Source organism: Pseudarthrobacter scleromae (genome assembly GCF_014644515.1).
Classification (GTDB): domain Bacteria; phylum Actinomycetota; class Actinomycetes; order Actinomycetales; family Micrococcaceae; genus Arthrobacter; species Arthrobacter scleromae.
In genome coordinates this window covers 544586-775271 of the sequence record NZ_BMKV01000001.1, presented here as the reverse complement: position 1 = coordinate 775271, position 230686 = coordinate 544586, and the positions used below count along the sequence as shown (strand labels likewise).

The 230686-nt window shown below is 65.9% G+C and carries 213 protein-coding genes, 3 tRNA genes and 1 riboswitch (2 of these 217 cut by a window edge); of the genes, 83 read left to right on the top strand and 133 right to left on the bottom strand.

Annotated features, from left to right (window positions below):
* The 9 genes from IEX33_RS03665 to IEX33_RS03625 all read right to left on the bottom strand — a co-directional run.
* Positions 1-591, bottom strand: partial view of a uroporphyrinogen decarboxylase/cobalamine-independent methonine synthase family protein gene (locus tag IEX33_RS03665; protein ID WP_188728210.1) — the 5' portion only. It extends 477 nt beyond the left edge of the window; 591 of the gene's 1068 nt are visible here — the first part of the coding sequence; it begins with the start codon at positions 589-591; its stop codon lies off the left edge, out of view.
* A 2-nt stretch (positions 592-593) separates the two neighbouring features.
* Positions 594-1001 carry a chorismate mutase gene (locus tag IEX33_RS03660; protein ID WP_066277345.1) on the bottom strand — a complete coding sequence of 136 codons (408 nt, stop codon included), beginning with the start codon at positions 999-1001 and terminating at the stop codon, positions 594-596.
* Positions 1002-1106: 105 nt separating this feature from the next.
* The gene (locus IEX33_RS03655) at positions 1107-2831 is read right to left on the bottom strand and encodes an ABC transporter ATP-binding protein (protein ID WP_188727724.1); all 1725 of its coding nucleotides are present in this window, start codon (positions 2829-2831) and stop codon (positions 1107-1109) included.
* Positions 2828-3841, bottom strand: coding sequence for an ABC transporter permease (locus IEX33_RS03650; RefSeq protein ID WP_188727722.1), 1014 nt, complete (start codon positions 3839-3841; stop codon positions 2828-2830). The genes IEX33_RS03655 and IEX33_RS03650 overlap by 4 nt, the downstream gene beginning before the upstream one ends.
* A 2-nt stretch (positions 3842-3843) precedes the next feature.
* The gene (locus IEX33_RS03645; RefSeq protein ID WP_188727719.1) at positions 3844-4935 is read right to left on the bottom strand and encodes an ABC transporter permease; all 1092 of its coding nucleotides are present in this window, start codon (positions 4933-4935) and stop codon (positions 3844-3846) included.
* 142 nt (positions 4936-5077) lie between these two features.
* On the bottom strand, positions 5078-6712 hold the full coding sequence (locus IEX33_RS03640) for an ABC transporter substrate-binding protein (protein ID WP_188727717.1): 1635 nt from the start codon (positions 6710-6712) through the stop codon (positions 5078-5080).
* Positions 6713-6939: 227 nt separating this feature from the next.
* Complete coding sequence (mnmA, locus tag IEX33_RS03635) at positions 6940-8076, bottom strand: tRNA 2-thiouridine(34) synthase MnmA (protein ID WP_188727716.1); 1137 nt, start codon at positions 8074-8076, stop codon at positions 6940-6942.
* Positions 8077-8269: 193 nt separating this feature from the next.
* Entirely contained in the window at positions 8270-9499 is a 1230-nt protein-coding gene (locus tag IEX33_RS03630) for a cysteine desulfurase family protein (protein ID WP_188727714.1), read from the bottom strand.
* A gap of 46 nt (positions 9500-9545) precedes the next feature.
* Positions 9546-10238: a hypothetical protein gene (locus IEX33_RS03625; protein ID WP_188727712.1), complete on the bottom strand. Its 693-nt coding sequence runs from the start codon at positions 10236-10238 to the stop codon at positions 9546-9548.
* A gap of 208 nt (positions 10239-10446) precedes the next feature.
* Between IEX33_RS03625 and IEX33_RS03620 the strand changes: the two genes are divergently transcribed.
* The 4 genes from IEX33_RS03620 to IEX33_RS03605 all read left to right on the top strand — a co-directional run bounded on the left by IEX33_RS03620 (position 10447) and on the right by IEX33_RS03605 (position 13613).
* On the top strand, positions 10447-11397 hold the full coding sequence (locus tag IEX33_RS03620) for a J domain-containing protein (RefSeq protein ID WP_188727711.1): 951 nt from the start codon (positions 10447-10449) through the stop codon (positions 11395-11397).
* A 22-nt stretch (positions 11398-11419) separates the two neighbouring features.
* Positions 11420-11887, top strand: coding sequence for a tRNA (cytidine(34)-2'-O)-methyltransferase (locus IEX33_RS03615; RefSeq protein WP_188727708.1), 468 nt, complete (start codon positions 11420-11422; stop codon positions 11885-11887).
* A 195-nt stretch (positions 11888-12082) separates the two neighbouring features.
* Positions 12083-12691, top strand: a complete 609-nt coding sequence (locus IEX33_RS03610; protein ID WP_104185012.1) for a sigma-70 family RNA polymerase sigma factor — start codon at positions 12083-12085, stop codon at positions 12689-12691.
* 1 nt (position 12692) lies between these two features.
* The gene (locus IEX33_RS03605) at positions 12693-13613 is read left to right on the top strand and encodes an anti-sigma factor (protein WP_188727706.1); all 921 of its coding nucleotides are present in this window, start codon (positions 12693-12695) and stop codon (positions 13611-13613) included.
* 82 nt (positions 13614-13695) lie between these two features.
* Here IEX33_RS03605 and IEX33_RS03600 read toward each other — a convergent pair whose 3' ends face one another.
* The 4 genes from IEX33_RS03600 to IEX33_RS03585 form a co-directional block, all read right to left on the bottom strand.
* A complete protein-coding gene (locus IEX33_RS03600) occupies positions 13696-14475 on the bottom strand; it encodes a PIG-L deacetylase family protein (RefSeq protein WP_188727705.1) in 780 nt (259 codons plus the stop codon).
* Positions 14476-14479: 4 nt separating this feature from the next.
* A complete protein-coding gene (locus IEX33_RS03595; RefSeq protein ID WP_188727702.1) occupies positions 14480-15427 on the bottom strand; it encodes an electron transfer flavoprotein subunit alpha/FixB family protein in 948 nt (315 codons plus the stop codon).
* A gap of 14 nt (positions 15428-15441) precedes the next feature.
* Positions 15442-16242: an electron transfer flavoprotein subunit beta/FixA family protein gene (locus tag IEX33_RS03590; RefSeq protein ID WP_188728208.1), complete on the bottom strand. Its 801-nt coding sequence runs from the start codon at positions 16240-16242 to the stop codon at positions 15442-15444.
* A gap of 255 nt (positions 16243-16497) precedes the next feature.
* Positions 16498-18156 (bottom strand): S1C family serine protease, encoded by a 1659-nt coding sequence (locus IEX33_RS03585; RefSeq protein WP_188727701.1) that lies wholly within the window; start codon positions 18154-18156, stop codon positions 16498-16500.
* Positions 18157-18444: 288 nt separating this feature from the next.
* Here IEX33_RS03585 and IEX33_RS03580 point away from each other — a divergent pair, with 288 nt between their 5' ends.
* From IEX33_RS03580 to IEX33_RS03570, 3 genes are all read left to right on the top strand, one after another.
* Positions 18445-20478: a TPM domain-containing protein gene (locus IEX33_RS03580; RefSeq protein ID WP_188727699.1), complete on the top strand. Its 2034-nt coding sequence runs from the start codon at positions 18445-18447 to the stop codon at positions 20476-20478.
* Between the two features lie 110 nt (positions 20479-20588).
* Complete coding sequence (locus tag IEX33_RS03575) at positions 20589-21380, top strand: PspA/IM30 family protein (protein ID WP_188727696.1); 792 nt, start codon at positions 20589-20591, stop codon at positions 21378-21380.
* Positions 21381-21480: 100 nt separating this feature from the next.
* Complete coding sequence (locus tag IEX33_RS03570; protein WP_188727694.1) at positions 21481-22914, top strand: cryptochrome/photolyase family protein; 1434 nt, start codon at positions 21481-21483, stop codon at positions 22912-22914.
* Between the two features lie 37 nt (positions 22915-22951).
* Here the strand turns inward: IEX33_RS03570 and IEX33_RS03565 are convergent, their stop codons facing one another.
* The 5 genes from IEX33_RS03565 to IEX33_RS03545 all read right to left on the bottom strand — a co-directional run bounded on the left by IEX33_RS03565 (position 22952) and on the right by IEX33_RS03545 (position 28800).
* Positions 22952-23884: a cytochrome b/b6 domain-containing protein gene (locus IEX33_RS03565; RefSeq protein WP_188727693.1), complete on the bottom strand. Its 933-nt coding sequence runs from the start codon at positions 23882-23884 to the stop codon at positions 22952-22954.
* Between the two features lie 142 nt (positions 23885-24026).
* A tRNA-Met gene (locus IEX33_RS03560) sits at positions 24027-24100 on the bottom strand.
* Positions 24101-24234: 134 nt separating this feature from the next.
* A tRNA-Met gene (locus IEX33_RS03555) sits at positions 24235-24308 on the bottom strand.
* A gap of 122 nt (positions 24309-24430) precedes the next feature.
* Positions 24431-27415 (bottom strand): UPF0182 family membrane protein, encoded by a 2985-nt coding sequence (locus IEX33_RS03550; RefSeq protein ID WP_188728206.1) that lies wholly within the window; start codon positions 27413-27415, stop codon positions 24431-24433.
* Positions 27416-27582: 167 nt separating this feature from the next.
* On the bottom strand, positions 27583-28800 hold the full coding sequence (locus IEX33_RS03545; RefSeq protein ID WP_377089844.1) for a YlbL family protein: 1218 nt from the start codon (positions 28798-28800) through the stop codon (positions 27583-27585).
* 132 nt (positions 28801-28932) lie between these two features.
* Here IEX33_RS03545 and IEX33_RS03540 point away from each other — a divergent pair, with 132 nt between their 5' ends.
* Entirely contained in the window at positions 28933-30411 is a 1479-nt protein-coding gene (locus IEX33_RS03540; RefSeq protein WP_188727691.1) for a zinc-dependent metalloprotease, read from the top strand.
* A 35-nt stretch (positions 30412-30446) separates the two neighbouring features.
* Here IEX33_RS03540 and IEX33_RS03535 read toward each other — a convergent pair whose 3' ends face one another.
* The 3 genes from IEX33_RS03535 to nudC are packed head-to-tail and all read right to left on the bottom strand — an operon-like array spanning position 30447 to position 34261.
* Positions 30447-31019, bottom strand: coding sequence for a M48 metallopeptidase family protein (locus IEX33_RS03535; protein WP_229675210.1), 573 nt, complete (start codon positions 31017-31019; stop codon positions 30447-30449).
* A 26-nt stretch (positions 31020-31045) separates the two neighbouring features.
* Positions 31046-33181 (bottom strand): ATP-dependent DNA helicase UvrD2, encoded by a 2136-nt coding sequence (locus tag IEX33_RS03530; protein ID WP_188727687.1) that lies wholly within the window; start codon positions 33179-33181, stop codon positions 31046-31048.
* Positions 33182-33238: 57 nt separating this feature from the next.
* On the bottom strand, positions 33239-34261 hold the full coding sequence (gene nudC, locus IEX33_RS03525) for an NAD(+) diphosphatase (protein WP_188727685.1): 1023 nt from the start codon (positions 34259-34261) through the stop codon (positions 33239-33241).
* 143 nt (positions 34262-34404) lie between these two features.
* Between nudC and IEX33_RS03520 the strand changes: the two genes are divergently transcribed.
* Positions 34405-35694 (top strand): macrolide 2'-phosphotransferase, encoded by a 1290-nt coding sequence (locus IEX33_RS03520; protein ID WP_188727683.1) that lies wholly within the window; start codon positions 34405-34407, stop codon positions 35692-35694.
* Between the two features lie 43 nt (positions 35695-35737).
* Here IEX33_RS03520 and IEX33_RS03515 read toward each other — a convergent pair whose 3' ends face one another.
* Genes IEX33_RS03515 through IEX33_RS03505 form a run of 3 tightly spaced genes read right to left on the bottom strand, consistent with a single transcriptional unit; the run spans position 35738 to position 43169 of the window.
* Positions 35738-39343, bottom strand: a complete 3606-nt coding sequence (locus IEX33_RS03515) for an ATP-dependent helicase (protein ID WP_377090021.1) — start codon at positions 39341-39343, stop codon at positions 35738-35740.
* A 59-nt stretch (positions 39344-39402) separates the two neighbouring features.
* Positions 39403-42756 carry an ATP-dependent helicase gene (locus tag IEX33_RS03510; protein ID WP_188727681.1) on the bottom strand — a complete coding sequence of 1118 codons (3354 nt, stop codon included), beginning with the start codon at positions 42754-42756 and terminating at the stop codon, positions 39403-39405.
* Positions 42753-43169 (bottom strand): MGMT family protein, encoded by a 417-nt coding sequence (locus tag IEX33_RS03505; protein ID WP_188727679.1) that lies wholly within the window; start codon positions 43167-43169, stop codon positions 42753-42755. Before IEX33_RS03505 ends, IEX33_RS03510 begins: the two co-directional genes overlap by 4 nt.
* A gap of 63 nt (positions 43170-43232) precedes the next feature.
* Between IEX33_RS03505 and IEX33_RS03500 the strand changes: the two genes are divergently transcribed.
* The 4 genes from IEX33_RS03500 (at position 43233) to IEX33_RS03485 (ending at position 46720) form a co-directional block, all read left to right on the top strand.
* On the top strand, positions 43233-43943 hold the full coding sequence (locus tag IEX33_RS03500; RefSeq protein WP_104185031.1) for a 3'-5' exonuclease: 711 nt from the start codon (positions 43233-43235) through the stop codon (positions 43941-43943).
* Between the two features lie 326 nt (positions 43944-44269).
* Positions 44270-45205 (top strand): ABC transporter substrate-binding protein, encoded by a 936-nt coding sequence (locus IEX33_RS03495; protein ID WP_104185175.1) that lies wholly within the window; start codon positions 44270-44272, stop codon positions 45203-45205.
* Positions 45206-45221: 16 nt separating this feature from the next.
* Entirely contained in the window at positions 45222-45986 is a 765-nt protein-coding gene (locus IEX33_RS03490; RefSeq protein WP_066277429.1) for an amino acid ABC transporter permease, read from the top strand.
* The gene (locus IEX33_RS03485) at positions 45983-46720 is read left to right on the top strand and encodes an amino acid ABC transporter ATP-binding protein (protein ID WP_188727678.1); all 738 of its coding nucleotides are present in this window, start codon (positions 45983-45985) and stop codon (positions 46718-46720) included. The genes IEX33_RS03490 and IEX33_RS03485 overlap by 4 nt, the downstream gene beginning before the upstream one ends.
* A 120-nt stretch (positions 46721-46840) precedes the next feature.
* Here the strand turns inward: IEX33_RS03485 and hemL are convergent, their stop codons facing one another.
* The 9 genes from hemL to hemE form a co-directional block, all read right to left on the bottom strand.
* Entirely contained in the window at positions 46841-48172 is a 1332-nt protein-coding gene (hemL, locus tag IEX33_RS03480) for a glutamate-1-semialdehyde 2,1-aminomutase (protein WP_188727676.1), read from the bottom strand.
* A 46-nt stretch (positions 48173-48218) separates the two neighbouring features.
* Positions 48219-49316: an LLM class flavin-dependent oxidoreductase gene (locus tag IEX33_RS03475; RefSeq protein ID WP_188727674.1), complete on the bottom strand. Its 1098-nt coding sequence runs from the start codon at positions 49314-49316 to the stop codon at positions 48219-48221.
* Complete coding sequence (gene hemB, locus IEX33_RS03470; RefSeq protein WP_188727672.1) at positions 49316-50296, bottom strand: porphobilinogen synthase; 981 nt, start codon at positions 50294-50296, stop codon at positions 49316-49318. The genes IEX33_RS03475 and hemB overlap by 1 nt, the downstream gene beginning before the upstream one ends.
* A gap of 62 nt (positions 50297-50358) precedes the next feature.
* The gene (locus IEX33_RS03465; RefSeq protein WP_188727671.1) at positions 50359-51246 is read right to left on the bottom strand and encodes a uroporphyrinogen-III synthase; all 888 of its coding nucleotides are present in this window, start codon (positions 51244-51246) and stop codon (positions 50359-50361) included.
* A gap of 61 nt (positions 51247-51307) precedes the next feature.
* The gene (hemC, locus tag IEX33_RS03460) at positions 51308-52306 is read right to left on the bottom strand and encodes a hydroxymethylbilane synthase (RefSeq protein WP_188727669.1); all 999 of its coding nucleotides are present in this window, start codon (positions 52304-52306) and stop codon (positions 51308-51310) included.
* The gene (locus IEX33_RS03455; RefSeq protein ID WP_188727667.1) at positions 52303-53580 is read right to left on the bottom strand and encodes a ferrochelatase; all 1278 of its coding nucleotides are present in this window, start codon (positions 53578-53580) and stop codon (positions 52303-52305) included. Before IEX33_RS03455 ends, hemC begins: the two co-directional genes overlap by 4 nt.
* The gene (hemQ, locus tag IEX33_RS03450; RefSeq protein WP_188727665.1) at positions 53577-54278 is read right to left on the bottom strand and encodes a hydrogen peroxide-dependent heme synthase; all 702 of its coding nucleotides are present in this window, start codon (positions 54276-54278) and stop codon (positions 53577-53579) included. Before hemQ ends, IEX33_RS03455 begins: the two co-directional genes overlap by 4 nt.
* 141 nt (positions 54279-54419) lie before the next feature.
* Positions 54420-55880: a protoporphyrinogen oxidase gene (hemG, locus tag IEX33_RS03445; RefSeq protein ID WP_188727663.1), complete on the bottom strand. Its 1461-nt coding sequence runs from the start codon at positions 55878-55880 to the stop codon at positions 54420-54422.
* Positions 55881-55884: 4 nt separating this feature from the next.
* Complete coding sequence (gene hemE, locus IEX33_RS03440) at positions 55885-56979, bottom strand: uroporphyrinogen decarboxylase (RefSeq protein WP_188727661.1); 1095 nt, start codon at positions 56977-56979, stop codon at positions 55885-55887.
* Between the two features lie 158 nt (positions 56980-57137).
* Here hemE and IEX33_RS03435 point away from each other — a divergent pair, with 158 nt between their 5' ends.
* Positions 57138-58454 carry a glutamyl-tRNA reductase gene (locus IEX33_RS03435; RefSeq protein ID WP_188727658.1) on the top strand — a complete coding sequence of 439 codons (1317 nt, stop codon included), beginning with the start codon at positions 57138-57140 and terminating at the stop codon, positions 58452-58454.
* 184 nt (positions 58455-58638) lie between these two features.
* Here IEX33_RS03435 and moeB read toward each other — a convergent pair whose 3' ends face one another.
* Entirely contained in the window at positions 58639-59838 is a 1200-nt protein-coding gene (moeB, locus tag IEX33_RS03430) for a molybdopterin-synthase adenylyltransferase MoeB (protein WP_188727657.1), read from the bottom strand.
* An 83-nt stretch (positions 59839-59921) separates the two neighbouring features.
* Here moeB and IEX33_RS03425 point away from each other — a divergent pair, with 83 nt between their 5' ends.
* Genes IEX33_RS03425 through IEX33_RS03415 form a run of 3 tightly spaced genes read left to right on the top strand, consistent with a single transcriptional unit; the run spans position 59922 to position 61200 of the window.
* Positions 59922-60587 (top strand): TetR/AcrR family transcriptional regulator, encoded by a 666-nt coding sequence (locus IEX33_RS03425; protein WP_104185043.1) that lies wholly within the window; start codon positions 59922-59924, stop codon positions 60585-60587.
* A gap of 48 nt (positions 60588-60635) precedes the next feature.
* Entirely contained in the window at positions 60636-60860 is a 225-nt protein-coding gene (locus tag IEX33_RS03420) for a DUF3107 domain-containing protein (RefSeq protein WP_174176440.1), read from the top strand.
* Positions 60861-60897: 37 nt separating this feature from the next.
* Positions 60898-61200, top strand: coding sequence for a hypothetical protein (locus tag IEX33_RS03415; RefSeq protein ID WP_104185045.1), 303 nt, complete (start codon positions 60898-60900; stop codon positions 61198-61200).
* A 161-nt stretch (positions 61201-61361) separates the two neighbouring features.
* On the opposite strand, the gene IEX33_RS03410 is transcribed toward IEX33_RS03415, so the two are convergent.
* The 4 genes from IEX33_RS03410 to IEX33_RS03395 all read right to left on the bottom strand — a co-directional run bounded on the left by IEX33_RS03410 (position 61362) and on the right by IEX33_RS03395 (position 64149).
* On the bottom strand, positions 61362-61700 hold the full coding sequence (locus tag IEX33_RS03410) for a 4a-hydroxytetrahydrobiopterin dehydratase (RefSeq protein ID WP_188727655.1): 339 nt from the start codon (positions 61698-61700) through the stop codon (positions 61362-61364).
* A gap of 42 nt (positions 61701-61742) precedes the next feature.
* Positions 61743-62555 carry a thiazole synthase gene (locus IEX33_RS03405; protein WP_188727653.1) on the bottom strand — a complete coding sequence of 271 codons (813 nt, stop codon included), beginning with the start codon at positions 62553-62555 and terminating at the stop codon, positions 61743-61745.
* A gap of 5 nt (positions 62556-62560) precedes the next feature.
* Positions 62561-62797, bottom strand: coding sequence for a sulfur carrier protein ThiS (thiS, locus tag IEX33_RS03400; protein ID WP_188727651.1), 237 nt, complete (start codon positions 62795-62797; stop codon positions 62561-62563).
* A complete protein-coding gene (locus IEX33_RS03395) occupies positions 62794-64149 on the bottom strand; it encodes an FAD-dependent oxidoreductase (protein WP_188727649.1) in 1356 nt (451 codons plus the stop codon). The genes thiS and IEX33_RS03395 overlap by 4 nt, the downstream gene beginning before the upstream one ends.
* A riboswitch (TPP riboswitch) is annotated at positions 64145-64262 on the bottom strand. Its footprint overlaps the gene before it by 5 nt.
* A gap of 27 nt (positions 64263-64289) precedes the next feature.
* On the opposite strand from IEX33_RS03395, the gene thiE reads away from it, so the two are divergent.
* The 4 genes from thiE to IEX33_RS03375 all read left to right on the top strand — a co-directional run bounded on the left by thiE (position 64290) and on the right by IEX33_RS03375 (position 69479).
* Complete coding sequence (thiE, locus tag IEX33_RS03390; RefSeq protein WP_188727647.1) at positions 64290-65039, top strand: thiamine phosphate synthase; 750 nt, start codon at positions 64290-64292, stop codon at positions 65037-65039.
* Positions 65040-65115: 76 nt separating this feature from the next.
* Positions 65116-66606 carry an RNB domain-containing ribonuclease gene (locus IEX33_RS03385; protein WP_188727645.1) on the top strand — a complete coding sequence of 497 codons (1491 nt, stop codon included), beginning with the start codon at positions 65116-65118 and terminating at the stop codon, positions 66604-66606.
* A gap of 303 nt (positions 66607-66909) precedes the next feature.
* On the top strand, positions 66910-68598 hold the full coding sequence (locus tag IEX33_RS03380; protein WP_188727642.1) for a DEAD/DEAH box helicase: 1689 nt from the start codon (positions 66910-66912) through the stop codon (positions 68596-68598).
* Between the two features lie 8 nt (positions 68599-68606).
* Positions 68607-69479 carry a DNA-methyltransferase gene (locus tag IEX33_RS03375; protein ID WP_188727641.1) on the top strand — a complete coding sequence of 291 codons (873 nt, stop codon included), beginning with the start codon at positions 68607-68609 and terminating at the stop codon, positions 69477-69479.
* Positions 69480-69540: 61 nt separating this feature from the next.
* Here IEX33_RS03375 and IEX33_RS03370 read toward each other — a convergent pair whose 3' ends face one another.
* Complete coding sequence (locus IEX33_RS03370; RefSeq protein ID WP_188727639.1) at positions 69541-70389, bottom strand: PHP domain-containing protein; 849 nt, start codon at positions 70387-70389, stop codon at positions 69541-69543.
* A gap of 125 nt (positions 70390-70514) precedes the next feature.
* On the opposite strand from IEX33_RS03370, the gene IEX33_RS03365 reads away from it, so the two are divergent.
* Positions 70515-72101, top strand: a complete 1587-nt coding sequence (locus tag IEX33_RS03365; protein WP_188727637.1) for an aminopeptidase P family protein — start codon at positions 70515-70517, stop codon at positions 72099-72101.
* Positions 72102-72244: 143 nt separating this feature from the next.
* On the opposite strand, the gene IEX33_RS03360 is transcribed toward IEX33_RS03365, so the two are convergent.
* Entirely contained in the window at positions 72245-73153 is a 909-nt protein-coding gene (locus tag IEX33_RS03360) for a general stress protein (RefSeq protein ID WP_188727635.1), read from the bottom strand.
* Between the two features lie 77 nt (positions 73154-73230).
* Here IEX33_RS03360 and IEX33_RS03355 point away from each other — a divergent pair, with 77 nt between their 5' ends.
* From IEX33_RS03355 to IEX33_RS03345, 3 genes are read left to right on the top strand one after another with little or no spacing between them, the layout of a single operon-like run.
* Complete coding sequence (locus IEX33_RS03355; protein WP_066277496.1) at positions 73231-74514, top strand: magnesium transporter MgtE N-terminal domain-containing protein; 1284 nt, start codon at positions 73231-73233, stop codon at positions 74512-74514.
* The gene (locus tag IEX33_RS03350) at positions 74498-75199 is read left to right on the top strand and encodes a DUF1003 domain-containing protein (RefSeq protein ID WP_174176464.1); all 702 of its coding nucleotides are present in this window, start codon (positions 74498-74500) and stop codon (positions 75197-75199) included. The genes IEX33_RS03355 and IEX33_RS03350 overlap by 17 nt, the downstream gene beginning before the upstream one ends.
* On the top strand, positions 75199-76341 hold the full coding sequence (locus IEX33_RS03345) for an Mrp/NBP35 family ATP-binding protein (protein WP_188727634.1): 1143 nt from the start codon (positions 75199-75201) through the stop codon (positions 76339-76341). Before IEX33_RS03350 ends, IEX33_RS03345 begins: the two co-directional genes overlap by 1 nt.
* A gap of 61 nt (positions 76342-76402) precedes the next feature.
* On the opposite strand, the gene IEX33_RS03340 is transcribed toward IEX33_RS03345, so the two are convergent.
* From IEX33_RS03340 to sigE, 3 genes are all read right to left on the bottom strand, one after another.
* On the bottom strand, positions 76403-76810 hold the full coding sequence (locus IEX33_RS03340; RefSeq protein WP_188727632.1) for a Sec-independent protein translocase family protein: 408 nt from the start codon (positions 76808-76810) through the stop codon (positions 76403-76405).
* 69 nt (positions 76811-76879) lie between these two features.
* A complete protein-coding gene (locus tag IEX33_RS03335) occupies positions 76880-77776 on the bottom strand; it encodes an anti-sigma factor (protein ID WP_229675209.1) in 897 nt (298 codons plus the stop codon).
* Positions 77777-77783: 7 nt separating this feature from the next.
* The gene (gene sigE / locus IEX33_RS03330) at positions 77784-78398 is read right to left on the bottom strand and encodes an RNA polymerase sigma factor SigE (RefSeq protein ID WP_104185060.1); all 615 of its coding nucleotides are present in this window, start codon (positions 78396-78398) and stop codon (positions 77784-77786) included.
* A 225-nt stretch (positions 78399-78623) separates the two neighbouring features.
* On the opposite strand from sigE, the gene IEX33_RS03325 reads away from it, so the two are divergent.
* Positions 78624-79256: an O-methyltransferase gene (locus tag IEX33_RS03325; protein ID WP_188727630.1), complete on the top strand. Its 633-nt coding sequence runs from the start codon at positions 78624-78626 to the stop codon at positions 79254-79256.
* A 58-nt stretch (positions 79257-79314) separates the two neighbouring features.
* Here the strand turns inward: IEX33_RS03325 and IEX33_RS03320 are convergent, their stop codons facing one another.
* From IEX33_RS03320 to IEX33_RS03305, 4 genes are all read right to left on the bottom strand, one after another.
* Positions 79315-79482 carry a DUF3117 domain-containing protein gene (locus tag IEX33_RS03320; protein WP_009357720.1) on the bottom strand — a complete coding sequence of 56 codons (168 nt, stop codon included), beginning with the start codon at positions 79480-79482 and terminating at the stop codon, positions 79315-79317.
* A 233-nt stretch (positions 79483-79715) separates the two neighbouring features.
* A complete protein-coding gene (locus IEX33_RS03315; protein WP_188727627.1) occupies positions 79716-81011 on the bottom strand; it encodes a hypothetical protein in 1296 nt (431 codons plus the stop codon).
* Positions 81008-81391, bottom strand: coding sequence for a DivIVA domain-containing protein (locus IEX33_RS03310; protein ID WP_377089826.1), 384 nt, complete (start codon positions 81389-81391; stop codon positions 81008-81010). Before IEX33_RS03310 ends, IEX33_RS03315 begins: the two co-directional genes overlap by 4 nt.
* A 55-nt stretch (positions 81392-81446) precedes the next feature.
* A complete protein-coding gene (locus IEX33_RS03305; RefSeq protein ID WP_104185063.1) occupies positions 81447-82229 on the bottom strand; it encodes an LOG family protein in 783 nt (260 codons plus the stop codon).
* 105 nt (positions 82230-82334) lie between these two features.
* Between IEX33_RS03305 and IEX33_RS03300 the strand changes: the two genes are divergently transcribed.
* The 4 genes from IEX33_RS03300 (at position 82335) to IEX33_RS03285 (ending at position 85616) form a co-directional block, all read left to right on the top strand.
* Entirely contained in the window at positions 82335-83090 is a 756-nt protein-coding gene (locus IEX33_RS03300; protein ID WP_188727622.1) for an amino acid ABC transporter ATP-binding protein, read from the top strand.
* A 66-nt stretch (positions 83091-83156) separates the two neighbouring features.
* Entirely contained in the window at positions 83157-84044 is an 888-nt protein-coding gene (locus tag IEX33_RS03295; RefSeq protein ID WP_104185065.1) for a glutamate ABC transporter substrate-binding protein, read from the top strand.
* Between the two features lie 85 nt (positions 84045-84129).
* Complete coding sequence (locus IEX33_RS03290) at positions 84130-84780, top strand: amino acid ABC transporter permease (RefSeq protein WP_104185066.1); 651 nt, start codon at positions 84130-84132, stop codon at positions 84778-84780.
* Positions 84777-85616 carry an amino acid ABC transporter permease gene (locus IEX33_RS03285; protein ID WP_104185067.1) on the top strand — a complete coding sequence of 280 codons (840 nt, stop codon included), beginning with the start codon at positions 84777-84779 and terminating at the stop codon, positions 85614-85616. Before IEX33_RS03290 ends, IEX33_RS03285 begins: the two co-directional genes overlap by 4 nt.
* 58 nt (positions 85617-85674) lie before the next feature.
* Here IEX33_RS03285 and dapE read toward each other — a convergent pair whose 3' ends face one another.
* Positions 85675-86811, bottom strand: coding sequence for a succinyl-diaminopimelate desuccinylase (gene dapE / locus IEX33_RS03280; RefSeq protein WP_188727620.1), 1137 nt, complete (start codon positions 86809-86811; stop codon positions 85675-85677).
* Between the two features lie 50 nt (positions 86812-86861).
* Here dapE and dapD point away from each other — a divergent pair, with 50 nt between their 5' ends.
* Together dapD and IEX33_RS03270 are read left to right on the top strand one after the other, a co-directional pair.
* Entirely contained in the window at positions 86862-87884 is a 1023-nt protein-coding gene (gene dapD, locus IEX33_RS03275; protein WP_104185069.1) for a 2,3,4,5-tetrahydropyridine-2,6-dicarboxylate N-succinyltransferase, read from the top strand.
* A gap of 7 nt (positions 87885-87891) precedes the next feature.
* Positions 87892-88749, top strand: coding sequence for a hypothetical protein (locus IEX33_RS03270; protein WP_188727618.1), 858 nt, complete (start codon positions 87892-87894; stop codon positions 88747-88749).
* A gap of 61 nt (positions 88750-88810) precedes the next feature.
* Here the strand turns inward: IEX33_RS03270 and IEX33_RS03265 are convergent, their stop codons facing one another.
* Both IEX33_RS03265 and IEX33_RS03260 read right to left on the bottom strand, forming a co-directional pair.
* Positions 88811-89422: a hypothetical protein gene (locus tag IEX33_RS03265; protein ID WP_188727616.1), complete on the bottom strand. Its 612-nt coding sequence runs from the start codon at positions 89420-89422 to the stop codon at positions 88811-88813.
* Between the two features lie 99 nt (positions 89423-89521).
* The gene (locus tag IEX33_RS03260) at positions 89522-90124 is read right to left on the bottom strand and encodes a TetR/AcrR family transcriptional regulator (RefSeq protein ID WP_188727614.1); all 603 of its coding nucleotides are present in this window, start codon (positions 90122-90124) and stop codon (positions 89522-89524) included.
* Between the two features lie 153 nt (positions 90125-90277).
* On the opposite strand from IEX33_RS03260, the gene galE reads away from it, so the two are divergent.
* Positions 90278-91291, top strand: coding sequence for a UDP-glucose 4-epimerase GalE (galE, locus tag IEX33_RS03255; RefSeq protein ID WP_188727612.1), 1014 nt, complete (start codon positions 90278-90280; stop codon positions 91289-91291).
* Positions 91292-91447: 156 nt separating this feature from the next.
* Here galE and IEX33_RS03250 read toward each other — a convergent pair whose 3' ends face one another.
* The 3 genes from IEX33_RS03250 to fdxA form a co-directional block, all read right to left on the bottom strand.
* On the bottom strand, positions 91448-92734 hold the full coding sequence (locus IEX33_RS03250; RefSeq protein ID WP_066277559.1) for a citrate synthase: 1287 nt from the start codon (positions 92732-92734) through the stop codon (positions 91448-91450).
* A gap of 227 nt (positions 92735-92961) precedes the next feature.
* Positions 92962-94110, bottom strand: a complete 1149-nt coding sequence (gene dapC / locus IEX33_RS03245) for a succinyldiaminopimelate transaminase (RefSeq protein WP_188727610.1) — start codon at positions 94108-94110, stop codon at positions 92962-92964.
* A gap of 14 nt (positions 94111-94124) precedes the next feature.
* On the bottom strand, positions 94125-94451 hold the full coding sequence (fdxA, locus tag IEX33_RS03240; RefSeq protein WP_188727608.1) for a ferredoxin: 327 nt from the start codon (positions 94449-94451) through the stop codon (positions 94125-94127).
* A gap of 136 nt (positions 94452-94587) precedes the next feature.
* Between fdxA and IEX33_RS03235 the strand changes: the two genes are divergently transcribed.
* Positions 94588-94827, top strand: coding sequence for a putative acetyltransferase (locus IEX33_RS03235; RefSeq protein WP_229675208.1), 240 nt, complete (start codon positions 94588-94590; stop codon positions 94825-94827).
* Between the two features lie 124 nt (positions 94828-94951).
* Here the strand turns inward: IEX33_RS03235 and typA are convergent, their stop codons facing one another.
* Positions 94952-96880 carry a translational GTPase TypA gene (typA, locus tag IEX33_RS03230; protein ID WP_188727606.1) on the bottom strand — a complete coding sequence of 643 codons (1929 nt, stop codon included), beginning with the start codon at positions 96878-96880 and terminating at the stop codon, positions 94952-94954.
* A gap of 270 nt (positions 96881-97150) precedes the next feature.
* Here typA and IEX33_RS03225 point away from each other — a divergent pair, with 270 nt between their 5' ends.
* Positions 97151-98032: an SGNH/GDSL hydrolase family protein gene (locus IEX33_RS03225; protein WP_188727604.1), complete on the top strand. Its 882-nt coding sequence runs from the start codon at positions 97151-97153 to the stop codon at positions 98030-98032.
* A 69-nt stretch (positions 98033-98101) separates the two neighbouring features.
* Here the strand turns inward: IEX33_RS03225 and IEX33_RS03220 are convergent, their stop codons facing one another.
* From IEX33_RS03220 to ychF, 9 genes are all read right to left on the bottom strand, one after another.
* Positions 98102-99808, bottom strand: a complete 1707-nt coding sequence (locus tag IEX33_RS03220) for a dipeptide ABC transporter ATP-binding protein (protein WP_188727602.1) — start codon at positions 99806-99808, stop codon at positions 98102-98104.
* 11 nt (positions 99809-99819) lie between these two features.
* Positions 99820-100770: an ABC transporter permease gene (locus tag IEX33_RS03215; RefSeq protein ID WP_188727600.1), complete on the bottom strand. Its 951-nt coding sequence runs from the start codon at positions 100768-100770 to the stop codon at positions 99820-99822.
* Complete coding sequence (locus IEX33_RS03210; protein ID WP_188727598.1) at positions 100760-101689, bottom strand: ABC transporter permease; 930 nt, start codon at positions 101687-101689, stop codon at positions 100760-100762. Before IEX33_RS03210 ends, IEX33_RS03215 begins: the two co-directional genes overlap by 11 nt.
* Positions 101690-101818: 129 nt before the next feature.
* Positions 101819-103489 carry a peptide ABC transporter substrate-binding protein gene (locus tag IEX33_RS03205; RefSeq protein ID WP_104185080.1) on the bottom strand — a complete coding sequence of 557 codons (1671 nt, stop codon included), beginning with the start codon at positions 103487-103489 and terminating at the stop codon, positions 101819-101821.
* A gap of 262 nt (positions 103490-103751) precedes the next feature.
* Complete coding sequence (locus IEX33_RS03200) at positions 103752-105530, bottom strand: ABC transporter family substrate-binding protein (protein WP_188727597.1); 1779 nt, start codon at positions 105528-105530, stop codon at positions 103752-103754.
* 63 nt (positions 105531-105593) lie between these two features.
* A complete protein-coding gene (locus tag IEX33_RS19295) occupies positions 105594-106637 on the bottom strand; it encodes an FAD-binding domain-containing protein (protein ID WP_229675207.1) in 1044 nt (347 codons plus the stop codon).
* On the bottom strand, positions 106582-107214 hold the full coding sequence (locus IEX33_RS19290) for a cryptochrome/photolyase family protein (RefSeq protein WP_229675206.1): 633 nt from the start codon (positions 107212-107214) through the stop codon (positions 106582-106584). Before IEX33_RS19290 ends, IEX33_RS19295 begins: the two co-directional genes overlap by 56 nt.
* Positions 107215-107296: 82 nt before the next feature.
* Entirely contained in the window at positions 107297-107968 is a 672-nt protein-coding gene (locus tag IEX33_RS03190; RefSeq protein WP_188727595.1) for an SDR family NAD(P)-dependent oxidoreductase, read from the bottom strand.
* 39 nt (positions 107969-108007) lie between these two features.
* Entirely contained in the window at positions 108008-109093 is a 1086-nt protein-coding gene (gene ychF / locus IEX33_RS03185) for a redox-regulated ATPase YchF (RefSeq protein ID WP_104185084.1), read from the bottom strand.
* A 100-nt stretch (positions 109094-109193) separates the two neighbouring features.
* On the opposite strand from ychF, the gene IEX33_RS03180 reads away from it, so the two are divergent.
* A complete protein-coding gene (locus IEX33_RS03180) occupies positions 109194-110435 on the top strand; it encodes a DNA recombination protein RmuC (protein WP_188727593.1) in 1242 nt (413 codons plus the stop codon).
* Between the two features lie 122 nt (positions 110436-110557).
* Here the strand turns inward: IEX33_RS03180 and IEX33_RS03175 are convergent, their stop codons facing one another.
* Together IEX33_RS03175 and IEX33_RS03170 are read right to left on the bottom strand one after the other, a co-directional pair.
* On the bottom strand, positions 110558-111637 hold the full coding sequence (locus tag IEX33_RS03175; RefSeq protein WP_188727591.1) for a 4-hydroxy-3-methylbut-2-enyl diphosphate reductase: 1080 nt from the start codon (positions 111635-111637) through the stop codon (positions 110558-110560).
* 9 nt (positions 111638-111646) lie between these two features.
* On the bottom strand, positions 111647-112498 hold the full coding sequence (locus IEX33_RS03170) for a hypothetical protein (protein ID WP_188727589.1): 852 nt from the start codon (positions 112496-112498) through the stop codon (positions 111647-111649).
* Positions 112499-112750: 252 nt separating this feature from the next.
* On the opposite strand from IEX33_RS03170, the gene xseA reads away from it, so the two are divergent.
* Positions 112751-114091, top strand: coding sequence for an exodeoxyribonuclease VII large subunit (gene xseA, locus IEX33_RS03165; RefSeq protein ID WP_188727588.1), 1341 nt, complete (start codon positions 112751-112753; stop codon positions 114089-114091).
* Positions 114084-114302, top strand: coding sequence for an exodeoxyribonuclease VII small subunit (locus IEX33_RS03160; RefSeq protein ID WP_066277590.1), 219 nt, complete (start codon positions 114084-114086; stop codon positions 114300-114302). Before xseA ends, IEX33_RS03160 begins: the two co-directional genes overlap by 8 nt.
* A 28-nt stretch (positions 114303-114330) precedes the next feature.
* Here IEX33_RS03160 and IEX33_RS03155 read toward each other — a convergent pair whose 3' ends face one another.
* The 6 genes from IEX33_RS03155 to IEX33_RS03130 form a co-directional block, all read right to left on the bottom strand.
* Positions 114331-115185, bottom strand: a complete 855-nt coding sequence (locus IEX33_RS03155) for a polyphosphate kinase 2 family protein (protein WP_188727585.1) — start codon at positions 115183-115185, stop codon at positions 114331-114333.
* Between the two features lie 51 nt (positions 115186-115236).
* The gene (locus IEX33_RS03150) at positions 115237-116457 is read right to left on the bottom strand and encodes a pyridoxal phosphate-dependent aminotransferase (RefSeq protein WP_066277595.1); all 1221 of its coding nucleotides are present in this window, start codon (positions 116455-116457) and stop codon (positions 115237-115239) included.
* Between the two features lie 149 nt (positions 116458-116606).
* The gene (locus tag IEX33_RS03145) at positions 116607-117569 is read right to left on the bottom strand and encodes an ABC transporter substrate-binding protein (protein WP_188727583.1); all 963 of its coding nucleotides are present in this window, start codon (positions 117567-117569) and stop codon (positions 116607-116609) included.
* Entirely contained in the window at positions 117566-118312 is a 747-nt protein-coding gene (locus IEX33_RS03140; RefSeq protein ID WP_104185091.1) for an ABC transporter permease, read from the bottom strand. The genes IEX33_RS03145 and IEX33_RS03140 overlap by 4 nt, the downstream gene beginning before the upstream one ends.
* A complete protein-coding gene (locus IEX33_RS03135; RefSeq protein WP_188727581.1) occupies positions 118309-119040 on the bottom strand; it encodes an ABC transporter permease in 732 nt (243 codons plus the stop codon). Before IEX33_RS03135 ends, IEX33_RS03140 begins: the two co-directional genes overlap by 4 nt.
* Positions 119040-120140 (bottom strand): ABC transporter ATP-binding protein, encoded by a 1101-nt coding sequence (locus IEX33_RS03130; protein WP_308421948.1) that lies wholly within the window; start codon positions 120138-120140, stop codon positions 119040-119042. Before IEX33_RS03130 ends, IEX33_RS03135 begins: the two co-directional genes overlap by 1 nt.
* A 249-nt stretch (positions 120141-120389) precedes the next feature.
* Here IEX33_RS03130 and IEX33_RS03125 point away from each other — a divergent pair, with 249 nt between their 5' ends.
* Positions 120390-121403: a pirin family protein gene (locus tag IEX33_RS03125; RefSeq protein WP_188727578.1), complete on the top strand. Its 1014-nt coding sequence runs from the start codon at positions 120390-120392 to the stop codon at positions 121401-121403.
* 14 nt (positions 121404-121417) lie between these two features.
* On the opposite strand, the gene IEX33_RS03120 is transcribed toward IEX33_RS03125, so the two are convergent.
* On the bottom strand, positions 121418-122365 hold the full coding sequence (locus IEX33_RS03120; protein ID WP_229675205.1) for an N-acetylglucosamine kinase: 948 nt from the start codon (positions 122363-122365) through the stop codon (positions 121418-121420).
* Between the two features lie 59 nt (positions 122366-122424).
* A complete protein-coding gene (locus tag IEX33_RS03115; RefSeq protein WP_188727577.1) occupies positions 122425-123399 on the bottom strand; it encodes a LysR family transcriptional regulator in 975 nt (324 codons plus the stop codon).
* 194 nt (positions 123400-123593) lie between these two features.
* On the opposite strand from IEX33_RS03115, the gene IEX33_RS03110 reads away from it, so the two are divergent.
* A complete protein-coding gene (locus IEX33_RS03110; RefSeq protein ID WP_188727575.1) occupies positions 123594-124832 on the top strand; it encodes an MFS transporter in 1239 nt (412 codons plus the stop codon).
* A 163-nt stretch (positions 124833-124995) separates the two neighbouring features.
* Positions 124996-125499, top strand: coding sequence for an Lrp/AsnC family transcriptional regulator (locus IEX33_RS03105; RefSeq protein ID WP_066277621.1), 504 nt, complete (start codon positions 124996-124998; stop codon positions 125497-125499).
* 42 nt (positions 125500-125541) lie between these two features.
* On the opposite strand, the gene IEX33_RS03100 is transcribed toward IEX33_RS03105, so the two are convergent.
* Positions 125542-126789: an MFS transporter gene (locus IEX33_RS03100; protein WP_188728194.1), complete on the bottom strand. Its 1248-nt coding sequence runs from the start codon at positions 126787-126789 to the stop codon at positions 125542-125544.
* Between the two features lie 171 nt (positions 126790-126960).
* Between IEX33_RS03100 and IEX33_RS03095 the strand changes: the two genes are divergently transcribed.
* Genes IEX33_RS03095 through IEX33_RS03080 form a run of 4 tightly spaced genes read left to right on the top strand, consistent with a single transcriptional unit; the run spans position 126961 to position 129452 of the window.
* Positions 126961-127440, top strand: a complete 480-nt coding sequence (locus IEX33_RS03095; RefSeq protein WP_188727573.1) for an Lrp/AsnC family transcriptional regulator — start codon at positions 126961-126963, stop codon at positions 127438-127440.
* Positions 127441-127468: 28 nt separating this feature from the next.
* Entirely contained in the window at positions 127469-127894 is a 426-nt protein-coding gene (locus IEX33_RS03090; protein WP_188727571.1) for a DUF1761 domain-containing protein, read from the top strand.
* A 34-nt stretch (positions 127895-127928) separates the two neighbouring features.
* Complete coding sequence (gene corA, locus IEX33_RS03085; RefSeq protein WP_188727569.1) at positions 127929-128924, top strand: magnesium/cobalt transporter CorA; 996 nt, start codon at positions 127929-127931, stop codon at positions 128922-128924.
* 3 nt (positions 128925-128927) lie between these two features.
* A complete protein-coding gene (locus IEX33_RS03080) occupies positions 128928-129452 on the top strand; it encodes a hypothetical protein (RefSeq protein ID WP_188727567.1) in 525 nt (174 codons plus the stop codon).
* Here the strand turns inward: IEX33_RS03080 and IEX33_RS03075 are convergent.
* The 5 genes from IEX33_RS03075 to galU all read right to left on the bottom strand — a co-directional run bounded on the left by IEX33_RS03075 (position 129449) and on the right by galU (position 133299).
* On the bottom strand, positions 129449-130258 hold the full coding sequence (locus tag IEX33_RS03075; RefSeq protein ID WP_188727566.1) for a CPBP family intramembrane glutamic endopeptidase: 810 nt from the start codon (positions 130256-130258) through the stop codon (positions 129449-129451). The two genes, IEX33_RS03080 and IEX33_RS03075, sit on opposite strands and share 4 nt — an antisense overlap.
* Before the next feature lie 281 nt (positions 130259-130539).
* A tRNA-Ala gene (locus IEX33_RS03070) sits at positions 130540-130612 on the bottom strand.
* A 139-nt stretch (positions 130613-130751) separates the two neighbouring features.
* Positions 130752-131687, bottom strand: a complete 936-nt coding sequence (locus IEX33_RS03065; RefSeq protein ID WP_229675204.1) for a hypothetical protein — start codon at positions 131685-131687, stop codon at positions 130752-130754.
* An 81-nt stretch (positions 131688-131768) separates the two neighbouring features.
* On the bottom strand, positions 131769-132389 hold the full coding sequence (locus tag IEX33_RS03060; RefSeq protein ID WP_188727564.1) for a GNAT family N-acetyltransferase: 621 nt from the start codon (positions 132387-132389) through the stop codon (positions 131769-131771).
* Positions 132390-132393: 4 nt separating this feature from the next.
* Positions 132394-133299 (bottom strand): UTP--glucose-1-phosphate uridylyltransferase GalU, encoded by a 906-nt coding sequence (galU, locus tag IEX33_RS03055; protein ID WP_104185105.1) that lies wholly within the window; start codon positions 133297-133299, stop codon positions 132394-132396.
* Positions 133300-133423: 124 nt separating this feature from the next.
* Here galU and IEX33_RS03050 point away from each other — a divergent pair, with 124 nt between their 5' ends.
* The 3 genes from IEX33_RS03050 to cpaB (IEX33_RS03040) all read left to right on the top strand — a co-directional run bounded on the left by IEX33_RS03050 (position 133424) and on the right by cpaB (IEX33_RS03040) (position 135314).
* Positions 133424-134047, top strand: coding sequence for a 5-formyltetrahydrofolate cyclo-ligase (locus IEX33_RS03050; protein WP_188727562.1), 624 nt, complete (start codon positions 133424-133426; stop codon positions 134045-134047).
* Positions 134048-134175: 128 nt separating this feature from the next.
* Positions 134176-134445: an FmdB family zinc ribbon protein gene (locus IEX33_RS03045; protein ID WP_188727560.1), complete on the top strand. Its 270-nt coding sequence runs from the start codon at positions 134176-134178 to the stop codon at positions 134443-134445.
* Positions 134446-134549: 104 nt separating this feature from the next.
* The gene (gene cpaB / locus IEX33_RS03040; RefSeq protein ID WP_188727558.1) at positions 134550-135314 is read left to right on the top strand and encodes a Flp pilus assembly protein CpaB; all 765 of its coding nucleotides are present in this window, start codon (positions 134550-134552) and stop codon (positions 135312-135314) included.
* Positions 135315-135319: 5 nt separating this feature from the next.
* Here cpaB (IEX33_RS03040) and IEX33_RS03035 read toward each other — a convergent pair whose 3' ends face one another.
* From IEX33_RS03035 to IEX33_RS03005, 7 genes are all read right to left on the bottom strand, one after another.
* Positions 135320-139528, bottom strand: a complete 4209-nt coding sequence (locus IEX33_RS03035; RefSeq protein ID WP_188727556.1) for a DUF4011 domain-containing protein — start codon at positions 139526-139528, stop codon at positions 135320-135322.
* 130 nt (positions 139529-139658) lie between these two features.
* A complete protein-coding gene (gene guaA / locus IEX33_RS03030; RefSeq protein ID WP_188727554.1) occupies positions 139659-141248 on the bottom strand; it encodes a glutamine-hydrolyzing GMP synthase in 1590 nt (529 codons plus the stop codon).
* Between the two features lie 98 nt (positions 141249-141346).
* Positions 141347-141877, bottom strand: a complete 531-nt coding sequence (locus tag IEX33_RS03025) for a DUF3817 domain-containing protein (RefSeq protein ID WP_188727552.1) — start codon at positions 141875-141877, stop codon at positions 141347-141349.
* Entirely contained in the window at positions 141874-142710 is an 837-nt protein-coding gene (locus IEX33_RS03020; RefSeq protein WP_188727550.1) for an SURF1 family protein, read from the bottom strand. Before IEX33_RS03020 ends, IEX33_RS03025 begins: the two co-directional genes overlap by 4 nt.
* A gap of 92 nt (positions 142711-142802) precedes the next feature.
* Entirely contained in the window at positions 142803-143291 is a 489-nt protein-coding gene (locus IEX33_RS03015) for a PTS sugar transporter subunit IIA (protein ID WP_188727548.1), read from the bottom strand.
* A 41-nt stretch (positions 143292-143332) separates the two neighbouring features.
* Positions 143333-145072 (bottom strand): glycerol-3-phosphate dehydrogenase/oxidase, encoded by a 1740-nt coding sequence (locus IEX33_RS03010; RefSeq protein ID WP_188727546.1) that lies wholly within the window; start codon positions 145070-145072, stop codon positions 143333-143335.
* A 118-nt stretch (positions 145073-145190) separates the two neighbouring features.
* Positions 145191-146327, bottom strand: coding sequence for a GuaB3 family IMP dehydrogenase-related protein (locus IEX33_RS03005; RefSeq protein ID WP_188727544.1), 1137 nt, complete (start codon positions 146325-146327; stop codon positions 145191-145193).
* 155 nt (positions 146328-146482) lie between these two features.
* Here IEX33_RS03005 and IEX33_RS03000 point away from each other — a divergent pair, with 155 nt between their 5' ends.
* On the top strand, positions 146483-147088 hold the full coding sequence (locus IEX33_RS03000; protein WP_188727542.1) for a hypothetical protein: 606 nt from the start codon (positions 146483-146485) through the stop codon (positions 147086-147088).
* Here IEX33_RS03000 and IEX33_RS02995 read toward each other — a convergent pair.
* From IEX33_RS02995 to IEX33_RS02965, 7 genes are all read right to left on the bottom strand, one after another.
* A complete protein-coding gene (locus IEX33_RS02995; protein WP_229675203.1) occupies positions 147085-148929 on the bottom strand; it encodes an ABC transporter ATP-binding protein in 1845 nt (614 codons plus the stop codon). The genes IEX33_RS03000 and IEX33_RS02995 overlap by 4 nt on opposite strands.
* A gap of 17 nt (positions 148930-148946) precedes the next feature.
* Positions 148947-150458 carry an IMP dehydrogenase gene (gene guaB / locus IEX33_RS02990; RefSeq protein WP_066277678.1) on the bottom strand — a complete coding sequence of 504 codons (1512 nt, stop codon included), beginning with the start codon at positions 150456-150458 and terminating at the stop codon, positions 148947-148949.
* Between the two features lie 233 nt (positions 150459-150691).
* Positions 150692-152770: an acyltransferase family protein gene (locus IEX33_RS02985; protein WP_377090019.1), complete on the bottom strand. Its 2079-nt coding sequence runs from the start codon at positions 152768-152770 to the stop codon at positions 150692-150694.
* Positions 152771-152880: 110 nt separating this feature from the next.
* On the bottom strand, positions 152881-153987 hold the full coding sequence (locus tag IEX33_RS02980) for a flavin-containing monooxygenase (RefSeq protein WP_188727540.1): 1107 nt from the start codon (positions 153985-153987) through the stop codon (positions 152881-152883).
* A gap of 30 nt (positions 153988-154017) precedes the next feature.
* Complete coding sequence (locus tag IEX33_RS02975) at positions 154018-154365, bottom strand: hypothetical protein (RefSeq protein ID WP_188727538.1); 348 nt, start codon at positions 154363-154365, stop codon at positions 154018-154020.
* A 92-nt stretch (positions 154366-154457) separates the two neighbouring features.
* A complete protein-coding gene (locus tag IEX33_RS02970; RefSeq protein ID WP_188727536.1) occupies positions 154458-156101 on the bottom strand; it encodes a response regulator transcription factor in 1644 nt (547 codons plus the stop codon).
* Between the two features lie 107 nt (positions 156102-156208).
* Positions 156209-157729 (bottom strand): ATP-dependent DNA ligase, encoded by a 1521-nt coding sequence (locus tag IEX33_RS02965; protein ID WP_188727534.1) that lies wholly within the window; start codon positions 157727-157729, stop codon positions 156209-156211.
* Between the two features lie 80 nt (positions 157730-157809).
* On the opposite strand from IEX33_RS02965, the gene IEX33_RS02960 reads away from it, so the two are divergent.
* On the top strand, positions 157810-158412 hold the full coding sequence (locus IEX33_RS02960; protein WP_188727532.1) for a dihydrofolate reductase family protein: 603 nt from the start codon (positions 157810-157812) through the stop codon (positions 158410-158412).
* 78 nt (positions 158413-158490) lie between these two features.
* Here the strand turns inward: IEX33_RS02960 and groL are convergent, their stop codons facing one another.
* Together groL and groES are read right to left on the bottom strand one after the other, a co-directional pair.
* Positions 158491-160101: a chaperonin GroEL gene (groL, locus tag IEX33_RS02955; RefSeq protein ID WP_188727530.1), complete on the bottom strand. Its 1611-nt coding sequence runs from the start codon at positions 160099-160101 to the stop codon at positions 158491-158493.
* A 77-nt stretch (positions 160102-160178) separates the two neighbouring features.
* A complete protein-coding gene (gene groES / locus IEX33_RS02950) occupies positions 160179-160472 on the bottom strand; it encodes a co-chaperone GroES (protein WP_003805290.1) in 294 nt (97 codons plus the stop codon).
* Positions 160473-160699: 227 nt separating this feature from the next.
* Between groES and IEX33_RS02945 the strand changes: the two genes are divergently transcribed.
* A complete protein-coding gene (locus IEX33_RS02945; protein ID WP_188727528.1) occupies positions 160700-161632 on the top strand; it encodes a DMT family transporter in 933 nt (310 codons plus the stop codon).
* Here IEX33_RS02945 and IEX33_RS02940 read toward each other — a convergent pair.
* The gene (locus IEX33_RS02940) at positions 161560-161931 is read right to left on the bottom strand and encodes a hypothetical protein (RefSeq protein ID WP_188727526.1); all 372 of its coding nucleotides are present in this window, start codon (positions 161929-161931) and stop codon (positions 161560-161562) included. The two genes, IEX33_RS02945 and IEX33_RS02940, sit on opposite strands and share 73 nt — an antisense overlap.
* 54 nt (positions 161932-161985) lie before the next feature.
* On the opposite strand from IEX33_RS02940, the gene IEX33_RS02935 reads away from it, so the two are divergent.
* Positions 161986-163257, top strand: a complete 1272-nt coding sequence (locus tag IEX33_RS02935) for a class I SAM-dependent methyltransferase (protein WP_188727524.1) — start codon at positions 161986-161988, stop codon at positions 163255-163257.
* On the opposite strand, the gene IEX33_RS02930 is transcribed toward IEX33_RS02935, so the two are convergent.
* The gene (locus IEX33_RS02930; protein WP_188728186.1) at positions 163241-164050 is read right to left on the bottom strand and encodes a shikimate 5-dehydrogenase; all 810 of its coding nucleotides are present in this window, start codon (positions 164048-164050) and stop codon (positions 163241-163243) included. The two genes, IEX33_RS02935 and IEX33_RS02930, sit on opposite strands and share 17 nt — an antisense overlap.
* A gap of 107 nt (positions 164051-164157) precedes the next feature.
* Positions 164158-165585, bottom strand: a complete 1428-nt coding sequence (locus IEX33_RS02925) for a glycoside hydrolase family 3 N-terminal domain-containing protein (RefSeq protein WP_188728184.1) — start codon at positions 165583-165585, stop codon at positions 164158-164160.
* Between the two features lie 377 nt (positions 165586-165962).
* On the opposite strand from IEX33_RS02925, the gene IEX33_RS02920 reads away from it, so the two are divergent.
* Complete coding sequence (locus IEX33_RS02920) at positions 165963-167114, top strand: glutamate--cysteine ligase (RefSeq protein ID WP_188727522.1); 1152 nt, start codon at positions 165963-165965, stop codon at positions 167112-167114.
* Positions 167115-167225: 111 nt separating this feature from the next.
* Here the strand turns inward: IEX33_RS02920 and tsaD are convergent, their stop codons facing one another.
* The 6 genes from tsaD to IEX33_RS02890 are packed head-to-tail and all read right to left on the bottom strand — an operon-like array spanning position 167226 to position 172478.
* Positions 167226-168329 carry a tRNA (adenosine(37)-N6)-threonylcarbamoyltransferase complex transferase subunit TsaD gene (gene tsaD, locus IEX33_RS02915; RefSeq protein ID WP_188727520.1) on the bottom strand — a complete coding sequence of 368 codons (1104 nt, stop codon included), beginning with the start codon at positions 168327-168329 and terminating at the stop codon, positions 167226-167228.
* On the bottom strand, positions 168326-168832 hold the full coding sequence (gene rimI / locus IEX33_RS02910; RefSeq protein ID WP_229675236.1) for a ribosomal protein S18-alanine N-acetyltransferase: 507 nt from the start codon (positions 168830-168832) through the stop codon (positions 168326-168328). Before rimI ends, tsaD begins: the two co-directional genes overlap by 4 nt.
* 44 nt (positions 168833-168876) lie before the next feature.
* A complete protein-coding gene (gene tsaB / locus IEX33_RS02905) occupies positions 168877-169548 on the bottom strand; it encodes a tRNA (adenosine(37)-N6)-threonylcarbamoyltransferase complex dimerization subunit type 1 TsaB (protein ID WP_188727519.1) in 672 nt (223 codons plus the stop codon).
* Positions 169548-170090: a tRNA (adenosine(37)-N6)-threonylcarbamoyltransferase complex ATPase subunit type 1 TsaE gene (gene tsaE, locus IEX33_RS02900; RefSeq protein WP_188728182.1), complete on the bottom strand. Its 543-nt coding sequence runs from the start codon at positions 170088-170090 to the stop codon at positions 169548-169550. Before tsaE ends, tsaB begins: the two co-directional genes overlap by 1 nt.
* Before the next feature lie 35 nt (positions 170091-170125).
* Positions 170126-171346 carry an alanine racemase gene (alr, locus tag IEX33_RS02895; protein WP_188727517.1) on the bottom strand — a complete coding sequence of 407 codons (1221 nt, stop codon included), beginning with the start codon at positions 171344-171346 and terminating at the stop codon, positions 170126-170128.
* 40 nt (positions 171347-171386) lie between these two features.
* On the bottom strand, positions 171387-172478 hold the full coding sequence (locus IEX33_RS02890; RefSeq protein ID WP_188727515.1) for a carbohydrate kinase family protein: 1092 nt from the start codon (positions 172476-172478) through the stop codon (positions 171387-171389).
* A gap of 69 nt (positions 172479-172547) precedes the next feature.
* Here IEX33_RS02890 and IEX33_RS02885 point away from each other — a divergent pair, with 69 nt between their 5' ends.
* The 3 genes from IEX33_RS02885 to IEX33_RS02875 all read left to right on the top strand — a co-directional run bounded on the left by IEX33_RS02885 (position 172548) and on the right by IEX33_RS02875 (position 177040).
* Positions 172548-173960, top strand: a complete 1413-nt coding sequence (locus IEX33_RS02885; protein ID WP_188727513.1) for a family 4 glycosyl hydrolase — start codon at positions 172548-172550, stop codon at positions 173958-173960.
* A 75-nt stretch (positions 173961-174035) separates the two neighbouring features.
* A complete protein-coding gene (gene mshA, locus IEX33_RS02880; RefSeq protein ID WP_188727511.1) occupies positions 174036-175301 on the top strand; it encodes a D-inositol-3-phosphate glycosyltransferase in 1266 nt (421 codons plus the stop codon).
* 62 nt (positions 175302-175363) lie between these two features.
* Positions 175364-177040, top strand: a complete 1677-nt coding sequence (locus tag IEX33_RS02875; RefSeq protein WP_188727509.1) for a formate--tetrahydrofolate ligase — start codon at positions 175364-175366, stop codon at positions 177038-177040.
* Positions 177041-177120: 80 nt separating this feature from the next.
* On the opposite strand, the gene IEX33_RS02870 is transcribed toward IEX33_RS02875, so the two are convergent.
* Positions 177121-177678 (bottom strand): DUF2306 domain-containing protein, encoded by a 558-nt coding sequence (locus IEX33_RS02870; RefSeq protein WP_188727507.1) that lies wholly within the window; start codon positions 177676-177678, stop codon positions 177121-177123.
* 93 nt (positions 177679-177771) lie between these two features.
* On the opposite strand from IEX33_RS02870, the gene IEX33_RS02865 reads away from it, so the two are divergent.
* Entirely contained in the window at positions 177772-178389 is a 618-nt protein-coding gene (locus tag IEX33_RS02865) for a MerR family transcriptional regulator (protein WP_188727505.1), read from the top strand.
* Positions 178390-178516: 127 nt separating this feature from the next.
* Here IEX33_RS02865 and IEX33_RS02860 read toward each other — a convergent pair whose 3' ends face one another.
* From IEX33_RS02860 to glmS, 8 genes are all read right to left on the bottom strand, one after another.
* On the bottom strand, positions 178517-179602 hold the full coding sequence (locus IEX33_RS02860; RefSeq protein WP_174176614.1) for an inositol-3-phosphate synthase: 1086 nt from the start codon (positions 179600-179602) through the stop codon (positions 178517-178519).
* A 164-nt stretch (positions 179603-179766) separates the two neighbouring features.
* The gene (gene mgrA, locus IEX33_RS02855; RefSeq protein WP_188727504.1) at positions 179767-180807 is read right to left on the bottom strand and encodes an L-glyceraldehyde 3-phosphate reductase; all 1041 of its coding nucleotides are present in this window, start codon (positions 180805-180807) and stop codon (positions 179767-179769) included.
* Positions 180808-180909: 102 nt separating this feature from the next.
* Entirely contained in the window at positions 180910-182679 is a 1770-nt protein-coding gene (gene treZ / locus IEX33_RS02850) for a malto-oligosyltrehalose trehalohydrolase (protein ID WP_188727502.1), read from the bottom strand.
* A complete protein-coding gene (treY, locus tag IEX33_RS02845) occupies positions 182676-185003 on the bottom strand; it encodes a malto-oligosyltrehalose synthase (RefSeq protein ID WP_188727500.1) in 2328 nt (775 codons plus the stop codon). The genes treZ and treY overlap by 4 nt, the downstream gene beginning before the upstream one ends.
* Positions 185000-187240 carry a glycogen debranching protein GlgX gene (glgX, locus tag IEX33_RS02840; protein ID WP_188727499.1) on the bottom strand — a complete coding sequence of 747 codons (2241 nt, stop codon included), beginning with the start codon at positions 187238-187240 and terminating at the stop codon, positions 185000-185002. Before glgX ends, treY begins: the two co-directional genes overlap by 4 nt.
* A 66-nt stretch (positions 187241-187306) precedes the next feature.
* The gene (locus IEX33_RS02835; RefSeq protein WP_188727497.1) at positions 187307-188902 is read right to left on the bottom strand and encodes an NAD(P)H-hydrate dehydratase; all 1596 of its coding nucleotides are present in this window, start codon (positions 188900-188902) and stop codon (positions 187307-187309) included.
* 31 nt (positions 188903-188933) lie between these two features.
* Complete coding sequence (locus IEX33_RS02830; protein WP_066277757.1) at positions 188934-189281, bottom strand: holo-ACP synthase; 348 nt, start codon at positions 189279-189281, stop codon at positions 188934-188936.
* Between the two features lie 127 nt (positions 189282-189408).
* Positions 189409-191301, bottom strand: coding sequence for a glutamine--fructose-6-phosphate transaminase (isomerizing) (gene glmS / locus IEX33_RS02825; protein WP_188727495.1), 1893 nt, complete (start codon positions 191299-191301; stop codon positions 189409-189411).
* A gap of 106 nt (positions 191302-191407) precedes the next feature.
* Between glmS and coaA the strand changes: the two genes are divergently transcribed.
* The 4 genes from coaA to mscL all read left to right on the top strand — a co-directional run bounded on the left by coaA (position 191408) and on the right by mscL (position 194644).
* Entirely contained in the window at positions 191408-192403 is a 996-nt protein-coding gene (gene coaA / locus IEX33_RS02820) for a type I pantothenate kinase (protein WP_188728180.1), read from the top strand.
* A 5-nt stretch (positions 192404-192408) separates the two neighbouring features.
* On the top strand, positions 192409-193287 hold the full coding sequence (locus IEX33_RS02815) for a M15 family metallopeptidase (RefSeq protein ID WP_188727493.1): 879 nt from the start codon (positions 192409-192411) through the stop codon (positions 193285-193287).
* 54 nt (positions 193288-193341) lie between these two features.
* On the top strand, positions 193342-194184 hold the full coding sequence (locus IEX33_RS02810; RefSeq protein ID WP_188727491.1) for a hypothetical protein: 843 nt from the start codon (positions 193342-193344) through the stop codon (positions 194182-194184).
* Between the two features lie 70 nt (positions 194185-194254).
* Positions 194255-194644 carry a large conductance mechanosensitive channel protein MscL gene (mscL, locus tag IEX33_RS02805; protein WP_188727490.1) on the top strand — a complete coding sequence of 130 codons (390 nt, stop codon included), beginning with the start codon at positions 194255-194257 and terminating at the stop codon, positions 194642-194644.
* A 72-nt stretch (positions 194645-194716) separates the two neighbouring features.
* On the opposite strand, the gene IEX33_RS02800 is transcribed toward mscL, so the two are convergent.
* The 5 genes from IEX33_RS02800 to rplM form a co-directional block, all read right to left on the bottom strand.
* Entirely contained in the window at positions 194717-195532 is an 816-nt protein-coding gene (locus IEX33_RS02800) for an HTTM domain-containing protein (protein ID WP_229675202.1), read from the bottom strand.
* Positions 195517-195897: a hypothetical protein gene (locus IEX33_RS02795; protein ID WP_188727486.1), complete on the bottom strand. Its 381-nt coding sequence runs from the start codon at positions 195895-195897 to the stop codon at positions 195517-195519. Before IEX33_RS02795 ends, IEX33_RS02800 begins: the two co-directional genes overlap by 16 nt.
* Before the next feature lie 42 nt (positions 195898-195939).
* Positions 195940-197301 (bottom strand): phosphoglucosamine mutase, encoded by a 1362-nt coding sequence (glmM, locus tag IEX33_RS02790; protein WP_188727484.1) that lies wholly within the window; start codon positions 197299-197301, stop codon positions 195940-195942.
* A gap of 494 nt (positions 197302-197795) precedes the next feature.
* Positions 197796-198302, bottom strand: a complete 507-nt coding sequence (rpsI, locus tag IEX33_RS02785) for a 30S ribosomal protein S9 (protein ID WP_050684362.1) — start codon at positions 198300-198302, stop codon at positions 197796-197798.
* Between the two features lie 38 nt (positions 198303-198340).
* Positions 198341-198784 (bottom strand): 50S ribosomal protein L13, encoded by a 444-nt coding sequence (gene rplM / locus IEX33_RS02780; protein ID WP_015937805.1) that lies wholly within the window; start codon positions 198782-198784, stop codon positions 198341-198343.
* 294 nt (positions 198785-199078) lie between these two features.
* Between rplM and IEX33_RS02775 the strand changes: the two genes are divergently transcribed.
* From IEX33_RS02775 to IEX33_RS02690, 18 genes are all read left to right on the top strand, one after another.
* The gene (locus IEX33_RS02775; RefSeq protein WP_188727482.1) at positions 199079-199744 is read left to right on the top strand and encodes a prepilin peptidase; all 666 of its coding nucleotides are present in this window, start codon (positions 199079-199081) and stop codon (positions 199742-199744) included.
* 280 nt (positions 199745-200024) lie between these two features.
* The gene (locus IEX33_RS02770; protein ID WP_229675201.1) at positions 200025-200237 is read left to right on the top strand and encodes a Flp family type IVb pilin; all 213 of its coding nucleotides are present in this window, start codon (positions 200025-200027) and stop codon (positions 200235-200237) included.
* Between the two features lie 80 nt (positions 200238-200317).
* On the top strand, positions 200318-200725 hold the full coding sequence (locus IEX33_RS02765; RefSeq protein WP_188728174.1) for a TadE/TadG family type IV pilus assembly protein: 408 nt from the start codon (positions 200318-200320) through the stop codon (positions 200723-200725).
* Positions 200713-201762, top strand: a complete 1050-nt coding sequence (locus IEX33_RS02760) for a Tad domain-containing protein (RefSeq protein WP_188727480.1) — start codon at positions 200713-200715, stop codon at positions 201760-201762. The genes IEX33_RS02765 and IEX33_RS02760 overlap by 13 nt, the downstream gene beginning before the upstream one ends.
* 53 nt (positions 201763-201815) lie before the next feature.
* The gene (gene cpaB / locus IEX33_RS02755) at positions 201816-202580 is read left to right on the top strand and encodes a Flp pilus assembly protein CpaB (RefSeq protein WP_188727478.1); all 765 of its coding nucleotides are present in this window, start codon (positions 201816-201818) and stop codon (positions 202578-202580) included.
* Positions 202580-203779, top strand: a complete 1200-nt coding sequence (locus IEX33_RS02750) for an AAA family ATPase (protein ID WP_188727477.1) — start codon at positions 202580-202582, stop codon at positions 203777-203779. Before cpaB (IEX33_RS02755) ends, IEX33_RS02750 begins: the two co-directional genes overlap by 1 nt.
* Positions 203776-205245, top strand: a complete 1470-nt coding sequence (locus tag IEX33_RS02745; protein WP_188727475.1) for a CpaF family protein — start codon at positions 203776-203778, stop codon at positions 205243-205245. Before IEX33_RS02750 ends, IEX33_RS02745 begins: the two co-directional genes overlap by 4 nt.
* Before the next feature lie 14 nt (positions 205246-205259).
* Positions 205260-206189, top strand: a complete 930-nt coding sequence (locus IEX33_RS02740; protein WP_229675199.1) for a type II secretion system F family protein — start codon at positions 205260-205262, stop codon at positions 206187-206189.
* 9 nt (positions 206190-206198) lie between these two features.
* Positions 206199-207077, top strand: coding sequence for a type II secretion system F family protein (locus tag IEX33_RS02735; protein WP_188727471.1), 879 nt, complete (start codon positions 206199-206201; stop codon positions 207075-207077).
* Between the two features lie 265 nt (positions 207078-207342).
* Entirely contained in the window at positions 207343-207543 is a 201-nt protein-coding gene (locus tag IEX33_RS02730) for a Flp family type IVb pilin (RefSeq protein WP_188727469.1), read from the top strand.
* 88 nt (positions 207544-207631) lie between these two features.
* The gene (locus tag IEX33_RS02725; RefSeq protein ID WP_188727467.1) at positions 207632-208006 is read left to right on the top strand and encodes a TadE/TadG family type IV pilus assembly protein; all 375 of its coding nucleotides are present in this window, start codon (positions 207632-207634) and stop codon (positions 208004-208006) included.
* The gene (locus tag IEX33_RS02720; RefSeq protein WP_188727465.1) at positions 207994-209031 is read left to right on the top strand and encodes a TadE/TadG family type IV pilus assembly protein; all 1038 of its coding nucleotides are present in this window, start codon (positions 207994-207996) and stop codon (positions 209029-209031) included. The genes IEX33_RS02725 and IEX33_RS02720 overlap by 13 nt, the downstream gene beginning before the upstream one ends.
* A 29-nt stretch (positions 209032-209060) precedes the next feature.
* Positions 209061-209810, top strand: a complete 750-nt coding sequence (cpaB, locus tag IEX33_RS02715) for a Flp pilus assembly protein CpaB (RefSeq protein WP_188727462.1) — start codon at positions 209061-209063, stop codon at positions 209808-209810.
* Entirely contained in the window at positions 209807-211003 is a 1197-nt protein-coding gene (locus tag IEX33_RS02710; RefSeq protein WP_188727460.1) for an AAA family ATPase, read from the top strand. Before cpaB (IEX33_RS02715) ends, IEX33_RS02710 begins: the two co-directional genes overlap by 4 nt.
* The gene (locus tag IEX33_RS02705) at positions 211003-212538 is read left to right on the top strand and encodes a CpaF family protein (protein WP_188727458.1); all 1536 of its coding nucleotides are present in this window, start codon (positions 211003-211005) and stop codon (positions 212536-212538) included. The genes IEX33_RS02710 and IEX33_RS02705 overlap by 1 nt, the downstream gene beginning before the upstream one ends.
* Before the next feature lie 8 nt (positions 212539-212546).
* Positions 212547-213479, top strand: coding sequence for a type II secretion system F family protein (locus tag IEX33_RS02700; RefSeq protein WP_188727456.1), 933 nt, complete (start codon positions 212547-212549; stop codon positions 213477-213479).
* A gap of 7 nt (positions 213480-213486) precedes the next feature.
* Positions 213487-214371: a type II secretion system F family protein gene (locus IEX33_RS02695; RefSeq protein WP_188727454.1), complete on the top strand. Its 885-nt coding sequence runs from the start codon at positions 213487-213489 to the stop codon at positions 214369-214371.
* 94 nt (positions 214372-214465) lie between these two features.
* Positions 214466-214930: an Hpt domain-containing protein gene (locus IEX33_RS02690; protein ID WP_188727453.1), complete on the top strand. Its 465-nt coding sequence runs from the start codon at positions 214466-214468 to the stop codon at positions 214928-214930.
* A gap of 6 nt (positions 214931-214936) precedes the next feature.
* Here IEX33_RS02690 and IEX33_RS02685 read toward each other — a convergent pair whose 3' ends face one another.
* On the bottom strand, positions 214937-215725 hold the full coding sequence (locus IEX33_RS02685; RefSeq protein ID WP_188727451.1) for a response regulator transcription factor: 789 nt from the start codon (positions 215723-215725) through the stop codon (positions 214937-214939).
* Between the two features lie 254 nt (positions 215726-215979).
* Here IEX33_RS02685 and IEX33_RS02680 point away from each other — a divergent pair, with 254 nt between their 5' ends.
* On the top strand, positions 215980-217647 hold the full coding sequence (locus IEX33_RS02680; RefSeq protein WP_188727450.1) for a sensor histidine kinase: 1668 nt from the start codon (positions 215980-215982) through the stop codon (positions 217645-217647).
* On the opposite strand, the gene IEX33_RS02675 is transcribed toward IEX33_RS02680, so the two are convergent.
* The 8 genes from IEX33_RS02675 to IEX33_RS02640 form a co-directional block, all read right to left on the bottom strand.
* The gene (locus IEX33_RS02675) at positions 217644-218537 is read right to left on the bottom strand and encodes a tRNA pseudouridine synthase A (protein WP_188727449.1); all 894 of its coding nucleotides are present in this window, start codon (positions 218535-218537) and stop codon (positions 217644-217646) included. The two genes, IEX33_RS02680 and IEX33_RS02675, sit on opposite strands and share 4 nt — an antisense overlap.
* 32 nt (positions 218538-218569) lie before the next feature.
* Positions 218570-219181, bottom strand: coding sequence for a 50S ribosomal protein L17 (rplQ, locus tag IEX33_RS02670; RefSeq protein ID WP_188727447.1), 612 nt, complete (start codon positions 219179-219181; stop codon positions 218570-218572).
* 71 nt (positions 219182-219252) lie between these two features.
* Positions 219253-220263 carry a DNA-directed RNA polymerase subunit alpha gene (locus IEX33_RS02665; RefSeq protein WP_013601812.1) on the bottom strand — a complete coding sequence of 337 codons (1011 nt, stop codon included), beginning with the start codon at positions 220261-220263 and terminating at the stop codon, positions 219253-219255.
* 131 nt (positions 220264-220394) lie between these two features.
* Positions 220395-220796, bottom strand: coding sequence for a 30S ribosomal protein S11 (rpsK, locus tag IEX33_RS02660; RefSeq protein WP_018769149.1), 402 nt, complete (start codon positions 220794-220796; stop codon positions 220395-220397).
* 54 nt (positions 220797-220850) lie between these two features.
* Positions 220851-221225: a 30S ribosomal protein S13 gene (gene rpsM / locus IEX33_RS02655; RefSeq protein ID WP_003803743.1), complete on the bottom strand. Its 375-nt coding sequence runs from the start codon at positions 221223-221225 to the stop codon at positions 220851-220853.
* A 183-nt stretch (positions 221226-221408) separates the two neighbouring features.
* Entirely contained in the window at positions 221409-221522 is a 114-nt protein-coding gene (gene rpmJ, locus IEX33_RS02650; protein WP_009358722.1) for a 50S ribosomal protein L36, read from the bottom strand.
* A 70-nt stretch (positions 221523-221592) separates the two neighbouring features.
* Positions 221593-221814: a translation initiation factor IF-1 gene (gene infA, locus IEX33_RS02645; RefSeq protein ID WP_009358723.1), complete on the bottom strand. Its 222-nt coding sequence runs from the start codon at positions 221812-221814 to the stop codon at positions 221593-221595.
* Between the two features lie 171 nt (positions 221815-221985).
* Positions 221986-223035, bottom strand: coding sequence for a P1 family peptidase (locus IEX33_RS02640; protein WP_188727445.1), 1050 nt, complete (start codon positions 223033-223035; stop codon positions 221986-221988).
* 239 nt (positions 223036-223274) lie between these two features.
* On the opposite strand from IEX33_RS02640, the gene IEX33_RS02635 reads away from it, so the two are divergent.
* The 3 genes from IEX33_RS02635 (at position 223275) to IEX33_RS02625 (ending at position 226565) form a co-directional block, all read left to right on the top strand.
* A complete protein-coding gene (locus IEX33_RS02635; RefSeq protein ID WP_188727443.1) occupies positions 223275-224231 on the top strand; it encodes a carbohydrate ABC transporter permease in 957 nt (318 codons plus the stop codon).
* Positions 224228-225148, top strand: coding sequence for a carbohydrate ABC transporter permease (locus IEX33_RS02630; protein WP_188727441.1), 921 nt, complete (start codon positions 224228-224230; stop codon positions 225146-225148). Before IEX33_RS02635 ends, IEX33_RS02630 begins: the two co-directional genes overlap by 4 nt.
* 73 nt (positions 225149-225221) lie before the next feature.
* Positions 225222-226565 carry an ABC transporter substrate-binding protein gene (locus IEX33_RS02625; RefSeq protein WP_188727439.1) on the top strand — a complete coding sequence of 448 codons (1344 nt, stop codon included), beginning with the start codon at positions 225222-225224 and terminating at the stop codon, positions 226563-226565.
* Between the two features lie 115 nt (positions 226566-226680).
* Here IEX33_RS02625 and map read toward each other — a convergent pair whose 3' ends face one another.
* The 6 genes from map to rpsE all read right to left on the bottom strand — a co-directional run.
* Positions 226681-227508, bottom strand: a complete 828-nt coding sequence (gene map, locus IEX33_RS02620) for a type I methionyl aminopeptidase (RefSeq protein ID WP_188727437.1) — start codon at positions 227506-227508, stop codon at positions 226681-226683.
* A gap of 72 nt (positions 227509-227580) precedes the next feature.
* A complete protein-coding gene (locus IEX33_RS02615) occupies positions 227581-228150 on the bottom strand; it encodes an adenylate kinase (protein ID WP_174176874.1) in 570 nt (189 codons plus the stop codon).
* Between the two features lie 5 nt (positions 228151-228155).
* Positions 228156-229466: a preprotein translocase subunit SecY gene (gene secY / locus IEX33_RS02610; RefSeq protein WP_104184330.1), complete on the bottom strand. Its 1311-nt coding sequence runs from the start codon at positions 229464-229466 to the stop codon at positions 228156-228158.
* 212 nt (positions 229467-229678) lie between these two features.
* Positions 229679-230164: a 50S ribosomal protein L15 gene (gene rplO, locus IEX33_RS02605; RefSeq protein ID WP_066277850.1), complete on the bottom strand. Its 486-nt coding sequence runs from the start codon at positions 230162-230164 to the stop codon at positions 229679-229681.
* Entirely contained in the window at positions 230165-230371 is a 207-nt protein-coding gene (rpmD, locus tag IEX33_RS02600) for a 50S ribosomal protein L30 (protein ID WP_066277852.1), read from the bottom strand.
* Positions 230372-230373: 2 nt separating this feature from the next.
* Positions 230374-230686: the end of a 30S ribosomal protein S5 gene (rpsE, locus tag IEX33_RS02595; protein WP_066277854.1), read on the bottom strand. It continues 410 nt past the right edge of the window; 313 of the gene's 723 nt are visible here — the last part of the coding sequence; its start codon lies off the right edge, out of view; its stop codon occupies positions 230374-230376.

Here is a 230686-nt window from a genome sequence, read left to right as displayed (position 1 = left end):
AATGGTGCCGGCCAGCACCGCGGCGATCTCCGGCTCGTCCACCTGGACTACCAGGCGCGCACCCGGTACGGCGGCCGCCACCCGGGAGAGGTACCCGCCCACACCCGCGGCGAGCGAGGCCGCAAGGTCCCGCCGGGCGCCGTAGTCGAGGAGGGCGCGCTCGCCGTTGTGCAGATGGAGCCCGGCCGCCAGGCTCAGGGGCCCCACCAGCTGGACCTTGATCTCTGCGGCAGGTCGTTCCTCGGCCCCGGCCACGTCGGCGAGGACGTTGATGTCCGTGGCCAGGGCTGACGCGGCGCGGCGGAAGTCCTTGCCGGGACGGTCGACCAGCCGCCATCCGTAGGGCTGGACGTCGACGGCCAGCTCGGCAAGGAGGCTGGCCGTACGCCCCAGGGCATCGGAACCAACTCCGCGGTCCGGCAGTTCGGCGAGGAAGGGCAGGTGCGGGCTGCCGAGTTCGCCCCGGATGATCCGGGCGGCCTCCACGGGGTCTTCGCCCGGCCACGGTCCCAGCGCAGTGGCCGTCACTTCCCGCGGCGGAGCGGGCGCCGGTGAGGAGGCGCCACCACGGGCTTCGTGCCTTTTGACCATGCTCACGCGAGGGCTGATGCCTGCGGGTGCTGGCCCGAGGCAGCTTCGTGGTCTTCGGCGATCGCCTCGTGGTGCCTTATGACTTCCCCGATGATGAAATTGAGGAACTTCTCGGCAAAGGCGGGGTCCAGATGGGCGTCCTCGGCGAGGCGGCGAAGCCTGGCGATCTGGGCGGCCTCGCGGCCGGGGTCCCCGGCAGGCAGCCGGTGGGCGGCCTTGAGGAAGCCCACTTTCTGGGTGGCCTTGAAGCGCTCGGCCAGCAGGTAGACCAGGGTGGCATCAATGTTGTCGATGCTTGAACGGATGGAGAGCAGTTCAGCCATCACCGACTGGTCCACCTGGTCCGCCAGCGAACTGGCTGAGGGGTCGTAGTCATCGGCATCAGGAGTGTGAAGGTTGTGCTGCGTCATGGTTCAAGTCTATGGGCAGGCACCGGAATCCCCCGGCTGTTAAGCGCCGGTGCCGGTATCCGGCACCGGCGCTTCGGGCTCCGACGCGGCGCTGCGTCCTGCCGCTCAGATGCCCAGCAGGGCGCGGTGCGCTTCCCTCCGCTTCGCCTGTTCCTGCGGATCGGGCACGGGCAGGGACGCGATGAGCCGCCGCGTGTAGTCGTGCTGCGGATTTCCCATCACCTGGCTGCCGATCCCCTGCTCTACGAGCCTGCCCTTATAGAGGACGCCCACCCAGGAGGAGAGCGTGTCCACCACGGCGAGGTCGTGGCTGATGAACAGGCAGGCAAAGCCGAACTCCTGCTGGATGTCCCTGAACAGTTCCAGGACCTTGGCCTGCACCGAAACATCCAGTGCGGACGTCGGCTCATCGGCGATCAGCAACCGGGGATTCAGGCTGAGTGCCCGTGCCAGCGACGCCCGCTGGCGCTGGCCGCCGGACAGTTCGTGCGGGTACCGTCCCGCGTACGACGCCGGGAGCTGGACTGATTCAAGCAGCTCGCCTACGCGTTTGCGCGCCTGCGCCGGGCTTGGCTTCGTGTGGATGACCATGGGTTCGGCGATGCAGTCCCCGATGGTCAGTTGCGGGTTGAAGGACGCCGCCGGGTCCTGGAACACAAACCCTATGTCCTTGCGGAGCGGCTTGAAGGTCCGTTCCTTGAGGTTCAGCATCTCGTATCCCAGCACCTTCAGGCTGCCTCCGGTGGTCCTGTTGAGGCCGGCGATGGCCCGCCCGATGGTGGTCTTCCCGGAGCCGGACTCCCCCACAAGGCCGAACACTTCGCCCCTGGACAGCGTGAAGCTGACCCTGTCCACTGCCTTGAAAGCCGGTGTTCCCAGCCTCCCCGGGTATTCGATGGACAGGTTGTTGGCCTCCACCAGGACTTCCTCCTCCTGGTGGGCCCGGCTGGCCAGTCCCTCGGAGGCGGAGTTCCGTCCGAGGTGCGGCACCGCGGCGAGGAGGCTGCGGGTGTAGTCCTGCCGCGGTTCTGCGAACAGGGTGCGGGCCGGAGCCTCCTCCACCACGTCGCCCTGGTACATCACCACCACCCGGTCGGCGAGGTCCGCCACCACCCCCATGTTGTGCGTGATGAGCACGATGGACGTGCCGTACTTGTCCCGCAGGTCCCTGAGCAGTTCCAGGATTTCCGCCTGCACTGTGACGTCCAAAGCCGTGGTGGGCTCATCGGCGACAATCAGCCCGGGGTTCAGGGCCAGCGCCGCGGCGATCACCACCCGCTGCTTTTGCCCGCCCGAGAACTGGTGGGGGTAATAGTTGACCCGGTGTTCCGGATCCGGGATGCCCACCTTGCGCAGCGCTTCAATGGCCCGGGTTTTGGCCTCCTTGGCTGAAACCCGCTTCCCGTCGCTTCCGGCGTGCGCCCGGATGCCTTCGGCAATCTGCCAGCCCACGGTGAACACCGGGTTCAGTGCTGTGGACGGTTCCTGGAACACCATGGCAACGTCCCGGCCGCGGATCTGGCGCAGCCGTGCGGCGCTGACGCTGATCACGTCTGCCCCGTTGATCAGCACCGCCCCGGAGCTGCTGGCCGTTTCCGGGAGCAGGCCCAGGATGGTCTTGGCGGTGACCGTCTTGCCGGATCCGGACTCCCCCACGATCGCCAGTACCTCCCCCTTCCTGACCTCCAGGCTGACGTCCTTGACTGCCTGAACCGGACCGCCGTCCGTGGCGAACGTGACCTGGAGGTGGTCGATGTCGAGAACGGGACGGCCGGCGTCGGGCTCTCCGTTGGGGCTCCGCCCGGACAATGGATCGATATTGACGGTCATGATGCCCTCACTTCGGTTGCGATGGCGGCGTTGTCCACCGGCGCCGGGGAACTGCCGCCCGTGCTCTTGCGGCCGCGGAGGCGTGGATCGTTCAGGTCGTTGATGCTCTCGCCCACCAGGGTCAGACCCACCACGGTCAGCACGATGGCCAGGCCGGGGAACAGCCCGGTCCACCAGATGCCCGACGTGGTGTCGGCGAGCGCCTTGTTGAGGTCGAAGCCCCACTCCGCGGCTGAGCTGGGCTCGATGCCGAAGCCGAGAAACCCAAGGCCGGCCAGGGTGAGGATGGCTTCGGAGGCGTTCAGGGTAAAGATCAGCGGCAGGGTCCGGGTGGCATTGCGGTAGATATGGCGGGTCATGATGCGGATGTTGGACGCTCCCACCACTTTGGCGGACTCCACGAAGGGCTCAGCCTTCAGCCTGACGGTCTCGGCCCTGATGACCCGGAAATACTGCGGAATGAAGACCAGCGTGATGGCCGTGCCGGCAGCGAAGATGCCGCCGATGAGGCTGGACTGTCCGCCGCTGATGACGATGGCCATGACAATGGCCACCAGCAGTGACGGGAAGGCGTACACGGCGTCGGCAATGACCACCAGGATCCGGTCGAGCCACCCGCCGAGGTAGCCGCTGACCAGGCCAAGGACAACGCCGATGACGATGGACATGGACACGGCGACGACGATCACCAGAATCGCCGTCTGCGCGCCCCAGATGACCCGCGAGAGGACGTCGTAACCGCCCACGGTTGTCCCCAACAGGTGCTTGCCGCCCGGGGCCTGCTGCGTGGGGAAGTTGCCGTCGGCGTCGGAAAGCTGGGAGAAACCGTAGGGTGCCAGCAGTGGTGCGAAAAGTGCCGTCAGGACGAACAGTCCGGTGAGGACCAGCCCCGCGACCAGCATGCCGCGCTGGAGGCCGACGCTTTTGTTGAAGTGTGAGACCACCGGCAGGCGGCGGTACCAGGGAGCCCGTGGACTTTCCATCGGGACGGGAACGGCCGGGATGCTCATGCTCAGTACCTCACGCGGGGATCGATCAGCGCGGCAATAATGTCCACGATGAAGTTGGTCATGGCCACGATGATGGCGAGCAGCACCACGATGCCTTGCACGGCCACGAAGTCGCGGGCCGTGAGGTAGTTGGCGAGCTGGAATCCCAGGCCTTTCCATTCGAATGTCTTCTCGGTCAGGACCGCCCCGCCGAGCATCACTGCTATTTGCAGGCCCATCACCGTGATGATGGGTATCAGCGCGGGCTTGTAGGCATGCTTGGTGACCAGGCGGTATTCGCTGACGCCCCTGGACCGGCCGGCCTCAATGTAGTCCCTGCCCAGGGTGCCAATGACGTTGGTCCTGACAAGGCGGAGGAAGATGCCGGCTGTCAGCAGCCCCAACGCCACCGCGGGCAGGACGGCGTGGGCCAGGACATCTCCCAGGGCGGCCATGTTGCCGCTTCGAAGTGCGTCCAGCCAGTAGATACCGGTGGGTGCCTCCAGTGACGTCAAGGCCAGTTCGCTGGACGTCCTGGCCCGCCCCGCCACCGGCAGCCAGCCGAGCCACACCGAGAAGGTCAGCTTCAGCAGCATGCCGGCGAAGAACACGGGGGTGGCGTAGCAAAGAATGGCGAAGACGCGCAGGACGGCGTCCGGCGCCTTGTCCCGGCGGTGGGCCGCCACCATTCCCAGCGGAATACCGACCACGAGGGCAACGAGCAGGGCGTTGATGCTCAGCTCCAGGGTGGCCGAGCCGTAGGTTGTCAGCATTTCGGAGACGGCGCGGTTGTCCGTGAGCGTCCGGCCGAAGTTGCCGGTGGCCAGCTGGCCGAGGTACTCGAAGTACTGAACCAGGATGGGCCGGTCGTAGCCGGCCGCCTGGATCCGCTCCTGGAGCTGGTCCGCCGGCAGGCGCCCTCCCATGGCTGCGGTAATGGGGTCGCCGGTGATCCTCATCAGGAAGAAGACCATGGTTACCAGGATGAAGATGGTGGGAAAGATCAGCAGGAAACGGACCAGAATGTACTGTCCCAGTCCACCGCCGGATGATTTCTTGGCGGGCGGCAGGAGTCCGTCCGCGTCAGTTGGTGGCGCGTCGATCAATGTCGTCATGGGTACCTCAGGTTGTCTTCGCGGCGCCCGCGGCGGGCCGGCACCGCATCCCGTCCAGCACGCGGGGCGGGACACGGGCGCCTAACAACAGGCGCACCGTGTCCCGCCCCGTGTGCGGTCAGAGCCGGATGGTTCGGTGGACTTACTTGGACATCACGCCAAGACGGGTCTTGAACGAGGCATCGAGGGTCTTTTCGACTCCCTGGACATCCGTTCCGGCCACCATGACCTGGGCGCCCTGCAGCAGCGGCAGCGTGGAGAGGTCCTTGGCGATGGCTTCCTGGGCCTCTCCCAGGAGTTCGCTCCGCTCAGCCTTGTCCGTGGTGACCAGCTGCTGCTTCACGATGTCCGTCACGGCCGGGTTCTCATAGTGGTTGCCGAGGAAGTTGCCCGGGATGAAGAACGGCGTCAGGTAGTTGTCCGCGTCCGAATAGTCCGGGAACCAGCCCAGCTGGTACACGGGGTAGGCGTCGGCCCGGCGTTCCTTGGTGTAGGTGGTCCACTCGGTGGACTTGAGGTCGACGGTGAAGAGCCCTGACTTTTCGAGCTGTTCCTTCACCAGTGCGTACTCGTCGGCCGCGGACGTGCCGTAGCGGTCCGTGTACTGCAGCTTCACGTCAACCACCGAGGTGATGCCGGCATCGGCCAGGACCTGCTTTGCCTTGTCCAGGCTCGGCTTGCCGCTCCCGTCACCGTAGAGGCTCTTCAGCGGCTCGGTTGCGCCTTCGAATTCCTTGGGCACGTAGGAGTAGACCGGAGTGTAGGTGTCCTTGAAGACCTGCGAAGCAATGACGTCACGGTCAACGAGGTGGGCGATGGCCTGGCGGACGGCAAGGGCCTTGGCAGGATCGGCTTCCGGGGTCTTCGCGCCGAACGGCATGGTGTCGAAGTTGAACACCATGTAGCGCAGTTCCCCGCCCGGGCCCTTGTGGACCTTCACCTTGTCGTCGCCTTCAAGGTCTGCGACGTCGGTAGCGGTAAGGATGCGCCCGGCGACGTCGATGTTGCCCTGCTGGACATCGAGCTTCAGGTTGTTCGGGTCCGCGTAGTGCTTGAGGGTGGCTCCGTCGTTGGACGCAGCGCCCAGCAGCCCCTGGTAATCCGGGTTGGGCTTGAAGCTGACCAGTTCGTTCTTCTTGTAGCTTTCAATCGTGTACTGGCCGGCGAACGGCTTGGCCGCAATGATGGCGTCGTCGTCCATGATCTTGTCCGCCGGGAAGACTTCCTCGTCCACGATCGGACCGGGGTTGGAGGCAAGCACGCCCGGGAACACCTGGTCGTTTCCGGCTGCAAGGGTGAACACCACGGTGTTGGCGTCCGTCGCCTCGATCTTTTCCATGTTGGCGAGCAGTGACGCCGGCCCGTTGGGGTCGTCGATCGTCTTGACGCGGTTGAAGGAAAACACGACGTCTGAAGAATCCAGCGTATTGCCGTTGGCGAACTTCAGTCCGGGCTTGAGCTTCACGGTGTATTCGGTGGGGCTGGTGAAGGAGGCGGACTCCGCGATGTCCGGGGTGGCATCTGCAGTGCCGGGTTTGTAGTTGAGCAGGAACGGGTAGATCTGGTTCATGACCATGAAGGATCCGCCGTCATAGGATCCGGCCGGGTCCAGGGTAACCACTTTGTCCGTGGTGCCGTACGTGATGGCGCCACCCCCGGCATCGCCGGTCGAGGTTCCACCGCCGCCGCCTGAGGGGCCCGTGCAGGCAGTCAGGGCGAGGGCGGAAATGCCTGCCAGCGCGATTGCGCCGTGCAGTGCTTTGTTGCTCTTCGTCATCTAAGAACTTTCTGTTCGATGAGTGCGCGCCCGCCGACCGCTGATGGGTGCATTTGCTCAGGCGGGAAGCGCGCGGTGCTGATGCCTAGATTCAATCAGAGAGTCAACACTCATCCCGGACCATTTTGTGAGTTGAGACACAAAATTTACCTGATTGCCCCTGGCAACCACGCACAACCAACAACACCGCCCCGGCGGAACCGGGGCGGTGTTGGGGACACGCTGTCCTAGAGCTCGGCGCGCTGAAGCGAACGGGCGGCGTCGATGGTCGCCTGGCCCAGCACCCGGCTGCCCTGGTAAAGGACAATCGTCTGGCCCGGGGCCACTCCCCGCAGCGGGGTGGTGAGCCGGACGACCAACTGGCCGGCTGCGCCCCCGTCGTCGCCTGCCGCTTCCATGCGGGCCGTCGCGGGCACGGGGTCGCCGTGGGCACGGACCTGGGCGTGGCAGCCGAATTCCGTGCCCGTTTCCACCTCGGCGATGGGCAGTCCTGCCCAGGAGACCTTGATGCCGCGGATCTCGTCGATGGCCAGCAGGGCCTCCGGGCCCACTACCACCTTGTTTTCCTTGGGGCGGATCTCCAGGACGAACCGGGGCTTGCCGTCGGCGGCCGGAGTGCCCAGTTTCAGGCCGCGGCGCTGGCCCACGGTGAAGGCGTTGGCCCCCGGGTGCTCGCCGACCTTTGTGCCGGTTTCGTCCACGATGTCCCCGGTGGACATGTCGATCTTTTCGGCGAGCCATCCGGCGGTGTCACCGTCGGGGATGAAGCAGATGTCGTGGCTGTCCGGCTTGTTGGCTACGGAGAGTCCGCGGCGTTCAGCCTCCGCACGGACTTCAGCCTTGGACGGCGTGTCGGCCAGCGGGAACATGGAGTGCTTAAGCTGCTCGTGGGTCAGGACGCCCAGGACGTAGCTCTGGTCCTTGGCCCAGTCAGCGGCCCGGTGCAGTTCGCGGTTACCGTCGGCATCCTCGATGACCTTGGCGTAGTGTCCGGTGCACACGGCGTCGAACCCCAGGGCGATGGCTTTTTCCAGGAGCGCGGCGAACTTGATCCGCTCGTTGCACCGCATGCAGGGGTTGGGGGTGCGGCCGGCGGCGTACTCATCGATGAAGTCCTGGACAACGTCTTCCTTGAACCGCTCGGAGAAATCCCAGACGTAGTACGGGATGCCAAGGACGTCGCAGGCCCGCCACGCATCGCGGGAGTCCTCGATGGTGCAGCAGCCGCGGCTTCCGGTGCGGAGCGTGCCGGGCATGCGCGAGAGCGCCAGGTGGACGCCGACGACGTCATGCCCCGCCTCGACGGCGCGGGCGGCGGCGACGGCGGAGTCGACTCCGCCGCTCATGGCTGCTAGAACTCGCATGGTGGCTTTCCCTCGGGTTTTCCCGGCTCCGGGCCGGTGCTGGCTGACGTGCGCGGGCTGGCGGCGCTGGATAAGGACGCTGGGTCCCGGCGCTGGTTCTTGGTCTGATTCTTAGGGCAGGCAGGCTCCCGGAAACGATCCTTGCCTATCTATTCTACGGCCTCAGCACAGAGCCCCGTCAGGCCGGGCTCCGTCAGCCGCCGTTGAGGGGCCGGCGCGCAAGCGTTCCTGCGGTCTGGATGCTGGACTCGTGCCCGGCCATCCCCGCCTGCCGCGCCCGGGCATAGGCGCCAGGCAGCGCGGCCAGGAGGGCGTCGACGTCGCCCTCCACCGAGGCATGGCCCAGGGTGAACCGCTGCGCGCCCCGCGCCGTCTCCTCGTCCAGGCCCATGGCCAGCAGAACGTGGGAAGGCCTGGGCACACCCGCCGTGCAGGCCGAACCGGTGGATGACTCCACGCCGGCCAGGTCCAGGAGGAACAGCAAGGAATCTCCCTCGCAGCCGGGAAAAGTGAAATGCGCGTTGCCGGGGAGCCGGCCGTTTCCGGCGGCACCGCGCAGGACGGCTTCCGGAACCCGTTCCAGGACACCGTCAATCAGCCGGTCGCGGAGGCCCGTAATGCGTGTGGACTCGGCGCCCAGGGTGGCTGCGGCCTTCTCAGCGGCAGCGGCGAAGGCTGCGATCGACGCCGTGTCCAGGGTGCCCGAGCGGACGTCCCTTTCCTGGCCTCCGCCGTGCTGGACGGGGGTAAGTTTCACGGACCGCCCCAACAGGAGCGCACCCACCCCAACCGGGCCGCCGATCTTGTGGCCGGAAATGGACATGGCGTCAAGGCCTGAGGCCTTGAAATCCAGGGGGAGGGAACCGAACGCCTGGACCGCGTCCGAGTGCACGGGGACCCCGGCGGCGTGCGCCAGCTCCACGATCCTGCTGATGGGCTGGATGGTGCCCACCTCGTTGTTGGCCCACATCACGGTAACCAGGGCGATGGTGCCCGGGTCACGGGAAAGTTCAGCGTCAAGGACGGCGAGGTCCACCACTCCGTCGCTGTCCACCGGCAGCCAGACCACCTCGGCGCCTTCGTGGCGTTCCAGCCACTCCACCGTGTCCAGGACTGCATGGTGTTCGACGGCGGAGCAGAGGACGCGGCGCCGCGCGGGCACGTCAGCCACGCGGGACCAGTACAGCCCCTTCACGGCAAGGTTGTCAGCCTCCGTACCGCCCGAGGTGAAAATGACTTCCGACGGGTGCGCTCCCGCGGCGGCAGCAACAGCCTCCCGGGCGTCCTCCACGGCACGGCGCGCCCGCCGGCCGGAACCGTGCAGCGAAGACGGGTTTCCGGTGCGGGCCAGTTCACGGGTCAGCGCGGCCAGCGCCTCAGGTGCAAGGGGGGTGGTTGCTGCATGATCGAGGTAAACGGGCACCCTGCAATTCTACCGGCCCGCCCCGCCGGGCAGGCGCCGTCCTCAGCTAGGCGGACGGCGGGATCACCGGCAGGAAACTGGCGACGTCGGCCCTCGCCCCTGCGAGCGCGGCAGCGTCCGGGCATGCGAGGGAGATGTAGACGGATGACCCGGCCGTGCCGAACAGCCTGGCCAGCACCGCAGTTGCCCTTCCAGCCGGCTGGGCTGCCTGTTCCAGGGCCAGGACCTCGACGGTCCGGCCGGGCCCTGCCGGGTCCGCGCCCCACCGCAGTGTCTCCGTCTTCAGGTAGCCGGGCAGGATGGACGGGTCCAGGTACTCAAAAAGCGCAACGGTGGATTCCCTGTCGTCGCCCCGGACCAGGGCAGCCTGGTTGGTGCGCACCCTGGCTGCCACCAGGCAGCCGTCTTCCTTCTCGTACCGGGCTTCGGCGGCCACGTTGCCGGCAACGGCCTTCCATCCCGGGGCTTCCTTCAGTCCGTCCCCGATGCCTACGGGCGTGCCGGGGGCAAGGCTGCCGCCGGCGGCAAAGGGAAGGTCCTGCGCGGCCACGGCGGCAGCATCGTGGCCAGGCGTAATGGTGGGGGTGGCAAGCCCCGGCGTGCTGGCGACAGGTTGCGGAGCTGCAGGGTCCCGCACCTCCACGCTGCAGCCGCCAACCAGCAGAGCTCCCATTGCGGCTGCCAGCACCGGCACCACCCGCCGCCTGGCCCTGTTAGCCATTCCCGCCGTCGTCGGCATATCCATTCCTGCCCCAATGCGTTCAGCCGCAGCCGGGACGGCCGCGCATGCACGAGTCTAAATGCACTTGCCTGCGGCGCCCGCACCCGGTCCGCGGGCCCTCGGGGGAACCCTGGGGGCCCGGAGCGTCGTTGTTCAGGACAGGCCGTTAAACTGTGCGGACCGGGCTACCTGCGAAGACTGGCCATACCAAGAGAAGGATGAGGGCTTGACCGAGAGCAGCAGCTCCTATTACCAGGTACTTCGCGTGGCGGTAACGGCCACGGAGAAGGAGATCAAGGTGGCCTACCGCCGGGCTGCCCGGACGGCCCATCCGGATCACGGCGGTGATGCCGCCGCGTTCCGGCAGGTGACGCGTGCCTACGAAACCCTTATCGACCCCACCCGCAGGAAAGCATACGACCGCTCCTATGCCGCCGGCACGCTGCGCAACGAGGACGCGGACACGGAGGCGCATTTCGACGCGCCACCGGCGGGCAGCCGCGCGTCGGCCACTGTGCACCGGCAAGGCAACGTCCGCAACACCGCCGGCGACCCCCCTGTGTATGTCCCGCCGTATGAGGATGCCCCTTCCGGCGAGGTTCCGCTGATTCCCCTGGAAGTCGCCCGCCAGCAGGTGCACGGCATGCCACGCAAACGCGGTATTTTCGGGGCTGAGGCACGCATCCAGCGGGAGATGCGCACGGTCCAGCTCCTGAGCCGGCAGGTCCTGCCGGCCATCCCGGCCGCACGCCTGATCAACGGCCTCCAGTCCCCTGCCGACAACAGCCACATCGACCACGCCGTCCTGTCCGGCTACCGGCTGGCGCTGGTCGGCTCCATGCTGCTGCCCAAGGGCGCCTATGCCTGGGACGGGCGCACACTGAACCACGGGGGCCGCTCCATTGCCCCGCCGCAGCTCGCGCACGTTGTCCGGGCCATGCAGGACATTTTCCCGGAACTGAACGTCACGGGCTGGACCGTGGTGCTCAACCCTGGCGGCAACCTCCACGAGCCGGTGATAGACAACCACCGCCGTTCAACCGGTGCCCTCGAGGCCGTGCAGGTGGTTAACGCGGCGGGGATGGTGCGCGGCCTGAAGGAATTCCTTGCGTCCGGGCCCGCGCCCAATTCGGTGAATGTTCCGGTGCTGGCGAGGCTGCTGCGCGGCATGCACTGACAACGGTGGCTAGGATGGGACGGTGTTCCGCATCCTTTTCCACGCCCCCGAAATCCCCGGCAATACCGGCAACGCCATCCGGCTCGCAGCCATTACCGGCGCCGAACTGCACCTCGTGGAGCCGCTGGGTTTCGATTTCTCGGACGCGAAGCTTCGCCGTGCCGGCCTGGATTACCACGACCTCGCCGTCGTCACCGTGCACCCCAGCATCGAGGATGCGTGGAAGCACCTGCAACCGGAGCGGGTCTACGCCTTCACTTCTGACGGAACCGCCAGCTACACCGATATCTCCTACCAGCCGGGTGACGTCCTGATGTTCGGCCGTGAATCCGTAGGGCTGCCGCCGGAACTGAAGGCCGATCCCCATGTGACGGCCACAGTGCGGCTGCCCATGCTGCCGGCCCTGCGTTCCCTGAACCTGGCTAACGCCGCGTCCATCGCCGTCTACGAGGCCTGGCGCCAGCAGGGATTTGCCGGCGCCAAATCCTGACCCTGCAAAAGCCGGCAACTTCTTTGCGCCCCCGGCCAATCCATCCGGGCGGCTGTTCCGAATCACTCCTGACAATATTCCCAGGCGTTCGAGGAGCTGCAGGTGACATTGCTGGAGTCAGGTTCCAGGACCTCCCGCAGCAGCCACGGCGCTACTGCTGAGGATTCGCGGTCCGGAGACTTATGCTTGGTAGTGATGGAAACCCCCAACGCGCCACAATCCGAGGCCCAGGCCGCGGTGACAGACCCCCCGGCCGACCTCAGCCACCGGCTTTCAGTCCTGCTGGAACGCATAGGCCGGGGTGACCAGGCGGCCTTTGCCGAATTCTACCAACTGACCTCCCGCCGCGTTTTCGGGATGGCCCGAAGGGTCCTGATCGATCCCGAACTCAGCGAGGACACCACGCAGGAGGTCTTCCTCCAGGTGTGGCAGAACGCATCCAAGTTCGACCCCAAGGCAGGGAGCCCGCTCTCCTGGCTGATGACCATTTCGCACCGGCGGGCCGTGGACAGGGTCCGTTCCTCGCAGTCCTCCACGGACCGCGAGGCCAAGTACGGCGCCAGCACCCAGGACATCGACCACGACTCCGTGGCCGACCAGGTGGGAAGCAGGCTGGAGGCAGAGGCCGTGGTGCGGTGCCTGGAAACGCTGACTGAAACGCAACAGGAGTCTGTGCGCCTGGCGTACTACGGCGGCCTTACCTACCGTGAGGTTGCCGAACGCCTGAACGCCGCAGTTCCCACCATAAAATCCCGTATCCGCGACGGATTGATCCGACTGAAGACCTGTCTGGGGGTGAGTTGAGATGACTGAAACCAACAGCGGCCGCAATGGCCGTTCCGGTTCGTTTGGCGACACCGTTGCCATGGACCTGGCTTCCGGCCGGGCGGTGGACCTGGCCGAACTTTATGCTCTGGATGCGGTAACGGAAGAGGAGCGCCGGGCGATCGAACAGTACATGTCGGCCGCGCCGGCGGCGGAACGTACCGAGTTCTTCGACCGGGTGCGCCAGGCAAGGGAAACTCTCACAAGGACCTTCCGCGTCGAGGAGCAGCCTCCGGCTGACCTTTTCGACCGTATCGTTGCCCAACTGCCTGTCCAGGGCAGCGGGCCGGTTGCAAGTACCCCGGCTCCGCCTGCCCCAGGACACGTGGCAGCAGGACACGTGGCAGCAGGACACGTCGCACCGGGGCAGCCCGTAGCGTCGCAGCCAGCGAGTGCGCAGCCTGCCGGAGGAGACGAACTCGCCCAGGCCCGGCAGCGCCGCGAGGAACGGCGCCGGCCCGGAGGCACCCGGCGCTGGCTCGCCGGAGTGGCGGCTGCTGCCGCCATAGCATTGGGCGGTGTCGGAGTGGGGTCCTACCTGGCAGACCAGAATGATCCCCTGAACCAGGTGGTCCGGGCCGGAGACCTGCGGGAAGCATCGGTGGACGTGGCGGGAGGCGGTACAGCGACCCTCCTGATCTCCTCATCGGAGGATGCCGCCGTCGTCAAGATGAACGGCGTTCCCGCCCCGCCGGCGGGGAAGGTTTACCAGATGTGGCTGATCCCCAAGGACGGCTCGGCCCCGGTGTCCCAGGGCCTGATGGATGAGGAAGCCCTGTCCAGGCCCGCCGTGGTGGAGGGGATCTCCTCAGCCGCAGCGCTCGGGATCACTGTTGAGCCGGCAGGCGGCTCCCAGTCCCCCACACTGCCCACCGTTGCCGCTGCACCGCTGGGGGCATAGCGCAGAAGCCGGGCAAGACGCACAAAGCGCCCCGTTCCATTCCGTCAAGGGAAGGAGCGGGGCGCTTTCGTCGGCAGCCTGTTCAGAAGCCGGCGATGGTTCCGGGCCCGTTGACCGCCACCACGTGGAAGGCCTCAGCGCTCCTGCCGTCCGCAAGGCCCGCACGGGCAGCGTTGGCCTGCATGCCCTGCCGGACCGTTGCTTCCATGGCGTCCACGTCGGGGTGCTGGCTGACGTGGACGTGGATCGCCCTGAGCTTGGACTCCACGTGCTCCGTGACATCCACGAAGTGGTTTTCCCGCTCCTCGGGCCCGGCGTAAAGCCACAGCCACGGGAGCTTGTAGGCGTCCAGGCCGGCCTCGGCGAGTTCCGGGTAGGCGAACGGGTTTTCCACGGCAGGGTACACGGCGCGGGTAACGGCCTCACCCACCGCGAGGTGGTCCGGGTGGCTCTTCTGGATGCGCTTCCAGTTCCGTTCCGGGTGCATGGACAGCACGACGTCGGGACGGATTTCCCGGATCAGCCGCACCACGCCCTTCATCACCTCGTGCGACGGTTCAAGGTAGCCGTCCCTCTGGTGGAGGTAGTGGATGTCGGTAACCCCCACCAGTTCGGCGGCACGGCGCTGTTCGGCGTCGCGAAGAGCGATGATGTCGGCCCGGTGCACGGGATCAAAGCCGCCCGCGTCGCCGTCGGTCATGATGCAGTAGCTGACCTGGACGCCCGCGGCCGTCCAGGCAGCGATGGTGCCGGCAGCACCAAAATCGATGTCGTCGGGGTGCGCCGCAAAACAGAGCACCCGCCCAACCCGGTGTTCGTCCGGGTTGAACGGGCTCTGTGCCTGTTGGGGAAAGGCAGTCAAAGAATCAGCCTTTGCGTTTCTTGATCTCTGCCGTGGCCTGCGGGAGGACGTCGAACAGGTCACCGACGATGCCGAAGTCCGCGATCTCGAACACCGGGGATTCGGCATCCTTGTTCACGGCAACGATGACCTTGGCCGTCTGCATGCCGGCTTTCTGCTGGATGGCCCCGGAGATGCCCGCCGAGATGTAAAGCTGCGGGGACACGGTCTTTCCGGTCTGCCCCACCTGCGCGTCGTGGCTGATCCAGCCGGCGTCGGTGGCCGCACGGGAGGCGCCTACTGCTGCCCCAAGGGCATCGGCCAGTTCTTCCACCGGCCCGAAGTCCCCGTCCAGGCCGCGTCCGCCGGCTACGACGATCCGTGCGTCCGTGAGGTCCGGGCGGCCGCTGGCAACCTTCTGTTCCCGGGCGGTGATCCGGGCCGCGGCGCTGACGGCAGGAACGTCAACGGTGACCGTCTCCAGTGCAGCCGGGGCGGCAGCGGGTTCGGGAACCACATTGTTCGCCTTCACGGTCAGGACGCTCACCGGAGTCCCGGCCTTGCAGGCGGTGTTGTAGGAGCCGGCCAGGACAGACTTGTGCGCGGTGCCGTTCGCATCTACGGCCACGACGTCCGTGATGACGCCCGCGTTGAGGCGGATTCCTGCCCGTGCAGCAATTTCCTTGCCCTCGGGCGAGTTGTCGAGCAGCACGATATCGGCACCGGCCTGCCCAGCAGCAGCGGCCAGGTAGGCCGCTTTGGGTGCCACCAGGAAATCATCAAGGTCCTCGGCCGAGGGAAGCAGCACCGTGCCGACGCCGTACTCCGCAAAGGCGGCGGCGACGTCGTCGTGCAGCTTTCCGTTGAGGGCAACCACGGTTTCCCCCAGCGCGCGGCCCAGGGTGAGCAGCTCGAGGCTGCTCTTCTTGAGCGACGTGCCGGGATTGTCAATGAATACAAGTACTTTTGCCATGTCTGTGGTCCCTCTTAGAGCAGCTTCTGGGCGGCCAGGAAGTCAACGAGCTTGATACCCGCGTCGCCTTCGTCGGTGATGATGGTGCCGGCGGTCCGGGGCGGACGTTCCTCGGCGCTGAGCACGCTGGTCCAGGACCCTGCGTGTCCAACCTGCGCCGGGTCCACCCCGATGTCAGCCAGGGAGAGGGTGGTGATGCTTTTGCGCTTGGCAGCGATGATGCCCTTGAAGTTGGGGTAGCGCGGCTCGTTAATCTGGTCTGTCACCGAGACCACAGCCGGAAGCGGCGCCTCCACTGTCTCGGAGGACGTGTCGGCGTCCCGGCGTGCGGTGAGCCTGCCGCCGTCGACCTCCAGCGACGACGCGAAGGTGACCTGCGGCAGGTCCAGGCGCTCCGCAAGCTGCGCGGGGACCAGCGAGGTTTCCCCGTCGGTTGACGCCATGCCGGTGAGGACCAGGTCCACGGGGGCGTCGCTGCCCAGGTGCCGGATGGCGGCAGCGAGCGCCAGCGACGTGGCCGCGGCATCTGAACCTGCCAGGGCGCCATCGGTGAGGTGCACACCCTCGGTTGCACCGATCTGCAGCGCCTTCTTGATGGCGTTGACGGCACCCGAGGGGCCCATGCTCAGCGCGATGACCTGGTTTCCCGCCTTGGATCCGCCACGGGCTTCGGCCAGCTGCAGCGCCGCCTCCAGGGCGTATTCGTCAAGCTCGGACAGGATGCTCTCGTCCCGGTCAGTTGTGTAGCCCTCACCGGTGAGGTGGCGGTCAAACTGGGCGTCCGGTACATGCTTGACCAGGACGATGATCTTCAATGTATCTTCCACTGTATTTACAGCAGCCTTCCATGCTTGTGGACAGCCAGCCGGGTGAGGTCATGGCCGCGGAATGCCCGGCATGCGGGTAGCTCCTAGCTAACCATATAGGCGCGCCCCGGCGCCCTCTTCCGTTAACGCCTGTGTCAGCGTTCCCGCAGCCGCTGTCCGCGGCGGATGCATCACGACGGCGGCGCCCGCCAAGTGGGGACGCCGCCGTCGTGTGTTCAGCCTGTGTGTGCTGTTGGCGCCGTGCTAGCTGGCGGCGGCGCCCAGGGTGACCTCGAACGTCTGTTCCTTGCCGTTTCGCAGGACAGTGATCCTGACGCTGGACCCGGCGGGCTGTTCCCGGACCGCCGCGGTCAGCTGCTCCGGTTCCCCGATGGCGAGGTCGTTGAATTTGGTGATCACGTCGCCCACCTTGATCCCTGCCTTGCCCGCCGCAGAGTCCGCCTCCACAGTGGCAACGTCCGCGCCCACCGAGAACCCGGAAGCGGCGCTTGAGGCAGTCTTCTTCTTGACGCTGACACCCAGCTGGCCGTGCGAGGCCCTGCCGGTGTCAATGATTTCCTGCGCCACCCGCTTGGCGTGGTTGATGGGGATGCTGAAGCCGACGCCGATGTTTCCGCTGGTCGAGGATGCGCTCGATCCCGCGGACGCAATGGCCACGTTGACGCCAATCACCTCGCCGCTGCTGTTCACCAGGGCACCGCCGGAATTTCCGGGGTTAATGGCGGCGTCAGTCTGGATGACGTTGATGGAAATTTCGCCCTGGTCCGCCGTCTGCTGGCTCTGTCCGCCGCCCGGAGGCGCGAACTGGAATCCGCCCTCGTCATCGCCCTCGGCATTGTCCCCCTCCTCTGGGGCGGCCGCGGAGGCAACGCTGATGGTCCGGTTGAGCGTTGAAACGATGCCGTCGGTCACGGTGCCGGTCAGGCCCAGCGGCGAGCCGATGGCAATGGCGGTGTCGCCCACGTTCAGTTTCCCGGAATCGCCCAGGGTGGCGGGGGTCAGGCCGTTGGCGTTATCGACCTTGATCACGGCGAGGTCAGACAACGGGTCTGTGCCAACGAGTTTGGCGGTGAGGACCTTGCCGTCACTTGTCCGCACTTCAAGGGCAGCGTCGGCCGTCTGGCCATCCAGGGTAACGACGTGGGTGTTGGTGAGGATGTGCCCCTGGTCGTCCAGGATGATTCCGGAGCCCGTGCCGCCCGAGCCGCCGCTTGAGGCACTGATGGTCACCACGCTGGGTGACGCCTTCACGGCGGCTGCCGTAATGGCGTTCACATTGTCCTTGTTATTGACGATGACTGTCCCGGGCTGGCTGTTGCTGCTCACTGCGGCACCCGAACCGGCGTTGCCGAACAGTTCCGCGGAACCGACGGTGGCCACTCCCCCTCCCACCAGTCCCGCCGCGAGGATGCTGGCTACGAGGGTGCCCACGCCGAATGTCGCTTTCCGGCGCGGCGCGTCCTTGGGGTTGGGCGCAAAGGCAGTCCCGCTGTGGACGCTGTTGGCACCATGCAGGGTGTTGGCGCCCTGGTCCTGGCCCGCGTACCGGTTTTCCGGGCGGCCTGGGCCGGCGTAGCCGTAACCGGGGTGGGGCACCTGGTGCCCGGGCGCCTGCGGCGCGGACGGGTCCTGCCCGGCCGCGTGCTGACCGCCGTAGAAGGGCTGCCGCTGGGGGTAGACGGGACGCTGGGCTCCGGGGATTTCCTGGGTGGGGTTGTTGCCCTGCTGCTCAATCCGCTCTGTGGGGTACTGGCGGGGGCCGGACCCATCCGCCCCGGGATCACCTGCCGGCTGCTCCCCCTCAGCCGGCTCCCCTGCCTGTCCGGCGTGCTGCCCCCAGGGATCCTGCCGGTCCTGGCCGCTGTTCCGCGAAGCCGGACCCGGCGTCTGGTTCTCAGTCATGGGACTTCCTTTCATCCTCGTCTGCATTAACTATGGACTCCCTGGCTGGAACAAGCTCGGATGTTTGCTGAGAGCTTCCTGAGGGTCCGTCCCTGACCCGGCTGACGTGTGGGCCCGACGTTTCGCTGCTGGCATATTCGGGCCGATGGACGGGCTGTGGGGTGCACCATAGAATCAAGATGAATTGCCACAGCGACCTGCGGCTTCACACCAAGCGTGGGGGCGCTGCTGGATTCTGAGACGACTGATTCGTCCCGAATCGGTGTCAGGCGTGCTGAAGGGTTGCACATGCGGTCAAAGTTCAAACGTTTATTCGCCGTGATCGGCCTTACCGCCTTCCTGGCGTTGCCCGCCAGCGCGGCCTGGGCCGAGGATCCGGTCACCATTCCCTCCGGCCAGAACATCGTGGATAACGCGAATGTACTTGGAAGCCGTGAGGGCGAAGTCCAAGAAGCAATCCAGAAGCTGCTCAAGGACGACAAATACAACCTCTACGTCGTGACCGTGGACAGGTTCACCAACCCGACTGTGCCGGCAGACTGGGCCGCAGCCGTTGCCACGCAGAAAGGCATGGGCAGGTCAGACGCCATCCTCGCAATAGCCAAAGACGACGGCAAATTCAGCTTTGTCCTGAACTCTGCCAGCCCCATTAAGTCCAAGCAGGGGGCCATTAGCCAGAACGCGGTCACGGCCAACCTGGCCGGTGGAAATCCCGATTTCGCCCAGGCAGCAATTGACACAGCAGCGGCAATCGGAGATGCCGCCAGCGGGGGCAGCGGAAACGTCCCCTCAGATGAAGGTGCTGGCGCGGCTGTCCTCGTAGGAACGGGCGTACTAGCTGCCGGAGGCGCCGGTGCGTACCTCTACTTCCGCAACAAGCGCAAGAAGGCAGCCGGCCAGGCAGCCAACGCCAGCTACGGTCCGCAGGGCGCTGAGCTCGATCCGCTGGCGTCGCTGAGCATTGAGGAACTTCGCCGCAAGGGCGGCTCCCTCCTCATTGAGGCGGACGATGCCATCAAGTCCAGCGAGCAGGAACTCATGTTCGCGCAGGCACAGTACGGTGATTCCGCCGTCGGCAATTTCACCAAGGCGCTTCACGAAGCCAAGGCCCACCTGAGCGAATCCTTCAAGCTGCAGCAGCAGCTGGACGATCACATCCCGGACACCGAAGAGCAGCAGCGGACATGGCTCGGCGAGATCATCCGCCGGTCCGAAGCCGCGCTGGCGTCCCTCCAGGAGCAAAAAGCGGACTTCGATTCCCTGCGCGAACTTGAGAAGAACGCACCGCAGGCCCTGGCAGCTGTGAACGCAGGTGCGCGCGAAGCAGACTCGAAAATCTCCAGCGCAGAAGGGTCCCTTACCTCCCTCCGCGCCAAATATGCCGAGAGTGCCCTGACCCAGGTTTCTGACAACATCCTGCAGGCCAAGGAACGCCTGGCATTCGTCCAGAACGCCACCGCCACCGCCCAGCAGAAGCTGGCTGAGGGCGAGGCCAGCCTTGCCGCGGTAGCAGTCCGCGCAGCCGAAGAAAGCCTGCACCAGACCAACGTGCTGCTCGACGCCATCGCCAAGGTTTCCTCCAACCTGGATGAAGCCCGGGGCAGCCTCGAGAGTGCGGTAGTGGACACCTCCCAGGACCTCGCCCAGGCACGGGCCATGATCCAGTCGGGCGCCCACCCCGAGCTCGCCGGTCCGGTGGCCGGAGTCGAGAACGCCCTCGCGCAGGTGAAGGCGGAGATCCACGGCGGCAAGATCGACCCCATTGCCACCCTGCAGCGCGTTGAGACTGCCCACCAGTCGCTGGACCAGGCGCTCAGCGGCATCAGGGACCAGCAGGAACAGGCCCGCCGGGCGCAGGCCTCGCTCCAGCAGACCATCATGTCTGCCCAGGCCCAGATCAGCGCAACCGCGGACTACATCACCGCCCGCCGCGGCGGTGTGGGGACAGAGGCACGCACACGCCTGGCGGAGTCGCAGCGGAACCTGGATTACGCACTGTCCATTGCGCGCACCGATCCTGTGACGGCCCTGACCTACGCCCAGCAGGCGCACGCCCTAGCAGCACAGGCAGCCCAGCTGGCCCAGGCCGATGTCGACCACTTTGGCGGCTACGCCAACCAGGGCTACGGCGGCGGCGGGATGTTTGGCGGAGGCGGCGGCGGAGGCCTCGGCGGCGCCATCCTGGGCGGCATCCTGATCAACTCCATCCTCAATGGAGGCGGCGGCGCGGGCTGGGGCGGTGGCCACAGCGACGGCGGCGGCTGGGGCGGCGGAGATTTCGGCGGAGGCGACTTTGGCGGAGGCGACTCCGGAAGTTTCTGATCGCCGCAGACTAGCACCGGCCCGAAACCCGGCGCCCGCAGCATCACAGCCACAACACAACTGTTCACTGATTTCAGTGGTCACCACAGAGCAGGACGAAAGGTAGCAACATGGTTAAGCAGTCCATCTTTGGCCGTATCGCACAGCTGGCTAAGGCAAACATCAACACTTTGCTGGACAACGCTGAGGATCCCCAGAAGATGCTGGACCAGATGGTCCGCGACTACACGAACAACATTGCTGAGGCTGAGTCCGCCGTGGCGCAAACCATCGGCAACCTGCGGATGCTCGAGGACGACTACCGCGAGGACGTCAAGAACGCACAGGACTGGGGCAACAAAGCCCTTGCGGCCTCGCGGAAGGCGGACGAATACCGGGCCAGCGGGGACACTGTTGATGCCGAGAAGTTCGACAACCTTGCCAAGGTGGCCCTGCAGCGTCAGATGTCCGCCGAGAATGAGGCCAAGGGGGCAGAACCCAGCATCGCCTCCCAGCGCGAAGTGGTGGACAAGCTCAAGTCCGGCCTGGACCAGATGAAGGGCAAGCTCAACGAGCTGACCAGCAAGCGGAACGAGCTGGTGGCCCGGTCCAAGACCGCTGCAGCCCAATCCCAGGTCCACGACGCCATCAAGAGCATCGATTTCATGGATCCCACCAGCGAAGTGGGCCGCTTCGAGGAAAAGATCCGCCGCGAGGAGGCCAAGGTCCTTGGCCAGCAGGAACTCGCAGCTTCCAGCCTGGACGCGCAGTTCAACCAGCTGGAGGACCTCGGTGAGCAGGTTGAGATCGAGGCACGCCTGGCCGCGCTGAAGTCCGGCAACTCGTCGAAGCCGGCCCTCGGCGCCGCAGGCTCGGCAGCAACGGGCTCAACGGTGGACGAAGCAGACTTCGACAAACTCTGATCGGCGGCGGGACGTTCCGCCTGCTCTAGAGACAACGGGTAGGGCCGGGGCCATCGTGGCCCCGGCCCTGTCCGTTCCCGCCAGTGTGTAGCGTGGTTGCATGGCTTCCTCCACTGAGACTTCCATCGTCTGGCTCCGCGACGACCTTCGGCTTGATGACAACCCCGCGCTTTCCGAAGCAGCCGCGCTCGGACTGCCCCTGACGGTCGTCTACATCCTGGACGAGGAGTCCGAGGGCGTCCGGCCGCTTGGAGGAGCCACGAAGTGGTGGCTGCACCATTCCCTCGCCTCACTCGCGGGTGCGCTGGAAGCCAAAGGCTCCAGCCTCCTCCTTCGCCGCGGGCCGGCCGAGGAGATCATCAGGGAACTCGCCGCCGAAACCAACGCCCGCCACCTGTTCTGGAACCGCCGCTACGGCCAGCCGGAGCGCACGGTGGACGCCGCTGTCAAGGCGTGGGCCACTGAGAACGGGTTACAGGCCTCGAGCTACCAGGCAAACCTCCTGTTTGAGCCATGGACTGTCCGGACAGGTGCTGGCGGGCCGTATAAGGTGTTCACGCCGTTTTGGCGGGCCTGCCTTGCCGGCGCTGATATCCGCGACCCGCTCCAGGTTCCGGGAACGCTGCCGGCGCCTCCGAAGCGAACCGGCACCGTGCAGGCGGGCGACACACTTGATGGCTGGGAACTCCTGCCCTCCGCCCCCGATTGGAGCGGCGGACTCGCTGCTGTTTGGGAACCGGGCGAGGACGGCGCCAGGCGCCGGCTCGAAGATTTCCTGGACGGACCGGCGGAGGAATACGGGACGGGCCGGAATATTCCTGGCGTGGAAGGTACCAGCCGGCTTTCACCCCACCTGCGGTTCGGCGAAGTCAGTCCCTTCCGCGTGTGGCGGCAGATCCGCCGTCGCTATCCAAACAAAGTGCCTGCCGACGTCGGCATCTTCCGCTCGGAGCTTGGCTGGCGGGAATTCTGTTGGCACCTTCTGTACACCAACCCGGATCTTGCCACCCGCAACTACCGTCCGGACTTTGACCGGTTCGAATGGGAGAAGCCCGGCAAGGATGAACTGGAAGCCTGGCAGCAGGGCCGGACCGGGTATCCGTTTGTCGATGCAGGCATGCGCCAGCTGTGGCAGACCGGCTGGATGCATAACCGGGTGAGGATGGCCGCGGCGTCTTTCCTGGTCAAGAATCTCCTGACGGACTGGCGCGTCGGGGAAGCCTGGTTCTGGGACACCCTTGTGGACGCGGACGCGGCCAGCAATCCCGCCAACTGGCAGTGGGTTGCCGGCTCAGGGGCAGATGCCTCACCGTACTACCGGATCTTCAACCCCGTCACCCAAAGCAAGAAATTCGACGCCGCGGGCACCTACCTGCGCCACTTCATCCCCGAGCTGGCGGACCTGGACGCAAAGGCTATCCACGAGCCCTGGAAGTCGGGCATGGAACTGGTGGGATATCCAGGGCCGCTGGTGGACCTGCCCGAGTCCAGGGAGCGGGCCCTCGAGGCTTATCAGAAGCTCAGGGACAGCTGACCCGCTCCAGGGGGCAACCGCAGCCGCCAGGCGCCCGTCAGCGGCTGACCTTGCCCATCAGGGAGGCGATGGGCCGCAGGAACAGCGGGCGGGCCAGGAACCAGGCGGCCACCATGACCACAACCGAGGCGAGGAACACCCAGAAACCAAACCACCCGTCGTCGTCGCGCACGCCGTACATGTGGTTGAGGTTGCGCAGGGCTCCCGTGGCGAGCACCAGGAAGACGTGCACGGCGATGAAGGCCACGAAGTAGATCATCACCGGGAAGTGGACGGCGCGCGCCCACTCGATGGGGAACGCCTTGTTGAGGCCGGCAGCCTTCTTGGGCCAGGCACCGGACATCCGCAGGCCAGTGATGAAGGCCAGCGGAGCGGCGATGAAGACTGTGGCGAAGTACGAGAGCAGCTGCAGCGCGTTGTAGTTGACCCAGCCGTTCTCCGTGGGCCAGTCCAGGGATGCGTACTGCAGTGCCGCGGACAGCGCGTTGGGGAAGACGTCCCAGCTGGTGGGAACAATCCGCATCCACTGGCCGGTGGCGAAAAGCAGCACCGCGAAGATCAGGCCGTTCAGGATCCACAGGACATCCAGCGTCAGGTGGAACCACAGCTCGAGGCTGATCTTGGTGGGCGGGTTCTTCGTTTTGATCAAGCCTTTGTTGTTCCGTGTCCAGTGCCCGCTGGGGCGGGTGGTGGTCCGGACCTGCCACCCGGTACGGATGATCAGCAGCAGGAAGAACGCGTTCAGGAAGTGCTGCCATGCAAGCCAGGCCGGAAAGCCCACAGGAGCGTTGTCCGGAAGCTCCGAGTGGCCCGGATAGTCAGCCACGAAGGAAGCCACGGCAGGCAGCCCCATCAACCACTTGGCAACCAGCACCACCAGGACCAGCCCTCCGAGGACGGCAGGCACCCCCCAATAGAGTCGCGACCGCTGACCCGCCGCGGTACGGGGCTTCTTCGTGGGTGTGGACATCGAACAACATTCCTCTCGAGAATGACTGGCCAAGTGCTCACGGCGTGTGAGGCTCTGCGAAAGAGAATACTAGGAACTGCACGTATCCACGGAAAAAAGAAGACCCCGGCCGGCTGATATGCCGGTCGGGGTCTTCACATAGTTGCGGGGACAGGATTTGAACCTGTGACCTCTGGGTTATGAGCCCAGCGAGCTACCGAACTGCTCCACCCCGCGTCGCTGAAACAACACTACCCTAGTTTTCCGGCCACGTTTTCCACTCGGGGATTTTCCCTCTGGCGGCAGGAAATCCCTGGAGCTCAAACAAAAACATCCGGACACTGTTTCCAGTGTCCGGATGTTTTCATCAGTTGCGGGGACAGGATTTGAACCTGTGACCTCTGGGTTATGAGCCCAGCGAGCTACCGAACTGCTCCACCCCGCGTCGCAAGAACTACTTTACCGGTACGTGAACACCAGGCCAAATCGCGGGCGCGTGATCTCCGTCTCGCCTACGGAAACGGCACCTGCCCCCCAGGGAGCAGGTGCCGTGTGCCGCCGTCGTGATCAGCTGGTGGCTGAGGGTGACGGGCTCGCTTCAGGTGCATCGGTGGCTGCCGGCGCGGGCGTGGCCTCGGGTGCGGCAACCGGGATCTTGGCTTCCGCAGCCACGGCCTTCTGGAGGGCAGCCGCGATCTTCCTCTGCGCCTCGCCATAGGCTGCGAAGTCCCCTGCGGCAAGAGCCGACTGACCCTCCTGGATCGCCGCATTCGCTTCATCCAGTGCGGCCTTCAGCTCTGCCTTGGCGTCAGCTCCCGCAGGCGTTCCCGGCGCGGCCGGATCTACCGGGGTCTGGCCATTGTTGTCCGAATCGCCCGCGGCAGCTCCGGAGTCTCCTCCGAAGAGCTGCTTCAGTGCCTCATCCAGGGTGGGAGCGAAGCCCACCTTGTCGCCGAAGGCCACCAGGACGCGCTGCAGTGTGGGGTACGACGTTTCGCCGGTCGACTTGAGGTAGACAGGCTGGACGTACAGGATGCCGCCGCCTACCGGAAGCGTCAGCAGGTTGCCGTTGAGCACTTCAGACGCTCCCTGGCGCAGCAGGTTGAGGGCCTGCGAAACCGTGGGATCGGAGTTGAACTTGTTTTGCGCCTGGCCGGGACCCGGCACCTGGATCTCCGGCGGGATCTGGAGCAGCCGCAACTTGCCGTAGCTCTCCGCCTTCACACCCGCCTCGTTCCCGGCATCCGAGTCAGCGGCCAGGAAGCCATAGAGCACGTTGCGTGCGTTCCCGTTGACAATCTGCGGAATGAACGACGACGTCAGCTGGAAGGCGGGCTTGTCCTGGTCCGGCATTTGGAGGGACATGTAGAACGGCGGCTGCTTGACGCCGCTGTTGGAGTCAACGGTGGGATCCGCCGGCACGCTCCAGACATCCTTGGTCTGGTAGAACGTGGACGGATCGGTCACGTGGTACTCCCCCAGGAGCTGGCGCTGGACCTTGAACAGGTCCTCCGGGTACCGGACGTGGCTCATGACATCGCCGGACATCTCCGAGAAGGGCTTGAGTGAGGTGGGGAACACCTTCTGCCAGGACTTCAGCAGCGGGTCCTGGTCGTCCCAGGCGTACAGGGTGACCGAACCGTCGTACGCATCAACCGTGGCTTTCACGGAGTTCCGGATGTAATTGACGGTGCTGTTGGGCAAGGCAACCGCGCGGCCGGACGTGGTCTGGGTGTCCGCCGTGGCATCGGAAAGCCGCTCCTGCTGGGAGTACGGGTAGAACTGGCTTGTGGTGTAGCCATCCACAATCCATTTGACGCGGCCGTCAACCACCGCCGGGTAGGCATTCCCGTCCACGGTCAGGTACGGGGCAACCTTTTCCACGCGCTCACGGGGACTGCGGTCGTACAGGATCTGCGACTCGGGGTTGACGCCGTCCGAAAGCAGCAGGTCCGAGGACTGGAACTTGATGGAGTACAGCACGCGGTTGAAGAACGTTCCCACGTTGGGACCGCCGTTGCCTTCAAAGGTGTACTGGTTGTCCCCCTCGCCTTCCCTGCCTGACGGCCGGTCCTGCTCGCGGGCAGGGGCGCCGTCCGGCGCGCCGACGATCGAGTAGTCGGGCGAGGATTCACCGAAGTAGATCCGGGGCTCATAGGTTGAATCGTCACCCAGGACACCCGTTGACGGAATACCCGACTGCAGGAATTCCGGCTTGCCGTCCACGGTGAACTTGTTGCCCTTTGCAGCCACGACACCGTAGCCGTGGGTGTACACAACGTGCTGGTTGAGCCAGCCCTGCTGGTTGGTTGCCACGTTTGCGGGGTTGAGTTCGCGGACCGCGATCACCGTGTCCTGGATCTTGCCGTCCACCTCATACCGGTCCACATTGAGGGCTTCCGGGAACTGGTAGTACGGGCGGTACTGCTCAAGCTGGGAGAACGCATCGGAAATCAGGTTCGGGTCCAGCAACCGGATGTTGGCCGTGGTCTGCGCATCGGGGGCCAGGGCCCCGGTGCTGGCCGTGTTGGTGGCGTTGTAGCGGTCCACCTGGATCTTGTCCAGGCCGTAGGCCTCACGCGTGTTGTTGATATTTCGCTGGATGTATTCCTTTTCCAGCGTCTCCTCCGAGGGACGAACCTGGAACTGCTGGATCACCCAGGGGTAGACACCGCCGGCCAGGATGGACGTGATGACCAGCATGGCGGTTCCGATAACCGGCAGCCGCCACTTGCCGATGATGGCAGCGACAACGAACAGGATGGCAACGAGCACCGCCGCTACGGCGAGGATGGCCTTCGTGGGGATGACGGCGTTGACATCGGTGTACAGGGCGCCGGCCCAGCGTCCGCTGTTGCTCTGCACGGCGGTGAAGCGGTCCAGCCAGAAGTTGAGTCCAAGGAGCACCAGGAATGAGGCACCGGTCACGGCGATATGGATTTGTGCAGCCCGGCTGGTGAACACGCCGCGTTCCATCAGGCGGATGCTGCCATAGAGATAGTGCGTCAGGATGCCCGCGATCCCGGCAATCACCACAACGCTGATCAGGAAGCCGGTTACGAAACCAAAAAACGGGAGCGACATCAGGTAGAAACTGATGTCCATTCCAAATTCAGGGTCTTCTTTCCCGAAGGGCTCCTGGTTGAAGAACAGGAGGACCTTCTGCCACTGGCTGGCGGCGGCGCTGCCGGCGAAGAGTCCAAAGAGGACGGGGAGCCCGATCATGACAACGCGGCGGACGGGTTCCAGCTGCGCCTGGTACCGGTTCAGGTTGTCCCTGATTTCAGAGTCGGGCGCGTACACCGGCCGGGCGTTGTACGCGATGCGGATCGCGAAGAACACCGCCAGGAACATGATGGCGAAACCGGCGGCAAAGATACCGATCCGGACCAGGTTCTCGGTGACGAAGACCTCGATGAACCCCAACTGCCGGTACCAGAGGACGTCGGTCCAGACGTTGGCAAAGAAGATGAAGCCCACTACCACCAGGGCAACAACGATCAAGGTGGGCGTCAACGCCCCGCGTCGTGAAGGGGGTCTGCCTGTGGACATGGTGCTGGCGGGACGGGACAAACTGGGTACCTCATAGCTGGTCGTCAGATAAATCAGAGCGTGCGTGCGGGCGACGTCCGGGACCGGTCAAACGGCCGGTTTCGTCCGTCATATTTGCCACGAGTGGCGGTGGAGCTTAGTTCCTGTCGAGTCTAGTTGCGCCCAGTCTAGTTGCCCGGGCACGCGGGAAGGCCGGACGTGTCCTGACCGTTACCCGCACGTTCGACGGCGTCGCGCGCCTCAGCCAGGGTCTCCACCCTCACTACCTGCAGCCCGGCGGGGATGTGCCCTGCTACTTCCCCGCAGTTTGCGGCGGGCGCGAGGAACAACGTTGCTCCCCCGGCACGTGCCCCCTGCAGTTTTTGTTGGATGCCACCGATGGGGCCCACGAGGCCGTCCGGGGAGATGGTGCCGGTCCCCGCGATGTGTTTGCCCCCCGTCAGGTCTCCCGGTGTAACCGTGTCGATGATCCCCAGGGAGAACATCAGCCCCGCACTGGGGCCGCCGACTTTCTCAAGCGAGATCTCGACGTCGAAGGGGAAGGTGAACAGGTACTTGAGCATCACTCCGAGGATGAAGCGGCCCTCACCGTTGTCCTTGGGGGTGATGGTCTCCGTGACGGACTGCCCGTCACGCTCCACCACCACAGAGACCGGCGCGCCGTTTCCCGCGGCCAGTTCCTCCTGGACGACGGACAGCGAGGTGATGGCCTTGCCGTTAATGGTCTTCAGGATGTCGCCGGGCTGGATCTTCCCGTCCGAGGCTGAATTTTCGGAGAGGCCGGCTGACTGCAGCTGCTGCCCGAAGGGAATATCCAGCTCTTTGAGGGCAGAGGCTACGGCGTTCTCCTGTGACGTGGTCATGGCCACGGAACTCTGTTCCTCGGCCTCTTCCCTGGTGGTACCCGTGGGGTAGAGCAGTTCCACGGGGTGCACGGCTTTGGAAGGGTCAACCCACGCGGAAAATGCATCAAGGATGCTGACCGGCCCGTTGGGGCCGCCGTCCACGTAGACAGTGGTCAGGTCAAGGTTTCCCTTGGCTGGATACGTTTCCCGGCCGCTGATGCTGATGACCGGGCTCCCCTGGCTTTCACCAAGGGTGTTGTACGTCGGTCCGGGTGACTCCACGACGTAAGGAACGGGAAGGGTGCCCACGGCGATTCCCAGGCCCAACGCCGACAGTCCCGCGAGCAGCATCGCCGACACTTTCCTGTCCCGGGGAGCCCGTTCCAGGGCGGGCGCAGCACCCGCCGTGCCGTCGTCGGTCCCCTCTCCATAGGCGGACGTGCCCGGCACGCGTGTTTCACCTGTTTGCGCAGGCAAGCCGCGGGTGAAGAGCTCAGGAGCGTGGTCCTCTGAGGGGTGGCCGCCACGGGTTGTAGTCACCCAACCAAGACTACGCGGTGCCGGTGGATGCCAGCTCTTTGCCTAGAGCGAACGACGACGCCGTCCGGCAGACAGCCGACCATGGCCGGGGTACCGTGAAGGTTGACAGCCACACCGACGATCGGCGGGATCATGACCTCCAATCCACTCAATCCGTCCAACGGCGACGACACCCCCAAGGATCCGTTGACCGAGATGCTGCAGAACCTGATGGGCGGCAAGGGGATGGAGAATTTCGACCCCGCCGAACTGGCCAAAGCTGCGGGGCTTCCGAACGACCCCAACCTGCTGGCGCAGATGTTCTCCCAGGTGCAGGCAATGATGAGCGCCCCTTCGGAGGGGCCCGTCAACTGGCAGCTTGCCCACGACAACGCCCGCCGTGTTGCCGCGAGCGGCAGCGACCCTTCGGTAACGTCCCAGCAGTCGCGCGAGGTTGATGAGGCCCTCCGCCTGGCGGAACTGTGGCTGGACCCCGTCACGGACCTTCCCGCCACCGGCCTGATCGGCCGGGCGTGGTCCCGGGCTGAATGGGTCGAGGCCACGCTGGGCACCTGGAAGCGGCTGACCGAACCGGTGGCCAACAGCATCGCGAATGCCCTCTCCTCGGCCATGACGGAGCAGATGCCCGAGGAAATGAAGTCCATGATGGGCGGGGCGTCCTCGATGCTCCAGAACATGGGCGGCGCCATCTTCGGCATGCAGCTGGGCCAGGCCATCGGTGCCCTCTCCGCTGATGTGGTCAGTTCCACCGACATCGGGGTCCCCCTCGCGGACCTGGAGATGGCACTGCTGCCCGCCAACGTCGCGGCGTTCGGGGAGGGCCTGTCCCTGCCCGAGAACGACATCCGGCTCTTCCTCGCAGTGCGGGAAGCCGCCCACGCGCGGCTGTTTGTCCAGGTTCCCTGGCTCCGCGGACACCTGCTGGGAGCCATCGAGGCGTACGCCCGCGGAATCCACATCGACACCTCACGCATCGAGGAACTTGCACGGGACCTTGACCCCAGCAACCCGGAAGGCATCCAGGAGGCCCTGTCGCAGGGCGTCTTCATGCCGCAGCGGACGCCGGCGCAGGACCAGGCCCTTGAGAAGCTTGAGACCGCCCTGGCACTGGTGGAGGGTTGGGTGGACGAGCTCACGGCCGCGGCCACCGAGAAGCTGCTGCCGTCCGCGGGTGCGCTGCGGGAGACCGTACGGCGCCGCCGGGCAACCGGCGGTCCGGCCGAGCACGCATTTGCCTCCCTGGTGGGCCTGGAGCTGCGGCCCCGCCGGCTGCGCGACGCCGCAACGTTGTGGGCCAGCCTCAAGGAAGAGCGCGGCATCGAGGGCCGCGACGCCATCTGGCACCACCCGGACCTGCTGCCCACTGCCGAGGACCTGGACGATCCCAAGGGCTTCAGCGGGCGCCGCAAGCTGGCAGAAGCAAGTGACAGCGAAGTGGATGACGCCTTGCAGAAGCTCCTCAGTGGCGGCTTCGACTCCGCGCCGGAGGCAGAAGAAGGCACTGAGCCTGGCGTAGAAGATGGCACCGCCGAGACTGCAAAGGACGACGGCGGGCATCCCGACGAGGGCAAGGATGGCCAGGAGGGCCCAGACGGCCAGCCGAAAGGCTAGGACGCCGCCCCGGCGCTGACTGCTGCAGGACGGAGTCAGTCGGCGTCGGGGCCGGCCATGCCGCGTCCGGTGGCGAAGGAAACACCCTCAAGGAACGCCTTGGCCCGCTGCGTTTCCGGATACGCCTCCAGCAGTTGCCAGAAGGCAGCGTTGTGCGCAGCCACCAGCAGGTGGGCGAGCTCATGGAGCAGGACGTAGTCGATCACCCACTGGGGCATGGGACGCAGTTTGTCCGAGAGCCTGATGGTTCCCTCTGCCGGAGTGGCGGAACCCCATCGCGAGTTCTGGTTGCTGACCCAGCGAACCGACGTCGGTACGGCGCGTCCCCCCAGGTACTTGGCAGACAATTGGGCCGCATGTTCGGCGAGGGCAGCGTCCGTGGCCGGCCGCCTCTTACCCGCTGCTGCCCGCCGCTCCCCCTGGCGCTGGAGTTTGGCCACCATCTTGTGCACCCATTCCGCCTCTTGGGCAGCCGTGAACCGGGCGGGTATCGCGACCACCGCGGTTCCGTTCTCCCAGAAAGCGGCTACGGTGCGGGTACGCCGGGACGAACGCCGTACCACTACAGGCGCACCGTCCTCCGTGGTGATGGAAGAAGCAGCCGCCACCTGATGCCTCGCGGAGCGGCCGGCCATTACAGCGACGTGCTTTCCGTCAGGACACGCAGGACGTCTTCCCCATACCGTTCCAGCTTTGCAGGTCCCACCCCTGCCAGCCGGGCGAGCTCCTCGAGCGACGCGGGGCGTGCTTCGGCAATGGCCGTCAGGGTTGCGTCGGTGAACACCACGAATGCGGGCACCTCGGCGGAGAGGGCAACCTCCCGGCGCCAGTTCCGGAGGGCGTCGAAGGTTTGTTCCTCGTAGCCGGGCGGACAGGAGTTGCACCGGCCCACTTTGCGTTCCGCGCCCGTACCGAGCATGCTTCCGCAGACCCTGCACATGGCGGGCGCGGCGGCTTTCCTGCGGGTCACGGTCACCTTCCCCCGGGTGTTGGAACTGGCCACGGAGTCGGGACGCAATCCATCGAGGAACCGTGAGGGTTTGCGATTGGCACGGCCGCCCGGGGTCCGGGCGGTGGACCATGACAGCGACAAGTGTTCGCGCGCGCGGGTGATTCCCACGTACAGGAGCCGGCGTTCCTCGTCCACCGATTCCGGGGAGTCGGCAAAGGAAATGGGCATCAGCCCTTCACTGAGCCCCACCAGGAATACAGCGTCCCATTCCAGGCCCTTGGCGGCGTGGAGGGAGGCAAGGGTCACCCCCTGGACGGTGGGAGCGTGCTGGGCCAGGGAACGTTCCTGTAGTTCGTTGACGAAGTCGGCCAGGCTGAACTGTGCGCCCCGTACCTCGACCAGCTCATCGGCAAGGGCAACCAGCGCCGCCAGAGATTCCCAGCGCTCCCGGAGGGCGCCGCCGCTGTGCGGGGCCGAATCCGTATAGCCGAGCGAGGAGACGATGTCCCGGACCAGCTGCCCGAGCGGTTGCGGGGAGTCCGTTTCGGCAACAGCCCGGGTGGCTGCGCGCAGCTGCAGGATGGCGTCGCGAACCTCCTTGCGGGCAAAGAACCGTTCACCGCCGCGCAACTGGTAGCCAATTCCGGCAGCGGCCAGGGCCTGTTCGTAGGCCTCGGACTGGCCGTTGGTGCGGAACAGGACAGCAACCTCGCTGGCGGGTGTGCCGGCGTCGAGCAGTGCCTTGATCTTTTGGGCAACCGTGGCCGCCTCAGCCTCGTCATCGGCACATTCCGTAAACTGCGGCGCCGGGCCGGCCGGCCGCTGGGCCACAAGCTGCAGGGGCGAGGCCCAGGCGGCGTCGGCCACGGGGCCGCCGCTGCGTCTGCCCGCCAACAGGTCGTTCGCGAGCTTCACCACCTGCGGTGTGGAGCGGTAGTCCCGGATGAGTTTGACAACGTTGGCCTGCGGATAACGGGCTTTGAACTCCAGCAGGTGTTTGGGGGACGCTCCGGTGAACGAATAAATGGTCTGGCTTGCGTCACCGACAACGCAGAGCTCGTCGCGGCCGCCCAGCCAGAGTTCCAGGAGCCGCTGCTGCAAAGGGGAAACGTCCTGGTACTCGTCCACCACGAAGTGGCGGTACTGCTCGCGGACTGTGGCAGCGACCTTCTCGTCCTCCTGGAGAATTCCCACTGTGATCAGCAGGACGTCCTCAAAGTCAATGACGTTGCGGTCGGTCTTGACGTCCTCGTAGGACTGGAAGACCCGAGCCACGGCGGTGAGGTCGAAGCCGCCCGGGGCTCCCCTGTCCTGCGCGTTTTCCAGGTAGTTTGCCGGCGTGAGCATGGACACCTTGGCCCATTCGATCTCCGAGGCGAGATCGCGGATGGAGGCCCTGTCGGTGCTGAGCCGGAGCCGCCGCGCGGCCTCGGCCAGCATCTGGGCCTTGTGGTCCAGGAGGTTGGGCAGGGTGCCGCCCACAGCCTGCGGCCAGAAAAACTGCAGCTGGCGCAGCGCCGCGGCGTGGAAGGTGCGAGCCTGAACGTTGCCTGCTCCAAGGTCACGCAGCCGGCTGCGCATCTCGGCAGCAGCGCGGGCCGTGAAGGTCACGGCCAGCAGCCGCTGCGGCGAGTAGACGCCGGAATGGACGCCGTAGGCGATGCGGTGGGTGATGGCGCGGGTCTTGCCCGTCCCTGCCCCGGCCAGGACGCACAGCGGGCCGTTCAGGGTGCTGGCCACCTCCCGCTGTTCCGCGTCCAGGCCTCCCAGGATGCGGTCCTCAAGGGACGCTGCCCCGTCAAAATGTTCTGTAGTCACTTCTGCTGCTCTTTGTCTCGACTACCGCGTGCTGGAGTCTGGTGGATTCGTGGTGGGTCAGGCCTCGGCCCGGTCCTGGATGCGTCCGCCATACCAGTGCTCTATCAGCGAGCGGGCAATGGAAAGCCGGCTTGAAATGGTGATATCGCCGGCAAGCACAGCCTCCTGGAGTTCCTCCCGGCTGAACCAGCGCGCCCTGGTGACCTCAACGCCGTCGGGCCTTGCCTCGGCGTCTTCGGTGACGGCGGTAAATCCAAGCATAAGGGAGGCGGGGAACGGCCACGACTGCGATCCGAGGTACTGGCATGCAGTCACCCGGACTCCCACCTCCTCATAGATCTCGCGGACCACGGCCTGTTCGAGTGACTCCCCGGGCTCCACGAAGCCGGCCAGCGTGGAGTAGTTCCTGGCGTCCAGCGGACCGCCGCCGCCCAGCAGCAGCCGCCCGTCAGGGCCCACCACAGTCACGATGATGGCCGGGTCTGTCCGCGGGTAGTGCTCCGATGAGTCCGCAGGACACCGGCGGACCCAGCCGCCGGCCTCGACGTCGGTGGGGGTACCGCAGCGCGGGCAGTGCGTGTGCCCGGCGTGCCAGTTGGTGATGGCACTGGCCTCCACAAAGAGGGCAGTGTGCGTGGAGCTCAGCCCCGCTGCGACCTCGCGGAAGCCGGCCCAGCGGGCATCGGACGGGATACCGGCTGTACCCGGAGCAACCTGCTCAGGGAGGACATAAAGCAGGAGCCCGGTTCCAGCCGGCAGATCCGAATCCGGAAGCGCGGAGCCCAGGAAAACGACCAGTTCAGGCGCCGACCCGGCTGCAGTGAGCTCCTGGAGCAACGGCTGTGCGGCGGCTAAACACAGGCCGCCGCCCTGTACCAGGCCCTGCCGCCCGGACAGCACAACTGCCAGCGTTCCGGCCTTGGCCAATTGTTCGTCCACGATTCCGGGGGCTGTCCGGACAGCCGACCCGCGGTCCACCAGCGCCGGCCGGACAGGAAGGAGGGTGTCCATGAGGTGGTTCGCGGGCAGCGTTGCCGGCTGCCCCTGGTAGACCGGTGTAACAGACTCCGCATGGCTCATATATCCACCGTACTGACTGGGGCTGACAATTGACATTTCCAGCCTGGCCCACGGTGCCCCCAGCCCCCCCCTATTTGCAGGTATCTCAAGACTCGCCGCCGCCGGACCGGCCTCCCGGCCCGCAGGCAATCTACCGTTGAAAGGTGAGAAGAAATGCGATTGAACTGGCAGCCGTTGCAACCGCGGCAGTCCCCGGGCTGACCCCGACGGCCGTTAGCTCCGCCCCGGACGACCCCGCGGACTTCGACTCAGCGCTGCTCCTCGACTCGGAAGGGAAGCGCTGGCGGGTCAGGTCGCCGCGCCACGCCGAGGCCAGCGCCCGGCTCGAAACTGAATTCCTGGTGCTGCGCGCCTTCGCCCCGGCCATCCGCGCCGAGCTGCCTTTCCTGATGCCCACGGTCGCCGGCAGCGTGCGCCTGGGAAGCCTGAGCACCTTCGTCTACTCGCATCTGGGCGGCAGCACCCGCAGCGTTGAGGAACTGACGGCCGGGCCGGATGCTTTGGCACGGGAAATCGGCGTGGCGCTGGCAGCCATCCACGATCTGCCCCGCGCGATCGTCAGCAACGCCGACCTGCCCAGCTACACCCCCAACGAATTCCGCCAGCGCAGGCTGAACGAGCTGGACCAGGCCGCCACCACTGGAAAGATCCCTCCGTCCCTGCTGCTGCGCTGGGAGCACGCACTTGAGGACGTGTCCTTGTGGCGCTTCAATCCCTCCGTGGTGCACGGGGACCTGCATGAGGACAACCTGCTCGTGGAGGGCTCCCGGGTCACCGCCGTGACCGGCTGGACGGACCTCCGCATCGGCGACCCCGCGGACGACTTTGCCTGGCTGGTGGCGTCCAACGAGCAGGACTTCGTGAACGCCGTACTGGACGCTTACACCGCCGGCCGCCGCGACAAGCCCGACAAGCACCTGCTTCGGCGGGCAGCGCTGTCGGCCGAGTTCGCCCTGGCCCAGTACCTGGTCAAGGGCATCGCGGCCGGGGACGCCACCATGGTGGCGGAGGCGGAGGAGATGCTGTCCACCCTGGCCAGCGACATTGCAGAGCACGGCGGGCAGCCCATCAGCGTTGAGCCCCTTCCGTCCGCATCGCCTGCCACTGTCCCCGGCGCGGCTGCGCCGGTTGCCGTGGAACCTGCCGCGGGGGCAGGGGCTGGCCCCGGATTACGGGCGGCCGACGACGGTGTGCCGGCCGCGGTGCCTCCGGTCACTGTCTTTCCGGTACCGGCAGTCCAGCCGGCCGTGCATGTGACGCCTATTCCCGCTCCTGCACCTGCAACTCCCCCTGCCCGCACTGAAGGCGGCGCCGGCGGCGGAAGCAGCACCGGCACGGCCAACGGCACCAAGACCGGCGCCCCTGACGCACAAGGCGGTCCGGATGACACGTCGACGGCTGCCCTCACCATTGTTGACGCCAACAAGAACTAGCCGCGGGGCGGGTGTCAGCTAACCAACGTCCACGACGCGCCTATCAGGCAGAGGTGAAGGCAGCCGCCACCATCTCCTCCAGCTGGTCAGCGGATCCGAGGTCATGCGGCCGCACAATCTCGTTGTCCGCAACGTAGAAGAACGCCGCCCGGACATCCTCCAGGGGCACGCCTTTCAGCCGCGACCACGCCAGCCGGTACACGGCCAGCTGCACTGCCCGGGTCCGCAACTGGGTCCCGGACGGCCGCCGTCCGGTCTTCCAGTCCACCAGGTCCCAGCGGCCGTCCGCGTCCTGGAAGACGGCGTCGATACGTCCACGGACCACAACCTCCCCTACACGGGTTTCCACCGGGACCTCAACAAAGGCCGGGGAGCGGTGGGCCCATGGGGAGGACCTGAAGGTGGCCACCATGGCGTCGAGGTCGTAGGCCGCATCGATGTGGTCATCGGAGCCCGGTGCCTCGCCGAGGTCGAGCATGCCTGCACTCCCGAAGTACTCTTCCACCCAGGCGTGGAATGCTGTTCCCTTCCGTGCCGACATGCCCGGTTCCCGCGGCACCGGCCTGCGGAGCCGCCAGAGCACCGCCTCCGGGTCTTCATTGAGGTCCACAAGTGTGGATGCGGAAATATGGGTGGGAAGGTGGACTTCCTGGCCGGACGACTTCCTTGCCCGGCGTTCCAGCAGGAGTGCTGCTTCCCTCGCCCAGCCGGCAGCCGGGCCGCTGAGCTGCGGATCCGGGACCATCATGGTGTCCTGGCCGGACAAAGCATTCGCGGGCGCTCCGGTGTCCGGCAGGGGCAGGGCCGGCTCATGGGGCAGGGCCCGTCCATGGTGCATGGCCTCCAGGGCAGCCGCCACCCGGGTGGCCGCCCGTTCCATGGCATCCCTGCGGCCCCCGGCAAGGCGGAGGCGGCCACCCGTACGGGGATCCACCGGCCCCTCCAAGGGATCGTAGGGCCAGCCGGCCACCTCCACATCGAGGGTCAGTGGGCTGGCGTCCGGCAACGCAGCCTCCTCCACAGACCGTGGGTGGATGCCTGCCTGCACCGGAAGACCTTCGCGGGCCGGTGCGGCCATTGGCTCCAGCTCTGCCAGGAACGGTGACATGTCAGCCCGCCCGGACCTCGACCCCACCCAGGCTGCGCTGGACGCCCAGAGGACGTGCTTGGCCCGGGTGTAGGCCACGTAGGCCAGGCGGCGTTCCTCCGACTCCCCGTGCGCCTGGACGGCTGCCTTGAAGTCCTTTTCCGCGTCCAGCCATCCCTTCTGGTCCGGCTGGTCCAGGTCCCACTGGGGCAGGTCCGCCCGGTCACCGCGCAGCGGCCAGGGCAGGGCCGCGGATCCGCTGCTCCAGCGTGAGTCACGGTCGCTGGGAAAGTCCTTGGCATTCAGCCCCGGAACAAAGACAACATCCCATTCCAGGCCCTTGGAGGCATGCACGGTGAGCAGCTGGACGGCCTCGCGGTTGACATCGCTCGGCGGTGCTTCCAGGCCGTTTTCTTCAGCTGATGCCGCTTCCAGCCAGGACAGGAAGGCAAGGATGTCCACGCGCTGGGAGGTGCGCAGGAAGCCGGCGGCTGCATCCTGGAAGGCGTCAAGGTTCCGGCGGGCCTGGTGGATGCTGATGCCCGGCCTTGCGGCAACCTCGATATCAAGGAGCATGGCCCTTTCCACTTCCCCCAGCAGGGTGGTGAGGTCGTCTCCCAGGTAGCCCCGGAGCTGGCGCAGCTCCGCCGAAAGCCGGAGCATCCGCCCGCGCGCGGCCGGGGTGAGGGACCTGCCGTTCGATGAAATCCACCCCTCCCGCGGCAGCCAGTCCAAGGCTTCCACCAGGCTGGCGGCGTCTGTCAGGTCGCCTTCCAGGACGGCCGGTTCGGCATCCGGCACGGTGTCATCGGCCGCTCCGGCCTGGCCGCGTCGCCGGGCGAGCTGGCTGGACCAGTCCCTCAGCGCCATCAAATCTGCCGGGCCTATCCGCCAGCGGGCCCCCGCGAGCAGGCGCATCAGCGCGTCGGAGCGGCCGGGGTCGGCGAGGACGCGCAAGGTGGCCACCAGATCCACGATTTCCGGTGTATCGAGGAGGCCGCCGAGACCGACGATCTCATAGGCGATGCCGCGGGCCTCCAGCTGGCGCCGGATGGGTTCCATTTGCGCACGACGCCGGCACAGAACGGCGATAGCGGGCGGAACCGGGGAACCGTCAGGCTTGAGCTCAAAGTCCGTCACACGGTATTTCAGGATGTCTTCAGCGAGCGCGGCAGCTTCGTCCACGTCGCTGGCAAACCGGCCCAGCACCACGGATCCTGCCGCCGCGTGCGGACTGGGCTGCAGCGGTGGAACTTCGGGGGCCACGGATCCTCCCCCGCCGGCGGGGCCGCGCTGCGCGGCCGCCCGGCCCAGGGATTCGGACATGACGTTGGCCGCGGCCAGGATCGAGCGGCCGTTCCGCCAGGCCGTCGTCAGGTAGGACGTCGGCGCAGGAGCCCAGGGCCCGGTGTCCTCCGCGGCCCGCACCCCCGCGGCACCTTTCTCCGCTGCCGCCTGACCGGTGGTCCCCGTCCTCACCGGAAACTCCCGGACAAAATGGAAGAGCTGCCCGGCCGACGCTCCGCGGAATCCGTAAATCGACTGGTTGGGATCACCCACGGCCGTCACCGCATGTCCGCCGCCGAAGAGCCGCGAAAACAGCACGAGCTGGGCGTGGGACGTGTCCTGGAACTCGTCCAGCAGTACCACTTTGTAGCGCTGCCGCTCCATCTGGGCAGCCAGCGGGACTTCGCGTGCCACTCGGGCAGCGAGGGCCACCAGGTCGCCGAAGTCTAGTGCACCACGGGCCCGCTTGGCCGCTGCGTAGCGTCCCACCATGTCGGCCACGGATGCCCTGGTCCGCAGCATCCCGGCGAGATCGGCCGCTGCCTGCGGGGGGTTCTTCTTTTTGTCGGCAAGGTAAGGGAGTGACTCGAAGTCGGACAACCGCGCCATCAGCCAGGCTTCGACGTCCTCGGGCTCCTGGAGGTGCTCGGCGCATTCACCGGCCAGCTGGATGACTGCCTTGACCAGCGTGGACTTGGCAGCCCGGAAATGCCCGTATTCGCCGTCGTAGGCCTCCACGACCTCACTCGCCAGCTGCCAGGCCTGCGCACCGCCCAGCAGGACCACATCACGCTCCACCCCCAGCCGGAGCCCGTAGTCGGAGACAATGCCGCTGGCGAACGAGTGGTAGGTGGAAACTTTCGGTTCCAGGGCGTCGCTGCTGAGCAGTCCCTCCGGGAAAACCCCGTGACCGTTATCCCGCTCAGCCTTGTCCTGGGCCATCCTGTCCTGGGCAACCAGGCGCTGGAGGGCAGCCAGCTTCGCACGGATGCGCGACGCGAGTTCACCGGCTGCCTTCCGGGTGAAGGTCACGCCCAGGACTTCCTCCGGCCTGACCCACCCGTTGGCCACGAGCCACACCACGCGGTCCGCCATGGTGGCTGTCTTCCCCGATCCTGCCCCCGCAATGACCAGCCGCGGGGTCAGCGGCGACGCAATGATCGCCGACTGTTCCGGGGTGGGCATGTTCTTTTCACCCAGCAGCACGGAAAGCTCTTCCGGGCTGAACCGCGGCCGGGGCGGTGTGGCGGCAGCGGCCATCTCCCGGGCAGCCATGGCCGTGGCACCTGAAGGTCCGGCGGCAAGGGTAGCCTCCTGCTCTTGCACGTCCTGCATCATTCAGTCACTTGCCTTCCACGCACGCACAACGGACAGACCTCGGGGAGCCGGCAGCCGTGGCCGCCGTGGCTGCCTTTGGACGGATCGTGCCGTGCCTCGAAGGCCCTGCCGCCCATTACCGAAGCTGCATCCTTCACCATGTCCAGGGCCCAGTTGTCCTGCTGATCGATCGGGTCCTGCTGCTGGATGGCCGGATTTTTTGCTCCGGTTCCCAGCTGGGCGAGTACCGCCCCGCCGGGTACCGGGCCCGCGTGGCTGCCCGTACCGTCGTCGAACCCGCCGGCAAGCACCGCTGCCTGGTAGGCACCCAGCTGCGGATGCCGCGCCAGTTCCCCCTTGCCGGGCTGACGTTTTCCCGTCTTCAGGTCCACAATCACCAGACGGCCCTCGGCATCGATCTCCAGCCGGTCCACCTGGCCGCGCAGGACCGCGTCCCGGTCACGGGCATCATCAACGGGGACTGTTCCAAGCGCCACCTCGAAATCCTGCTCAACGCCAACGAGGCTCCTGCCCTCGCTCCGCATCAGGAGGACATACTGGGCCAGCTTTCGCACCATGGACTCGGCACGCTGGAAATCAAGCCTGCCCTCCCAATTGTCCTTCATGCCCAGCGCAGGCCAGCGCCGGACGAGTTCCGCGACGTACTCGGAGCCGGAGGCGTCAGGCAGTTCCTGGGCAATCGCGTGGACCAGGGTGCCCAGGCTTCGGGCGAAGTCGGTGGCAGCCTCACCCCCCGCGGCCTGGACGAACCAGTCGAGCGGTGATTTATGGACTGTCTCCACTTTTGACGGTGACACGAACACCGTGCCGCCGGGTGGAACCACCGCCGCTTCGGAGCTCAGCGGGGGAAGGCCCCACCAGCTCTGCGGATGCGCGCCCGGAACGGGCGGCTCCGCCCTGGCCAGTCGCGCAAGCACCGTGGCCGCTTCCTCCGCCTGCGGAGCGTCCGTTCCGTCCAGCTGGGCGTGCTGCCGCAGTTCGGCAACGAGCGCCCGGAGCGTCATGGGGCGCTCTACTGCAGTGAAGCCGCGGGTTTCCTGGCCAGGAGCCAAGGGCGCCACATAGTCGAGGAAGGAGGACGGCTGGTCGTCCTCGGAGGATACGGCGGTGCATACCAGCAGTTCGCGGGCACGGGACACTGCTGTGGAGAAGCTCCGGAGCTCGTCATACCGGATATCGCGAAGGCGGCTCAGGGGATCCCGTTGCAGGGCGTAGCCTGCGCCGTGCTCCACCGCATCGCTGTACAGGGTGCTTCCAAGAAGCTCGCCGCGGAGCCGGGTGTTGGGCCAGATGCCTTCCTGGAGGCCGGCAACAATCATCACCGGCCATTCACGTCCGGCTGCACTGGCAGGCGTCATCAGCTCCACGGCGTCATCCACCTGTGCGCGTGCGGCAAGGGTGTCCATGGGGAGCTCCTGGTTCAGGAGATATTCGAGGAACTGCTCGGGGCCTGCCCCGGGCATCTGGTCCACGTACCGCTCCGCGGTGTGGAAGAGCGCCATCATGGCGTCCAGGTCACGGTCCGCACGCGCCCCGTGGGGTCCGCCGGAGAGCGCCGTTTCGGTCCAGGCGCGGGCGAGCCCGGTGGAGTCCCAGAGGGCCCAGAGGACTGATTCAGCGTTGGCCCCCGGTTCAGCAGCCGCCCTGCTGCCTGCCTGGATCATGCGTGCCGCACGGCGTGCGGCACGGCCCTCGATGCCAAGGCTTGACAGCGCGTTAGGCTCCAGCAGCGCTTCGACCAGCAGTGCGTCGCTGGTCCGGCCTCCGCCTCCCAGGATTTCTTCCCTTCTCAGCGATTGCCGCAGCCGGCGGAGCTCGATGGACGTTGCCCCGCCGATCCGCGAGGTCAGCAGCGATACGGCGGCCTCGGGGGTGAGCAGTGCCGGGTCCAGCGCGATGGCGAAGGCATCAAGCAGCGGACGGACGGCCACCTCGTCCCGGACAGCGGACTCTGCCACGGGAACACGCACGGCGATTCCCTGTCCGGACAGATAACGCTGGAACTCGCTGACCTGGGCGCCGTTGCGCACAATGACCGCGACGTCGGCCAGGTCACGGCCGTGGTTGATGTGCTGGTCCAGGATCCGCTGGGCCACGTACCGCAGTTCGTGAACGGCGGATGGAACAAGGTGTGCTTCCACTGCCCCTTCCGGCTTGTCGCCGCCAGGCTGATCGAGGCGCCTGGCCAGCTGGCCGCCCGCCCGCTGGGAGATCCGTCCGGCGACACTTAGCCAGGCACCGGCAACCGCGGTAGCTTGCCGGTGGGCATGCCGCAGCGGACGCTCCACCACTGGCGCCCCCGGCGACAGCAGGTGCGGCAGCTCCGCGACGAGGTCCGGCCTTGCCCCACGGAAGCCCTGGACGACGGTGTCCGGGCAGAAGGTGACGAAGGAGTCCTTGCCGCCCGCTATATCGGCCAGCAGCTCAAAGACTGCGGGGTTGGCCTCCTGGATGTCGTCCACGAGGATGACCTGCAGCCGGTCCCGTTCCGCGGCCAGGAACGCAGGAAAATCCTGGAAGACCTGCCGGGCGGCCGTGATGATCCCGGCGGGGTCGAAAGCCTCAGGCATCCGCAGGTCCAGGATGTCCCGGTACTCCGAGTACAGCGCAGCAGCGGCAACCCAGTCCGGCCTGCCGCAGTCACGTCCGAGCCGCACCAGGTCCTCCGGGGTGCGCCCTGATTCGATGATCCGGTCAAACAACTGCCGGACTTCCTGCCGGAAGCCGCGCGTTTCCAGCGCCCCCTCCATATCGGCAGGCCAGGGCAGTTCCAGGCCCGGGAGCCGGTGTCCTTCAAGGAGTTCCTTGATGATGAGGTCCTGCTCCGGCCCGGAGAGGAGCCTCGGCGGCCTGGACAAGGACATGAGCCCTTCAGCTTTGGCGCGCCTGATGACATCGAAGGCGTAGGACGCCCAGGTACGCGCTGGCGTTGTGCTCAGGCTCCTGTCCAGCCGTGCGGTGAAGCGGTCACGAAGGGTGTCTGCTGCGAGCCGGCTTGGTGCCAGGATCAGCATGCGCTCTGGATCCACGCCGTCCCGGAACGCCCGGCGGACGGCGGCCTCGACGAGGGTGGTGGTCTTGCCGGTTCCCGGGGCACCGGGCATCAGTACTGGCCCGGCCCCCTGGGGAACATCAACCGCGGCCTGCTGGTCCGCCGACAGCAGGGGCTCTGCCGCATGGACGTGGCGGGGCGGCAACAGTCTTAGGCCTGTTACGGCCGGGCTTCCCTGACTGCGGTCCGTGCTGCCGGCTCCAGGGCCCGCCGTTGCGTCCGCATCAGGTGCAGGACCTTCCGGGGAGTCATCCCGGTACTCGTCACGTGGGCCGGTGAAGGGCGTTGTTACTGTCACACAGACATTCCATCATCAGCCACCGACAATCCGTGCAGCCGCCGCTCCAGCTCCTCGGCAACGGCATCAATCATGTCCAGTTCATCTTCGGCGGGCGCCCACCGGGCGGCCTGAAGATCCACACGCCAGCGTCCTTCCCCGGTCCGCTGGTATTCGAGATAGGCGCCCAGGAGGGGCGTCCCCTCGGCAAGGTAGTGGCGGAGGGCCTCAGCCTCGTGCCCGGCAGGTGCATGGCCGCTCGCCTTGAGGATCCGCCACCAGGGCACGCCGCTCCCGTAGTGGCTCATGACGGCGCCCACCTGCCTGGGGCCGCCGGAGCCCAGAAGCTCGGCAACGTCGCCGTACGCCACGGCGGATGCGGCGGGCACCAGTTCCACGATGGCCAGCACTGCCTCCACGTACTCAATCCGCATCGATCCAATCTAGCGGCAGTGGCGCTCCACGGAATTGTCAGTGGTGCCCTTTAGCGTTGGTATATGAGCACCTGGAACACCCTCCCCCGCGCAGCGTTCGACCTCGAAACCACGGGCCGCAACTCGCGGGCTGCACGTATTGTCACGGCCTCCGTAACGGTGGTGGACCACAACGGCGACGTCATCAGGGAACATGAGTGGCTGGCCGATCCCGGGGTGGAGATTCCCACGGAAGCCAGCGACGTACACGGTGTCACCACCGAAAAGGCCCGGCGGGAGGGCAGGCCCGCACACGAAGTAACGCAGGAACTTGCCGCCGTCCTGCAGGACCTTTTTGACACGAACATTCCCGTCATCGCTTTCAACGCAAGCTACGATTTCACTGTCCTGGCCGCGGAATCGGCGCGCTACGGCGTGCCCCAGCTGAGCCGCTTCCCGGTCCTGGACCCCTACATCATGAACAAGCAGGTGGACCGCTACCGGAAGGGCAAGCGCACCCTGACGGCGCTGTGTGAAGAGTATGGGGTGGTCCTGGACAACGCCCACACGTCTGCGGCCGATGCCCTGGCAACGCTGCGGGTCCTGGACGCCATGGCCGGGAAATTCCCAAAGCTGATGATGCCCGCGACCCAGCTGCACCAGCTCCAGGTGGACTGGGCCACCAGCCAGGCGGCTGACTTCCAGGGCTACCTCCGGAAAACCAAGCCGGCTGCCGTCATCGAGGGCGACTGGCCGGTACTCCCCCCGCAGGACGCGAGCCTCGGCGGCTTCTGACATCGTGCTGCCGCCCGGATGCGAGGCAAGTCACAGTAACAGGGCTTCACACAGGCGGGCAGTCAACCACCTCCCCCATTCGGCATACCCTTGCCCGGACCGTTCAGTCGGAGCGTATTTTCGCCGACCCATTGAATAGCATTTGCTCCTGACCGGATCAGGGGTGCTTTTGTTCGAATCACAACCGAAAAAGCGCAGGTGAGAGAATATAGTTTTGCGGTCACCCCTGCCCTGCCGTGCTTGAACAGCGCCGGGCAGGTGCCAGGCGCCACCAGCGCAGCCTCGCGGCCCGGTTGACTAATGACTCAGATGAAAGCGACAACTTGATGAAAATCAAAGCGATGAAGTGGCTCACCACGGCTCCCGTGGCACTCGCCTTGGCTGCCTCCCTCGCCGCGTGCGGCTCAGGCTCCGCCGAGCCGACAGGGACACCCACGGACGCCCTCGCCGGCAGCGACCAGCAGACGCTGGACAAGTACACCACCGCCGACGTCACCCCGGTCGACCAGATCGACACGACCAAGCTGGGCCTGAACACCGAAGGCAAGCTTGAGGTGGGCACCCTGTCCGACGCCCCGCCGAACATTTTCATCGACCCCTCGGGCAAGTTCACGGGCTACGACAACGAACTGCTGCGCGCGATCGCCGGCGAGCTCGGCCTTGAGGTCGAATTCGTGGCCACCGATTTCTCGGCGCTCCTGTCCCAAGTGCAGACCAAGCAGTTCGACGTCGGATCCTCCTCCATCTCCACCACGGACGCCCGCCGCCAGAACGTCGGCTTCACCAACGGTTACGACTTTGGCTTCATGGCCGTGGTTGCCAAGACCGACAGCGACGTCAAGGGCTTCGACGACCTCACCGGCGACCTTCGCATCGGCGTGGTCCAGGGCACCGTCCAGGACGATTACGTCACCAACACCCTCAAACTCGAGCCGATCCGCTTCCCGGACTACGCCACCGTGTACGCCAACGTGCGCAACGGCCAGGTGGACGCCTGGGTGGCGCCGTCCCAGCAGGCGACCGGCCAGGTCAAGGAAGGCGACGGCACCGTCATTGCCGAATCCGTCGTCAACACGCAGAACTTCACCGCCTACGCCGTGGCCAAGGACAACCAGCCGCTGATCGATGCGCTGAACTCCGGCCTTGACGCCGTGATCGCCGACGGAACCTGGTCCAAGCTGACCAAGGAGTGGTACCCGGACCGCGAGATGCCGGCCGACTGGAAGCCGGGCAGCAAGGCCGCCACGGTTCCGCAGAACTGATTGAGCCGGGACGTTTATGGATCTCTTGGACCAACTGGCTGACACTTTCTTCAACTGGGAGGAAATGGCCAAAGTCATTCCCGCCCTGCTCATGGTGGGCCTGCCCAACACGCTGATACTGGCTGTGGCTTCCGGCATCTTCGGTTCCCTGCTGGGACTCGCGCTGGCCATGATGGGCATTTCCCGCAACGCGGGGGCCCGGTGGGTGGCACGTATCTATACCGACATCTTCCGTGGCCTGCCCGCCATCCTGGTGATCCTGGTCATCGGCATCGGGCTCAGCCCCATCGCCAGGGAAATCACCGGGTCCCGGAACCCGTACCCCCTGGGCATCCTCGCCCTGACCCTGATCGCGGCTGCCTACATCGGTGAAATTTTCCGTTCGGGTATCCAAAGCGTTGAGAAGGGCCAGCTTGAGGCTTCCCGGGCGCTGGGATTCAGCTACGGCAGTTCCATGCGCCTGGTGGTGGTGCCGCAGGGAATCCGGCGGGTCCTGCCCGCACTGGTGAACCAGTTCATCTCGCTGCTGAAGGATTCGTCGCTGGTGTTCATGCTCGGACTCGCTGCTTCCGACCGGGAGATTTTCCGGATCGGAAATGACGCCATGGCCAATACCGGAAACCTGTCTCCGCTGGTGGCCGCCGGGGTGCTGTACCTGATCCTGACCGTCCCGCTGACGCACTTCGTGAACTTCATCGACAACCGGCTGCGCACCGGCAAGCCGGAAAAGAAGGAACCGGACGAGCTGGCAGCGCCTATCGGCAAGGGGGCACAGGCATGACGGAATTCGCTTCCGGAACCCTGACCGGAAAGAACCTGCACCTTTCCTTCGGCCACAACCATGTTCTCCGCGGCATTGACCTGCATGTGGAGAAGGGCACTACGGCCTCTGTGATCGGCCCGTCAGGATCCGGCAAGTCCACGCTGTTGCGCGTGATGAACCGGCTGATCGAACCCGACCAGGGTGACATTCTCCTGGACGGCCGTTCGGTACTGAAGGACAACCCTGACGAACTCCGCCAGCGGATCGGCATGGTGTTCCAGCAGTTCAACCTGTTCCCGCACAAAACGGTGGTGGACAATGTGTCCCTGGCGCTGCGGAAGCTGCGGAAGCTGTCCAAGGATCAGGCCCGCGCCGAAGCCCTGGAACAGCTGGACCTGGTGGGGCTGAAGCACAAGGCCGACTCCCGCCCGGCCAACCTTTCCGGCGGACAACAGCAGCGTGTGGCTATTGCCCGGGCCCTGGCCATGAAGCCTGAGGTGATGTTCTTCGATGAGGCGACCTCGGCCCTTGACCCGGAGCTCGTCAAAGGCGTCCTGGCGCTGATGGCCGACCTGGCGAAGGGCGGCATGACCATGGTGGTCGTAACCCACGAGATGGGATTCTCCCGCAACGTGTCGGACACCGTGACCTTCATGGATGCCGGCGTTGTGGTGGAATCCGGCCCGCCGGAGCAGATCTTCACCGCGCCCCGGACGGACCGGCTGAAGGGCTTCCTCTCGGACGTCCTATAAGTTCACAGGCAGGCACAGCCAGAAATCCCCGCCTCCTGGACTTTTCCCCCTTGCACGCAGGGGGGATTTGTCCGGAAGGCGGGGATTTCTTTGTGTTGAGAATGGGGAACGACGGCGGAGCTAGCCTTGCGCCGCGGCGGCGGCCTTCGCTGCGGCCGGCAGTGCGTCGAAGATCCGGTTCATGGCCGTGTCATCGTGCGCGGCGGAGAGGAACCAGGCCTCGAACACCGACGGCGGCAGGTATACCCCGGCCTCCAGCATCGAGTGGAAGAACGGCGCGTAGCGGAAGCTTTCCTGCGCCTGGGCGTCGGCGTAGTTGTGGACGCCGTTGGCCGAGGTGCCGAAAGCCACCGAGAAGAGGTTGCCGGCGAACTGGATGGAGTGGTCCACCCCGGCGGAGTCCAGGGCGCTGGACAGTGCCGAGGAAAGTTCCAGCGAGCGGACATCGATAAAGGAGTAGACGTCCCGGGTGGCATGGGTCAGGGTGGCCACACCGGCCGCCATCGCCACCGGGTTTCCGGAGAGCGTTCCGGCCTGGTAGACGGGACCCGTGGGGGCCAGGTAGTCCATGACGTCGGCACGCCCGCCGAGGGCCGCCGTCGGCATTCCTCCGCCGATGACCTTGCCGAAGGTGAGCAGGTCCGGGGTCCACGGCTCGGCGGCGTCCGGCGCTCCGCCGGTAAGCCCCCAGTAGCCTGAGTAGCCGGTACGGAAACCGGTGAGCACCTCGTCCACGATGAGCAGTGCCCCGTGTTCACGGGTGATGCGTGACAGGCCAAGGTTGAAGCCCTCCCCCGGGGTCACCACGCCCATGTTGGCGGGGGCGGCTTCCGTGATCACGGCCGCGATGTTCTGCCCGTGCGCGGCGAAGGCTTCCTTGACGGCGGTGAGGTCGTTGTAGGGAAGCACCAGGGTTTCTGCGGCGGTGGCCTCCGTGACACCTGCGGAGCCGGGCAGGGCGAGGGTGGCGACGCCGGAACCTGCAGCCGCGAGGAGGCCGTCCAGGTGGCCGTGGTAGCAGCCGGCGAACTTGATGATGAGGTTGCGTCCCGTGAAGCCGCGCGCCAGGCGGACGGCGGTCATGGTGGCCTCGGTGCCGGTGGACACCATCCGGAGGCGTTCGACGGCGGGAACGCGTTCCTTGACGATTTCGGCCAGGTTCGCCTCATCCGGGGTGGAGGCGCCGAAGGACAGTCCGCGGTCCACGGCCGCGTGGACCGCGTCCAGAACAGCGGGGTGGGCGTGGCCCAGCAACGCCGGACCCCAGGAGCAGACCAGGTCCACGTATTCCTTGCCGTCGGCGTCGGTCAGGTACGGACCCTTGGCTGAGACCATGAAACGCGGCGTTCCGCCCACGGACCCGAAGGCACGGACCGGCGAGTTGACCCCGCCCGGCATGAGCTGGCGGGCGCGGTCGAAAAGTTCCTCGTTGCGAGGCTTGCTGGAAGTCATGGTTCCTATTCTCTCAGGTGGCCGGCGCTGTCTTTTGCCGGATGCGTCAGGTGCCGAGCAGTTCTGCCACGCGCGGTGCCACCGCAGTGCCCATCAGCTCAATGGAGCGCATCATGGCGGAGTGCGGCAGCGGCCCATTGCTGTATTTGAGGTCGAATCGGTCGACGCCCAGGTTCTGCTTCAGCAGGACGATCTTCCGGGCCACCGTCTCGGGAGAGCCGACGTAGAGGGCGCCCTCGGGTGCGCACAGGGCGTCGAACTCGCCCCTCCCCGCCGGTCCCCAGCCCCGCTCCGCGCCAAGTTTGTTACGCAGCTTCAGCCAGTGCGGGAAGAGTTCCTCGCGGGCTTGCTCGTCGGTGTCCGCCACGTGTCCGGGTGAATGGGTGGCCACCTGCTGCATGGGGTGGCCGTACTTGGCCATGGCTTCCCGGTACAGGTCCACGAGTGGGCGGAAGGCGCGGGGTTGGCCGCCGATGATGGCGAAAATGATGGGGTAGCCGTACTGGGCGCACCGCAGCACGGATTCCGGCGTGCCGCCCACGCCAATCCAGGTGGGCAGCAGGTGGCGCTCCAGCGGCGGGTATACGCTCAGCCCGGACACGGCCGGCCTGGTGCGGCCTTCCCAGTGCACCGGTTTCTGCGCCCGGACCTTGTCGAACAGCTCGAGTTTCTCCTCGAACAGGACCTCGTAGTCGGCCAGGTCCAGTCCGAACAGCGGAAACGATTCGATGAAGGAGCCGCGGCCCAGCATGACTTCGGCACGGCCGTTGGAGATGGCGTCCACGGTGGAGAACCGCTGGAACACCCTGATGGGATCATCGGAGCTCAGGACGGTGACCGCCGAGCCCAGCCGGATCCGGGTGGTGCGGGCGGCAGCGGCGGCGAGGAAGACTTCCGGCGCGGACACCGCGTAGTCCTTGCGGTGGTGCTCGCCCACGCCAAAGGCATGGAGTCCGACGGCGTCCGCCAGTTGGGCCTCTTCGAGCAGCTGGCGCAGCACCCGGGCATGCGGCTGCGGGCTTCCGTCCGGGTTCTCACCGACATCGCCGAACGTGTTCAGGCCCAGGAGGATCCGGCCTGGTCCAACCGGGGTGGTGGGACCCTCGGGAACCGCTGCGGATCGGGGAGCCGGGGTGTCGCTCATCAGGACTCCTTCAGCCAGCCGGCCAGTTCGGCGGCCCAGTAGGTCAGGACCATGTGGGCGCCGGCGCGCCGGATGCCCAGCACGGACTCGGTGATGGCGGCGCGCCGGTCGATCCAGCCGTTGGCGGCAGCGGCCTCGATCATGGCGTATTCGCCGGAGATCTGGTACGCCGCCACCGGGACCGGACTCATGGCGGCGACATCGGCCACGATGTCCAGGTAGCTCATGGCGGGTTTGACCATCACGATGTCGGCCCCCTCAGCGAGGTCCAGTTCCACCTCGCGAAGGGCCTCCGTGCGGTTCCCGGCGTCCATCTGGTAGGTCCGCCGGTCGCCTTTCAGCTGGGAGTCGACAGCTTCGCGGAACGGGCCGTAGAAAGCGGAGGCGTATTTGGCGGAGTACGCGATAACGGATGTGCTGGTGTGGCCCGCACCGTCCAGGGCGGAACGGATGGCGGCGATTTGGCCGTCCATCATGCCGGAGGGGCCCAGCATGTGGGCGCCGGCGTCAGCCTGGGCCACGGCCATGCGTGCGTAAATCTCCACGGTGCGGTCGTTGTCCACGTATCCGTCGGCGTCGAGCACGCCGCAGTGGCCGTGGTCCGTGAATTCGTCCAGGCACACGTCGCTCATGACCACCAGGTCGTCTCCCACCTCGGCGCGCACGTCCCTGATGGCCTTGTTCAGGACGCCAGCCGGGTCAAGGGACGCCGTTCCCTCGGCGTCCCGGGTTTCCGGGATGCCGAACAGCATGATGCCGCCCAGACCGAGCTCCACCGCTTCAGCAGCAGCACGCTTCAGGGTTTCCGTGGTGTGCTGGACAACGCCCGGCATGGAGGTGATGGGGTTGGGTTCCGTGAGGCCTTCACGGATGAAGGCGGGAAGGATGAGTTCCGCCGGTGCCAGGCGGGTTTCGGCGGTCAGCCGGCGCATGGCGGGCGTGGTGCGCAGGCGGCGGGGGCGGTGGCTGGGAAAAGTCATGGTCCTGTCCTTGGCGTTGGTTCGGGCGGTGAGTGGGTGGCCGCTGGCGGGCGTCCCGCGCGTCAGGGTGGTTCTCCGCCTTCATCCTCCGGTGCGATGAGCGCTGCCGCGACGGCGGCTACAAGCCCTGCCGGCGACGGCTCAGCCGCGATGGCAGCCACCGGCATGCCAAGCGCGGCGGCCTGGTCCGCCGTCGAACGCCCGATGGCCACGAAGCGGCACCCGAGCAACGGGGACAGCGCATGGATGCGCCGGGCGGCGCTGGGGGAAGCTGCAATGACGGCGTCGAGGCGGCCGTCCGCCAGCTCAGCTGCGGCGTCTTCAGGCGTCAGCAGGGCGTACGACGGCGGCTGCCGGGGCGCTCCCCCGCCTTCCGCCGGGATGGCCAGCCTGCGCTCCGCCGCGGCGGGGTAGTCCACCGTGCGGTATGCGGTCACTGCCGTCACGGTGCTTCCGGCTGCCGACAAGCCTTCCGCCAGGCGCGGTGACGCGATGTCCGCCTGCGGCAGCAGGACCTTGCCGTCCCCTCCCGCCCACACAGCGAGCAAGCCTGCCGCGGACTGGTCATCCGCTGGTGTCAGGGCCACGGCAAGCCCCCGGTCCTCCAGGAGCCTGCGCGTCGCCGCCCCCACCGCGGCTATGCGGGTGGCAGCCGGGATCCACTGGGCAGGCACCAGTCCACGTTCGGCGGCTTTGGCCGTGAGCACATGGACTGTAGTGGCGCTGCTGACCACCAGCCAGTCGAATGCCCCGGCACCGAGGGCATCGCAGGCCACATCGAGGGAGTGCTGGTCCGGCGCACGCTCGAAGTCGATCAAGGGCAGCAGGAGTGCGCTGGCACCTGCATCCTGCAGCGCGTCCACGAGCGCCAGCGACCGCTCCGGGCTGCGCGTGATCAATACCCGCGCCCCGGCCAGTGGCCGCTCCCGCGGCCGATCCTTGTCCCGCATGTTTATCCGCGTCCCGGCCGGGCCTGCCGGACGCACTGGACAGGCAATCGCATGGCCGGAATCAGGAGGCCTGCAGGTCTGCGATGTCCGCGGCACCGGCGGCCAGCAGGACTTCGGCCAGTTCAATGCCCAGCAGCGTGGCACCCACCTCAGTGAGGCCGTCGGTTGCGCGCTTGTCCCGGACCGAGGCCGTGCCATCAACGGCGCACACCACGGCTTCCAGGTAAAGCATGCTGCCCTTGCGGAAGGCGTAGGCGCCAACCGGTGCCGCGCAGCCGGCCTCCAGCCGGGCCAGCAGGGCCCGTTCAGCCGTGACCGCGAGCCGCGTATCCGGATCGTCAAGTGCACTGAGCGCCTGGGCCAGGACGTCCCTGGAGCCCTCGGCAGAGCCGGGGCGGGGCGGGGCGTCAGCCGTGCGGCACTCGATGGCCAGCGACCCCTGCCCGGCGGCGGGAAGCATAACGTCCGTTTCGAGGAACTCGCTGACGGTTTCCAGCCTGCTGATGCGTTCCAGGCCTGCGGCGGCCAGCACCACGGCGTCCAGGTCGCAGGACTTGCCGGGCACCACGTCGGTGACGGCGTTGCCCGGCAGTCCGGGGACACGGCCCAGGCGGGTGTCCACGTTGCCGCGGATGTCGATGATCTCCAGGTCCGGCCGTGCTGCGCGGAGCTGGGCGGCGCGCCGGGGCGAGCCGGTACCCACCCGTGCGCCCTTGGGGAGGTCAGCCAGTTTCAGCCCGTCCCGGGCGCACAGGACGTCGCGGACATCCACCCGCCGCGGCGTGGCCGCGAGGCTGAGCCCGACGGCCGCGCCGGTGGGCAGGTCCTTGAGCGAGTGGATGGCCACGTCGCATTCGTTGCGCAGCAGCGCATCCCGCAGGGCGGCGACAAAAACGCCGGTGCCGCCCATCTGGGAGAGCGAGCCGGTCAGGACATCGCCGTCGGTCCGGATGTGGACGAGCTCCACCGGAAAGCCTCCGACGGCGGCCAGCTGGTCCGCGGTCTGCTGCGTCTGGGTAAGCGCCAGTTTGCTGGCGCGTGTGCCGATCCGGACCGTCACTGCTGCGGCGCTCCCCCGGCCGCCGCTGGCTGGCTGGCGCCGGCTTCGCCGGGATAGGCGTCATGCCCGGTGCCCACGGTGGTGTCCGCACCGGCAATGGTGGGCTTCTCGCCTCGGAAGTTCTGGCAGCACCCCGGCCGGCACACGTCGTACCAGGGACCGAGGTCCGTCAGTGCCGGGCGGTCAGCGATGCTGTTGGCCGCCGTCCGCTCCGAAATCAGGTCCACCATGCCGTTGACGAACTTGCGGTGCGTGCCGGGTGTGGGGACGCGCGTGGCGGTCATCCCCAGGTTGGCGCAGGTTTCCAGGGCTTCGGTGTCCAGGTCCCAGACAACTTCCATGTGGTCACTGACGAAGCCGAGCGGGACGATAACGATTCCCTTGACATCCTGGCCGGCCAGTTCCTCGATGGCGTCGTTGATGTCCGGTTCCAGCCAGGGCACGTGCGGTGCCCCGGACCGGGACTGGTACACCAGGGACCACGGTGCCGTCAGGCCTGATTCCTCTTCCACGCGCCGGATGACAGCGGCAGCCGTGGCGAGGTGCTGGGCCACGTAGGCGGACCCTTCCGCGAATTCGCGGGGTTCGCCTTCGGAGCGGCCCGCGGCCTCCGCATCCCGGGTGGGGATGGAGTGGGTGGCGAACAGGATCTGCACCTGCGCGTCGGGGGTGCCTGCGGCTGCAAGCTTTTCCCGGACTTCCGCGAGGCCGGCGGCGGTGCCCTCAACGAACGGCTCCACGAACCCGGGGTGGTCGAAGTACTGGCGCACCTTGTCCACTTCCAGCCGGCCGTCCAGCCCGGTTTCGGTCAGCGCCATGCCGATGTCCTCACGGTACTGGCGGCAGCTGGAGTAACAGGAGTAGGCACTCGTGGTGATCATCAGGAGGCGGCGGTGGCCGGCGTCGTACGCGTCCTGCAGGGTCTGCGGAATGTACGGCGCCCAGTTGCGGTTTCCCCAGAGGACCGGCAGTTCGATGCCGCGGGCAGCGAGTTCCGCTTCCAGGGCGGCCTTGAGCTCGCGGTTCTGCTGGTTGATGGGGCTGATGCCGCCGTTGGCGCGGTAGTGGTGCGAGACCTCTTCCAGCCGCTCATCCGGGATGCCACGCCCGCGGGTGACGTTGCGGAGGAACGGAATGACGTCCTCTTGGCCTTCCGGCCCGCCGAAGGAGGCGAGGAGGACGGCGTCGTAGTTCTTGGGTGCCATCCGCCCGGCCTCGGTGACAGGGTTGACGACGGCGGCGCCGCCGGCTTTTGTGGGGTCCAGCTGGCTCATGCGAGCACCTCCGCTACTTCTGCCGGGGAAATCCGGCGTCCGGTGTAGAACGGGACTTCCTCCCGGACGTGGTTGCGTGCCTCGGTGGCGCGCAGGTGGCGCATCAGGTCCACCAGGTCCACCAGTTCGGGGGCCTCGAGGCCCAGGATCCATTCCCAGTCGCCCAGGGCGAACGAGGAAACGGTGTTGGAGATGACCTGCGGGAACTCCCGGCCCAGGAGGCCGTGTTCCCGAAGCATTGCGCCCCGCTCTTCCTCAGGGAGGATGTACCACTCGTAGGAGCGGACGAACGGGTAGACGCACAGCCATTCCGCCGGTGCCACCCCGCGGGAGTATGCGGGCGTGTGGTTCTTGGCGAACTCTGCCTCACGGTGCACGCCCATGGCGGACCAGACAATCTCGGTGCCCGAAAACAGGGTGCTGCGGCGGATGTCGCGAATGGCCTGCTGCAGCGCTTCCGGCTTGGGGCCGTGGAGCCACACCATGACGTCAGCGTCTGCCCGCATGGCGGAGACGTCGTAGCTTCCGCGGTGCGTCACGCCGGCCCGGGCCAGCCGCTCCAGGAGGGCCCCGAAGTCAGCGGCGGCGTCGGCGCTGCGGATCAGGGTTTCGGAGCGCTTGAATACCGTCCAGAGGGTGAAAAACTGCTCGGCTGATTCTTCGGTTTTAGTGACAGATTCGGCAGAAGTGTGGCTCATGGTTACAAGTTTGCCCCTTCGTACCCGCCAAGTCGAAACCAACAACTTCTACAAGCCGTAGAAGTGCGCAACGTCACATCCGTTGAACGATGCCGTGGCTGAGGGAGCCGGCGAAGGCCGCCGAAAGAAGTGCCAGGGGATTTAGCGGTCCAGGTTCCGGATTTGTTCAATCGTGTCGGAGACCACAGCGGCCAGCCCGTTGCCGGCCACCCAGCCGCCAACGACGGCCAGGTTACCCACCGCGGCACAGGCCTTCCGGATTTCGGCCACGCGGGCGCGGTGCCCCACGGCGGCGAAGGGCAGGGACCCCCGCCACCGGACCACATCCCAGTCCATGACGTCCTCCGCGGCGATGGCCACGCCCAGCAGGGCCTGTGCATCCCGCAGGGACGCGGCAAAGAGTTCCTCGTCGGTGTCCGGGCCGCCGGGCTGCCCGCCGGCCCCGTCCACCCGGCCATACGAGAGCCTGACCACGTGCCGGCCAGGGCCGGCCGCGTCAGCCAGCCAATCCCATTTGCCGGTGGCGTGGGTCAGGGCCTTCGCTTCAATGCCGGGGGTCTGGGGCGCCACCAGGATGCCTGTGCCGCGCGGCCGGCGGTCCAGTTCGGGCTTGTTGACCACGAGTGTGACGAGTTTGACGTCCGGTCCAGCAGGGGGCCGGCGTCCCGCCAGCGCGGGTACTGCGGCTTCCAGGAGGTCGACGGCGGCCGGACCGTCCACGCCCACAACCAGCGTGCCGGCGTCGAACGTTGCTCCGTGGGAGCTGACCCGCCACCCTTCAGGCGTCCGGACCACCGCTGAGGCAGGCGTCCCGGACAGGAGCGTCACGCCCCGGTCGCGGAGGTCGCCCACCAACGCGGTGACCAGCGTGTGCATCCCGCGTTCAAGGCCGGCAACGGCCGAGCCCGCCTTTGCCTGCGCGGGGGCATCCTGCCTGGGGCCGTTGTTCCCAGGTGACCCTGCGCCGGCGCGCCGCTGGGCGGAAACCGCAGCGGCCAGGGATCCGTGCCGCCTGATTCCGGCGCGAAGCCCGGGGGCCACCATGTCGACGTCGAGCAGTCCGGGATCCGCGGAGTGGACGCCTCCTACCACCGGCGCCACCAGGCGCTCCAGGACCTTGCTCCCCATGCGTGCCGTCACCAGGGCGGAGACGCTGGTGACGGCCTCCGCCGTCCCCACCGACGCCGGCAGGAACCTGTCCAGCGCGGCCCTAAGGGTTCCCACGGGGCCCAACGACCTCCGGACTTCCGGGTCCCAGGGGTTGGCCGGGATGCCCAGGACGCCTGTCTTGGGAAGTTCGCGCGGGCCGTCCGGGAGCTGGACCCAGGCTCCTCCGGGCCGCGGCGGAACAATGCTGCCGGCAAGGCCAAGCTCCGCAGCAAGCCGCTCAACGGCGTCGGACCGGGTGGCGAAGGATTCCGCGCCGCTGTCCAGGGTCAGGCCGGCAACGGTGTGGCTGCCCACGCAACCGCCCCACTCCGTTCCGGCTTCCAGGACTGTGACCTGATAGCCGGCGGAAGCCAGCTCCCGGGCAGACAGCAGTCCGGACATGCCGCCGCCCAGCACCAGCGCGGTCCGGGCCTGTGCCGGCGTGCTGCCCATGGGACTACTCCGGGGAGATGGAGTGGATGAGTTCAACCACCCGCGTGAGGACGGCGGGATCAGTCTCCGGCGGGACGCCGTGCCCCAGGTTGACCACGTGTCCGGGGGCTGCCGAGCCTGCGGCTACGACGTCGCGGACGTGGGCCTCGAGGATTTCCCAGGGCGCCGGCAGCAGGGCGGGGTCGATGTTTCCCTGCAGCGGCACCGTGCCGCCCAGCCGGCGGTTGGCCTCATCGAGCGGAAGCCGGTAGTCAACGCCCACCACATCCACTCCCACGTCACGCATGGCCACCAGGAGCTCCGACGTGCCTGTGCCGAAGTGGATGAGCGGAGCGCCGAGGTGCCGTACATGGTCCAGGGCGCGGGCCGAGGCCGGCGCCACGTACCTGGTGTAGTCGGCCAGGCCCAGGGAACCTGCCCAGGAGTCAAACAGCTGGGCCGCGGAGGCGCCGGCCTCAAGCTGTGCCTGCAGGAACATGCCGGAGGCGTCTGCCGCCCAGTTGGCCAAGGCGTTCCAGGTTTCAGGATCGGCATGCATCATGGTGCGCGGGCCCAGGTGGTCACGGGACGGCCTGCCCTCCACCATGTAGGCAGCCAGCGTAAACGGTGCGCCGGCGAAGCCGATCAGGGGGGTGCTGCCGAGTTCGGCCACGGTGAGGCGCACCGCTTCACGGATGGGTTCCAGTGACTCCCAGGTGAGCTGCGGCAGCGCTGCCACGTCTGCGGCAGTGCGGACCGGAGTGTCCAGGACGGGTCCCACTCCAGGCACGATGTCCACGCCTACCCCGGCAAGCTTCAGGGGAATGACGATGTCGGAGAAGAAGATGCCCGCATCAACGTCGTGCCGGCGGACCGGCTGGAGCGTGATTTCGGAAGCCAGCTCGGGGCGCAGGCAGGAGTCCAGCATGGCGACGCCTTCGCGGACCTTGAGGTACTCGGGCAGTGAGCGTCCGGCCTGCCGCATGAACCAGACGGGGCGTCGGGACGGTTTGCCTCCGCGGTAGGCCGTGATCAGCGGGGAATCTGCGGTGCGGCCGTCCAGCAGCGGGTGGTCTGCGGCGAGGGCGCCGGCAGGGGACATGGCAGGGCTGGAAGTCATGCCTCTGATTGTGCCGAAAATCGGCTGCAAAAGATAACGACAAAGTGTCATCCAGAGGCACTCCGGCCGCGCCGTGGCAGGAATCACAGCTTCCGCGCGCGACGGTCCGCGCCTGGAGTTGTTCTACCGAGTAACGAAAAAGCTATGATTGTCCTGCTGTGGTTCTTTTTTCATTGGTGGCTACACACGCCGACATCGATCTTGAGACCGTTGCTCAGTTGAGCAGCGGTTCTTCGGGGATCGCCACATCCGCCCTCTCCGGATCGCCGGCAGTGACGGGTGCCATTGTCCTTGCCACCTGCAACCGCTACGAAATCTATGGCGAGGCCCCCCATCCGGACGATGTGGAGGCTGCCCGCGCCGCTTTGGTGGCCCAGATCAGCGAAGTCAGCGGGCTGAGCGAACCCCTCGTCTCACGCTCCTTCAGTACCCGCACCGGCCCGGAAGTCAGCCAGCACCTCTTTGCCGTGAGCGCAGGCCTGGACTCCGCCGTGGTCGGAGAACGCGAAATCGCCGGGCAGGTCAGGCGGGCCCTTATCACCGCCCAGCATGAAGGCACGGCAAGTTCCGGCCTCGTCCGGCTGTTCCAGGCGGCCTCCAAGACCGCCAAGGATGTCGGCGCGCAAACTGCCCTCGGCTCCCGGGGCCTGTCCATCGTGTCCGTCGCGTTGGATCTGGCAACGGACCTGTCCGAGAATCCGGACTGGTCCAGCAAGAAGGTGGTGGTCTTCGGCACGGGAGCCTACGCCGGGGCAACCATGGCCCTCCTGCGCGAACGCGGCTGCACCGACATCTCTGTTTTCTCCTCTTCCGGCCGCGCCGAAGGTTTTGTGGCAACCCGGGGCGGCACCGCCCTCGACGCCGAATCACTCCGGCCGGCCGTGGCGGCGGCGGACGTGATGATCGGCTGCAGCGGTTCCGACACCAGGGTGGAAGCTGATGAACTGGCTGACGTCCGGGCGGATTCCCCGCAGCCGCTGATTGCCATCGACCTCGCACTCACCCACGACTTCGACCCGGGGGTTGGCGAACTGGACGGCGTGGAGCTCCTCACCCTGGAGTCAGTCCGCCTTGCGGCGCCCCAGGAGCAGGCCGAGTCGCTGGCCCAGGCCAGCGGCATCGTCAGCGGCGCCGCCAAGGCCTTCGAGCACGAGCGCGAGGTCCGGTCCGTGGACTCCGCCATCGTTGCCCTGCGCCGGCACACCATGAGTGTCCTGGACGCGGAAATGGAAAAGGTCAGGGCCCGGCACGGCTGCACGGCCGCCGCAGAGGAAGTGGAATTCGCGCTCCGCCGTATGGTCAAGCAGCTCCTTCATGTACCTACGGTGCGCGCCCGCGAGCTTGCCGCCAACGGCCAGCAGGACGACTACGTTGCAGCCCTTGAAGCCCTTTACGGCATCACCGTGGAGCAGCCGGCCGCCGCCGCCCCGCAGGCCGAATGCCCGGTGGACCACCGGGGCCTCGAAACCGCCTGACGCGCCGCTCCCCCGGCGACGCTCTCTCACATCCTGCGCCCTTTTTGGCGACGCTCTCTCACTTGACGCGCTGTTCCCGGCGACCCTCTCTCACCCTCTGCTGGCAGGTGAGAGAAGGTTTCGGGTTTTCCCGCGGTAGGTGAGAGAGCGTTTCGATTTAACCGACATCAAGTGAGAGAGCGTCCTAATAGACGGGTTTGTTGGGTTCCACCTCGCGCACCCAGGCGAGGATCCCGCCGTCGAGGTGGCTGACCCGCTGGTAGCCCGCTTTCCTGGCCGCGGCCAGGACATTGGCCGACCGCGTGCCGGCCTTGCAGTGGAACACAATGTCCCGGTCCTGCGGGAGTTCCTTCCAGGCCTCCCCCGCGAGGATCCTGCCCTGCGGGATCAGCACAGCGCCGTCGATGCGGACAATTTCGTGCTCGCCCGGTTCCCGCACGTCCACCAGGTCAAAGTCCTTGAGGCCTGCCTTCCGCGAGGCCAGCATCGTGGCGAGCTGCGCGGCCGTGACGGAATGTTCGGTGTCCGCCTGTTCTGCCGGCGCAATCCCGCAAAAGGCCTCATAGTCCGTCAGCTCCGTGATCGGTTCCGCCGCCGGGTCCTTGGATACGCGGATCTCCCGCCAGCTACCGCCCAGCGCATCAAACAGCGCTACCCGCCCCAGCAGGGAACGGCCGACGCCGGTAATCAGTTTGACCGCTTCGGTCACCATCAGCGACCCCACGGCCGCGCACAGCATGCCGAACACGCCGCCCTCGCCGCAGGAGGGCACAGAGCCCGCAGGGGGAGCTTCAGGGTAGAGGTCCCGGTAGGTGGGCCCGTGCTTTTCCCAGAACACGCTGACCTGTCCGTCAAAGCGGAAAATGGAGCCCCAGACGTAGGGTTTGCCCAGGATGGCGGCAGCGTCATTTACCAGGTAGCGGGTGGCGAAATTGTCCGCGCCGTCGAGGATGAGGTCGTAGCCGGCGAAAAGCTCCAGGGCGTTGGAGGCATCCAGGCGGACATGGTGCAGCCGGACGTCCACCAGCGGGTTCAGCGCGGCGATGGCATCGCGTGCCGACTCGATCTTGGGGCGGCCAACGTCCGCCACCCCGTGGATGACCTGGCGCTGGAGGTTGCTGAGGTCAACGTCGTCGTCGTCGATGATTCCCAGCGTGCCCACGCCGGCGGCCGCAAGGTACAGGAGGGCAGGGGATCCGAGTCCCCCGGCGCCGATCACCAGCACCTTTGCGTTCTTGAGCCGCCGCTGCCCGAGGGCGCCGATCTCGGGGATGATGAGATGCCTCGAGTAGCGTTCCACCTCTGCGGCGGTGAGGTCGGCTGCCGGTTCCACCAGCGGATCCAGGGACACAGATGAAACATTTGCGCTGATTGTCGAAGCCATACTTCAATGTATGCCCCGGGATACCGCCCGGTCATATTACCCCGCAGTAAAGTGGAGGTAACTGCAACGAAAGAAGGACAACCGTGGTCCATGAAGCACGGGCTAACCGCCCGCCGGCCGCCGAACCGCAAGCTCCCTCGCGTCCTGCAGGCCAACGGTCAGCCAGGCTTCCCCGGGACGAGCGGCGCGCGCAGCTCCTCATGGCAGCCCAGGAAGTTTTTGTGGCCAACGGTTACCACGGTGCAGCCATGGATGAAATCGCGGAGACGGCCCACGTCAGCAAGCCGGTGCTCTACCAGCACTTTCCCTCAAAAAGGGAGCTGTACCTGGCCCTGCTGGAGAGCCACCTGGCGTCCCTGACGGACCTTATGCTGGGGGCCCTGAACTCCACCACGGACAATGACGAGCGTGTCCAGGCCGTCATGCGGGCCTACTTCCAGTTCATCGCCAACGATGACCAGGCGCACCGGCTGGTGTTTGAGTCGGACTTGGTCAATGACCCGGACGTCAGCGCACGGCTGGAAACCTTCAACAGGACGTTTGCCGACGCCATCGCGCGCGTCATTGCCGAGGACACCAAGCTCCCCCATCTGGAGGCGCAGCTCCTGGGCCGGGGACTCGCTGGAATGGCGCAGGTCAGTGCTCGCTACTGGCTTGAAACGGACGGCAACCTGGACCTCGATGTTGCCAGCGACCTCATCTACCGTTTAGCTTGGCGCGGAATCTCTCGCTTCCCCAAAGAGTCCTAGACTACAAATAATACATAACCAACGAACGTGAATGGCTGGGAGGCCCCTGTGGAAATTAAGATCGGCGTTCAGAATATCGGCCGCGAAATTGTCCTGGAATCAAACGAGGATGCGGATTCGGTAGCCAAGATTGTGGAGGCTGCCATCACCAAGGGCAGCGAACTCCGCCTGAAGGATGACAAGGGACGCCTGATCATTGTTCCCGGAAACGCCCTGGGCTACGTGGAGATCGGGGCCGAAGAGGCACGGCGCGTAGGTTTCGGCCAGTTCTAGGGCCTGCTGACGAACCACCCGTAGCCCAAGGAGGACCATGCTTTCGCTGACCATCGTTGTGCTGGCCGCCGCCGCCGCAGGCTTTATTGTCTGGGCAAACGACAAGCGGCATGCCAAGTACGGGGCTGGCGTGCCCGCCGGGGTTTCCGTGGCCGTGGCAGCCCTGGCATGGATCATCCTGATGGCCGCCGGATTCGGATACCTGCCGGGACGCACCTGGATCCCCTGGGTCCTGCCGATCGTGCTCGGAGCCGCGTCCGCAACGGCGGCCGCCATCTACCTGGGCCGTTCACGTGCGCGCCAGGATACAGAACGGCTCACGGCAATCCTTCGGGCCTGAGGCTTGCCGGGCACCTCGTGCAGCGCACTTCAAGCCCACCGGCAGTGGCCGCTATCCCCTTGGGGGTGGCGGCCACCGCCGGTTAAGGACACAGGGGCTGGTGGCGCGGACGCTCAGCGACCCGACTGTTCTGCTGGGGGCAACCAACGCTGTGCAGCCAGCTAATGCCCCTGCACGTACTTTGCGGGCTCTGCCTTGGCGCCCGCCGCTGCCCCTGCTTCACTTGCTGCCGCGGCTGCGGCGAGGTCCCGGCCGGTCACCTGTCCCCCGGCGTCGTGGGACGTGTAACGGATAAAGACGCGGTTGTAACGCCAGTCGAGGTCCGGATGGTGGTTCTGTTCCTCAGCCAGGCGTCCGACGGCGGCAATCAGCTCAAGTGCGGCAGCCGCCGTCGGCATCTTGAAGACAGTGACCAGCCCGCCGTTGCCGGCCCGCCAGTCAGGCAGTTCAGCCAGGGCTTCGTCGATCCGTTCCGGGGGAAGTGCATCTTTGCCGGCCACTGCTGCTCCTGGGATCAGGGCGCCGGCCGGCAGAAGGCGGGCCTACAGGAACTCGGCCCGGCCCTCCATTGCCGACGACGCCAGCGCATGTTCACGGCGGGGTATGCGACCAGCCGCTTTCGCCAGCCTACCGGCGATGACGGCGTGCTTGAAGGCCTCCCCCATCAGGGCAGGGTTCTGCGCCCGGGTCACCGCCGTGGCCAGGAGCACGGCGTCGCAGCCCAGTTCCATGGCGAGGGCTGCGTCGGAGGCCGTGCCGATGCCCGCGTCAAGCACCACCGGTACCGAGGCCCGGGACACGATGAGCTCGATGTTGTGCGGATTGAGGATGCCCAGGCCGGTGCCGATGGGCGAGCCAAGCGGCATCACAGCGGTGGCTCCGAGGTTCTCCAGCCGCAGGGCCAGCACGGGGTCGTCATTGGTGTACGCGAAGACCTTGAATCCCCTGTTGACCAGCTGCTCTGTGGCGTCCACGAGCTCCACGGCGTCCGGCAGGAGGGTGTGTTCGTCGGCGATGACCTCAAGCTTCACCCAGTCGGTTTCCAGGGCCTCCCGTGCGAGTTCAGCGGTCAGCACAGCATCACGCGCAGTAAAACACCCCGCGGTGTTGGGCAGGACCCGGATGCCGTGGTCCACCAGCAGCTGGAACAGCGAACCCGCCTCATCCGGCGAATAGCGGCGCATGGCCACGGTGGTCAGTGAGGTGCCGGAGGCCAGGAGTGCGGCGCCCAGGCCGTCCAGGCTGGGCGCGCCGCCGGTGCCCATGATGAGCCGGGATGACAGTGGGACGCCGTCGATCACCAGGGGGTCCTGGACACCGGAGAGCTGGCTGTTGGTAATGGTGGTTCCGGTCATGGTGGTCAGCCTCCCTGTACTGCCGTGACAAGTTCGACGTCGTCGCCCTCGGCGAGCGCCGTGGCGGACCACAGGCTCCGGGGCACCACCTGGGCGTTGCGGGCTACGGCCACACCCAGCTTCCGCCCGTCCGTGGCCCGGCCGTCCGCGGCCAGTGGACGGCCGGTGACCTCGCTGACGAGCGCGGTGATGGAAGCGTCGTTGGCCACGGTGTGGCCGCTTCCGTTCAGGGTGATATTCATGCTGTCTCCTGGGTGTTGGGTGGGGTTGCAGCCGCTTCAACCAGGTGGGAGGGAGCAGCGGGAAACCGGCCGGGGTTGAACGGGGCCCACCGGGGGTCCTCGATGCCGTCCATGAGTTCGCGGCAGATTGCGGCCGCAGCTGGGGTGAGCAGGATGCCGTGCCGGAAGAATCCGGTGGCAATGATGAGCCCTTGCACGTGGCGTGACCCTTGGGCGCCGGGCATTTCAGACGCCGTCTGCAGGTCCTCAGGTCCTCCGGGCAGCGGCACCCTTCCGAGCAGCGGGGCGTTGTCCGGTGTGCCGGGCCGGGCGCGGGCCGTGCACTCGAGCAGCTCCAGCTCAGCGACCGCGGGCACCAGCACCTGGGCATCGCGGAGAAGCTGGTATACGCCTCCTGCCGATACCGCCCCGGCGCTGGAGCCCGCCCCCCTGCCCAACGCGTCCTCACGCTGGGTTGCCCCGATCACCACTGTTCCGTCCTGCCGCGGAACGATATATACGGGGACACCGCGCACGAGTCCGCGGATGGTGGAGGTCACCAGGGGCCTGAGGTGCGCCGGTACCGCAAGTCGAAGGATGTCCCCATGGACCGGCCGCAGCGGCAGGTGCAGGCTCACTGGCAGTCCGGTGAGTCCCGGGGCGTGCAGTCCGTTGGCCACCACCGTCTCCCCGGCCAGCACGGTACCCCCGCCCTCCAGGGCTACCCCGGCTACGGCCCCGTCCTGCCAGAGCAGGCCGGCTGCCTTGTCCGGCACGGCGAATCCCTCTGCGGCGCGGGCAACGCCGCTTCCGGTCGCGCGGGCACCCCCCGCCAGGGCCCGGCGGAGGCAGGCCACCAGCAGCCGGGGGTCCACCTGGTGGTCCCCCGGCGTATCCAGCGCACAGGCAATGCCCGGACTCAAGAGGGGCTCGCGGCGCCGGGCCTCGCGGATGGTGAGCGGTTCAACCGTGAGGCCGTTGGCCTGCTGGACGGCACGCAGGTCCAGCAGCGCCCGCCTGTCCGCGGCATCGGCACCCACGGCGAGGGTCGGCGTCGTAAGATATCCGGGATTCGAGTCCGCGGCCGCAGCGAGGTCCGCAGCGAAACCGGGCCAGCGGGCGGAGGCTTCGAGCATGAGTTCCAGGAGGTCCTCCTCCTGGTAGTGCAGTTCGCTCACCGGCGCAAGCATCCCTGCGGCCGCCCAGCTGGCTCCGGAGCCGGGGGCGTCGTCGATCACCACCACCGAACGGCCCGACCGCCTCGCCTCCCAGGCGATGCCGTGGCCGATGGCTCCTCCGCCGATCACCGCAACGTCGGTTGTGATTGTGGAGCCGGAAGACGGGGGGCCGCTTACGGCATGCACGTCAGGCATCGGTAGTCTCCTTCCCTACGCCGGTATTAACCGGATCAGGTCAAGCGGTCGGCTCTGACGCCCTCTCAGCCCGGCGCTTTGTGACAGCTGCCGCGGCTCCCGCAGTACGAGCCCAGTGTAAAGGAATTAGGCTGGCTCCCATGAATGTGTCCCACCCCCCTGCCGCCGCTTCCCGTCCGTCCGGAACAGACGCCTTTATCAACGCGGAGGGCAGCGCCGGGCTGCACAGTGCGCGCCTTTACCTCTGCACGGACGCGCGCCGCAGCAGGGGCGACTTCGAACAGTTCGTGGATGCCGCATTCGCTGGCGGCGTGGACATCATCCAGCTCCGGGACAAGTCCATCGAAGCCGCCGAGGAGCTGGAACTTTTAGCGATCCTAAAGGAGGCGGCGGTCCGCCACGGCAGGCTATGGGCAGTCAACGACCGCGCCGACATTGCCGTGCTGTCAGGAGCGCCGGTGTTCCACATCGGGCAGAAAGACCTTCCCCTCAAGGCAGCCCGGACGCTGCTGAACGGGAACGCCGCCATCGGCCTGTCCAGCCACAGCCCTGAACAGGTGGATGCCGCCCTGGCCGCGGCCGCCGGCCCGGCGGCGCTCGACTACTTCTGCGTGGGCCCGCTGTGGGCAACACCCACCAAACCCGGCCGCGCCGCCGTCGGCCTGGACCTGGTGACGTATGCGGCCGCCGCTTCAGCGGCGCAGGGGCAGGGACAGTCCGACGGCGGCGTGCCCTGGTTCGCGATCGGCGGGATAGACCACGGCAACGTGGAACAGGTGGTGGAAGCCGGGGCCAGCAGGATCGTGGTGGTCCGGGCCATTACGGAAGCCGACGATCCGGCAGCCGCAGCCGCATCGCTGCTCGACGCGCTGGACGCCGCCCGCCCGTGACGCGGCGCCGGATCTGCGGCGCATCCCGCGGGCGGTTCCCTGCACTATTCGCGGAATTCGGGCTACGCTGATTTTCGTGTCACATCATCGGCTGGCCCCCAGTGTCCACGAGCACACCAACGCCCTCGAGGCTGCACTCAGCGCCCTGCGGACGGAGCTTGAGCTGCCGGGCGACTACCCGGAAGATGCCGTGGAGGACGCCGAGGCCGCGGTGTCGGCACTGCAGCTGCCGTCCCATGACCTGACGGGCATCGACTTCATCACCATCGATCCGGCGTCGTCCACGGACCTTGACCAGGCGCTCCACATTGAACGGGACGGCAGCAGCTACCGCGTGCTCTACGCCATCGCCGACGTGCCCTCATTCGTGGCTCCCGGCGGTCCCCTGGATGCCGAGACGCGGCGCCGCGGCCAGACTTTCTACACCCCGGACGGCCGCATTCCGCTGCACCCGGAGGTCATCAGCGAGGGCGCCGGAAGCCTCCTGCCGGGGCAGGACTGTTCCGCGTTCGTGTGGGACTTCCGCCTTGATGCCCGCGCCGAGGTCACAACCGTGACGGTCAGGCGGGCTCGGATGCGCAGCCGCGCCAAGCTCAGCTACAAGGGTGCCCAGGCGGAACTGGACGGCGGCAGCCCTTCAGACGTCCTGGTCCTCCTCAAAGAGGTGGGGCTCAAGCGCGTGGAGCTGGAGCGTGCCAGGGAGGGTGCCAGCCTGAACATGCCGGACCAGGAGATTGTCCAGCTTCCCGACGGCGGCTACCGGATTGCCGCGGCCCCGCAGCTTCCGGTGGAGGACTGGAACGCCCAGATCTCGCTCATGACGGGAATGGCGGCGGCGCAGCTCATGCTGGCCGGCAAAGTGGGCATCCTCCGCACCATGCCCTCACCGGACGAGCGTTCCCTGCACCATTTCCGGCTCCAGACGGAGGCACTTGGGAAGCCCTGGGACGGTGAGGTCAGCTACGGCGAATACCTCCGCAGCCTGGATCCCACCGATCCCCGCCAGCTGGCCATCATGCACTCAGCGGGAATGCTCTTCCGCGGTGCGGCGTATACGGCGTTCGACGGCACGGTCCCTGAGGACGCCGTGCAGTCAGCCATCGGGGCCGCCTACGCCCACACCACCGCACCGCTGCGCCGCCTGGTGGACCGCTTTGTCCTGGTGACCTGCGAGGCCCTGTGCAACGGCGGCGAGGTGCCCGGCTGGGTCCGTGAGGCGCTGCCGTCGCTTCCCGAGATCATGGCCAGCTCGGACCAGTTGGCGTCCCGGATGGAACGCTTGGCCCTGGACACAGTGGAGGCGGCGCTCCTCGTGAACCACATCGGACAGGAGTTCGACGCGATCGTGATCTCCGGATCCAAGCCCCAGAAGGAAAACGGGAACGGCGGCAACGGAAAGAACGGCAACGGCAACGGCGGCTCGGGCATCATCCAGATTGCCGAGCCTGCCGTCACGGCCCGTTGTGCCGGCGAACTGGTGGCCGGAACCAAGGTCCGGGTACGCCTGGTGTCCTCCGACATTGCCACCCGGGAAGTGCATTTCGAGCTGGTCCCGTCCTTGTCCTGAGAGGGGCGGTTCTTCCTGCGGGTAGGCAGGCACACCGGGCCAAAGCCGGGTTTCCGTCCCCGTGCGGCTAGACTGAAGAGGTAGAAATGGATGCCCGGTCGTTGATTTCCTTGATTTGAAACCAACAAGCCCGCCCCTACGCGATCTTGAGATACACCCGCTGGTCACCAGTGCCAGCATTTTAGATAGCCCGCGATCGGCTTCCACTGGAATTGCTTGCGCGCCTGAGCGTGCTCCGGAACGGCCTTGGGCCGGCCCGTTGAGCAGGCAGCGCCAATGCCCAAATGAATAAGGAAACTCCACGTGAGTGAATTGCATACCCACCAGCTCCTGACGGACGACTCCGGCACCGAAACGATCGAGCCGGAAGAGACCATCATCTCCGACGAGAAGCCGCACGAGATTGAGGAGAAGTCCTTCGCGGACTTCAACGTCCGCGCCGACATCGTGGAATCCCTCGCGGACGCCGGCATCACCCATCCCTTCCCCATCCAGGCCATGACCCTGCCGGTGGCCCTCTCCGGCCACGACATCATCGGCCAGGCGAAGACCGGCACCGGCAAGACCCTGGGCTTCGGCATCCCCGCCCTGCAGCGGGTGGTGGGCCGGGACGACGCCGGCTACGAAAAGCTCGCTGTCCCCGGCGCACCGCAGGCCCTGGTCATCGTTCCCACCCGTGAACTCGCGGTGCAGGTGGCCAACGACCTGCAGACGGCCTCCCGCAAGAGGAACGCACGCATCGCCACCATTTACGGCGGCCGGGCCTACGAGCCCCAGGTGGAAGCCCTGAAGAATGGCGTGGAGGTTGTGGTGGGAACCCCCGGGCGCCTCATCGACCTCTACAAGCAGAAGCACCTGAGCCTGAAAAACGTCAAGGTCGTCATCCTGGACGAGGCCGACGAAATGCTTGACCTCGGCTTCCTGCCCGACGTCGAAACCCTGATCGCGGCCACGCCGGCAGTCCGCCAGACCCTGCTGTTCTCCGCCACCATGCCCGGCCCCGTCATTGCCATGGCCCGCCGCTACATGACCCAGCCCACCCACATCCGTGCTGCTGATCCGGATGACGAAGGCCTCACCAAGCGGGATATCCGCCAGCTGATCTACCGTGCGCACAGCATGGACAAGATCGAAGTGGTGGCCCGCATCCTCCAGGCCAAGGGCCGCGGCCGGACCATCATCTTCACCAAGACCAAGCGCACCGCGGCCAAGGTCGCCGAGGAACTGGTGGACCGCGGTTTTGCCGCCGCCGCGATCCACGGCGACCTGGGGCAGGGCGCACGCGAGCAGGCGCTCCGGGCTTTCCGCAACAACAAGGTGGATGTCCTGGTGGCAACCGACGTCGCCGCCCGCGGCATCGACGTGGACGACGTCACCCACGTCATCAACTACCAGTGCGTGGAAGACGAAAAGATCTACCTGCACCGGGTGGGCCGCACCGGCCGTGCCGGCAACAAGGGCACCGCCGTGACCTTCGTGGACTGGGACGACATGCCGCGCTGGGGACTGATCAACAAAGCCCTGGGCCTGAGCGTGCCGGAGCCCATTGAAACCTACTCCTCTTCTCCGCATCTTTTTGAGGACCTGGACATTCCCGTAGGCACCAAGGGCCGGCTTCCGCGCGACAAGCGCACCCTGGCCGGTGTGGACGCCGAGGTGCTGGAGGACCTGGGCGAAACGGGCAAGAAGAACGCCCGCGGAGGCCGCGACGCCGGCAGTTCCCGCGACCGCGACGGCCGTGGCCGCGACAGCCGTGACCGCGGGGCCAAGCGCGAAGGCGGCCGCAGCGGCGACTCCGCTGCCCGCTCCGGCGAGCGCCGCCGTCGTACGCCCGAGGCAGCCGCAGCACCCGCAGCTGCCGGTGACGCTCCGGCAGCAACCGAGGCCGAGCAGCCCTCACGCACCCGGCGCCCCCGCACCCGCACCCGGCGCCGCAACGGTGAAGTGGTGGGCGGCGGGAACGCCGCACAATCCGGCAGCACCGAGGCCTAACACCCTTCATGACTGACACTGTCTGGGCGCCGGACGGCAGCAGCCTGGTGGTCCACGCGGACAACGCGGACTTCCTCCCCTCGCTGCCGGACGGCGCCTTCACACTTATCTACGTGGACCCCCCGTTCAACACGGGCCGGGCCCAGCGGCGGCAGCAGACCACCATGGTGGTCAACGCGGACGGCACCGGCGACCGCGTCGGCTTCAAGGGGCGCTCCTACGACACCATCAAAGGCGCGCTCCACCGCTACGACGATGCCTTCAGCGACTACTGGTCCTTCCTGGAGCCGCGGCTCGTGGAGGCGTGGCGGCTGCTGGCGGAGGACGGCACCCTGTACCTGCACCTCGATTACCGCGAGGTGCACTACGCCAAAGTGATGCTGGATGCGATCTTCGGCCGTGAATGCTTCCTGAACGAGATCATCTGGGCCTACGACTACGGCGCCCGGGCCAAGAACCGCTGGCCCACCAAGCACGACAACATCCTGGTGTACGTCAAGAATCCCGCGAAGTACCACTTCAACAGCGCCGAGGTGGACCGCGAACCGTATATGGCACCGGGCCTTGTCACGCCTGCCAAACGCGAACTGGGCAAACTGCCCACGGACGTCTGGTGGCATACCATCGTCTCGCCCACCGGCAAGGAAAAGACCGGGTACCCGACGCAAAAGCCGGAGGGCCTCATCCGCCGGGTGGTGGCGGCGTCCAGCCGGCCCGGTGACTGGTGCCTGGACTTCTTCGCCGGTTCCGGAACCCTGGGTGCGGTGGCCGCAAAGATGGACCGCAGGTTTGTGTGCGTGGACCAGAACCAGCCGGCCATCGACATCATGGCCCAGCGTCTGGGTGCCCACGCCGAGTTCACGGCCTACCCTCCCAACTAGGTAGCAGCACATGTCGGTTTGAGCCTCCAAAACGACATGTGCTGCTACCTGGTTGCCGTGATCAGGGACGGACGACGGCGGTCCCTGTCCCCAGCTCCTCGATCCTCGCCAGGACGTCCGGCTCGGTGAGGTTCTCCCCCAGCAGGTTCGGTTTGCCGGTGCCGTGGTAGTCCGATGATCCGGTAATCAGGAGGTCGTGCTTGCCGGCGAGCCGCCGCAGGAACCGGCGCCCTTCTTCCGGATTGTCACGATGGTTGATCTCCAGGCCCGCCAGGCCGGCGTCGATCATCTCCTGGTACACCCGCTCACCTACGATCCTGCCGCGGGAGGATGCCACGGGGTGGGCGAAGACAGGGACCCCGCCGGCAGCACGGACCAGTTCGACGGCGATGGCCGGCGCGGGTGCGTAGTGCTGGATGAAGTAGCGCGAGCGTGAGGTGAGGATGGAGGCAAAGGCCTCGGAGCGGTCCTCCACCACCCCGGCGGCCACGAGGGCGTCCGCAATGTGGGGGCGGCCGAGGGTTGCGCCGGGGGCCACATGGTGGATGACGTCGTCCCAGGTGAGGGGGTAGTCCTCCGCAAGCAGGGTGACCATGCGCTCGGCACGGGTATGCCGCGCGTCCTTGGCCTTGGTGATTTCCTCCAGTAGTCCCGGATGCTTCGGGTCGTGCAGATAGCTCAGGAGGTGGACGCTGATGCCCTCCTCTGTCCGGCAGGAAACCTCCATCCCGGGGACCAGGGCTACTCCGTGCTCAACGGCCGCAGCAGAGGCCTCATCCCAGCCTGCCGTGGAATCGTGGTCCGTCAGCGCTATGACGTCCAGGCCGGCGCGGGCGGCGGAAGCCATGACGTCTGCGGGATTCTCGGTGCCGTCCGAGACATTGGAGTGGGCATGCAGGTCGATCCTCACCTGTCCAGACTAGTTGACCCGGCGTTCACCCTGTGTATGCCCGGCCGCAACTCCCCCGTACCGGCCCCCGCCCACACGGGCTGCGCCTGTTCGCGCAGCCGCGACGCTGGTGAGACGATGGTGCGGTGAAAGATGCCGAAAACACCCCCACCTCTGCTTCCCAGCCGCTGGAGGAGCGCGTCAACAACCGCTCGCAGCGGCCCAGTTCCGACGCTTTCAGGGCCTTCATGGCCGGCAACTGGGCGCCCGCCAGCCAGGAGCTCCCGGCACGTGACGCCGTAGCCGGCCACGCCTCGGCCCGGCGCAGGGCAATCTCCGGACAGTTCAAGGGCGAACGCCTGGTGATCCCCGCCGGCCCGCTGAAAGTCCGCTCCAACGACTGCGACTACCGCTTCCGCCCCCACTCCGGATTCGCGCACCTCACCGGGCTCGGCCTCGACCACGAGCCTGACGCCGTCCTGATCCTTGAACCGGTCGGGGAAGGAAAGGGCGACGACGGCGGCCACCACCGGGCGACGCTCTACTTCCGGCCGCTGGCAGGGCGGGACACGGAACAGTTCTACGCGGACTCCCGGGCCGGCGAGTTCTGGATCGGCGCCCGTCCCACCCTGGCCGAGTTCGAGGCACGCCTTGGCATGGCAACGGCACACATCGACCAGCTCGAGACAGCCATCACCAAGGACGTGGGCGCCCCGGAAATCGGCGGCATCTCCATCCGACTGGTCCGCAAGGTGGATGAGAACATCGACGCGCTGGTGGACACCGCCCGATACAACACGGCCAAGGACCCGGACAACCTGGACCTCGCCGTCCTCGATGCCCTGGACGAAAAGCTGAGCGAAGCCCTCTCCGAACTGCGCCTGCTCAAGGACGACTGGGAGATCGAGCAAATGAAGCTCGCCGTGGCTGCCACCGTTGAAGGCTTCGAGGAGGTGGTGAAAGTCCTGCCGCGCGCCCTCACGCATGCCCGCGGCGAGCGCGTGGTGGAAGGCGCCTTCTTCGCCCGGGCACGCGAGGTGGGGAACGAACTGGGATACGACACCATCGCGGCCTCCGGTAACAACGCCACGGTGCTCCACTGGACCCGCAATACCGGAAAGATCCACGCCGGAGAGCTCCTCCTGCTGGACGCCGGCGTGGAAGCGGATTCCCTCTACACGGCGGACATTACCCGCACCCTTCCCGCCAGCGGCGTGTTCACCGACATCCAGCGCAAAGTGTACGAAGCGGTGCTCGACGCGGCCGACGCCGGGTTCGCCGCCGCGCAGCCCGGGGCGAAGTTCCGCGACATCCACACTGCAGCCACCACCGTCCTGGCCGAGCGGCTTGCGGAGTGGGGGCTCCTCCCGGTGACGGTGGAGGAGGCCATCAGTCCCGAGGGCCAGCAGCACCGCCGCTGGATGCCGCACGGCACCAGCCACCACCTGGGGCTGGACGTCCACGACTGCGCCCAGGCCAAACGGGAGCTCTACCTGGACGGCATCCTCACCGAAGGAATGGTCTTCACCATCGAACCCGGCCTGTACTTCAAGGCCGAGGACCTGGCGATCCCGGAGGAATACCGCGGAATCGGCGTCAGGATTGAGGACGATGTCCTGATGACCGCCGACGGCCCGGTCAACCTGAGCGCGGCCCTGCCGCGCAAGGCCGAGGACGTGCAGGACTGGATGGCGGGCATCTACCGTGAAGCTGACGGGGCCCAGGAAGCCTAGTCCCCGCGGGCCCCGGGTTTTGGGATGGCTACCGTATGAGCCTTCCATCCTCGGCAAACCTGCTGATTAAACCAACAAAGCGGGGCTGCCGGAACACATGTTCCGGCAGCCCCGCTTTTGTTTCCCCGTCAGGCCGCTGCGGGCTACTGCCGCGGCTCGCCCGGGTGCTGCTCAGGAGCGTGCCCCGGTGCGTCCGGCTGGCCGTCAACCCGCTGACCCTGCGTGGCCTGCTGACCGGCGTCCGGGTGGCCTGCGTCAGCGGTGGGCTCCTGCGGCAGCCGGACGCCGTACTGCGGCCGGCCGTCCGGCAGGTCCGGGTACCGTACGGCCCGGGCCGGGGCGGGCTGCTCCTGCTGCGGGGCAGCAGCCGGGCCCTGGTCCGCCTGGACAGGATGCGCCTGGGCGGAGGACCCGGAAGACTGCTGGCCATAAGGATCGTTCCAGCCCGAGGGACGGGCAGGACCCTGGCCGGGCTGGTTCTGCTGGTAGGGCTGGCTGTTGTAGTCGCGCTGGGTGTAGGGGCCACCGCCGGCGGCCGCATCCGAGCGGGTCATCGGCAGCTGCTGGAGCAGCCGCCGTGCCTCGTGGGCAGCCTCCGGCGACACCACGACGTCGTAGCTGGTGGCCACCACCTGGTTGGTGGAGGTGAAGTCACGCTTGCCGCGCTGCATGGCGTAGGTGACGATGCCGAAGAGCATAAAGAACGCTGCGCCCATCAGCACCGAGGTAAGTATGGAGAAGTATCCTGGCGACGGTGCGAAGAAGGACAGCATGACACCCACGAACAGGCCGAACCACATGCCGCTCAGCGCTCCGGAGAGTGCCACCCTGGGGTAGCTCAAGCGGCCGGTCACCCGCTCCACCATCTTCAGCTCGTTGCCTACGATGGACACCATGTGGACGGGAAACTGCTGGTCCGCAAGGTAGTCCACGGCCTTCTGGGCATCCAAGTAGGACGTGTAGGAACCCACGGTATCGCCGGTGGGAACGGCCCGGGCTTCATCCATTCCGCCGGGCCCGCCGGCCTTGGGAGCACCAAATATGTTTGCCATACCCCCATTCTTGCCCATGAGCATGTGTGCTGCCTGCAAATTCAGCTAAAAGAGAGCAGACTCGGTAGCCTGTAGGAGTGAGCACAACTCCTACCCGCGTCTTCGTGGCGCGCCTTTTGGGCCTCGACGTCTTCGACCCGCTGGGCGACCGGCTGGGCCGGCTGCGCGATGTTGTTGTGCTGTCCCGGGGAACGCAGGGCGCACCGCACGTGGTGGGCATCGTCGTCGAAGTCCCAGGCAAGAAGCGCGTCTTCGTGCCCATGACGCGCATTACCTCCATCGACCAGACCCAGATCATCTGCACCGGGCTGGTGAACCTGCGCCGCTTCGAGCAGCGCGGCGCCGAAACGCTGGTGGTGGCCGAGATGTTCGACCGCCGCGTCACCCTGCGGGACGGCAGCGGCGACGCCACCATCGAAGACATTGCCATGGACCAGCACCGCTCCCGCGACTGGTTCGTCAGCAAGCTCTTTGTCCGGCGCGGCCATTCCCTCTCCCCGCTCAGCCGGCTCCGCCGCAACGAAACCCTGATCATCGACTGGGCCGACGCCCTCCAGGGTCCGCGCACGGAGCCGCAGGCCGCCACCCAGTTCGTGGCCAACCATGAGGACCTCAAACCCGCAGACTTCGCAGAAGCACTGCAGGAAATGAGCGACAAACGCCGTTTCGAGGTGGCCAGCGAGCTGCAGGACGAACGCCTGGCCGACGTCCTCCAGGAGCTCCCGGAGGACGACCAGGTGGAGATCCTCTCCGCCCTTGACGTGCAGCGCGCAGCCGACGTGCTGGAGGAAATGGACCCCGACGACGCCGCCGACCTCCTCGGCGAGCTCCCCTCCGCCCAGGCGGAGGAGCTGCTTCAGCTGATGGAGCCGGAGGGCGCAGAGGACGTCCGGCGCCTGCTGGAATACGACGAGGACACCGCGGGCGGGCTCATGACCCCGGTGCCGGTGATCCTTCCTCCCGAGGCCACGGTTGCCGAAGCCCTGGCCCACGTGCGCCGCGAGGAACTCTCCCCCGCGCTTGCCTCCTCCATCTTCATCGCCAGGCCGCCGCTGGAAACGCCGACCGGCCGTTTCCTGGGTGTTGTCCACATCCAGCAGCTGCTCCGGTTCCCGCCGTTCGAGCCGCTCGGCAACCTGGTGGACAAGAACCTGGAACCGTTGTCGGACCAGGCACACATCAGCGAAGTGGCGAGGACGCTGGCTACCTACAATTTGAACTCCCTCCCCGTGGTCAATGACGCCGGCCGGCTTGTGGGGGCGGTGACTGTTGATGACGTTTTGGATCATCTGTTGCCGGATGATTGGCGCGCCCACGATGGCGAAGCCCCGATAAGAAGGCTTGGTGGCCGTATTGGCTGAGAGCAGCGCACCAAAAAATCCGAACCAGCGGACACCCGCCAGGAAGACGGCGGACAAGGGCAGCCTGGACACGCCGCTGAGCGGCCGCCAGCGGATCCTGCCCAAGTTCTCGCCGGATCCCGATGCCTTCGGCCACGCCACAGAGGGCTTTGCCCGTTTCATGGGTACGCCGCAGTTCCTGGTCTACATGACGGTCTTCGTGGTCATCTGGCTGGCGTGGAATACGTGGGCACCGCTCGAGTGGCAGTTCGATTCCCGCGCGCTCGGTTTCACCCTGCTGACGCTGATGCTGTCCCTGCAGGCTTCCTACGCGGCGCCGCTCCTGCTGCTGGCCCAGAACCGGCAGGACGACCGCGACCGCGTCTCGCTCCAGCAGGACCGCCAGCGCGCCGAGCGCAACCTGTCCGACACTGAGTACCTCACGCGGGAACTCGCCTCCCTGCGGATTGCGCTGCGCGAGGTTGCCACACGTGACTACGTCCGTGCCGAGCTCCGTTCGCTGCTTGAGGACATGCTGGAGGCCCAGGAGGAGCTCCGGACCCATGATCCCTCCGGGCAGGGGCAGCACGAATCCCCCCGCGACAAGGTCAAGGAAAAACTCAAGGAACAGCGCGACCGGCAACGGAACCCCCGCACCCAGCAGATCCCCCGGGTCAAGCCCGGCCATTCCACCCAGGACCGTTAATGAGCGAACCCATTGCCAACACTGCGTTGGCTGAGGCAGTCAACGCTGCCCTGGCCACGGTCATCGACCCCGAGCTCCGCCGCCCCATCACCGAACTGGGCATGGTGGAGTCTGTCGCCGTGGACGACGCCGGCCGGGCCAGCCTGGCAGTCCTGCTCACCATCTCCGGCTGCCCCCTGCGGGAGACCATTACGGCAGATGCCACGAACGCGCTGCTGGCAGTTCCGGGAGTGGCCGCCGTCGACGTTGAACTCAAGGTGATGACCCAGGAACAGCGCGATGCCCTCAAGGAGCTGCTCCGCGGCCAAGGAGGCCAGCGCGGCATCCCCTTCAACGAGCCTGGTTCCCTGACCAGGGTCTACGCGGTGGCAAGCGGCAAGGGCGGGGTCGGGAAGTCCTCGGTGACCGTCAACCTGGCCTGTGCCCTTGCAGCGCAGGGCCTGCGCGTCGGCATCGTGGACGCGGACGTCTACGGATTCTCCGTCCCGGGACTGATGGGCATCACGCAGCAGCCCACGCGGGTGGACGACATGATCCTGCCCCCGGTCGCCTACGGGGTGAAGGTAATCTCCATCGGGATGTTCGTCAGCGGAAACCAGCCTGTGGCCTGGCGCGGACCCATGCTGCACCGCGCCCTCGAACAGTTCCTTACCGACGTCTATTTTGGCGACCTGGATGCCCTGTTCCTCGACCTGCCGCCCGGCACCGGTGACATCGCGATCTCCGTGGCCCAGCTGCTTCCGAAGGCGGAAATCCTGGTGGTCACTACGCCGCAGGCTGCTGCCGCGGACGTCGCCGAGCGCGCGGGAGCCATCGCCACGCAAACGGGCCAGAAGGTGGCGGGCGTCATCGAGAACATGTCCTACCTGGAAATGCCCGACGGCGGCAGGATGGAATTGTTCGGCAGCGGCGGCGGGCAGGTCCTCGCCGAGCGGCTGACGGCAACGGTGGGGGCAGAGGTGCCGCTCCTGGGCCAGATTCCGCTGGACATCCAGTTGCGTGAAGGCGGGGACACCGGCGTGCCGATCGTCCTCGGCCAGGCCGGCACACCGGCCGCGGCGGCACTGTCAGGTATCGCCGGACAACTGGCGGCAAAACCGCGCGGACTCGCCGGAATGAAACTGGGCCTTCAGCCGCGCTGAGCCGCCGGCAAGGGTGCAGAAAAAGGCAACTGTCGGGGATTTGCTGTGCGCGCAGGCGCTTCTAGGTGGCTTCGGTGTCGAAGGGTGCTGCCTCGCCCGGCGGCAGTGACTGGAGCACCCGTTCCGGCCGCCCGGGCGCGGCATCCGCTGCCACGGCGGCGGCCCCGGAGACTGCGGCCACGGCGGCCGGCGCGCCGGCGCTGACGGGTTTGGAGTCGTCGTCGAGGAGCGCCTCTTTGATGATGCGGCGGGGATCGTACTGCCGGGGGTCGTATTTCTTCCAGTCGACATCATCGATGTCGATGCCGACTTCTTCCTTGATCTGCTCACGGGCACCGGACGCCATGCGCCGGACTTCCTTGACCAGGTTCGCCAGCTTCTGGGTGTATTCGGGCAGCCGCTGGGGGCCGATCACCAGAACGCCAATGATCAGCAGAAGAAAGAACTCCGGGCCGTTGATTCCAAACACTTTAGGAAGATTACCCTCTCCGGGCTGCCAGTGACGATTTCAACCCGGGGCCCGGGAGAACTGCCTGCGCTACGGGACGAAAAAGGCCACAATCCGGTTGGCCCCGCGCTGCAGCCGCGTCGTGAGCGGTTCCCCGCCCGCTTCCGCAGAAGGCGGGATTCCGGCGGCAACGCCTTCTTCAGCCCTGGTGCCCATGCTCTGCAGGATGGGGACGGCGTCATCGGCCCGTTCCGCCGGCAGGTCGGACTCGTAGGTAAAGCTGTGCCCCGGCGTCAGGTAGGTTGCCGACCACGGCGAAGACTCCCACACGCGAAGGTTGTTACCGGCCGTGCCGGCTTCCCGGTCCGCAGCACCCTTCTGTCCGCCGGGGTCCTGACTGTCACCGCCCTGCTTGGGGAGCCGCTGTTCAGTCACAGTGGCGTAGTGGGCCCCGTCGGACAGCCTCAGCTCAACCGCCGGCTGCCCGTTGAGCACGGTGGCCCTTGCCGACTCAAGGTGGAAGCCCATCGCTTCAAGTTCCGGGCAGGCCCAGCCTTCGGTGCGCAGCCGGGTGAGCTGTTCAGCGTTCAGCTGCCTGCCGTCCGCCGGCGTCTGGGATGACACCTGCGAGAAGGCTGCGGGGTTTCCGATGGCATCCCCGGGCAGGGGGTCCCCTGCAGCCGCAAAGGCACCTGCAGCCAGGACCGCCGCAGCGGCCGTGCTGCCGCCGGCGGCCAGCGCCAGGACCCGGACAGCCGTGCGCGGCGACGCGGGCCGCTGGGCGGGACGGTGCGGGACGGCAGCCAGTTCCTGCGTCCGTGCCAGCAGACGGGCCGTCAGGTCATCGCTGGCGGGAGGGATGGGGGCATCGCGGAGCCGCTCCAGGTACTGGCGTTCCCGCCGCAACGCTGCAGAGCATTCGTGGCAGGACTGGAGATGGCTGCGCGTGCGCTGGTGCCTGCGTCCGAATGGAGTCCGGGACCTCATGCGCCGTTCAGAGGATACCGGCGATACGCGGCATGGACAGTTTGCGGCGCGACTGCTGGGGACGCGGATCCCGGTGTGCCAGCTTCTCCCGAAGCATGGTCCGTCCGCGGTGGATCCGGGAGCGGACAGTGCCGAGCTTGACGCCCAGCGCTTCCGCCACTTCGTCGTAGGACAGGCCTTCGAGGTCGCAGAGGACGACGGCAGCGCGGAAGTCCGGCGGTAGTTCCTCCAGCGCAGCCTGGACATCCACGTCCAGGTTGTTGAGCTCGAAGCTCTGTTCCGGACCCGGTTCACGTCCGGGAAGCCGGGATTCGGCATCTTCGGCGAGGGCGTCGAACCTGATCCGGGTTTTCCGCCGTGCCTGGTCCAGGAAGAGGTTGGTCGTGATCCGGTGCAGCCAGCCGTCCAGCGTGCCCGGCTTGAAGTTCTCCAGCGAGCGGAAGACGCGGACAAACACCTCCTGGGTGAGGTCCTCGGCGTCGTACTTGTTGCCCGTCAGGCGGTAGGCCAGCCGGTAAACCTTCGCCGAGTGGTTGGTAACCACTTCTTCCCAGGTGGGACGCACCCACTCCGCCTCAGGATGGTTTGTTGCAGGGACAGGTGCCACAACTGAAGATGACATCGTCCACTCCCCTCGTGGAATACTAACGCCCGGATACTGTTGACATCTCTGATTCGGCGCCGGTCACCTTTTGGATGAGCGGATATTAATCATTTCAAACTTGTCTGGGAATTTCCTGATTGTGGAAAAGTTCAGCCATAGGCGCAACAGCCTGCCTTCCCTGCCGTTGCCATCGGACACAGTAGGCTGTAGAGGACATTCCCTGCCGCCCAGAAAGCGAAACCCATGAGCGCCGACAAGTCCACCAGCTGGTCCTATGCAGAAGATCTTCCTGCTGAGGATGAGGTCATGCTTCGGGCCAGGGAGCGCTCCTTCGAGCTCGGTGTGACGCCCGTTGGCCCGGGAGTGGGAGCAGTCCTCACCGTGCTGGCTGCCGCGTCCAAGGCCCAGACCGCCGTCGAGATCGGGACCGGAGCGGGCGTTTCAGGAGTGTGCCTGCTGCGCGGCCTCGGTCCCCAGTCCGTCCTCACCACCATCGACGTCGATGTCGAACACCTCCGGGCGGCGCGCGAGGCATTCTCCGAGGCGGGCAGCCCCGCCAACCGCACCAGGACCATTTCCGGACGGGCGGGCGACGTCCTGCCCCGGCTGACGGACCGTGCCTACGACCTCGTCTTCATTGACGCCGACAAGCCCGGACTTCCCGGATATGTGGAACAGGCAATCCGGCTCCTGAAGCCCGCAGGGCTGCTGATCGTGAATGACGCGCTGGACAAGGACAAGGTGGCCAACCCGGCAAGCCGGGACGCCACCACCGTGGTCCTGCGCCAGGTGGGCAAGGCAATACGCGACGACGACAGGCTTGCTTCGGCCATGCTTCCCACCGGCGATGGCCTGCTGGTGGCCGTGAAGAAGTAGGGATTCGAAAAAGGCAGGGCCCGCAGCCTGGCGGCTGCGGGCCCTGCCTTGTCACGATTTACTCGGTAACGCCGACCAGGCATTCCTTGAGGTTGGCTGCCTCAGCAGCGTTCAGCTCGACCACCAGTCGCCCGCCGCCTTCGAGCGGGACGCGCATGATCAGGCTGCGGCCCTCCTTGGTGACTTCCATTGGGCCGTCGCCGGTGCGTGGTTTCATAGCCGCCATGAGGAATTCCCCTCCATTTAGTCCCAGGACTGATCAGCCCGGGCGGGCTGTGTCCGCATGTAGATCAAGCTGCCGCGGCGGAGTGGTTGGACACCGCCCGGGCTGCGCGTATTCTGAATGCTTTTTGTCCTTGCTTACTTACTATTATCGCGGAATTACCCGCACGTAGCTAATCGATGGACATTTCCGGCGTCGTGGTATTTCAGCCCTGACCTGCGCGAAAGCCCCAAAGGCTAGGGTGGATAATCCCCGCCGCCGGGCAATTGCGCCCACGCCCACAACCACACGATCCAGACGATCTGCAGCAGCAGGAACATGAGGACCACCGTCCCCCGGTAAGCCCGCGACCTGGAGACCAGGGCAGCACCCAGTGCCAGCGGAAACAGCGGCAGCAGCATGCGGAAGGTACTGGTCTGCGGGTGCAGGAACACCACCAGGTACCCCATGTAGCAGGCGCACCACAGCCGGAGTTCGACGCCGATTTGCCGTACGGGGGGAAGGAAGAGCATGGCGGCGAAGAGGGCCACGAAAATGAAGGGCGCCAGCACCCCCAATACCGGTCCGAAAAGGTTGATGCCGGTGTCGAACCAGGGCTTGAACGGCACCAGGTCGTGGCCGCGCCAGGCTGTTTCGGTTTTTGTGTAGGCCTGGATGTCTCCGGTTGCCGCCCACGCCGCCGTGGGCCAGGCGAGCGCCATCGCGCCTCCGACGCCGGTCAGGACAGCAAGGGCCGCGAGGTCACGGGGTGAATGGGTTCCTTCCTGCGTCCCGGCACCCGATGTGACAGCACGGAATCTGGCATTACCGAACCGATCTTTGCCGAACCGCGCCCAGAGACGGTGCAGGAGGAGCAGCCCCAGCATGGCCGCAAAGGGAACGCCCACCGGACGGGACAGGCACAGGAGCACCACCACCGGAACGGCCCAGAGGTACTGTCTCCGGACCACCAGCAGCAACGCTGCCGCGAGGAGCAGCAGGGACAGGGGTTCGGCATACGGCACCTGCAGGACAGCAGCCACAGGGAAGGTAGCGAAGAAAACTACGCCCCAAAATGCCGGTGTGTGGGCAGCCTTGTGCCGGAACAGGACGTAGACAACCAGCGCCGCTCCCCAGCCCGCAAGCATGGCGATGAGGGTCAGGGCCGCCGCGGGGGCCATGCCGGTGAGTCCGCTGAGTCCTCCGGCCAACGCTGGAAACAAGGGATAGAAGGCCCACGTGTTTTCCTGGACGTTGCCTGCGGCATCCATCGGCAGCACGGAGGGGTAGCCCCCGGCAATCACCTGGGCGTACCAGCGCGCGTCCCAGATGTTGATGAAATTCCAGTAATCAGGCTTTGCCGGAAACCAGGGATTGGGACCCTGGTGGAGGGCAGCGGCCATGAAAATGCAGGCGCTGACAAGGCGGGCGGCCACATAGACGGCGGTGACCTGCAGCCACCACGGCCAGCCCCGGAGAACCGTTCCCGCCCGCCCGGCCACGCCTTGAAGCGACGGGAGCAGGCCTGAGCGGCGACGAGCCACTGTGCTCACAGCGTGTTCTTTCCAGCGGACGCGGTCCCGCCGGGTTCAGCAGTGCCGGCTTCCCGCAGGGCCCGCAACTCAGCCTGCAAGGCGTCAATCTCTTCCTGTTTGGAGGCGAACTGGTCCCGCAGCTCATCCAGGACCTGGTCCACCTGGTCCATCCTGTAGCCACGGAGGCCAAGGGAGAAGCGCACACGGTCCACATCCTCCGGCGCGGCCTGGGCGGGCAGCAGGACAGGGGGAAGGTTGGCAGGCGGCTGCTCGAAGCCGCCGTCGAGCAGGACAGGCAAAGGACCGTTGCCTGTCCTGCCGGAACGCAGGCCAAGGCCCACCCAGAAAACCGCCCCGACCAGCCCGATGGCCAGGAAAACCAGAAAGAAACTCACCATTCCATCGTGCCAGACCGGGTGGCTGCTGCCAGTCCGGACACCCGGGCGGGACCGGTTACTCCGGCCGCTGCTCTCCCTTGAAGGAGGGAGTAACGGCCCCGTGGAGCACGCGGTCCACGGCCTCGGCGGGATCGTCAACCACCTGGATCAGGTCCAGGTCCTTCTCGGAGACCATGCCCTCAGCCACGAGTGTGCCCCTGATCCACTCGATCATGGGACCCCAGAAGTCAACGCCGAGGAGGACGATCGGGAACGATGTCACCTTCCGCGTCTGGACCAGCACCATGGCCTCGAACAGCTCGTCGAGTGTTCCCAGCCCGCCAGGCAGGACGATGAAACCCTGGGCGTATTTGACGAACATGGTCTTGCGGGCGAAAAAATACCGGAAGTTGATGCCCAGGTCCACCCACTGGTTCAGGCCCTGCTCGAACGGCAGCTCGATCCCCAGGCCCACGGACACGCCGTTGCCTTCCACGGTGCCGCGGTTGGCAGCCTCCATGGATCCGGGACCGCCGCCGGTGATGACGGCAACGCCGGCCTCCGCCAGTTTCCGCCCCACCTCAACGCCCATCTCGTAGTAAGGGCTGCCGGGCTTGGTGCGTGCTGAACCGAAGACGCTCACGGCCTTGCCGATGTCCGCCAGGGCACCAAACCCTTCCACGAACTCGCTCTGGATGCGCAGGACCCGCCAGGGATCGGTGTGGACGAACTGCCCGGGGCCCTTGGTGTCGAGCAGATGCTGGTCCGACATCTCCACGGCCGCCTGTTTGCGGCGCAGCTCAAGGGGCCCCTTGCGGCGTGGCTGGGAATTTCTTGCCGGATCTGCACTGATGCTCATTCCCCTAGGCTAACCTGCCGGCGGGAGGTATCTCTTGAATCACGATCCGCAGGAAACATGGGGTGATTCGCGTCATAAGCCGGTGTTGTTCGCTAGATTCTTCCTATGACTACTCATGTGCCCGGCGATGCCCTCGTCTCCCTGAACGCCGTAAACAAGCATTACGGCCAGCTGCACGTACTGAAGGACATCAACCTCCAGGTCCGCAAGGGCGAGGTTGTTGTGGTCATCGGGCCTTCGGGCTCCGGTAAGTCCACCCTTTGCCGCGCCATCAACCGCCTGGAAACCATCGAGGGCGGGACCATCAGCATCGATGGAAAGGTCCTCCCCGAGGAAGGCAAGGAGCTGGCGCAGCTGCGTGCCGACGTCGGAATGGTCTTCCAGTCGTTCAACCTCTTCGCCCACAAAACCATCCTCGAAAACGTGACCCTGGGGCCCATTAAGGTCAAGAACGTCCCTAAGGCAACCGCGGACAAGGACGCAATGGCGCTCCTCGAACGCGTTGGCGTGGGCCACCAGGCCCCGAAGCTCCCGGCACAGCTGTCCGGCGGCCAGCAGCAGCGTGTCGCGATCGCCCGGGCGCTGGCCATGAAGCCCAAGGTCATGCTTTTCGACGAGCCCACCTCAGCACTCGACCCGGAAATGATCAATGAGGTGCTGGATGTCATGATCCAGCTGGCCAAGGAGGGCATGACCATGATCGTGGTCACCCACGAGATGGGCTTCGCCCGCAAGGCCGCGGACCGCGTCGTCTTCATGGCGGACGGCCAGATCGTTGAGGACGCCACCCCGGAGGAGTTCTTCACCAATCCCAAGAGCGACCGCGCCAAGGACTTCCTCTCCAAGCTCCTCACCCACTGATCCACCCGGACAAACATCCAAGTTCGCACCCAGGCCGTGACCCACGGCCGCAATGAAAGGAATGTCATGAAGGCATTTATGACCCGGCGGAAGTCATTCTTCGTGGCGGCTACCGCCGCCCTCGCCCTGTCCCTGAGCGCCTGCGGCGGAGGCGGCACCGACGCCGGGGGCGATCCCTCGGTTGCTGCAGAGCCCACGTTCGCTGCCGGAACCACGATGGAAAAGCTCGCCTCGGCCGGCACCATCAAGATCGGCACCAAGTTCGACCAGCCGCTCTTCGGCCAGGTGGGACTGGATGGTAAGCCCATCGGCTTCGATGTGGAGATCGGCAAGCTGATCGCGGCCAAGCTGGGCATCCCGGCCGACAAGATCGAATGGTCCGAGACCGTTTCGGCGAACCGCGAGCCCTTCATCGAGCAGGGCCGGGTTGACCTGGTCATCGCCACGTACACCATCAACGACAACCGCAAGCAGGTTGTCAGCTTCGCGGGCCCGTACTACGAGGCCGGCCAGGCGCTGATGGTCAACGCGGACAATGACACCATCAAGACTCCTGAGGACGTCAGGGGCAAGAAGGTATGCTCCGTGACGGGTTCGACGCCGGCAGCCACCATTGTGGAGCAGTACGGTGCAGAACTCGTTCCGGCGGCAACCTACTCGGCCTGCCTTGAGCCGCTGCGCAACAAGCAGGTGGAAGCCGTCACCACAGACAACGTGATCCTTGCCGGTTTTGTGGACAAGGAGCCGGAGGCTTTCAAGCTTGCTTCCGACGAGACGTTCACCAAGGAGCCTTACGGCATCGGCCTGAAGAAGGACGATACCGAGTTCCGCAACTGGATCAATGACCAGCTGGAGGCATTCGAGGAGGACGGTTCCTACGAGAAGGCCTGGGAAGCTACCGCAGGCGCAGTCATCAAGACTGCCCCCGAGCTGCCCGAGATTGACCGTTACTAAGAAACTCCCGTAGTTGCCGGGGCTGCTCCGCGGCCCCGGCAACCGCCGTCTTCGCTCCCGTCCGCGCCCACAGCCGAAGGATCCTATGGACGTCATACTTGAAAACCTCCCCCTGTACTGGGAAGGTTTTCTCCGCACACTTTTCCTGTCCGCCGTTTCCGGGGTCATCGCACTGGTACTCGGCACCCTGCTCGCGGCAGCCAGGGTCTCCCCGGTGGCAGCACTCCGCGGCTTCAGCATGGTTTACGTGGAAGTCCTGCGGAACACTCCGCTGACCATCGCGTTCTTCTTCGCCGCAATTGTCCTCCCCCGGCTCGGCGTGACATTCGAGCAGTTTGAGGTCGCTGCCATCATCGCCCTCAGCACCTACACCGCAGCGTTCATCGCCGAAGCTGTCCGCTCAGGTGTCAACAGCGTCCCGGTGGGCCAGGCCGAAGCCGCCCGCAGCATCGGCATGAACTTCGGGCAGGTCCTGAACCTCATCATCCTCCCGCAGGCCCTGCGGACAGTGGTTCCGCCGTTGATCAACATCCTGATCGCATTGGTCAAGAACTCCTCGGTGGCCGGCGCGTTTTTTGTCCTCGAACTGTTCGGCTACGGCCGCCAGCTCGCGAATGCCAACGGTGACGCCGTCATCGCCGTGTTGCTGGGCACTGCATTCTTCTATCTGCTCCTCACCGTTCCGCTGGGCATCCTGGCCAGCACGGTGGAACGAAAGGTGGCGATTGCCCGATGACCTCTGTCCTTTATGACGTTCCCGGCCCTAAAGCCCGGCGTATTTCCCTCATCGGATCCATCGTTGGTTCGCTGCTGATTCTGGGACTGCTGGCCTGGATCATCCTGACCCTTGCCCAGCAGGGCATCTTCGAAGGCCGCCGCTGGCAGATTTTCACCCGGGCCGACGTCTGGACGCTCCTGGCCAACGGCTTGGGGGCAACCCTCAGCGCGGCAGCCCTGGCGGCTGTGATCGCCTTCCCGCTGGGCCTGCTGCTCTGCCTGCTGCGCATTTCCGATGCGGCCTTTATCCGGATCCCCACCCGGGTGGTGCTGGAGTTCCTCCGCGGCATGCCGGTTGTCCTGATGATGCTGTTCGTCCTGCTGGGCTTTGGCACGTCGCCCTTCATTGCTGTTGTTACCGGCCTGGTGCTGTACAACTCGGCAGTGTTTGCCGAAATCATCCGCGCCGGCATCCAGTCGCTGCCCAAGGGGCAGCGTGAGGCCGGCCTTGCCATCGGCCTCACCAGTTTCAAGTCACGCATGCTGATCGAGCTTCCGCAGGCGGTCCGGCGCATGATGCCGTCCCTGGTGGCGCAGATGGTGGTGCTCCTCAAGGACACCTCGCTCGGCTACATCGTGGCGTACGGCGAGCTCCTGCGCGCCGTGCAGGTGATGGCTGACTTCCTGGGAACGCAGTTCCTGTTCCCGATCTTCTTCGTGGCGGCAGCCATCTACATCGCCATCAACATCCTCGTTTCGAGGATCGCGGTGTGGATCGAGCGGCGCGGATCCAAGAAGGCGGCCGGCGGTGTGGCCAAGGCCGAACCCGAAGCTGCCGAAGCAGCTGTTCCCTGATAGTCCTTCCTCAACGACGATGGCCCGGACCAACTGGTCCGGGCCATCGTTTTTTAGTTCAGGTTGCCAACCACTTCCGCAGCGCCGCCAGGCAGGTGCGGATGGCGTCTGCGTGCACGTGTTCGTTGTCCTTGTGTGCCAGCAAGGGATCACCCGGTCCGAAGTTCACCGCCGGGATGCCCAGTTCGCTGAAGCGGGCGACGTCGGTCCAGCCGTACTTCGGCTTGGGCTCGGCTCCGACTGCGGCAACGAAGGACGCGGCGGCCGGATGGTGCAGGCCGGGCCGGGCCCCGGCGGCAGCATCGGTGCGGACGACGTCGAAACCTGCCAGCAGGTCCCGAACGACGGCCTCGGCCTGGTCTGGGGTTTTGTCCGGGGCGAACCGATAGTTGATTTCCACCACGCACCGGTCCGGAATCACGTTGCCGGCCGTCCCGCCGTTGATCTTCACGGCATTGAGGCTCTCGCGGTACTCGAGTCCGTCCACGGTGATGGTCTGCGGTTCGTAGGCGGCCAGCCTGGCCAGGATCGGTGCCGCGGCGTGGATGGCGTTGCTGCCCATCCATGCACGGGCGGAGTGGGCTGCCTCCCCCACAGTGGTCACCTCAAACCTGCTGGTGCCGTTGCAGCCGCCTTCCACCGTGCCGTGCGTCGGTTCGAGCAGGATGGCGAAGTCGCCGTGGAGCAGGTGGCCGTGGTTGCGGACCAGGCGGCCCAGGCCGCTCTTGACGGCTTCCACTTCCTCGTGGTCGTAGAACACAAAGGTGACGTCCCGCTTTGGCGAGGCGCCGTCGTCGAACATTGTGGCCGCCAGGGCAAGCTGCACCGCAACGCCGCCCTTCATGTCGGTGGCGCCACGGCCGTACAGGATCCCCTCCCCCGGAACACCCGACTCCCAGCTGGAGGGAACGGTCCCTTTCGCATCACCTGCCAGGGGCAGCGGCACCGTGTCGAGGTGTCCTGCCAAAATGACGCGTTCGGGAAAGCCCAGTTCGGTGCGGGCGATGATCGAATCGCCGTCCCGGAGCACGCTCAGCTGGGGAACTGCCAACAGGGCCGCTTCAACGGCGTCCGCAAGTTCCTTTTCGTGGCCGGACACGCTGTTAATGTCCATAATGGCGGCGGTGAGGAGCGCAACATCCTGGCGGAGGTCGAGCTGCACGGTGGAAGGCTGGGGTGCGGTTTCGGCAGTCACGAAGCCAGTCTAGTTCGGCCCCTGTCCCCGCCCGTCGATAGACTGGGGCCATGACTGAGACTGCTTCTTCTGCCGTGCCCGAAACCTCGCATGCATCCACCGACCACCGCTCCGCCTACGGCTTCGGTGTGGCCACCGTTTCCACCGCTGACGCCAGCGTCCTGGATGTATGGTTTCCCGCTCCGGCGCTTGGTGTCGCCGCCGAAAACCTTCGTTCCGTCGAGAACGCGGATGCGTCGCTGACCAGCATCGCCGAGAATGGAGCGGACCAGGACCGCGGCACCGAGCAGAAGGTGGTTTTTGTCCAGATCCACCTCGATGAAGCCCCGGCCGACACCGCCGATGCCTACCTGCGCCTGCACCTCCTCTCGCACCGCCTGGTCCGGCCCAACACCATCAACCTTGACGGCATCTTCGGCAAGCTGCCCAACGTTGTGTGGACCAACTTCGGCCCCGCCGCAGTGGAAGGCTTTGAGCTCACCCGTGCGCGGCTGCGGCGCCGCGGTGCCGTGACCGTCTACGGCATCGACAAGTTCCCGCGCATGGTGGACTACGTTGTGCCTTCCGGAGTGAGGATTGCCGACGCCGACCGGGTGCGGCTGGGTGCGCACCTGGCCGAAGGAACCACCGTGATGCACGAAGGGTTCGTGAACTTCAACGCCGGCACCCTGGGTACGTCGATGGTGGAAGGCCGCATCTCAGCGGGCGTGGTGACCGGCGACGGCAGCGACGTTGGCGGCGGCGCCTCCATCATGGGCACGTTGTCCGGCGGCGGCAAGGAAAAGATCACCATCGGCGAGCGGGTGCTGCTGGGGGCGAACTCCGGCGTGGGCATCAGCATCGGTGACGACTCCGTGGTGGAGGCCGGCCTGTACGTCACGGCCGGAACCCGGGTCCGCGTGCCCGGGCCCAAGGACGAGGTGGGCGAGGACACCACAAAGATCGTTAAGGCTGCCGAACTGTCCGGTGTGCCCAACCTGCTGTTCCGCCGCAACTCCACCACGGGCGCAGTGGAGGTCCTCCCCCGCCAGGGCCAGACCGTGGAGCTGAACGACGCCCTCCACGCCAACTGATCATTCCATGGCACGAAGACGCGGACTGCGCCGCCTCACAGTACTGGTGCTGGCCCTGGCACTGGTGGCAGGCGGCGTTTACTCGGCCGTCTTTTTCCTGCAGCGCTCCGAAACGCTCGTTTCGGAGCGCTGCAGGGCCGTTATTGGCGAGCGAACCTCGGAACTTGCCCCGGACCAGGCCGTCAACGCTTCGCTGATCACCGCCGTGGCGGTGCAGCGGGGGCTTCCGCCGCGGGCTGCCAGCATCGCCCTCGCCACCGCCATGCAGGAGTCCAAACTCCGGAACATTGACCACGGGGACAAGGCCGGCCCGGACTCCCGCGGGCTGTTCCAGCAGCGCCCCTCCCAGGGATGGGGAACCGAAGCACAGATCATGGATCCCTACTACGCCGCCAACGCCTTCTACGACGCCCTGGTCAAGGTTCCAGGCTACGAGTCGCTGGAGATCACGGACGCGGCCCAGCGCGTCCAGCGCTCCGCCTACCCCACCGCCTATGCCCAGCACGAAGAGATGGGGCGAACCTTTGCTTCCGGGCTGACCGGCCAGACGCCCGAAGCCGTCCGGTGCACCCTCCGCGCGCCCGGCACCGGCGGTGATACCGCCGCGTTGTCAGCGGAACTCAGCCAGGCCTACGGGCCGCTGGGGACGGCTGTTGAGGGTGAAACGCTGGTGGTGGACGCTGGTGGCAGCCAGGCCTGGTCCGTGGCGCAATGGGCGGTTGCCAACGCCAAAGGCTTCGAGGTCACGCAGGTGGACGTCGCCGGCCGGAGCTGGAACCGGGAGGCCCGGGACGGATGGCAGGCCTCGGCGGCCACGGACGGACAGGTACGGATCACGGTGGCGGCGGAAGGGACCGGCAGCTGAACGGCTGCTGCAGAAATACTGCCCCCGTGGCTGCCGGCGGCCTGCTGGCGGGTGGAGGTCCCTAGACGAGGATCTCAACCACCGGCTGCACGTAACTGCGGAAGAGCTCAGGCTCGGCCATCAGCCGGTTGCTCATAATGATCTTGTCCGGCTCCAAGTACCAGGCCCGCTGCTCGTTCAACGGAAGCTCGATGATGGTCAGCTTGAAGTCACGGGAATCGCGGCCAACCTCCATCAGCCTGTCGTCCACCAAGTCCTCCAGCAGCTGGTCCGCGCCGCTGGCAGCCCGCTCCGCCTCAATTTCGGCGTATTCGCTCCTGCGCTCCCGGGCCCAGGTGAGGGCGGACCCGAAGTGGGCCTGAAGCACGCGCTGCAGGGCAGGAGAATTTCCAAAGGCTTCAAAGTCCGGCGGTGACAGCTCGGGAGACGTCTGGGGATGTGCCTTGAGCAGTTGCTCCCACCATGCCTCCCACTCTGTCTTGAGGGCACTCAGGCCGCCGACGTCCGCGGTCAAGTGTGAATGATCGGCGCTGCGTACCTTGGGCGCTGCGTGGGACAGCGCGGGGTGCCCTGCGCCGTCGAGCCCCGCAGTATCCCGGACGAACAGGGCTATCATCATTGGCCCCGACGTGTCCGCGGTGATTTGCCACCTGGTACCGCTTGTCTGATACATCCGACGTCCTTCCGTCGCGTGCCCTTGCCGGGAGGGGTGATCCGGTAGCGCCCCCGACTCCAAGTCTATTCCCCCTGATGCCCACGTTAGTGGCAGACATCACATCCCGTCGAGGTGCTGCTCCAGGACGTCCACGCACATTTCCCGGGTCATCCATCCGGGCTGCAGCAGGGCGTGCATGCACAGCCCGTCCAGGGTCGCGAGCAGCCGCTCGGCTTCCACCACCAGGCTGTCCTTCGGCTCGTCCTCGGGCCTTAGGGCGCTGATGACCCTGCCCACGATGACGGCCACCTCCCGGTGGCTACGGTCTGCCTCAGCGGCGAGGAACGGGCGGACTCTCGCGGCATTCCGGAACGCCATCCACGCACACACCTCAAGCGCCCGGGGCCCGTCCAGGGGCAGGAGCCCGCACAGGAGGGTTAATATGGCCGCGCGGTGCTCAGGGGTACCGGGGTCCGCCGCGTGCACGTCAGGCATGGATGCCTCCAGGCGGCGCACGATGCGGTCCACCACAGAGGCGAAGGCGAATGCCAGCAATTCCTCACTGCCCGCGAAATAGTGGCGGACAGAACCCACAGCCAGCCCGGCTTCGTCCGCCGTTTCCCTGAGGGAAGCCCGTTCCAGCCCGTCACCGGCGATGATGCGGAGAACTGCTTCAACAACGTCCTGGCGCCGGGCTTCGGCATCTACGATTTTTGGCACTCCTCCTATTTAGCACGGATGTGCTCCTTTGGACGGTCCGGCATGCCGCTCCGCCGCCGTGACCTGCTGCGCCCCACCGTGGCACAGGTGGGCGCTGCCCGGCATCCGGAACACGGCGGCGGCAGTCGCCGTCCTTGGGATAGCGTTAGAGGCATGAAAATTCTGGTCACCGGGGGCACCGGCTACATTGGTTCCCACACTGTTTTGTCCCTGCAGGAAGCCGGCCATGATGTGGTGGTCATCGACAACCTGGTCAATTCCAGCGAGGAATCGCTCCGGCGCGTTGCCGAGCTCAGCGGCAAGACCGCGGAGTTCCACCACGTCGACCTGGTGGATGAGGCCGCCGTGGAGCGTGTCTTCGCCGCCAGCCCCATTGACGCGGTGATCCACTTTGCCGGACTGAAAGCCGTTGGCGAATCCGTCCGTGAGCCGCTGAAGTATTACCACAACAACCTGGTGGGGACCCTGAACCTCATCCGGGTCATGGACCGCCACGACGTCCGGTCCATCGTCTTCAGTTCCTCGGCCACCGTCTACGGCGAGCACAACCCCATTCCCTATGTGGAGAAGATGGAGATCGGGGCCAACAACCCCTACGGCCGCACCAAGGAGCAGATCGAGGACATCCTCTCGGACCTGGGTGCCGCGGACACCCGCTGGCACATAGCGCTGCTGCGTTATTTCAACCCGGTGGGCGCCCACCCCTCCGGCCGGATCGGCGAGGACCCCCAGGGCATCCCCAACAACCTGGTTCCCTTCATCGCCCAGGTGGCCGTGGGCCGCCGCGAGAAGCTGATGGTCTTCGGCGGGGACTACGATACTCCGGACGGCACCTGCCTGCGCGACTACATCCACGTTGTGGACCTCGCCGAAGGCCATGTGGCCGCGCTGAACTACGTTGCGGACCGCACCGGCGTCTTCCGCTGGAACCTGGGCTCGGGCAAGGGCTCTTCCGTCCTGGAGGTGCTGCGGTCCTTCGAGAAGGCAGTCGGGCAGCCGATCCCCTACGAGATCACGGACCGCCGTGCCGGCGACCTACCTGCCTTCTGGGCTGACGCCACCTCCGCGCTGGCGGACCTCAGCTGGTCCACCACCAAAACCGTGGACCAGATGTGCGAGGACCACTGGCGCTGGCAGAAGAACAATCCGCAGGGCTACAGCTCCTGATCTCCCCCATCGGTTGCTCCGTAGTGGGAGTTTTGACTCCTCAAAACGACACGTACGGAGCAATGGATGGTGATTAACGACCGCCGGCCGCCCATCTCTCACGAGGTGGGCGGCCGGCGTCGTAATTTATCCGGTGGCTTGGGGGCCAGCGGGGATTTAGCGGACCGGGTAGTCCCGCTCCGGCTCGCCGATGTAGAGCTGGCGCGGGCGGCCGATCTTGGTGTTCGGGTCGCTGATCATTTCGCGCCACTGGGCGATCCAGCCGGGGAGGCGGCCGATGGCGAACAGTACCGTGAACATCTTCTCGGGGAAGCCCATGGCCTTGTAGATCAGGCCGGTGTAGAAGTCCACGTTCGGGTAGAGCTTGCGCTGGATGAAGTAGTCATCGTTGAGTGCCTTCTCTTCCAGGCGCAGGGCGATGTCCAGCAGTTCGTCGTTGCCGCCAAGCTTGCTGAGGATCTCGTGGGCCGTGGCCTTGACGATCTTCGCGCGCGGATCGTAGTTCTTGTAGACGCGGTGCCCGAAGCCCATGAGGCGGACGCCGTCTTCCTTGTTCTTCACCTTTTCCATGTAGTCCTCGGGCTTCGTGCCGTCGGCCTGGATCTGGCGGAGCATCTTGAGCACAGCCTCGTTGGCGCCACCGTGGGCGGGTCCGAAGAGCGCGTTGATGCCGGCGGACACCGACGCGAACAGGTTCGCGTTGGACGAGCCCACCAGGCGCACGGTGGACGTTGAACAGTTCTGTTCGTGGTCCGCGTGCAGGATCAGCAGCAGGTCCAGCGCTTTGGCAATGACCGGGTCCACCTCGTACTGCTCAGCCGGCAGGCCAAAGCTCAGGCGCATGAAGTTTTCCACGAGGTTGTGGGAGTTGTCCGGGTACAGCATGGGCTGGCCGATGGACTTCTTGTGCGCGTATGCCGCGATCACCGGCATCTTGGCCATCAGGCGGATGGTGGAAACTTCCACCTGCTCGGCGTTGAACGGATCCAGCGAGTCCTGGTAGAACGTGGACAGCGCGGACACTGCCGAGGACAGCACGGGCATGGGGTGCGCGTCCCTCGGGAAACCGCTGAAGAAGCCCTTGAGCTCTTCATGCAGCAGGGTGTGGCGGCGGATCTTCTGGTCGAACTCCTCCAGCTCCGTGGGGCTGGGCAGGTTGCCGTAGATCAAAAGGTAGGACACCTCGAGGAAGCTGGAGTGCTGGGCCAGCTGCTCGATGGGGTACCCGCGGTAGCGCAGGATGCCCGCATCGCCGTCGATGTAGGTGATCGCCGAGGTGGTTGCTGCCGTGTTCATGAAGCCGGGGTCGAAGGTGACTGCGCCCGTCTGCTTCAGCAGCTTGGAAACATCGTAGCCCTCGTTTCCTTCAACAACCTGGATGCGCGGCAGCTTGAGCTCGCCTCCTGCGTGGTGCAGGGTGGCCGCATTGTTGGTCTCAGTCATGGAGTCCCCTTCATGAGGCTTCTGGGCCTCTGTCGAAAGCTTGATCCAACATCAGGTGAGCCGCGCACGAAGCCTGAGAACACAGGTTCCAACACCCGGGCTGCCTTCTTGTAGAAAGCCACCATTGATAGTCACTTAAAAAGTACCGCCCCTTGGCGGGTGCCACTAATCCGAGACGGTCCGGAAGCCCCTAAAACCGGTCCGTTGTGGCGCGAGTCACAGTATTGTTACGGTGCCGCAACGAGCCGGGACACTGCTGCGTCGACACGCTCGTCCGTTCCGGTCAGCGCCACGCGGATATAACCGTTGCCCGCCTCGCCGTAGAAAACCCCGGGGCCCACCACAATGCCGCGGTCCGCCAGCCGGGCCACGGTGTCCCAGGTGCTTTCCCCGGCGGTGGACCACAGATACAGTCCGGCGTCGGAATCCTTGATCTCAAGTCCGAAGTCGAGCAGCGCCGGAACCAGCCGCTCACGCCGCCCCCGGTACAGGTCCTTCTGCGCCTCCACGTGGGCGTCGTCTCCGAGCGCCACGCGCATGGCCTCCTGCACCGGATAGGGCACGATCATACCCGCGTGCTTGCGGCTGTTCACCAGGTTGGGCATGAGGCCGGGGTCACCGGCCACGAATGCTGCCCGGTAGCCCGCCACGTTGGACTGCTTGCTCAGGGAGTAGACAGCCAGCAGGCCCTGATGGGATCCGCCGGCTACGCGCGGATCGAGGATGCTGGGAACGGCTTGGCCGCCTCGCTGGACATCCCAGTCGCCCCAGCCAAGTTCTGCGTAGCATTCGTCGGAGGCCACCACGGCACCCAGTTCCCTTGCCTGCTGCACCAGCGCCTTCAGGGATTCGACACCCCGGACGCTGCCGGTCGGGTTCCCCGGGGAATTAACCCAGATCAGCCGGACGCGCGCACGGGTGGCGTCATCCAGTTCGTCCAGATTGTCCGTTGCCACGGACGTTACGCCGGCAAGGGTGGCGCCGATGTCGTACGTGGGGTATGCAACCTTGGGGCGGACGACGACGTCTCCCGGCTTGAGTCCCAAGAGGAGCGGCAGCCAGGCCACCAGTTCCTTGGAGCCCACGGTGGGCATAACGTTGCGCGGATCCAGCCCAGCCACGCCGCGGCGCCGTTCAAACCACCCTGCGATGGCTTCACGCAGGGCCGGTGTGCCGTGCACCGTGGGGTATCCGGGGGCGTCCGCCGCGGCCTTGAGCGCGTCCTGGATCAGGGCCGGCGTAGGATCCACCGGGGTCCCAATGGAAAGATTGACGGCCCCGCCGGGGTGCTGCGCTGCCTTGGCGGCGTAAGGCGCCATGGCTTCCCACGGGTAGTCGGGCAGGTCCAGGCCGAACGTCCTCGCTGCTGCGGTCACGGTATCTTCCCGCGTCAGTGGTCTTGGTTCTGCGGCGGCAGTGCGGCGATCATCGGGTGGTCCTTGCCGGTGTTCCCGACCTTCGCTGCTCCGCCCGGCGAACCGAGGTCGTCGAAGAACTCGACATTGGCCTTGTAGTAGTCCGCCCATTCCTCCGGGGTGTCATCCTCGTAGTAAATGGCTTCAACAGGGCACACCGGTTCACAGGCACCGCAGTCCACGCACTCGTCCGGATGGATGTACAGCGAACGCTTACCCTCATAGATGCAGTCGACGGGGCATTCCTCAATACATGCCTTGTCCTTGACATCTACACACGGCTGCGCGATTACGTACGTCACGTCCCTGGCCTCTCCACGTTGGTTCCGGCAACCCGCCGGCACTTGCATCCGGCGCTGCGGCCGGACCCTTGACATCTGAGCCTATTATCTCCCAGCCCGTTCCCGCGAACCTAGCCGGACACCCTAGTATGAACTGGTGAGTCAGCCTCTTCCTACCCCCGCCGGGTTCCTCTCCGGAGCAACACCCGGAATGCGGGTGGTGGTGCGCTACCGCATCGAGGGCGGCCTGACCGACGCACTGGGCCATCTGGTGGCGTGCGACGGCGATGTGTGCACCATTCGGACGCGGAAGGCCGACGTCGTTATCCAACTGTCAGAGGTAGTGGCCGCCAAGGAAGTCCCGCCGGCACCCGAGAGGCGCCGGCCCGCACAGTAGGTGCGGCCCACCGCGCCCGCGTTGGCTGCGCAGGCGGGGCGGCCCCACGGGACAAAGAAAAAGCCGGTACGACGGCGGGAATCCCCACCGCCGTACCGGCACTTTCAGTTATGGGCTTTGGCGACTAGACCTTGGCGCGGGCGCGGTTGGCCTTGGCGCGCTCGTTGGTGTCCAGGATGACCTTGCGGATGCGGATGGATTCCGGGGTCACTTCCACGCACTCGTCCTCGCGGGCGAATTCGAGGGACTCTTCGAGGGTCAGGTCGCGCGGGGGCGTCAGGTTCTCGAAGGTGTCGGAGGAGGCTGCACGCATGTTGGTGAGCTTCTTTTCCTTGGTGATGTTGACGTCCATGTCGTCGGCGCGGGAGTTCTCGCCCACAATCATGCCTTCGTAGACCTCGGAGGTGGGCTTCACGAAGAACGAGCCGCGCTCCTGCAGGTTGATCATGGCGAACGGCGTGACAACACCGGCGCGGTCAGCGATCATCGAGCCGTTGGTGCGGTACTCGATGGGGCCGGCCCACGGCTCGTAACCCTCGGAGATGGACGCTGCGATGCCGGCGCCGCGGGTGTCCGTGAGGAACTTGGTGCGGAAGCCGATCAGGCCACGGGCGGGAACGATGAATTCCATCCGGCACCAGCCGGTGCCGTGGTTGGCCATGTTGGTCATGCGGCCCTTGCGGGCTGCCATCAGCTGGGTAACGGCGCCGAGGTACTCCTCGGGGACGTCGATGGTCATGTGCTCCATCGGCTCGTGGATCTTGCCGTCGATGGTCTTGGTGACAACCTGCGGCTTGCCCACAGTCAGTTCGAAGCCTTCGCGGCGCATCTGCTCCACCAGGATGGCCAGCGCCAGCTCGCCACGGCCCTGGACTTCCCAGGCGTCGGGACGCTCGGTGGGGAGAACCTTGATGGAGACGTTACCGATCAGTTCCTTGTCCAGGCGGTCCTTCACCTGGCGCGCGGTGACCTTGGCGCCCTTGACCTTGCCGGCCAGCGGCGAGGTGTTGATACCGATCGTCATGGAGATCGCGGGATCGTCAACGGTGATCAGCGGCAGCGGCTGCGGGTTCTCGGCGTCGGTCAGGGTCTCACCGATGGTGATCTCCTCGATGCCGGCGACGGCGACGATCTCACCCGGGCCTGCAGACTCCGCGGGAACGCGGTCCAGGGCTTTGGTGGCCAGGAGTTCGGTGATCTTCACGTTCTTGAGCTCACCGTTGGCGCGCGCCCAGGCAACGGTCTGGCCCTTACGCAGGGTGCCGTTGTAGATGCGGAGCAGGGCGAGGCGGCCCAGGAAGGGGGAAGCGTCCAGGTTGGTGACGTGCGCCTGCAGTACACCCTCCGGGTTGTAGGTGGGTGCCGGGATGTGCTCGATGATGGTCTTGAACAGCGGCTCCAGGTCTTCGTTCTCCGGAGCGGTGCCGTCAGCGGGCTGGTCAAGGGAAGCGCGGCCAACCTTGGCGGCTGCGTAGACAACGGGAACTTCGAGGATCTTGTCCAGGTCCAGGTCCGGAACTTCGTCCGCCAGGTCCGAGGCAAGGCCCAGGAGGAGGTCCATGGACTCGTGGACGACTTCCTCGATGCGGGCGTCGGGACGGTCGGTCTTGTTGACCAGCAGGATGACGGGCAGGTGCGCGGCAAGGGCCTTGCGCAGCACGAAGCGGGTCTGGGGCAGCGGGCCCTCGGAAGCGTCAACGAGGAGGACGACGCCGTCGACCATGGACAGGCCGCGCTCCACTTCGCCGCCGAAGTCGGCGTGGCCGGGGGTGTCGATGACGTTGATGGTGATGGTCTCGCCGTTGGAGGACGGTCCGTTGTAGGCCACGGTGGTGTTCTTGGCCAGGATGGTGATGCCCTTTTCGCGCTCCAGGTCACCGGAGTCCATCACGCGGTCTTCAAGGTGGTTGTGCTCGGCAAAGGAGTTGGTCTGCTTGAGCATGGCGTCGACCAGGGTGGTCTTGCCGTGGTCAACGTGGGCCACAATCGCGACGTTGCGGAGGTCACTGCGTGATGCAGTGGCGACCGCGGTGTTGGTGGTGGTTTCAGACATGCGTAATGGCTCGATTCAGTGGTGAAAGTCAGCTGTTGTATCGCGACATTTCCAACCGGAACGCACGACGGATCAGGCCCTTAGCACAGGGCGCCTTCCTCCATTCTAGCGCCAGTGCCATTTATTGGCCTAAATTCTCCGGCGGCGTGCGGGCATCGCGTGGCCCTGACCCTGCCCCGCCACGGAAAATTGTGCGCAAAATCACTGGCCATACAGGACGGCATGCAACATGATTGCTCTGACAGACCGTGCCAGCCCGAAAGACACCCGATGCGAAAAACCCTGGCCGCCAAGGCCTGGATCCGTTGTGCCGCGTCCGGCGTCGCTGCGGTTGTTGCCTTGTCTGCCGGCCTCTCCGGCTGCGGCATGCCCGCCCCGTCCCCCGGGAATGCTGAGCGTCCAGTTGCGGCGGCGGCTGCGGCGGGATCCCACGGGGCACAAGGGAATCCTGTTGGAGTAGCTGCCGGTTCCCGCGTCCTGAACCCGGCCAACGGGCGGCTCGAGGCCGTTGTCCCGGAGGTCAGCAGGACGGTCCTGCTGATCGGTGATTCACAGTCCGAACCCGTTGACGGCTGGCCGCGGCTGGGCCTGGCTGCGGCGGGCTACAAGGTGTACTTCTGCGGCCGGGGCGGGACCGGCTTTGTCTCCTCGAACGGTGCAACAGGCAACTACATCGATGCCCTGCTGCGCGGCGACTGGCTGCTCCCGTCCGGCACGCCGGCGCTCATTGTTATTCAGGGCGGCGGCAATGACGCCGCCGGTGCAGCGAGTGACAGGCAGATAACCGCCAATGCCGAACGCCTGATCGCGGAGCTGCGGGAGCGCTACCCCGGCACGCCCATGGCGATGATCGGTACGCTTGCCCGCGGGGAAGCCCACGGCGGCGGCCGGCGGACTGAAGTCGATGCCCTGTTGGGGTCGGTGGCAGCGTCCCATGCCCTCCCCTTCGTATCCGTGGGTGACTGGTTGACCCGGTACGGCCTGGCCAAGGACCTCGCGGACACAGTGCACATGAACCCTGCGGGACGCCAAAAATTGGGAGTCCTCCTCGGGGGCCGCCTCCGGGACCTGGGCCTGGACCGGAAGCCAACGGCGGACCAGCAGCCGCTGCGGGCCTCCGGCACCCTGGACGACGGCCCCGGCCAGGACTGAAACACAGACGGCCGGAGCCGGGGCCCGAAGGCCCCGGCTCCAGCCGTACTTGTTGCGCGGGCAGCCCGCTTATGCAACTTCCGGCGGAAGCATCAGCTTGGCCCCCGGGATGGCGTTGAGCAGCGCCTGTGTGTACTCCTGCTGCGGCGCGTCGAAGACGTCGTCCGTGGATCCTGTCTCCACCAGGCGCCCCTTCTCCATCACGCAGACGTGGTCTGCGATCTGGCGGACCACCGCGAGGTCGTGGGTGATAAAGAGGTAGGTCAGGCCGAGGTTGGACTGCAGGTCAGCCAGGAGGTTCAGCACCTGCGCCTGGACCAGGACGTCCAGGGCGGACACCGCCTCGTCACAAATGATGACTTCGGGATCCAAAGCCAGCGCACGGGCAATGGCAACACGTTGCCGCTGGCCGCCGGAGAGCTCGTTCGGGTACCGCTGCATGGTGGATTGCGGCAGCGCCACCTGGTCCAGCAGCTCGCGGACCTTCTTTTCGCGGCTGGCTTTGTTCCCGATCTTGTGGACCCGCAACGGCTCCTCAATGGTCCGGTAGATGTTGTACATCGGGTCCAGGGAGCCGTAGGGGTCCTGGAAGATGGGCTGCACCCGGCGCCGGAACTTGAACAGTTCCGAGGGCTTCAGCAGCTGGGTGTCCACGCCGTCGAAAAGTATCTTGCCGTCGGTCGGCTTCTCCAGCTGGAGCACCATCTTGGCCACTGTGGACTTGCCGGAGCCCGACTCCCCCACGATCGCCGTCGTGGTTCCGCGAAGGACGTCGAAGCTGACGCCGTCCACCGCCGCAAAGTCCGAGGATTTGCCCAGGCCCTGCCGAAGCTTGTACACCTTCCGCAGGTCCTGGATCTGCAGGACGTTGTCGGCGGTGAGCGCCTCGGCGGCCGGAGCCAGGAGGTCCGCCGCTTCCACGCCTTGTTCCTTGGCAACCTGGATGCGCCGGCTGGCCAGGGACGGTGCCGACTCCACGAGCCGCTTGGTGTAGGGATGCTGCGGGTTCTGCAGCAGCTCCAGAGACGGCCCTGATTCGACCACCTGACCCCGGTACATGACCACAACCTTGTCCGCGCGTTCAGCGGCAAGGCCGAGGTCGTGGGTGATCAGCAGGACAGCCGTGCCGAGCTCGGACGTCATGCCTTCGAGGTGGTCCAGGATCTGCCGCTGCACCGTGACATCCAGCGCTGACGTGGGCTCATCCGCAATCAGCAGCCGGGGCTGGCAGGACAGGCCAATGGCGATCAGGGCCCGCTGGCGCATGCCGCCGGAGAACTCGTGCGGGTACTGCTTCGCGCGGCGGTGCGCGTCCGGAAGGCCAGCCTCGGACAGGACCTTCGCGATGTCCTCCGGTCCGCTGGGCCTGCCGTTGGCGCGCAGGGTTTCCTTGACCTGGTAGCCGATCTTCCACACCGGGTTGAGGTTGGACATGGGGTCCTGGGGCACCATGCCGATGGTGTTGCCGCGCAGCTCAATCATCCGCTTTTCGGGCGCATGCGAGATGTCTTCGCCGTCCAGAAGGATCTGTCCGCCGGAGACCCGGCCGTTGGCAGGCAGCAGCCCGATTGCTGCGAGTGCGGTTGTAGATTTTCCCGAGCCGGACTCGCCCACGATCGCCACGGTCTCACCCGGCATGATGGTCAGGTGGGCATTCCGGACAGCGTTCACCTCACCGTTGCTGGTGTTGAACGTGATGGCCAGGTCCCGGATTTCCAGGAGCGGCCGGTTTGCGGGTGTTCCGGCTTCAGTAATGGTGACATCTGATGCAGTCACGTGTGCCTCCTTCATCGCTGGCGGCTCTTCGGGTCAAGAGCATCGCGCAGGGCGTCGCCCAGCATGATGAAGCTCAGGACGGTGATGGACAGTGCGGCAGCCGGGTAGAGGAGCACGGCGGGGTTGGTGCGGATGGACGATTGTGCGGCATTGATGTCGTTACCCCAGGACATGATGCTGCCTGGGAGCCCGATGCCAAGGAAGGACAACGTCGCCTCCAGCACGATGAACACACCGAGCTCCATGGTGGCCAGCACGATGATGGGGGCGAGGGCGTTAGGCAGCACATGCTTGATGAGGCTCTGGATCCTGGACACGCCGAGCGATCGGGCCGCCGTGATGAAGTCGGCGTTGCGGACTTCGATCACTGCGCCGCGGGTCAACCTTGCCATCTGGGGCCACGCAAGCAGCACGATGATCGTAATGACCGTCCACACACTCTTGTTCTCCCTGAAGTACGGGAGCTGGACAACGACCAAGGCGCCGAGTACCAGCGGCAGTGCAAAGAAGATGTCGCCGAGGCGGGCGATCACGGCATCGATCCAGCCGCCGTAGAAGCCGGCCAGTGCGCCCAGGGTTACCCCGATGATGAGCACGCCGATGACAGCGAACACGCCAACCATGACGGAGGCCTGTGTGCCGTAAATGACGCGGGCGTATACGTCGCAGCCCTGGAAGGTGAACCCGAACGGATGGCCGGCCGAAGGCGCGCCGTCGGAATTTGCCAGCTGGCAGTTCTCGTTGGGGGCAGTCTGGGTGAACAGGCCCGGGAAGAAGGCCACTACCAGGATGACCAGGATCATCACTGCCGAGACGATGAACAGCGGACGACGGCGGAGCTTCCGCCAGGCGTCAGCCCACAGGCTCAGCGGGGCCTGGTCAGTCTTCACCGCATCCGTTACCAGCAGAGGGGTCTCCTCGATGGGGGCAACGAAGTGCGTGGTGTCTTGGTTACTTTTCATAGCGAATCCTTGGATCAAGCCAGGCGTACAGCAAATCAACCAGGAGGTTGGCGATAACGAAGACGAGCACCAGCACACTCACGATCGCGACGACGGTGGGTCCTTCGCTGCGGAGAATCGCCTGGTAGAGCTTCTGCCCCACACCGGGGACGTTGAAAATGCCTTCGGTGACGATGGCACCGCCCATCAAACCGCCGAGGCTGGCGCCCAGGTAGGTGACAACGGGAATCATCGAGTTGCGGAGGATGTGCGCCATGACCACGCGGGGCCGGGACAGCCCCTTCGCAGTGGCGGTACGGACGTAATCGGCCGTTGAGTTTTCAATCACCGACGCGCGGGTGAGGCGAAGCACGTAGGCGAAAGAAACCAGCGCAAGCGCGAACGCCGGAAGCAGCAGCGTGCTCCAGGTGACGTCCGTACCCACTGTGGGTTTGGCCCAGCCAAGGTACACACCGAACACCAGCTGCAGGACGAAGCCGAGGACGAAGATGGGGATGGCGATGACGACGAGCGAGGCGAGCAGGACCGTCGAGTCGAAGATCTTTCCCTTGCGGAGGCCGGCGATGAGTCCGAAACCGATGCCGAACACTGCCTGGATGACGAGCGCTTCGACGGCCAGCATCACGGTGACGGGGAAGACGCGGCCGAGCGTGGCGGCGATGGGCTGGCCGGTGAAATCGACGCCCAGGTTGAACGTAAAGAGATTCTTGAGGAACAGGCCGTACTGGATCCAGAACGGCTGGTCCAGGTTGTACTGCTGGCGGAGCGCCGCGATGACGGCTTCGCTCGGCGGACGGTCTCCGAAGAGCGCCCTGATGGGGTCCCCGGGGAGGGCAAACACCATGAAGTAGACCAGCAGGGTGGTGCCCAGGAACACGGGAATGGCTTGGAGCAGGCGCCGGAGAATGAACTGGATCACAGCTGACCCTCCGGGGCTTGTGGAGATGGGGGGAATTTCATGTAGGACAGCTTCCTGCCGGTATCAAGGCTATGGGGGCCCGGCTGGTGCCGGACCCCCACTAGCTATTTGAGTTGGACGGTCTCAGGACTACTTTGCGGTGATGTTGTAGTACTGGATGACACCGTTCCAGCCGCTGTCCACGTTGGTGACGTTCTGGCTCCACACGACCTGGCGGGCGGAGTACCACAGCGGGAGGTTGGGCAGGTCCTGGAACAGGATTTCCTGGGCCTCGGTGAACTTCGCGTTGGCGTCGTCGGTGGACTTGGAGCCCAGGCCTTCGTCGAGCAGCTTGTCGAACTCAGGGTTCGAGTAGCCCTCGTAGTTGGCGCTGGCACCGGTCCGCAGCAGCGGGCCGAGGAAGTTGTACAGCGACGGGTAGTCTGCCTGCCAGCCGGCCCGGGCGAAGCCGGGAAGTGTCTGGGACTTGCGCAGGTCCAGAAGTTCAGCAAACTTGGCGAAGGGCTGGCCTTCAGCCTGGATGCCGAGGTTGTTCTTCAGGTTGTTGGCAACGGCGTCGATCCATTCCTTGTTGCCGCCATCGGTGTTGTAGCCGAGCTGGAGGGTCTTGTCTGCCGGCCACGGGCTGATGGCGTTGGCCTTTTCCCAGGTTTCCTTTGCCTTGGCGGCATCGAACTTCAGGACGTCGGATCCCTCGACGTTCTCGTTGTAGCCATCCACGGCCGGGGAGGTGAAGTCCTTGGCCGGGATGCGGGTGCCGCTGAAGATGACCTTGGTGATCTCGTCACGGTTGATGGCCATGGAGATGGCCTGGCGGCGCAGCTTGCCTGCTTCGCCCTGGAACTCGGGCAGGTAGCCCGGGATGTTCAGGGTGGAGTTGCCTGCGTACGGCTTGTTGAGGTGGTTGTCCGGGAAGTCCATGGTGTAGGTCTTCAGGGCGTTGGTGGGCAGGACATCCGTGACGTCCAGGTTGTTGGCCTGGATGTCGGTGTAGGCAGGAGCCGGGTCCGTGTAGAACTTGAAGGTCACACCGCCGTTCTTGGCTTCGCGGGTGCCGGCATAGTCCTCGTTCTTGACGAGTTCAATCTGGCTGTCGTGCTGCCAGGCGCCTTCCTTGGCCATCTTGTACGGGCCGTTGCCAACCGGGTTCTCGCCGTAAGCCTTGGGATCAGCGATGGCTTCGGAGGGAAGCGGCATGAAGGCGGTGTAGCCAAGGCGCAGCGGCCAGTCGGCCTCCGGCTGCGTCAGCTTGACCTCGATGGTGGAGTCATCCTTGAGGACCAGGCCGGAGAGGGTCTCTGCCGTAGGGGCGGGGACTTCCGTTTCGCCTTCCTTCTTGGTGGCGCTGACGGCGTCGTAGCCCTCAATGGATTCGAAGAAGCTGCTGTTCGCCTGGGCGTTGGTGCTCAGCGCGGCGAAGTTCCATGCGTCAACGAAGCTCTTGGCGGTGACTTCCTCGCCGTTGGTGAACTTGGTGCCGCTCTTGACCTTGATGGTGTAGTTCTGGCCATCCGGGGATTCGATGGACTCAGCCAGCGCGTTGACCGACTCGCCACTGGGGCTGTAGCTGGTCAAGCCTTCAAAGAGAAGCTCAACAACGCGGCCGCCATAGACCTCGTTGGTGTTTGCCGGCAGCAGCGGGTTCTGGGGTTCGTTGCTGTAAGCCGTGATGATCTTGGCCGGATCGCCTGCGGCGTCGCTTGCCCCTTCATTGCTGCCGCCTCCAGCGCCGCAGCCGGTCAGGGCGAGGGCGGCGATTGCCACCATGCCCAGTGCTTTGGAAGTGCGCGTAAAACGCATTCCGCCTCCTATGAGTTGTGGGAGATAACGAGGGGGGAATCTGGTGGTTCCCCGCAGGCGAGACGCAGCTTTCGACTGTGACGCAACCTACATATACGAGTAGCCTAACCGCACGAAGTCCAGATACTGGTACTCCGTTGCCAAACCGTGACCGGCTTGAACTGAACGCCTAGTCGGTCAACGGAAGTTGTGCAAGTCACATGCTACTCGCCGGTAGCCCGTACAGCGAATCGGGAAGGAGGAAAGGTTTTTGCCCCGGATTTCAGGACGACGCCGGCTGGGCCAGGCGCCAGTCCCACACGTTCCACCAGACACCCAGGGGGCCGGCGCTCGTCTTGACCCCGGCCACCCGGGCGCTGAAGGCTGTGGCGCCAATGGTCTGGTAGAGCGGGAGGCCATAGGCGTTTTCCCAGATCTGTTTGTCGATCTCGGCCAGGAGCTCATCCTGCTTGCCCAGGTCCGTGGTGCCGGCCAACTGTTCCATCAGCCTGTCGGCGTCGCCGTCGGAAAAGGCGTTGAAGTTACTGCCGGCGCCGGTACGGAAGATCTGGGGAACCCGGCTGACCCCCGCTGCGGTGCCAATCCACCCCAGCAACGCGGCGTCGTAGCCTCCGCCGCCGAGCGCCCGGGCCCAGTCAGCACTCCCCTGCCCCGCATCGACCACTTGGAAGCCGGCCTGCGCGGCGGAATCCCGAATCAGGGAAAATGCTGTGGCGCGGTTGGGGTTGTCCCGGTTGTAGAGGATCCGGATAGTCGGGGTGTCACCATCCAGGACCGCCTTTGCCCCGTCGATGTCCACCTCCGCATAGTCCGACGAGCCGTTGTTCTTGACGGTGTCGCCGTATTTGGGCTGGGCCGGCAGGAAGACGTGTGAATCCAGGGGCGCGGCATCGGGCTGCCGGTCCCCCACCACGGCGTCGATGATGGCTTGGCGGGGTACCGCCTTCAGGAATGCCTGGCGGACGTCCTCGTCAGCAAAAGGCCCGGAGAACGTGAGGTCCAGGTGGTCGTAGCCTGACTGGTTGTACCACTCAACGGTGTTGCCCTGGTCCGCCAGTCCAGCCAGGAGTTCCCCGGTTTCCGCCGAGGGCTGGGGGGAGATGATGTCGGCCTGGCCGTTGCGGAGCGCTTCGACTGCCGTGGGCACGGAGCCTGTGAAGCGGACGGTTATTTCATCCAGCCAGGGCTCCTGGCCCCACACGTAGTCGCGGTTCCGGACGAGGGTCATGGAGACTTCAGGGACGATATCGCGGACGATGTACGGGCCGTTGGAGAGATACACGGACGGGTCGTCGGGCAGGCTCTTGGAGTCGAACCCCGAGTTCCAGAAGTCGCTGACCCGCTTGAGGGGTTCGTTGACTGCGGGCTCTTCCCCATTGCCGCGGGGTGAGTCCCGGATCAGGTCGATCAGCTCTTCTTCGTCGTTCAGGCCGCTTTTCGCTGCCACCACGTGTGCCGGCAGGCCGACGTCGAAGGCCACTTCCCAGTCAGCGTAGGGCACGGCGTATTCCAGGGTGATGGAACGGCCGTCCGCCCCGATTTCCGGCAGCACGGTGCCGGCAAGGCCGCTGGTGTCGGAGGCGACCGCAAAGTATTTGTTGCCTGTCCCCGCCAGGGGGTCGGCGTCGTCAAAATACCCTGACCCGGCCGCCCAGCTCAGGAGGAGGTCGCCGGCGTCGACCGCCTCGCCGTCGGACCATTTGACGCCCTCGTTGACGGTGTACCTCACCTTCAGCGGCTGGTCCGAGACCTTCTCGTAGCGCCCGAATTTTTCGTTCCGCACCACTCTTGCGGCGTCATCCAGGTAGTAGAAACCCGAGTGGGTGACGTAACCGATCTTGGAGTTGATATCGGTGTTGCCGTCCGCGCTGTACGGGTTGAAGGACGAGAACGCGTTGACCTCCGCGACGCTCACGCTGCCGCCGCGCTCGGCCTCCCCCACCACCACAGGGGTGGTGCCGCCGTTGCCCGAGCACCCCGACAGGACCAGGGCGGCAGCCACCGCCGCGGTGATGTAGTGCACCAGACGCCTGAACGGCATGCCGCCTCCTTGTTTTCCTTCTGCGGGAGGGGCTCCTGGAATCGCCAGGATCACGCCCTGTACTCAGGATAAGGCGTGCGGGCCCTCGATTGGCGGTGCCGTCCGCAGCAGCCGTGTTGCTTCCCGTCCTGCGCCGAGCAGGGCTTCAGCACGACGGCGGTGCTCCCGCCGCTTGTCCGGGTCCATGTTGTCCAACAGCGAGACCACCATCCGCGAGCGGGGATTTCTTTCGAAGACCTCCCGGTGGTCGTCGATGAAGGTCCAGTACAGCCCGTCCCAGTCTTGGATCCATTCCCCTGCCGGCAGGTCGGACATCCTGCGGAGGTAATTGCTGCCCGAAACGTAGGGCTTCGTGGTGATCTCCTCCCCCGCCGCGAACTGGCTCATGGCGTACACGTTGGGGACCATCACCCAGTCGTATGCGTCGATGAACAGTTCCATGAACCACTCGTAGACGTCGTCGGGATGGATCCGCAGCAGGGACATGGCGTTGCCCAGGACCATCAGCCGCTCAATGTGGTGGGCGTATCCCGTGGCAAGGACCCGCGAGACCACCATGTCCACGGGAGCCAGCCCGGTGTCCGCGTCCCACCAACCGTCACCCAGCCCGTTCCGGTGGTTCAACCGGTTGGCTGTGCGCAGCTGCCTGCCGCGGGTCCGGTAGGTGGCGCGCATGTATTCCCGCCAGCCAATCACCTGCCGGACGAATCCCTCCAGGGAGGCGAGAGGAGTATGTGGGCCTGCACCCGCGAGCACGGCCTCAAGGACTTCCCGCGGGTCCAGCAGTCCGATGTTCAACGCCGGGGTGAGCAGGCCATGGGCGATGAACGGATGCGTGGTGGATATTGCGTCCTCGTAGGGACCGAAGTCGTCCAGCCGTTCGCGGACGAACTCGTGGAGGTGCTTGCGTGCCTCGTCCGCGCTCGTGGGCCATGCAAACAGGAAGGGATCACCCGGAGCGTCCGGGAACTCTTCCGCCACCCAGGCAATCGCCTGTTCGACGTCGTCCGAGGCCGCGTCTCCGGCAGCGGCTTCTTGTCCGGTGAGGGCTTCAAAGTCGAAGGTCCCCTGCAGCTGATGGATGGGGTGGCGCGCAAACCGGCCCACCGTGCGGGGTGTACCCCCGAGGGAGCTTTTTCCGGTTGTCCGCGTCGAAGGACCACTTCCCGCCTGCCGGCTGCCCGCCGCCGTCGACCAGGACGCCGAGGCGGCGGCGCTGCCACACGTAGAAGTCGTGCATGCGGGCTGGGTTGGCGGCAAACCAATCGTCAATCTGCCCGCGGTCGGTGAGGAAATTCGGCGTCTCCAGCACGTCTTCGCCGCGCATCCTGTAGCCGCCACCGGCCAGGCCGGAATACAGGTCCTGTTCAAGCCAGTCGTCCACCACGTCGAACCAGGTCACCTGCTCCGGGCGGCGGTGGCGCACAAGGTCTGCGAGCTGCTGGTGGGAGCTGCGGCCGGCCTCGCTGTGGAGGACGACAACCTCGTGGCCCTTCGCGCCAAGGCGGCGCGCAAACCGGCTCATGGACGCCCGGTGCAGGACCAGTTTGTGGGAGTGGAACGAGTACTGGCGAAAGAGCAGGTCATGCTCGATCAGCACAAACACCGTACCGTCTGCCGCATCGAGGTGTTCGCGGAACAACTGATGCGGCAGAACCAGTCGCAGGTGCGGGCCGTACGTCATTCCCCCACCCTAGGGGGCTTTGACGCCTCCGCCGCCAGCGGTAAACCAGCCTCGGGGTCCATTAGCTTCTGTGGCGCTGGGTTCAAAGACTTGGAACAGCCTGGAAGGCGGTGCTGGGCAGATCCTTCTCGCCATCGACGATCGCAGCGATGATCCGCGCTGCAACCAGGTCCGGATCCAGCCCCGCGCCGAACCGCGGCGCCGACCCGGCGATCGGATGATCGGACAGCGCGGTGGCAGTGTGCCCTGGGCGGGCGTCCACGATTCGGATGCCCGCACGGCGATACTCGCGCGCCGCCGCGACAACGAAGGCCGCGAGCCCTGCCTTCGACGCCGAGTATGCCGCCAGACCGGCGACGGGTGCCTCGGCCACAACGCCGCTCAGTGTGACAACGAAGGGCTCGCGGCCCTCACGTGCCGAGGCGGCGAGGTAGGGCTGGCTCTGCGTAATGAGCTGGATCGGACTGGTCGTGTTCACAGCGAAGAGTTCGTCCACCGTGGCGGGTTCAAGGTCTGATGCGGCGCCGAAGGCGACGACCCCGGACGCCACCACCAGCCCGTCGAGGCGTCCGTGCTGCGCATTCGTGTCTTCCAGGACTTCCCGGATCACGGAGGGTGCACGCAGATCGTGCCCGGCAGACTTTGACGACCGGGCGACGATAGCGCCGTTACTTTCCAGCTGGGCGGCCATGCGCGAACCGAGTCCGCCGGTGGCGCCGACTACCAGAACAACCGCACCCTGAAGAGTCGTCATGGGTAGATCCTAGGCCACGTGCCCGAAAATCCTGTGGGCTTAGACGTTGAAGCGGAACTCCACCACGTCGCCGTCGGCCATCACGTATTCCTTGCCCTCGATACGGACCTTGCCGCGGGATTTGGCCTCCGCCATGGACCCGGCTTCCACCAGGTCGTTGAAGGACACCACCTCGGCCTTGATGAAGCCACGCTGGAAGTCGGAGTGGATTACCCCCGCTGCCTGCGGCGCAGTATCGCCCTGCCGGATGGTCCAGGCACGGGTTTCCTTGGGGCCGGCGGTCAGGTAGGTCTGCAGCCCCAGCGTGTGGAAGCCGACGCGCGCCAGCTGGTCCAGCCCGGATTCGTCCTGGCCATTCATTTCCAGCATCTCGCGGGCTTCTTCCTCGTCCAGTTCCACGAGGTCGGCTTCGAGCTTGGCATCAAGGAAAACGGCATCCGCCGGGGCAACCATGGCCCGCAGTTCCTCCTGCTTTTCGGGACTGCCCAGGATGCCTTCGTCGGCGTTGAAGACGTAGATGAACGGCTTGGCCGTCAGGAGGCCGAGCTCCTTGAGGTGTTCCATTTCGAGCTTGTCGCTCTTGATGGAGGAGAAGATGGTGTCGCCGCGCTCCAGAACCGCCTGGGCTGCCTTGATGGCGGCAAGCTCCGCAGCTTCCCGCTTCTTGATCTTGACTTCCTTCTCGATCCGCGGGATGGCGTTCTCAATGGTCTGCAGGTCTGCCAGGATGAGCTCGGTGTTGATGGTTTCCATGTCGGACTGGGGGTCCACCTTGCCGTCGACGTGGATGACATCGGGGTCATCAAACACCCGCACCACCTGCGCAATGGCTTCGGCTTCGCGGATGTTGGCCAGGAACTTGTTGCCCAGGCCTTCTCCTTCAGAGGCCCCCTTGACGATGCCGGCGATGTCCACAAACGACACCGGCGCGGGCAGGAGGCGCTGCGATCCGAAGATCTCAGCCAGCTTCTGAAGCCGGGGGTCGGGCAGGTTCACGACGCCGACGTTGGGTTCGATGGTGGCGAACGGGTAGTTCGCGGCCAGGACCTGGTTGCGGGTGAGTGCGTTGAAGAGAGTTGATTTGCCGACGTTGGGCAGTCCGACGATGCCAATAGTAAGAGCCACGAGGATTTATTCTACCCGCAGCGGGCGGCCCGGGGTCCGGCGCCGGTCAGGGAAAATGTCGCTTCGGCAAAATGTCACAGCCCCATGCGACAGTGAGGGCATGGATGGTTTCGCGTTGATTCTTGCTTTGTTCATGCTGCTGCTGGGTGCCTTTGCGGGTGCTGCCGCCGTGTTCTTGGTGCTGCGGAAAAACACCCGCGGCCTGGAAGAGGACTTCGACGCCGTGTCGTCACGGCTTTCGGAGGTCAGCGCGCAGTTCGCCGCGGCCGACGCCGAGCGAAGGCTTTTGGCGGCACAGAACCGCGAGCTGGGTGAGGCAAGGACGCAGGACGGCAGCGTGCTGCGCGCACTTGCCCCGGTGGCGGAGAAACTGACGGCTGTCCAGCAGCAGGTGGCGCTGCTGGAACGGGACCGGGTGGAGCAGTACGGCCAGCTCGCCCAGCAACTGCAGGAAGCGCGGCTCTCCGATGAACAGCTCATCCGTTCCACCCACGCCCTGGAGTCTGCCCTGAGGTCCAACAGTGCCCGCGGCCAGTGGGGCGAAGTCCAGCTCCGCCGGGTGGTGGAAGCATCGGGAATGCTGCGGCACGTCGATTTCGTGGAGCAGGTCCACAGTGCCGGTCATGATTCGGGCATAAGGCCGGACCTGGTGGTGCAGCTGCCGGGCGAAAAGCAGCTGGTGGTGGACGCAAAAGTACCGCTGTCCTCCTACCTGGAAGCCCAGGAACCTGGTGCGGCGCAGGACCTCCGTCCGGATTCCGGCGCCCGGCACACCGGACCGCTGTCCGGGAGCGACCGCCGGAACCAGCAGGCGCTGCTGGCGGCCCATGCCAAGGCACTGCGGGCACACGTTGATTCCCTGAGCAGCAAGAAGTACTGGGACATTCCGGGCAACTCCCCCGAGCTGGTGATCTGCTTCATTCCTGCCGAGTCCATCCTGGCCGCCGCGCTCATGGCCGACGCCGGGCTCCTCGATCACGCGCTGTCGAAGAACGTGGTCCTGGCATCTCCCAGCACCCTGCTGGCTGTGCTCAAATCCGTGGCCTTCACCTGGCGGCAGGACGTCCTCACGGACAGCGCCCGGGAGTTGTTCGAACTGGCGCGGCAGCTGTACGACCGGATGGGGACCCTGGGCGAGAACGTCACCAAGCTGGGCTCGTCCCTGAAATCGTCAGTGGACCGCTACAACGCCATGGTGGGGACCCTGGAAGCCCGCGTCCTTCCCACGGCCCGGAAGCTGAACTCGCTTGAGGAATCCGGGCTTGCTGCCCCTCCGGTTGTTGAGGTCACCCCGCGGGCCCTGGCGGCGCCTGAGCTGCAAAGCGACCACGAAGCCGCCTGACAGCAACGGCAAGCGGCACCAAAAAAGTGGGCCCGGCAGGTACCGGGCCCACGTCCACAAAGATCAGATACGCGGTCACTGGCTGACGCACTGCGGGCTGCGCGGTCTCGGCCGTGTGCAGGTCAGTCGCGCGAGCGGCGTCCGCCCAGGGCACGGCTGACGTCGCCGGCCTGCTTGAGTGTTGCCCGGAGTTCCTTGGGCAGCGAGAAGAGCAGGTCCTCCTCGGCCGTAACAACTTCCTCCACGGTGCCGTAGCCGTACTCGGCCAGCAGGCGCAGGACGTCCTGGACCAGGACTTCCGGGACCGATGCCCCGGATGTCACGCCGACAGTGGCGACGCCTTCAAACCAGGCCTCATCAACCTCGTTCGCGAAATCCACGCGGTAGGACGCCTTCGCCCCGTACTCCAGTGCCACTTCCACCAGCCGGACAGAGTTGGAGGAGTTCGCTGAGCCCACCACGATCACCAAGTCTGCCTGCGGCGAAATCTTCTTGATGGCCACCTGGCGGTTGGTGGTGGCGTAGCAGATGTCGTCGCTGGGCGGATCCTGCAGGGTGGGGAACCGCTGCTTGAGCAGGCGGACCGTTTCCATGGTTTCGTCGACGCTGAGGGTGGTCTGGGAAAGCCAGATCACCTTCTCCGGGTCCCGGACGGTTACCTTGTCCACCTCATGCGGGCCGTTGATGATCTGGATGTGTTCCGGCGCTTCTCCCGCCGTGCCCTCGACTTCCTCATGGCCGTCGTGGCCGATCAGCAGGATGTCGAAATCGTCCTTGGCAAACCGGACGGCCTCCTTGTGGACCTTGGTCACCAGGGGGCACGTGGCGTCAATGGTGCGCAGGCCACGGTCCTCGGCGGACTGGACCACTGCAGGCGATACTCCGTGGGCCGAGAAGATGACCAGGGCACCTTCGGGCACTTCGTCCGTTTCGTCGACGAAGATGGCACCCTGTTCCTCCAGGGAGCTGACCACGTGCACGTTGTGGACGATCTGCTTCCGCACGTACACCGGAGGACCGTAGTGTTCCAGGGCCTTCTCGACGGCGATGACCGCACGGTCAACGCCGGCACAGTAACCGCGGGGAGCAGCGAGCAGCACCTTCTTGTTCCCGGAGACGGGGGCTGCGGCAGCTACTTCCTCAGGTGAGCGGCGCCTACGCGGGATGGTGGGCATCGAAAGGGAAACAGCTGAGGGGGTCATTACTCCATGCTACCGGCTTGCCCGGGCCCGCTTTCGCGTGGCGAACCCGGCCACCAGGCCCAGGAGCAACAGCGCACCGCCGCCGGCGGCCGCTGCCATGGTCCAGCCCCGGAAATCTGCTGCGGCCGCCGCCACCAACTCATCCCTGAACATGTTGGCAACCTCATTTCCGCTGTCCGCGGACACAGCGGCAGCGGAGGCAATCCCGGAGCCGAGGGTCCATGCAGCCGCCAGCAGCAGCGCGCCTGCTCCTGCGCCGGCAATTACTGTCCAGCGCCGGTTCGCCGCCACCAGGGCAAGGAGCAGAGCGATCGCCGACCCCCCGGCCAGAAGGTAGCCGGCGGGGGCATAGGTGGTGAGCCTCTCGGTCCATTCCTTGTGCTCAGGCTGGCCCACGTTGATGAGGGTCTGGTCCGGCGGATCCAGGGGCAACCCCGTGGTGCGTGAAATTTCCCCGGCCCCCAGCGACACCAAGGGAGCGACGTCAAGGGTGAGGGACGACGCCGGGGCTGATCCGCCGTCGTCCGTCGCCGGACTGGCAAAGCTCAGCCGGTGGCTGTTGCGCAGGGTTTCCTCCCATGCGGCCGGATACTCCGGCAGGGCGGTCAGCGCGGACGCGGCGTCCTCCAGCACCGGTTGGACCAGGTCCGAAAGGAACCCTGGAACGGCGCTGGTGTCGATGGTTGCCACCGCTGCCACGGCCAGCTGCTGCTGGAACCCGGGGTCCCTTCCGAGCGGAGCCGCCAGTTCAACGAAGCCCTGCTCCTGGACGATGTTGCGGTCCAGCCAGATGGCGGGGACTGCGACGGCGGCCAGCAGCACGGCCAGTACGGCGGCGGCAGCGGAAACAAAACTACGCACGGAGAATCCTTCATGTTGGCGGGGGTCACCCCATCCTAGGCGGGGCCCGGGGCGGCACCCTTGTCAGTCCGTGGTGGTAGAGCTTATGGATAAGGTTGAATGACCGCCGGCCACCACCGGCTTAGATTCCAACCGGCTCTTATTTCAAAGCGCTATTCCGACCAGCCCATTTCCAGCCAGCGACGAAACAACCAGCCGACCAACGGACGAAGGACCCCATGCCCGCAGCTACAGCCCGCCACGAGCGTCCGCATGTCTGAACAGGCGTCGCTTCCGGTCTCCGGCCAGCACCTCGCGGCGCCCTCCACGCTGCCTGCCACTGCTGCCGAAACCAGCCCGGACAACCCGTGGCCGCTCCAGCTGCTGTCACAGAAGCTCAAAGCCCATATCGACCGTACGCCGTCTGCGTGGGTTGAAGGGCAGGTTATTGAGCTGAACCGCCGGGGCACCAACGCCTACCTCACCCTGAGGGATGTCGACGCCGAGGTGTCGCTGCCCGCCTCCGTGTGGACCAAGGTGCTGGAACGCCAGAACCTGCCGCTGGAGCGGGGCTCCCGCGTGGTTGCCCTGCTGAAGCCGGAGTTCTGGCTCAAGACGGGCCGGCTGAACATGTTGGTCAGGGACATCAGGCCGGTGGGGCTGGGCGATCTCCTGGCCCGGATCGAGCGGCTGCGCCAGGCGCTCTCCGCCGAAGGGCTCTTCGCGGACTCCCGCAAGAAGCCCCTGCCCCTGCTGCCGCACCGCATCGGCCTCATCACCGGCCGCGATTCCGACGCCAAGAAGGATATCCTGCGCAACGCAGCCCTGCGCTGGCCGGCAGTCGAGTTCGAAATCCGGGAGGTGGCCGTGCAGGGGAACACCGCGGTGGCCCATGTGGTCCGCGCCCTCCGCGACCTGGACGCCCTGCCCGAAGTGGATGTCATCGTCATCGCCCGCGGCGGCGGCGCCCTGGAAGACCTCCTGCCCTTCAACAGCGAAGAACTGATCCGTGCCGTGGCCGCCGCCGCCACCCCGGTGGTCAGCGCCATCGGCCACGAGGCGGACCGTCCGCTGCTGGACGACGTCGCGGACCTGCGGGCTTCCACGCCCACGGACGCTGCCAAGCGGATTGTCCCGGAAGTGTCCGAGGAACTGGCAGGTGTGCGCCAGGCAAGGGTGCAGCTGCGCCGGTGCATGGAACGGCTGGTGGACAGGGAAGCGGACCGCCTGGCGTCCCTCCATTCACGGCCGGTGCTGGCAGCACCGGAAGGACTCGTGACCATCCGGTCCGAGGAAATTGAGCGGCTGCTCCGGAGGTCCTCCGCCGCCGTCAGCTCCTCCGTGGTCCGCGCGGCCGACCAGCTGGAGCACCTGAAAGCCCAGGTGCGGGCACTGTCGCCGCAGAAGACGCTGGACCGGGGGTACGCCGTCGTCGAACTCGCCGGTAAGCGGGCGGAAGAAGCCGGCACCGCCGGCCATGCCGTGGTGCGCCGCCCGGCCGAAGCTCCGCCCGGCTCGCCCCTGTCCATCCGCGTGGCTGAAGGCCGCTTCGGCGCAACCTCCACCGGGACACTTGAACAGCCCATTACCGAAACCGGAGAACTGAATGACTGAGCAGAAACCAGCGGCCGACATCCAGGCACTGAGCTATGAGGAAGCCCGTGAGCAGCTCATCGCTGTGGTGGGAAAGCTTGAGGCCGGCGGCGCCAGCCTTGAAGAATCCCTGGCCCTGTGGGAACGCGGCGAGGCCCTGGCTGCACGGTGCGAGGAATGGCTGGAAGGCGCCCGGAAGCGGCTGGCAGCTGCCCGCGACCAGCCGCTCTAGGCCCGCGGCCGCAGGCTGAAAGGAAGCGTCAGGACCGCACTACCAGCTCGCGTTCCAGGGCGACGTCGAACTCAGCCTTGGGCCATTGAAGGTCCATTCCGTTCAGTGCACCCAGCAGCAACTGCTGGACGGCGATCCGGGCAAACCACTTCTTGTTGGCGGGGACCACGTGCCAGGGCGCGTTCGCGGTGTTGGTTTCATCAATGGCCGCCTGGTAGGCATTCATGTAGTCCTCCCAGAAAGCCCGCTCGTCAAGGTCGCCACGGCTGTACTTCCAGTGCTTGGCCGGGTTGTCCAGCCGTGCCAGCAGCCGCTCCTTCTGCTCCTCTCCACTAATGTGGAGCATCACCTTCACCACCGTGGTTCCGGAGCCGCTGAGCCTGGCCTCGAACTCGTTGATGGCCACATAGCGGCGCTTGATCTCCTCCGGGCTGGCCCAGCGGTGGACGCGGTGGATCAGGACGTCCTCGTAGTGGGAACGGTCGAACACCCCCACCATCCCGGCGGCGGGTACTTCCTTTTCGATCCGCCACAGGAAATCGTAGGATTTTTCCTCATCCGTGGGAGCCTTGAAGGCCTTGAACTGCACACCCTGGGGATCCATGGCGGCCATCATATGGTTGACGATGCCGCCCTTGCCCGCGGTATCCATGGCCTGGAGGATCAGCAGGATGCGCTTGCGCCCGCCGAACCGGGACTCGGCGAACAGCTTTTCCTGCAGCTGCGCCAGTTCATCGTCGAGTTCCGCCAGCAGTGCCTGGCCGTCCTCTTTGGTGCCCTTGAAGCCCGGCGTGGAATCAGGGTCCACGTCGGCCAGCGAAAAACCCTTCCCTGCCCGCAGGGTCTCAGAAGGGTGCTGATCAAAGCCTGTGGCGCCGGACATGGGAAATCCTTTCGCGAAGTTCCACGGGACCGAAGCGCCCGTGAACACAGGCTAGTTGCCCTGGTACCTGCTGAGGAAGTCCCCCATCCGCCCCACCGCTTCTTCGATGTCCTTGACGTTGGGCAGGGTGACCATGCGGAAGTGGTCCGGGCGGACCCAGTTGAAGGCCCTGCCGTGGGACACCAGGATCTTTTGTTCCCTCAGCAGGTCCAGGACGAACTTCTCGTCGTCGCGGATGTGGTAGACCTCGGGGTCCAGCTTCGGGAAGAGGTAGAGTGCGCCCCGCGCCTGCTGGGTGCTCACGCCGGGGATGGCGTTGAGCATGTCGTAGGCCTTGTTGCGCTGCTCCAGCAGGCGCCCGCCGGGCAGGATCAGGTCGTTGATGCTCTGGTACCCGCCCAGCGCCGTCTGGATGGCATGCTGGGCCGGAACGTTTGCACACAGGCGCATGTTGGCCAGCAGGCTGATGCCTTCGAGGTAGTCCGCCGCATCCTTCTTGGGACCGGAGATGGCCATCCAGCCGGCCCGGTAGCCGCATACCCGGTACGCCTTGGACAGGCCGCTGAACGTCAGGCACAGGACGTCGTCGCCGGTCAGTTTGGCCAGGTTGATGTGGACCGCGTCCTCGTACAGGATCTTTTCGTAGATCTCGTCGGCGAAGACCACCAGGCCGTGCTTCTCAGCGAGGGCGACGATCTTCTTCAGCGTCTCTTCCGGGTAGACCGCGCCGGTGGGGTTGTTCGGATTGATGACCACGAGTCCCTTGGTGCGGGGCGTGATCTTGGCTTCCATGTCCTCCAGGTCCGGCTGCCAGCCCGTTTCCTCGTCGCAGAGGTAGTGGACGGGCCTGCCGCCGGCCAGCGCCACGGAAGCGGTCCACAGCGGGTAGTCCGGGGTGGGGATCAGGACCTCGTCACCGTCATTGAGCAGGGCCATCAGGGACATGGTGATGAGTTCGCTGACGCCGTTGCCCAGATAGATGTCATCCACGTGGATGTTCTGGATGTCCCGGGTCTGGTAGTACTGCGAGACGGCGGTCCGTGCGGAAAAGATGCCCCTGGAATCGCTGTAGCCCTGGGCGTGCGGCAGGTGGCGGATCATGTCCACGAGGATGGCGTCCGGCGCTTCAAAGCCAAACGGCGCGGGATTTCCGATGTTCAGCTTGAGGATCCGGTGCCCCTCCGCCTCCATCTGCTGGGCAGCCTGGAGGATTGGCCCACGAATGTCATAAAGGACGTTGTTGAGCTTGGTGGACTGCCTGAATTCTGCCATTCCTCAAATATGCCACAGGAAGGATGGACGGCCGTTGAGACGTCAGCCACAGGCTGCGCGCGCCGCCACCCGGAACGGACGACGGCGGCTGCCGGACTTCTGGAAGTCCGGCAGCCGCCGTCGTACTGCTTGTGGTCAGGTAGGTAGTCCTACTTGACGATGCCCTTTTCCTTGAGCCACGCGTCCGCCGCTTCCTTGGCACCCTGCTTCTGGCTGCCGCTGACGGCACGGTTCAGGTTGATGAGGTCCTCGGTGGTCAGGATGCGGGACACCGAGTTGAGGGCCTCCCTGGCCGTGTCGGTCATCTTCGCCTCGTTGTACAGCGGGACCACCTGCTGGGCGATGAAGTTGTTCTTGGGGTCTTCAAGGACCACAAGATCGTTGTCGGCAATGGACGGGGTTGTGGTGTAGATGTCCGCCACCTGCACCTGGTCTTCAAGGAGCGCCTTGAGCGTCACGGGACCGCCGCCGTCACTGAACGGCTCCAGTTTCTTCGGCTCGCAGTTGTAGTTCTCCTTCAGGCCGGGCAGCCCGTAGGCACGCTCGGCGAAGGTGGCGGGGGCGCCCACCACGATCTCGCTGCACACCTTGGCCAGGTCCTCGAGGGACTTCAGCTGGTACTTCTCGGCCGTGGCCTTGGTGACCACCATGGCGTCCTTGTTCTCGGCCTTGGAGGGTTCCAGCACCGCCAGTCCGTCCGGCAGCTTCTCCGGCAGGGCCGCCGCGATGTCGTCCGCCGACTCCTCGGACGCTTCCTTGTCCACGTGCAGCAGGAGGTTGCCCGTGTAGTCCGGAACCACGTCCACCGATCCGTCCTGGACGGCCTTGATGTACACCTCGCGGGAGCCGATGTTCGGCTTGGTGGTGGCGGTGATGCCGGCGGCGGTCAGGGCTCCTGCGTAGAGTTCCGCCACGATCTGGCTTTCCGGGAAGTCAGCCGAGCCGACGACGAGGGACGTTGCTTCCCCGGAGGCTGCTCCGGTGGTGGCCGGCGCGTTGCTCAGGGGATCGGAGGATCCTCCGCACGCGGACAATGCCATGGCCAGGCCTAGCCCGGCGGCGAGCCCGCTGAATGCCCGCCTGCCGAGGTGGTGTGGACGGCTTTCCTTCATGATTTACCTCCTTGTACCACAGCCTCCGTCAGGACGGGGTCTGTGAGATCGGCCGCAGCCTGCTGGCTGCGGCGGGACTGGCCAGAGGCGCCTGTTGCCAGGAACAGCCTCTGGAAAAGGGACAGGACGAGGTCGACGGCGATGGCGAGCGCTGCGATGAGCAGGGAGCCGCCGAGCATCTGCGGGAAGTCGCTGAGGACCAGGCCGTCGAAAAGGTAGCGGCCCAGGCCTCCCAGGTTGATGTAGGCCACCACGGAGACGGTGGCGATGACCTGAAGCACGCCGGTCCGGAAGCCGCCAAACATGACGGTCAGGGCGTTGGGCAGCTCTGCCCGGAACAGAACCTGCAGTTCGGTCATGCCCATGGCGCGGGCGGCATCCACCACGTTGCGGTCCACGCTGGAAATTCCGGCATAGGTGCCGGCCAGCAGCGGGGGGACCGTGAGGATAACGAGCGCCCAGATGGGCGGCATCAGCCCGATCCCGGCGAGCAGCACGAAGAGTGTCAGCAGCCCCAGGGTGGGCAGGGCGCGCAGCGCACCGGCGAGCGCCACCACGGCAACCCTTCCCCTGCCCGTGTGGCCGACGTACATGCCAACGGGGACGGCAATGGCAACAGCGATCAGCATGACCAGGCCGGTGTACTGGAGGTGCTCGCCCAGCCGGGCGGGTATTCCGGCGGCGCCGGTCCAGTGCAGCGGATCGGCCAGCCAGGCGAAGGTGTCGGTGAAAACGTTGCTCATGCGTTTCCGCCTCCGGTCTTAGGCATGGAGATACGCGCGGCCGCGTCAACTGCTTCTACCGCGCTACTGCCATCCTGCTGCCTGGTCCCCAGCCGCCCTGCCCGCTCCCACGGCGTGAGGAGCCGTTCCAGCAGGACAAGCAAAGCGTCCATCAGCAGGGCGAGGACAAGGATGGCAATAATCCCCACCACGATTTCCGTGATGAAGCCCCGCTGCAGTCCTGATGTGAACAGCATGCCCAGGTTTCCGATGCCAAGCAGCGCTGCCACGCTGACCAGGGAGATGTTGCTGACGGACACCACCCGGAGCCCGGCGAACATCACCGGCAGGGACAGCGGCAGGTCCACCCGCAGGAACCGGGCCAGCGGTTTGTATCCCATGGCCACAGCGGCCTGTCCCACGTCCTCGCTCACCGAGTCGAAGGCGTCCAGGGCGGCACGGACCAGGAGGGCCACCGCATAGATGGTCAGGGCCACCACCACGTTGAGCGGGTCCAGGATCCTGGTGCCCAGGATGGTGGGAAGGATGATGAAGAGTGCCAGTGAGGGAATGGTGTACAGCAGCGAGGAGGCCGTCAGCACCACCGAGCGGAGGGCCCGGTTCTGCCGGGCCAGCTGCGCCAGGGGAAGGGAGATGACCAGTCCCAGGACCATGGGGACGAGGGCAAGCACCAGGTGCTGGCCGGACCGTTCCAGGACCATGTCGATGTTGGCCAGGAACCACTCCATCAGAGTGCAGCCTGCCGGAGCTGGCGTGCTTCTTCAATGAGGGCCAGTACTTCTCCGCCCCGGATGACACCCTGCACCCGGCCCTCCGCATCCACTGCGACGCCGAGGCCCGACGGCGAGGACAGCGCCGCGTCCAGTGCGCGGCGCAGGCTTTCCCCGGGGCGGAACAGCGAACCTCCCGGAATGAGGCCGGTGGCGGTGCCGGGCGTGGACCATCCCAGCGGGCGCATCTCTTCGTCCACCACCAGCTGCCAGCCGCTTGTTGCGTCCGGATCGATTCCGGAGCCGCTGCGGCCGCGGACGATCGTCGGCACCGAGTGGAGGGTGACGCCGTCGGAAGAGGTGAAGCCAAGGTGCCGGAATCCCCGGTCCCGTCCCACGAAGGAGGCCACGAAGTCGTTTGCCGGGGCACGGAGGATTTCCTCCGGCGTGGCGTACTGGGCAAGCTTTCCGCCCACCGCGAAGACGGCCACCTTGTCGCCCAGGACTGTGGCTTCATCGATGTCGTGCGTGACAAAGACGATGGTCTTGGCCAGGTCCTTCTGGAGCCGCAGCAGCTCCTGCTGGAGCTCGTCGCGGACCACGGGATCCACGGCGCTGAACGGCTCATCCATGAGCAAAATGGGTGGATCGGCGGCAAGCGCACGGGCTACCCCCACGCGCTGCTGCTGGCCGCCGGACAGCTGGGACGGGTATCGCTTGGCGAGTGGCCGGGCCAGGCCCACCACGTCCAGGAGTTCCTCGGCGCGCCGGCGGGCGTCGGCCTTGGACACGCCGTTCAGCCGGGGCACGGTGGCAATGTTGTCCAGCACGGAGCGGTGCGGCAGCAGCCCGGCCGACTGCATCACATACCCCATCGAGCGGCGCAGTTCGGGCGCCGGCACGGAGGTGACGTCCCTGCCGTCCACCGTGATGGCCCCGGAGGTGGGTTCCACCATCCTGTTGATCATGCGCAACGAGGTGGTTTTGCCGCAGCCTGACGGGCCCACAAAGACGGTGATGGATCCCTTGGCGATGGACATGGAGAGGTTGTCCACGGCCGGTTGCCCGCCCTGGAACTGCTTGGTAACGCTCTGAAACTCGATCATCGCCTGGTCCATGGTGCGGACTCACCTGTTCTCTGGGACGGCCTCTGAAAGCACCGCGACATTGTCATCAGCACGCTGATAGTTACGGTAACCCAAACCGGGGCCGGCAACACCTGCAGCGCCCCGAATCCGGGCAAAGGAATCCCTACTGTAACCATTCGGAGCCGGGACCGCGCCGGATGGGAATGACCGTTCCGGCGAGGAACCGCTGTGGCCCGGGACGCTGTTCCGCCGCGGGCAGACCGGCCTTAAAGTGGTGGGGTGACCAACTTGGAAATAGCGCCGCAGCAGGAAGTCTGTCCGCCGGCAGCCCCTGAGGGGAGTTCCGGACCCTGCCTTCAGCTGTGGCCGCAACGCGAGGTACCGCTCGGCGGAGTACGCGCCATGAACGTCCAGCGGACTCTGCCGCAGCGTGGCCTGCCCACCATCGGGGCATGGTGTTTCCTGGACAGCTTTGGCCCGGACCGGACTGCGATGTCCGTACTCCCCCACCCCCACATTGGCCTGCAGACCGTAACCTGGCCCCTGGCCGGCCACATCCGCCACCGGGACAGCGTGGGCAGCGACGTTGTGGTCCGGCCGGGTGAACTGAACATCATGACGGCGGGCCACGGCGTCTCCCATTCCGAGTTCGCCGTGCTTCCGCCTGCCGGCGAAGCCCTGCCGGTGCAGCGCGGGCTGCAGCTCTGGGTGGCCCTGCCCGGCGGTGAACGGCACCGGGCACCGGCATTCGAGCAGCACCGTGAACTTCCCCGTTCCAGCGGGGAGGGCTTCACCGCCACGGTGATGGTGGGTGAATTTGCCGGTGTCACGTCACCGGCAACCATGTACTCACCGATCGTGGGTGCGGACGTCTCCTGCGGCGGGGCCGCCGTGCTGCCGCTCACTGCAGGGTTTGAGCACGGCATCCTTGTGCTCGACGGCGGCCTGGCGGTGGACGGCCAGGAGGTTCCACCGGGCCCGCTGGGCTACCTGGGCACGGGCCGCACGGAGCTGCAGGTGCAGGCACTCCCCGGAACGCGCTTCCTCCTCATCGGCGGCGAGCCCTTCCAGGAAGAGCTGCTGATGTGGTGGAACTTCGTGGGGCGCACCCACGAGGAAGTGGAACAGGCCAGGAGCGACTGGGAAGCCCAGGCCGGCCTGCAGGAAACGCAAACGGCTGTGGCACGGTACGGCCTGGTCCCCGGCCACGGTCCGGACGCGGGGCCCGAGGCGGGACGCATTCCCGCCCCTCCCCTCCCGGGCGTCCGGCTGACGCCCCGGAAACGGCTCTAAGGGACCGGACCGGATCAGGCCTGCTCTGCCACCAGTTGCAGCACACCGAAGACTGGTTCCTGGTCCAGCACGCGGATATCTGTCACGCCGGCATCCATCAGGTGGCGGCGGAAGGAGTGCTGCAGCGGTGCCACGTTCATGCCCAGGCCGCCGCCCAGGATCACGGGGCCGGTGATACCCAGCTGCTGCAGCACCTGCAGCGCCAGGCCGGCAAGGTCCTTCCCTGCCTGGTCCAGCAGCGCCTGGCTTTCAGGGTGGCCACCTGCCGCGGCCTCCACCACATACCGGGCCTGCTGGGCCCAGAAGCGCCGCCCGGTCTTCGGTGAATGGAACAGCGCGATGAGGCGGTTGGGGTCGCCCACCCCGCAGGACTGCAGCAGGGCCGTGGTGAGTTCGTCGGCGGGCAGTCCCCGGTTCATCCGGCCCAGGCTGTGCCGCACCGCTTCGCGGCCAAGCCAGTAACCGCTGCCTTCATCGCCCAGGAGGTAGCCCCAGCCGCCTGCCCTGGCCTCGCCGCCGTCGGCATTCCTGCCCCAGGCGGCCGAACCGGTGCCCGCTATCACCGCGACTCCCGTGCTCGCGTGCCCGGCGGCCAGCAGCAGGCGTGAATCATGCACCACTGTCACCCGGGCACCGGGCACGTGGGGCTGGATCAGGGACGCCAGGGCTGCGGCGTCGTCTTCGGTGTCGATGCCGCCCGAGCCCGCGTAGACCTGGGATACCTGCCCTCCCCCGATGCGCGAGAAGAGGTCGGCGAGGTTGGCGGCCGCCTCGTCGCGGCTGACGTTCTGCACGTTGGAGCTGCCGGCGGACTCATCCGCAACCGGCACCCCGTCCTCGAAGCGGACCCCGTGGGTCTTGGTGCCACCGATGTCCAGCCCGATGATGACACCGCCGGGCGGAGTTGATGCGGGAACCTGCGGGGCGGCGGGGAGGGCGGAGGAATTTTCGGTGTTGGTCACGTCACAAGGGTAATGGTGCGGGGGCGGCGGACGGCCCATCCCCGAGTCTTCCGGCCCAGTCAGCGGGACCGCTGCCGCACCAGCCCGGCCAGCAGTCCGGGCCCTTCCGTCACCACCATGTCCCGGAACAGCCGTACCGGCACCGGCTCCGAGCCAGGTTTCCGCCGCCGCCAGGACAGGCCAACTTCGCGGAACGCCAGGGCGGAGTCCAGGGGAACTTCGACCCAGCCCAGGTTCCCGGTTTCTGGGCTGACGGTACGGCCCGGGGCATCGCCTCCCGGCGGCAGGATGCTGACGCCCAGGCCGGCGGAGACCAGTCCCCGGACCGTGTGCGAGTCCTGGCTTTCGAACGCGATGCGCGGCCGGTAGCCGGCCTCGCGGAACAACGCATCGGTGAGCGAACGCATGCCGTACCCGGGCCCGAGCGCCACGAAGGGGTCTGCCCTGATATCGGCGAGCTTGGCGGAGGGCTGCGCGGCGAGGGGGTGGCTGTGGTGCACCACCAGGCGGAGCGGCTCGCGGTACAGCGGCGCCGAGGTCAGGTTCCGGCCGGCCGGCGCTACGGGAGCCGTCAGTGCCAGGTCCGACTCACCCGAGGCCAGTTCGTCAAGGCAGGCGTTCCGGGCGCCCTGGCTCAGCGTGAAGGCAGCGCCGGGATGACGGGTCCGGAAGGCACTGATCAGGAGCGGCAGGGCTGCCTCGCCGAACGTGTGCTGGAAGGAGAGGGAAATCCTTCCCCGCACCACGTCCGACTCGTCGCGGACGAGGTCCAGTCCCGCCTGGAACGCCGTGAGGGCCTGCTCGATGTACGGCAGCAGGGTGCGGGCGGCGGGTGTCAGCCGGACTCCCCTGCCGTCCCGGACCAGGAGTTCGGTACCGACGACGGCGCTCGCCCGGGCCAGGGCGCGGCTCACCGTGGACTGGGGTACTCCGAGCAGTTCCGCGGTTTCCGTGACGTGCTCGGTGCGCCCCAGCTCAGCGAGCACGGGCAGGAGCGGCAGCAGCTGCACGAGCTGTTTCTGGTCCGGTTCCACGGGCCGGCCTCCTTCCTGCTCGCCGCCGGCCCAACCAGGTAGCGCCAAGTGTCGTTTTGACGACCCATAACGACACTTGGCGCTACCTAGTTGGGAAAAAGCCGCCGGGTTTGGGAAAAGCATGCGATATTGCTATCAGTTTTACACAAAGCATGCATTGGATGCATGTATGTGGGAAAAGCTACGCTGGCCGCATGGCACATATCGTCCGCCCAAACAGCACTCCGTCCCCGCGCTGGAACGGGCATGCAAAGGGCTCGACGGCGTATGCCAGGATCCTCGCCGGCCTGTCCTTCGCGGGTGTGGCCACCTTCGCCCAGCTTTACTCCACCCAGGCCGTGCTGCCGATCCTGGCCTCAGACCTGCGGGTCAGCGCGGCGGAGGCCGCCCTGACCATCTCGCTGGCCACGGTGGGCCTTGCGGTGACGGTGATTCCCTGGTCTTTCCTGGCGGACCGGATCGGCCGGGTCCGGGCCATGGCGTGGGGCATTTCGATAGCCACAGTCCTTGGCCTGCTGGTTCCGCTGTCCACCAGCTTTGGCATGCTGCTTGCCCTGCGGCTCCTGGAAGGAATGGCGCTGGGCGGCATCCCGGCCATCGCCATTGCCTACCTCAACGAGGAAGTCACCAAAGCCCACGCGGCCCTGGCAGCCGGAAGCTACGTTGCCGGCACCACCCTGGGCGGGCTCGCCGGACGGCTGGTGGCCGGTCCGGCCGGCGAACTGTGGGGCTGGCGCGCGGCGGCACTGGCGGTGTCCATCCTTGCCACCCTCGCCGCCGTCGCCTTCCTCATCCTGGTGCCGAAGGCCCAGGGATTTGTCACCGCCCCCGCCGCCGGGCTGCGCGGGGCGTTCCGGACCCTCGGCGGCCACCTGCGGGACGTCCGGCTGCTGGTCCTTTATGGCCAGGCCTTCCTGATGATGGGCGGGTTCGTGGCGGTGTACAACTACCTGGGGTTCCGGCTTTCCGGCGAACCCTTCGGCCTTCCGGGAACACTGATCAGCCTGATCTTCCTGGCCTACCTGTCGGGGACCGTCACGTCGCGCTGGTCGGCGGGGCTGACCCTTCGCTTTGGCCGCCGGACTGTCCTGCTGGCAGGCCTGGCGTTGTCCACAGCGGGCCTTGCCCTGACGCTGACGCAGTCCCTTGCCTTGATCCTGGCCGGCCTGGTGGTGTTCACCGGCGGCTTCTTCGCCGCCCACAGCATCGGGGCCGGTTGGACCGGCGCCCTTGCCAGCACCGGCCGGGCCCAGGCCGCCTCGCTGTACAACCTGGCCTACTACCTCGGGTCCAGCATCATCGGCTGGGCCGGGGGCCTGGTGTTCCAGTCCCTTGGCTGGAATGCCCTGGCCGCGGCAGTCATGGTCCTTGCCTGCCTGACTGCGGCGGCTGTCGCCGTCGTCCATTCCGGTAAGGAACGCGCCGCGGCCTAGAAGCCGGCGGCACTGCGGTTCCGTCAACCAGGGTGCTTCCGTGAAGATTCTGCTCTCTGCCCGGGAAGCGGCAGCGCGAAATTCGGCGGCCAGCCTGCACATTACCTGGTACCGCAGCCGGGCGCGGCTAGGATGAAACCCAGGATCGTCACGAGGAGCTGCAGTGAGCACGAATGCCAGGAACGCCAGGCCGGGAGCGCATCTGGAACCGCTCGACGCGATTGACGAGCGGCTGCTGGCGGCCCTGGTGGCCGATGCCCGGATCTCCAACAAGCAGCTCGCGGAACTGGTGGGAATCGCCCCTTCCACCGCCCTGATGCGCACCCGCGCCCTGTCAGAGCGGGGAATCGTCCAGGGCTACGAGGCGAAGCTCAACCTGTCAGCAATCGGCCGGTCCGTACAGGCGCTGGTTGCCGTGCGGCTCCGTGCCCATGACCGCGACCAGATTGACCGTTTCACGGGCAGGGTGCCGCACCTGCCTGCCGTGCTGTCCACCTTCCACACCTCGGGCTCTGTGGACTACCTGCTGCATATTGCCGTCGCAACCACCGAGGACCTGCGGGACTGGGTGCTGGACAACCTGGCTACGGACCCCGTGGTGGGGCACACCGAGACAACGCTGGTGTTCGAACACATCCAGGGCAATCACGGTCCGTTGCCGGATTAGCAGGGCTGCCCCAACCTGCCTGCCGGAACGTGCCGGGGCAGGCTACCCGCGGCGCCCGATGAGCGCGAGCCGGAGCGTCACGGCCGACAGGATCAGTGCTGCACCGCCGCACAGCCCCACGAACCCGGCCACCGCAGCGGGCAGGCCGAAGACGCCGGCTGCCCAGCCTAGGCCGAGGACCGGCACCGCGCTGCCAAGGTAGGTGATGACGTAGACGGTGCTGACAATCTGTGCGTGCCGCGATGCCTCCACCCTGGCCGCAACGTTGTTGAAGACGGTGCGGAACGCGGTTCCCTGGCCCACACCGGCGGCAAGGGCTGCGGCGACCAGCAGCACGGGACTGTGCCACGCTCCCGCCGCCCCCAGGAGCACGACGGACACGCCCATGACTGCCAGTCCGGCCGGAACCGTGTAGCGGCCCCGGAGGGTCAGCAGCTGGCTCAGCGCGGAGGACGCCAGGGCCAGGCCGGCCAGGACGCCCACCAAGGGGCGGGAATCGGTGTGCAGCACCTGCGCAAAGTAGCCGGGGGCCAGCGACAGGCAGAATCCGAAGACCGCAAAGCTGAGGAATCCGACGCCGGCGGCAAGCCAGAAGGCTCCCCTCGCCTCGCGGGATACGGAAGGGCGGCGCGGCGCGAGGGCCTTCAGCGGCCGGGAGGGTGCGGGGAGGCTGATCGCGGGGCGGGCACGCAGCAGGAACAGCGGCACCAGGAGCCCGGCAAGGATCAGGGAATGGACATAGTACGGGGATGTGGTGGCGCCCGGGAGGAGTGACAGCAGTCCCCCAATGACCGGCCCCGCCGCCACTCCCCCGGATGAGGCCAGCAACGTGAAGCGGGAGGCCCACTCCGGGCGGGACGGAAGGAGTTCGCGCAGGGCCGCGGCACTGGCACCCGTGGCCAGCGCAACCGCTGTCCCCTGCAGGGCCCTGCCCGCGCACAGCGCAGCGAGCGTTTCTGCTTCAGCGAAGAGCCACCCGCCGGCCAGTCCTGCAAGGACGGCCAGGATGAGCGCAGCCCGCCGGCCGATGTGGTCAGACCAGTGCCCGGCCAGCATCAGCGTGGCAACCAGGGACAGGACGTAGCTGGCGAACGCGGCGGTGACTCCCAGCGTGGACAGCCCAAGTTCGGCCTGCAGGAGGGGATACAACGGTGTTGCCAGGTTGGCGCCCACCAGGAGGGTGAAAATTACGGTTCCCGCCATCACGAGCCGGGTTGTGGTGGATGCATCCCACCCGGCGGAGGCAGCAGCCGGGGCCGGGCGCATGCGGAGTTCACTGAAGACCGTCATCGTGTGCCGCCTCTGGTTCATACCGCGGTGGAGATCCTTGTGGGAGTCCGGCGCGGGGTGGATATCCGATGCCTTAAGAGTGCGTTAGTGCTGCTCCTTTGATCGGATTTTCATGGAAGAATTGCGCAGGATCATCAGTATTGCCGTTCGTGTGTGACTGAGAGTGACTATATGAACCAGTTGGACCCCACCGACCTCAAAATTCTCCTGGCAATGATCCGCGATCCCCGGATCCAGATCGGCGAACTGGCCGAATCGCTGGGCATTGCCCGGAACACGGCCCAGACCCGGGTCCGGCGCCTCCTCCGTGCGGGCGTGCTGCGGCCCGGCGGCCGCGAGGTGGACCTGGAGGCGGTGGGCTATGACGTGGTGGCCTTTGTGACCATCGAGGTCTCCCACCGCGAACTGGACGGCGTGGTCGCTGCGCTCCGGTTGATACCCCAGGTCCTGGAGGTCCACGAAATCTCGGGCCGTGGGGATGTCTGGTGCCGGGTGGTGGCCACAGACACCCACAACCTCCAGTCCTCCCTCCGGCAGGTCCTGAGGATCAAGGGCGTGATCCGGACCGAAACAGTCCTGGCGCTGCACACCCACATCCCCTACCGCACCGAGCCCCTCATCAGCGGCCTCGCCAGGGCGTCCAACACCTGACCACGGCCGGGCGGCTAGGATTTCCAGAATGGATTGGCTCTCATACGTTTCACAGATCAACTGGCTTGCCGTGCTGCTCGCCTTCGTCGCAAGCATGGCCATCGGCTTTGTCTGGTACATGCCTGCAGTGCTCGGCAACCGCTGGATGGCCGCGATCGGCAAGACGGAGGACGACCTGAAGAACATGGGCGGCGGCGCCGGCATCTGGCTGCCGATGATGGTGGCTGCGGCACTGACGGCGATCCTGCTGGCTGTCCTGATCGCCAGGCTTGGGCTGGACAACGCCCTGGCCGGCGGCTTGTTCGCCCTGGTTATGGGCCTGGTTTTCCGCGCAGGCGGCCACGTCATCCACAACGGCTTTGCAGGACGCCCCGCAGCCGTCACCCTCATCGATTCCGGCCACGACCTGGTGGCGATGGCGGTCTCCGGTGCGATCATCGGAGGAATGTCCTGATGGCTGCACGCCCCTCGCCCGGGGCCCGGCGCCCATGACCATCATCGACAATGCCGTCTATGTGGACGGCGTGCGCCACGTGGAACCCGAGAGCCTCGAACAGACCTTTGACATGCTTGCGCACCACGGCGGAATGGCCTGGATCGGGCTGTACCGGCCCACGCCGGAGGAAATGGCGGCGGTGGCAAGCGAGTTTGGCCTCCACGACCTTGCGGTGGAAGACGCCATCTCCGCGCACCAGCGCCCCAAACTGGAGCGCTACGACGACAGCCTGTTCACGGTCCTCCGGCCCGCCCGGTACATTGACGACTCCGAAAGCGTGGAATTCGGCGAACTCCACATCTTCACCGGCAAAAACTATGTGGTCACGGTCCGCCATGCAGAGATGGCCGGCGTGGCCCGGGTGCGGCGCCGCATGGAGGCCCGGCCCGACCTCCTGCGCCACGGGCCCGAAGCAGTCCTGTACGCACTGCTGGACCGCGTGGTGGATGACTACGCACCTGTGGTGGCCGGACTCGAAAACGATATCGACGAGATCGAGGACCAGCTTTTCAGCGGCGACACCACGGTGTCCCGCCGGATCTACGAACTGGCCCGGGAAGTCATCCAGTTCCAGCGGGCAATCCATCCACTGCCGGACATGTTGCACCAACTTGAACGCGGATTCGAGAAGTACGGCGTGGAAACGGACCTGCGGCACAGCCTCCGCGACGTCGAAGACCACGTAGAGCGCGTGATCTCCCGGGCGGATTCCTTCCGGGACCTGCTGCAGAACGCGCTCACCTTGGACGGCACCCTCACCGCAAACCGGCAGAACGAGGCCAGCGCCGAACAGAACGAACAGGTGAAGAAGATCTCCTCCTGGGCGGCGATCTTCTTCGCGCCGTCTTTCGTTGCCGGTGTGTACGGGATGAACTTTGACCACATGCCGGAGCTCCACTGGGAACTGGGCTACCCGCTGTCCATTGGCATCATGATCGCGATGGCGGCCCTCATGTACGGCATCTTCAAGAAGAAGGGCTGGCTGTAGGCCATGGCCGCCGAGCCGGAGCGGCCAGCCCTCCCCGAGGGCCGCATCCTGGTGCCCGGCAGCAGCCGGCAGCTGGCGGTATACGGCCTCTTCCCGCCGCCACCGGGCCGGCACCTGGCGGCACATGCCGGGTCCCGCGTCTTTGCCGCCAAGGCCTGCGAACCGGAACTGCTGTGGATCAGCTTCGACGAACTGTGCGCCCCGGGTACCTCCAGGGAAGACTATTCCCTCCTCGCAGCGGGGGCGGAGCTGTGGGTCATTGATGGTGTTCCGCCGCCTGAGCCATCGGATGCCGGTCCACAGGCGGAAGCATGGGAGCTCTTTGCTGGCGCACTTGGGGCAGCGGCGGCCCGCGGAACAACCCTGTTCGTGGTTGGTACCGCCCCGATGGACTGGGGTGCCGCGTCCGTGTCTGCGGATGACGCGCGGCTTCGGTCCGCATTGGCGGAGACCGCCCGGCTCCTTGCGAAGCTGAAGCGGGTGGAGTCCGATGAAACTGTTGCCGTGGAGGGCGTGTCAGGGAGTTAGTGTGCGGGCCTGGGCGCACCCTTCACCAGGTCGCGGCTGCCGGCGTAAGCGACCGCTGCCACGGCCAGGACGGCAACAACTCCGGCCAAAACCCACCACGCCACGAGGTAGGGGTACGGACTGCCCTGCAGGTCGGCGAGGAAAAACTTCGTGAAGCTGTTGAAGGCGGCATGGAACAGGACAACAACCGGCAGGCTCGCCTGAGTGCTGTTGTACAGCCAGGCAAGCAGCACCGACTGCGCAAGGATATACACCGCAAAGGGCGTCAAAGGACGCTGGCCCGGGTCCGACACCAGTTCCGGAAGGTGCCAGGGAAACCACGCCAGCCCAATGATCAGCGCGGCCCGCAACGCGCTGTAATCCCGTTGCAGCCGCGGCAGCAGAAACCCGCGCCAGCCGAGCTCCTCAAAGGTGCCGACAATAACGATCGTGACGACGATCGAACCGGCAACCTGCAGCAAGTCAGCCGGCTCCCAGCGCGGAACCGGTGCCCCTGCGGCCACTGCAGCCCACAGGGCAAGGCCGGGGGCAACCAGCGGCATACCCAGTGCCACGCCGTACCACGCAGGGTTGACCCGCCAGCGTCCGAGCTGGCGCAGAAGGCCCAGCAACTCGGGGCGGCCTCCCACGAGGAAAGCAACCAGGACCGCCGCCAGCCCCGGCCCGAAGGGCACCAGTGGACTGCTCTCCGGGTTCAGGAGCACCAGCGGCCAGATGGACCAGGAAATGACGTACGCCAGCCCAAGGTAAAGCGCAATGTCGTGCCGGGCCGCCCAATCCCGCAACCGGTGGCCGTGAACCGCCATCACAGACCTTCTTAGAGTCGTGCCTGAGTGAGGGTTAAGTCTGGCATTCAATGCTGCCGCCAGGCAGCCAACCATGCCCCCGATAAGACGTTAGGTAGGTCATTGGGGTTGGGGGTGGACCGCGTGGGACAACCGGTCATGAGGCTCGGCCGCGCAAACCGGTGGCTGAATAAAATGAAGTGGCCCATGGTGCCGGGGGTTCCAGGGCAACCCCGGAGATCATCAGGCCAATTGACGAACCGGATTTCAGATCACATCCCCTGCCCGGGGGCTGCGTTGTGTGGAGCTAAGGAGATTCGAACTCCTGACCTCTTCGATGCGAACGAAGCGCTCTACCAACTGAGCTATAGCCCCGGATGGATCCGCCCCTGCAGGAGCGGCACCGGTGACCCTAGGCTACAAATTTTTCCGGCTTAATGCCAAACTGCAGCCTCCAACCCCGCACCAGCGTGCCGGTGGGATACGTAGGGCTTCGCCTGACGGCGCCCACCAGTCAGGCGCGGCGGCGCTGCAGGACGTCGTCGAGGTTGCTGAGGGCACTCTGCGCCTTGGACAGTTCCTGGCCCTCGGCGGCTGCCGGCGGCGCGGCGGCAACGCCCTGCTTGAGGGACGGCTTGCCCGTGGCTTTCGGTGCCTCCGGGAGCTCCAGCGGCTCAGGCGCCGGGCGCTCGGCCTTGGCTGCCTCAACATAGACGGGTTTGGGAACCTCCACCGGTTCCCACGTGGACGGAGCAGCTGCACTGGCCGCGGAGCCGGCAGATGCCGCGCTTGAATCGCCCGCGGCAACCGCCACAGCAAGGGCGGCCTCACGCAGTTCCATGGCAGTCAGCGGCCTAATCCTGGGCTCGTGCGCCTCGGCGTCGAAAAGGGGGTTGTCCTGCTTCGCCGGAGCCGCTTCCGGCCGTGGCGGGAGGCTGGCAGCGGGTTTGGGCTGCCGGGCCGGTGCGGTCATGGCGGCCCGGAAGGCTGCGTTGACCTTTGCCCTCCTGTCCCGAACGGCCAGCCAGCGCAGGAGGATAACGGACCCGGCGGTGAGCGCCAGGCACGTCAGGGGAAGGACAGGAGCGCCCAGCCCGAAGAGCAAAAGCACACCGGAAACGAACGCGGTGACCAGCGACAGCAGCCCAACCAGGGCAATGCCGGTGCGGCCGTAGCGAATCCGGGACGTACCCCCGGTTGGGGAGCCGGCAGTGGCGGTCGCGGGTCCGGCACTCTTCCTGGTGTCCATGGCTTTCTCCTGCTGGGCGGCGACGTTCAATACCAAAGCGGCTGGCGGTTCCGGTGTTTCATCTGCTGCGGGCTCCGCCGCGAAATCGCCGGCGGGCTGGAACTGGTGCCTGCGGTTCCGGAGGACGTAGGGCGCAACCCACACAATCCAGAGCACGACGGCAACCACAAGGATCACTGAGCTGCTAAGGGGGAAGTCCACACTCAAAACCGTATGAGCATCCTGTCCGCTGCGGCAGCATTAGCTGCGGTGTGTCGTGGCGCAGCCGGCAAATCAATGGATTTATGACGGCCGTGAGGCGAGCCAGGGCCGGAGCAGCCCGTCCGGGACCTCTTCCGCGGTCAACGCGAACGACCGGTGGTCAGCCCACTCCCCGTTGATGTGCAGGTAGCGGGGCCGGTATCCCTCGTCCCGGAAGCCCAGCTTTTCCACCACGCGGAGGCTTGGTCCGTTCTCCGGCCTGATGTTGATTTCCATCCGGTGCAGGCCAAGTGTCCGGAAGCAGTGGTCCGTAACCATGGCCACGGCAGTGGGTGCAATGCCATGGCCTGCCCGGCCCCGGTCCACCCAGTAGCCAAGGGTCGCCATCATCGCTGATCCCCACACGATCGATGAAACGGTCAACTGGCCAATAATGGCGGGGCTCCCGGCGGTGGGAATCCGCTCGGTGATAACGAAAGGCAATGCAGTAGCCTGCGCTGCCTGCGTCTTCAATGACCGGACCATTTGCCGGTAGTCCGGGAGGCCTCCGGCAGGATCCGGGTTGGAAGCTTCCCACGGAGCAAGCCACTCACTGTTGCGGGACCTGACCTCAGTCCACTCCTTCTTGTCCCGGTACCGGATGGGCCGCAGGACCAGATCCCCGCACTCCAGGGTTACGGGCCAAATTGGACCAGCGCGCACGGCGCTACTTGGACAGGCCGGCGGTGAACCCCGGCAGCCACTCCCGCAAGCCCGGCCCCAGGTCCTCGCTGTCAATGGCGAGCTGAACGCAGGCCTTGAGATAGCTGAGCTTGTCCCCGGTGTCGTAGCGGCGCCCACGGAACACAACGCCGTACACTCCGTATCCCTCGCCTTCGCCGGTCGCCAGTTCCTGGAGGGCGTCCGTCAGCTGGATTTCGTCTCCGCGCCCGGGGGCGGTGCGTTCCAAGACCTCAAAGACGGCAGGGTGGAGGACGTAGCGGCCGATCAGCGCAAGGTTGGACGGCGCCTCTTCGGTGCTTGGCTTCTCCACCAGGCGGTTGACGCGAACGTAGGATTCGCCGTCGATCGGCTGGACGTCAGCGCAGCCGTAGGCGCTGATCTCGGACGGTTCCACTTCGATGAGCGCGATGACGGACCCTCCCGTTTCCGCCTGCACGTCGATCATGGTGCCCAGCAGTTCGTCCCGGGCATCGATGAGGTCATCGCCCAGCAGCACGGCAAAGGCTTCATTACCAACGTGCTGCTTCGCGCGCAGCACGGCGTGGCCCAGTCCGTGCGGGTCTCCCTGCCGGACGTAGTGGATATCGCCCAGCTTGCTGGCGGCCTGGACGGATGCGAGTTTCTCGGTGTCCCCCTTGCCCTCAAGGGTGGATTCGAGGGACGGCACGCGGTCGAAGTGGTCTTCCAGTGCCCGTTTGTTGCGCCCGGTGATCATGAGGAGGTCGTGGAGGCCGACGTTCACGGCTTCCTCAACCACGTACTGGATGGCAGGCTTGTCCACGACGGGGAGCATTTCCTTGGGCATCGCCTTGGTTGCCGGCAGGAACCTGGTACCGAGTCCGGCGGCAGGAATGACGGCTTTGCGAACTCTCGGGTTACTGGTAGTCACCGGACTAATCTAACGTCAGCGTCAAGCATTCAGTAAACAACGGAGCCAGCGGCCCCTGCAGGCACCCGACGGATTTACCACACGGATAACCGGCCGCCGGCGCGCGGCAGTATGGAGGAGACACATGACGCTTGAGGAAACGAAAGCAGCCAAGGACCTGATCCGTGCTGCCCACCGCCGCCGAAGGGCTGCGATGACATCCCTGGAACGGGAGGAGGCCGGAACCGCCCTGGCCAAGCATGGCGCGGCGTGGGCGGCTTCGGTGATGCCGGCAGAGGAGGCCACGGTGTGCGTCTACCTGGGCGTCGGCGCGGAACCGCCCACGCTGCCGCTGATTGCAGCACTGCACGACGACGGCCACAGGGTTCTGCTTCCCGTCTGCGAACCAGGGCGTGAACTGGGATGGGTCTTCTGGGCGCCGGGCATTGAGCTGGCACGCAGCAGGTTCGCCCCGATCCTGGAACCGGTCGGGACCCGGCACGAGATTGAGATTGCCGGCCAAGCCGCTGCGCTGTTCATCCCTGCCACGGCCGTCGATCTCGCAGGCAGCAGGATCGGCCAGGGCGGCGGCTACTATGACAAGTTCCTGGGCCACCTTGCGTCCGCCGGGAAGCATATTCCCCTTGCCGCAGTTCTTTATGACGGGGAATTACTGCCCGCCGGCGCGATTCCGGTGGAGGAATTCGACCGTCCCGTGCCTGGCGTCGTGCTTCCTTCCGGGTTCAGGGACCTGGCGAACGCCGCCTGACCGCAATATCCGGGCGCAGGGGAATGCTAGAATTGGCACTCAGGCCCTGTGACTGCTAATGGGACATCCAGTTGGATTAACAAGCGGCAGTCCGGGACCTCTCGTTTTGCCCAAGAGGAGGAGCACCAGTGCCAACGTATGCTTACGCCTGCAAGGATTGCGGCCATGCCTTTGACATCGTCCAGTCGTTCTCGGACAGCTCTCTGACGTCCTGCCCCGAGTGCCAGGGTGCCCTGCGCAAGAAGTTCAACAGCGTGGGTGTCGTCTTCAAGGGTTCCGGCTTCTACCGCACGGACTCCCGGGACGCCAAGGGCAGCACGGTTTCGGCTGCTCCCGCCGCTCCTGCCGCGGCACCGGCACCCGCGCCGGCCGCTTCGGCCCCCGCCGCTGCCAGCTGACGCACGGTCCTCGACTCAAAGCCCGCCTGGCGGTTGGGCAAGGTTGTCCACATACCCGCTCAGGGCACTGCCGCATCTCTTTGCGCCGCCCCTAGCGTAGGCACATGCCTTCATACCGCCAGTCCAGCCGGAACACCTCAAGCGCGCCACATCCCGGACTCTTCCGGAAACCGCGGCTGCGGCGACGCCCTGGCAGGGTCCGCGGCTCCGGCCGCGTTACAGGCAGGCGTCCTCCCGCGCGCTTCGCGGGCTGGCTGAGCCGCAACAGGCGCCTCGTTGTCGCGTTGCTGCTCTGCGTCGCGGCCGCCATCACAGTGCACCAGCTCACCCCCGCCCCGGTCTACACGGTGACGGCGCTGACCGCCGCGAGGGATCTCCCCGCCGGCGCCGCACTATCGGAGGCAGACCTCGCCGCTGCACAGGTTCCGCCCGGCATGATGGCCAGCGGATTCCTCAAGGAGCCGGGTGAGGCGGCAGGCAAGCAGCTCGCGGCGCCCCTTCGCAAGGGTCAGCTGCTCACGGATGCCCAGCTTGTCGGTCCAGGCCTCCTGGCTGGCACTCCCCCGGGATCCGCTGCCGTACCCCTACGCATGGCCGATCCGTCGTCCATCCAGCTGGTCTCCCCGGGGCAGCTGGTGGACGTGGTCCTCACCTCGGCCAACGGCTTCGACCAGCAGGACCCGCCCCAGATCCTGGCCTCCGGCGTGCCCGTGCTGTGGACCTCCGGCCAAGGCGGCCAGACTGGACAGTGGCTGGGTACTGCCGAGACAGACGGCCTGATAGTCGTGGCCGCCACCGCGGAACAGGCAGCCCGGCTCGCAGGCGCCTCCACCCAGGGCAAGCTGTTCTTCGTGCTGGTGGGGCCGTGAAGACCTCAGCCCCAGTGCGGCGGTTTCTGCTCCTTCAGCCAGGCGTCGTGGTCGTCGTCTTCCCGGTCGCCCCACGCGCGGGGGTCGTCCTCGGAGGCCTTGTTGGGCACGGCCGGCCCCGCGGGCAGCGCAGAACTGTTGGGCCCGGTGCCGGGTGTTCCGTCCTGGTCCTGTCCGGCATCAGTTTCGGCGGGCTGCCCGGCGTCTGGAGCGTTGTCTTCTTCGCGGTCCTGGGGCATGGTGCCCGCCTCCTTGCTGTCCTGGTCTTCGGCCTTTGTGGGATCATCGCTCAGCGCAGCGGGCCGGCTTTCAGGGGCTGGCCCGGAGTCGCCCTGGCCAGCATCAGCCATGGCCAGCCGTTCCCGCTCGCCCTGGCTTTCGGCGTCGATCCCGTTGAGCGCCTGGTCCACATCGTCGTCCAGGAAGGCGACGGACGCGGCGGCACGCCCGGAAAGGGCCATCTTCTCGAGTCCCAGGTACCCGGCAATCCTGTCGGCGCAGGCGGAGGGATCGGTGAACACCTCGATGGTCCACAGCGGCATGTAGCGCCATCCCAGGCGCTCCAGCAGCTGCGGGCGCAGCCGGCTCCGCTCCCGCACACTCATGGTCCGGTACTGCTCCGTGCCGTCCGATTCAATCGCAACCGGCCACGGCAGGTCCGCGTGCTCCTGACCCATGGTGCTGAGGGGATCAGCGGCGGCAACCACGTCGATGGCGCCGTCATACTGGTGCCACACCCGTGCGCCGCGGGCGCGCAGGCGGTCCCCGAGGTCGGCAACCAGGGGATCTGCCCCCAGCGCCTGCTCGCTGGCCGCAGCCCGTGATGCAGGAGTTCCGAGATCAGTATTCCCCGCAATTTCACGGTCCAGCAGGGAGTACAAGTCCACGGCGCCGTGGCTCAGCCGGGTGTGGTCCAGGTCCTCGGGCCGGAAACAGGTAAGGACGTGCAAGGACCGGCGTGCCCGCGTCATGGCCAGGGCAAACTTCTCACGGCCGCCCTCGGCGGAAAGCGGCCCGAAGTTGTGCAGGGCGCGGCCGTGCGGGGTGCGGCCAAAACCGGGCGAGAAGATGACGTGATCGCGCACCAGTCCCTGCGCCCGTTCCAGGTCAACCACCCGGAAGGACTCGGGGCCGGCGCCGAAGAACCCGGCCAGGCCAGGGTAGTTGGGCAGCTGCAGCCGGATGGACTCCCCGATCCGGGCCGCATGGCGGAGGCTGGCCGTGACCACGGCCAGGGACGTACGCGGGCGGAGCCGTGCGTGCTCGAAGACCAGCTGGACAACGCGGTTGACTTCCGCCACCACGGATTCGACGCCTTCGTGGTCGGCGCTCGGCAACCCGGTTCCGTCCGGAAGGTACTCAACGAGGAGGGAACGGTCCAGCCCGGTGGCGGACTGGCCTTCCGGCAGCCGCCGCAGGCCGCCGTCGTAAAAATTCTTGCTGAGCTGCAGCACAAGGTCCTCGTCCACCGCACGGTAGACGAAGTTGAGCCTCCACACAGGAAGCACCTGCGACAGTGCGCTAAAAGCACTGTCCACGCGGTGGTGCGCTGACTCTCCGGGTGCGAGCCTTTCCACTCCCACCGTGAAAGTCCGGGGGCTGGCGATCCGCGCGTCACCGAACGCGATGACCTGTTTGGCCCGGGCAACGGACGGCAGCACAGCCTGGAGGGACGTCGCTTCCGCGTCCAGGATGACCACCGCGTCGAAGTGCTGCTCCGCCGGCAGCAGGCCGGTCATCAGGTAGGGGCTGACGGACCAGACCGGGACCAGCGTGCCGATCAGTTCCGGCGCCTGGGCCGTGAGCGACGGCAGGGATACCCGGCCATCCTTGAGCAGGCTCCGAAGGAGATCCGCCTGGCGCGGATGGGTGGCGAGGGCACTGCGCCAGCGCTCTGCGAGGTCCCAGCGAAGGCGCGCGGCACCGCTGGCGATGTGGGCGTTGTCAGCCAGGCGGTACTCGGCCTCCAGCCTGCGGAGGGCGTCGCCGTCGGACATTGCCAGGTAGTCGTCGCCGCTGATCATTGCCTCGAGCGCCGACTGCCACCACGCGAGTTCAAGCTCGGCGGCAACCGAGCCGGCCGGAACTTCCCGCTCCGCGAGGTCGGCCAGGAGCTCGCCCAGGCCGTGCTCACGCATGTTCTCCACCAGCAGCGTGCGCTCCGGAAGTGTCTTCAGTGTGTCCGTGTCCGCCACCAGCCGTTCGAGGCGCTCCATCAGCTCTTCGTACCGGACCGTGGCGAGCGAGCCGCCGGCCGCCGTGTGCCGGAGGGCCTCCCCCAGGCGGGCAAGGTCGCTGTCCAGGGACCTGTACATGGCGTTCATTTCGGCGAGCCCCGACGGAACGGCGGGATGCCGCTGGGTGGTGGCATAGCCTGCCCACAGTGCCCGCTGCTCCTGGACCAGGAGCAGCGAGGTGTGAAGGTCGGCGATGTGGACTCCGGGCCTGACGTACTCCTTCGCCACCCTGCGCAGCCTTGAGCGCTGCATGGACGTCATGTCGATGCCGCGTTCCTTGCGCCAGGATGAGGGCGCGGTGGCGGAAATGAGGTCGGTGACCGGACGGTCGAAGATGTCCGGGGTGAACTTGTCCAGGCTTCCGCGTACCGCCACCAGGAGCTCGAGCTGCTCGCCCCACTCGGCGAAGGAGGCGCCGAGCCGGATTTCGGCGTGTTCGGCAACTGCCTTCATGCGGTCGCGGAGGGCGGGCAGGCTCTTCTCCACGGAGCGGACCAGATCCTGGGCTTCCTCGGTCTCCTTCCGCGTCAGCAGCCGGGCGCCATGCCAGGGGCTGGTGGTGGAGGCCTTGCTGAAGCTGCCCAGCTCCGCCGCACGCTTGAGCCTGCCTGCGAGCTCCTCGCGGTCCCGGATGTTGTCCAGGACGCTCCGCTTCAGCCGCACCGTGGTGGCCGGCGCAGGGTGGATTGACGTCAGCTCCGCCAGCGACTGCATGGCCTGGTACGGCGAGCATCCCCACCGCTGGCGGACGTTGTGGAGCGAGGCCACATGGTCCATCAGGGCGTGGCGGTGCTCGGTCAACGTGCTGTGGAGGTTTCCAAGCTGTGGTTCCAGCGACTTTTCGTTGCGGACAATCGCACGGACCAGCTGGGCCTTGAGCTGCTGGGCGGTGACGTTCCCGGACAGCTGGAACAGGATGGACTCCAGGCCCAAACCTTCCAGCTGACCGGACACTTCGTTGAGGCTGGCGCGGCGGTCCCCGACCACCAGCACAGTCTTTCCGGCATCCACCAGCGCACCGATGGTGTTGATGGCTGTCTGCGTTTGTCCGGTACCCGGCGGGCTGCTGACAACCAGGGAGTCGCCGGCACGGGCAGCATCAATGACGTACTGCTGGTCGGTGTCCGCGTCCAGCAGGAGCAGCTCGTCCTTGGGGTGCCTGCTGTCCAGGGAAGGGAAGCGGGAGGGGTCCGGCTGCTCCACGTCCACAATTTCGCCGCCGCCCGCAGTGGCCAGGGCGGAAATAAGCGGGTTGGAGTCGTTGATCCAGGGGTCGTCCAGGTTGCCGGAGAGGTCGGCGAAGGTGGAGACCAGCAGGTTGTGCTGCGCTTCGGCGCCATGGATGGGCCTGATCAGGGTGCCGAGCCGGTCCAGGACGGGCTGCGGATCGAAACGGGCGGTGCTGTAGGCCAGCCGGGTGACGGCATTGACGTCGAAGACGATGCCGTGGATGTTCTTCAGGTGCCGTACCAGCGCGGGGTTGATATGCGCCTGCTCCGTCAGCTGGAGTTCGTAGTCGTCCTCCCCGGGCCGGACCGTCAGCGAGATGGCGGTGAGCATGACCGGCGCCGAGATGCGCTGCGGTTTGCCGCCCACGGCGGACGTCCACACAACGGTGCCGGCAGAGAGGTAGCCGGCGTCGATGCCGCGGTCGTTGGCCAGCTCGAAGATCTTCGAGCGGATGTTCCGGGAGGCCCGGGCTGCCACCACGTACTGCTGCCGGTCCCGGATCAGGGTGGAGAGGCGCGTCTTGCGGCCGGCCATCAGCTGGGCCAGGCCGGAGGGGTGCGCGTGCGTCAGGTCGATGGAGCCTTCAGGCGTTTTGGTGAAGCGCAGCATCGTGTCTGCCCCGGTAACGGGTTTGAGCCCGGACAGCCATTTGCGGAGCTCCTCGGAGCCCTCCGGGTGGCCTTGACCAACTGACACTTCTGCCTTCTTTTCTGCGTTTGCACGTGACGTCCTGGACCATACCGGCATAGGTTCGAGCGTAGCCGCTAAGACGGCGGGACTGAGAGACCGCAACACGTGATGGGCCTAATTTGCGGAGGTTTTTGCCCCGGGAACACCAGTGGCCGGCTCCCTTGGCGGAAGCCGGCCACTCAGGATGCTATTCCCACTCGATGGTTCCCGGCGGCTTGCTGGTGACGTCCAGCACCACACGGTTCACGCCCTCCACCTCGTTGGTGATCCGGTTGGAGATCCGGGCCAGCAGTTCGTACGGGAGCCGTGACCAGTCCGCCGTCATGGCGTCCTCGGAGGAGACCGGACGGAGCACGATCGGGTGGCCATAGGTGCGGCCGTCACCCATGACGCCCACGCTGCGGACATCCGCCAGCAGGACGACCGGCATCTGCCAGACTTCGCTGTCCAGGCCGGCTGCGGTGAGCTCGGCGCGGGCGATTGCATCGGCCTTGCGCAGCAGGTCGAGCCGTTCCTTAGTGACCTCGCCGACGATGCGGATACCGAGGCCGGGGCCGGGGAAGGGCTGGCGGCCAACGATCTCCTGCGGCAGGCCAAGCTGGGCTCCGACGGCGCGGACCTCGTCCTTGAAGAGTGCACGCAGGGGTTCGACGAGTTCGAACTGCAGGTCTTCGGGAAGGCCGCCCACGTTGTGGTGGCTCTTGATGTTCGCCGCACCTTCGCCGCCGCCGGATTCGACGACGTCCGGGTAGAGGGTGCCCTGGACCAGGAACTTGATCTTCTCGCCGTGGGCTGCAGCCTCGGCGATGATGGCAAGTTCGGCTTCTTCGAAGGCGCGGATGAATTCGCGGCCGATGATCTTGCGCTTGGTTTCGGGATCGCTCACGCCGGCCAGGGCGGACAGGAAGCGTTCCTGTTCGTTGGCGACATACAGCTTCACGCCGGTGGCTGCGACGAAGTCGCGCTCCACTTGTTCGGCTTCGCCCTCGCGCAGCAGGCCGTGGTCCACGAACACACAGGTGAGCTGGTCCCCGACGGCGCGCTGGACAAGTGCGGCGGCGACGGCGGAGTCCACGCCGCCGGAGAGGCCGCAGATGACCCGGGCGTCGCCGACCTGCTTCCGGATCCGCTCCACCTGCTCGTCGAGGATGTTGCCCGTGGTCCAGTTGGGTTCCAGCTTGGCGCCCTTGAAGAGGAAGTTCTCCAGGACCTGCTGGCCGTAGGCGGAGTGCTTCACTTCGGGGTGCCACTGCACTCCGAACAGGCCTTTGTCCTCGTTAGCGAAGGCAGCCACTTCGGCGCCCGCCGTCGTCGCAAGGACCTCGAAGCCCTCCGGCGCCTCGTGGACGGAGTCGCCGTGGCTCATCCAGGTGTTCTGGTGCTGGGGCATGCCCTCCAGCACGGAACGGCCCTCGCCGAGGATGGTGGTTTCAGTGGAGCCGTACTCCCGCAGCCCGGTCTTGTCCACCTTGCCGCCGAGGGCGTTGGCCATTGCCTGGAAGCCGTAGCAGATGCCGAAGACGGGGACGCCGGCTTCGAAGAGGTCGGCACCGACGCGGGGGGCGCCGTCGGCGTAGACACTCGAGGGGCCGCCCGAAAGGATGATGGCGGCGGGATTCTTGGCCAGGAGCTGCTCGGTTGTGTAGGTATGCGGAACCACTTCCGAATACACATTCGCTTCCCGGACGCGGCGGGCAATAAGCTGCGCGTACTGGGCACCGTAGTCAACAACCAGCACCGGCTTCTGGGAAGTCTGGGATGCAGTGGGAGTAGTCACCGTACTAGCCTACTGGGCGCCGTTGCACCGGCGCATCTTGAGAAGCCGGGCTGTGACGGAGCGAACTGTCGGCGCCCGCATTGCCGCCTGGCAGCCGGTCAGTAGCGCTGGGGCGCCTGGGGGTTCGCCGCGAGCTCGGCTTCCACCTCGGCGTGGAACTTCTTTTCGACGATGAAGGAGAGGAACGGGACCACGCCGCCGAGGGCCAGCAGGATCAGCTTGAGGAACGGCCAGCGCATCAGCGCCCAGAGCCGGAAGTTGGACATCAGGTACACCACGTACATCCAGCCATGGACAATCAGGACTGTGACAGACAGGTTGACCCCGCCCTCAACCCCCTTTGGCTCGGCATCAGCGAAGCCGAACCCGAAGGGCTCGCCCGTGACGGCATTGGTTCCCCCGGCGAAGAGGGACTGCCCGAAGCCGTAACGGGCAACCAGTTCGGCGCACAGCAGCAGCAGCATGCCACCGGTGAGATAGGCGAGCACCTTGTAGAACTTCAGGGCCGAGCGGATCTGGGCTTCGGTTCCGCCAAAACGGCGCTTCCTGCCGCCTGCTTTAGGGCCTGCATTTATGCCTGTGTCAGTGCCTGAGGCAGACGCTGGGTTTGCCGGTTTAGGGTCAATCATGGTTGTACCTTTTGCTGGTTGTGGTCTGGGTGCTGGTTGTCTTCATCGCTGTCCTCGAGGCTTTCCTCAAGGTCGCGGTGGTAGTCGTCCTTCACGAGCCGCCACCAGATGAAGAGGGCAAAGCCGGCGAAGACCACCCACTCGAGCGAGTAGAAGAGGTTGAGCCAGTTGATCTGCTGCGCGGGCGGCTGCGGGCCGATGTCCAGGGGAAGAAGCTCACCCGGCACCGCGGCGGCGCTGAGGTCCACGCCGTCGGCTACTTCGGCGGTGGCGGCCACGAACCCGGGGTAGCTGCTGACCTCCCAGTAGTTGATCAGCTCTGCCACGGACACCGCCGTCGCCTCACCTGGTTCTGGTGCCGTCCCCGGGACGGGTGCCTCGGACGGCAGCAGCCGCCCGGTCAGTTCAAGGATGCCCGACGGCGGTGCGGGGGCGTCGCCGGGTTCCGCCACCCAGCCGCGGGCCACCGGGATCCAGGTCTGCGGTGAGGCTGCGGCGCCGGTCAGGGCGGGTGCCCCGTCGACGGCGAACGCGGACACCACCCAGTAGCCTGTCTTGCCGTCATGCAGCCGCCCCGGTACCAGGAGCTGTTTTGCGGGGTCGTAGGATCCCTGCGCCGAGACCATCTGGTCCGCGTCGGTTCCGTGGAAGAACTCGCCCGGCTGGAGGGTGTCCGTCAGCGGCTGGACCTGCTCGGTGGCCGGGTTGGTGGGCACTTCAGGCTGGGTGGAGCGCCCGAACTGCCACTGGCTCAGCAGCACGAAGACCCCGGACACAGCGATCGCGAAGACAAAACCGGCGATCCATCGGGGCTTAAGGGCTGTTTTCCACACGTCTTAACCGTACTTCGTAGCGCTGTAGAACAACTAAACGCGAGGCCAGGGGCGGGGTCCTGCCTCCTCGCCGGACCAGTGGCGCGGTCCGGTCAGTGATCGAAGAACACCAGGCTGGAGTTGATGAGTTCGGCGATCATGTCGGGATCGTAGGCCCGGCGCAGCGACTCCCGGAACGATTCCTTGGAGAGGGACCGGGCCAGCGTGGCCAGGACCTCGAGGTGGTCGGAGAACGAACTCGCCGGGGTGGCAATCAGCAGGATCACCGTGGCCGGACCGTCCGCGGCACCGAAATCGAGGGCGTGCCCGTATTTGGTGATTCCGACCGCGATCGAGGTGCGGGAGACGAACTCGCTGCGGGCGTGCGGCAGGCCGATGCCGCCCGGCAGTCCCGTAGCCAGCTGGTGTTCCCTGGCGTTCACATGCTTGAGGAAGCCGTCCAGGTCCGAGATCCGCCCGGCGGCGTGCAGCCGCTTGGCGAGCTGGGTGGCGGCGTCGACCTTGTCCTTAGCCTCCAACTCCAAAATCACCATATCGGGCGTGGTGAGCTCGGCATCGTACCGGTCAAGTGGTTCGGCCAAGGCGTATCCCTTCAGTCAGCGTTGCTGGTGCCGTGAATCCCTCAGCGCAGGGGCACGATGTCTTCCACGCCCAGGCGGGCGGCGTCTGCGGATTCGTCGTCCGGCTGTTGCTGGCTGAGGCGTTCGGCCTCCACCCGTGCGATGTAGTGCCGCACTTCGTTTTCACGCTGGGCGTCACTCCAGCCAAGGACGTCACCCATTAGTTTAGCGACAACAGGCACGGCGGACACTCCGCGGTCCCAGGCCTCGATGGAAATCCGTGTCCGTCGGGTCAGCACATCATGGACGTGGCGGGCACCTTCGTGGGTGGCGGCGTAGACGGCCTCGGCCTGAAGGTAGTCGTCGGCGCCCGGAAGGGGCTCCGCCAGGGCCGGATTCTCCCCGATGATGGACAGGACCTCGGAGGTCATGGATCCGTAGCGGTTCAGCAGGTGCTCAATCCGGGCAACATGCACGCCGGACTCCTCGGCGGTACGGTTGCGGCGGTTCCAGGCCGCCCTGTAACCCTGCGCGCCAAGCAGGGGGATCGTCTCCGTGCAGCTGGGCGGCACGCGCTCATCCATGGTGCGGGTGGCCTCGTCCACGGCGTCCTTGGCCATGACCCGGTAGGTGGTCCACTTTCCGCCGGCCACCACCACCAGGCCGGGAACGGGATGGGCCACCACGTGTTCACGGGACAGCTTGGCGGTGGAGTCGTTCTCCCCGGCGAGCAACGGGCGGAGGCCCGCGTAGACGCCCTCGACGTCCTCGCGGGTCAGCGGACGCTTGAGGACCTTGTTGACGTGTTCCAGGATGTAGTCGATGTCCTTGCTGGAGGCGGCCGGGTGGGCCTTGTCCAGGTTCCAGTCGGTGTCCGTGGTGCCGATGATCCAGTGCCGGCCCCACGGAATGACGAACAGCACGGACTTTTCGGTGCGCAGGATCAGGCCGACGGTCGACTGGAACCGGTCGCGCGGCACCACCAGGTGGATGCCCTTGGAGGCACGGACCTTCAACTGGCCGCGGTCGGTCACCATGGCCTGGGTCTCGTCCGTCCACACCCCGGTGGCGTTGATGACCTGCTTGGCGCGGATGTTGAACTGCGTCCCGTCCTCGTGGTTCACCACCTTGGCCCCCACCACCCGCTCACCTTCGCGGAGGAAGTCCACCACCTTCATCTGGTTGACGGCGTGGGCCCCGTAGTACGCGGCAGTCCGCACCAGGTTGGCGCAGTACTTGGCGTCATCCACCTGGCCGTCGTAGTACCGGATGGAGCCCACGAACGCGTCATTCTTGAGGCTGGGGGCAGCGCGCAGGGTGCCCCGGCGGCTGAGGTGCTTGTGGAACGGGACTCCCCTGCTGTGCCCGCTGGAGACGGACATGGCGTCATACAGCGCGATGCCGGCACCCACGTAGGGCCGCTCGATGAAGGGCTTGGTCAGCGGGTACAGGAAGGGCACGGGCCGGGCCAGGTGCGGCGCCAGTTCCGAGAGCAGCAGCCCCCGCTCCTGCAGCGCCTCTTTCACGAGGCCGAAATCGAGCATCTCCAGGTACCGGAGGCCGCCGTGGATGAGCTTCGAGGACCGGGAGGACGTACCGGCAGCCCAGTCGTTGGCTTCAACGATGCCGACGCTGAGGCCGCGGGTGACGGCGTCCAATGCTGCCCCGGTGCCAACGATGCCGCCGCCGACGATGAGGATGTCCAGTTCCTGGCCGGGGTCCGCCGTGGCGCGCAGCCGTTGGATGGATGCTTCCCTGGCGTCCGGGCCAAGGGCCCCGCCGTTAACAGGAAAATTCTTCATTGAACGCCTCCAGTGCCTCAAGTGCCGGTAGTAAAACCACCCTACTTGCTTGCGGCACGCTTGGGCAGGAGGGTGGCGGCGGGATACCGCCGCCACCCTCCCGGTTCCATGAGGAGTGTCAGTTTCCGGAGTACGGGGAAACCACGACGTCGACCCGCTGGAATTCCTTCAGGTCCGAGTAGCCGGTGGTCGCCATGGAGCGGCGCAGCGCGCCAATGAGGTTGGAGGTTCCGTTGGTGTGGTGGCCGGGCCCGAAGAGCACTTCCTCCAGGGGTCCCACGGTGCCCACGTTGGCGCGGTCGCCGCGGGGAAGTTCGAGGTGGTGGGCTTCCTGGCCCCAGTGCCATCCCTTGCCCGGTGCTTCTTCGGCCCGCGCCAGGGCGCTGCCGAGCATCACGGCGTCGGCTCCCATGGCGATTGCCTTGACGATGTCGCCCGAGGAGCCCATGCCGCCGTCGGCAATGACATGGACGTAACGGCCGCCGGACTCGTCCATGTAGTCGCGGCGGGCAGCGGCGACGTCGGAGATGGCGGATGCCATGGGCGAATGGATGCCCAGGGCCCGGCGGGTGGTGGTGGTGGCGCCCCCGCCGAAGCCCACCAGCACGCCGGCGGCACCGGTGCGCATGAGGTGCAGCGCGGGCGTGTAGCCGGCCGCGCCGCCCACGATCACGGGAACATCCAGCTCGTAGATGAACTGCTTGAGGTTCAGGGGTTCGTGGTCCTTGGAGACATGCTCGGCGGACACGGTGGTGCCACGGATGACAAAGATGTCGACGCCGGCGGCCACCACGGTCTTGTAGTGCTCCTGGGTGCGCTGCGGGGTCAGGGATCCCGCCACCGTCACGCCGGCCTCGCGGATTTCCGCCAGGCGGGATGTGATCAGCTCAGGCTGGATGGGCGCCTTGTACAGTTCCTGCATCCGTCCGGTCACGGCCGGGCTGTTGGTTTCATCCTCCAGCGCGCCGATCTCGTCCAGGATGGGCTGCGGGTCCTCGTACCGGGTCCACAGGCCTTCAAGGTCCAGGACGCCGAGGCCGCCGAGCCTGCCCAGTGCAATGGCGGTCTGCGGGGACATGGCCGAGTCCATGGGCGCCGCAATGACGGGCATGTCGAACTTGTAGGCGTCAATCTGCCAGGAGACGGAGACGTCCTTGGGGTCGCGGGTACGACGGTTAGGGACGATTGCAATGTCATCCAGGGAGTAGGCACGACGCCCACGCTTGCCACGGCCGATCTCGATCTCGTAAGTCACTGCTCTAGGTTATCCCAGCGGCCGTGATGTCCTTGTCTGTGCCGGACGGGCCGGCAGCGCAGGCTACGGGCCGCCCTGAACGCCGTGGGCGGCCTGCGATCCCGCCACCGCGGCCTGCAGGCACCGGCCGGAGCCCCGTTGGCTACAGTTGCCTTATGGGTTCACGGTGGGTATTCGACGGCCACATTGCCGGCATAGGCACGGCCTCCGGCCTTCGCGCCGTGGTGGGCATCTGGCAGGAGTCGCCCTTCGGGCCCTTTGCGGACGTGATGGTCCAGCAGCCCTCCGGCCACCGGCAGCTCCTGGCCCCCAGCCCGGAGGTGGCGGACTTCATCGCCGCCACGTACACGTTCGACGACGTCACGGAGGTGGACCTGTCGGCGCGGCTGGGCCACGGGACGCTGGAGGTCGACGCCGGTCCCCTGGCGATCAGCGCACGCCTCGGCGGGCGGGCCCTCCTGGGCAGGATGCTGCGGGCAGTCCCCCGGCGCCTTGCCGTGCACCCCGGCTGGCTGCACGCCATCAGTCCTGTCGCCGGGATCCTCAGCAGCGGCTCCCGGACCTCCGGCACCGCGGGCAGCGGCCGGCGGGAGTATTACGGGGTGAGCGACCTGCACACCATCACAGCCGCCGTCGTGAGCTGGAACGGCATTGACGCCGGCGCGCTGGCGCCGGTCCGCCCCGCGGTGACGTTCGGGTTCAGCAGTGTCCCGCCGCGTCCGGGCATTGCGCGGGTCCGCACAACGGTGGCGGAGTCCTAGACTCCGCCTGTTTCCGGGCTTGCTCCCGTGAGCTGGGATTCGAACATCCTGAAGTAGCGGCCGCGAAGCGCGACGAGTTCCTTGTGCGTCCCCTGCTCCACGATCCTGCCGTCCTCCAGCATGAACACGGTGTCCGCCTTCTCGATGGTGGCGAGCCGGTGGCTGATGGCGATGATGGTGCTGCTGCGGTCAGCGAAGAGGCGGGTGAAGATCCGGTGCTCGGCCAGGGCGTCGATGGCCGAGGTTGGCTCGTCCATCACCATGAACGAGGCATCCCGGTAGAAGTTCCGGGCCATGGCCAGACGCTGCCACTGCCCGCCCGAGAGTCCGCTGCCCTTACGCCCGCGCGGGTCCTCCATCCAGTTGCTGACATGGTTGTCCAGGCCGTTGGGCAGCTTGTTGATGAAGTCCAGCGCCTCGGCATCCGCTGCAGCCTTGCGGATGCGGGCGTCGTCGCGGGGCGAGTCGACGTCCCCGAAGTAGATGTTCTCCGCGGCCGTGGCGAACTCGTACTTGAGGAATTCCTGGCTCAGCACCGCGAGGTGCCGGTGCCACGAGGTGACGTCGACGGCGGCGAGGTCCACGCCGTCCAGCAGCACCTGCCCGGAATCCGGGCGGTAGAGCCCTGCCAGGATCCTGATCAGCGTGGACTTTCCGGCGCCGTTCTCCCCCACGATGGCGATGTGCTGGCCCTCGCGGATCGTCAGGCTGATCCCGCGGATCACCTCGATGTCGCTGCCCGTGTAGGTGAAGCGGATGTCCTTCAGCTCCACGGTCTTCGGTGCCTGCAGCAGCGGCGGGGCGTGCTCCGAATGCACGGGCATGGCCATGAACAGCTCGTAGTCCTTGAGGTTCGCCAGGTCCTCGTCGATGGAGCTGAGGGAGGACACCAGGTTGTTCGCCGTGGACAGCGCCCTGCTGACAATCTGCTGCACGTAGAGGAACTGGCCCACAGGCTGCGCGCGGGCGATGATCTGTCCCACCACCCAGACCAGGGACACCACTTCAGCGCCGTACTGGAGCGCATCGGCGGCGAGCTGCTTGGGGATGTACCGCTTCTGGTAGTCCAGCCGCCGGCGCTCGTCCGCGTCCCGCAGCCGGGACCTGAAATCCATCAGGTAGCCCACGATCCCGTACAGCCGCATCTCGGCGATGTGCTGCGGGCGGAGGAGGTTGGTCTCGATCATGCGGCGCTGCCGGCGTGAGTCCACCTGGGTGTTCCAGTGGGCGATCTGTTCCCGCGAAAGTTTGAACTGCAGGTAGACGCTGGGGACGATGGCGACAAGGACGATCACGGCAATCCACCAGCTCACCAGCAGCAGGGCGCCGACGGCGAGGATCACCGACACGAGCTGGGTGAAGATGGCGGCGATGCGGTCCAGGACGCGGGCGTAGGAGTCGGAGAACCGCTTGGCGCGGTCGTAGAGGTCTACGGTTTCTTTGTCGTCGTACCGCCAGAATTCCAGGCCCAGGAACCGCTCGTACATCTGGTCCCCCACGATGGCCCCCACCTTGAAGCTCATCAGCTGCTGGATGTAGCGGTCCACGCTGCTGAACGCGCCCCAGAAGAGCCCCAGGGCGGCGGTGATGATGACGTAGACGATCGCCCGCTGGCCGGCCTCGGCGTCACCGGCATAGGCAGCGGCCAGCGCCGTGGTGGTCAGGGCGGCGAAGTAGGTGGTGACCAGAGGAAGCACGGCCGAGATCAGCGAGCCGAGCACCTTCATGACCACGGCGCCAGGCGAGGCCCGGAAACTGACCCTCAGCACCTGGGCTACGGCCCGGGCATACGGACGAAGGGCCAGCCGCCGTGGCGGCTGGCCCTTCGTCGGGGTGTTCACCCGTTCAGGAGGCGTTGTCAGCGGGAACCGTAGTTCGGCGCTTCGACGGTCATCTGGATATCGTGCGGGTGCGATTCCTTCAGGCCGGCCGGGGTGATCCGGACGAACTTGCCGCGGGCCTTCAGCTCGGCCACGGTGGGCGCGCCGGTGTAGAACATGGTCTGGCGCAGGCCGCCCACCAGCTGGTAGGCCACCGAGGACAGCGGACCGCGGTAGGCCACACGTCCCTCGATGCCTTCGGGAATGAGCTTGTCATCGCCGGAGACGTCGGCCTGGAAGTACCGGTCCTTCGAGTAGGACGTGTTCTTGCCGCGGGACTGCATGGCGCCCAGGGAGCCCATCCCACGGTAGGACTTGAACTGCTTGCCGTTGACGAAGATCAGCTCGCCCGGCGATTCGTCGCAGCCGGCCAGCAGGGAGCCGAGCATCACGGTGTCGGCGCCGGCCACGAGGGCCTTGCCGATGTCGCCGGAGTACTGCAGGCCGCCGTCGGCAATCAGCGGCACGCCGGCGGGAATGGCTGCCTTGGCGGATTCGTAGATGGCGGTGATCTGCGGGACGCCCACACCGGCCACCACACGGGTGGTGCAGATGGATCCCGGTCCCACGCCCACCTTGATGCCGTCGGCGCCGGCGTCGATCAGGGCCTGGGCGCCTTCGCGGGTCGCGGCCTGGCCGCCGATGACGTCCACGTGCGCCGCCACGGGATCGGACTTGAGGCGTCGGATCATGTCCAGCACGCCCTGCGAGTGGCCGTTGGCGGTGTCCACGAACAGGGCATCGACCCCGGCGTCCACCAGTGCCATGGCGCGCTCCCAGCCGTCCCCGAAGAAGCCGATGGCTGCGCCCACGCGGAGGCGGCCTTCGTCGTCCTTGGTGGCCAGCGGGTACTGCTCGGCCTTGGTGAAGTCCTTGGTGGTGATCAGGCCCTTGAGCCGGCCCTGCTCATCCACCAGGGGAAGCTTCTCGATCTTGTTGGTGGCCAGCTTGTGCGAGGCTTCCTCGCGGCTGATCCCCACGTGCCCGGTGACCAGCGGCATCTTGGTCATGACGTCGCTGACCAGCCGCAACGGGAAGTCGGACTCGGGGACAAAGCGGGTGTCGCGGTTGGTGACGATGCCGAGCAGGCGCATGTCCTCGTCCACCACGGGCAGGCCGGAGACACGGTACTGCGAGCAGATCTCGTCCAGCTCAGCAAGCGTGGCCTGCGGGCCGATGGTCAGCGGGTTGGTGATCATCCCTGACTCGCTGCGCTTTACCCGGTCCACCTGGTCCGCCTGGTCCTGGATGGACAGGTTGCGGTGGATGACGCCCAGGCCGCCCTGGCGTGCCATGGCGATGGCCATCCGTGATTCGGTGACAGTGTCCATGGCCGCGGACAGCAGCGGCGTGTGAACCGAAATCCGCTTGGAAATCCGCGAGGACGTGTCAGCCTCCGACGGGATGACCTCGGTGTGTCCGGGCAGGAGCAGGACGTCGTCGTAGGTCAGGCCAATGAAGCCAAAGGGGTTGTGTTCGGGCTCGGTCATGAGTGCGCCTCTTACCTTGGTTGCTGGACGGGTAGGGGTTGCAGCCGATGACCAGCCCGTCATTACGGGACTGGCCTGTGCAGGAAATGCTCCAGGACCGCCGCGGCAGGCGGGGACCCGGAGGCCGGAAAGTATTGAGTAAATATTAGAACCTCAGCGCCCATCCCCCTATTCCACGCGTGGAATGTGAGCAACCGCACTCCCCACCCTGCCCCGCAGATGCTGGGGAACAGTCAGCTCCAGCCTGTGGCGGCCAGCAGCCGCTGCTCGAACATGGGGATCATGCTTTCCACGTAGGTCCGCGTGAGGTGGTTGTCGTCCTTGTAGACGTAGACGTTGCCCACCACCCCGGGACAGATGCCCCGCGCGCAGATGAAGTCGCTGAGATCCATCAGGTGCAGTCCGTCCAGTTTGCCCCGGTAGCTTTCCAGCGGGGACGGTTCCACCAGGGATTCCTCCAGGGACACACTGCACTCCGGCGCGTCCGGGCCGTTGCGCTGGATGCATTCCGGCATGTTGAACGTAAAGCGCGGGTTGTCCCGGATGCCGATGACCTCGATCCCGGCCTCCGCGAACGGCTGCACCCCTTCCAGGTAACCCGGGACCTCGGTCTCGAACGGGGCTTCCTCGTGGGTCAGCGACGCCACCGTGAACACTGCGTCCGGCTGATGTTCCAGGACGTAGGCGGCGCTGGCCTGGTTGTAGGCGTTGCACTCCGCATTCCGTTCCAGGGACTCCGCCCCGAAGCGGCACGCCGGCATCAGCAGCGTCACCAGTTCCCAGCCCCGCGCGGCGGCAATCGGCGCCAGCGCACCCAGGTACTGCTGGGAGTGGGAGTCGCCCAGGACCACGATGCGCTTGGTTACCTCACCGTCCGGAACCTCCTGCCTGCATCCTTCGAGGATGGGGTTGCTGGTGGCGTTGGCACCGGTGCAGGGCGCGTGGATTCCAGCCCAGTCGTTGTCCAGCGCCGAGGGGCCGGGGATGATCCTGGCCTCCGGGGCGGGCACGGCGGCGTTCTCCGGGTTGAGCGCGGCGGCCCCTGGCGTGAGCTCCCTCGGCTGGGCCGCCGTCGCGCTTTCCTCTGCGGTGAGCGTGGTCTGCCAGACGGCCACGGGTCCGGCCAACAGCGCACCGCAGGCAGCGATAACGACGGCGGTGCGCCAGGCCCGGCGCTGCGGCCAGTGCCAGTCGCGCAGCGGCTTTTCAACGAAGCGCGTGGTGAGGACGGCAAGCACGATGGAGGCGCCCACGATGCCCAGGCCCTGGACCAGGTTGGGTGCCTCCACGCCGGTGGCGGCAAGCGCAAGCACCAGGACCGGCCAGTGCCAGAGGTACAGGGCGTAGGAATTGTCTCCCAGCGCCACCAGGGGCTTGCTGCTGAGGAACCTGTCCACGCCGAAGCGGCTGCCGGATTGTCCCGCGACGATGATGGCGGCGGCTGCCAGGGTGGGCCACAGCGCCACGAAGCCGGGGAACGAGCGGTCCACCGTGAGCAGCAGGCCGCAGGAAACCATGGCCGCCAGGCCTGCCCAGCCCAGGACCACACGGAGCGCCCGGGCCGGTTTGACGTAGGGCAGGGCCAGCGCCAGGAGCGAGCCCAGCGCGAACTCCCAGAGCCGCGTCCGGGTGTCGAAGTAGGCGTACGCCTGGTTGCCGGCGGTCTGCTCCACGGAGTAGGCGAGGGACACGGCGAAGACTGTGCCGAAGACCAGGGCCAGCAGCCCGCGGTAGGTGACCCGGGTGAGCGCGGGGATCCGGTGCAGCAGCAACAGCAGTCCGGCGGTGCCGGCAAAGATGAGGGGCCAGAGGATGAACACCTGGCCTTGGATGGACAGCGACCAGAAGTGCTGGAGCGGGCTGGCTCCGGCGTGGTCCTGGGCATAGTAGTCAACGGCAGTGTCCGCGAGCAGCCAGTTCTGGCTGTACAGCAGGGATGCCCAGGCCTGGTCCAGCACCTGCGGCCAGCGGCTCTGGGGCAGGATCAGCCACGTTCCGGCGAGGACTCCCAGGATGACCACGACGGCGGCGGGCAGCAGCCGCTTGAACAGGTGCAACCAGTGCCCAAGGAGCCCGAAAGGCCGCCCTGCCTCGGCTTTCCGGACAAAGGACAGGGTCAGCAGGAACGCGGAGATGAGCAGGAAGATGTCCACTCCCCCGGACACCCTGCCCAGCCAGACGTGGTAGGCCACCACCATCAGCACGGCGAGCGCACGGAGCCCCTGGACCTCCGGCCGGAAGGTCGGCTTCCGGCTTTTGGCGGCTGCTTCGGGCACCGGGCGCGAGGCAGCCGCGGTTCTCGCTATCGACACAAAAGACCTTCCAGCGATGGACAAAACATCAATTCTACCGAGGCATGGCGGATTTTCCGGGAAAGGTAACGGGCATCACGGCCCGGTACAGGTGGCGAAGCCGGCGCGGCTCAGGCGGCGGCCACCGCGGATCCGTGAACGGCGGGGGCCGGAATCCTGGCCGCCAGGTAACGCGCGTCGCGGCCGAGGCCCGGAAGGGTGTCCGATACTTCCGCGTACAGGAACCGCTGCCCAAGGAAGAACAGGCCTGGAGAATCCAGAGCCACACCACGCCACTGCCGGGGCATTGCGCCGCCGTCGAGCAGGGCCGGATCGATCCAGCTGAAGTCCTCCCGGAATCCGGTGCACCAGACCACATTGGCGACTTCGAGGCGGGTCCCGTCCGCCAGCACAGGCATCCCGTCGGCCACCCCGGTGACCCTCGGCACGACGTGCACGCCGGCGGCCTCGAGGTCCCTCGTCTTCGTCCTGATCAGCGGTTCGGCGTGCGCTTTCATCGCCGGCGCCATTTTCCGGCCAATCGGTGAACCAAGCGTCAACACGTACAGGCCAAGGAAGCGCACCACCGGGAACGCGTAACGTGCCGCCGCTTTCCCGTGCTTCACCGGAATCTCACCCGTGGGCTTGCCGGCCACCAGCGCCGGCCGGGTCCCGGAAACTTCGAGGCCGATCTCCGCTCCCGAGTTCCCCAGCCCCACAACCAGGACCGGACCTTCCTGGAGCTGCTGCGGGTTCCGGTACTGGCTGGAATGCACTTGCCTGATGGAAGGGGCCAGTTCACCTGCAAAGCCTGGCACCTCGGGTGTCTGTGTGGAGCCTGTGGCCACCACAACGTTGCGCGCTTCCCACCGGCGGCCGTTGGCGGTGGCCACGTAGTGGTCCCCCTCCCGCCAGAGGTGCTCCACGCGGATGCCGTGGCTTACCGGCAGTTCAAATTCCGCGGCATACCATTCGAGGTAATCCGCCACTTGATCCTTGGTGGGGAAGGACAGCCGGTCCGCCGGGAACAGTGCGCCGGGCAGGCCGTCGTACTTGGCGGGCGTGAACACCCGGAGCGAGTCCCACCGCTGCCGCCAGGAATCGCCGGTTCTTTGGCACGCATCCAAAATCAGGAACTTCCGTTTCTGGCCTTTCATGAAATAACCCATGGCAAGTCCGGCCTGTCCGCCGCCGATGATGATGGCGTCCAGCATGCCGGCCCGATTGTTGTTGCTCATGGCCGCGCTCCTTTGATCGCAAGTGGATTCTTAAGGCTGAACCCTCCCGCTGGGCTGCCCGGCCGACGCACTCTCTGCTGTGATGCCGGCCGCTGCGGTGCTGGCTGCTGTTTCGTGCCCCGTTTCCCTGTAGCGCAGCCACCATGCCAGCATCAGGGCGGATGCCAGGACGTAGGCCAGGTGGAGGACCCAGATGGGACCTGCAGGAAGATTGAAAACGTAGATCGAGTGCACCGCGTTGGCCACGTTGCTCAGCACCAAATTGCCCAGGCTGTATGACGCAAGGTCCTTGGTGCGAGCAGCCTTCACAAGCATCGGCAGCATACCGACGGCAAAGAGCACTGTCGACACGGTTCCGGCGAGCACTGGAAGGTTCATGTTTCGAGGCTACGGGCGCAGCCTCCCCCTCCGCGTCGGCCGAATGATGTAACCCGTACTGGACGGGTCGTGGGTATTTATCTGCAGGCGGCCTACCCGGCCAGCCCGTGCTCATAGGCGTAGCTGGTGGCGGCCGCCCTGGAGGACAGGCCCAGCTTGAGGAAGATATTGCTGATGTGGCGCGCCACGGTCTTTTCACTGAGGTAGAGCTCCGCGGCTATGGCGCGGTTCCCTTTTCCTGACGCCACCAGCCGGAGCACTTCATTTTCCCTTGGGGTCAATGGCCCGGCGGCGCCTGCCCCTTCGTCGGCGCCTGCCCGCATCAGGGAGGCCGCCCAGGCGGCGGCGGGCGCTGCCCCCAGCTCCAGGAATTCCGCATGGGCAGCTTCGAAGTCCATCAGCGCCGAAGGCTCATCTCCCAGGTCGCGGCATGTACGCCCGATCAGTGCCCGGCAGCGGGCTGCCTCGTACGGAACGCCCAGCTTCTGCCACAGCCTCCACGCCTGCCGCAGGGATTGCGAGGCGCCGGCGGCATCACCTTCGGCGAGCCGGACCGCCCCGTCAGCCTGGCCGGCGACGGCTTGGAGCATGGGTTTGGGGTGGTCCCCGGCAATGGTTTCCAGCTCGTCCGCGCACCGCCGCGCCGCCCCGGGATCACCCGCGGCCAGCTCGATGTCCACCAGCGCCGGCAGCAAATGGCAGCGGGTGGCCGCATCCGCAATCCCCGCCGCCCGGCGGATCATCGACTGCGCCTGCCGCGCCTCTCCGCGGGCCAGCAGGAGGAGTGCCAGGCCTGGCTGCGGTTCCCACCCGCTTCGGGCAGCCTGCCGGTAGCATTCCTCCGCAGCGTCCAGCTTCCCGGCGAGGCGCTCCACTTCGCCCTGCTGGTAGAAACCGCCGAAAAGTGCTTGTGGATCACCCCTGGCGGCAAGTCCCTGGGCAGCGGCAGCTGCCTTGAGCGCTTCGGCCCATGCCCCGTGCAGCCGGAAGAGCTCGGCGCGGTGGGACTGGCACTGGCCGCTGAACGCCACCATGTCGGGCCGTGCCCTGCACCAGCGGTCCAGCGCCACCGTCCACTGAAGCGCCCTCTCCAGGTCAAAGGCAAGGTGGCAGTTGCCAATCACCGCACAGTAGATGATTCCTGAAGGGACCGGGGACAGCTCCCCCGCGGTAACGGCCACCATGACTTCATCGAACATCCCCAGGCCCTCCTCCGCACGCCCCAGCATCAGCGTTGCCTGTCCGGTTCCGAGAAGGGCCAGCGCCGCCAGGTCCCTGTCCTGGAACTGCCGCGCGACAGAGCCCGCTTCGGTGAAAAGCTGCAGCGCGCCTGCTGCGTCACCCCCGTAGAGTTTTCCCAGCGCGACGGGAAACAGCAGCAAGCCCGCCACCGGACCCGGTTCATCAAGCTCATCCACCAGCGTCTTGCCACGCGCAAACCAGCCCGCGCTCCTGGCCGTTTCGCCAAGGTTCAGCAGGTGCATACCCAACCACACCGCGCACCGCATCGCGCCGGTGATGTCGCCGACAATCAGGTATTCCTCGTGCGCGCGGGTGAGGGTGTCCAGGCCCGTTGTGGTGTTGCCGGTCAGGATTTCGGCCGTTGCCAGCCGCTCAAGGTCGGCTGCGGGGAGTCCGCCGCGCCTGTCCGCGTCGGCGTAGCTCCTGGAAGCGTCAGTCCAGCGATGTTCCCGGAACGCGGACCGTCCTTCGTCAATGCCCGTTTCAGTTGACACTCCGGCCTCCTCGGACACCACCCGTCCAGCTGTCCTTCTACGGCCGCGCGCTGGACGCTGAGGTACTTAAGCGTCACGGTACGCCCGCAGACGAACCGGCACAACTGCTAACGAAGCAGTCCGCGCAGCGTCTGTATGGTGTCCGCTTCCGCGGCCGTTTTGTCCTCGCGGTACCGCTTGACGCGGGCGAACCGGAGCGCGATCCCACCGGGGTAGCGCGGGGACTGCTGCACACCGTCGATGGCGATCTCCACCACGGTGACGGGTTCCATCCAGACCGTACCGGCCGTGCGCCGGACCTCAAGCACCTGGAACCTCTCCGTCTGCCAGCGCAGCAGCGCATCGGTGAGGCCCTTGAAGGTCTTGCCCACCATGACGTAGCCGCCGGGTTCACCGAACTCGCCGGCCGGATCGAGGGCTCCGAGATGCAGGTTGGAGAGCAGCCCTGTGCGGCGGCCCGACCCCCACTCGCAGGCAAGGACCACGAGATCGTAGGTCAGTACCGGCTTTACCTTGATCCAGTTGGAACCGCGCCTGCCGGCGGCGTAGGCCGATCCCACCGCCTTCACCACCACGCCCTCGTGGCCCGCGGCGAGCGCATCGCGCGAGACCCTTTCGGCAACACCTGGGTCCGCCGTGATCTTCCCCGGAATCCGGTGCTCCGGGGCGATCCGCTCCAGCACGCCGATGCGCGTGGACAGCGGTTCGTCCAGGAGGTCGCGCCCGTCGATGTGCAGCACGTCGAAGAACCAGGGATGCAGCACCGTGCTCCGTGCCGCGTCGGCCCCGAACCGGGACATGGTCTCCTGGAACGGCCGGGGGCCGCCGTCCTCGTCGAGGGCCAGGGTCTCGCCGTCCAGGATCACGTTACGCACCGGCAGCGCGCGCACCACCTCCACCACCTCGGGCAGCCGGTGGGTCACGTCGGCCAGGGTGCGTGTGTAGATGCCCACGTCGTCGCCGGAGCGGTGCACCTGGATGCGGGCGCCGTCGAGCTTGTATTCCACGGACGCCTCTCCCGTCGCCTCAAGCGCGGCGCGTGCGCTGGCCGCGGTGGAGGCTAGCATCGGCTGGACCGGCCGGCCCACCACGAGGCCGACGGCGTCGAGCTGGGCTGCCGTGCCCGTGATGGCCAGCAGGGCTGTTTCGCCGAGGTCTCCGGAGAGCATCGCGGCGCGGCGCACGGAGTCGACAGGCCGGTCAGAGGCCCGGGCAACGGCATCCGTCAGCACCCCCTCAAGCGCACCCGTGCGCAGCTCCCCGAGCATGACGCCGGCGATGAAAGCCTGCTCCCGTTCGGTGGCTGCCGCCGTGAGCGTCCGGAGGGTCGCGGCGCGCTCCGCCGCAGACCCGGCGCCGCCGGCGGCAAGCAGCCGGTCCAAAACCGCGTCGACGTCGGCAACGGTAAGGCGGGGTTCCGCGGCGGGCTCCCCCATGGCCGCGGACATGCCGCGCCAGCCCACCCCCACCCGGCCCTGGCGGGGCCTGGCGGTGAGCAAACCGACGGTGGTGGCGATCTCCCCTGGCTCCAGCCGGCGCAACAGGTCCGCCAGGGCGTCCACCTTCGCGAGCCGGGAACGGGTGGATGCGATCTTATCCGTAGTTTTCACGAGCTCGTCGAGCAGCATGGCATCAGTCTGCCACGCCCGCCTGCCCGGGCAGTTCCGGATTGCTGGACAGCGCCGGAGCACTGTCCCAGACTGGACGGGTGGGAATCATCGTGGCGAACCTGTTCCTTACCCTGGACGGCGTCTACCAGGGGCCCGGCGGCAGCGAAGAAGACACGGAGGGCGGCTTCGCCTTCGGTGGCTGGCAGGCGCCGGTCTCCGACGAGGAGGCTGAGGCGGCCATCGAGGCCGAAGTCGGCCACATGGACGCCCTGCTGCTCGGCCGGAAGACCTACGACATCTTCGCGGGCTACTGGCCGCACCAGTCCGGGGACATCGGCGGGATTCTCAACCGGGTGCCCAAGTTCGTCGTCTCGAGCAGCCTGGCGGATCCCGCCTGGGCAGGCACGTCGGTGCTGCCGGATGCCACGGCCGCGGGCAGTCTCCGCGACAGGTACGGGCAGGTGCACATGTTCGGCAGCGGCGTTCTCATCCGTTCGCTGCTCGCCGCAAACGTGCTCGACCGCCTCCACCTCTGGCTCTATCCGGTGGTCCTCGGCCAGGGCAAGCGCCTCTTCGGCGCCGGGACAGTCCCCGCCTCATACCGTCTCGCGGAGCCGGCCCGCAGCTTTCCGAAGGGGGCGGTGTCACTGGTCTACGAGCGTACGGGCGACGTGGAGACGCAGAACATGCCAGGAACCTAGTCTCCAAGGCACAAAAAACCGGTCCAGCGGATGCTGGACCGGTTCTTTGTTTGCACGGTTGCGTGCGGAACTGCAGGGTTAGTGGCTGTGGCCTGCGTGCTCGTCCTCTTCGGCCGGCTTCTCCACCACCAGGGTCTCGGTGGTGAGAACCAGGGCAGCGATGGAGGCCGCGTTGCGGAGGGCCGCACGGGTGACCTTGACGGGGTCGATGACACCGGCAGCGATCAGGTCCTCGTACTCGCCTGACTTGGCGTTGAAGCCGTTGTTGGTTTCCAGGTCGGCAACCTTGGACGTCACAACGTAGCCGTCGAAGCCCGCGTTCTGGGCGATCCAGCGCAGCGGCTGGACCAGGGCGCGGCGGACGATGCCCACGGCAGCAGCGGCGTCGCCTTCGAGTGCCTTGACGGAGGGGTCCTCATCCAGTGCCTTCAGGGCGTGGATCAGGGCCGAACCACCGCCGGCAACGATGCCTTCTTCAAGGGCAGCGCGGGTGGAGGACACAGCGTCCTCGATGCGGTGCTTCTTTTCCTTGAGCTCAACCTCGGTGGCGGCGCCAACCTTGATGACACCAATGCCGCCGGCCAGCTTGGCCAGGCGCTCCTGGAGCTTTTCACGGTCCCAGTCGGAATCGGTGCGGGTCAGCTCGGCGCGGAGCTGGGCTACGCGTGCTGCCACGTCTTCGGCCGAACCTGCGCCGTCAACGATGGTGGTGTTGTCCTTGGTGACCGTGATGCGGCGGGCGGTACCCAGCACCTCAAGGCCAACGGTGTCCAGGCTCAGGCCCAGTTCCGGGGAAACAACCTGTGCACCGGTGAGGGTGGCGATGTCCTGCAGCATGGCCTTGCGGCGGTCGCCGAAGCCCGGAGCCTTGACGGCAACAACGTTCAGGGTGCCGCGGATGCGGTTGACGATCAGCGTGGACAGGGCCTCGCCGTCAACGTCTTCGGCGATGATGAAGAGCGGCTTGGAGCTCTGCAGCGCCTTCTCAAGCAGCGGCAGGAATTCCTGGATGTTGGAGATCTTGCCCTGGTTGATCAGGATGAGGGCGTCCTCAAGGACTGCTTCCTGGCGTTCCGCGTCGGTGACGAAGTACGGGGACAGGTAGCCCTTGTCGAACTGCATGCCCTCGGTCAGGACCAGTTCGGTCTGCGTGGTGGAGGATTCCTCGATGGTGATCACACCATCCTTGCCAACCTTGCCGAAGGCCTCGGCGAGAAGTTCGCCAACCTCGTCGCTCTGGGCGGAAATCGCTGCAACGTTGGCCACCTGGGTGCCTTCAACGGGGCGGGCGTTCTCGAGCAGGCGGGCAGCGACGGCTTCAACGGAAACCTCGATGCCGCGCTTGATCTGGCCGGGGGCGGCGCCTGCCGCTACGTTGCGCAGGCCTTCCTTGACCAGCGCCTGCGCCAGGACGGTTGCGGTGGTGGTGCCGTCACCGGCAACATCGTTGGTCTTGGTGGCTACTTCCTTGGCCAGCTGCGCGCCAAGGTTCTCGTAGGGGTCGTCCAGTTCCACTTCGCGGGCGATGGTGACGCCGTCGTTCGTGATGGTGGGAGCGCCCCACTTCTTGTCCAGGACGACGTTGCGGCCGCGGGGGCCGAGCGTCACCTTGACGGTGTTGGCGAGCTTATCGATGCCGGCTTCAAGAGACCGGCGGGCAGCGTCGTTAAACGCAAGCTGCTTTGCCATGGTTTTGTCCTTTCAAGACAGAACCCCGCGCAGCTGACCAGCAGAGAGCATGACCAGCGGCACGGGGATCCGGAGAGTTACTTTACGACGATCGCCAGGACGTCGCGGGCGGAGAGCACGAGGTACTCGGTGCCGCCGGTCTTGACTTCAGTTCCGCCGTACTTGGAGTAGATGACGACGTCGCCAACGGCTACGTCGACGGGAACGCGGTTGCCGTCTTCGAAGCGGCCGGGGCCTACTGCAACAACTTCGCCTTCCTGCGGCTTCTCCTGTGCGGAGTCCGGGATCACCAGGCCGGAAGCCGTGGTCTGCTCGGCTTCGAGCGGGCGGACAACAATACGATCCTCAAGAGGCTTAATAGAGACCGACACTCGGACCTCTCCTTCTTCGTCAGCAAATTCGTGGACTGGAAAGCTTTCCGCCGTGGCTGGCAAACCGTCGTCGCGGTGCCGGCAGCAGCCTGGCTGGCAGCTCTTCATGTATTAGCACCCTCCTAGGGAGAGTGCTAATACAGACTGTATGCAAGGGTTAGCACTCGGTCAAGGCGAGTGCCAGAGTTTCGTCATGGGCGGAACACGGGGACGTGTAGATTTGCCGGGTGCGAGCCGCTGTTTACCTGATTCTTGCCACCCTCTTCTGGGCGGGAAACTTTGTTGTGGGACAGGCGGCCATGCAGACCATGCAGCCGCTCCAGCTGACGTTCTGGCGGTGGGCCCTGGCGGCTGTGCCGCTGCTGGTCCTGGCGCAGCTGGTGGAAAAACCGGACTGGCGCGCCGTCCTGCGCCACTGGCCGGCGCTGCTGGTCCTGAGCTGCCTGGGCATGAGCGCCTACACCCTGCTGCTGTACAGCGCGCTGGGGCACACCTCGGCCCTGAACGCTTCCCTGGTGACTGCTGCAAACCCTGCCCTGATCACGGTCCTGGCCGTGGTCCTGCTCCGGGACAGGCCGCGCCCGCTGGGTTGGGCAGGGATTGCGCTGGGCCTCTGCGGAGTCCTGCTGGTCCTTACCGGAGGCGACCTGCAGCGGCTGCTGACCTTCTCGATCAATGCCGGCGAGCTGCTGATCGTCGCGGCCATCACGGTGTGGGGCTTCTACACGATCACCGCCCGCAGGCTGTCCGTCCCGGCGATCACGTCCACCGCCGTGCAGGTGGCCATGGCGGCTGTTGTCCTGGTCCCCTTTGCAATGGCCACGGGGGCCGGGCTGCCGGCCACGGCCTCCGAAGGCTGGTCCCTGGCCTACATCGTCCTCTTCCCTTCGCTGGGTTCCTACCTGCTGTGGAACCTGGCGCTCAAACGCACCACCGCTGCAAACGCCGGGAACTACCTCAACCTCATCGCCGTGTTTACCGCCATCATCACGGTCGCACTGGGCCAGCCCGTCACGGTCCCCCAGGTCCTGGGCGGCATCCTGGTTATTTCAGGGGTCCTGCTGACCAGTACCGGCGGCACAGCACCTCAGCGGCCCAGGTCCTCGAAGTCGACGTCCTCGCCGCCGTCGCCCTCTCCGGCCGAGTTCCGCCCGCGGTAAAGCAGCACCGCGGCAGCCGCGGCCGTCATGAGCGATACAACCAGGAAGAAGATGCTGCCCGCGCGGGCTCCGGTGTACAGCCCGCGGATGTCCTGGGCCTCCTGCGTGTCGTCCTGGATGCTGCTGCCGCCCACCGAATAGACGGTGGCGTTGAAGGCATCCAGGAAGAAGATGATCACCAGAAGCGCGGTGCACACCACGGCAACCACGGCGCTGACAATCAGTGCCGGGCGGGCGAACCGCGCCAGGCCCCCGGGGTGGTGCTGGCGGGACTGCGGGGTACCTGCACTGTCTTTCATGGCTTCAACACTATCGGCCCGCCGGCATGCCGCTCCTCCACTAGGCTGGAACCCATGGCTCAAGCTCCCCAGGACCAGATTGCACCACTGCTCACCCCGGAAGGCTGGGAGCTTCTGGCGTCCCTGGGCCCTTACCAGGAGGAGAAATCCTTCGAGCTGAACTCGGCCCTCCGCAAGGCCGGCCACTCCCCTGAACTGGTCTCCGCCGTCCTGACCCAGTCCAGGCTCCGCACCAGGGCGGCCGCAAAGTTCGGCGAGTTTGCCCGCAGCATGCTGTTCACCCGGGCCGGACTGGAACAGGCAACCCGGCTCAACGTTGCCGCACGCCACGCCCAGCGGTTCGCGGAGGCCGGAATCAGCCACGTTGCAGACCTGGGCTGCGGGCTGGCGGCGGACTCCCTGGCGCTGGCGTCCATGGACATCAACGTCACCGCCGTGGAGATGGACGAGACCACGGCAGCCTGCGCCACCGTCAACCTGATCCCGTTCCCCAACGCCACCGTGGTCCATGCGGACGCCACGGCAGTGCCGCTGGACGGGGTCGACGGCGTCTGGCTGGACCCGGCGCGCCGTGTCACTTCCACGTCGGGCACCAAGCGGATCTGGGACCCCGAGGCTTTTTCCCCGCCCTTGTCCTTCGTTGAGGACCTGGCGGCCTCCGGCCTGGCCGTGGGGGTCAAGATGGGGCCGGGCATGCCGCACGATTCCGTTCCGGCAAGCTGCGAAGCGCAGTGGGTCTCCGTGGCCGGGGATGTGACGGAGGTGGCGCTGTGGTTCAACGCAGTGCGCCGGCCGGGAGTCCGCCGGGCTGCGCTGGTGCTCGGCGCCCAGGGGGCGGCTGAGCTGACCAGCGGAGAAGACTTCGGCGCCGGTCCTGCCGCTCCGGTGGGCCCGGTGGAGGGCTACCTCTACGAACCCGACGGCGCGGTGATCCGCGCCGGGCTGGTGGCGGACATCGCGCTGCAGCTTGGCGGACACCTGGTGGATGAGCACATCGCCTATGTGTGCGCGCCGGAGCTGGTGGATACACCGTTTGCGCGCGCCTACAAGGTCCTGGAGGTCATGCCCTACAACGTCAAGGCGCTCAAGGCCTGGGTGAAGGACAACGGCATCGGCGTGCTGGACATCAAGAAGCGCGGCACCGCCGTCACGCCCGAGGAGCTCCGCAAGCAGCTCCTCCCCGGGGGAAAGAGCGCAGCCGGCAAGAACGCCGGAATCAAAACAGCCACCCTGGTCCTGACCCGCATCGGGGAGGACCGGGTGGCCATCGTGGTGGAGCCGGCGCAGGGCGCTGCCCGAGAAGAAACTGCTACTGGGCCCGCATGAACTCCTCGGCGGCACGCACCTGCTCAGCGGTGGGCCGCACGCCGGTGTAGAGCACGAACTGCTCAAGGGCCTGGATGGTGGCCACTTCCGCACCGGTGATCACCGGCTTTCCCGCGGCCCGCGCGGCCTTGATCAGCGGGGTTTCGGCCGGCAGCGCCACGACGTCGAAAACCACCCGGGCGGCGCCGATGGCCTCCTGCGGGAAGGCGAGCGCGTCAGCTTCCGCCCCGCCTGCCTTACCCCCTGCCATACCGATAGGCGTCACGTTAATGATCAAGTCCGCCGTCCCGCCGTCGAGCGCTTCCTGCCACCTGAAGCCGTACTGGTCCGCGAGCGCACGCCCGGCAACCTCGTTCCGGGCGATGACCGTGACATCCGCGAAGCCGGCGTCGCGGAGCGCGGCAACGGTGGCCTTGGCCATGCCGCCCGCTCCCTGGACCAGGACCGAATAGCTGGTGGGCACCTTATTGGTGGCCAGGAGCTGCTCGATCGCGGTGTAGTCGGTGTTGTACGCCTTCAAGCGCCCGTCCGTGTTCACAATGGTGTTGACGGAGTCGATGGCCTTGGCCGAGGGGTCCATCTCGTCCACCAGCGCAATCACATCCTCCTTGTACGGCATGGAGATGGCGCAGCCGCGGATGCCCAGGCCGCGAACGCCCGCAATGGCCTGTTCCAGGTTCGTGGGGGCGAACGCCTTGTAGATCCAGTTGAGGTTCAGCTGCTCGTACAGGTGGTTGTGGAAACGGGTCCCGTTGTTGCTGGGCCGCGCCGAGAGCGAGATGCAGAGGGTCATGTCTTTATTAAGAATGGGCACCCGACCATTAAACGGGATTCCCAACCAGGTAGCAGCAGATGTCGGTATAGGGGTCCAAACGGACATCTGCTGCTACCTAGTTGGGATCAGGGGCAGCCGGTTCCCGCCGGGAAGTTTCCGACGGCGGCCGGCAGCTTACCCGGTGCGCCCGCCTTCCCCGCCAGGACAGCGGCGAGGGCATCGAAGGCGCCGTCGCTCCGCCCATAAAGGGCCACCTTCACCGGCGCCGTCGAGTCCCGCAGCGGCCAGGGAGCATCCAGTGCCACGGCAATGTCCCCTCCCGCACCCCGGCCGCCGTAGCCGATCAGGCTGACCAGAGGTCCGGAGCCTAAGGCCAGCCCCGCCCTGGCTGCGGCTGCCTCGAAGCGTGCCCTGTCCGCCGGCGAGCCGCCGTGCACCCGTACCGCGCCGGGAACCAGCGGGCCGGTGCAGGGTCCGGAGAGCATGGTGACCGCTGAGGCGGAGACGTGGGCTGACAGGGCTCCGCCGCTGCCTGCCGGGGCGCCGGCTGCCGCGGCTGTCCGGCCGTGCCAGGCCATCATGGTGGCCACTCGGCGGGCTGCCTCGTCCAGCCGCTCCGGGGGCAGGGCGCCGGAGGACACAGCCTGGACGATCGCGGCGTGGGCCTGGGCTACGTCGGCGGGCATCAGCAGGAGGTCCGCGCCGGCGGCGAGGGCCATCACCGCGGCGGCGCCGCCGGGGTACTGCTTGGTCACGGCGCCCATGTTCAGGGCATCCGTCACCGCCACCCCCTTGAACCCGAGCCCCCGCAGTGCCGCGTAGGCAGGGCCGGAGAGTGACGCCGGGACGCCGGGTTCCAGCGCCGGGACCGCAATGTGCCCGGTCATCACCATCGGAGATCCGGCGTCGATGGCGGCCCGGAACGGCCTCCAGTCGCGGGCGCCGAGCTCCGCCACCGTGGAGGGCTGCGCCGGGAGGTTGTGGTGGGAGTCGACCGTCACGGAGCCGTGCCCCGGAAAGTGCTTCACGGCCGGCAGCACCCCCGCGGCGAGCATTCCCTGCGAGAACGCCACGCCGAGCGCGGCGGCAGCGTCGGGGTCCGCGGACATGGACCTGGCGCCAATGGTGGGATCGGCGGGCCCGATGGTGACGTCGGTGCCGGGAGCGAAATCCAGGTTGAACCCGAGGGGTACCAGTTCCGCGGCCAGGCCCTGCCCCGCTTCCCGGGCCAGCGGCACGCTGCCGGCTGCGCCGTAGCTCATGGGGGTGGGCCATTCGGTCAGGGGCAGGCCCAGCCGGGCAACCTGGCCGCCTTCCTGGTCCACCGCGATGATCCCGGGCCACGGCCGTCCCCCGGCGGCGGCAGCCAACCGCTGGTTGATGGCAGCCATGCCCTGCACGTCCATCCTGCCCTGGGCGTCAAGGGGAACGTTGTCGCCCATGATGATGGACCCGGCAAGGTGCAGCCGCTCGATGGCCGCTGCGTGGGCCTCCACCTCCTTGCCCTTGAAGAAGGGAAGGAGGACCTGGCCGGCCTTCTCCTCGGTGCTCATCGCCGCCACCGCCGCAGCTGCCGCGTCCTGGTCGCGCTGTTGGGGCCCCCAGCCCAGTGGCCGGGTACCCGGATCAGGCGACGGGGAAGGTGTGGCGGGCGCCGTCGTCGTATGTGGCGTGGGGGTGGCAGAGGGGGCAGATGGGGCCGACGACGACGGGGCAGGGCCCGGCGCTGCCGTGCAGGACGCCAGGGCTACTGCGGCAGAGGCTGCCGCGATGAAGGGGAGGGATGTGTGAAGACTGTCACGCAGGGGTCGGAACAAGGCCATCAATACGATGCTACCCCTGCACTAGACTTGAACCACCCGTTCGCCTGCCGGCAGCAGACTGTCAGTGACGGCGTGAGCCAGCGGCAAACAGGACAGTTAGGACATGCGTGAAGATCGATTTCGCTACATCAAGGCAGTCAACCCTTGGTGTTGAATGGGAACTCGCGCTGGTGGACGGCCGGACGGGCGAACTCGCATCCGTGGCCAATGAGGTGCTCCGCGGCGTAGCGTCCCGCCACCCCGAGCTGAACGAAGACGACGAGCACCCGCACATCAAGCAGGAACTCCTGCTGAACACGGTGGAACTGGTCACGGGTATCTGCGAAACCGCGGCCGAAGCCAAGGAAGACCTCAGCCGTTCGCTGACCGCCGTGCGCGAGATCACCGATCCCATGGGCGTGGAACTGTTCTGCGCCGGAAGCCACCCGTTCAGCCCGCCGCAGCTGCAGCCGGTCACGGACAAGGCGCGCTACGCAAAACTCATTGACCGCACGCAGTGGTGGGGCCGGCAGATGGTCATCTATGGCGTGCACGTCCACGTGGGGCTGGACCGCCGGGACAAGGTGCTGCCCGTGCTGGACGGGCTGGTCAACTACTTCCCGCACTTCCAGGCGCTCTCCGCGTCCAGCCCGTTCTGGGGCGGTGAGGACACCGGCTACGCATCCCAGCGGGCCCTGATGTTCCAGCAGCTCCCCACGGCCGGCCTGCCTTTCCAGTTCCACTCCTGGGAGGAATACGAGTCCTATGTGCAGGACATGTTCACCACCGGGGTGATCGACACGCTCTCGGAGATCCGCTGGGACATCCGGCCGGTCCCAAACCTGGGCACCATCGAGATGCGGATTTGCGACGGCCTGGCCACCTTGGAGGAGGTGGGCGCCATCGCAGCCCTCACCCAGTGCCTGGTGGACGAGTTCTCCACCACCCTGGACAACGGCGGGACCATTCCCACGATGCCGCCCTGGCATGTCCAGGAAAACAAGTGGCGCGCTGCCCGCTACGGCATGGACGCCATCATCATCCTCGACGCCGCGGGCAAGGAGCAGCTGGTCACCGAGCACCTGCTGGAAACCCTCAACCGGCTCGAACCCGTGGCCGCCAAGCTGCGCTGCACGGACGAGCTTGCCGACGTCGAGAAGATCATCCGCCGCGGGGCGGGCTACCAGCGCCAGCGCCGCGTGGCAGCCGAACACGGCGGTGATCTCCAGGCCGTGGTGCTGGACCTGGTCAAGCAGATGCGCAACGGCCCCACCGCCTGACCCTGCCCGCCCGAAACGGGGCACTTCGGCACGGACACGCCCGCCGCCGTCGTGAATTACGACGGCGGCGCCCCCAAAGTGCCCCGCGACGGTTCGCTGGGCCTACTGTCGTTAGGCCGGCAGGGACACCGACGTGACCGGCATCGAGGAATCCGGGGCGAAGCGGATGCCGCTGGGTGCCACTCCGGCCATCACCAGCTGGGCACCCAGGGCGGCCACCATGGCGCCGTTGTCCGTGCACAGGTCCAGCGGCGGCACGTGCAGCCGGATCCCGGCCGAGGCACAGCGCTGCCCGGTCAGCTCGCGGAGCCGGGAGTTGGCCGCGACTCCGCCGCCCAGGAGCACGTCCTTGATGCCGTGTTCCCGGCAGGCCAGCACGGCCTTCGAGGAAATGATGTCCACTACGGCTTCCTGGAACGCCGCCGCAATGTCAGCCACCGGAATCTCCTCCCCGCGAGCCTCAAACTGCTCCACGCACCGGGCCACCGCGGTCTTGAGGCCGCTGAAGGACCAGTCATACCTGTGCTTGCCCGGTTCCTCGGCGGTCCCCATGTACTTGGGCTGGCTCAGGCCGCGGGGGAAGCGGATGGACTTCGGGTTGCCGGTGCGGGCCACTTTGTCGATGGCCGGCCCGCCCGGGTAGCCGAGGCCCAGGATGCGGGCCACCTTGTCGTAGGCTTCGCCGGCGGCGTCGTCGATGGTGGAGCCCAGGAGCTGCACGTCGTCTGTGATGCTGTTGATCCTCAGGATTTCGGTGTGGCCGCCGGAGACCAGCAGCGCACCGAGGTTCTCCGGGAGCTGCGGGCCTGCGCCATTGTGCCGGCCGCTGCCTGCCCCGTCCAGCAGCCCCACGCCGACGTGGGCCACGAGGTGGTTGATGGCGTACAGCGGCTTGCCGGTGGCCACGGCCAGGGCCTTGGCGGCGCAGACGCCCACCATGAGGGCTCCGGCCAGGCCCGGACCCGAGGTGACGGCGATGGCGTCCACGTCATCGAGGGCCACGCCTGCGTCGGACAATGCCTGCTCCAGCGTGGGGACGAAGGCGTCCAGGTGCGCGCGGGAGGCGATCTCGGGGATGACGCCGCCGAACCGGACGTGCTCGTCCATGGAGGATGACACGGTGTTGGTCAGCAGCGTGGTTCCGCGCACGATTCCCACTCCGGTCTCGTCGCAGGACGACTCGATGCCCAGCACCAGTGGCTGCGTGCGGTTCATGGCTGGGGTCCTTCCTGGGGATCCGCGGCTTCGGGATTCGCGTTGTGGGGGTTCGGGGCGCCTGTACTCCCGGACGTGCCGGCGAGCTGGAGGCGCATGATCAGGGCATCGACGCCGTCGCGGTAATACCGGGGGCGGACGTGGATCTGCTCAAAGCCAAACCGGACGTACAGCTGCTGCGCCCGCGGGTTGTCCGCCCGGACCTCCAGCAGGACGTCCGCAGCCCGCCTGCGCCGGGCCTCGTCAATGAGGGCGGTGAGCAGCGTGGTGCCGATGCCCCGGCCCTCATATTCGGGGACGACGGCGATGGTCTGGACATCCGCGATGGGCTCGATGCACATCAGGCCCGCATAGCCCACGATGCCGTCGCTGCCCTGCGCCACGAGGTAGCGGCGGGTTTCCGGCTGGGAGAGTTCGTCGAGGAACATCTGGAGGGGCCAGGCGTCCACCGGGAAAAGCCGCTGTTCCAGGGCGCTGACCGCGGGGACATCGTCCAGCGTCATATCGCGGACGGTCACGCCAGCGCCGGGGTGGCCGGGTGTGCGGTTCACAGGGCCCTCTTCCGCGGTCCGGGGACCTGGGCGTCGGACTCCCGGAGGTACAGCGGCGTGGAGTCGAGGAGGCCGCTGCCCGCTTCGAGCCGTGCCAGCGCGAACTTGCCCAGGTACAGGGCATCCGGCTGTTCCTGCGCAAAGTCGGGGTGGGCCTTCAGCGCATCAGCGTAAAGACCGGCACCGGCACCGAAGGCGGGCAGGTCCGGGAGGTCGGCGGCGAAGCTGACGTGCGGGCCGTCCTCCAGGACTGGAAGCCGGCCGTCCGCGAGGCTGTAGCGCGCCCAGTAGACCTCTTTGCGGCGCGCGTCCGTTGCCACCAGGAACTCGGGGACGGCCGCGGCGGATTCAGCCACTTCCAGGGCCATGGCGTCCAGGCTGACCAGCCCGTGGAGGGGTTTGCCCCAGACGAAAGCCAGGGTCCGCGCGGTGGCGATTCCGGACCGCAATCCGGTGAACGGTCCGGGACCCACCCCCACCACCAGGGCGTCGACGTCGTTTCCGGTCACGCCGGCGCCTGCGAGCATCTCCTCGATCCCGGGGGCAAGCACCTCGGCGTGGCTCCGGGTGTCCTCGGTGGAGAAGCTGGCCAGCACGGAGCCCGGCGCCTCAGAGGAAACCAGGGCGGCGCTGGCAACGGCGGAAGTGTCAATGGCCAGGATCAGCATCAGCGCACCCCTTCCCTGGCCGCGCCAAGTTCCGGGGCTTCGGGCCACCGCGGGCCGTAGCCGCGCATCACGATGGTGCGGGGTTCGTCCGCATCATCGGTGTCGAAGTCCAGGCCGGCGGAGGGCAGCCCGTCGTCAAGTCCAACTGCGCGGTGCAAATCGATCTCGAGCCTGCTCTCGCTGAGGTGCTCCACCCGGTCCCGGCCCCACTCCACCACCGTCACGGAGGAGTCCAGGGTGTTTTCCAGGTCGATGTCGTCAATCTCCGCGGCCGAGTCCAGCCGGTAGGCGTCCACGTGCACCAGGTCCGGGCCACCGGGCCGCGGCCCCGCAGGCAGGTTGGGGTGGATGCGGACCAGGACGAACGTCGGCGAGATAATGCCTTCCCGGACGCCCAGCCCCTCCCCCAGGCCCTGCGTGAATGTGGTCTTCCCGGCACCCAGCCCACCGCTGAGCACCAGTAGGTCCCCGGCCTGCAGGACCGCCGCGAGACGGAGGGCCAGCGCATGGGTCTGCTCCGCCGTCGTCGCTGTTAACGTCATTTCCCAGTTGGGCCGGGGAGCCTGGCCGTTGGTGGTCACGAGAGCTTCTCCTGGCTGGATGCGGAGGTCCGGTCCTCTTCGTTGATGAAGCGCCGCGGCACCCTGGGGCTGATCCTGGTGACGATCTCGTAGTTGATGGTTCCGGCGGCGCGGGCCCAGTCATCGGCGGTGGGGCCGCCGTCGGCTCCGTCCCCGAACAGTTCCGCCTCGGCACCCAGCAGGTCCGCACCCGCTCCGCCGATGCCGCCGAGGTCGATGACCATCTGGTCCATGGCAATCCGGCCCACCACCGGGTAGGTCCGGCCGGCCACCCGTACGGGACCGCCGGTGGCGGACCGCGGCACCCCGTCCGCGTAACCCACCGGGATCAGGCCCAGCGTGCTGTCTCCCCGGGTGCGGTAGTGGAGGCCGTAGGAGACGCCCTGCCCGTCCGGCACCTCCTTGCACTGGGACACCAGGGTCCGCAGGGTCATGGCCGGGCGGAGCCCCAGTTCGGCGGAGCTCTGGCCGGCGAACGGGGACAGCCCGTAAATGCCCAGGCCAACGCGGACCAGGTCGAAGTGGGTATCGGGCCGGGACAGCGTGGCGGGAGTGTTGGCCAGGTGGCGGACCTCCGGGTCCACGCCGGCGTCCTCCGCCACGGCCAGGACTTCGCGGAACGTGGCCAGCTGCTGGTCGGTTTCGGGACGTTCCGGCTCATCGGCGACGGCGAGGTGGGAGAAAATGCCCACCACGCGCAGCAGGCCCTGGTCCTGGTAGTCCATCGCTTCGCCCACCAGCTGGTCCCAGCTGTCCAGGGCCGCGCCGTTGCGTCCCAGTCCGGTGTCCACTTTCAGGTGGACGCGGGCCGGGCGCTCCTGTTCCCGGGCTGCGGCCACAATGCGGTCCAGTTCCCAGCCGGAGCAGCCAATGTCCACGCCGGCAGCCACGGCGGCTCCGAAGTTGCTTTCCGTGGTGTGCAGCCAGGCCAGCAGCGGCGCGTCAATGCCGGCAGCCCGGAGCGCCAGGGCCTCCGAAATGTGGGCCACGCCCAGCCAGGACGCTCCTGCCTCCAGGGCTGCCCGCGCCACCGGCACGGCACCGTGCCCGTAGGCATCTGCCTTGACCACGGCCATGACTTTCGCCGGGGATGCGGCAGCGGCGAGGCGGCGGACGTTGTGCCGGATGGCGTCCAGGTCAATCACGGCGGACCGTTCATAGCGGGAGCCGTGTCCCGGGGCAGCACTGAATTCGCCGGTTGTTGCGGGGTAAGTCACCCTAGTGATTCTAGTGCTGGCGCTTCCGGCCGAATAATCGTCAGGCGTCCGAGAGGTGTGCGATGGTGGCTGCGGCCCTGCGCTGCGCGGCGAGCGGGACGTCCTGGATGATGTCGGCCAGGAAACCGAAGCGCCGCAGCCACTGGCTCATCTGCCGCTCCGGCCGTGCGTTGGCGCGCTTCCACCAGTCGGCAATGTCCCCCCACCCGGGGGCCGCCAGGGAACCGCCCACCTCCTGCACCGCCAGCGAGGCGCAAAGGTTCGCAAAGCGGAGCCTGTCCCCCAGCGGCCAGCCGGCCAGGCTGCCAACGATGAACGCGGCGTCGAAACAGTCACCTGCGCCCGTGGGGTCGTAGGCCTTCACCGGAAGCGAGGGCACCCATTCCTCCTCCCCCGTCTCAGAGTCCACGGCCATGGCCCCCTGCGCGCCGAGCGTCACCACGGCCACCGGAACGCGGTCTGCCAGCGCATACAGGGCAGTCCAGGGATCGTCCTTCCCCGTGAAGGCCATGGCCTCGCGCTGGTTGGGGAGGAAGGCATGGAAGTACTGCAGGTTGTCCAGCCGGGCAGGCGCCCATTCTCCGCTGGGGTCCCAGCCAACATCGCCGAACAGCTTGACCCCCGCGTGGTGCGCAGCCTTCGCCCACGGCTCGATCTCCCTGCCCACTTCCGCGATGCCTGCGAGCGCGGGCGGCGGGTCCCCGATCAACTCGGAGGATGAGATGGGCGCGGCGTGGCCGTGGGTCACCATGGACCGGTCCTTCTCCACGCAGAGGGAGACGGTAACGGGTGAGTGCCAGCCGGGCACTTTCTGCGACAGCGAGAGGTCCACGTGCTCCTGGCCGGACAGGATCTTCCAGTTGAAGTCCCCGTAGCCGTCGTCGCCGAACGCGGCGGCGAGTCCTGTCTTCAGCCCCAGCCGCGCCGCGGCGATGGCCTGGTTGGCGACCCCGCCCGGGCAGCTGCCCATGCCGTCGCTCCAGATTTCTGTGCCTGGCTCCGGCGCGTGCGGAAGCCCTGTGAAAATGATGTCCTGGAAAACCGTTCCGGCCAGCAGCAGGTCGAATCCGGGAGTGGAGGGCGGGCGGACGGCTGCCAGGGGATCGTAGGGGCGGGCTGGGATCGCGTCCATGTCCGCACACTACGCCCTGCCGCGGACATGCGGTAGGGGCCCGCCGGGCGCGGGCCTAGACTGCTGGTTATGCGCCTTCTCATTGCCGGCGGCGGGGGTTTCCGGGTGCCGCTGATCTACCGGGCGCTGGCCTCCGGGCGCTTTGCGGGGATGGTCAGCGAGCTGGTGCTGTACGACGTCGACCCCGCCCGCCTCCAGGCCGTCACGGCTGTCCTGCACAGCATGCCGGGCGGTCCGGATGCCCGGGTTCCGGTGCACGCCACCACCAACCTGCCGCAGGCGCTGGCGGATGCCGGGATGGTGTTCGCGGCCATCCGGCCCGGCGGAACGTCAGGACGGGTGGCGGACGAAAAGGTGGCGCAGGACCTTGGCCTGCTGGGTCAGGAAACAACCGGCGCGGGCGGGATCTCCTACGCCCTGCGGACCATCCCGCACATGCTCAACCTGGCACAGCTCATGAAGCAACACTGCCCGGACGCCTGGCTGGTCAACTTCACCAATCCTGCGGGCATGGTCACCGAGGCGCTGCTGCCCGTGCTGGGCCGGAAAGTGATCGGGATCTGCGACTCGGCCGGCGGCCTGGTGCAGCGGGCGGCGCGGGCGGCCGGGGCGCCGCTGCCGGAGGGAAGGCTCGACGGCGTGGGCTACTACGGCCTGAACCACCTGGGCTGGCTGTACCGGCTGGCATCCAACGGGCAGGACCTTCTACCGCGGCTGCTCGCCGATCCGCTGGCCCTGGCCGCGTTCGAGGAGGGCCGGCTCTTCCCCCAGCCGTTCCTGGCGGAGCTCGGCGCGCTGCCCAACGAATACCTCTATTACTACTACCAGCGGGACGCCGCCCGTGAGGCTATGCGCACCATGGCCCGGACCCGCGGCGAGACCATCCACAGCCAGCAGGAGGAGCTGTATCCGCGGCTGGCCGCGGGCGGCGCCGATGCGTTCCGGCTCTGGGAGGAGGCGCGCCGGTCCCGCGAGGAGGGCTACCTGGCTGAGGCACGCACCCAGGGCGCGCAGCGGGACGAGGCCGACCTGGCCGGCGGCGGCTACGAGCGGGTGGCCCTCGCCGCCATGCGTGCCCTGTCCGGAACCGGTGACACACAGCTGATCCTGAACACCCGCAACTCCCCCGTACCGGACACAGCCGCCGCCCAAACCACGGCCCGGCCGGCCGCCCCTGAACCGGCCATTCCGGGGCTGCCGGCGGACGCCGTCGTCGAAGTTCCCTGCACGGTGACGGCCGACGGCGCGCTGCCGCTTCCTCAGCAGGCTCCGCCGGAACCGCAGCTGGGACTGCTGCGGCAGGTCAAGGAGGTGGAGCGGCTGACCGTGCGGGCCGCCGTCGAGGGTGACCGCGAAGCCGCCCTCGCGGCGTTCGCCGGGCATCCGCTGGTGGACTCGGAGGCCCTGGCGCAGGCCCTGCTGGACGGCTACGAGCGGGAGTTCCCCGCGCTCCGGGATCTGTGGCGCCCAGGTGTCCTGTGAGGGAGGAGTAGTGTTTTATCGGATGCGCACTCTACCGGCGCTGCCCATACACGCCGGTAGCCGGAAGGAGGTCCCATGGCACTGATCCGCAGGGTTGCTTTGCTCTCCCTCCACACCTCCCCCATGGAGCAGCCCGGTTCCGGTGACGCAGGCGGGATGAACGTGTACATCCGCGAACTGGCATCGGCGCTGGCGGAAGCGGGCGTCGAGGTGGAGATCTTCACCCGGTCCACCGCGGCCAACCAGCCCGCCGTCGAACACCCCGATCCCGGCGTCTGCGTGCACAACGTCCTGGCCGGGCCGCTGAAGAAGATTCCCAAGGAAGAGCTGCCGGGCCTGCTGCACAGTATGGTGGCGGAAATCGAGCAGATCCGCCGCCGGCAACCGCACGGCCGCTACGACGTGATCCATTCCCACTACTGGGTGTCCGGCATTGCGGGACTGGAGCTATCCGAGCTCTGGGGCGTCCCGCTGGTCCACACCATGCACACCATGGCCAAGGTCAAGAACCTGCTGTTGGAATCCGGTGAACAGCCGGAGCCGCGGCGGCGTGAACTGGGCGAGCACCGCATTGTGGACGGCGCCGCCCGGCTCATCGCCAACACCAGTGCCGAGGCCGCCGAACTTGTCTCGCACTACGGCGCCACGTACGACCGGATCGACATCGCCCCGCCCGGCGTGGACCTGGGCACCTTCACGCCTGCCTTCCGGGCACGGTCCAGGGCAGAGCGGGGCATCACCCCCGGGACGTTCCACCTGGTCTTCGCCGGGCGCATCCAGCGGCTGAAGGGGCCGCAGGTCCTGGTCAAGGCGGCGGCCCTGCTGCGGAAACGGCGGCCGGACATCGACCTCCAGGTCACCATCCTGGGCTCGCTGAGCGGCAACAAGGAATTCAACCTCCGGCGGCTGATTTCGGAAGCGGACATGGACGACGTCGTCACGCAGCTTCCCCCGGTCAAGGCACCTGAGCTTGCGGCGTGGTTCCGCGCGGCGGACGTGGTGGTGATGCCCTCCTTCAGCGAGTCCTTTGGGCTGGTGGCGCTCGAAGCCCAGGCCTGCGGCACACCGGTGGTGGCCACGCGTGTTGGCGGGCTGTCGCGGGCCATCTTCCACGGCAGGACCGGTCTGCTGGTGGACGGCCACCACGCCGCCGACTGGGCCGACGCGCTCGAAGCCCTGCACGACGACCCCGCCACCCGCGAGGACATGGGACGGGCCGCCGCCATCAGGGCCCAGAACTCGGGATGGGCCCGCACTGCTGCGATCACGCTCGAAAGCTACCACGCCGCCGTCGACAACCATGTGGGAACCCGGCTGGTGCAGGCCTTTCCCGCGTCCTGACTGTCCCTCCACGGAAACCTGACCCCACCCGCCAATCACCAATCACCAATCAAAGGACAACGATGTCTTCCACCCCCAGTGACCTTGAGATTGCCCGAGCGGCACGGATCCGGCCCATCGAGGAGATTGCGGCGGCTGCGGGCATCAATGCGGACGCCCTCGAGCAGTATGGGCGGTACAAAGCCAAGATCGATCCCGCCCGGCTGCAGGCCCCTGCCCCTGCCGGGAAGGTGGTGCTGGTCTCGGCAATGTCCCCCACGCCTGCCGGCGAGGGAAAGTCCACCACCACCGTAGGGCTCGCCGATTCCCTGGCACGGGCAGGCCACAAGGTGATGATCGCCCTGCGTGAGCCCTCGCTGGGCCCGGTCCTGGGCATGAAGGGCGGCGCCACCGGCGGCGGCTACTCCCAGGTGCTGCCCATGGACGAGATCAACCTCCACTTCACCGGCGACTTCCACGCCGTCACAGCCGCCAACAACGCGCTGATGGCCCTGGTGGACAACCACATCTACCAGGGCAACCAGCTCAACATCGACCCCCGGCGCATGACGTTCAAGCGGGTGCTGGACATGAACGACCGCGCCCTGCGGGAGGTGGTCATCGGTTTGGGCGGGCCCACCCAAGGCGTCCCGCGGCAGGACGGCTTCGACATCACCGTCGCGTCGGAAATCATGGCGGTCTTCTGCCTGGCCACGGACCTGGCCGACCTCCGCTCCCGCCTCGGCCGGATCACGTTCGGCTACACCTTTGACCGGACGCCTGTGACCGTGGCGGACCTCGGCGTGCAGGGGGCGCTCACGCTGCTGCTGAAGGAGGCCGTCAAGCCCAACCTGGTGCAGACCATCGCCGGCACCCCGGCAATGGTTCACGGCGGCCCGTTCGCCAACATCGCCCACGGCTGCAATTCGCTCATTGCCACCCAGACGGCCCGGCGGCTGGCGGACATTGTGGTCACGGAGGCGGGCTTCGGCGCCGACCTGGGCGCCGAGAAGTTCATGGACATCAAGGCTCGGACCGGCGGCCTGGCGCCCTCGGCGGTGGTGGTGGTGGCAACGGTGAGGGCACTGAAGATGCAGGGCGGGGTGGCGAAGAACCAGCTCACCGAACCGAACATCGCCGCCCTCGAGGCGGGCGTGGCCAACCTGCACCGGCACGTCCGGAACGTGGAGAAGTTCGGGGTGCCGCCCGTGGTGGCGATCAACAGGTTCTCCTCCGACTCGGCCGAGGAACTCGACTGGCTGCTGGCGTGGTGTGCGGCGGAGGGAGTTCCGGCCGCCGTCGCCGATGTGTGGGGACGCGGCGGCGGTGGTCACGGCGGGGATGACCTTGCGGCCCTCGTGGCCAAGACGGTGGCGGGGCCAAACAATTTCCGGCACCTGTACGCGCTGGGACTGCCGGTGGAGGACAAGATCCGGACCATCGCCCAGGAAATCTACGGGGCGGACGGGGTGGACTTCTCCGTACCGGCCCTGAAGCGGCTGGCCGATATCGAGCGGAACGGCTGGGGCGGCCTCCCTGTGTGCATGGCCAAGACCCAGTACTCGTTCACGGACGACGCCTCACGCCTGGGCGCCCCGAAGGGATTCACCATCCACGTCCGCGACCTCCTGCCCAAAACTGGGGCCGGATTCATCGTGGCGTTGACCGGAGCGGTGATGACCATGCCCGGGCTGCCCGTTGCACCGGCCGCGATGCGCATGGACGTGGACGGCGACGGCAACCCGGTGGGCCTCGCCTGACCCCTGCAACGCTCTCTCACCTGATGCGGCCTTTCTACGGACGCTCTCTCACTTGATGCGGCCTTTCTACGGACGCTCTCTCACCTGATGTCGGCTTTCCGGCGATCCTCTCGCACTTCCCGCGAGTCAGGGACCCGTGCGGACGCCGCTTTTACGGTCACAACGGTCCGCGACCTCCCGCCCACGCGGCCTCCCCGCTTCACTGAAACGAAGATCACCGCCGTGCTCAGCACCACGAGTCCGCAGACGAACGCCGCGGAGGAGGGGTCGGTGGCGAGCAGATCAGGAATGGCACGGCCCGGCACAGTCACTGCGAAGATGAAGGCCACGGCGATGCCGACGTAGCTGCCAATCATGTTTCCCCTATGCGAGGCGATGTTGCCGCGAACGGCACTGACCAGGCCCAGGGTTACGGTCACGATGGTGAAGGCCGAGAGCCCGTGCAGCCAGCTGAAATGCCCGTCGGACACAATCCAGAAACTGCTGAAGCAGACGTAGTACGTGGCAGCCACCCAGAAGTAGCCCATGGTGCGGTGGATACGGTCTCGCCGTCGGCGCAGTATCTGCAAGGGCCCGATGGCCAGCACAAAAAGAGCGCCAACCACGTGGCTGGCAAGTAGAACATTCCAAGGCTCCATAGCCTTAGGATAGAGCCACTATCCATGCGTGTACATCAGGATAGCCGGGCTCGAATTCACTATCCATTGACACGGGCAGGTAAGGAGATCGGGATGCAGCTCAATGAACTGAGTCAGCGGTCAGGAGTCACACCCGCAAGCATCAAGTACTACCTGCGCGAAGGTCTGCTGCCACCGGGAGAGGCCGTTCACGCAACCCGTGCCGAGTATTCAGCCAGGCATCTCGACCGGCTCGAATTAATCCAGGCGCTCCGCCAGATCGTGGGCCTCAACATCGGGCAGATTCGCGGCCTCGTGAAAATAGCCGACGACGGCGTGCCCCGCCTCGATCTCCTTGCTGCGGTCCAGCGGGTGGTTCTGGATCTTGGAAACTACACCACGTCGATCGGCGGGGAAGCGGCAGAGGCGGCTGACGCCGTCATGCGTCTCCGCGGTTGGCCGGATTCCGCAAGTGACGCCCGGAACGCCCTCACTGCCCACCTGGAGCTGATGGCGGGCCTCAAGATTCCTGTATCTGAGACAGTGCTGGAGGCGTACAGCAAGGCGATGGACGACGTGGCCGGACTCGACATTGCCGCAACGACCGCCCCGGAGAGCACCGACAGGCTCATCCTCACTGCCGCCGTCGGCATGCATATGCACAGCCAGCTTCTCCTTAAACTCCTGGCACTCGCCCAGGCCAGCCACGCCATCCGCCGCTACCACGGTTAAAGGGGCGGCGCTCCCCCACCGAAGTGAGAGAGCGCCGCGTGAAAACCCACATCATGTGAGAGAGGATCGTCCAGAAACCGCAATTAAGTGAGAGAGCGTCCCAGGGGTGGGCAGCCGGACTGAAGGCTTAGCGCTCCAGGTCGCCGCGGATAAAGGCTTCCACCTTTTCGCGGGCGAGGTCGTCGTTGAACTGCTCCGGCGGGGACTTCATGAAGTAGCTCGATGCGGAGAGCAGCGGGCCGCCGATGCCGCGGTCCAGGCCGATCTTGGCGGCACGGATCGCGTCGATGATCACGCCCGCGGAGTTCGGGGAATCCCAGACTTCCAGCTTGTACTCGAGCGAGACGGGGGCGTCGCCGAAGTTGCGGCCCTCGAGGCGGACGAACGCCCACTTGCGGTCGTCAAGCCACTGGACGTAGTCGGACGGGCCAATGTGGACGTCCTTCGCGGCCAGTTCGGCCTCGACGTTGGAGGTGACGGCCTGTGTCTTGGAGATCTTCTTGGACTCCAGGCGGTCGCGCTCCAGCATGTTCTTGAAGTCCATGTTGCCGCCGACGTTCAGCTGGTACGTGCGGTCCAGGGTCACGCCGCGGTCTTCGAAGAGCTTGGCCATGACGCGGTGCGTGATGGTGGCGCCGATCTGGCTCTTGATGTCGTCGCCCACGATCGGGACGCCGGCGGCGGTGAACTTGTCAGCCCATTCCTTGGTGCCGGCGATGAACACAGGCAGGGCGTTCACGAAGGCCACGCCGGCGTCAATCGCTGCCTGGGCGTAGAACTCGGCTGCTTCCTGCGATCCAACGGGCAGGTAGCAGACCATCACGTCAACCTTGGCATCCTTGAGCGCCTGCACAACATCAACGGGCTCTTCGGTGGACTGCTCGATGGTCTCGAGGTAGTACTTGCCGAGGCCGTCGAGGGTGTGGCCGCGCTGGACGGTGACGCCGGTGGGCGGCACGTCGGCGATCTTGATGGTGTTGTTTTCGCTCGCCAGGATGGCATCGGAAAGGTCAACGCCGACCTTCTTGCCATCCACGTCAAACGCGGCGACGAACTCAACGTCACCCACGTGGTACTGACCGAACTCAACGTGCATCAGGCCCGGGATCGTGGCCTTGGGGTCGGCATCCTTGTAGTAGTGGACGCCCTGGACCAGCGAAGCGGCGCAGTTGCCTACGCCGACGATTGCAACACGAATCGGATGTGAAGACACGGAACTCCTTTGAGGACAAACGTCAGCCCGCCGGCGTCGCGTCCAAGAGAGGACGACGGCGGCGCGGCAGGCTCTGCGCCAAAACGGCGCCTTTTCATAGTAACCAACAGAGTGGGACGCGGGGTTGTTCCCTTGTCCCACTCTGCGGAATCACCGTAACGGAATCAGGCCGGCTGCTTCCAAAGGTTAATGTCGGATTCCACCGCGAACTCGTCGATGGCGTTCAACTCATCGGCGGTGAACGCGAGGTTGTTGATGGCGGACAGGGTGTCCTCCAGCTGGGTGACGCTGGACGCACCCACCAGGGCCGACGTGACGGGCGAACCCTTGGGCTGGTCCCGCAGGATCCATGCAATGGCCATCTGGGCGAGGGACTGTCCGCGCCCGGCGGCGATGGCGTGCAGGCCGCGGATCCGGTCCAGCTTCTCCTCGGTGATCGCATCCTCGGAGAGGAAGCGGGCCTTGGCTGCCCGGGAATCTGCGGGGATGCCGTTGAGGTACCGGTCGGTGAGCATGCCCTGTGCGAGCGGGGAGAAGGCGATGGAGCCTGCCCCCACCTGGTCCAGCGCTTCGTAGAGGTTGGGCGAACCGTTCTCCGTCCACCGGTTGAGCATCGAGTAGCTGGGCTGGTGGATGAGCAGCGGCGTCCCGAGGTCCTTCAGGATGCGCGCGGCCTCAATGGTCTGCTCCGGGGTGTAGGAGGAGATGCCCGCGTACAGTGCCTTGCCTGAGCGGACGGCGTAGTCCAGGGCGCCCATGGTCTCTTCCATCGGCGTTTCCGGATCCGGCCTGTGGCTGTAGAAGATGTCCACGTAGTCCAGGCCCATGCGCTGCAGCGACTGGTCCAGGCTGGAGATGAGGTACTTGCGGGAGCCCCATTCGCCGTACGGGCCGGGCCACATGTAGTAGCCGGCCTTGGTGGAGATGACGAGTTCGTCCCGGTAGGGCTTGAAGTCGTCCTGGAGGTGCCGGCCGAAGTTCGTTTCGGCGGACCCGTCGGGCGGGCCGTAGTTGTTGGCGAGATCGAAGTGGTTGACGCCGAGGTCGAACGCGCGGCGCAGGATGGCGCGCTGTTCGTCGAAGCGCTTGTCATCGCCGAAGTTGTGCCACAGGCCAAGCGAGATGGCGGGGAGCTTAAGTCCGCTGCGGCCGACGCGGCGGTAGGGCATGGATTCGTAGCGGTCTTCCGCCGCGGAATAAGTCATGTGTTCCATCCTGCCAGCTGTGACCCGCGCAACAGGCCAGGGCGGGAAAGTTACGCCGCGGGCTGACATCAGCCCGCGGCGCAACACTGCCCACATGGGGCGTCAGGACTTGACGATTGCCGCACTCCAGGGCGCCAGGGCGAGGGCCTCGCCGTCAAGGTCGGTCCCCTCGTCCGTTGCAAGCAGCACAGCCCCGGAAACGTCCTCCAGCCGCACCTTGGCGTCTGAGAGGTTCAGCAGTACCTCAACGCTTCCGCGGCGGAACCGCAGCCAGCCGGCGTCGTCGTCGAACGTCACTTCCGTCTCGGTGAAGCCGAGACCGGCAAGCTCCGGGTGCTCACGCCGCAGCGCTGTGAGGGCACGGTAGAGCTCCAGCAGCCGGGCGTGGTCCCCGGCGGAGGCTTCATCCCAGTTCAGCTTGGACCGGCGGAAGGTTTCGGGATCCTGGGGGTCGGGCACGACGGCGGGATCCCACCCCATGCGCTCGAACTCCTTGATCCGGCCTTCCGCGGTGGCCTTGCCCAACTCCGGCTCCGGGTGGGAGGTGAAGAACTGCCAGGGGGTACTCGCCGCGAACTCCTCGCCCATAAACAGCATGGGCGTGAACGGGGACGTCAGCGTGAGCACTGCGGCCATCGCCAACTGTCCGTGGGACAGCGACTGCGAAAGCCTGTCCCCCGTGGCGCGGTTGCCGATCTGGTCGTGGTTCTGGTTGCAGACCACCAGCGCCGCAGGGTGCACCAGCGAGGCATTGATGGGCCGGCCATGGTGCCGTCCGCGGAAGCTAGAGTAGCTGCCGTCGTGCAGGAAGCCGTCCTTCAGGACCTTTGCCAGCACCGCCAGGGACTGGAAGTCCTCGTAGTACCCGGTGGTCTCACCGCTGACGCTGACGTGGACCGCGTGGTGGAAGTCGTCGCTCCACTGCCCGGCCAGCCCGTACCCGTTGACGTCCCGTGGGTACAGCAGGCGGGGGTTGTTCAGGTCCGATTCCGCGATCAGGGTCTTCGGCAGCCCGGTCTCCGCCGAGACGGCGTCGCCCAGGGCACCGAACTCCTCGAGGATGTGCACGGCGCGCTCGTCCTTCAGCGCGTGCACGGCGTCCAGGCGGAGGCCGTCCACGTGGTAATCCCGGAGCCAGAGGGCAAGGTTGTCCAGGATGTATTCCCGCACCACGTCGGAGCCGGGACCGTCCAGGTTCACCGAGTCGCCCCAGGTGTTGGCATCCCCCTGTTTCAGGTACGGGCCGAACTTGGACAGGTAGTTCCCGCTCGGGCCGAGGTGGTTGTACACCACGTCCTGGATGACGCCCAGGCCGGCGGCGTGGGCAGCGTCCACAAAGCGCTGGTAGGCCGCAGGCCCGCCGTAGCCTTCATGGACCGCGTACCACTGGACGCCGTCGTAGCCCCAGTTGTGGGTCCCGTTGAAGCCGTTGACCGGGAGCAGCTCGACGAAGTCGATGCCCAGGTCCGCAAGGTAACCGAGCTTTTCGGCTGCAGCATCCAGGGTTCCCTCGGGGGTAAAGGTGCCGATGTGGAGCTCGTAGATCACCGAACCCTTCAGCTCCTTGCCCTTCCAGCCGGAGTCCTGCCAGGCGTGGGCTGCGGGGTCGAACGTCCTGGAGAGCTCATGGACGCCGGCGGGCAGGCGGCGCGACCGCGGATCGGGAACAGGATGGCTGTCCCCGTCCAGCAGGTAGCCGTAGTCCACCTCGCCGTCAGCCGGAGCGTCCGGGGCTGTCCACCAGCCTTCAGAGCCCGGCGCCGTCTCCTTCTCCACCATAGGGTACTGCTGCCCGCCGGCCAGCAGGACAACGGACGTGGCATCAGGAGCCCAGACGTCGAAACGCGCGGGCCCGCCATTGACGAGGGTCATGCCTTTTCTCCATCCACAGGTACGAGCAAAGCCACGGGGTAGGTGCCCAGGACGTCGGCCACCGGAACGGACCCGGATCCGTAGCTGTTGCCGGTGAGTTCGTCGCGCACCGCAACGGAAAGTTCGACGGCGGTGTCCCGCCATCCGCCGTCGGCCGCCAGTCCGGCGGGAAGCCGGGTGGCAAGGGTCAGGGCACCCAGGGCGCCGTCACCGCCGCGGTGGAACGCGAGGACATGATCCGCCGCAGGACCCTTGGCTGTCACGGGACTGTAGCCCTGGAACAGTTCGGGCCGGTCGCGGCGGAGCCGGAGTGCGCGGGAGGTGACCAGGAGCTTGCTGGTTTCCGTGCCCGCGGCGGGAAGGGTGCCGGCGTCGAGCTTTGCAAGCTCCTGCCGGCGGACCTCAAAGTCCACCGGCCGCCGATTGTCGGGGTCGGTCAGGGACCGTTCCCAGAACTCGCTGCCCTGATAAACGTCCGGGACGCCGGGCATGGTCAGCTGGACCAGTTTCGCGGACACGGAGTTGGACGCGGCGTACGAATCGATCCGTGCCACGAAGTCCTCCACCGCTTTGGTGACCCGGCCGTCGTCGAACGCTGCATCCACCGCGGCCTTGACGGAGGATTCGAAGTCCTCGTCAGGGCTTGTCCAGGTGGTGGAGTTGCCGGCTTCCCGGGCAGCCTTCTCGGCGTATCCCTGCAACCGTTCCCTGCTCGCGGGCCACGCCCCCACCACAGCCTGCCACAGCAGGTTCTCGTAGGGGCCGTCCGGAATCGGGGCGAGTCCGCGGAGCGTGGCCAGGGTATCCGCCCACTCCTCCGGCAGCTCGGCGATGACCGAGATCCGGGCCCGCGCGTCCTCGCTGCGCTTGGTGTCATGCGTGGACATTGCGGTCATGGACAGGGGCAGTTCCTGCTGGCGCCGGGCCATCCGCTGGTGGAACTCGGCCGTGGAAACAGAGAACTCTGTGGGTTCGGCCCCCACCTCCGTCAAAGTGCCCAGTCGGGTGTAGCGGTAGAACGCCGTATCCTCGACGCCCTTGGCCATCACCATGCCGGAGGTCTGCTGGAAGCGGACGGCGATGGGGTTGGCGGGATCAAGGAGCAGCGGCAGCAGTGTGCCCACGGCAACCTCAAGGTCGGGCCGGTGCGCCGCTGCTGATTCGCACGCCTCCTTGAGGATCTCGGCGCCGGTGGGCAGGTACGTCCGGTAGACCGGGAACGCAGCGATGATCTCGGCAATGGCATCCGCTGCCTGCTCCACCGAAAGCCCATAGGACTCCGGCACCAGGCGGGCCAGGCGCAGGACCTCGGACCGCAGGATGCCGTCCGCGATCATTCGCTTGGTGCCCCGGATCATCTCTGCGTAGTCCGCAGGGGTGTCGGAGCCGCGAAGCTTCGCGTCCAGCTCGTCCAGCTCCTGCTGGCCTGCGGGGTCCACGAACACCCGGTCCACGTCCGCGAGGGCGTCGTATCCGGTGGTTCCCTCGGTGGCGAAGTCCTGGGGCAGGGTTTCGCCCGGCTCCAGGATCTTTTCCACCAGGAGGTAGGCTCCGCCGCTGAGGTCCTTCAGCCAGCGCAGGTAGCCGGCGGGGTCGGCCAGGCCGTCCGGGTGGTCAACCCGCAGGCCGTCCACCAGGCCTTCCTTGAACCAGCGGCCCACCTCGGCGTGTGCCTCCTCGAAGACCCTGGGCGTTTCCACCCGGATCCCGGCGAGCGTGGTCACTGCGAAGAAGCGCCGGTAGTTCAGTTCCGCGTCCGCCCGGCGCCAGTCCATCAGCTCATAATGCTGGCGACTGTGGACCTCCTGGGGGGAATCGCCCTCAGAGTAGCTTCCGGAAGCGAGCGGGAACCGGTGGTCGTAGTAGCGGAGCTCGCCGTCCTTGATCTCCAGCTTGTCCAGGTCCTCGTCCGAGCCAAGCATGGGCAGCCGGATCTTCCCACCTGCCAGGTCCCAGTCGACGTCGAAGGCGTCGGCGTAGGGCGAGCCCTGCCCTTCCTTCAGCAGGGACCACCACCAGGGGTTCTGCGCGGGCGTGGCGACGCCCACGTGGTTGGGCACGATGTCCACCAGGACACCCATGCCGTGCTCGCGGGCAGCCTTGGACAGGGCCAGCAGGCCCTCGGGGCCGCCCCGCTCCGGGTCCACCGCGGAGGGGTCGGTCACGTCATAGCCGTGGTCCGAGCCCTGCTCCGCGGTGAGGATGGGCGAGAGGTAGACCCAGTCAACACCGAGATCCTTCAAATACGGGACCTTCTCGGCGGCATCAAACAGGGTGAAGCTGCTGCGGATCTGCAGGCGGTAGGTCGAAGCCGGGACCCTCATGCCTCGGTAGCCCTTGCCTCGCTCGCTTCCGCTGCCTTTGTCTGGGCATCCACCATCTCCCCTTGGGCTTCCTCCTGCTCGACCATGGAAGCCAGGGAAGCGGCTGCGGAATAATCAACCTCCATCTCAGGTCCGGAGTAGGCGCGCAGGACCACCATGGACTTCGCGTCGAGCGTCAGCGTTGCTCCCGCCTTGAGCGGCTCGTAGGCCTCCGCCTGGGCGGCCGTGTCAAACAGGACCTCCCAGTTCGGGGAGTACTCCTCGGAGGGAAGGCAAAAGTCCACGGCGGCGTCGTGGGCGTTGAATGCCATCAGGAAGCTGTCGTCGGTGATCCGCCGGCCCCGTGAATCCTGTTCCTGGATCCCATGGCCGTTATAGAAGACGCCGATGGTCCGGCCGAAGCCGCTCCCCCAGTCTTCCGGCAGCATTTCGGTACCGTCGGTCTTCAGCCACACGATGTCCGGCAACTTTTCGCCTTCACCGCGGCGCACCGGCCGGCCATCGAAGAACCGGCTGCGGCGGAATGTGGGATGGTCGTGCCGCAGCTTGTTCACGAAGGCGGTGAACTCCACCAGCGGCTGGTCCATGGCTTCCCAATGGATCCAGCTCAGCTCGGAGTCCTGGCAGTACGTGTTGTTGTTGCCCTGCTGCGTGCGGCCCAGCTCGTCGCCGTGCAGCAGCATCGGCACGCCCTGGGAGAGCAGCAGTGTGGCAATGAAGTTACGCTGCTGGCGCGCCCGGAGGGTCAGCACCTTGTCGTCGTCCGTGTCACCTTCTACGCCGCAGTTCCAGGACCGGTTGTGCGATTCGCCGTCGTTGTTGCCCTCGCCGTTGGCATTGTTGTGCTTCTCGTTGTAGGAGACCAGGTCCCGCATGGTGAAGCCGTCGTGGGCTGTGACGAAGTTGATCGAGGCCACCGGACGCCGCGCCGAGCTTTCGTACAGATCAGCGGATCCGGTCAGCCGGGAGGCGAATTCGCCCAGGGTCGACGGCTCACCGCGCCAGAAGTCGCGGACGGTGTCGCGGTACTTGCCGTTCCACTCCGTCCACTGCGGCGGGAAGTTACCCACCTGGTATCCGCCGGGGCCCACGTCCCACGGCTCAGCGATGAGCTTTACCTGGGAAACCACCGGATCCTGCTGGATAAGTTCGAAGAAGGTGGACAGCTTGTCCACGTCATAGAACTCACGGGCCAAGGTGGAGGCGAGGTCGAAGCGGAAGCCGTCCACGTGCATTTCCGTGACCCAGTACCGGAGGGAGTCCATGAGCAACTGCAGCGAGTGCGGATGCCGCACGTTGAGGGAGTTGCCGGTGCCGGTGTAATCCATGTAGTGCTTGAGGTCGCCGTCCACCAGGCGGTAATAGGCCTGGTTGTCGATGCCCTTGAAGGACAACGTGGGGCCGAGGTGATTGCCTTCCGCAGTGTGGTTGTAGACGACGTCGAGGATCACCTCGATGCCGGCCCGGTGCAGGTCGCGCACCATGGCTTTGAATTCCTGGACCTGCTGGCCGGTTTCACCGGTGGAGCTGTAGGTGTTCTGCGGGGCGAAGAAACCGATGGTGTTGTAGCCCCAGTAGTTGTTGAGCCCTTTTTCCATCAGGGTGCCGTCGTTGACGAACTGGTGGACGGGCATGAGCTCGATGGCGGTGACACCGAGCTTCTTCAGGTGATCGATCACTGCCGGGTGGGCCACACCGGCGTACGTGCCGCGCTGGTCCTCAGGGATTTCAGGGTGCAGCTGGGTGAGGCCCTTGACATGCGCCTCGTAGATGACCGACTCGTGGTACGGGATCCGCAGCTGGCGGTCGCCGTCCCACTCGAAGAACGGGTTGATGACTACGCCGTGCATCGTGTGCGGCGCCGAGTCGGCGTCGTTGCGGGAATCAGGGTCCCCGAATTCGTAGGAGAAGAGCGCGGGGTCCCAGTCGATCTGGCCCTGGACAGCCTTCGCGTACGGGTCCATCAGCAACTTGTTCGCGTTGAACCGGTTCCCGTTCTCCGGATCATACGGTCCGTGGACCCGGTATCCGTACTTCTGTCCGGGCTGGATGTGTGGAAGGTAGCAGTGCCAGACGTAGCCATCGACTTCGGTCAGTTCGATCCGCGTCTCGTTCAGGTCATCGTCCAGGAGGCAGAGTTCAACCCGCTCCGCGAGTTCGCTGAACAGGGCAAAGTTGGTGCCGGTTCCGTTATAGGTGGCGCCAAGGGGATAAGCCGATCCGGGCCAGACTTCCATAATGCTCCTCTTTGTGATTCGGCAGCAGAAGAGCAGGAGCGCCCTGCTGCCGGTACGAACTAATGCCTACCGTAACGGTTGGGTGTGACTATTACGTTTCCGCAGCCCTGAGTTACTAAGCGTGCTTACTTTACCCCAAGTCTGGGGTAGGGAGTCCGCGATACCCCCCGCGGTGACCGGTCCCCCGGCGTTGGAGTCCGACGCCGACCTTCCGGCTTTGCCGTGCAGGGCGGCTCCCAGCGCGGCAATGGCGGCCCAGCGCACGTCCGGTTCCACGCCCTCTTTGCTGAAACGTCCGACGTCGTTCCCCGCCTGGGCGAGCAGCGCACCGATGACGCCGGCCAGGACGTCCCCGCTGCCGGCAGTCGCCAGCCAGGGGGTGCCGTCTGCCTGGCTGAAAACGTCACCGGAGGGTGCGGCGACCAGGGTGGTGGCACCCTTGAGGAGCACCGTGCCGCCGGTCAGTTCAGAGGCGCGGCGTACCGCGGCCAGGGTTCCGGCTTCCACCGCGTCCCGGTCCTCTGAGCGGCCCAGGCGTTGCAGCAGCGAGGCCAGCTCGCCGGTGTGGGGGGTGAGGACCACGTGCGGGCCGAGGGTTTCGGGAAGAGCGGGAAGGGCACCCGCGTCCGCAACGACCGGCAGGCCCGATCCGACAGCGTCGCGGGCCCGCTGGAGCTGCTCGTGGTGTTCGGGACCCATGCCGGAGCCCACCAGCCATGCCTGCACGCGGTTGTCCGCTACAGAGCCGGTACTGCAGACCACCTCAGGGCACGCCTGCCTCACCAGGTCCGCGACTTGTGGCGGGCCGAGGTACCGGACCATCCCCACGCCCGCTGCCAGGGCGCCCCGGCAGGCCAGGACGGCGGCGCCGGGATAGTCCACGGAGCCGGCAACCACCCCCAGCACGCCGCGGGAGTACTTGTGGGCACGCCGGGCAGGGTGCGGCAGCAGCCGGGCCAGGTCCGCCTCGTCGAGCCGGCTAACCGAAGGCTGCGGCAGGTGCTCCTCAATACCGATGGGCACCACCAGCACCCGGCCGGCGTAGTCGGCGCCGGGGTCCGCGAGGAGGCCGTTCTTGGCACCGCCAAAGGTGACGGTCAGGTCCGCCGGCAGCACCGGCTCGAAAACTTCGCCGGTATCAGCGTCAACACCGCTGGGAAGGTCGCAGGCCACCACGAAGGTCTGTCCGCCGCTGCCTGCCAGAAGCTCGGCCACGGCAGCAACCAGTACGGCAGCACTCCCCCGCAGCCCGCCTTTGGCGCCTGTGCCCAGCACAGCATCGATGACGACGTCGGCACGCGCCGCTTCTGCGGCAAGTGCGGCGGGTGCCGTCCCGTCGAGCCGGTGCACCCGGCCGCCGGCGCGCTCAAAAGCAGCCAGCGCCTGCGGGTGGGCAGTGTCTCCGGTGAGCACCGCCGTCGTACGCATGCCGCGTGCCGCCAGGAAGGAAGCGGCGTATAGGCCGTCACCGCCGTTGTTGCCCTTGCCGGTGAGGACGGAAACGCTGGCGCCGTAGGTGCCCAGGCCACGGGAACGGCGTTCCCTGATGACGGCGTTGGCCAGGCCGTGGGCTGCGCGCTGCATGAGGACGTCCCCCAGTCCGGAGGCGAGGAGCGGCTCCTCAGCCTGCCGTACCTGGGTTCCGGTGTAGGCGCTGATCACGGCGTCAGTTCCCGTGGGTGCCGGAGCAGGTTCAGCCTTCGGCCAGGACGGTGGCGGTGGCGATCCCGCCGTCGTGGCTCATGGAGAGGTGCCAGCGCTTGACGCCCTTGGCCTCGGCCACAGCCAGCACGGTGCCCTTGACCTGGACGGTGGGTCCGTTCTGGTCAAGGCCGATCCAGCAGTCCTGCCAGTTCATGCCGGCGGGCGCACCGAGGACCTTGGCAACAGCTTCCTTGGCGGCAAAGCGTGCAGCCAGTGACCGGGTGTTCAGCTCGCGCTCAGCCGGAACGAACAGCCGGTCCCGGAGGCCGGGGGTGCGTTCAAGCTGGCGGCCGAACCGCTCGATGTCTACAACGTCTACGCCAATGCCAACAATCATGTCACTACTCTACGTGGACGGTCCCGGCCCGCTGTGCGCAGCACGCGCGTGGCAGCCGGCAGAGACGAAGGAGGCCCCGGGCACCTGGCCCAGGGCTCCTTCATGAATCAGTACCGGATCGGCCCGTTTACTCGACGGTGACGCTCTTGGCGAGGTTGCGGGGCTGGTCCACGTCGTAGCCCTTGGCCTGGGCCAGTTCCGCGGCGAAGATCTGCAGCGGGACCGTGGTCAGCAGGGGCATGAGCAGCGTGGGGGTTTCGGGAACGTAGAAGACGTACTCGGCGTAGGCCTTCACTGCTTCGTCCCCTTCCTCGGCGATGACCAGGGTGCGGGCGCCGCGGGCGCGGACTTCCTGGATGTTGGAGACCACCTTGGCGTGCAGGGAATCCCGGCCGCGCGGGGACGGGACCACCACGAACACCGGCTGGCCGTCGTCGATCAGGGCGATCGGGCCGTGCTTGAGCTCGCCGGCGGCGAAGCCCTCGGCGTGGATGTACGCGATTTCCTTCAGCTTCAGCGCGCCCTCCAGCGCCACCGGGAAGCCCACGTGGCGGCCCAGGAACAGCACCGACTTCTCGTTGGCCATGGACCGGGCCAGTTCGCGCAAGGGTCCTGCGTTGTCCAGGATTTTCTGGATCTTGGCCGGGATCTTGTTCAGGTCCGCGAGGACGTCCTTGATCTGGCCGGAGAAGATGTTTCCGCGCAGCTGTGCCAAATACAGGCCCAGCAGGTACGCGGCGGTGATCTGCGCCAGGAACGCCTTGGTGGAGGCCACCGCGATCTCCGGGCCCGCGTGGGTGTAGAGCACGGCGTCGGATTCACGCGGGATGGTGGAGCCGTTGGTGTTGCAGATGGAGATGGTCTTGGCGCCCTGTTCACGGGCGTAGCGGACGGCCATCAGGGTGTCCATGGTCTCCCCGGACTGGCTGATGGACACCACCAGGGTGTTCGCGTCCAGGATCGGGTCCCGGTAGCGGAACTCGTGCGCCAGCTCCACCTCGGTGGGGATCCGGCACCAGTTCTCGATCGCATACTTCGCCACCATGCCCGCGTACGCGGCGGTCCCGCAGGCCAGCACAATGATCTTGTTGACCTGTTTCAGCAGCTCAGGGTCGATCCGGAGCTCGTCCAGGGTCAGTTTTCCGTTGATGTCGGAGCGGCCCAGCAGGGTCTGCGCCACGGCGTCGGGCTGGTCATGGATTTCCTTCTCCATGAAGGAGCTGAAGCCGCCCTTTTCCGCCGAGGCCGGGTCCCAGTCCACGTGGTATTCCTTGCCGGCGGCCGGGTTGCCGAAGAAATCGGTGATCTCCACGGTGTCCGCGGTGATGGTGACGATCTGGTCCTGGCCCAGCTCCACGGCGCGGCGGGTGTAGTCGATAAACCCGGACACGTCCGAGCCCAGGAAGTTCTCGCCCTCGCCCAGGCCCACCACCAGGGGTGAGTTGCGGCGGGCGGCCACTACGACGTCGGGCTGGTCGGCGTGGACGGCCAGGAGCGTGAAGGCTCCCTCCAAGCGCTGGCAGGCCAGTTCCATGGCGCGGGTCAGCCGGCCCTCAGCGGTGTCCCCGGCGAGCTTATTCCGGTAGATGTCCGCCAGCAGCGCCGCGGCCACCTCGGTGTCCGTCTCGGAGAGGAAGGTCACGCCCTTGTCCAGCAGCTCAAGCTTGAGTTCGGCGAAGTTTTCGATGATGCCGTTGTGGATCACGGCGAGCTTGCCGCCGTCGGCCAGGTGGGGGTGCGCGTTGCGGTCCGTCGGCCCGCCGTGCGTGGCCCACCGGGTGTGGCCGATGCCCGTCACCGTCTCCGGCAGCGGGTGCGCCTCCAGCTCGGCGATCAGGTTGCTCAGCTTCCCGGACTTCTTCCGCGATTCGATCGCGCCCTTGGACACCACAGCGACCCCGGCGGAGTCGTAGCCCCGGTACTCCAGGCGGCGCAGTCCCTCAAGAACAACATCCAGCGCGCTGTGACCGGCAATTCCGCCGTCGACTGAACGGCCCACATATCCCACGATTCCACACATAGCCTCAAGACTATCGGCAGGGGCACCCCAGATCTAAACCGGCAGCGCCCCCGCAGGAGCAGAATATTGCGGCTGCCGCCGCGCGCAGGCCGTGCTCCATTTCGCTATGTGCCGGGCGCGGGGCAGAATCTCTAGAGTGACTTTGCAACGCAACGAGGCGAACGGGGAGGGTGTCTCCCCGTTCGTTGAGCTGGACCGGCAGACCTGGTCCAGGCTCGCAGACGAGATGGAGCAGCCTCTCAACCAAGAGGACATCATCCGTCTCCGTGGCCTCGGGGACCCCCTGGACATGAGGGAGATCCGCGAGGTCTACCTTCCGCTCTCCAGGCTCTTGCACCTGTATGTGGAGGCCGCCGGGCAGCTGCACGCCGCCACCACCACGTTCCTGGGTGAACACACCCAGCGCACGCCGTTTGTGATCGGCGTGGCGGGGTCTGTTGCCGTGGGCAAGTCCACCATTGCCCGTGTGCTCCGTGAAATGCTGCGGCGCTGGCCCGGCACCCCCAATGTGGAACTCATCACCACGGACGGCTTCCTCTATCCCCTGGCTGAGCTCAAGCGGCGCCAGCTGCTGGAGCGCAAAGGTTTTCCGGAGTCCTATGACCGCCGGGCGCTGCTCCGTTTCGTAAGCGAGATCAAGAGCGGCGCCGAGGAAGTGCGCGCCCCCTGGTACTCCCACGTGACGTATGACATCGTTCCCGGCAAGGAAGTGGTGGTCCGCCGGCCTGACGTTTTGATCGTTGAGGGGCTGAACGTGCTGGCTCCGGCGCGTCCCCGGCACGACGGCCGGCAGGGCCTGGCGCTGAGTGACTTCTTCGACTTCTCCATCTACGTGGATGCCAAGACCTCCTACATCGAGGAGTGGTATGTGGACCGGTTCCGCAAGCTGCGGAGCACCGCGTTCGCGCAGCCGGAGTCCTACTTCCACCGGTACGCCACCCTGTCCGACGAAGAGGCGGAGACCACGGCGCGGGACATCTGGAAGCGCATCAACGAGCCCAACCTTGAGGAGAACGTCCTTCCCACCCGGGGGCGTGCGCAGCTGGTGCTCACCAAGGAGGCGGACCATTCGATCCGCCGCATGCTCCTCCGGAAGGTTTAACACAGGTGTGCCAGGACTGCTCCCCTGCTTCCGGGCAGACGCCGAGCCGGCGCAGCTTCACGCGCTTCCTCGCGGCGGGCGCCGGACTCACTGTCCTAACAGCCTGCACGCCGGAGGCACCCGACGCCGCGACGCCGTCGTCGGCCCCTGCCTCCGCTTCCTCACCGGCAGCGGTGACCGCCACGCCCACGCCGGAAATTACGACGGCGGCGCCCACCACGGAGGCTGCGGCACCGGCCGCGCCGTCCCCCACGCCGTCGCCGTCGGCTGCGCTGCCGCGGCAGTTCTCCCTCAGTGATCCGGCCAGCCCCTGGCTGATCGTGAACAAGCACCGGCCGCTGGTGCCGGCGGACTACGTCCCGGCCGACCTGGTGCGTCCCTCGATCGCCATGACGGCTTCCGGCGAGGCGTCGCTGTTGAACAGCACCACGGCAGCTGCTGCGGAGGCGATGTTCGCGGCGGCCGCGCGGGACGGCGTGACAATGGTTTTGGCCAGCGGGTACCGCTCGTACACCACCCAGGTGGCCACCTACAACGGGTATGTTGCGGCCCGCGGCCAGGCCGACGCGGATACGGCCAGCGCCAGGCCCGGCTATTCGGAGCACCAGACGGGGTGGGCGTTCGACATCGCCGACGGCAACGGCGCCTGCGGGTTCCAGCCGTGCTTCGCGGACCAGCCCTCGGCCGTCTGGGCCAAGGCGAACGGGCACCGGTTCGGGTTCGTGGTGCGGTACCCGTGGATGTTCCACCCCATCACGGGGTACTACTACGAGCCCTGGCACCTGCGCTACATCGGGGTGGAGGCGGCCACGGACATGGTGAACCGGGGGATCTTTACGCTGGAGGAATACTTCGGCGTGGAGGCAGCTCCGGGGCATCCGTAGGGCTGCTTGGCTGATTCGCGTTTTCGCCTGGACCCATCCCCCTAAGCTGGTTTCATGACGGACCGCAACCGCATTCTGGCGGAGCTGGCTGACCGCGCGCGGCGAGACCTGCAACTGCGCCATGACCACTTCGACCGCGAGGAGGCAGCGCGGACCGCGGCCATTTCGGACGAGCGCAAGAAACAGCTCAACCTGACTCCTGAACACTTCCGCAAAGCGTGGGAATTTATCGAGGGCCGGCGCGTGCAGGAGCGAGCCCAGTTGGAGAAGGGGATAGCGTTTTTCGGCACTTTCTCATCCGACGTACTGGCCGCGTTGGACGACGATCTGCGGAACGAAGGCCCGTTCTCCAATGCCCACGGGATCAGCCTGCGCGACGGTACGCCTGGCCGCCACACTTCCCGACATAGTGGAACGGCGAGTTTCCTAAGCGAATTCAAGTCCCGACACTCTGGCGAACGCTACATCAGGGACTTTTTTACCTTTCTGCCCACAGACCCCTCCATCATTCACGACGCCTGGGCCGCGCTGGGGCTTGAGGAGCCGACTGGTCTGACCGAGGTTGCTGACGAGCAGAATTCAAAGCAGGCCATTGGCGATATTCTCCTGGTCACCCGGGCGCTCCGCTCAGCCCAGGAGGCATATCAAGGCCAGTTCGTGAAGTCGACCGGCTACGGCTGGGGAGACGAGTTCGCCTACAGAACCGAGCACTTGAGGCACTTCACACGGGCCTTCGCCGAGTACTACCTCGAACGTGTCCCCGCTGACGAGGCTCTTGCATACGAGTTGGGGAACGCAACAGAAGACAGGTACGGACTAACTTTGGAGGGCGTCACCGAACACAACTTCCTGCAGATACTTCAGCGGTACCGCGGTTCGATCGGCAGGATGGCTTAGTTCCCGACACGGGCAGGTAATTTACTTGGGCGTCATGTGGGGCTCACCTGGGTGCGCTAGCTTGGTCGGTATGTTGACAGGATTCAAGAATTTCATCATGAAGGGCAACGTCGTTGACCTTGCCGTCGCCGTCGTGATGGGTGCCGCCTTCGGCGCCGTCGTGACCTCCATTGTCGAGGGCCTGCTGACGCCGCTGATCGGGCTTCTCTTCCAGGCAAAGGGCATCGAGGAGATGCAGTGGGAGGGCTTCCTGTATGGACAGGTCATCTCGTCCATTATTTCGTTCCTGCTGATCGCCGCCGCGATCTACTTCGTGGTCATCATGCCGATGAACCACATGATTGAGCGCCGCAACCGCAGGCTCGGCATCGGCCAGGACGTGAAGGAGGAGTCCGCCGAGGATCCCCAGATCGCCCTGCTCACCGAGATCCGGGACGCGCTGAAGACCCGATCTTCCTAGCGCCCGACTTACACAAAACAGTGGCCCATTTCCTTTCCGGAAACGGGCCACTTTTCGTTGTGCCGGGCTGTCTCATGGTGCTTTCGACGACGATTGCCCCACAAGGCGCATCCCAGACAAAATACGATCGGGGGCAGCCCACGCAAACAATATATAACCGGTCGCCATTAGTAACCCAAAGCCGATAAGGGGTGCGGGCGAGTCCAGTAGAACCACAATTCCAATATGTAGGCCAGCCCCCACAACGAACGCGAGCTTCCTCAGCCTAGGTATCCATAGGGCTATTGCAAGGAAGGCCTCAGCCGCAATGCTGGAAACAGCCGCAACGGGCAGCAACTGCTCCGGGATGGGCACCCAACCTTGGAGGAAAGTCGAGAGGACCTCCCCGGACAGATACTGCGGGTTCACCTTCGATAGGGCAGTCCACGCATACAGCGTGGTGACTAAAACCTGGATTAGGAATGCGGGCCAGTACGAGACGGATGTCGCGCGAGGCGAGCGCGAAAAGCGCCAAGCACTCGCGGAGCCGCTCACTCCTAGGAATGCAGCCAACATCATGAGAAGAACCATGTGGTTGCTATAGGTCTGTTGCTCAATGAGGAGGACTACAGCGGCCGTAGTGGCCACCATGATCGCAGGCAGTCTGCCCGCAACTCCAAGAATCATCGCAACCGCGGCGACGATCGAGACAACAAATAGCGCTCGAACAAAATCTGGGCTAAGCAACGGCAAAGCTTCGAGTACTGGAAGCGCCAAATATTGCCCCGAGGAGGCCCTGGCGAGCACCCGCACCCATTCGAAGGAGAACCACACAGCGACCACGCCGACCAAAATCCGGCAGAGCGCCAGTGGCCGGGGATCTATAACATCAGTCAAAAACTTGTGCATGAATACACCGCCCGATGTTGCGGTGCAGAACGCGTCAGCTGCACTGAATCCACGTTAGGTTCCCGCTCGCAAATGTGCTTGGCCACGGGAAGAAAGTAGTCAATTTCTGGCCTAAACCCGGACGCAATGTCGCCTATATTGCGCTCCTCGATAGAACCGTCAGAGAGTCTGATTTCAATATCGGGCAGGTGCACCGCCGCTGCATACATATGCCAGCCGAATTTGGCGGGCCTCGGTTCATCGACGGAGGCAAGAGGCACCAAGAGCATCAAGCCAAGCGCTACAGCGACAAACCCGCCGCGAAGAAGAAAGACCATTCGCTCCACAGTCGTGTCAACTGTGGGAAATAAATTTGTTGTCCCCATAGTCAGATGCTAGTTCAAGAACTAACTCAACTCGAGGTGAATTTAGTCAGCTATAAGCTGCAGGGCAAGTTCGGCGCGGACCACCTGGGCCAGGTGCTCAGCGATGGAGTGGGCGGTTTCTTCGTCCGCGGCCTCCACCATTACGCGCACCACGGGTTCCGTGCCGGAGGGGCGGAGCAGCACCCGGCCGGTATCGCCGAGCGCGGCTTCCGCTGCCGCCACGGCCTGCGCAAGGACCTCGTTACTGCCCACCCTGGTGCGGTCCACGCCCTTGACGTTGATGAGGACCTGGGGAAGTTTGGTCATCACCGTGGCGAGCTCCTTGAGCGGCTTTCCGGACAGGGCGATCTGGGCAGCGAGCTGCAGTCCTGTGAGGACGCCGTCGCCCGTGGTGGCGTAGTCGGCGAAGATCACGTGTCCCGACTGTTCGCCGCCAAGGTTGAAGCCGCCGTCGCGCATCTCTTCCAGGACGTAGCGGTCCCCTACTGCCGTCTCGCGGATGCTGATGCCGGCCTGGCGGAGGGCGATCTTGAGGCCGAGGTTGCTCATGACGGTGGCTACCAGGACGTCGTCCTTGAGCTTTCCGGACTCTTTCAGGGCAACGGCGAGGATGGCCATGATCTGGTCGCCGTCCACCACGTTGCCCTCGTGGTCCACGGCGAGGCAGCGGTCGGCGTCGCCGTCGTGGGCGATTCCCAGGTTGGCGCCGTACTTCAGCACAGCGTCCTTGAGCGGACCAAGGTGGGTGGAGCCGACGCCGTCGTTGATGTTGTGACCGTCCGGTTCCGCGCCAATGACGATCACCTCCGCGCCCGCGTCCTTGAACACCTGGGGCGAGCAGCCGCTGGCCGCACCGTGGGCGCAGTCCAGAACCACTTTGATGCCCTCCAGGTTGTGCGGGAGGGTGCCCAGGAGGTGGACGATGTAGCGGTCCTCGGCGTCGGAGAAGCGCTGGATGCGGCCGACGTCGGCGCCGATGGGGCGCACAGCTTCCTTGGTCATCTGGGCTTCAATGGCGTCCTCGACGTCGTCCGGGAGTTTCTGGCCCCCGCGGGCGAAGAACTTGATGCCGTTGTCCGGGGCAGGGTTGTGGGAGGCGGAGATCATCACGCCGAAATCTGCATCCAGGTCAGCCACCAAGTAGGCGGCCGCAGGTGTGGGGAGAACGCCGGCGTCGTAGACGTCAATGCCTGAGCTGGAGAGCCCGGCCTCCACCGCAGCAGCGATGAACTCGCCGCTGGCGCGCGGGTCACGGGCCACCACGGCGCGCGGCCGTGTTCCGTTGGAGTTGCGGTCGTGGCCGAGCACGACGGCGGCCGCCTGGGCCAGCTGCATCGCCAGCTCCGCAGTCAACAGACCGTTCGCCAGGCCCCGGACACCATCAGTTCCAAATAATCTAGACACCGGTCAAGTCTAGAGGATGGGGGTGCTCGGGCTTGAAACGGCAGGTCAGCTCGACCGCGATGCCACCTTTTGCTGACCGGCCGCGGCAGACGTCGGTTGGAATCTCTTCCACGCCCTACCAACCGGCTGGGATGTCAGGTGCCACCCATTGCACTCACTGCAGGGGTAGACGCTGGCTTCACGCCTTCCACGATGACTCGAGCGCTGGATGGCTTGGAGAGCACGCCCGGCACTATTCCGGCTTGGATAGATGACTTTGGCGCAATGAGCCACGGGCGAAGTCCAGCTCAGGAAGTCGCGTGGCCCATTTCCACATTGATCGGCCGGTTAGTACAGACCGACCCGGATCCACTCGAAGTGGCTGGCCTAGTACAGAGCAGTGCGGTTTTGGCGTCACCGTCAATCTCAAATTAGCAGGAGTTCTTGCTCGATTCTGGCTTTAACGGCAGAAGCCCGCCCCGCTGATAGCGGGACGGACTTCTGTGCAAGCGTGTTTAGCGCTTGGAGTACTGCTGGGCCTTGCGGGCCTTCTTGAGACCGGCCTTCTTACGCTCGATGACGCGGGCGTCGCGAGAGAGGTAACCGGCCTTCTTCAGGGTGGCGCGGTTGTTTTCGACGTCGATCTCGTTCAGTGAACGGGCGATGCCGAGGCGCAGTGCTCCGGCCTGGCCGGAGATGCCCCCGCCGTGGATGCGGGCGATGACGTCGTAGGCGCCTTCGAGATCAAGGATCTTGAAGGGCTCGTTGACGTCCTGCTGGTGCAGCTTGTTCGGGAAGTAGTTGTCCAGCGCACGGCCGTTGATGGTCCACTTGCCTGAGCCGGGGACAACGCGAACGCGTGCAACGGCTTCCTTGCGGCGGCCAACAGCTGCGCCGGCAACGGTCAGGGCCGGGCGCTCCTTCTTCGGCGCAGCGGCGTCAGCAGCTGAGCTTTCAGAGGTGTAGCTGGTCAGGGTTTCCTCAGCCTCAACGGCTTCGGTGGTCTCTTCGTTCTGAGCCACGATTCTCCTTGTATAGATAAGTTGTTTGGTGGCCAGGACTACTGGGCGACCTGGGTGATTTCGAAAGTCTTGGGCTGCTGGGCGGCGTGCGGGTGCTCAGCACCGCGATAGACCTTCAGCTTGCCCAGCTGCTGGGCAGCGAGGGAGTTCTTGGGGAGCATGCCCTTGATGGCCTTCTCCACGGCGCGGACCGGGTTGGATTCCAGGAGTTCCGCGTAGTTGACGGAGGTCAGGCCGCCCGGGTAGCCGGAGTGGCGGTATGCGCGCTTCTGCTCCAGCTTGGCGCCGGTGAGGGCAACCTTTTCGGCGTTGATGATGATGACGAAGTCGCCCATGTCCATGTGGGACGCAAAGGTGGCCTTGTGCTTGCCGCGCAGCAGGATTGCGGTCTGGCTCGCGAGACGACCAAGGACAACGTCTGTGGCGTCAATGACGTGCCACTGGCGGTTGATATCGCCGGGCTTCGGGGTGTACGTACGCACGGTGTTTGCCTCGTTCTTGTTCTGGCGTTCTTTTTTAGGTGTCACTAGCTCGTGCACCTACTATCTGCGCGCTACCGGAACAGAGGTGAGGGCTCTATGTAACCAGTCATCCTGTGGTTCCGAATGTGCACGTTGAGTAGTTATCCTGCAACCGGATTCTCAAGCGGGCACGCACCATCGGAATAGGACACGCACAACGACTCCCAAGATTAGCGCGTTAAGGGCTTCAGGGTCAAAATGGGGTAGCCGGAGGCTGCCCAAGCACCTGCCGGCCTGACGAACGCAGGGGGTCGCGTGTTTGCATCGGGTATAGACGGCTCCATCACGTGGCTGCTGGTCGCCGCAGCCGCTCTCTTAGGGCTAGTGCTTTCCCCCCTCGCCGAGACCCTCATTGCCAAGCGCCTTCCCCGCCTGGGCGGCCTTCCTGCTGTCCCCGTCAGAATTGCGACGGCGGCAATTACCGCCGTTCTTTGCGTCGCCTTTAGTTTGCGGTTTGGCTTAGGATTTGCCCTGCCAGCTTTCCTGTTCCTGGCAATTCTCGGCGTGCAGTTGTCCCGGATTGATATCGCGTTGCATTTGCTGCCCAACGCGCTCGTGTTCATGCTGCTTGCCGGCGGTTTCCTGCTGTTGCTAATTCCGGGGTTTCTTAATACGCAGGCCGATGACCTGCTTCGCGCGGCACTCGGAGCCCTGATTCTGTTTGCTGGCTACCTCATTTTGGGCCTTATCTCCCCGGGCGCCATCGGAATGGGTGATGTGAAGCTCGCCGCTCCCGTCGGCCTGTACCTCGGGTACCTAGGTTGGAGCCAGCTGCTCTACGGGGGCCTGCTTGCGTTCATTCTCAACGGTGTGGTCACGGCGCTGCTTCTCAGCAGAAAAGGCCGGAACAAGACGTCAGAAGTGGCACACGGTCCCTCCATGCTCGGTGCTCTCGCGGGGGTCAGCCTCTTCATTCTGTAGCCCTTTATTCAGCGCAGGTCCGGGCCTTTAGTACTCCGGGACACCTCCGTCCAAGTAGTGGGCCACTGTACTCGCCGTCCTACCTGAGTACCGCCCCCACTTTTCGAGTACGTACTTTTGACGCCCCCAGAAAAAGTCGAGTACCACTACGCATTGTTGCCCTAGCCAGCCAACTGACAATCTCTTCTTAGCGAAGTCCAGCCGCTGAGGATTTATGGGGGCAGCTGGAAATTCGTTGAAATAAAATGAAACCCATTTCACCGAATTAAAGGAATTTACAATGACTTCTCTCATGGTCTCAATGACTGCTTACATCGCCGGCGTCAAGGATCGCTTCACTCGCGAAGAAAAGGGCGCGACGATGGTTGAGTACGGCATCATGGTTGCTTTTATCGCGGTTCTGGTTCTCGCGGTTGTTATCGTCCTCGGCCCTCAGATCGCAAACATGTTCCAGCAGGTTTCAAACGAACTCCCTGCTGTACCGCCAACCTAATTCCGCAGCTGGGCATTGGTGGCGGAACATCCGTCACCAATGCCCACTTTCATATCAACGTTCAGCGGGTGGGAGTAGAGATGATAAAGCCGCAGAAAGAGCGAGGCGCAGTAGCCGTAGAAATGGCCATTGTCCTCCCCCTTCTACTGATGTTACTTATTGGCATCATCGAATTTGGCCGGGTTTTCAACGTCCAAATCTCGCTCAGCCAAGCTGCGCGAGAAGGGGCCAGGCACGCGGCCGTTCACTTCAACGATGATGATCTCGACGTTGACGCAGCGGCCCTTGGCGCCGCTCCCTCCCTGAATGAGCTTCCTGTCACGGTTGATGATAACGCAGACGAGTGTGCGCTCGGTGCTGATGTTCGCGTCACGGCAACGGTCGCTCTTGATTCCCTCACTGGCCTTTTCGACGCTGAATTGCTCGGGATGCCCGTGATATTTCCAATGGAACTTACAGGAGTTGGAGTAATGCGATGTGGGGGCTGAAACCGAGGTATCCAGAATTGTCACCAAAAGGTGCAAACAAAAACGCGGGAAATGAGGACGGAGCCGCATCTGTTTTCGTCGCTATCCTCTTGGTTGTGCTGCTAGGCGTCACTGCCTTGGTCGTTGACGTAGGAGCAGCCTACGCCGAAAAATCCCAACTCCAGAATGGTGCAGATGCTGCTGCGCTTGCCATAGCACGCGATTGTGCCGAGGGTGATTGCGGCGCGTTTGAGGCCACTGGAAGTGCGCTGGCCAGCGGCAATGCAAATGACGCCACAAGCGGTTCAACCGTGACATTTCCTGGGGAGGCAACGGTAAGGGTGGTAGCGGTCGCCCGCGAGCCTGGATCCGCAACCGACGGTTTTTCACTCTTTTTCGCCCAAGTCTTTGGTATTAATGCGGCCAACATTGGTGCAGCCGCCGAGGCGTCCTGGGGTCCGCCGTCCGAGGCCAATACCCTTCCCTGGACGGCGCACCAATGCGTGTTCAAGAACAGCCTCAGCGCAAGTCAACTTACAGAATTCAACTCCACTGGGACATTTTCAGGTGACCCATCCACGGAACTCATGCTCCTGCGCTATGACACCAATGCCTCGGCTCCTGACGGATGCCCGGCAGACGGCTACCAACCCGGCGGTTTTGGGTGGCTGGAAACGACCGGTGACGGGTGCTCGGCAGATATCGACCTTGATGCGACCACGGATGGACAACCTGGCAATCATTTTCCAAATGACCCCGATTGCGACACCGTTCTGGCGACCATCATGGATGAGCCCGCACTCATACCCCTCTACAGCGCGGTAGACGGCACCGGCGAAAATGCTGAATACACACTGATTGGGTTCGGTGCCTTTCAGGTCACCGGCTACAAGTTCAGCGGCGGTGCCGGCGTTAACATATCGCCCACCTCAGCCTGCACCGGCAATTGCCGGGCCTTGCAGGGCTACTTTGCTCGATTCGTATCGCTGGAAGAAGGCATCATCTCGACCGACGACGGCCCAAATTTCGGTGGCTCTCTTGTGGCGCTCACGGAATAGCTGCCAAAGGTCTGTTCAAAAAGTTCTATTGACACACTCTAAGGAGCACTGAAGTGAAATCTCGCCTACTGGGAGGCATAGCGGCGCTGGTATTGGCCGTGGTCGGAGCCATTCTCCTATTCGTTTACGTACAGGGCGCTTCAGCTCGCGCCCAAGCAGGGCTCGAGCCCGTGAACGTCCTGATTGTCAAGCAGCAAATTCCTGCAGGGACGAAAGCTGCCGATCTGGGTTCCAGTGTCCAAGCCCAGTCCATCCCGAAGTCGGCAGTCCCTCAAGGCGCCTTGACAAGCCTTGCCGAGCAGGCCGGCAAGGTCACTGCTGTTGATTTGGAGCCTGGAGAGCAATTGCTGGCCGCTCGCCTTATTGACCCCAGAGATCTGGTTCCCGGAACCGTTCCGGTTCCAGATGGTTTGGAGGAGGTCACGTTCCTCCTTGGACCCGAACGACTTTTGGGAGGCCGCATAGAAGCTGGTGACTCAGTGACCGTATTTACATCATTTGAATCTCAGGAAGGAATGCCCGCTGATGCTCCTGTTTCTGCTGAAATCAAAGGCTGGAAGCAGTCAACCGGGATCCTGTTTCACGACGTTCTTGTCACGGCAGTACAAAAGGCAGCCCCCAAGACTGAGTCATCCACTTCGTCCGAGGAAGGCGTGGAAATGCCGAATGGATCAGCCTTCGTAACCGTAGCACGGAGCGATGTGGACGCGGCCAAGATGATCTTCAGTGCGGAGTACGGGAGCATCTGGCTGGCCAAGCAAACAGATAGTACGGCCAAATCTGACCCACCGCTCACGACATTTGGAGGGCTGTACTGATGAGTCGTTTCGTAGCCATCACCGCAGTTCGCGATTTTGAAGGACGAATCCGCCAGGCAATTACGGGCGCTCTGCACGGGGAACTGCAGACGCTGCCTCCCGAGGTCTTGAAAGGCGGACCGGACGACGTCCTTCGGCAGCTCGATGGCGCGCCTCCTGAAGTCCTTATCCTGGGCCCCGGAGTCGCTCCTGATGATGCACTGAAACTGGCAACAGTTTTTGATCTGCAGTACCCCGAGATCAGCGTCCTTTTGATCGCCGAGCCCAGTCCTGATCTGGTATTGCGGGCGATGCACGCCGGTATCCGTGACGTGGTTGCGTCCGAAATCGGCGCAAGTGACCTAAGGATACTGCTGGAGCGGGCCTGTCTAGCCTCTGCCAGCCGACGCCGCGGCATGGCTCCCGCAGCAGAGGGGATGCAGGACCGCGGCCGGGTCATCGCCGTGATGTCACCGAAGGGAGGCGTCGGCAAAACGACGGTGGCTACCAATTTGGCCATAGGTCTAGGCAAGGTTGCACCTATGGGTGTTGTGCTCGTTGACCTTGATTTGCAGTTTGGGGATGTTGCGTCCGGCCTGCTGCTTGAGCCCGAACATTCGATTACCGATGCTGTTCACGGTGCGGCATCCCAAGACTCCATGGTTTTGAAAGCATTCCTTACGGTCCACCCGGCCGGTATCTACGCCCTTTGCGGACCGAAGACTCCAGCTGAATCTGATTTCATTACCGCTGAGCATGTCAGTCGGCTCATCAATCAACTGGCCAGTGAGTTCAAATACGTTGTCGTGGACACTGCACCAGGCCTGGGCGAACACGTCTTGGCAACTCTGGAACAGGCTACCGACGGCGTCTGGGTCTGTGGGATGGATGTTCCCAGCATTCGTGGGCTTCATAAGTGCTTGGCAGTTCTTCGGGAGCTCCAACTGCTTCCCCAGGGGAGGCATACTGTTCTGAATTTTGCCGATCGTAAGAGCGGAATCACCGTACAAGATGTGGAGGCAACCATTGGTGTCCCTATCGACACGGTAGTTCCCCGTTCTAAGACGCTGCCTTTTTCCACGAATCGCGGCATACCAATCCTGCAGAGCAACGCCAGGGACTCCGCGACCAAGGGGCTAAAAAGGCTCGTAGACCGTTTTGACCCTCAATGGCTGGCTTCCTCTCAAACCAAACTTCACCGACGGGTGGTAGTGTCGTGAAACTCTCAGACCGACTGTCAAGAAGCAACGGCAATTCCGGGGAACCACGGCAGACTGGCCCCTTCCCGGTCGCTCCGCCCGAAATACAGGCAACCGCGATTGTCACGTCGTCAGCAGCTTCCCCTCCCACGCTGTCCGGAGGCTCATCACCTGTGGTCGCAACAACGGCCGCTGCAGTGGATGCCTTGGCAGGCCTCAAGCAGAGGGCCGCCCAAGCCCTCTTCGAACGCATGGGAACCCGGTTCGGTGACAGCGCGTCATCTGAAGAGTCCCTTCGCTCCTCGGCAGTCGAAGAACTTTCTGCGGTGATTGATCAGGAACAGGTGCCACTGTCACCCGAGGAACGCCGCCGGCTAATTCGCGAAATCGCCGACGAGGTGATGGGCTTCGGTCCTCTGCAACGGCTCTTGGAGGACCCCTCTGTCACCGAGATTATGGTCAACCGGTTCGACCAGATTTACATTGAGCGTCACGGGCGACTGACTTTGACCGGTACGCGATTCAGCTCGGATGACCACCTTCGAACCGTCATAGAACGCATCGTGTCCAAGGTTGGTCGCCGCATTGACGAATCATCTCCCCTTGTGGACGCCCGTTTGGAAGATGGTTCCCGCGTCAATGCAATCATTCCGCCGTTGGCAGTCAACGGACCGTCGCTCACCATCCGAAAATTCAGCCAGGTGCCTCTGACGGTTCAAAACCTAATCGATTGGGGTTCCCTGACTCCGGAGATGGCTGAATTGCTGAGCGCCTGTGTGCGCGCCCGTCTCAACATCATAGTTTCAGGTGGCACCGGTACTGGGAAGACAACGCTGCTCAATGTCCTGTCCTCGTTCATTCCGCCGGACGACCGCATTGTCACCATCGAGGACGCGGTGGAGTTGCAGCTCCAACAGGAGCACGTTGTCCGGCTGGAGAGCCGGCCGCCAAACATCGAAGGCAAAGGAGCCGTAACCATCCGTGAACTCGTCCGGAATTCCCTCCGAATGAGACCGGACCGAATCATTGTCGGTGAAGTTCGTAGCGGGGAGTCTCTCGACATGCTCCAGGCAATGAACACCGGCCACGACGGCTCCCTGTCAACAGTCCACGCCAATTCCCCCCGAGACGCCGTAGCACGTCTTGAGACATTGGTCCTTATGGCAGGAATGGACCTCCCACTGCGGGCAATCCGTGAGCAGGTGTCCTCAGCCGTTGACCTCATCATCCAGGTTACCCGGCTCCGCGACGGCAGCCGACGCGTAACTCACGTGACAGAAGTCCAAGGCATGGAAGGCGATATCGTCACGCTGCAGGATGCGTTCCTGTTCGACTATTCAGCTGGCATGGATGCTCAAGGGCGTTTCCTAGGTAAGCCGGTGGCCACGGGTATCCGCCCCCGATTCCTGGATAAGTTCGCGGAACTCGGTATTGCCGTATCGCCATCGGTCTTTGGTACCGGTGTGGTACCAATTGGAAGGCGATAGCAATGGAGTCCCCCATGGTGTTCATCGTGGCGATCGCACTCTGCCTATCGGCAATGATCTTGGTGGTTTTCGTCGTATTCAAACCTCAATTCGGTTCGATTCCTCTTGAACGCCGACGCCCTGGTGTTCGCAACGACAGATCAGCAGTGTCTCGGGTTTCGCAGTCCACTGTTAGCGCTGTGGAAAATATCATCGGCGAATCCGGCGGCCTATACAACCGTGAAGTGCTCTACAACGCCGGCGTAAAGATGGCGCCGGCTGATTTCACCGTAGGGGTTGCAGTCGCTTCGATCCTTGTCGGCGCCTTCGCGGCTCTTCTCACCAATCCGTGGTTGGGCCTTTTGATTGCAACCGCCACGCCGTTCTTGGCCAAGGTTGTGCTAACGATTCGGAGGGACAAGCGACGCACAAAGTTTGAAGCTCAGTTGACGGACACGATTCAGATGCTTATAGGTGGCCTGCGTGTTGGCCACAGCGTTATGCGATCGGTAGAGGCCGCAGCCCAGGAAGCGGACGCCCCAACGTCAGAGGAACTGCTTCGGATTGTCAATGAGACTCGAATTGGCAAAGACCCACGATTGGCTTTCGAAGACGTGGCGGACCGCATGAACAGCGAGGACTTCCGCTGGATCTCACAGGCAATTCAAATAAATCGTGAAGTTGGCGGCGATCTTGCAGAAGTACTCGATCAAGTCGCCGGGACGATACGTGAGCGAAGTGAGATAAAGGGCCAGATACGCTCTCTCAGTGCCGAGGGCAAGATGTCAGCCTACGTCCTCATGGCGCTCCCCATAGGGGTGGCAGTGATCCTCGCCTTTATCAATCCGGGCTACCTGGACGTCTTCGTCGAAAAGCCACTTGGCATCGCAATGCTGGTCGGGGGGCTGTTGATGTTTGTTGTCGGAGGTTTCTGGATGAGCCGCACCGTGAAAATTAAGTTTTAGGGGGACAACGTGACGCCAATAGCTTGGCTGCTAATCTCGCTGGTAGTATTGCCGACCGCTTACTTGGTCTGGGCTTTAGTGGGCTCCGACCGAAGAGCGATACTTGCCGTCCAATCGAATCTGACCCAGGGCTTTACTCAAGAGGGTGGAGCGCCTATTCAGCGCACTCCTGCCCTGCTAGATTTGTCCAAGCGTTTCATGCCCACGGGCTACGAGGCTAAGTTGGACCGCTGGTTGTCGCTCGCCGGTCGTCCTGCATCCCTGCCACTCGACCGCTTGATCGTTGCAAAGCCCCTGCTTGCCCTGGCCGGAGCCCTTTTAGGGTTACTCATGTATGCAGGCTCCTCCACCAGCCAGGTCATCGCTTTAGGTCTCTTTCTGACGGCATTGCTTTACTTCCTTCCGGATCTGCTGATTTACAACAAAGGCATCAAACGCCAGCAGGAAATTGAGCTTGAATTGCCGAATACCGTGGACCAACTGCTCATTTCAGTAGAGGCCGGCCTCGGGTTCGAATCTGCAATGGCCAGAGCAGGTGGATACGGAGGCGGCGCTCTTGCCCAAGAACTCATGCGTACATTGCAGGACATCCAGGTTGGTCGCCCCAGACAAGAAGCATACGAGGCCCTGGCTCAGCGATCCTCTGTGGAAGACCTTCGCAGTTTTGTCCGGGCGATTGTTCAGGCAGACAAGTACGGCATTGGTATTGCCAAAGTCCTCCGAACTCAAGCAAAACAAGCCCGGACCAAGCGACGCCAGAGAGCGGAGGAGAAGGCAATGAAGCTCCCGGTCAAAGTACTCTTTCCACTGCTTCTCTGCATTTTTCCTGTGCTGTTCATTGTTTTGCTTGGGCCAGCCATGATCAACATCTTCGAAGCCTTCACATAAACCCCCGGCGGCAATCAATAGCGCCATCGGCGCCCCATAGACCGGACCCCCTCGGCACCCAGAACCGAGGGGGTCCGCTTGTGTGTGCGTGGCCACGAAATCCAGCGTTAGCGCAGCGAAGGCCCAGTAACAGCGCAGGAGAAATACAGCGTGTAAAGCCTTTGCGCAGGATGCTCCAAGATCCGGAATTAGCGGTTGATCTTCTTGCTAACTTCGTTTCAGTGCTGGTGCAGGGCCAGCCATCCGTCTCGCTCAGGAGTACAGAATGCTTTCTCTTTACACCAACCTCATGATCCGCCTCCGCAACGAAGAAAAGGGCGCAACCGCCGTCGAATACGGCATCATGGTCGCTCTCATCGCGGTCGTCATCATCATTGCAGTCAGCACCCTCGGTGGTACGCTGACCGGTCTCTTCGAGGACGTCAACGCGGATATCATCACTCCCCCGGCTCCCGCCGCCGAGTAGCAGTCCGGTTCCGGCCCCCCATATCGGAACCGCACCGCCTCAAAGAAGCAGGCACAGAACAAGAGTCGTCCAAGAGGAGGTGCAGCAGGTGTCACACGATTCGGAACGCGGTGCAGCCGCCGTCGAATTCGCGATCCTGCTGCCCCTCCTCTTAATGCTTGTCCTGGGAACCATCGAGTTCGGCCGCGCTTACAACGCCCAGATCACCCTCACCAACGCAGCCCGCGACGGCGTTCGGGTCATGGCCATCGGCAACGATCCGGCTGGAGCCAAGACCGCCGCCCAGAACGCGGCAGCATCCGTCAGCAGCACCATCCCCACCTCGGACATCACGCTCAGCACCAACGCGTGCAGCACGGGCGCCCAGGTGACCCTCACCATCAAGTACAACCTGTCCACCATCACCGGCATTGCCGGCCCCTTCCCGATGACCGGCAAAGGGGTCATGCTGTGCGGCGGCTGACCCTAAACAAAGCAAACGAAAAAGGCGCCATCAGCGTCATCGTCGCCATCCTCATGGTGACCCTCCTCGGCTTCGTGGCCATCGCCGTGGACGTCGGGGTGATCTACTCGGAGCGTGCACAGCTGCAGAATGGGGCCGACGCCTCCGCTATTGCCCTGGCGCAGAAGTGCGCACGGAATGCAGCGGATCCGGTGTGTTCCACAACGTCCCCCCTCGCCACCAGCCTGGCCAACCAGAACGCGCTGGACGGCATGAGCAAGGTGCACACCATCGAGCTCGACAAAACCGCCCGGAAAGTCAGCGTCACCACCTCCGCCAAGGAAGCAGGCGGCACCGACAACTCCGTCTCCCTCTTCTTCGCGGACGTCCTCGGCGTTCCAACCAAAGAAGTGGGCGCCCGGGCATCGGCCATCTGGGGAAGCCCCAAGGCCGGCCGCACCGCATTCCCCCTCGCATTCTCCGTCTGCCAGGTCAAGGACAACATCGGCGGCAGCCTCCAGCTCCTCCAGGAACACGGAAAAAACGCCAACGCCGACTGCAACTACGGCCCGTCCGGGGCGGCAGTACAGGGCGGCTTCGGCTGGCTGGTCCAGGACGCCGGAAAGTGCGGCGGCACCATCGACCTCGCCGTCAGCGAAGGCGGCAGCGACCCCGGCAACAATGCTCCCGGCAACTGCACCACCGAACTCAACCGCTGGGCCAGCGACATCACCGCAGGCCGCGACGTCATCGTCCTCCTCCCAGTGTTCAACAAGGTCACCGGAACCGGCGCTGGCGCCATCTACGGGCTCGTCTCCTTCGCAGCTTTCAAAGTCACCGGCTGGAAGTTCAGCGGCGGCACCGGCCTACCGTACGAATTCCGAAGTGAAAAATCCACGACGACGGGCGTCACCACCGCCACCGAATGTAAAGGTGAGTGCCGCGGCGTCATCGGCAGCTTTGTCAAGTACGTCTCCCTCGCCGACGGCTACACCCTAGGACCCGTGGACGAATACGGCGCCACCATCGCACGCCCCACCCTCTAGTCACCACCCCAGATATTCAGGAGCTGAAAGTGAAGTCTCGCCTGCTCGCCGGAACGGCCGCGGTTGCCCTGGCGCTCGTGGGAGCCCTCCTCATCATCTTCTACGCGAACGGCGCCGACCAGCGCGCCCTCGCCTCCACCGAGCCCGTGGACGTCCTGGTGGTCAAGACCGCCATCCCGGCAGGCACCCCGGTCAACGACATGGCCGCCTCCCTGGTTGTCGAGAAGGTCCCGGCAGCAGGAAAATCCGACAGCGCCCTCAGCACTCTCGACGGCAAAGCCAACACCGTCAGCGCAGTGGACCTTATCCCAGGCGAACAGCTCCTGAACGAGCGGCTTGTGGCCCCCGAAGAGGGTGAGGACAAGAGCACTACGACCGTGCCGGCAGGTTTCCAGGAGGTCTCGTTCCAACTGGAGCCGCAAAGGGTAGCTGGGGGACGCATCGCCGTAGGCGACCACGTGGGCATTTTCTTGTCCTTTGAGGATGGTGCTTACAAACCAAAGCTTGAGGATGCAACAACCCAGCTCACACTACGCAAGGTCCTTGTAACTGCCGTTCAGAGGGCGGCCGTCGTAGAAGAACCCGCCGAGGGCGAAGCCAACCCCCAAGACACGACACTCCCGGCAGGCTCGCTCATGCTCACCGTTGCAGTCACTGACGTCGACGCCGGCAAGATCGTTTTTGCTTCCGAGTTCGGAAGGCTGTGGCTCACCAAGGAACCCCTGGACGCCCAGGACAACGGACCCCGGATCGAACGCAAGGAAGTGGTCTACAAGTGAGCCGGTTCGTCCTCCTCTCCCCCAGCGGCGAGTTCGACCAGAAGCTGCGCGCCGCCGTCGCCCACGGCCTCCGCGGCTCCGTCCAGACCATCGCCTCGGACATCCTCCCGGCTGGCCCCGCGGAACTGTTCGCCCTCCTCAACCAGGAGCAGCCCGAAGTCCTCATCATCGGCCCGGACGTCCCCTACGAGGAGGCCCTGCGTTTCGCCAAGGTCTTCGACGTCCAGCTCCCGGGCCTCAGCCTGGTGCTGGTCAGCGACATCGAGCCGTCCTTCCTGGTTCACGCCATGCGCGCCGGCATCCGGGACATCCTCAGCCCGCAGGCGGACGCCGCCGAGATCCGTGTGCTGCTGGAGCGTGCCTGCCAGTCCTTCGCCACCCGGCACCGGAGCCCCGAAACGCAGGCGGCGGACAACGGCGGCAAGGGCCTGGTGATCGGCGTCTTCTCGCCCAAGGGTGGCGTGGGCAAAACCACCCTCGCCACGAACATCGCCATCGGCCTGGGCCAGATCGCGCCCATGAGCGTAGTCATCGTGGACCTGGACTTGCAGTTCGGTGACGTAGCCTCAGGCCTCTACCTCAACCCCGAGCACACGGTCACGGATGCCGTCACCCCCGCCGCTGCCCAGGACTCCCTGGTCCTCAAGGCCTTCCTCACGGTGCACCCCGCCGGGATCTACGCGCTGTGCGCGCCGCCGAACCCGGTGGACGCGGACCACATCACGCCGGACCAGATCACCCGCCTGCTGGAACAGCTTGCCCAGGAATTCCAGTACGTCGTCCTGGACACGGCCCCCGGCATGCCCGAAATCGGCCTGGCCGCCATGGAACAGTGCACGGACGTGGTCTGGGTCAGCGCCATGGACATCCCCAGCCTCCGCGGCCTGCGCTCGGGCCTTGAGGTGCTCCGCCAGCTGGAGATCATGCCCGAGTCCCGGCACGTGGTCCTGAACATGGCCGACGCCAAAGCCGGCCTCAACGTCCGGGACGTCGAGTCCACCATCGGTGCCCCGGTGGACGTCAGCGTTCCCCGGTCCCGCGCCGTGGCCCTGTCCACCAACCGCGGCATCCCTGTCCTCCAGGAATCCAAAAAGGACCCCGCCGTCAAAAGCCTCCGCCAGCTGGTGGAGCGCTTCAACCCGGCGTGGCGTACCCAGACCCAGCGGAAGCTGCACCGAAGGGTGGTCATCTGATGAAACTCTCCGAACGGATCAGCGCGGTCCAGGACCGCAACCAGTCCGCCGGCAGCAGCGTTGCCGTGCTCGAACCACCGCGTCCCGCGGCTGCCCCGGCCAGGACCGGGGAGAGCGAGCCGCGGCACCTTCCCGCCGCTCCCGCCGTCGCGGTTCCAACGTCCGACGCCGGTGCCTCCCCGGTGCCTTCAGCTCCGTCAGTGCCCAAGGCACAGTCCGTGGATGTCTTCGCCGCCATGAAACACCGTGCGGCCACCGCACTTTTCGAGCGGATGGGCGCGCGCTTCAACGACGCGACGGCCACCGAGCACGAGCTGCGGAGCACGGCCAGGGAGGAACTGAGCCGGATCATCGACGCCGAACAGGTTCCGCTGACGCCCGAGGAACGTACCCGGCTTGTCCAGGATATTTCTGACGACGTCCTGGGTTTCGGGCCCCTCCAGCGCCTGCTGGATGATCCCGCCGTCACCGAAATCATGGTCAACCGGATGGACCAGATCTACGTTGAGCGGAAGGGCAAGCTGACCCTGACGGAGTCCCGCTTCAGCTCCGAGGAGCACCTGCGCAAGGTCATCGAGCGGATCGTGTCCAAGGTGGGCCGCCGCATCGACGAGTCCTCCCCGCTGGTGGACGCCCGCCTCGAGGACGGCTCACGCGTCAACGCCGTCATCCCGCCGCTGGCCGTGGGCGGCTCCTCACTGACCATCCGTAAATTCAGCAAGGTCCCCCTGACCGTCCGCAACCTGATCGATTTCGGCACCCTCACCCCCGAGATGGCCGAGCTGCTCAACGCCTGCGTCAAGGCCAAGCTCAACATCATCGTCTCCGGCGGTACAGGCACCGGCAAGACCACCCTCCTGAACGTGCTGTCCTCCTTCCTGCCGGCGGACGAACGGATCGTGACCATCGAGGACGCCGTGGAACTGCAGATCCAGCAGCAGCACGTGGTCCGGCTCGAAAGCCGCCCGCCGAACACCGAGGGCAAGGGCGAAGTGACCATCCGCGAACTGCTGAGGAATTCGCTGCGCATGCGCCCGGACCGGATCGTGGTGGGCGAGGTCCGCGGCGGGGAATCGCTGGACATGCTCCAGGCCATGAACACCGGCCACGACGGCTCCCTCTCAACGGTCCACTCCAACTCCCCCCGGGACGCGGTGGCCAGGCTTGAGACCCTGGTGCTGATGGCCGGCATGGACCTGCCGCTGCGCGCCATCCGCGAACAGATTGCCTCCGCCGTCAACCTCATCGTCCAGATCTCCCGGCTCCGTGACGGCTCCCGCCGCATCACCCACGTCACCGAAGTCCAGGGCATGGAAGGGGACATTGTCACCCTCCAGGACGCCTTCGTCTTCGACTACTCCGCCGGCGTGGACGCCCACGGCCGCTTCCTCGGCAAGCCCGTGGCCACCGGAATCCGGCCCCGGTTCATCGACCGGTTCGAGGACCTGGGCATCCACGTCTCCCCCGGCGTCTTCGCCGGACCCCAGGCGGCGGTGGGCCAGCCCCCGGCGGGCCAGAACCACGGCGGACGGTGACGGCCGCCATGATTCTTGCTGCCGGAACCGCCATCCTCCTCATAGCCGTAACCCTGTTCGGCGCCGCGGTGCTGCTGCCGAGCGCGCCGGACGTGCCGCTGGACCGCCGTCGTCCTTTTGATCCCGAACCTTCCTCTTCCCTGACGCGTTTGGCGCTCTCCGCCGTCCGGTCCTTCGAGCGGCTCCTCGCCGGCCGGAACATCTCCCTCTTTGCCCGGCCCGAGCTTGAGAACGCCGGACTCCGGCTCAGCCAGGCCGAGTTCTTCCTGCTGGTGGGAATCGGCGCCGGCGTGGGGATGCTGGTGGGCACCGTCACCGTGGGACCCCTCGTGGGGCTCCTCCTGGCGCTGCTGGCGCCCTTCATCGGAAAACTCGTCCTGGGATTCCTTGCCGGTAAACGGCGGGCCACCTTCGACGGCCAGCTGGGCGACACCCTCCAGCTCCTGTCCGGCGGCCTCCGCGCCGGGCACAGCATCCTGCGCGCCATCGATGCTGCGGCGGCAGAATCACAGAAGCCAACGTCGGAGGAAATGCGGCGCGTGATCACGGAAACCAGCCTGGGCCGGGACCTGCTCGCCGCCCTCAACGACACCGCGGACCGGATGAAGAACGAAGATTTCGTCTGGATCTCCCAAGCCATCCAGATCAACCGCGAGGTGGGCGGCAACCTGGCCGACGTCCTGGACCAGGTCAACGAAACCATCCGCGAGCGCGCAGAGATCAAGGGCCATATCAAGGCACTGGCGGCCGAGGGCAAGTTCTCCGCCTACATCCTCATCGCCATGCCGTTCGGCATCGTGGCCATGCTGTTGGCGGTGAGCCCGAACTACATGAACTCCATGTTCACCCACCCCCTGGGCTGGGCCATGATCGGGGCCTCGTTTGTCCTCATGACCATCGGTGCGCTGTGGATGCGCAAGATCATCGACCTGAAGTTCTGAGGAAGCCATGAACCTGACCGTTCTCCTCTCTATCCTGCTGGTCTGCGTCCCCCTGGCCGGCCTGGCATGGTCCGTCCTGACGGTGGACAAGCAGGGCCGCGTCGCCGTCAACGATCTCCTGTCCCGCGGTGCCGCACCCGTGGCTGTTACCGCCTCCGGCAAACCCGGGATGTTCGAAGGCATCGGCCGGCGCCTCACCCCCCCGGCGTATGTGGCCTTCCTTGACCGGCTGCTGGCCCTCGCCGGCCGGCCCGCCTCGATGCCGCTGGGCAAGGTCCTCGGCTCCAAGCTGGCGATAGGCCTGGCGGGCATCACGGTGGGCATCTACCTGACGGCCATCGGAAGTACCCCGCTGATGAAGCTCTCCGGCCTCTTTGTCCTGTTCCTGGGCTACTTCATCCCGGACCTCCTGCTCTACAGCAAGGGGCAGGAACGCCAGAAGGCCATGCAGCTGGAACTGGCCAACACCCTGGACCAGATGCTGATTTCCGTGGAGGCGGGACTCGGTTTCGAAGGCGCCATGGCCCGCGCAGGGGAAAACGGCAAGGGCCCGCTGGCTGAAGAACTGGTCCGGACCCTGCAGGATATGCAGGTGGGCCGCAGCCGCCGTGAGTCATATACCGCCCTGGCCGAACGGACCAGCATTCCGGAGCTGCGCAGCTTTGTGCAGGCCGTGGTGCAGGCGGACACCTACGGCATCGCCATCAGCCGCGTGCTGCGGGTGCAGGCCAAGGTCATGCGGGTAAAGCGGCGCCAGCGGGCCGAGGAGAAGGCGATGAAACTCCCGGTGATGATTCTGTTTCCGCTGCTTTTCTTCATATTCCCGGTTCTCTTTATCGCCATTCTTGGACCGGCCGTCATCAATACCGTGGTGACTTTCAGCGGACAGTAAAGCCAACGCAGTACCGCCTGAAAGATCGCTCAAGGTTTCCACAGGATCCCCCGAAATAGGACAACGGAAGAATTTCAGGAAGTAGCCTTGAACAATGCACAGTCAAGATCCCGGCACCAGCCGCGAGGCCGCCGCTGCGGGCTCCCTGCCGCCAGGGATCGCTTCAGCTGCCGGGACCGCGCTGCCACAGGAAGCGGCCGGTCACTTGCCGCTCGTTGACGCGGCCGTCCTTGAAGAGCTGGAAGACGAGCTGGCCGGCTCCGGCCTCGCCCAGCGGTTCGCCCGCGACTATGCCGCCATGTGGGACCAGCGCTACGCCCGGCTGGCTGCGGCGGTGGACGAGCAGGACAGCGCCTCCGCCCTGGACGCCGTCATCAGCCTCAAGATCACATCCGCCATGGTGGGCGGCTTGCGGCTGGCGAAACTCGCGGAACTGCTGGAGTCCGTGATCCGGCTGGGCGACTTCGGCCAGGGCCAGGCGCTCATGGAACGCGTGGCCCAGGACGGCGGGCAGACGGTCACCGAGCTCCAGGCCACCTACATCCTGGAAAACGATTGAGCCCGCCTACTCTTCGAACGGCCTGCTGGGGGCCAGCCGGTAGCCCACGCCGCGGACTGTCTGCAGCCAGCGCGGGGACAGCTGGTCCTCCTTGAGCTTGCGCCGCAGGTTGCCCACATGGACTTCGACGGCGCGCTCGTCAGCTTCGCTGATGTACGTGTCATGCTCGTAGAACTCGCCGCGCACCGCCCGCACAAGGTCAGCCCGGGTGCACACCGCACCGCCGCCCCGGAGCAGCACTTGGAGCAGGTCGAATTCGCTCCGGGTCAGCCCAAGCGGTTCGCCTTTGATCTCCACTGTCCGGGTTCGGTGGTTCAGGGTCAGGCCGTTGTGCTGCAGGACAGCCGAATCGTGGCTGACCGGCGCTGGGGCCGCCGTGGCAGGTGTTCCCCATGCTGGCGCGGGCCTTTGCCCATTAATTTCATGCCGCGGCCGGCGCATCATGGCGGCCACCCGTGCCCGGAGCTCCCTGGGCCGGAAAGGTTTGGCGATGTAGTCGTCCGCCCCCGCGTTGAGGGCAGACAACAGGTCCGGCTCCTCTGTCCGGCCGGTCAGCATCACCACGTAGGCGTTGCTAAAATGGCGGATCCGCCGTAACACTTCAAACCCGTCGATGTCCGGAAGGCCGATATCCAGCGTGACAACATTGGCCTGTTTGCTGCGGACCACTTCCACGCCGGCACGTCCGTCCACCGCTGTATGCACTTCGAATCCCGCCTGGGTCAGCACCCCCTCAAGGAGGTTGCGGACATCGGCATCGTCTTCAATTACTACAGCCACACCAAGTTCATCCATTGATATCCCTGTGCCAGGCGAACATGGCCCCCCATCAGCCCAGCGCCAATGCCATACCCGCTCCAACCATTTATACGCTACTAGTAAGCCCTGCTGATCACATCCTTTTCGGCAGTCATTTTGGAAAGTCAATTACTATGACAAGACATGTGGATTATGAGACGAAAGGATGTGCCCGGGAGTGGCCAGCAGGAATTCGAGCGCAAGCGCTGACCGGCTGTCCGGTCCAGGCCGCGAGGACCTGAATCCCGCCAATGGCTGAGCACCTGTTCCAGCGCGGACCTGCCCGCTTATTCCGTAGCCTCGGACCACGGGCGCAGGTGGCCTTGTGCCAGCTGCCGCTGACGTTGATCGTGGCGGCGCTGGCCGTGGCCACTCCCTTCGCCTGGCCAACCCTGCTGCACAGCCCCGTTTACCTGTCCGGCATCCTCCTTCACGGCGCCCTGTTCCTCGGCTGCCTCCTGGTGCCCTGGGAGCGCCTGGCCCACCGGCCCTACCTGCTGGTCCCGGTCCTGGATTTCCTGGCCATCGGGCTGCTCAGGAACGGCGCCGCACCCCTGCTCCCGGGACTGGCAGTCCTGGCGGTCTTCCCGGTGATCTGGCTCTCGGCTTCGGGCATGCTGGCCCGCAGCAGCCTGGTCCTGAGCTTCTTCGGCACCATGCTCATCATGGTCCCGTCCCTGGCCGGCCGTTTCCCCACCCTGACAGCCTCGGACATCACCACTGTGCTCCTCTTTCCCCTCATGATGCTCTCCGTCTCCCTCGCCATCCGCTTCGCCAGCGTGCACCTCCGGCTCCAGCAGCAGGAACTGGCCAAGAAGGACGGGGAGCTCCGGAAGCTGCTGCACGAAAGCCGGGAACGGGAAAAGCTGCTCCAGACGGTCCTTGACGCAACAGACGTCGGTATTGCCGCCGTCGACCGTTCCGGGCATTTCCTGGTCTCCAACAGCCGGCAGCGGCATTTCCGCCAGGCCACCGGCGCGGCAGGCGCCGTCCCCGGCCAGGGGCACCAGCTGATCTTCGGGCAGGACCGGCGGACCCTGCTGCCGCCCGAGAAACGCCCCATCAGCCGGGCCATAGCCGGCGAATCCTTCGCGGACTACCTGGTGTGGGCAGGCGAGGGAGCGGAACAGCGGGCCGTGTCCACGGCGGCCCGGCCCCTGGTGGGCGAGGACGGCAGCTTCAACGGCGCCGTAGTGGTGTACAGCGACGTCACCGGCTGGGTGGAGGCACTGGCCGCCAACCAGGAGCTCGTCTCGAATGTGTCCCACGAATTCAAGACGCCGCTGAATTCCATCATCGGCAACATAGACCTCGTGCTGGACGACGCCAGCACCCTGCCGCCGCAGGTGGCCCACCGATTGCTGGTGGTCCAGCGGAACGCGGAACGGCTGCTGGCCCTGGTTGCGGACCTGACGGCGTCGGCGTCGGCGGCCCTGAATGTGCACCCGAAACGGACGGACCTCGCCAGCCTGGTGGAGACGAGCCTGGGGTCGGCCCAGGCGGAGGCCGAGCGGGCCCACATCCGGCTCAGCGCCGATGTGCCCTCGCCCCTGTGGGCCTACGCGGATCCGCTCCGGATCGGGCAGGCGCTGGACAATCTGGTGTCCAACGCCATCAAGTACTCCCCCGACGGCGGCACGGTGAGCATCAGCGCCCGAGCGGGCAAGGACTGGGTCCAGCTCAGCGTCAGCGATACCGGAATGGGGATGTCCCGGGAGGACAGCGCCAGGGTCTTCAAACGCTTCTTCCGCACGGAATCCGCCCAGCGGGCCTCAATTTCGGGGGCCGGGCTGGGCCTCTCCATCACCAAGATGATCGTAGAGGGCCACGGCGGCACCATCAGCTGCGAGAGCGGCCAGGGAAAGGGCAGCACGTTCACGGTGACCCTGCCCGCGGACGGCCCTCCGCCGTCGTTCTAGTATTCGCGCCGCGCCCTGGTCAGCTCCGCCCGGGCCAGCAGCTCGTCGTCGGACGGGTAGGCAACCTCTTCCAGCACCAGCGGATGCGGCGCGGCAAGGACCGACTTCGCGTCCCGCTTCTTGGCCAAGAGCCGCTCGTGCAGCCAGCCGGGTTCCTCCACGCCCTCCCCCACGTACAGGGCAGACCCGATCAGTGCCCGGACCATGTTGTGGCAGAACGCGTCAGCCTGCACCGTGGCAACAATGACGCCGTCCTCGCCCCGCGCAAACTCGAAACGCTGCAGCTCACGGATGGTGGTGGCGCCCTCGCGGGGCTTGCAGAAGGACAGGAAGTTCTGGAGCCCCAGCAGCTTGGACGCGCCCTCGTTGAGCAGCACAACGTCCAGCGGGTTCTTGTGCCACAGGGTGAAGTAGCGTTCCAGCGGGTCCCACAGGGCGGGCCCGTCCGCGATGCGGTAGCTGTACCGGCGCCAGAGGGCGGAGAAGCGGGCGTCAAAGCCTTCCGGTGCCAGCGAGATCCGGTGCACCTCTACGGCGCCTGTCAGGTCGCCGAGGATCCGGCTCAGCGCACCGCGGACGCGGCGCAGCATGGCGACGGCGGGATCGAGTTCGTGCCCCCGCGGCAGTCCCTGCCACTCGGCTTCCGTCAGGTCCAGGTGGACCACCTGGCCGCGGGCGTGCACGCCGGCATCGGTGCGCCCGGCCACGGTCACGCGGACAGGCCGGCGGACCAGCAGGTGCAGGGCTTCCTCCAGGACGCCCTGGACAGTCCTGCGGCCCGGCTGCAGCGCCCACCCGCTGAAGGGGCCGCCGTCGTACGACACATCAAGCCGGATACGCAAAAACCCGCCGCCCCCCAATACGGGGGCCGCGGGTTTTTGGTCGTTCATAGACTCAAGTCTATGCGAAGAACATCAGCGAATTACTTCGCGTCCTTTTCCTCGGCTGCGGGAGCCTCGGGTGCTTCCTCAGCGGCCGGAGCCTCTTCGGTTGCAGCTTCTTCAGCAGAAGGTGCCTCAGCAGCAGGTGCCTCAGCAGCTTCGTCAGCGGCGGGAGCCTCAGCGGCCTCAGCCTCGGGAGCCTCTTCTGCAACCGGAGCAGCAGCGGCTTCCTTCTTGTCGGCGTCGCGCTTCGCAGCGGAGGTAGCCTCGGCTACAACGGCCTGCTTGGCGGAAACGGGCTCGAGAACCAGTTCGATGACAGCCATAGGAGCGTTGTCGCCCTTGCGGTTGCCGATCTTGGTGATGCGGGTGTAGCCGCCATCGCGGTTCTCCACTGCCTGGGCGATGTCGGTGAACAGCTCGTGGACGACGCCCTTGTTGCTGATCAGGCCGAGAACGCGGCGGCGGGAAGCGAGGTCGCCACGCTTGGCGAAGGTCACCAGGCGCTCTGCGTACGGCTTCAGGCGCTTGGCCTTGGTCACCGTGGTGGTGATCCGCTTGTGCTCGAACAGGGATGCTGCCAGGTTCGCGAGCATGAGGCGCTCGTGAGCCGGGCCGCCTCCGAGGCGCGGACCCTTAGTGGGGGTAGGCATAATTGTTTCTCCTCAAATGGAAGCCGTGGGCTGTGCACACCATGGTGCCTGCCCGCCGGCCAAGGTCTGGTTTAGAGTTCGTCGTCGCCGAAGGCGGCGTCGTCCTCTTCGATTGCTGCGGCGCGTGCTGCGAGGTCAAAACCGGGAGGCGAGTCCTTGAGGGACAGGCCCAGTTCAACCAGCTTTGCCTTGACCTCGTCAATGGACTTTGCACCGAAGTTGCGGATGTCCATCAGGTCAGCCTCTGAGCGGGCAACGAGTTCACCCACGGTGTGGATGCCCTCACGCTTGAGGCAGTTGTAGGAACGGACGGTGAGGTCCAGATCCTCGATCGGCAGTGCCATGTCGGCTGCCAGGGCAGCGTCGGTGGGCGACGGGCCGATCTCGATACCTTCAGCTGCGGTGTTCAGCTCACGGGCCAGACCGAACAGTTCCACCAGGGTGGTGCCTGCGGAAGCGACGGCATCGCGCGGGGCGATGGCCTGCTTGGTCTCGACGTCGACAATCAGCTTGTCGAAGTCGGTGCGCTGCTCAACACGGGTTGCTTCCACGCGGAAAGTAACCTTCAGCACCGGCGAGTAGATGGAGTCGACCGGGATACGGCCGATCTCTGCGTCGCCGGACTTGTTCTGAGCTGCCGAAACGTAGCCGCGGCCGCGCTCGATGGTCAGTTCGAGTTCGAACTTGCCCTTCGAGTTCAGCGTGGCGATGTGCAGATCCGGGTTGTGGAATTCGACGCCGGCCGGCGGCGCGATGTCCGCGGCGGTGACGACTCCGGGGCCCTGCTTGCGCAGGTAGGCAACAACAGGCTCATCGTGCTCGGAGGAAACCGAGAGGCTCTTGATGTTCAGGATGATCTCAGTGACATCTTCCTTGACACCCGGAACCGTGGTGAACTCGTGCAGCACGCCATCGATCCGGATGCTGGTTACAGCAGCACCGGGGATGGAGGAGAGCAGGGTACGGCGGAGGGAGTTTCCGAGGGTGTAGCCGAAGCCCGGTTCCAGCGGTTCAATGATGAAACGCGAACGGTTTTCGGAGACTACCTCTTCGGAGAGGGTGGGGCGCTGTGCAATGAGCACTTAGGTTTCCTTTCGGCGAGCATCCGCTATATGACGCAACACAGGTGGTGGAAATTCGGTCTGAAGACTTAACGCGCTGGGCTTGCCCGGGCCATCAACGGTCCGGGCAAGCTTATGCGGCGTGGAAAGCCTTAGACGCGGCGGCGCTTCGGCGGGCGGCAGCCGTTGTGCGCAGCGGGGGTGACGTCCTGAATGGAGCCAACCTCGAGGCCTGCGGCCTGCAGCGAACGGATCGCGGTCTCGCGTCCGGAACCCGGTCCCTTGACGAAAACGTCAACCTTGCGCATGCCGTGCTCCTGGGCACGCTTGGCAGCAGCCTCGGCAGCCATCTGGGCTGCGAACGGGGTGGACTTACGCGAGCCCTTGAAGCCAACCTCACCTGAGGAAGCCCAAGAGATAACAGCGCCGTTCGGATCCGTGATGGAAACGATGGTGTTGTTGAACGTGCTCTTGATGTGCGCCTGGCCAAGCGCGATATTCTTCTTGTCCTTCTTACGCGGCTTGCGAACCGCGCCACGAGTCTTCGGGGGCATTATTTCTCCTACAGAAAGTTATTGGGGAAAAGTCCGTTAATCCCGGCGGGGATTTTAACGGGCCTTCTTCTTGCCGGCGACGGTGCGCTTCGGGCCCTTGCGGGTACGGGCGTTGGTCTTCGTACGCTGTCCGCGTACGGGCAGGCCCTTGCGGTGGCGCAGGCCTTCGTAGCTGCCGATTTCAACCTTGCGGCGGATATCTGCTGCTACTTCGCGGCGAAGGTCACCCTCAACCTTGTAGTTGCCTTCAATGTAGTCACGCAGCTCAACCAGCTGTGCATCAGTCAGGTCCTTGACGCGGACGTCGGCGCTGATGCCAGTGGCAGCCAGGGTTTCGTGTGCACGGGTCTTGCCCACGCCGTAGATGTAAGTAAGCGCAATTTCCAGCCGCTTTTCGCGGGGAATGTCTACGCCAGCGAGACGAGCCATAGTGGCAGTACTCCTTGAATAAACCGGAGGTCGTAGGCAGTACACCCGCACGTTCTGTGCGGCCCCAGCCTCCGACCGGGGGTTAGCTGTCCGGACTCTTTCGAGCTAAATGTTCCAGATCAGCTTGTGCTGCCTTTATTTACTTGCGTGGGTTAGCAACCCAGGATTTCCCGATGAAGGGAATTAGCCCTGGCGCTGCTTGTGGCGCGGGTTCTCGCAGATCACCATGACCCGGCCATTACGGCGGATCACTTTGCACTTTTCGCAGATCTGCTTGACGCTCGGCTTGACCTTCATGGCATTCCTTTGCGTGTAACAGTTGGTCAACTGGAGCGGCAGCCAGCTTGCACTGGAGCCGCCCAGCAATTTACTTGTAGCGGTAGACGATACGACCACGGGTGAGGTCGTACGGGCTCAGCTCCACCACTACGCGGTCCTCAGGGAGGATTCGGATGTAGTGCTGACGCATCTTTCCAGAGATGTGTGCCAGAACGATGTGCTTGTTGGTGAGCTCAACGCGAAACATCGCGTTAGGCAGCGCCTCGGTCACAACGCCTTCGATCTCAATGACCCCGTCCTTCTTGGCCATACCCTCCGCTAACTGTTGTTGCCGCAGCCCCGCCGGATTGCACCGGACATGGCCACGAACGTTTTGGTTGGATCGATTGCCGGCTCCAGACCCAAAAGGGCGTGGCAGTCCAGACAACCAACAAGCAACACTACTCTGTATCGCTGAAAAAGTTAAATCGGCAATGGTAACCTACCGGGCGCCGAACACACCATAATCGCCGGCGGCAGTGCTGACGGCTTCCGCGCTGGCCACGCCGTCAAGGATGGCCAACCGGACGACGTCGGCTGCCGCACTTTGGAGGGTGATGAGGCTGTGCCGGCGGGCGGCTTCGTCCGAACGGTCGAGTGCCACGGCTTGGGTAGACAGACAGAAAACCGTGTCTCCGTCAGCCAACGTGTGCGAAGGATTCAGAGCCCTCGCAATACCAGCATGTGATGCAGCTGCAGTCCGCTTGCACTCGGCCACATCAAGGACAGCATTGGTAGCCACCACAACAAGGGTGGTATTAAGGGGTGGCGGGGCCGCACCCCCTGAAGGGGAGTCGGGAACCCGGATGCGCGCGTCTAAGGTGGGCCCACGCGAGCCGGGTTCCCTGGCCGAGCTTGCGAGGTTAGGGGGCTCGTGGGGCGGAACGACCGAGCGCGCGGAGGGTTCGCGATTTCCCGGCGGAGTCAATGGCAGTCCGAGAGCATTGACGACCGCAATAGCCCCCACCACCACGCCGTTCTCAAGCGTCACAGAGGCAGTCCCGACGCCGCCCTTGTATGTGCGGGCCATGACGGCGCCGGTGCCGGCACCCACGTTGCCGCGTCCGACGTCGTGCCCTTCCGTTTGCGCCGCAGCGGCGGCGGTTGCCGCATAACCCATGTCCGGCGTCGGACGTGCCGAGAAGTCCCCGCCCCTGCCGAGGTCGAAGATCGCGGCTGCCGGCACGATAGGGACCACTCCCCCGGGGACCGCGAACCCGCGGCCGTTCTCCTCGCACCAGCGCTGGGCGCCGGCGGCCGAGGCGAGGCCGTAGGCGCTGCCTCCGGTGAGGACAACGGCGTCCACGGCGCTCACGAGCGTGGTGGGATCCAGGGCATCGGTTTCATGGGTGGCAGGTCCGCCGCCCTGGACATCCACGGACCCGCAGGTCCCCGGTGGCGGCAGGACAACCGTGACGCCAGTCAGCCAGCCGTCACCGGACTTCTGTTGGTGCCCCACCCGGACTCCCGGCACGTCAGTGATTGCTCCCATGGCACCCATTCTGCCCTTTTAACCAGCAAACGGATGAATACGGGCGGGTCCCTGCCTTTCAAACAAACTTTGTGCAAGACTGCAGGCAACACAGCGTTAACGGGCAACGAAGCCTCGGATAACAGTCCTTTGGCGAGGACACTTGCGGCTTTCTGCCTACTGACCATGTGGTGAAGTAATGGCTAGACTCCCCCGACCACGGCCGGCCACGAGCAGGCACGAATCCCGTGAGAGACCGCATGACCCGTCAACTCGCACCCCATCCGTCCACCCAGCCCACGAAGCCCGGACCGGCCGCCGCCCCAAAACGCCGGCGCTGGACGCAGAGAACCCGGCGGGACTTCTTCGTGTTCCTTGCCCTCGCTCTGCCCAACCTGGTGCTGATCGCCGTCTTCACGTACCGGCCACTGGTCAGCAACATCTACTACTCCACGCTGGACTGGACCCTGGGGTCACCGTCAGCCACGGTGGTGGGCATCAACAACTACGTCACCTTCTTCACCAGCGACGACGCCTCCAAGGTACTGGGCACCACGGCGATCTTCACGGTGGTCACCGTGGGTGGATCCATGATCCTGGGACTGCTCATCGCCCTGGCGCTGAATGCGAAAGTCCGGGGAACCACGTTCGCCCGCTCGGCGGTGTTCGCCCCCTACGTCCTGTCCGGCGTCGGCGTGGGCCTGGTGTGGCTCTTCATCTTCGATCCCGGCTACGGCGTCCTCGCCTGGCTGCTCCGGGGCATCGGCCAGCAGAGCCCGCAGTGGATCAACGACCCCCAGCTTTCCCTGGTCATGGTCATCCTGGTGTACGTCTGGAAAAACCTGGGGTACTGCGCGGTGGTGTACCTGGCAGGGCTCCAGTCCCTGCCGCAGGATGTCATGGAGGCAGCCTCCCTTGACGGCGCCAACGGATTCCGGCGGTTCATCACCATGTCCCTGCCGCTCCTGTCCCCCACCACGTTCTTCCTGCTGATCACCAGCTTGCTCAGTTCACTGCAGGCCTTTGACCTGATCAGGATCATGACGCCGCTGGGAACCGGCACCAGCACCCTGATCTACGAGGCCTACCTCCAGGCCTTCGGCGCCTTCAACCGGGCCGGCTATTCCGCGGCCATCTCGGTGATCCTGTTCGCGATCCTCCTGGTGATCACCGTGTTCCAACTGCGGTTCGTGGAACGGAAGGTGCACTACTCGTGAGCTCCGTGTCACCGGTCAACCCGGACCCCACAGCCCCGCCCACGCAGGCCCCGGACCCAGTAATCCCGCGGGACCGGCCGTTCTCCCGGCGGAACCTGGTGCAGGCCGTCCTGGGCGGGTACGTCCCCCTGATCCTGGCAACCTTGGTGGTTTTCCTGCCGCTGCTGTGGATGGTGCTCAGCTCGTTCAAGCAGCCCGGTGAAATCATCACCATGGATCTGGAGATCCTGCCGGAAGGCCTCAACCTGCAGAACTACCAGATCGCCATGACCACCGTGCCCTTCGGCCAGTTCTTCCTTAACAGCGCCATCGTCACGGCCGCGGGCGCCAGCGTCAAGGTGGTCCTTGCCATCCTCACGGCCTATGCCCTGGTGTTCGTCCGGTTCCCATTCAAGAACGTCATTTTCATGCTCATCCTGGTGGCACTGATGGTGCCGCCCCAGGTGTCCATCCTGCCCAACTACATCCTGATTTCGGGGATGGGCGGGAAGAACACCCTGTGGGGCATCATCCTGCCGGGCCTCGGAACCGCCTTCGGCACCTTCCTCCTGCGGCAGCACTTCCTCACCCTGCCCAACTCCATCCTCGAGTCGGCGGAAATTGATGGCGCAGGCCACTGGCGGCGGCTGTGGCGCATCGTCGTTCCCATCTCCGTTCCCTCCATTGCCACGGTGGCGCTGGTGACCATCGTCAGCGAGTGGAACGAGTACATCTGGCCGCTGATCATCACGGACCGTCCCGACACCATGACCCTGCCGGTGGGCCTGACGCTGCTCCAGAATTCCGAGAGCAACGCCTCCGGTTGGGGCATCCTCATGGCCGGCGCCGTCCTGGTGATCGTCCCCATCCTGATCGTCTTCGCAGCCCTCCAGCGTTACATCGTCGCCGGGCTCACCCAGGGCAGCGTCACCGGGTAAGCCCGTGCCGCCGTCGTTCATCACAGAAGAAGCACCCAACTCCTCAATGTGGTACCCAACGAAAGGACCTGCAATGACACAGCACCTCGATCGGAGGCACTTCCTGGGACTCGCCGGGGTCACGGCGTCGGCCGCTGCCCTGGCAGCCTGCGGCGGCCCGTCCACGAGCGGCACCCCCGTGGCCGGCGAAGCGGCGGAACTCGACTTCAGTGGAGTGAAGCCGGCCGCGAAAATCGACTTCTGGTCCAATCACCCCGGCAAGTCGCAGGACGTCGAAAAGGCCATTATTGAGAAGTTCCACGCCAAGTTCCCGGACATCAGGGTCAACCTGGTCACGGCCGGCGCGAACTACGAGGAAATCGCGCAGAAGTTCCAGACCTCGCAGGCGGCAAAATCGGGCCTCCCGGGCGTCGTGGTCCTCTCGGATGTGTGGTGGTTCCGCTACTTCACCAACGGCAGCATCATCCCGGTGGACGCCCTCGTCAAGCAGCTGGACATCAAGCTGGACGATTTCCGGAAGTCACTCGTGGACGACTACAAGTACAACGACAAGCAATGGGCCCTGCCCTACGGGCGCTCAACTCCCCTGTTCTACTACAACAAGGACCACTTCCAGGCCGCCGGGCTGCCAGACCGGGCACCCAAAACCTGGCAGGAGTTCGGCGAGTGGGCGCCCAAGCTGAAGGCCAGTTCAGGCGCGCAGTACGCCTACATCTACCCGGCGTTGGCGGGCTACGCGGGCTGGACCCTGCAAAACAACCTGTGGGGCTGGGGCGGCTCCTGGTCCAAGGAGTGGGAGATCACCTGCGATTCGCCCGAATCCATTGAGGCGCTGCAGTGGGCCCAGGACTCGATCTACAAGAACGGCTGGGCCGGCGTCTCCTCCAAGGAAGCTGCCGACGACTTCTCCGCAGGGCTGACCTCGTCCACGATCTCCTCCACAGGGTCCCTCCTTGGCGTGCTGAAGTCCGCACCGTTCAATGTGGGCGTGGGCTTCCTGCCCGGCGGACCGAAGGCCGAGACCAACGTCTGCCCCACCGGCGGCGCCGGGCTGGGCATCCCCAGCGGCATCACCAAGGAGGAGCAGCTGGCGGCCGGCACGTTCCTGAAGTTCATGACGGAGCCGGAAAACAGCGCAGCCTTCTCGGCTGCCACCGGCTACATGCCCACCCGCGAGTCGGCGGACATGAAGGCGGTCCTGGCCCAGACCCCACAAATCCAGACCGCCGTGGACCAGCTGGCCGTGACACGGGTCCAGGACAATGCCCGGGTGTTCCTCCCGGGCGCCGACCAGGAACTGGCCAAGGCCGCCGCGGCCATCCTCACCCAGCAGGCGGACGTGAAGTCCACCATGACCAGCCTGAAGAAAACGCTGGAGGGCATCTACGAGAAGGACGTCAAGCCGAAACTCGGCTGAGTTTCTCCCTAAGGAAGAAGCGCCCGCTGCCGTTGCGGGATCACAACGGCAGCTGGCGCTTCTGCTTAGGCCTTCGGGCCGCGGACTGGAGGTCCTTGGGCCCGCGGGCCCGGCGCTACGGGATAGGTACGGGTGTCACGCCCAGCGGCACCAGGTGCTCCGCGCCGCCGTCGGGCGCTGACAGCACCCAGATACCTTTCTCGTGGACCGCAACGGAGTGCTCCCACTGGCACGACCGCTTCCCGTCGGTGGTGACGACGGTCCAGTCGTCTTCCAGGACCGCTGTTTCGATGCCGCCGCGCACCAGCATGGGCTCGATCGCCAGGCACAGTCCCGGCTTGATCTTGGGGCCGCGGTGGGTGGTGCGGTAGTTCAGCACGTCAGGGGCCATGTGCATTTCGGAACCGATGCCGTGGCCCACGTAGTCCTCGAGGATCCCCAGCGGCTTACCGGGAACGGACGAGACGTAATCGTCGATCGCGGCCCCGATGTCGCCCACGTGCTTTCCGGTGGCCAGCGCGGCAATGCCATGCCACATCGCTGCGCGGGTCACGTCCGAGAGGCGCTGGTCCTCCGGGTCGGCCGTGCCTACGATGACGGTCCTCGCCGAGTCGGAGTGCCAGCCGTCCACGATCGCGCCGCCGTCGATCGAGATGATGTCCCCGTCGTTGAGGACGCGGCTGCCCGGGATGCCGTGGACCACTTCCTCGTTGACCGAGGTGCAGATGGTGGCCGGAAAGCCGTGGTAGCCAAGGAAGTTGGACTTTGCGCCCGCTTCGTTCAGGACAGCGGCGAAGACGTCGTCGAGGTGCTTGGTGGTGGTTCCAGGCACTGCGGCGGCGACGGCTGCGTCCAGTGCACGGCTCAGGACCAGTCCTGCCTCGTGCATGGTGCGCATCTGGGCGTTGGTCTTGTATTCGATGCGGGGCTGGCCAAAGGCCATGGGATTCCTTCTTTCAAATGGCTGAGGCTCCTCCCGGTTGCCGGGAGGAGCCTCGGAATACGTTCGCCTGGATCAGGCTGCCTGTGCCGCCTTGATGGCCTGCATGACGCGGTCGGTGACTTCGTCGATGCCGCCGATACCGTCAACCTGGGTCAGGATGCCGCGCTCTGCGTACTTCGCCACCACGGCTTCGGTCTGCTCGTGGTAGAGGTCAAGGCGGTGGCGGATGACGGCTTCATTGTCGTCGCTCCGGCCCGTTTCCTTGGCGCGGCCGAGCAGCCGGTGGACCAGTTCCTCATCGTCGGCAGTCAGCTGCAGGACGACGTCGAGCTTTTCCTCACCCTTGGCAAGGATTTCGTCCAGGTAGTCCACCTGGGCGGTGGTGCGGGGGTAGCCGTCCAGCAGGAAGCCGGTCTCGACGTCGGACTCGCTGAGCCGGTCCCGCACCATCTTGTTGGTGACGCTGTCCGGAACAAAGTCGCCGTTGTCCATGTACTTCTTGGCTTCAATGCCAAGCGGCGTCTCGCCCTTCACGTTGGCGCGGAAGATGTCGCCGGTGGAGATCGCCACAACGCCGAGGCGCTCTGAAATCCGCTCCGCCTGCGTTCCTTTTCCGGAACCGGGAGGTCCAATAATCAGCATTCTCGTCATCGCAAAAGCCCTTCGTAGTGACGTTGTTGTAGCTGCGCATCAATCTGCTTGACGGTCTCCAGGCCAACGCCCACCATGATCAGGATCGAGGTGCCACCGAACGGGAAGTTCTGGTTGGCGTTGATCAGCACCAGTGCAACCAGCGGGATCAGCGCCACGAAGCCCAGGTACAGGGCACCGGGGAGGGTGATCCTGGAGAGCACGTACTGCAGATAGTCAGCGGTCGGCTTACCCGCGCGGATACCCGGGATGAAGCCGCCGTACTTCTTCATGTTGTCCGAGACCTCTTCAGGGTTGAAGGTGATCGCGACATAGAAGTAGGTAAAGAACACGATCATGGCAAAGTACAGCACCATATAGATCGGCTGGTCGCCGCGGACCAGGTTGTTGTTGATCCATTCGACCCACGGCTGGAGCTGCTCGCCCTGCCTGGGCTGGTTGAACTGCGCAATCAGGCCGGGCAGGTAGAGCATTGAGGAAGCGAAGATCACCGGGATAACGCCGGCCATGTTCACCTTGATGGGGATGTAGGTGCTCGTGCCGCCCACAGTGCGGCGGCCAATCATCCGCTTGGCGTACTGCACCGGGACCCTGCGCTGCGACTGCTCAACGAAGACAACCAGGGCCACTGTGAGCAGGCCGACGGCGAGGACAATGAAGAAGGTTCCGGGACCCTGTGCGCTCCAGATGGCACCAAGGGAGGTGGGGAACGTAGCGGCGATGGACGTGAAGATGAGCAGGGACATACCGTTGCCCACGCCCTTCTCGGTCACGAGCTCGCCCATCCACATGATCAGGCCGGTGCCGGCCGTCAGGGTGATGATGAGCAGGATGGTGGTGATAACGCTGCTGTCAGGAATGATCGGCAGGTTACAGCCCGGAAGCAACTGCCCGGAGCGCGCAAGGGATACCAGCGTGGTGGCATTGAGCAGGCCCAGCGCGATGGTGAGGTACCGGGTGTACTGGGTCAGTTTGGACTGGCCCGAAGCGCCTTCTTCGTAGAGCTGCTGGAACCGGGGAATGACCACCCGGAGCAGCTGGACGATGATGCTGGCCGTGATGTACGGCATGATGCCCAGCGCGAAGATGGACACCTGGAGCAACGCCCCGCCGCTGAACAGGTTAACGAGCTGGTACAGCCCCTCTGCCGTCTGACCGTTCTGCAAGCATTGCTGGACATTCTGGTAGTTCACACCAGGCGAGGGAATGAAAGCACCCAAGCGGAAAATGGTGATGATTCCCAGCGTGAACAACAACTTGCGTCGCAGATCAGGCGTGCGAAAGGCCCGGCCAAATGCGCTAAGCAAGCGTCCTCCTGTGGTGTGAAGAGTGGTGTGATGGGGATCTATGAATCCCGACAACCGAGTCTAACGGGTGTATGCGCCCTGCGAACAATCCGCAGTGGCGCCGCTGCGCCGGATGGCGGCGAAAAAACGGCGGGCGGATGGAAAAAACTCCCGGCCCCGGGGCGGTAGCCCCAGGACCGGGAGTTCAACAACGGGCTTGGCGCCCACCGGCTCTAGAGAGCGGTGGTGCTTCCGCCTGCTGCGGCAATCTTTTCAGCGGCGCTGGCCGAGAATGCGTGGGCGGTGACGTCAACCTTGACGGTGATGTCGCCGGTGCCCAGCACCTTGACGGGCTGGTTCTTGCGAACGGCACCCTTTTCGACCAGGTTCTCCACGGTTACTGCGCCACCTTCGGGGAACAGCTCGTTGAGCTTGTCCAGGTTTACAACCTGGAACTCAACCCGGAACGGGTTCTTGAAGCCGCGCAGCTTCGGCAGGCGCATGTGCAGCGGCAGCTGGCCGCCGGCAAAGCCAGCCTTGATCTGGTAACGGGCTGCAGTACCCTTCGTGCCACGGCCAGCGGTCTTACCCTTGGAACCTTCACCACGACCAACACGGGTCTTGGCGGTCTTGGCACCCGGGGCGGGACGCAGGTGGTGAACCTTCAGGGCGTTCTGCTTCTCAGCAGCCTGTGCCTTATCAGCAGTGTTCTCTGCCATTTACTTCGCCTCCTCTACCTTTACCAGGTGCGGAACCGTGTTGAGCATCCCAACAGTCACGGCATCGGCGGTGCGGACAACAGTCTGTCCGATACGCTTCAGGCCGAGGGACCGCAGGGTGTCGCGCTGGTTCTGCTTGCCGCCAATGGCGGACTTGATCTGAGTGATCTCCAACTGGGCGTCGGAGGGAACCAGGTTCTTAGCCATAACTAGGCACCTGCCTTCGTGTTCAGAAGGGCCTTCACCAGTGCCGGCGGAGCAATCTCGTCGAGGGGCAGGCCGCGGCGTGCTGCCACTGCTGCCGGCTCTTCGAGGCGCTTCAGGGCATCAACGGTCGCGTGAACGATGTTGATGGCGTTGGAGGAACCGAGCGACTTGGAGAGGATGTCGTGGATGCCCACGCACTCCAGTACTGCACGGACCGGGCCACCGGCGATAACACCGGTACCGGCGGAAGCCGGACGCAGCATTACGACGCCGGCAGCAGCCTCACCCTGAACGCGGTGCGGGATGGTGCTGCCA

Coding starts and splice junctions, on each gene's coding strand:
- IEX33_RS03660 (WP_066277345.1), bottom strand. CDS start 1,001: ATGACGCAGCACAACCTTCACACTCCTGATGCCGATGACTACGACCCC.
- IEX33_RS03655 (WP_188727724.1), bottom strand. CDS start 2,831: ATGACCGTCAATATCGATCCATTGTCCGGGCGGAGCCCCAACGGAGAG.
- IEX33_RS03650 (WP_188727722.1), bottom strand. CDS start 3,841: ATGAGCATCCCGGCCGTTCCCGTCCCGATGGAAAGTCCACGGGCTCCC.
- IEX33_RS03645 (WP_188727719.1), bottom strand. CDS start 4,935: ATGACGACATTGATCGACGCGCCACCAACTGACGCGGACGGACTCCTG.
- IEX33_RS03640 (WP_188727717.1), bottom strand. CDS start 6,712: ATGACGAAGAGCAACAAAGCACTGCACGGCGCAATCGCGCTGGCAGGC.
- mnmA (WP_188727716.1), bottom strand. CDS start 8,076: ATGCGAGTTCTAGCAGCCATGAGCGGCGGAGTCGACTCCGCCGTCGCC.
- IEX33_RS03625 (WP_188727712.1), bottom strand. CDS start 10,238: ATGCCGACGACGGCGGGAATGGCTAACAGGGCCAGGCGGCGGGTGGTG.
- IEX33_RS03610 (WP_104185012.1), top strand. CDS start 12,083: ATGGAAACCCCCAACGCGCCACAATCCGAGGCCCAGGCCGCGGTGACA.
- IEX33_RS03605 (WP_188727706.1), top strand. CDS start 12,693: ATGACTGAAACCAACAGCGGCCGCAATGGCCGTTCCGGTTCGTTTGGC.
- IEX33_RS03595 (WP_188727702.1), bottom strand. CDS start 15,427: ATGGCAAAAGTACTTGTATTCATTGACAATCCCGGCACGTCGCTCAAG.
- IEX33_RS03585 (WP_188727701.1), bottom strand. CDS start 18,156: ATGACTGAGAACCAGACGCCGGGTCCGGCTTCGCGGAACAGCGGCCAG.
- IEX33_RS03580 (WP_188727699.1), top strand. CDS start 18,445: ATGCGGTCAAAGTTCAAACGTTTATTCGCCGTGATCGGCCTTACCGCC.
- IEX33_RS03575 (WP_188727696.1), top strand. CDS start 20,589: ATGGTTAAGCAGTCCATCTTTGGCCGTATCGCACAGCTGGCTAAGGCA.
- IEX33_RS03570 (WP_188727694.1), top strand. CDS start 21,481: ATGGCTTCCTCCACTGAGACTTCCATCGTCTGGCTCCGCGACGACCTT.
- IEX33_RS03565 (WP_188727693.1), bottom strand. CDS start 23,884: ATGTCCACACCCACGAAGAAGCCCCGTACCGCGGCGGGTCAGCGGTCG.
- IEX33_RS03550 (WP_188728206.1), bottom strand. CDS start 27,415: ATGTCCACAGGCAGACCCCCTTCACGACGCGGGGCGTTGACGCCCACC.
- IEX33_RS03540 (WP_188727691.1), top strand. CDS start 28,933: ATGACCTCCAATCCACTCAATCCGTCCAACGGCGACGACACCCCCAAG.
- nudC (WP_188727685.1), bottom strand. CDS start 34,261: ATGAGCCATGCGGAGTCTGTTACACCGGTCTACCAGGGGCAGCCGGCA.
- IEX33_RS03515 (WP_377090021.1), bottom strand. CDS start 39,343: ATGGCTGCCCGGGAGATGGCCGCTGCCGCCACACCGCCCCGGCCGCGG.
- IEX33_RS03505 (WP_188727679.1), bottom strand. CDS start 43,169: ATGCGGATTGAGTACGTGGAGGCAGTGCTGGCCATCGTGGAACTGGTG.
- IEX33_RS03500 (WP_104185031.1), top strand. CDS start 43,233: ATGAGCACCTGGAACACCCTCCCCCGCGCAGCGTTCGACCTCGAAACC.
- IEX33_RS03495 (WP_104185175.1), top strand. CDS start 44,270: ATGAAAATCAAAGCGATGAAGTGGCTCACCACGGCTCCCGTGGCACTC.
- IEX33_RS03490 (WP_066277429.1), top strand. CDS start 45,222: ATGGATCTCTTGGACCAACTGGCTGACACTTTCTTCAACTGGGAGGAA.
- IEX33_RS03485 (WP_188727678.1), top strand. CDS start 45,983: ATGACGGAATTCGCTTCCGGAACCCTGACCGGAAAGAACCTGCACCTT.
- hemL (WP_188727676.1), bottom strand. CDS start 48,172: ATGACTTCCAGCAAGCCTCGCAACGAGGAACTTTTCGACCGCGCCCGC.
- IEX33_RS03475 (WP_188727674.1), bottom strand. CDS start 49,316: ATGAGCGACACCCCGGCTCCCCGATCCGCAGCGGTTCCCGAGGGTCCC.
- hemB (WP_188727672.1), bottom strand. CDS start 50,296: ATGACTTTTCCCAGCCACCGCCCCCGCCGCCTGCGCACCACGCCCGCC.
- IEX33_RS03465 (WP_188727671.1), bottom strand. CDS start 51,246: ATGCGGGACAAGGATCGGCCGCGGGAGCGGCCACTGGCCGGGGCGCGG.
- IEX33_RS03455 (WP_188727667.1), bottom strand. CDS start 53,580: ATGAGCCAGCTGGACCCCACAAAAGCCGGCGGCGCCGCCGTCGTCAAC.
- hemQ (WP_188727665.1), bottom strand. CDS start 54,278: ATGAGCCACACTTCTGCCGAATCTGTCACTAAAACCGAAGAATCAGCC.
- hemG (WP_188727663.1), bottom strand. CDS start 55,880: ATGGGCAGCACGCCGGCACAGGCCCGGACCGCGCTGGTGCTGGGCGGC.
- hemE (WP_188727661.1), bottom strand. CDS start 56,979: ATGACTTCCAGCCCTGCCATGTCCCCTGCCGGCGCCCTCGCCGCAGAC.
- moeB (WP_188727657.1), bottom strand. CDS start 59,838: ATGGCTTCGACAATCAGCGCAAATGTTTCATCTGTGTCCCTGGATCCG.
- IEX33_RS03415 (WP_104185045.1), top strand. CDS start 60,898: ATGCTTTCGCTGACCATCGTTGTGCTGGCCGCCGCCGCCGCAGGCTTT.
- IEX33_RS03405 (WP_188727653.1), bottom strand. CDS start 62,555: ATGACCGGAACCACCATTACCAACAGCCAGCTCTCCGGTGTCCAGGAC.
- thiS (WP_188727651.1), bottom strand. CDS start 62,797: ATGAATATCACCCTGAACGGAAGCGGCCACACCGTGGCCAACGACGCT.
- IEX33_RS03395 (WP_188727649.1), bottom strand. CDS start 64,149: ATGCCTGACGTGCATGCCGTAAGCGGCCCCCCGTCTTCCGGCTCCACA.
- thiE (WP_188727647.1), top strand. CDS start 64,290: ATGAATGTGTCCCACCCCCCTGCCGCCGCTTCCCGTCCGTCCGGAACA.
- IEX33_RS03375 (WP_188727641.1), top strand. CDS start 68,607: ATGACTGACACTGTCTGGGCGCCGGACGGCAGCAGCCTGGTGGTCCAC.
- IEX33_RS03360 (WP_188727635.1), bottom strand. CDS start 73,153: ATGGCAAACATATTTGGTGCTCCCAAGGCCGGCGGGCCCGGCGGAATG.
- IEX33_RS03345 (WP_188727634.1), top strand. CDS start 75,199: ATGAGCGAACCCATTGCCAACACTGCGTTGGCTGAGGCAGTCAACGCT.
- IEX33_RS03335 (WP_229675209.1), bottom strand. CDS start 77,776: ATGAGGTCCCGGACTCCATTCGGACGCAGGCACCAGCGCACGCGCAGC.
- sigE (WP_104185060.1), bottom strand. CDS start 78,398: ATGTCATCTTCAGTTGTGGCACCTGTCCCTGCAACAAACCATCCTGAG.
- IEX33_RS03325 (WP_188727630.1), top strand. CDS start 78,624: ATGAGCGCCGACAAGTCCACCAGCTGGTCCTATGCAGAAGATCTTCCT.
- IEX33_RS03320 (WP_009357720.1), bottom strand. CDS start 79,482: ATGGCGGCTATGAAACCACGCACCGGCGACGGCCCAATGGAAGTCACC.
- IEX33_RS03310 (WP_377089826.1), bottom strand. CDS start 81,391: ATGGTGAGTTTCTTTCTGGTTTTCCTGGCCATCGGGCTGGTCGGGGCG.
- IEX33_RS03305 (WP_104185063.1), bottom strand. CDS start 82,229: ATGAGCATCAGTGCAGATCCGGCAAGAAATTCCCAGCCACGCCGCAAG.
- IEX33_RS03300 (WP_188727622.1), top strand. CDS start 82,335: ATGACTACTCATGTGCCCGGCGATGCCCTCGTCTCCCTGAACGCCGTA.
- IEX33_RS03295 (WP_104185065.1), top strand. CDS start 83,157: ATGAAGGCATTTATGACCCGGCGGAAGTCATTCTTCGTGGCGGCTACC.
- IEX33_RS03290 (WP_104185066.1), top strand. CDS start 84,130: ATGGACGTCATACTTGAAAACCTCCCCCTGTACTGGGAAGGTTTTCTC.
- IEX33_RS03285 (WP_104185067.1), top strand. CDS start 84,777: ATGACCTCTGTCCTTTATGACGTTCCCGGCCCTAAAGCCCGGCGTATT.
- dapD (WP_104185069.1), top strand. CDS start 86,862: ATGACTGAGACTGCTTCTTCTGCCGTGCCCGAAACCTCGCATGCATCC.
- IEX33_RS03270 (WP_188727618.1), top strand. CDS start 87,892: ATGGCACGAAGACGCGGACTGCGCCGCCTCACAGTACTGGTGCTGGCC.
- IEX33_RS03265 (WP_188727616.1), bottom strand. CDS start 89,422: ATGTATCAGACAAGCGGTACCAGGTGGCAAATCACCGCGGACACGTCG.
- galE (WP_188727612.1), top strand. CDS start 90,278: ATGAAAATTCTGGTCACCGGGGGCACCGGCTACATTGGTTCCCACACT.
- IEX33_RS03250 (WP_066277559.1), bottom strand. CDS start 92,734: ATGACTGAGACCAACAATGCGGCCACCCTGCACCACGCAGGAGGCGAG.
- typA (WP_188727606.1), bottom strand. CDS start 96,880: ATGTCTGAAACCACCACCAACACCGCGGTCGCCACTGCATCACGCAGT.
- IEX33_RS03225 (WP_188727604.1), top strand. CDS start 97,151: ATGCGAAAAACCCTGGCCGCCAAGGCCTGGATCCGTTGTGCCGCGTCC.
- IEX33_RS03215 (WP_188727600.1), bottom strand. CDS start 100,770: ATGAAAAGTAACCAAGACACCACGCACTTCGTTGCCCCCATCGAGGAG.
- IEX33_RS03205 (WP_104185080.1), bottom strand. CDS start 103,489: ATGCGTTTTACGCGCACTTCCAAAGCACTGGGCATGGTGGCAATCGCC.
- IEX33_RS03200 (WP_188727597.1), bottom strand. CDS start 105,530: ATGCCGTTCAGGCGTCTGGTGCACTACATCACCGCGGCGGTGGCTGCC.
- IEX33_RS19290 (WP_229675206.1), bottom strand. CDS start 107,214: ATGACGTACGGCCCGCACCTGCGACTGGTTCTGCCGCATCAGTTGTTC.
- IEX33_RS03190 (WP_188727595.1), bottom strand. CDS start 107,968: ATGACGACTCTTCAGGGTGCGGTTGTTCTGGTAGTCGGCGCCACCGGC.
- IEX33_RS03180 (WP_188727593.1), top strand. CDS start 109,194: ATGGATGGTTTCGCGTTGATTCTTGCTTTGTTCATGCTGCTGCTGGGT.
- IEX33_RS03175 (WP_188727591.1), bottom strand. CDS start 111,637: ATGACCCCCTCAGCTGTTTCCCTTTCGATGCCCACCATCCCGCGTAGG.
- xseA (WP_188727588.1), top strand. CDS start 112,751: ATGTCTGAACAGGCGTCGCTTCCGGTCTCCGGCCAGCACCTCGCGGCG.
- IEX33_RS03160 (WP_066277590.1), top strand. CDS start 114,084: ATGACTGAGCAGAAACCAGCGGCCGACATCCAGGCACTGAGCTATGAG.
- IEX33_RS03155 (WP_188727585.1), bottom strand. CDS start 115,185: ATGTCCGGCGCCACAGGCTTTGATCAGCACCCTTCTGAGACCCTGCGG.
- IEX33_RS03150 (WP_066277595.1), bottom strand. CDS start 116,457: ATGGCAGAATTCAGGCAGTCCACCAAGCTCAACAACGTCCTTTATGAC.
- IEX33_RS03145 (WP_188727583.1), bottom strand. CDS start 117,569: ATGAAGGAAAGCCGTCCACACCACCTCGGCAGGCGGGCATTCAGCGGG.
- IEX33_RS03140 (WP_104185091.1), bottom strand. CDS start 118,312: ATGAGCAACGTTTTCACCGACACCTTCGCCTGGCTGGCCGATCCGCTG.
- IEX33_RS03135 (WP_188727581.1), bottom strand. CDS start 119,040: ATGGAGTGGTTCCTGGCCAACATCGACATGGTCCTGGAACGGTCCGGC.
- IEX33_RS03130 (WP_308421948.1), bottom strand. CDS start 120,140: ATGGACCAGGCGATGATCGAGTTTCAGAGCGTTACCAAGCAGTTCCAG.
- IEX33_RS03110 (WP_188727575.1), top strand. CDS start 123,594: ATGGCACATATCGTCCGCCCAAACAGCACTCCGTCCCCGCGCTGGAAC.
- IEX33_RS03100 (WP_188728194.1), bottom strand. CDS start 126,789: ATGACGGTCTTCAGTGAACTCCGCATGCGCCCGGCCCCGGCTGCTGCC.
- IEX33_RS03095 (WP_188727573.1), top strand. CDS start 126,961: ATGAACCAGTTGGACCCCACCGACCTCAAAATTCTCCTGGCAATGATC.
- IEX33_RS03090 (WP_188727571.1), top strand. CDS start 127,469: ATGGATTGGCTCTCATACGTTTCACAGATCAACTGGCTTGCCGTGCTG.
- corA (WP_188727569.1), top strand. CDS start 127,929: ATGACCATCATCGACAATGCCGTCTATGTGGACGGCGTGCGCCACGTG.
- IEX33_RS03080 (WP_188727567.1), top strand. CDS start 128,928: ATGGCCGCCGAGCCGGAGCGGCCAGCCCTCCCCGAGGGCCGCATCCTG.
- IEX33_RS03075 (WP_188727566.1), bottom strand. CDS start 130,258: ATGGCGGTTCACGGCCACCGGTTGCGGGATTGGGCGGCCCGGCACGAC.
- IEX33_RS03050 (WP_188727562.1), top strand. CDS start 133,424: ATGACGCTTGAGGAAACGAAAGCAGCCAAGGACCTGATCCGTGCTGCC.
- cpaB (WP_188727558.1), top strand. CDS start 134,550: ATGCCTTCATACCGCCAGTCCAGCCGGAACACCTCAAGCGCGCCACAT.
- IEX33_RS03035 (WP_188727556.1), bottom strand. CDS start 139,528: ATGCCGGTATGGTCCAGGACGTCACGTGCAAACGCAGAAAAGAAGGCA.
- IEX33_RS03025 (WP_188727552.1), bottom strand. CDS start 141,877: ATGATTGACCCTAAACCGGCAAACCCAGCGTCTGCCTCAGGCACTGAC.
- IEX33_RS03010 (WP_188727546.1), bottom strand. CDS start 145,072: ATGAAGAATTTTCCTGTTAACGGCGGGGCCCTTGGCCCGGACGCCAGG.
- IEX33_RS03000 (WP_188727542.1), top strand. CDS start 146,483: ATGGGTTCACGGTGGGTATTCGACGGCCACATTGCCGGCATAGGCACG.
- guaB (WP_066277678.1), bottom strand. CDS start 150,458: ATGACCGAGCCCGAACACAACCCCTTTGGCTTCATTGGCCTGACCTAC.
- IEX33_RS02980 (WP_188727540.1), bottom strand. CDS start 153,987: ATGAGCAACAACAATCGGGCCGGCATGCTGGACGCCATCATCATCGGC.
- IEX33_RS02975 (WP_188727538.1), bottom strand. CDS start 154,365: ATGAACCTTCCAGTGCTCGCCGGAACCGTGTCGACAGTGCTCTTTGCC.
- IEX33_RS02965 (WP_188727534.1), bottom strand. CDS start 157,729: ATGCTGCTCGACGAGCTCGTGAAAACTACGGATAAGATCGCATCCACC.
- groL (WP_188727530.1), bottom strand. CDS start 160,101: ATGGCAAAGCAGCTTGCGTTTAACGACGCTGCCCGCCGGTCTCTTGAA.
- IEX33_RS02940 (WP_188727526.1), bottom strand. CDS start 161,931: ATGAAAGACAGTGCAGGTACCCCGCAGTCCCGCCAGCACCACCCCGGG.
- IEX33_RS02935 (WP_188727524.1), top strand. CDS start 161,986: ATGGCTCAAGCTCCCCAGGACCAGATTGCACCACTGCTCACCCCGGAA.
- IEX33_RS02930 (WP_188728186.1), bottom strand. CDS start 164,050: ATGACCCTCTGCATCTCGCTCTCGGCGCGGCCCAGCAACAACGGGACC.
- IEX33_RS02925 (WP_188728184.1), bottom strand. CDS start 165,585: ATGAGCACCGAGGAGAAGGCCGGCCAGGTCCTCCTTCCCTTCTTCAAG.
- tsaD (WP_188727520.1), bottom strand. CDS start 168,329: ATGAACCGCACGCAGCCACTGGTGCTGGGCATCGAGTCGTCCTGCGAC.
- rimI (WP_229675236.1), bottom strand. CDS start 168,832: ATGACGCTGGACGATGTCCCCGCGGTCAGCGCCCTGGAACAGCGGCTT.
- tsaB (WP_188727519.1), bottom strand. CDS start 169,548: ATGCTGATCCTGGCCATTGACACTTCCGCCGTTGCCAGCGCCGCCCTG.
- tsaE (WP_188728182.1), bottom strand. CDS start 170,090: ATGACGTTAACAGCGACGACGGCGGAGCAGACCCATGCGCTGGCCCTC.
- IEX33_RS02890 (WP_188727515.1), bottom strand. CDS start 172,478: ATGGACGCGATCCCAGCCCGCCCCTACGATCCCCTGGCAGCCGTCCGC.
- IEX33_RS02885 (WP_188727513.1), top strand. CDS start 172,548: ATGCGCCTTCTCATTGCCGGCGGCGGGGGTTTCCGGGTGCCGCTGATC.
- mshA (WP_188727511.1), top strand. CDS start 174,036: ATGGCACTGATCCGCAGGGTTGCTTTGCTCTCCCTCCACACCTCCCCC.
- IEX33_RS02875 (WP_188727509.1), top strand. CDS start 175,364: ATGTCTTCCACCCCCAGTGACCTTGAGATTGCCCGAGCGGCACGGATC.
- IEX33_RS02870 (WP_188727507.1), bottom strand. CDS start 177,678: ATGGAGCCTTGGAATGTTCTACTTGCCAGCCACGTGGTTGGCGCTCTT.
- IEX33_RS02865 (WP_188727505.1), top strand. CDS start 177,772: ATGCAGCTCAATGAACTGAGTCAGCGGTCAGGAGTCACACCCGCAAGC.
- mgrA (WP_188727504.1), bottom strand. CDS start 180,807: ATGACTTATTCCGCGGCGGAAGACCGCTACGAATCCATGCCCTACCGC.
- treZ (WP_188727502.1), bottom strand. CDS start 182,679: ATGACCCTCGTCAATGGCGGGCCCGCGCGTTTCGACGTCTGGGCTCCT.
- treY (WP_188727500.1), bottom strand. CDS start 185,003: ATGAGGGTCCCGGCTTCGACCTACCGCCTGCAGATCCGCAGCAGCTTC.
- glgX (WP_188727499.1), bottom strand. CDS start 187,240: ATGGAAGTCTGGCCCGGATCGGCTTATCCCCTTGGCGCCACCTATAAC.
- IEX33_RS02830 (WP_066277757.1), bottom strand. CDS start 189,281: ATGATTGTTGGCATTGGCGTAGACGTTGTAGACATCGAGCGGTTCGGC.
- glmS (WP_188727495.1), bottom strand. CDS start 191,301: ATGTGTGGAATCGTGGGATATGTGGGCCGTTCAGTCGACGGCGGAATT.
- coaA (WP_188728180.1), top strand. CDS start 191,408: ATGTGCCGGGCGCGGGGCAGAATCTCTAGAGTGACTTTGCAACGCAAC.
- IEX33_RS02810 (WP_188727491.1), top strand. CDS start 193,342: ATGACGGACCGCAACCGCATTCTGGCGGAGCTGGCTGACCGCGCGCGG.
- mscL (WP_188727490.1), top strand. CDS start 194,255: ATGTTGACAGGATTCAAGAATTTCATCATGAAGGGCAACGTCGTTGAC.
- IEX33_RS02800 (WP_229675202.1), bottom strand. CDS start 195,532: ATGCACAAGTTTTTGACTGATGTTATAGATCCCCGGCCACTGGCGCTC.
- IEX33_RS02795 (WP_188727486.1), bottom strand. CDS start 195,897: ATGGGGACAACAAATTTATTTCCCACAGTTGACACGACTGTGGAGCGA.
- IEX33_RS02770 (WP_229675201.1), top strand. CDS start 200,025: ATGACTTCTCTCATGGTCTCAATGACTGCTTACATCGCCGGCGTCAAG.
- IEX33_RS02765 (WP_188728174.1), top strand. CDS start 200,318: ATGATAAAGCCGCAGAAAGAGCGAGGCGCAGTAGCCGTAGAAATGGCC.
- IEX33_RS02760 (WP_188727480.1), top strand. CDS start 200,713: ATGTGGGGGCTGAAACCGAGGTATCCAGAATTGTCACCAAAAGGTGCA.
- IEX33_RS02750 (WP_188727477.1), top strand. CDS start 202,580: ATGAGTCGTTTCGTAGCCATCACCGCAGTTCGCGATTTTGAAGGACGA.
- IEX33_RS02740 (WP_229675199.1), top strand. CDS start 205,260: ATGGTGTTCATCGTGGCGATCGCACTCTGCCTATCGGCAATGATCTTG.
- IEX33_RS02730 (WP_188727469.1), top strand. CDS start 207,343: ATGCTTTCTCTTTACACCAACCTCATGATCCGCCTCCGCAACGAAGAA.
- IEX33_RS02705 (WP_188727458.1), top strand. CDS start 211,003: ATGAAACTCTCCGAACGGATCAGCGCGGTCCAGGACCGCAACCAGTCC.
- IEX33_RS02700 (WP_188727456.1), top strand. CDS start 212,547: ATGATTCTTGCTGCCGGAACCGCCATCCTCCTCATAGCCGTAACCCTG.
- IEX33_RS02695 (WP_188727454.1), top strand. CDS start 213,487: ATGAACCTGACCGTTCTCCTCTCTATCCTGCTGGTCTGCGTCCCCCTG.
- IEX33_RS02690 (WP_188727453.1), top strand. CDS start 214,466: ATGCACAGTCAAGATCCCGGCACCAGCCGCGAGGCCGCCGCTGCGGGC.
- IEX33_RS02685 (WP_188727451.1), bottom strand. CDS start 215,725: ATGGATGAACTTGGTGTGGCTGTAGTAATTGAAGACGATGCCGATGTC.
- IEX33_RS02680 (WP_188727450.1), top strand. CDS start 215,980: ATGGCTGAGCACCTGTTCCAGCGCGGACCTGCCCGCTTATTCCGTAGC.
- IEX33_RS02675 (WP_188727449.1), bottom strand. CDS start 218,537: ATGAACGACCAAAAACCCGCGGCCCCCGTATTGGGGGGCGGCGGGTTT.
- rplQ (WP_188727447.1), bottom strand. CDS start 219,181: ATGCCTACCCCCACTAAGGGTCCGCGCCTCGGAGGCGGCCCGGCTCAC.
- rpsK (WP_018769149.1), bottom strand. CDS start 220,796: ATGCCCCCGAAGACTCGTGGCGCGGTTCGCAAGCCGCGTAAGAAGGAC.
- rpsM (WP_003803743.1), bottom strand. CDS start 221,225: ATGGCTCGTCTCGCTGGCGTAGACATTCCCCGCGAAAAGCGGCTGGAA.
- rpmJ (WP_009358722.1), bottom strand. CDS start 221,522: ATGAAGGTCAAGCCGAGCGTCAAGCAGATCTGCGAAAAGTGCAAAGTG.
- infA (WP_009358723.1), bottom strand. CDS start 221,814: ATGGCCAAGAAGGACGGGGTCATTGAGATCGAAGGCGTTGTGACCGAG.
- IEX33_RS02640 (WP_188727445.1), bottom strand. CDS start 223,035: ATGGGAGCAATCACTGACGTGCCGGGAGTCCGGGTGGGGCACCAACAG.
- IEX33_RS02635 (WP_188727443.1), top strand. CDS start 223,275: ATGACCCGTCAACTCGCACCCCATCCGTCCACCCAGCCCACGAAGCCC.
- IEX33_RS02625 (WP_188727439.1), top strand. CDS start 225,222: ATGACACAGCACCTCGATCGGAGGCACTTCCTGGGACTCGCCGGGGTC.
- map (WP_188727437.1), bottom strand. CDS start 227,508: ATGGCCTTTGGCCAGCCCCGCATCGAATACAAGACCAACGCCCAGATG.
- IEX33_RS02615 (WP_174176874.1), bottom strand. CDS start 228,150: ATGCTGATTATTGGACCTCCCGGTTCCGGAAAAGGAACGCAGGCGGAG.
- rplO (WP_066277850.1), bottom strand. CDS start 230,164: ATGGCAGAGAACACTGCTGATAAGGCACAGGCTGCTGAGAAGCAGAAC.
- rpmD (WP_066277852.1), bottom strand. CDS start 230,371: ATGGCTAAGAACCTGGTTCCCTCCGACGCCCAGTTGGAGATCACTCAG.